166 protein-coding genes (1 of these 166 running past the window's edge) are annotated in these 179,561 nt (G+C 66.2%); 38 read left to right on the top strand and 128 right to left on the bottom strand.

Annotation, left to right across the window (positions count from 1 at the left end):
- Nucleotide 1: 1 nt before the first annotated feature.
- From VF167_06745 to VF167_06735, 3 genes are all read right to left on the bottom strand, one after another.
- A complete protein-coding gene (locus VF167_06745) occupies nt 2–2,293 on the bottom strand; it encodes an acetylxylan esterase (GenBank protein ID HEX6925109.1) in 2,292 nt (763 codons plus the stop codon).
- A 316-nt stretch (nt 2,294–2,609) separates the two neighbouring features.
- Entirely contained in the window at nt 2,610–3,257 is a 648-nt protein-coding gene (locus tag VF167_06740; GenBank protein ID HEX6925108.1) for a hypothetical protein, read from the bottom strand.
- Nucleotides 3,258–3,543: 286 nt separating this feature from the next.
- Nucleotides 3,544–5,586: a DUF262 domain-containing protein gene (locus tag VF167_06735; GenBank protein HEX6925107.1), complete on the bottom strand. Its 2,043-nt coding sequence runs from the start codon at nt 5,584–5,586 to the stop codon at nt 3,544–3,546.
- Between the two features lie 978 nt (nt 5,587–6,564).
- Between VF167_06735 and VF167_06730 the strand changes: the two genes are divergently transcribed.
- The gene (locus VF167_06730) at nt 6,565–9,957 is read left to right on the top strand and encodes a hypothetical protein (protein ID HEX6925106.1); all 3,393 of its coding nucleotides are present in this window, start codon (nt 6,565–6,567) and stop codon (nt 9,955–9,957) included.
- Between the two features lie 405 nt (nt 9,958–10,362).
- Here VF167_06730 and VF167_06725 read toward each other — a convergent pair whose 3' ends face one another.
- The 3 genes from VF167_06725 to VF167_06715 all read right to left on the bottom strand — a co-directional run bounded on the left by VF167_06725 (nt 10,363) and on the right by VF167_06715 (nt 14,339).
- A complete protein-coding gene (locus VF167_06725) occupies nt 10,363–12,273 on the bottom strand; it encodes a hypothetical protein (GenBank protein HEX6925105.1) in 1,911 nt (636 codons plus the stop codon).
- Between the two features lie 108 nt (nt 12,274–12,381).
- Nucleotides 12,382–13,107: an ATP-binding protein gene (locus VF167_06720; GenBank protein HEX6925104.1), complete on the bottom strand. Its 726-nt coding sequence runs from the start codon at nt 13,105–13,107 to the stop codon at nt 12,382–12,384.
- Nucleotides 13,108–13,154: 47 nt separating this feature from the next.
- Nucleotides 13,155–14,339, bottom strand: a complete 1,185-nt coding sequence (locus tag VF167_06715) for a DDE-type integrase/transposase/recombinase (GenBank protein ID HEX6925103.1) — start codon at nt 14,337–14,339, stop codon at nt 13,155–13,157.
- 114 nt (nt 14,340–14,453) lie between these two features.
- On the opposite strand from VF167_06715, the gene VF167_06710 reads away from it, so the two are divergent.
- Complete coding sequence (locus tag VF167_06710; GenBank protein ID HEX6925102.1) at nt 14,454–14,795, top strand: hypothetical protein; 342 nt, start codon at nt 14,454–14,456, stop codon at nt 14,793–14,795.
- 1,106 nt (nt 14,796–15,901) lie between these two features.
- Here VF167_06710 and VF167_06705 read toward each other — a convergent pair.
- The 9 genes from VF167_06705 to VF167_06665 all read right to left on the bottom strand — a co-directional run bounded on the left by VF167_06705 (nt 15,902) and on the right by VF167_06665 (nt 29,261).
- Nucleotides 15,902–18,898 carry a type I restriction endonuclease gene (locus VF167_06705; protein HEX6925101.1) on the bottom strand — a complete coding sequence of 999 codons (2,997 nt, stop codon included), beginning with the start codon at nt 18,896–18,898 and terminating at the stop codon, nt 15,902–15,904.
- Nucleotides 18,895–19,842, bottom strand: coding sequence for a hypothetical protein (locus VF167_06700; GenBank protein ID HEX6925100.1), 948 nt, complete (start codon nt 19,840–19,842; stop codon nt 18,895–18,897). The genes VF167_06705 and VF167_06700 overlap by 4 nt, the downstream gene beginning before the upstream one ends.
- Nucleotides 19,843–20,270: 428 nt before the next feature.
- Nucleotides 20,271–22,295 carry a class I SAM-dependent DNA methyltransferase gene (locus tag VF167_06695; protein ID HEX6925099.1) on the bottom strand — a complete coding sequence of 675 codons (2,025 nt, stop codon included), beginning with the start codon at nt 22,293–22,295 and terminating at the stop codon, nt 20,271–20,273.
- A 327-nt stretch (nt 22,296–22,622) separates the two neighbouring features.
- Nucleotides 22,623–23,825 carry a type II secretion system F family protein gene (locus tag VF167_06690; GenBank protein HEX6925098.1) on the bottom strand — a complete coding sequence of 401 codons (1,203 nt, stop codon included), beginning with the start codon at nt 23,823–23,825 and terminating at the stop codon, nt 22,623–22,625.
- Nucleotides 23,826–24,023: 198 nt separating this feature from the next.
- Nucleotides 24,024–25,139, bottom strand: a complete 1,116-nt coding sequence (locus VF167_06685) for a type IV pilus twitching motility protein PilT (GenBank protein HEX6925097.1) — start codon at nt 25,137–25,139, stop codon at nt 24,024–24,026.
- 156 nt (nt 25,140–25,295) lie between these two features.
- Nucleotides 25,296–25,679, bottom strand: coding sequence for a four helix bundle protein (locus tag VF167_06680; GenBank protein ID HEX6925096.1), 384 nt, complete (start codon nt 25,677–25,679; stop codon nt 25,296–25,298).
- Between the two features lie 154 nt (nt 25,680–25,833).
- Nucleotides 25,834–27,546 carry a type IV-A pilus assembly ATPase PilB gene (gene pilB, locus VF167_06675; GenBank protein HEX6925095.1) on the bottom strand — a complete coding sequence of 571 codons (1,713 nt, stop codon included), beginning with the start codon at nt 27,544–27,546 and terminating at the stop codon, nt 25,834–25,836.
- 107 nt (nt 27,547–27,653) lie between these two features.
- The gene (locus VF167_06670; GenBank protein HEX6925094.1) at nt 27,654–28,331 is read right to left on the bottom strand and encodes a ComEA family DNA-binding protein; all 678 of its coding nucleotides are present in this window, start codon (nt 28,329–28,331) and stop codon (nt 27,654–27,656) included.
- A 3-nt stretch (nt 28,332–28,334) separates the two neighbouring features.
- Nucleotides 28,335–29,261 carry a M28 family peptidase gene (locus VF167_06665; protein HEX6925093.1) on the bottom strand — a complete coding sequence of 309 codons (927 nt, stop codon included), beginning with the start codon at nt 29,259–29,261 and terminating at the stop codon, nt 28,335–28,337.
- Between the two features lie 371 nt (nt 29,262–29,632).
- On the opposite strand from VF167_06665, the gene VF167_06660 reads away from it, so the two are divergent.
- From VF167_06660 to VF167_06650, 3 genes are read left to right on the top strand one after another with little or no spacing between them, the layout of a single operon-like run.
- Nucleotides 29,633–30,961 carry an LptF/LptG family permease gene (locus VF167_06660; protein ID HEX6925092.1) on the top strand — a complete coding sequence of 443 codons (1,329 nt, stop codon included), beginning with the start codon at nt 29,633–29,635 and terminating at the stop codon, nt 30,959–30,961.
- Between the two features lie 7 nt (nt 30,962–30,968).
- A complete protein-coding gene (locus VF167_06655; GenBank protein ID HEX6925091.1) occupies nt 30,969–32,300 on the top strand; it encodes an LptF/LptG family permease in 1,332 nt (443 codons plus the stop codon).
- Nucleotides 32,297–33,370 carry an LptF/LptG family permease gene (locus tag VF167_06650; protein ID HEX6925090.1) on the top strand — a complete coding sequence of 358 codons (1,074 nt, stop codon included), beginning with the start codon at nt 32,297–32,299 and terminating at the stop codon, nt 33,368–33,370. The genes VF167_06655 and VF167_06650 overlap by 4 nt, the downstream gene beginning before the upstream one ends.
- A gap of 238 nt (nt 33,371–33,608) precedes the next feature.
- On the opposite strand, the gene hisF is transcribed toward VF167_06650, so the two are convergent.
- The 22 genes from hisF to trpS form a co-directional block, all read right to left on the bottom strand.
- Nucleotides 33,609–34,379 carry an imidazole glycerol phosphate synthase subunit HisF gene (hisF, locus tag VF167_06645; protein HEX6925089.1) on the bottom strand — a complete coding sequence of 257 codons (771 nt, stop codon included), beginning with the start codon at nt 34,377–34,379 and terminating at the stop codon, nt 33,609–33,611.
- 196 nt (nt 34,380–34,575) lie between these two features.
- Nucleotides 34,576–35,448 carry a diaminopimelate epimerase gene (gene dapF / locus VF167_06640; GenBank protein HEX6925088.1) on the bottom strand — a complete coding sequence of 291 codons (873 nt, stop codon included), beginning with the start codon at nt 35,446–35,448 and terminating at the stop codon, nt 34,576–34,578.
- 151 nt (nt 35,449–35,599) lie between these two features.
- The gene (gene hisH / locus VF167_06635; GenBank protein ID HEX6925087.1) at nt 35,600–36,223 is read right to left on the bottom strand and encodes an imidazole glycerol phosphate synthase subunit HisH; all 624 of its coding nucleotides are present in this window, start codon (nt 36,221–36,223) and stop codon (nt 35,600–35,602) included.
- On the bottom strand, nt 36,220–36,819 hold the full coding sequence (gene hisB, locus VF167_06630) for an imidazoleglycerol-phosphate dehydratase HisB (protein ID HEX6925086.1): 600 nt from the start codon (nt 36,817–36,819) through the stop codon (nt 36,220–36,222). The genes hisH and hisB overlap by 4 nt, the downstream gene beginning before the upstream one ends.
- Nucleotides 36,816–37,907 (bottom strand): histidinol-phosphate transaminase, encoded by a 1,092-nt coding sequence (gene hisC / locus VF167_06625; GenBank protein HEX6925085.1) that lies wholly within the window; start codon nt 37,905–37,907, stop codon nt 36,816–36,818. The genes hisB and hisC overlap by 4 nt, the downstream gene beginning before the upstream one ends.
- A 281-nt stretch (nt 37,908–38,188) precedes the next feature.
- Complete coding sequence (locus tag VF167_06620) at nt 38,189–39,484, bottom strand: adenylosuccinate synthase (GenBank protein HEX6925084.1); 1,296 nt, start codon at nt 39,482–39,484, stop codon at nt 38,189–38,191.
- 244 nt (nt 39,485–39,728) lie between these two features.
- A complete protein-coding gene (locus tag VF167_06615) occupies nt 39,729–41,906 on the bottom strand; it encodes an ATP-binding protein (GenBank protein HEX6925083.1) in 2,178 nt (725 codons plus the stop codon).
- A 4-nt stretch (nt 41,907–41,910) separates the two neighbouring features.
- Complete coding sequence (gene gvpA, locus VF167_06610; protein ID HEX6925082.1) at nt 41,911–42,213, bottom strand: gas vesicle structural protein GvpA; 303 nt, start codon at nt 42,211–42,213, stop codon at nt 41,911–41,913.
- Between the two features lie 66 nt (nt 42,214–42,279).
- The gene (locus VF167_06605) at nt 42,280–42,672 is read right to left on the bottom strand and encodes a gas vesicle protein (GenBank protein ID HEX6925081.1); all 393 of its coding nucleotides are present in this window, start codon (nt 42,670–42,672) and stop codon (nt 42,280–42,282) included.
- On the bottom strand, nt 42,647–43,012 hold the full coding sequence (locus VF167_06600) for a gas vesicle protein K (protein ID HEX6925080.1): 366 nt from the start codon (nt 43,010–43,012) through the stop codon (nt 42,647–42,649). Before VF167_06600 ends, VF167_06605 begins: the two co-directional genes overlap by 26 nt.
- Nucleotides 43,009–43,683 carry a GvpL/GvpF family gas vesicle protein gene (locus VF167_06595; GenBank protein HEX6925079.1) on the bottom strand — a complete coding sequence of 225 codons (675 nt, stop codon included), beginning with the start codon at nt 43,681–43,683 and terminating at the stop codon, nt 43,009–43,011. Before VF167_06595 ends, VF167_06600 begins: the two co-directional genes overlap by 4 nt.
- Nucleotides 43,680–43,979, bottom strand: coding sequence for a gas vesicle protein (locus tag VF167_06590; GenBank protein ID HEX6925078.1), 300 nt, complete (start codon nt 43,977–43,979; stop codon nt 43,680–43,682). Before VF167_06590 ends, VF167_06595 begins: the two co-directional genes overlap by 4 nt.
- A complete protein-coding gene (locus VF167_06585; GenBank protein HEX6925077.1) occupies nt 43,969–44,781 on the bottom strand; it encodes a GvpL/GvpF family gas vesicle protein in 813 nt (270 codons plus the stop codon). The genes VF167_06590 and VF167_06585 overlap by 11 nt, the downstream gene beginning before the upstream one ends.
- A gap of 25 nt (nt 44,782–44,806) precedes the next feature.
- Nucleotides 44,807–46,624 (bottom strand): TRC40/GET3/ArsA family transport-energizing ATPase, encoded by a 1,818-nt coding sequence (locus tag VF167_06580; protein ID HEX6925076.1) that lies wholly within the window; start codon nt 46,622–46,624, stop codon nt 44,807–44,809.
- Between the two features lie 220 nt (nt 46,625–46,844).
- The gene (locus tag VF167_06575) at nt 46,845–47,141 is read right to left on the bottom strand and encodes a gas vesicle protein GvpG (GenBank protein HEX6925075.1); all 297 of its coding nucleotides are present in this window, start codon (nt 47,139–47,141) and stop codon (nt 46,845–46,847) included.
- Nucleotides 47,142–47,344: 203 nt separating this feature from the next.
- Complete coding sequence (locus VF167_06570; protein ID HEX6925074.1) at nt 47,345–48,133, bottom strand: GvpL/GvpF family gas vesicle protein; 789 nt, start codon at nt 48,131–48,133, stop codon at nt 47,345–47,347.
- 54 nt (nt 48,134–48,187) lie between these two features.
- Nucleotides 48,188–48,679, bottom strand: coding sequence for a DUF456 domain-containing protein (locus tag VF167_06565; protein HEX6925073.1), 492 nt, complete (start codon nt 48,677–48,679; stop codon nt 48,188–48,190).
- 46 nt (nt 48,680–48,725) lie between these two features.
- Nucleotides 48,726–49,451: an MgtC/SapB family protein gene (locus tag VF167_06560; protein HEX6925072.1), complete on the bottom strand. Its 726-nt coding sequence runs from the start codon at nt 49,449–49,451 to the stop codon at nt 48,726–48,728.
- Nucleotides 49,452–49,498: 47 nt separating this feature from the next.
- Complete coding sequence (gene dapB, locus VF167_06555) at nt 49,499–50,284, bottom strand: 4-hydroxy-tetrahydrodipicolinate reductase (protein HEX6925071.1); 786 nt, start codon at nt 50,282–50,284, stop codon at nt 49,499–49,501.
- Nucleotides 50,284–51,240, bottom strand: a complete 957-nt coding sequence (dapA, locus tag VF167_06550) for a 4-hydroxy-tetrahydrodipicolinate synthase (GenBank protein ID HEX6925070.1) — start codon at nt 51,238–51,240, stop codon at nt 50,284–50,286. Before dapA ends, dapB begins: the two co-directional genes overlap by 1 nt.
- Nucleotides 51,233–51,511 (bottom strand): hypothetical protein, encoded by a 279-nt coding sequence (locus VF167_06545; GenBank protein HEX6925069.1) that lies wholly within the window; start codon nt 51,509–51,511, stop codon nt 51,233–51,235. The genes dapA and VF167_06545 overlap by 8 nt, the downstream gene beginning before the upstream one ends.
- Nucleotides 51,512–51,739: 228 nt before the next feature.
- A complete protein-coding gene (gene trpS / locus VF167_06540) occupies nt 51,740–52,705 on the bottom strand; it encodes a tryptophan--tRNA ligase (protein HEX6925068.1) in 966 nt (321 codons plus the stop codon).
- Between the two features lie 189 nt (nt 52,706–52,894).
- On the opposite strand from trpS, the gene VF167_06535 reads away from it, so the two are divergent.
- Nucleotides 52,895–53,044: a hypothetical protein gene (locus tag VF167_06535; protein ID HEX6925067.1), complete on the top strand. Its 150-nt coding sequence runs from the start codon at nt 52,895–52,897 to the stop codon at nt 53,042–53,044.
- Nucleotides 53,045–53,204: 160 nt separating this feature from the next.
- Here the strand turns inward: VF167_06535 and VF167_06530 are convergent, their stop codons facing one another.
- Together VF167_06530 and VF167_06525 are read right to left on the bottom strand one after the other, a co-directional pair.
- Nucleotides 53,205–53,888 (bottom strand): OmpA family protein, encoded by a 684-nt coding sequence (locus VF167_06530; GenBank protein HEX6925066.1) that lies wholly within the window; start codon nt 53,886–53,888, stop codon nt 53,205–53,207.
- An 80-nt stretch (nt 53,889–53,968) separates the two neighbouring features.
- Complete coding sequence (locus VF167_06525) at nt 53,969–54,493, bottom strand: putative metal-dependent hydrolase (GenBank protein ID HEX6925065.1); 525 nt, start codon at nt 54,491–54,493, stop codon at nt 53,969–53,971.
- Between the two features lie 377 nt (nt 54,494–54,870).
- On the opposite strand from VF167_06525, the gene VF167_06520 reads away from it, so the two are divergent.
- From VF167_06520 to VF167_06500, 5 genes are all read left to right on the top strand, one after another.
- Nucleotides 54,871–56,388, top strand: a complete 1,518-nt coding sequence (locus tag VF167_06520) for an ATP-binding protein (GenBank protein HEX6925064.1) — start codon at nt 54,871–54,873, stop codon at nt 56,386–56,388.
- The gene (locus VF167_06515) at nt 56,388–57,899 is read left to right on the top strand and encodes an ATP-binding protein (protein HEX6925063.1); all 1,512 of its coding nucleotides are present in this window, start codon (nt 56,388–56,390) and stop codon (nt 57,897–57,899) included. The genes VF167_06520 and VF167_06515 overlap by 1 nt, the downstream gene beginning before the upstream one ends.
- 39 nt (nt 57,900–57,938) lie before the next feature.
- Nucleotides 57,939–59,165: an EAL domain-containing protein gene (locus VF167_06510; protein ID HEX6925062.1), complete on the top strand. Its 1,227-nt coding sequence runs from the start codon at nt 57,939–57,941 to the stop codon at nt 59,163–59,165.
- 4 nt (nt 59,166–59,169) lie between these two features.
- Complete coding sequence (locus VF167_06505) at nt 59,170–59,541, top strand: YciI family protein (GenBank protein HEX6925061.1); 372 nt, start codon at nt 59,170–59,172, stop codon at nt 59,539–59,541.
- Nucleotides 59,542–59,642: 101 nt separating this feature from the next.
- Complete coding sequence (locus VF167_06500; protein HEX6925060.1) at nt 59,643–60,293, top strand: VOC family protein; 651 nt, start codon at nt 59,643–59,645, stop codon at nt 60,291–60,293.
- A gap of 46 nt (nt 60,294–60,339) precedes the next feature.
- On the opposite strand, the gene VF167_06495 is transcribed toward VF167_06500, so the two are convergent.
- The 9 genes from VF167_06495 to VF167_06455 all read right to left on the bottom strand — a co-directional run bounded on the left by VF167_06495 (nt 60,340) and on the right by VF167_06455 (nt 67,745).
- Nucleotides 60,340–61,119 carry a DUF1080 domain-containing protein gene (locus VF167_06495; GenBank protein HEX6925059.1) on the bottom strand — a complete coding sequence of 260 codons (780 nt, stop codon included), beginning with the start codon at nt 61,117–61,119 and terminating at the stop codon, nt 60,340–60,342.
- 113 nt (nt 61,120–61,232) lie between these two features.
- Nucleotides 61,233–61,745: a hypothetical protein gene (locus VF167_06490; protein HEX6925058.1), complete on the bottom strand. Its 513-nt coding sequence runs from the start codon at nt 61,743–61,745 to the stop codon at nt 61,233–61,235.
- Nucleotides 61,746–61,907: 162 nt separating this feature from the next.
- Complete coding sequence (locus tag VF167_06485; protein ID HEX6925057.1) at nt 61,908–62,543, bottom strand: DUF1080 domain-containing protein; 636 nt, start codon at nt 62,541–62,543, stop codon at nt 61,908–61,910.
- A gap of 73 nt (nt 62,544–62,616) precedes the next feature.
- The gene (locus VF167_06480) at nt 62,617–62,811 is read right to left on the bottom strand and encodes a hypothetical protein (GenBank protein HEX6925056.1); all 195 of its coding nucleotides are present in this window, start codon (nt 62,809–62,811) and stop codon (nt 62,617–62,619) included.
- A 320-nt stretch (nt 62,812–63,131) separates the two neighbouring features.
- Complete coding sequence (locus VF167_06475) at nt 63,132–64,250, bottom strand: glycoside hydrolase family 43 protein (protein ID HEX6925055.1); 1,119 nt, start codon at nt 64,248–64,250, stop codon at nt 63,132–63,134.
- A 158-nt stretch (nt 64,251–64,408) separates the two neighbouring features.
- Entirely contained in the window at nt 64,409–64,846 is a 438-nt protein-coding gene (locus VF167_06470; GenBank protein ID HEX6925054.1) for a hypothetical protein, read from the bottom strand.
- A gap of 454 nt (nt 64,847–65,300) precedes the next feature.
- The gene (locus VF167_06465) at nt 65,301–66,590 is read right to left on the bottom strand and encodes a DUF6596 domain-containing protein (GenBank protein ID HEX6925053.1); all 1,290 of its coding nucleotides are present in this window, start codon (nt 66,588–66,590) and stop codon (nt 65,301–65,303) included.
- Complete coding sequence (locus VF167_06460; protein ID HEX6925052.1) at nt 66,587–66,961, bottom strand: YciI family protein; 375 nt, start codon at nt 66,959–66,961, stop codon at nt 66,587–66,589. Before VF167_06460 ends, VF167_06465 begins: the two co-directional genes overlap by 4 nt.
- A gap of 181 nt (nt 66,962–67,142) precedes the next feature.
- Complete coding sequence (locus tag VF167_06455; protein HEX6925051.1) at nt 67,143–67,745, bottom strand: putative glycolipid-binding domain-containing protein; 603 nt, start codon at nt 67,743–67,745, stop codon at nt 67,143–67,145.
- Between the two features lie 316 nt (nt 67,746–68,061).
- On the opposite strand from VF167_06455, the gene VF167_06450 reads away from it, so the two are divergent.
- Complete coding sequence (locus VF167_06450) at nt 68,062–69,522, top strand: peptide-binding protein (protein HEX6925050.1); 1,461 nt, start codon at nt 68,062–68,064, stop codon at nt 69,520–69,522.
- Between the two features lie 77 nt (nt 69,523–69,599).
- On the opposite strand, the gene VF167_06445 is transcribed toward VF167_06450, so the two are convergent.
- The 10 genes from VF167_06445 to motA all read right to left on the bottom strand — a co-directional run bounded on the left by VF167_06445 (nt 69,600) and on the right by motA (nt 83,497).
- Nucleotides 69,600–69,986, bottom strand: coding sequence for a hypothetical protein (locus tag VF167_06445; protein ID HEX6925049.1), 387 nt, complete (start codon nt 69,984–69,986; stop codon nt 69,600–69,602).
- A 229-nt stretch (nt 69,987–70,215) separates the two neighbouring features.
- Nucleotides 70,216–71,127 carry a carbohydrate kinase gene (locus VF167_06440; GenBank protein ID HEX6925048.1) on the bottom strand — a complete coding sequence of 304 codons (912 nt, stop codon included), beginning with the start codon at nt 71,125–71,127 and terminating at the stop codon, nt 70,216–70,218.
- Between the two features lie 308 nt (nt 71,128–71,435).
- Nucleotides 71,436–73,139, bottom strand: a complete 1,704-nt coding sequence (locus VF167_06435; GenBank protein ID HEX6925047.1) for a glycoside hydrolase family 32 protein — start codon at nt 73,137–73,139, stop codon at nt 71,436–71,438.
- Between the two features lie 81 nt (nt 73,140–73,220).
- The gene (locus tag VF167_06430) at nt 73,221–74,939 is read right to left on the bottom strand and encodes a RagB/SusD family nutrient uptake outer membrane protein (protein HEX6925046.1); all 1,719 of its coding nucleotides are present in this window, start codon (nt 74,937–74,939) and stop codon (nt 73,221–73,223) included.
- A gap of 31 nt (nt 74,940–74,970) precedes the next feature.
- A complete protein-coding gene (locus VF167_06425; GenBank protein HEX6925045.1) occupies nt 74,971–78,135 on the bottom strand; it encodes a TonB-dependent receptor in 3,165 nt (1,054 codons plus the stop codon).
- A gap of 180 nt (nt 78,136–78,315) precedes the next feature.
- On the bottom strand, nt 78,316–79,320 hold the full coding sequence (locus VF167_06420; GenBank protein HEX6925044.1) for a LacI family DNA-binding transcriptional regulator: 1,005 nt from the start codon (nt 79,318–79,320) through the stop codon (nt 78,316–78,318).
- A gap of 56 nt (nt 79,321–79,376) precedes the next feature.
- Nucleotides 79,377–80,768 carry a sugar porter family MFS transporter gene (locus VF167_06415; GenBank protein ID HEX6925043.1) on the bottom strand — a complete coding sequence of 464 codons (1,392 nt, stop codon included), beginning with the start codon at nt 80,766–80,768 and terminating at the stop codon, nt 79,377–79,379.
- A 281-nt stretch (nt 80,769–81,049) separates the two neighbouring features.
- Nucleotides 81,050–81,694: a class I SAM-dependent methyltransferase gene (locus VF167_06410; GenBank protein ID HEX6925042.1), complete on the bottom strand. Its 645-nt coding sequence runs from the start codon at nt 81,692–81,694 to the stop codon at nt 81,050–81,052.
- 132 nt (nt 81,695–81,826) lie between these two features.
- The gene (locus VF167_06405) at nt 81,827–82,639 is read right to left on the bottom strand and encodes a flagellar motor protein MotB (protein ID HEX6925041.1); all 813 of its coding nucleotides are present in this window, start codon (nt 82,637–82,639) and stop codon (nt 81,827–81,829) included.
- Complete coding sequence (motA, locus tag VF167_06400; protein ID HEX6925040.1) at nt 82,640–83,497, bottom strand: flagellar motor stator protein MotA; 858 nt, start codon at nt 83,495–83,497, stop codon at nt 82,640–82,642. It abuts the gene before it with no gap.
- Between the two features lie 100 nt (nt 83,498–83,597).
- Here motA and VF167_06395 point away from each other — a divergent pair, with 100 nt between their 5' ends.
- A complete protein-coding gene (locus VF167_06395) occupies nt 83,598–84,293 on the top strand; it encodes a hypothetical protein (GenBank protein HEX6925039.1) in 696 nt (231 codons plus the stop codon).
- A 10-nt stretch (nt 84,294–84,303) separates the two neighbouring features.
- Here VF167_06395 and csrA read toward each other — a convergent pair whose 3' ends face one another.
- The 35 genes from csrA to VF167_06220 all read right to left on the bottom strand — a co-directional run bounded on the left by csrA (nt 84,304) and on the right by VF167_06220 (nt 114,708).
- On the bottom strand, nt 84,304–84,540 hold the full coding sequence (gene csrA, locus VF167_06390) for a carbon storage regulator CsrA (protein HEX6925038.1): 237 nt from the start codon (nt 84,538–84,540) through the stop codon (nt 84,304–84,306).
- Between the two features lie 205 nt (nt 84,541–84,745).
- A complete protein-coding gene (gene flgK / locus VF167_06385; protein HEX6925037.1) occupies nt 84,746–86,170 on the bottom strand; it encodes a flagellar hook-associated protein FlgK in 1,425 nt (474 codons plus the stop codon).
- Between the two features lie 4 nt (nt 86,171–86,174).
- The gene (flgN, locus tag VF167_06380) at nt 86,175–86,720 is read right to left on the bottom strand and encodes a flagellar export chaperone FlgN (GenBank protein ID HEX6925036.1); all 546 of its coding nucleotides are present in this window, start codon (nt 86,718–86,720) and stop codon (nt 86,175–86,177) included.
- The gene (locus tag VF167_06375) at nt 86,717–87,112 is read right to left on the bottom strand and encodes a rod-binding protein (protein ID HEX6925035.1); all 396 of its coding nucleotides are present in this window, start codon (nt 87,110–87,112) and stop codon (nt 86,717–86,719) included. The genes flgN and VF167_06375 overlap by 4 nt, the downstream gene beginning before the upstream one ends.
- Before the next feature lie 249 nt (nt 87,113–87,361).
- On the bottom strand, nt 87,362–88,474 hold the full coding sequence (locus VF167_06370; protein ID HEX6925034.1) for a flagellar basal body P-ring protein FlgI: 1,113 nt from the start codon (nt 88,472–88,474) through the stop codon (nt 87,362–87,364).
- Complete coding sequence (locus VF167_06365; protein HEX6925033.1) at nt 88,471–89,118, bottom strand: flagellar basal body L-ring protein FlgH; 648 nt, start codon at nt 89,116–89,118, stop codon at nt 88,471–88,473. Before VF167_06365 ends, VF167_06370 begins: the two co-directional genes overlap by 4 nt.
- A gap of 4 nt (nt 89,119–89,122) precedes the next feature.
- The gene (flgA, locus tag VF167_06360) at nt 89,123–89,671 is read right to left on the bottom strand and encodes a flagellar basal body P-ring formation chaperone FlgA (protein ID HEX6925032.1); all 549 of its coding nucleotides are present in this window, start codon (nt 89,669–89,671) and stop codon (nt 89,123–89,125) included.
- Nucleotide 89,672: 1 nt separating this feature from the next.
- Nucleotides 89,673–90,464: a flagellar basal-body rod protein FlgG gene (gene flgG / locus VF167_06355; GenBank protein HEX6925031.1), complete on the bottom strand. Its 792-nt coding sequence runs from the start codon at nt 90,462–90,464 to the stop codon at nt 89,673–89,675.
- 110 nt (nt 90,465–90,574) lie between these two features.
- Nucleotides 90,575–91,276, bottom strand: a complete 702-nt coding sequence (locus VF167_06350; GenBank protein ID HEX6925030.1) for a flagellar hook basal-body protein — start codon at nt 91,274–91,276, stop codon at nt 90,575–90,577.
- Entirely contained in the window at nt 91,273–91,752 is a 480-nt protein-coding gene (locus VF167_06345; protein ID HEX6925029.1) for a hypothetical protein, read from the bottom strand. Before VF167_06345 ends, VF167_06350 begins: the two co-directional genes overlap by 4 nt.
- Nucleotides 91,749–92,513, bottom strand: a complete 765-nt coding sequence (locus VF167_06340; protein ID HEX6925028.1) for a FliA/WhiG family RNA polymerase sigma factor — start codon at nt 92,511–92,513, stop codon at nt 91,749–91,751. Before VF167_06340 ends, VF167_06345 begins: the two co-directional genes overlap by 4 nt.
- Nucleotides 92,510–93,352: a cellulose synthase operon protein YhjQ/BcsQ gene (locus VF167_06335; GenBank protein HEX6925027.1), complete on the bottom strand. Its 843-nt coding sequence runs from the start codon at nt 93,350–93,352 to the stop codon at nt 92,510–92,512. Before VF167_06335 ends, VF167_06340 begins: the two co-directional genes overlap by 4 nt.
- Nucleotides 93,349–94,188, bottom strand: coding sequence for a hypothetical protein (locus VF167_06330; GenBank protein ID HEX6925026.1), 840 nt, complete (start codon nt 94,186–94,188; stop codon nt 93,349–93,351). The genes VF167_06335 and VF167_06330 overlap by 4 nt, the downstream gene beginning before the upstream one ends.
- Before the next feature lie 129 nt (nt 94,189–94,317).
- Complete coding sequence (gene flhA, locus VF167_06325) at nt 94,318–96,399, bottom strand: flagellar biosynthesis protein FlhA (protein HEX6925025.1); 2,082 nt, start codon at nt 96,397–96,399, stop codon at nt 94,318–94,320.
- Complete coding sequence (gene flhB, locus VF167_06320; protein ID HEX6925024.1) at nt 96,396–97,475, bottom strand: flagellar biosynthesis protein FlhB; 1,080 nt, start codon at nt 97,473–97,475, stop codon at nt 96,396–96,398. The genes flhA and flhB overlap by 4 nt, the downstream gene beginning before the upstream one ends.
- Nucleotides 97,475–98,269, bottom strand: a complete 795-nt coding sequence (gene fliR / locus VF167_06315) for a flagellar biosynthetic protein FliR (protein HEX6925023.1) — start codon at nt 98,267–98,269, stop codon at nt 97,475–97,477. Before fliR ends, flhB begins: the two co-directional genes overlap by 1 nt.
- Complete coding sequence (fliQ, locus tag VF167_06310; GenBank protein HEX6925022.1) at nt 98,266–98,535, bottom strand: flagellar biosynthesis protein FliQ; 270 nt, start codon at nt 98,533–98,535, stop codon at nt 98,266–98,268. Before fliQ ends, fliR begins: the two co-directional genes overlap by 4 nt.
- A 10-nt stretch (nt 98,536–98,545) precedes the next feature.
- Complete coding sequence (fliP, locus tag VF167_06305; GenBank protein HEX6925021.1) at nt 98,546–99,718, bottom strand: flagellar type III secretion system pore protein FliP; 1,173 nt, start codon at nt 99,716–99,718, stop codon at nt 98,546–98,548.
- The gene (fliN, locus tag VF167_06300) at nt 99,718–100,062 is read right to left on the bottom strand and encodes a flagellar motor switch protein FliN (GenBank protein HEX6925020.1); all 345 of its coding nucleotides are present in this window, start codon (nt 100,060–100,062) and stop codon (nt 99,718–99,720) included. The genes fliP and fliN overlap by 1 nt, the downstream gene beginning before the upstream one ends.
- The gene (locus tag VF167_06295) at nt 100,055–101,086 is read right to left on the bottom strand and encodes a FliM/FliN family flagellar motor switch protein (protein ID HEX6925019.1); all 1,032 of its coding nucleotides are present in this window, start codon (nt 101,084–101,086) and stop codon (nt 100,055–100,057) included. Before VF167_06295 ends, fliN begins: the two co-directional genes overlap by 8 nt.
- 4 nt (nt 101,087–101,090) lie before the next feature.
- A complete protein-coding gene (locus VF167_06290) occupies nt 101,091–101,618 on the bottom strand; it encodes a flagellar basal body-associated FliL family protein (protein ID HEX6925018.1) in 528 nt (175 codons plus the stop codon).
- A gap of 323 nt (nt 101,619–101,941) precedes the next feature.
- On the bottom strand, nt 101,942–103,186 hold the full coding sequence (locus VF167_06285) for a flagellar hook protein FlgE (GenBank protein HEX6925017.1): 1,245 nt from the start codon (nt 103,184–103,186) through the stop codon (nt 101,942–101,944).
- A 58-nt stretch (nt 103,187–103,244) separates the two neighbouring features.
- On the bottom strand, nt 103,245–103,925 hold the full coding sequence (locus tag VF167_06280; GenBank protein ID HEX6925016.1) for a flagellar hook assembly protein FlgD: 681 nt from the start codon (nt 103,923–103,925) through the stop codon (nt 103,245–103,247).
- A complete protein-coding gene (locus VF167_06275) occupies nt 103,922–105,625 on the bottom strand; it encodes a hypothetical protein (GenBank protein ID HEX6925015.1) in 1,704 nt (567 codons plus the stop codon). The genes VF167_06280 and VF167_06275 overlap by 4 nt, the downstream gene beginning before the upstream one ends.
- Nucleotides 105,622–106,167, bottom strand: a complete 546-nt coding sequence (locus tag VF167_06270) for a hypothetical protein (protein HEX6925014.1) — start codon at nt 106,165–106,167, stop codon at nt 105,622–105,624. The genes VF167_06275 and VF167_06270 overlap by 4 nt, the downstream gene beginning before the upstream one ends.
- 4 nt (nt 106,168–106,171) lie before the next feature.
- A complete protein-coding gene (fliJ, locus tag VF167_06265) occupies nt 106,172–106,636 on the bottom strand; it encodes a flagellar export protein FliJ (protein ID HEX6925013.1) in 465 nt (154 codons plus the stop codon).
- A gap of 2 nt (nt 106,637–106,638) precedes the next feature.
- On the bottom strand, nt 106,639–107,976 hold the full coding sequence (locus VF167_06260) for a FliI/YscN family ATPase (GenBank protein ID HEX6925012.1): 1,338 nt from the start codon (nt 107,974–107,976) through the stop codon (nt 106,639–106,641).
- On the bottom strand, nt 107,963–108,661 hold the full coding sequence (locus VF167_06255) for a FliH/SctL family protein (protein HEX6925011.1): 699 nt from the start codon (nt 108,659–108,661) through the stop codon (nt 107,963–107,965). The genes VF167_06260 and VF167_06255 overlap by 14 nt, the downstream gene beginning before the upstream one ends.
- On the bottom strand, nt 108,645–109,682 hold the full coding sequence (fliG, locus tag VF167_06250; protein ID HEX6925010.1) for a flagellar motor switch protein FliG: 1,038 nt from the start codon (nt 109,680–109,682) through the stop codon (nt 108,645–108,647). The genes VF167_06255 and fliG overlap by 17 nt, the downstream gene beginning before the upstream one ends.
- A gap of 3 nt (nt 109,683–109,685) precedes the next feature.
- Nucleotides 109,686–111,200, bottom strand: coding sequence for a flagellar basal-body MS-ring/collar protein FliF (gene fliF / locus VF167_06245; GenBank protein HEX6925009.1), 1,515 nt, complete (start codon nt 111,198–111,200; stop codon nt 109,686–109,688).
- Nucleotides 111,201–111,217: 17 nt separating this feature from the next.
- On the bottom strand, nt 111,218–111,586 hold the full coding sequence (gene fliE, locus VF167_06240; protein HEX6925008.1) for a flagellar hook-basal body complex protein FliE: 369 nt from the start codon (nt 111,584–111,586) through the stop codon (nt 111,218–111,220).
- 3 nt (nt 111,587–111,589) lie between these two features.
- A complete protein-coding gene (locus VF167_06235; protein HEX6925007.1) occupies nt 111,590–111,934 on the bottom strand; it encodes a hypothetical protein in 345 nt (114 codons plus the stop codon).
- Between the two features lie 13 nt (nt 111,935–111,947).
- Entirely contained in the window at nt 111,948–112,433 is a 486-nt protein-coding gene (gene flgC, locus VF167_06230; GenBank protein HEX6925006.1) for a flagellar basal body rod protein FlgC, read from the bottom strand.
- Nucleotides 112,433–112,735: a hypothetical protein gene (locus VF167_06225; GenBank protein HEX6925005.1), complete on the bottom strand. Its 303-nt coding sequence runs from the start codon at nt 112,733–112,735 to the stop codon at nt 112,433–112,435. Before VF167_06225 ends, flgC begins: the two co-directional genes overlap by 1 nt.
- A gap of 527 nt (nt 112,736–113,262) precedes the next feature.
- Nucleotides 113,263–114,708 (bottom strand): sigma-54 dependent transcriptional regulator, encoded by a 1,446-nt coding sequence (locus tag VF167_06220; protein ID HEX6925004.1) that lies wholly within the window; start codon nt 114,706–114,708, stop codon nt 113,263–113,265.
- A 131-nt stretch (nt 114,709–114,839) separates the two neighbouring features.
- Here VF167_06220 and flgL point away from each other — a divergent pair, with 131 nt between their 5' ends.
- The 12 genes from flgL to VF167_06160 all read left to right on the top strand — a co-directional run bounded on the left by flgL (nt 114,840) and on the right by VF167_06160 (nt 124,305).
- Nucleotides 114,840–115,721, top strand: coding sequence for a flagellar hook-associated protein FlgL (flgL, locus tag VF167_06215; GenBank protein HEX6925003.1), 882 nt, complete (start codon nt 114,840–114,842; stop codon nt 115,719–115,721).
- Nucleotides 115,718–116,191 (top strand): flagellar assembly protein FliW, encoded by a 474-nt coding sequence (gene fliW / locus VF167_06210; GenBank protein HEX6925002.1) that lies wholly within the window; start codon nt 115,718–115,720, stop codon nt 116,189–116,191. Before flgL ends, fliW begins: the two co-directional genes overlap by 4 nt.
- Nucleotides 116,192–116,586: 395 nt before the next feature.
- A complete protein-coding gene (locus VF167_06205) occupies nt 116,587–117,759 on the top strand; it encodes a flagellin (GenBank protein ID HEX6925001.1) in 1,173 nt (390 codons plus the stop codon).
- Between the two features lie 93 nt (nt 117,760–117,852).
- A complete protein-coding gene (gene fliD, locus VF167_06200) occupies nt 117,853–119,565 on the top strand; it encodes a flagellar filament capping protein FliD (protein HEX6925000.1) in 1,713 nt (570 codons plus the stop codon).
- Nucleotides 119,562–119,984, top strand: coding sequence for a hypothetical protein (locus VF167_06195; GenBank protein HEX6924999.1), 423 nt, complete (start codon nt 119,562–119,564; stop codon nt 119,982–119,984). Before fliD ends, VF167_06195 begins: the two co-directional genes overlap by 4 nt.
- A gap of 105 nt (nt 119,985–120,089) precedes the next feature.
- The gene (gene fliS, locus VF167_06190; GenBank protein ID HEX6924998.1) at nt 120,090–120,512 is read left to right on the top strand and encodes a flagellar export chaperone FliS; all 423 of its coding nucleotides are present in this window, start codon (nt 120,090–120,092) and stop codon (nt 120,510–120,512) included.
- A complete protein-coding gene (locus tag VF167_06185) occupies nt 120,509–121,036 on the top strand; it encodes a hypothetical protein (GenBank protein HEX6924997.1) in 528 nt (175 codons plus the stop codon). Before fliS ends, VF167_06185 begins: the two co-directional genes overlap by 4 nt.
- 73 nt (nt 121,037–121,109) lie before the next feature.
- Nucleotides 121,110–121,430 (top strand): flagellar biosynthesis anti-sigma factor FlgM, encoded by a 321-nt coding sequence (locus VF167_06180; GenBank protein ID HEX6924996.1) that lies wholly within the window; start codon nt 121,110–121,112, stop codon nt 121,428–121,430.
- A gap of 49 nt (nt 121,431–121,479) precedes the next feature.
- Nucleotides 121,480–122,046: a hypothetical protein gene (locus VF167_06175; GenBank protein ID HEX6924995.1), complete on the top strand. Its 567-nt coding sequence runs from the start codon at nt 121,480–121,482 to the stop codon at nt 122,044–122,046.
- 152 nt (nt 122,047–122,198) lie between these two features.
- The gene (locus VF167_06170; GenBank protein ID HEX6924994.1) at nt 122,199–122,663 is read left to right on the top strand and encodes an EVE domain-containing protein; all 465 of its coding nucleotides are present in this window, start codon (nt 122,199–122,201) and stop codon (nt 122,661–122,663) included.
- An 82-nt stretch (nt 122,664–122,745) separates the two neighbouring features.
- Nucleotides 122,746–123,657, top strand: coding sequence for a non-homologous end-joining DNA ligase (gene ligD, locus VF167_06165; protein HEX6924993.1), 912 nt, complete (start codon nt 122,746–122,748; stop codon nt 123,655–123,657).
- 54 nt (nt 123,658–123,711) lie between these two features.
- Nucleotides 123,712–124,305: a superoxide dismutase family protein gene (locus VF167_06160; GenBank protein ID HEX6924992.1), complete on the top strand. Its 594-nt coding sequence runs from the start codon at nt 123,712–123,714 to the stop codon at nt 124,303–124,305.
- Between the two features lie 205 nt (nt 124,306–124,510).
- On the opposite strand, the gene VF167_06155 is transcribed toward VF167_06160, so the two are convergent.
- From VF167_06155 to VF167_06140, 4 genes are all read right to left on the bottom strand, one after another.
- Nucleotides 124,511–126,109, bottom strand: a complete 1,599-nt coding sequence (locus VF167_06155) for an alpha-amylase family glycosyl hydrolase (protein HEX6924991.1) — start codon at nt 126,107–126,109, stop codon at nt 124,511–124,513.
- 302 nt (nt 126,110–126,411) lie between these two features.
- Nucleotides 126,412–127,236 (bottom strand): SDR family NAD(P)-dependent oxidoreductase, encoded by an 825-nt coding sequence (locus VF167_06150; GenBank protein ID HEX6924990.1) that lies wholly within the window; start codon nt 127,234–127,236, stop codon nt 126,412–126,414.
- 456 nt (nt 127,237–127,692) lie between these two features.
- The gene (locus tag VF167_06145) at nt 127,693–128,055 is read right to left on the bottom strand and encodes a hypothetical protein (protein ID HEX6924989.1); all 363 of its coding nucleotides are present in this window, start codon (nt 128,053–128,055) and stop codon (nt 127,693–127,695) included.
- A 7-nt stretch (nt 128,056–128,062) separates the two neighbouring features.
- Entirely contained in the window at nt 128,063–129,316 is a 1,254-nt protein-coding gene (locus tag VF167_06140) for an AI-2E family transporter (protein ID HEX6924988.1), read from the bottom strand.
- Nucleotides 129,317–129,470: 154 nt separating this feature from the next.
- Here VF167_06140 and VF167_06135 point away from each other — a divergent pair, with 154 nt between their 5' ends.
- Nucleotides 129,471–129,734 (top strand): hypothetical protein, encoded by a 264-nt coding sequence (locus VF167_06135; GenBank protein HEX6924987.1) that lies wholly within the window; start codon nt 129,471–129,473, stop codon nt 129,732–129,734.
- 106 nt (nt 129,735–129,840) lie between these two features.
- Here the strand turns inward: VF167_06135 and VF167_06130 are convergent, their stop codons facing one another.
- The 6 genes from VF167_06130 to hemQ form a co-directional block, all read right to left on the bottom strand.
- Complete coding sequence (locus VF167_06130) at nt 129,841–130,317, bottom strand: NUDIX domain-containing protein (protein ID HEX6924986.1); 477 nt, start codon at nt 130,315–130,317, stop codon at nt 129,841–129,843.
- Between the two features lie 51 nt (nt 130,318–130,368).
- On the bottom strand, nt 130,369–131,643 hold the full coding sequence (locus VF167_06125) for an aspartate kinase (protein ID HEX6924985.1): 1,275 nt from the start codon (nt 131,641–131,643) through the stop codon (nt 130,369–130,371).
- 144 nt (nt 131,644–131,787) lie between these two features.
- Entirely contained in the window at nt 131,788–132,870 is a 1,083-nt protein-coding gene (locus VF167_06120; protein ID HEX6924984.1) for an MlaD family protein, read from the bottom strand.
- 31 nt (nt 132,871–132,901) lie between these two features.
- A complete protein-coding gene (locus VF167_06115; protein HEX6924983.1) occupies nt 132,902–133,663 on the bottom strand; it encodes an ABC transporter ATP-binding protein in 762 nt (253 codons plus the stop codon).
- The gene (locus tag VF167_06110; protein ID HEX6924982.1) at nt 133,660–134,457 is read right to left on the bottom strand and encodes an ABC transporter permease; all 798 of its coding nucleotides are present in this window, start codon (nt 134,455–134,457) and stop codon (nt 133,660–133,662) included. Before VF167_06110 ends, VF167_06115 begins: the two co-directional genes overlap by 4 nt.
- On the bottom strand, nt 134,454–135,260 hold the full coding sequence (hemQ, locus tag VF167_06105) for a hydrogen peroxide-dependent heme synthase (GenBank protein ID HEX6924981.1): 807 nt from the start codon (nt 135,258–135,260) through the stop codon (nt 134,454–134,456). Before hemQ ends, VF167_06110 begins: the two co-directional genes overlap by 4 nt.
- 255 nt (nt 135,261–135,515) lie before the next feature.
- On the opposite strand from hemQ, the gene VF167_06100 reads away from it, so the two are divergent.
- The 5 genes from VF167_06100 (at nt 135,516) to fabF (ending at nt 141,861) form a co-directional block, all read left to right on the top strand.
- On the top strand, nt 135,516–137,000 hold the full coding sequence (locus tag VF167_06100) for a nitronate monooxygenase (GenBank protein ID HEX6924980.1): 1,485 nt from the start codon (nt 135,516–135,518) through the stop codon (nt 136,998–137,000).
- Between the two features lie 277 nt (nt 137,001–137,277).
- The gene (locus VF167_06095) at nt 137,278–138,660 is read left to right on the top strand and encodes a tetratricopeptide repeat protein (GenBank protein HEX6924979.1); all 1,383 of its coding nucleotides are present in this window, start codon (nt 137,278–137,280) and stop codon (nt 138,658–138,660) included.
- Nucleotides 138,660–139,796 (top strand): hybrid sensor histidine kinase/response regulator, encoded by a 1,137-nt coding sequence (locus VF167_06090; protein ID HEX6924978.1) that lies wholly within the window; start codon nt 138,660–138,662, stop codon nt 139,794–139,796. The genes VF167_06095 and VF167_06090 overlap by 1 nt, the downstream gene beginning before the upstream one ends.
- A 90-nt stretch (nt 139,797–139,886) precedes the next feature.
- Nucleotides 139,887–140,564 (top strand): response regulator transcription factor, encoded by a 678-nt coding sequence (locus VF167_06085; protein HEX6924977.1) that lies wholly within the window; start codon nt 139,887–139,889, stop codon nt 140,562–140,564.
- A 40-nt stretch (nt 140,565–140,604) separates the two neighbouring features.
- Complete coding sequence (fabF, locus tag VF167_06080; GenBank protein HEX6924976.1) at nt 140,605–141,861, top strand: beta-ketoacyl-ACP synthase II; 1,257 nt, start codon at nt 140,605–140,607, stop codon at nt 141,859–141,861.
- A 195-nt stretch (nt 141,862–142,056) separates the two neighbouring features.
- On the opposite strand, the gene VF167_06075 is transcribed toward fabF, so the two are convergent.
- The 8 genes from VF167_06075 to VF167_06040 all read right to left on the bottom strand — a co-directional run bounded on the left by VF167_06075 (nt 142,057) and on the right by VF167_06040 (nt 148,638).
- Entirely contained in the window at nt 142,057–143,046 is a 990-nt protein-coding gene (locus tag VF167_06075) for a CBS domain-containing protein (protein ID HEX6924975.1), read from the bottom strand.
- A 354-nt stretch (nt 143,047–143,400) separates the two neighbouring features.
- Nucleotides 143,401–144,096: an SURF1 family protein gene (locus VF167_06070; GenBank protein HEX6924974.1), complete on the bottom strand. Its 696-nt coding sequence runs from the start codon at nt 144,094–144,096 to the stop codon at nt 143,401–143,403.
- Between the two features lie 46 nt (nt 144,097–144,142).
- Entirely contained in the window at nt 144,143–144,823 is a 681-nt protein-coding gene (locus VF167_06065) for a DUF3618 domain-containing protein (protein HEX6924973.1), read from the bottom strand.
- A gap of 9 nt (nt 144,824–144,832) precedes the next feature.
- Nucleotides 144,833–145,681, bottom strand: a complete 849-nt coding sequence (locus VF167_06060; protein ID HEX6924972.1) for a ferritin-like domain-containing protein — start codon at nt 145,679–145,681, stop codon at nt 144,833–144,835.
- A gap of 161 nt (nt 145,682–145,842) precedes the next feature.
- Nucleotides 145,843–146,133: a hypothetical protein gene (locus VF167_06055; protein HEX6924971.1), complete on the bottom strand. Its 291-nt coding sequence runs from the start codon at nt 146,131–146,133 to the stop codon at nt 145,843–145,845.
- 141 nt (nt 146,134–146,274) lie between these two features.
- Complete coding sequence (gene corA, locus VF167_06050; GenBank protein ID HEX6924970.1) at nt 146,275–147,285, bottom strand: magnesium/cobalt transporter CorA; 1,011 nt, start codon at nt 147,283–147,285, stop codon at nt 146,275–146,277.
- Nucleotides 147,282–147,665 carry an SPW repeat protein gene (locus tag VF167_06045; protein ID HEX6924969.1) on the bottom strand — a complete coding sequence of 128 codons (384 nt, stop codon included), beginning with the start codon at nt 147,663–147,665 and terminating at the stop codon, nt 147,282–147,284. The genes corA and VF167_06045 overlap by 4 nt, the downstream gene beginning before the upstream one ends.
- Before the next feature lie 58 nt (nt 147,666–147,723).
- Nucleotides 147,724–148,638 (bottom strand): cobalamin-binding protein, encoded by a 915-nt coding sequence (locus VF167_06040; GenBank protein ID HEX6924968.1) that lies wholly within the window; start codon nt 148,636–148,638, stop codon nt 147,724–147,726.
- Between the two features lie 125 nt (nt 148,639–148,763).
- On the opposite strand from VF167_06040, the gene thyX reads away from it, so the two are divergent.
- Nucleotides 148,764–149,546: an FAD-dependent thymidylate synthase gene (gene thyX, locus VF167_06035; GenBank protein ID HEX6924967.1), complete on the top strand. Its 783-nt coding sequence runs from the start codon at nt 148,764–148,766 to the stop codon at nt 149,544–149,546.
- A 34-nt stretch (nt 149,547–149,580) separates the two neighbouring features.
- Here thyX and VF167_06030 read toward each other — a convergent pair whose 3' ends face one another.
- The 3 genes from VF167_06030 to VF167_06020 are packed head-to-tail and all read right to left on the bottom strand — an operon-like array spanning nt 149,581 to nt 152,972.
- On the bottom strand, nt 149,581–150,402 hold the full coding sequence (locus VF167_06030) for a hypothetical protein (protein ID HEX6924966.1): 822 nt from the start codon (nt 150,400–150,402) through the stop codon (nt 149,581–149,583).
- Entirely contained in the window at nt 150,399–151,394 is a 996-nt protein-coding gene (locus tag VF167_06025; GenBank protein HEX6924965.1) for a Gfo/Idh/MocA family oxidoreductase, read from the bottom strand. The genes VF167_06030 and VF167_06025 overlap by 4 nt, the downstream gene beginning before the upstream one ends.
- Nucleotides 151,395–151,397: 3 nt before the next feature.
- On the bottom strand, nt 151,398–152,972 hold the full coding sequence (locus tag VF167_06020) for a GMC family oxidoreductase (GenBank protein ID HEX6924964.1): 1,575 nt from the start codon (nt 152,970–152,972) through the stop codon (nt 151,398–151,400).
- 182 nt (nt 152,973–153,154) lie between these two features.
- Here VF167_06020 and VF167_06015 point away from each other — a divergent pair, with 182 nt between their 5' ends.
- The gene (locus VF167_06015) at nt 153,155–153,817 is read left to right on the top strand and encodes a PilZ domain-containing protein (protein HEX6924963.1); all 663 of its coding nucleotides are present in this window, start codon (nt 153,155–153,157) and stop codon (nt 153,815–153,817) included.
- A 32-nt stretch (nt 153,818–153,849) separates the two neighbouring features.
- On the opposite strand, the gene VF167_06010 is transcribed toward VF167_06015, so the two are convergent.
- Complete coding sequence (locus VF167_06010) at nt 153,850–154,065, bottom strand: hypothetical protein (protein ID HEX6924962.1); 216 nt, start codon at nt 154,063–154,065, stop codon at nt 153,850–153,852.
- A 14-nt stretch (nt 154,066–154,079) separates the two neighbouring features.
- Nucleotides 154,080–154,547, bottom strand: a complete 468-nt coding sequence (locus tag VF167_06005) for an HIT domain-containing protein (protein ID HEX6924961.1) — start codon at nt 154,545–154,547, stop codon at nt 154,080–154,082.
- Between the two features lie 138 nt (nt 154,548–154,685).
- Between VF167_06005 and VF167_06000 the strand changes: the two genes are divergently transcribed.
- Nucleotides 154,686–155,363 (top strand): hypothetical protein, encoded by a 678-nt coding sequence (locus VF167_06000; protein ID HEX6924960.1) that lies wholly within the window; start codon nt 154,686–154,688, stop codon nt 155,361–155,363.
- A gap of 18 nt (nt 155,364–155,381) precedes the next feature.
- Here the strand turns inward: VF167_06000 and VF167_05995 are convergent, their stop codons facing one another.
- The 5 genes from VF167_05995 to VF167_05975 all read right to left on the bottom strand — a co-directional run bounded on the left by VF167_05995 (nt 155,382) and on the right by VF167_05975 (nt 161,289).
- Nucleotides 155,382–155,915 (bottom strand): DUF5698 domain-containing protein, encoded by a 534-nt coding sequence (locus tag VF167_05995; protein ID HEX6924959.1) that lies wholly within the window; start codon nt 155,913–155,915, stop codon nt 155,382–155,384.
- 59 nt (nt 155,916–155,974) lie between these two features.
- Nucleotides 155,975–157,147, bottom strand: coding sequence for a bifunctional oligoribonuclease/PAP phosphatase NrnA (locus tag VF167_05990; protein HEX6924958.1), 1,173 nt, complete (start codon nt 157,145–157,147; stop codon nt 155,975–155,977).
- A gap of 94 nt (nt 157,148–157,241) precedes the next feature.
- On the bottom strand, nt 157,242–158,909 hold the full coding sequence (locus tag VF167_05985; GenBank protein HEX6924957.1) for an EAL domain-containing protein: 1,668 nt from the start codon (nt 158,907–158,909) through the stop codon (nt 157,242–157,244).
- The gene (locus VF167_05980) at nt 158,906–159,295 is read right to left on the bottom strand and encodes a response regulator (GenBank protein HEX6924956.1); all 390 of its coding nucleotides are present in this window, start codon (nt 159,293–159,295) and stop codon (nt 158,906–158,908) included. Before VF167_05980 ends, VF167_05985 begins: the two co-directional genes overlap by 4 nt.
- 110 nt (nt 159,296–159,405) lie before the next feature.
- Nucleotides 159,406–161,289 (bottom strand): ABC transporter ATP-binding protein, encoded by a 1,884-nt coding sequence (locus tag VF167_05975; protein HEX6924955.1) that lies wholly within the window; start codon nt 161,287–161,289, stop codon nt 159,406–159,408.
- A 315-nt stretch (nt 161,290–161,604) separates the two neighbouring features.
- On the opposite strand from VF167_05975, the gene VF167_05970 reads away from it, so the two are divergent.
- On the top strand, nt 161,605–163,317 hold the full coding sequence (locus VF167_05970; protein HEX6924954.1) for a methyl-accepting chemotaxis protein: 1,713 nt from the start codon (nt 161,605–161,607) through the stop codon (nt 163,315–163,317).
- Nucleotides 163,318–163,500: 183 nt separating this feature from the next.
- On the opposite strand, the gene VF167_05965 is transcribed toward VF167_05970, so the two are convergent.
- Complete coding sequence (locus tag VF167_05965; protein ID HEX6924953.1) at nt 163,501–164,649, bottom strand: saccharopine dehydrogenase C-terminal domain-containing protein; 1,149 nt, start codon at nt 164,647–164,649, stop codon at nt 163,501–163,503.
- A 152-nt stretch (nt 164,650–164,801) separates the two neighbouring features.
- Here VF167_05965 and infA point away from each other — a divergent pair, with 152 nt between their 5' ends.
- Nucleotides 164,802–165,017, top strand: coding sequence for a translation initiation factor IF-1 (gene infA / locus VF167_05960; protein ID HEX6924952.1), 216 nt, complete (start codon nt 164,802–164,804; stop codon nt 165,015–165,017).
- Nucleotides 165,018–165,056: 39 nt separating this feature from the next.
- Here the strand turns inward: infA and VF167_05955 are convergent, their stop codons facing one another.
- The 4 genes from VF167_05955 to VF167_05940 are packed head-to-tail and all read right to left on the bottom strand — an operon-like array spanning nt 165,057 to nt 168,273.
- The gene (locus VF167_05955) at nt 165,057–165,746 is read right to left on the bottom strand and encodes an HAD-IA family hydrolase (GenBank protein ID HEX6924951.1); all 690 of its coding nucleotides are present in this window, start codon (nt 165,744–165,746) and stop codon (nt 165,057–165,059) included.
- Nucleotides 165,747–165,759: 13 nt separating this feature from the next.
- On the bottom strand, nt 165,760–166,680 hold the full coding sequence (locus VF167_05950; GenBank protein HEX6924950.1) for an alkaline phosphatase family protein: 921 nt from the start codon (nt 166,678–166,680) through the stop codon (nt 165,760–165,762).
- Nucleotides 166,681–166,684: 4 nt separating this feature from the next.
- Nucleotides 166,685–167,443, bottom strand: coding sequence for a nucleotidyltransferase domain-containing protein (locus VF167_05945; GenBank protein ID HEX6924949.1), 759 nt, complete (start codon nt 167,441–167,443; stop codon nt 166,685–166,687).
- The gene (locus tag VF167_05940) at nt 167,440–168,273 is read right to left on the bottom strand and encodes a TPM domain-containing protein (protein ID HEX6924948.1); all 834 of its coding nucleotides are present in this window, start codon (nt 168,271–168,273) and stop codon (nt 167,440–167,442) included. The genes VF167_05945 and VF167_05940 overlap by 4 nt, the downstream gene beginning before the upstream one ends.
- A gap of 162 nt (nt 168,274–168,435) precedes the next feature.
- Between VF167_05940 and VF167_05935 the strand changes: the two genes are divergently transcribed.
- Nucleotides 168,436–169,209, top strand: coding sequence for a hypothetical protein (locus VF167_05935; protein HEX6924947.1), 774 nt, complete (start codon nt 168,436–168,438; stop codon nt 169,207–169,209).
- A 62-nt stretch (nt 169,210–169,271) separates the two neighbouring features.
- On the opposite strand, the gene VF167_05930 is transcribed toward VF167_05935, so the two are convergent.
- Together VF167_05930 and VF167_05925 are read right to left on the bottom strand one after the other, a co-directional pair.
- A complete protein-coding gene (locus VF167_05930) occupies nt 169,272–174,299 on the bottom strand; it encodes a translocation/assembly module TamB domain-containing protein (GenBank protein HEX6924946.1) in 5,028 nt (1,675 codons plus the stop codon).
- Nucleotides 174,299–176,509 carry a BamA/TamA family outer membrane protein gene (locus VF167_05925; protein ID HEX6924945.1) on the bottom strand — a complete coding sequence of 737 codons (2,211 nt, stop codon included), beginning with the start codon at nt 176,507–176,509 and terminating at the stop codon, nt 174,299–174,301. The genes VF167_05930 and VF167_05925 overlap by 1 nt, the downstream gene beginning before the upstream one ends.
- A gap of 282 nt (nt 176,510–176,791) precedes the next feature.
- Here VF167_05925 and VF167_05920 point away from each other — a divergent pair, with 282 nt between their 5' ends.
- Nucleotides 176,792–179,561: the 5' portion of a 2-oxoglutarate dehydrogenase E1 component gene (locus tag VF167_05920; GenBank protein ID HEX6924944.1), read on the top strand. The gene runs 47 nt beyond the window's last position; the window shows 2,770 of its 2,817 coding nt (coding positions 1–2,770); it begins with the start codon at nt 176,792–176,794; its stop codon lies beyond the right edge, outside the window.

The raw sequence follows: 179,561 nt of genomic DNA, 5'->3' as shown, positions 1-179,561 counted from the left end.
CTCAGGTCCCCTCCTCCGCCGCGGTGAGCCAGCGAAGGACCTCGTCACCGGTGGCTGCCACCCCCACCTGGAGACGGAGTGCGCCTTCCGCACCCCGCGACTCATACCAGTCAATCGCGGGCGCCAGCTCCGCGCGTGCATCTTCGAGGCTCAGCGGCGTGCCTGAGGCGCCGACAGGATTCAGGATCAACGTCGGCCGGGGCGCGAGCGACGCGAGGAGGTCGGGTAGATCGTAGGCCGTGAGCATGCCGGCGACCGCTCCGGGGATGAACTCGGGGCGATAGTACCGGGTGGTCGCCAGAGAGGCGTAGGAGGTCAGCGGTCCGACGAGGGCGATCCCCCCGATCTCCGGCGTGAACGCAGCCGCGTGCTGCAGAGCCGACCCCGCAGCACCGATCGCCACCGCGCGGATCGGTTCGGCGGATACCTCGCTCCTGCCCCGCAGCATACGGACGACGCGCACGATGTCGGCCGCCTGCAGGCCGACGAAGGACTCTTCGACCGTCGCCGCCCCGAACCACGCGCCGTAGGGCGCGCTTCCCACCGTCACGTCGTAGGAATCGCCGCGAAAGAGCCCCGGTCCCAGCTCACCGCTGCTCACCAGGTCGGGAGCTGCCACGATGTAGCCCTGGCGGACCAGCCGCTCCATCTGGCCGCCGGGAGCGGCATGGACGTGCTTCCCGTCCGGGTGCAGGTAGAGGAGCGCGGGGTGGGGTCCCTTCCCCTCGGGCACCATCAGCAGAAAGGGGAGCGGGTATCCGAGGCGGCTGGGCAGGATGTGCTTCTCGACCGCGTACCCGTCCCGCTGGTACCGGCCCGCGAAGATCGGCTCCGATACCTCTCCGGGGTCGACGTACCCCGATAGCTCGCGCGCCCGAAGCAGTGCGGTTTGTGGGTGACTGTCCCCTTCTTGTCGCGCTCGCCGCAGCGCCTCGATGCGGGCGAGGGCGGCGGCGCGCGACAGGGTGAAGGTGGTTTCTCCCTGGTAGGAGGTCAGCACCAGACCGGTCCGGCTCACCCGCAGCGAGTCGGCGGGGATCGGCGTGATCACCTCGTCGTGAGGATTTCCGGGCAGGCGAAGCGCGTCCTGGAAGAAGGCGTAGAGCGCTTCGCGATTGCGGAGGGTCGACTCGTGCCCGGCGTCGTCCTCCACCCTCTGCAGGGCGTCGGGTGCACCGAGCGCGGCGTAGGCGCGCATTGCCTCTTCGTAGGTCTCGCGGCTGCCCTGGATGCTGAAGATGTCGCGGGTGGTGGTGATGAGCAGCGTCGGCCGCGGCGCGCGCGCCAGGAGCAAGTCGGCGTGGTCCAGCCCGCTGGCGATGCCGTGATAGAAGTTCTGTTCCGCGTCCTGGGGCCCCCGCGTCTCCCAGAGGCGGCGGAGGCTGGTGATGTAGTTCTCCGGAGCCGCCGCGACGACTCGGTCGTCGAACGCGGCGACGTAGGCCGCCTGCGTTCCGCCTCCCGATCGACCGGTGACGCCGATCCGCGCTGGGTCCACCTCGGGCCGCGAGACGAGGTAGTCGATGGCGCGGATGCCGTCCCAGATCATCAGCGAGGCCTGGGAGCTCCCCGTGAGGAAGAGCTGGGCGCCGCTGTAGGAGTGATGCGCGGTGTTCGGCCTCACCAGCGTGTCGCCGGTGGCCGCGTCGATGTACTCCAGCCGCTCTCCCTGTCCCACCGGGTCGATCGCCAGCACGACGAATCCCTTCCGCACGAGGTTCAGGATGACGTGCTGGTAGGCGCTCGAGCGGAAGGCGAGCTCCGAGTGGCCGCTGAAGTAGACGATGCCGGGGCGGGGCTCGCGGGCGTCCGCCGGGAGGAAGAGCGCCGCGGTCACGTGGTATCCGGGCACGGACTCGTAGACGACCTTCTCGACCCGGATCCCCTCCCGCTCAAACGCGCCGGTGACGCGCGGCCGCAGCGGGGTTCGCTCCGGAAATGGCCCCACTACCCGAAGCAGCGTCTCGCGCACGCGCCGCTGCCGCTCCAGCCAGTCCTCACGGGTGCTCAGCGCCCGGACGTCTCGCTCCCGCTGGTCAAGATAGGCGGAGGCTTTCGCCGCCAGGTAGCGGTAGAGGGCATTGGAGGCGTCAGTGTACGCCATGTAGGGCTCGCTCGGCGAGCGATAGAAGGCGCGGAGCTCCTCCTCAGGGGGCCGGGTCTGGGCGGCCGCCGCGCTGGCCGGCGACGCACAGACGGCGGTGGAGAGCAGAACAGCGCGCAGGACGGTGCCGCAGCAGCGGAAGGCTGCGGAACGGTGTAGAACCTCGTGGAGGGCGTTGGTGCTCGGCATGGCTTGGAAGGCGGTCAGCCGACGTGTGGAAGGAAGCAAAGAGACAGTGCCGCCTGCGTTGGTGCAAGCGGCACTGAGTAGGGAGGAGGGATGCTCGGGCCAATCGCCGCAGACGATCAAGCCAACTCCGCTCAGCACAGGGCGTGCTAGCGCTATTACACGAAAGGACTCCATCACGGCCAAGACCCGAGGGCGAGCGGCACCGAGCCGTCGAGAATGGGACCGGGCTATGTACGCTTCACCAGCGAAAGAGCGGCCCCGGCGGTACTCCGGAGCCGCTCTTCTTCCAAGTGATCCGGTTGTGTCGTATCCGCGATCAGAAGATCAGGCCGGCCTGGACCCCGAAGGTGCCGTCGGCGTCCCCCACCTTCGTGAACGACCCGCCGAAGATCAGATTGCTTACGACGAGGTTCGCCCCCGCAGTGATGCCGAAGTCGTTCTCCCAGTCGCTCTCCACGTCTTCGACCTCGGCCTTGGCGAACACGATGGACGGGCTTGCGTACGGCGCGAGGAGAGCGGTGCCCTGACCGATCTCGAATGCCGTTCCTACGCCAATCCCGAGCGGGATCGAGACCATGCTGAGCTCGTCCCACTTGGTGTAACCAAACCCGACGTTCGGGCAGATCCCGAGCTGCGGTCCCGACTCCGCGCTCTGCAGCTGGAACTCGTACGCGCCCTGGGCCGCTATGGTGTGCTGCGACGGGATGTCCTCGCCCCCGGCGGCGTCCTCATCGATCGTGGTAATGGAGTAGCCGCCGGCGAGGACGATCGCATTGCTGGTCTTGCGCCGGCCTTCGATGCCGAAGGTGTTCGCGTTGTCCGGGAAGCCGGCGCTCGCCATCACCACCGTCTGGTCCCTGTTGAAGGGAACGCCACCGCACAGCTGAGCCTCCAGCTGCGAACTTGTCAGAACGAGAGCGAACGTCAGTCCTGCACTGAGTAGTGAGCGCATGCGAGTCATCATGCTCCTTGTGTCTGGTGATGGTGACGCCGGGCGGCGTGACGCTGGCAAGCCGATTCGGGAACCCCACCGTAGTTGCCGCCTCGGGACCGTTACTCGTTAGGGGTACTCGCAAAAGCGCGGGTGCAGGGATCAATGAATGCGTATTGTTAAGAGGAGCAATCACTTACGCGCCCCCAAACGGTCGCGCCCATGGCGGAAGCCTCGGGGATATTGCTGAGCGCACGTGGACGGGTGATGCCACAAAAGCAGAGCGGGCGTCGGGAGATAGTTCCCGACGCCCACTGGGTCAGTCGTGCGTGGTGAACCCTGTACTACTGACCGGTCGGCTCCAGAGCTCTAATGCACTGTTCTCGTCGCGGTGAGCAGATCCAGCATCCGCTATTCCCGCGAGCACTTCCACCTCTACGTACCGGCGGAACGAGTCTACATCGGTGAAGCATCGGAATCCGGCCTCGCTGGCAATTCGGATGGTGGCAGCGTCTTCGTCGAGCAGCACGGCGACAGGTCCACTCAGCTCCTCCTGTAGCCCATTCGGCCATGCGAGATCGAACACGGCAAGCTGTTCCCCGGTTCCAGCGTCTGCACAATCGTACGCGAGCACGCCACGCGGCAGCCCCTGGGTCGCCACCCATTCATTCAGGGCCTCCAGCTTGGCCTCCTCTTCTTCGCTTGTGATGCCCCCGCCCACGGCCGCCGGCGTAGACGCAACCGCCGGTCCGGAGAGCCAGCGCGTATCGCCGTGCAGGAGCTGCTCCATGCGCCGATTGAGCTCGCGGGCTAGCAGCTCCTTGCGCGTCTCCAGGAAATCTCGGAATCGCTCGACCTTCCATAGCTCCGGATCCATGGGAATCCACTGCGATGCGAGAGCCCCTGGGTGCGCCGCCTCCACCTCCGGGAAGTACTCCTCGGGAAGCCGGTCGGTGATGATCAGATTTGTGTCCTTGGTCAGAAAGCAGAAATTGGGGATGGCATTGACCTCCCGGCGCGAATAGTTGCGCTTATAGAGCTGCGCCCTCGGGAAGATATGGTGCACCTCGAGCCGGCTCATCTTGCCGAGCAGGCCCGCTCTGAGTGGCAATCCCGTCCCCCAGTCGCGCGCCTCACCCATGCGAGTCATCATGTACAGCACCGGGTAAAAGCGGGCTCCCAGACTCCAGCCGGTGAAGTGATCCGGCTCGGCTCTCAGGCTGCCATGCCAGAGCCGCAGCTGATTGAGCAGCCTGTCCAGTCCGTCGCCTTCGCCCTCGAGGGCGGCAAGATCCTGATCGATGAACGATTCAGTGGAGCCCGAAAACCGCCCCCACATAGCCGCCTGCACATACCAGAACAGCAGCTTGTCGCGCTCCTTCTCACTCAACGGACCAAGCTGACGCTGATGTCGCTGATCGAGATAACGCGCGATCACCGGAATTGCGAAGCGGCCGAATAGAACGCGATCGTGATCCAGACCCAACCGCCCGCTAATGAGATTCAGGGTATAGTCAATGTGCTTGGTGGCACGGTCCAGTGCATTCTGCACCTCTTCCGCGCTCTTTTCGTGCAGGTACTGGAACTTCGCCTCGCCGGTGAGCACGGTGTTCACTGAGCGAAGCAGCCAATCGAGACTGAAGTGGTAGTCGGCGCGCGCCCATTCCTTGAGCTTCGCCTTCATCGCCTCGCGCCCTTCTGGCCAGTCCGCGCAGATCTTTGCTAGTGCCAGATCGCCCTTGGAGAGCTTGGTACCTCCACTGTTGACGCGGTTGAATATGTCCACGACCACGTCGAGCGACTTGTCGGCGCCGGTTACCTCCTCCACGTGAAGGTCGATGTCGGTGATTGCCAGAAGGCGGCTCAGACGTCCGACGTACTCGCCCACCTTGGGTGCGCGCTCCGGCTGCGAAGAGAGTCGCGCCACGAACTCTCCCAGGCCCGACGTGCCCCTGCGCATCAGCTCGGTCACGTCAATCCAGAGTGGATCGTCCTTCATCTTGACCGGCTGATAGAACTCGAAGACCTCGTTCTCCAGATGAAATTGCAGCCCGGTGAAGGTCTGCGGGTTCCCGTCGAAGAACTTGGGAGGACGACCGCGAACGACCCCGTAGAGCGAGGTGATGCGCTGCTGGCCGTCTAGCAGCAGCTTCACCACGCCCGCGGCGAGTGCACCGTCGCCGCGATAGGTGGCGCCTTTCGATTCCGTCACCCACACGAGCAGGCCGCCGACGGGATGTCGACGGTAGAGCGAGTCGAAGAGTCCCCGCACCTGGTCACGGTTCCAGACATATCCTCGCTGGAACTCGGGTAGGGCCATATGTCCGCTGTCGATGTGGTCGAGGATGGTAGAAATCTTCATAGCCGCTCGGAGGTGATTCAAAAAACCTTTCGTCGTGGAGGAGGAAATCTGAAGGTAAGAGCTTGGCGTCGACGTCCAAGGCCAACGACGACGGAGGGTTGCGCGCTACGTTCGCCACGAGTGAGCGTCGAGACCTCCGTAGCTTCCTGCCGGTACTACCCGTCCCCGGGGATAGCCCTGCGCTTTCGATGCAGTCATACGTGTGCGGACCGCCTTGGGGCCACCATTGCTGCGGCGCAGGATCTCCAGATGCTGGAGCTGAACGACATCCGCTCGAAGGAAGTAGGTGCCACCCGGATATCGGAGGATCTCATCCAGGCGATCTCCAGGATCCAGCGCAGTCCCGATCAGACGTCGCGAGATTTGTGGAGCGGCGGGAGGCAGAAAATCGACGACAACTCGGCGGCTGACCATGAGTTTCACACGCCTCGTCGCGAAACAGTGAACGAAGATTGGGCTCCGTCCGAAAGACGGAGCCCAATCCAAGATATTACAATTTGATTACATATAGCGACTTACGCAGCAGTGCGTACCAATCGCGATAAGAATCTGCTCACGGTTCGCGAGAGGGTACAACCCAGAATCGCGGAGCGTGAGAACCCCACATATCAGTCCCCCTGTCGTGAATCGTTGACTCGTTCCGCGCGTGTTAAATGATTCGTTCCGGCAACCGATGATGTGGGATATTTGATTCTTTCCGGGGCGTGCGCGATTCCGCCTTGGCCCGATACCCTACGCACAGGGCGGTTCCGGCAGGAGAGGGAACTCGCATTATCGGTGTCTCGGGCAGTTCACGGTGCGATGGGGAGATGGTCTTCGGGTTGAGTTTCCAGGTCGAGAAATGCAGAGTGTGATCGGGCTGGGCTCTAATGCTCTTCTTTCGGACGCTGTCCAGCCCTCGAAATATGGCAACTCACGTGCGGCGCGCGGGAGACCCGAGTGAGCGAAACGCCTGCCAATCGACACCGCCGGCCGACGATGAGCGGCCGAGAGGCGCAGGTTCATGACGAACTGCACCGTCTCGATCCTCGGCTGGCCGACCTATTCGTCCAAGCCCTCTACTACCTGCAGATATTGGAGCACCCGGCTTCCGTCCACATGCTCTCGCACGCTGGACGTGAAATCAGCAATGCGGTTATCAGAATCCTTACGGGCGAGGGAGAAACAATCGCTCAGGAGGAGGCCGTGCACCAAGTGGCGTCGCCACAGGCCGGCAAGCAAGAAGAGGAGTCGCAACGCCGCAGGATCGCGATAGTACTCGACCTGCCCGAGCAGCACCCCTCGGTCATGACGTGGGTCAAGGCGCACAACGCTCTGCAAGGCACTACCCATTTCGGGTCGAAGCCGCCCTCTCCGGAGCGGGTCGAGGAAACCGTCCGGGCCTTTCGTGCTCTGACGGACGTGCTGTTCGGCAGGATCGGCCTGTACTTTGAGGCACGTCAGGAGATTGAGGAACTGCTGCAGGTCGAAAGGCCGACGGAAGAACAGGTGCAGCGTCTCCAGACTTTGGCGGCCCGGCCGCAGCTCCGCCACGCGTTCTTCCGCGGACTGCGCCACGTCGGATGGCTCGAGCCGCTGGCGGAAGCCGGACTCTTCCGCGAGGCGCCAGATGTCCGGACCGACCCCGATACCGGAGAACTCACCGCACCACCGTGGCCGGAAGCTGCCTATCTCAAGAGTTCTGCGTCCGAAGCACCCGAGAAGCTACTGGAGATTCTACAGGCCATTCCCGACGGGAACTCCAATCCCCTTGTCTGGCGAGGGCTGGCCGATGCCGCCCTCCGTCTGCCTCCTGAGCATGCAACCCACCTTGTGCCGAAGCTCGGCAGGGCCTTGGCGCAGAGCACGCATCCGATGGTCTCACGCGGCGTCTTTGCCGTAGCGGAAATGCTGGCAGCCGCAGGCGACGGGAACGCACTGGAGGTACTCCGGACCCTCCTTCGGGTCGTGCCCACGGAGGATACAGGGCCGCTCGCCACGAGCCCGACCGGTCGGTCTGCAGACATGCCCAACCTGAGGCACACGGTTCGTCCGGAGGCGTTCCTTTCATTGGTTGAATTGATCGCGCGTGTTCGCCCACGGGCGACCGTCGCTGCGCTCGCCAGCATCCTGAACGAGATGCTCGTGCTCGAGTTCGGTGACCTACCTGACGCCGAGTCCGTATGGCCCGATCATTCGCGGTACTGGCACGGCCGCGTGGAGGACGAAGCGGACCGCTCTGCGAAATCGTTGGTTGCCGCAGCGGTCCTGCGTGCGGCGGGCGTTGCCGCCGATTCGGAAGAGGCGGGAGCGGCGTACGTCTTCGAGCGACTCTCTCGCTATCGATGGGAGATTTTCCGGCGCTTGCGACTCGCTTTTCTTGCGGACCGGCCGGTTTTTGACCAGCAGGCTCTCGACCACGCGATCAGCGATGCAGATCTATTCAATGAGCCACACCTGTCACCCGAATACCGCGATCTACTGGTGGCACACCTCGCCGATGCATCGCCCGATGTCCGCGAGTCGATTATTGACCGGATCCGACGCGGGCCTGACGAGGAACAGGTAGCACGGTTTGTCGGCGAGGAGGACCAGGATACCGAGAGGGCCAAGTACTTCAAGGAGAACTGGAAGCGCCACCGCCTGCGAGTATTCGGACACGAGCCACCACCCGAGCTCCATGAACTCGCCACCGAGCTGGGGGTGGTTGGTGAATCGCTGTCGAAGACCCAGCGCGACCTGGATCGATACGGCTTTTCCATCGAGGTGGGAGTCGGCGGGGGACCAACGAGCCCTCTCTCCTCCGAGGAACTTCAGGACATGAGCCCGGATGACCTGCTCGAATATCTCAGGAGCTGGGAGCCTGAAGCAGGTCGAGATGCGCCGACTCCGGCAGGGCTCGCGAGCGTGATCGCCGAGCGCGTCCAAGAGGACGTCGACTGGACCGCGACGTTTCTGAGGAACAGCGCGGACGCCGAGATCGACGCCACGTACCTCCGTGGGGCCCTCGACGGGCTCACCGCTGCCCTCAAGGCTAACCGACCGATTCCTTGGGCTGAGGCGCTCAAGTTCGTCGAATGGCTCGTGGCGCGGCCCCCGGAGCCTCCGGCGACGGAGTCTCCGGCTCAGTATTTTGATTATCGTGACCCGGGGCTCTTATGGGCACGGAAGATTGCGGCCGACTTCCTGAGTGATGCCGCACGCGATGACATCGTTCCCGGAGAGCATCGAGAGCAGTTGTGGAGTGCTGTCGAGGCGCTCGTCCATTCGGAAGCAACATGGATCGGTTCTGACGATGTCCCGACGAGCATGGACGGCGTCCTCCATGTGGAGCTAAACGGACTGGGCGGAAAGGCGGCGGAGGCCGTGCTCGAAGTCGCGCTCAATGACTATCGCGCATGGCAGCGAACGGGGGCCGAATCGGGTGAGTGGCCGAACCGCCCTCGGTTACGCCCACTGCTCAATCTCATCTTGGAGCAGACTGGCGAAGCCGCGATCGCGGCGAGAAGTGCGGTTGGGCGATACCTACCGCAGATCATGTTGTTGGACGACGAGTGGCTGGAAATGCAGCGCGACCCACTCTTCGCCGGCGCGATCGAACAGCCGTTCCAAAATCCTGTGTTCGCAAGCTACATCGTCCGGAGTCGTCTCTATGGCCAGGTCTTTCAGGCTCTGCGCCCGCTGTATGACGCGGCAGTTGCCGCCACTGCCGAACATGAGAATCCGTGGACATCAGGGGATGAGAGTTTCCGGCCGGGTCGGCATCTACTCAGCCAACTCGTGCTCGCATACCGGCAACGCTGGCTCACACTACCAGCCGACAGCGCGCTCCTCGACGCCGCCTTCACGAGTGCGACTCCTGAGGACTCCGCACACGTTTGGTGGCAGATCTTTCGCTACTGGAGCGACGAGGAGGTGCCACCCGCCGACGTGGAGCGTGTCGTGGAGCTTCTCGACTGGCGCATCAGTAAGCTCGAGGAGGAAGGACGAGACGATGAACAGCGGCGCGAGGAGGCGGAGGGTCTGGCGTGGCTTGCCATGGCCGACCGCGTTCCAGCCGCCGTTATGCTCCCGCTCCTTCTTCGGACAGCCCGTCTGTCGCGAGGTAAGGTCCCCATCGCCGGCGCGCTCTGGGAGCATCTCGCGCGGATGGCGGCAGTGGACGGCCATCAAGCAGTCGAGATAGCGGTGCTCATTATCGCGGCAGAGCTCCGTGGCGATTACCCCCACTTCAACTTTGAGGAGGTCGCGCCGGTTCTCCGTATCGGCCTCGCGAGTGCGGACGGGGAGACGCGGGATATGGCCGAGCGTGTGATTCACAGGCTGGGCGATCGGGGATTCGAGCAGTTCGGCCAACTACTGAGGGAGAGTGGGCAAGAACAGGAGGAGTAGTCGCCACCCGGGAGACCCTCCCGCTTGCTACATCGAGCGTGCGGAACCAAGGGTCGATGACCCCCTTTTGCTCCCCCAGCCAGTGCTTCGCAGTTGTTCGTCCCCTCTCATGTCGCTCCACCACCACTCCCGGCGGCCATACTCCCGGCTCGCTGTCGAGACCGCCGGTCACCCGGATCGGGGGGTCCGACTCGATCCAGAGGTGCACGAGCTTGCCATCAGCGCCTTCCAGGCCGATCCAGTACGTCTGGTCATCCATCTGCTCAAGGTGGTAATAGCCGTCGCCGACCACCTCGTCGATCCGCTCGCCATCGGTGAGATACAGCACCCGTATCACCATGAGGCTCCCTTTCCTCCCGTCGAGTCTCACAACGGGGTGAGTGGGTGTTCTTCCCCGTTCATGCGTCAGTCGGCCAAGGCGGCGGCATATGCGTGCGTGCCACACGCGGCTACAAAACGTGCCGCCCAGCGAGCTGATTCCCGCACTCCACGTTCCCGATCTTTCTCCGCGAGACCTGTAAGGACGCCATGGGCGCAGTCCGGCTGGAGAAAGGCCAGCCATGCGATACCGGTGAGCCTCGCCTCCACGTCCGAGCTCGCAAACAGGGGCAAGACGAAACGGTGGTCGCGAAGCCTGCCGAGCACGTGGAGCGCGAGGTTCGCCTGCATGATCGCCTCGCGTCCGCCCCACCTCCGCGCCAGGTACGTCAGGGCATCCGTCTTCTCGAAGAGGTACTCGGCCGCCTTGCTGTCGTCGGTGTCGAAGCGCCGCGTGTGGGCCTCGTTGGGTATGCGCCAGATCGCGCGCGTGAGATTCGGTACGATGTCGTGCGCCGTCTCCGCATTGCTCGCGGCATGGTAATGCGGCTCGAGCAACCGCATGAGTTCTGCGGCCGTGTAGCCGGTCACTGTTTGATGGAGTTCCACCGGGAGCGATCTGTTCGAGATCTTGAGCGGCTGTATTTCCTGAACCGCTCGAGCGGCTTCCCGCGACACCTCGAGCGCACCGTGCACAGCGAACGGATTGTCTGCGGCGAGCTTGTCAGCTCGCTCCTGGAAACTCACGACCGCCGCCTCAAGCTCCATTGCTCGTCCAACCTTGACGGAGTTGAACGCGCAACCGGCAATCTCGCTCAGAGCCGTGTAAACGTTCAGATCATACCACTCGAGTCTTAGCCGCTCTGCGGTTGCGTACCGGGCACCGTCCGCAGGGTCACCCGCGGTGTAGAGGGCGCGGCCACCAACGGACCCCAGAGCATGGACTTTCTGACGCCGACGGCGCGCGCGCGCCCCTTTGCCGGCGTCGACCGTCGTCTTTGATATGTCAGATAGGATCTGATAGATCGACGACGTGCCTGCAGGCGACAGCGCCGCATCACGATCAATCACGTCCTGTGCCTCAGCCAACTCCACCGGACGCCCGAAGGACGCCTCAGCTCGGCGAACGGCTTCCACCACACGCTCCGTGTCAGAGGCGAAGCTCGAACCGAGGTCGAGAAGTTCATCGGCTACGTCGACAGGAGCCCACAACAGGTTTCGTTGGCCAGGGCGGCGAACTTTCCGAAGAAACGGCTGTCTCCTCGCTGCGAGCTGACGAACGCCGTTAATCAGAAGCTGCGGGTCCTCCAGACGGTCCAAGAAGGCGCCGGACGCCCTTACGGCCTCGCGGATGTCGCCGGTGGAAGGAGGCCCAGGACGGCGGTTCTCCGCAGTCGCCTCCGCGACGCGCGCCTGCCAGACCTGCTGGAAAACGTGGTAGAGATGGCTGAGCCACGTGGTGTCGGCGTCGCCTGTGCAAACAGTCGACCCGAGCGGAGCGAAGAGCCGGCAACCACGATGTCCACCGCCTGGTTGTCTGCCGAGGTCCTGTATGTCACCAGTCCTGAGCAGGCTCGCAAGAGCCGACTGCACGTCGGCCGATGTCAGGTGTCGGGCATAGTCCACCGCGTTAGCGTATTCCTTGATGTCTCCACTCCTGAGAGGCCGCCGGTGCTTCCGCGCGAAGCATTCCTCCACGAGGCGGCGCACGATCTGCCGATTCGATGGTCGAGTCTCGGGCGTCTCCGCCGCTGGTACCACGCCGTTGCCGCGCTCCGCGTGCGCAAGAACTCCCGTTCTCAAGAGGAACTGCAGGATTCGTTTCACCGAAGTCTGTGGGTCGGCGGCATATGTCTTGTCCAGACGCTCGACTTCATCATCCGTGAGTAGAAGCATTACATCGTCTATCGTCACCCCTTCCTGTGTTACGGCGTAGGCGGCGTCGACCGCGGAAAGGACGATCCGATGCTCCGCCCGGAAACTCGAGAGACCCCTCATTGCGTGACCTCCGCCTCGCCATTCCGGCCGCGGCGATTTCGCGCGTTCGCTCCCTTGACGATGGCCCGGATACTATTGCGATCTTTATCCGCGAGGCTCTGAATGGCGCTAAAGAACCGTACCGTAGGTTCCCGTCCCGATCAGGGCATCGGCTTTGTCCAGAAATGGAAGGATGAGACCGGGCAGAGACGAGTACGTCCCTTCGAGCCACTCAATGAGCTCGACTGTCGAGGGATCGTCGAGAGTCCGGTCGGCGAAGATTGCAGAGGCCCGCCGAATCAGCTCGAAAATCTCCTCGCGCCTCGGAGGCTCGAAACATACCCAGTCCGCTACCCGGTTGTTGACCTGTGGATTCGAGCCAATGGTGCGTTCGATATCATCCATGCCGATGAGCACGAGCGTGAGTCGATGGCCGAGCCGGCGGGCCCAGTCCACTACCAGCACGAGGCCACGGATCGCCTCGATCGAGTAAAGACCAGCCTCGTCGATGAAGATCATTTCGATGGCTCGCCGACGTAGTCCGTGAATGACGAGTTGCGCCAAGTCCTCCGACGACGAGCTTCGATATACACCTTCGTCGAGGCGGCCCAGCGGTGCGTGGTGGAGTGCTCGGATCGCCTGCTTCGTGTGCCCCGCGGCACGGCGACCGAGTTCGCCCACCTCGTAGTAGTGAGCCCGAAACGCATCGCCGTTCTCCGGATCGTACCGATCGTTGATCTCCGACTCGAGCCACTCTGCCGTGCTGGTCTTGCCGATGCGTGAGCGACCTGACCAAACCACAAGACCGCCACGCCTGTGAACAAGAAACGTCCGCTTCTTAGCCTGCTCCATCATCTGCGTGCGGACGAGCGCGGAATCCGCGCGGGCAGGAAAGAACGACATCAGCCTTCCTCCGAGGTCATGAGTAGATCGCGAAGCTCAGCTTCAATCGCATCGGCCGAATCAAGTGGTGGGTGCTGAGGATCCTCGGGTTGCGACTGTGCTTCCATCAGTTCGAGTCGCAGTGCCTCGACGTGCTGACGATCCCTTGCGCGCGCCTCCCGACGTGCCTTCTCGTTCAAGGCGCGGTAACGATCAAGCCGTTGCCGAAGCGCCCCCTCCGTCTTCCGTCGTGCGCGGATAACATCCGTGAAGTCGTAGGGCGCTTCGTCACTCAACCGATCGTGAGCCCAGCCGTATCGTTCGCCGGTTACCAGAGAGTAGAGAAGGACTCGGTGGGGCTCCTCGGGATTGAACCCCACCCGGACTTCCTCGCCGATCCGAGGATCGCACCCAGGGGACCAGTAGTGGCGAGTGATTCCACTGATCGTGAGGCGCACGCCTTCCTCGGTGATCTTCCGGGTCACCGACGAGTTCACCCAAAGCCCGAGTAGTTGCTCCTCCGACTCCGGCTCACGGATGCGAACGGATTGATGCCACGCCCGGATTGGGCGCGCCTGTATGGCGGTGTGAATCCGGTTGTGGTACTCCTCACGTACCCATATCCCGATCTCCTGCCGGATCTGGTCGATCGTAAGGAAGTCGGCGACGTTCTTCTGTGCCGCCCCATCGGACGTGCCCACAGAGAGCTTGTGGCCCGGAAGTGTGCGGAGGAGCCCCTTGTCGAGGGTGTCGAACCAGCGCTCGATCCGACCCTTTCGTTCCGGGTACTCTCCCGGATCGAAATCCTGGCGGATCTTCAGGGCGGCAAGACCGATGCGTACCTCCTCGGCTGCGTATTCCGGTCCGTTGTCGGTCTGTATGACTTCTGGAACGCCGTAGACCTCAGTCGGCCCCTCATTCGGCAGAATCGCCGTAAGAAAGAGTCGGCGGACGAGTGCGCCGGTTGCCGGCGCATCGTGCACGATAAAGGAGGCGATCGCACGACTATGAACGTCGATGACCGCGGCGAGATACACTGTCGAGGGCTCCCATTCGCCCCGGGCATTTAGACGCTTCGCCCAGATGTCGAGCGTCGTCCCGTCCGCTTGCCACCGCTCATTTGCATAGGTGGTCCACTCTATGGGGATCATGCTCCGCCCATGCTTGCGATACTCGCCCATATCACCGCGCCGAATCAGCTTCATGGTCTGTGGCTGGGTCCATAAGAAGCGGCGAATGCTGGAATAGCTCGGGATTCTCGTATCGGCCGGGAGCTCCCCAGCGTCGATCCGCTCTCGAAGATGTTCGCTAACCAGTCGATGAATCTCCTTCTGCGTCGCGGAGCGGTGGTCCAGCCAATAGCGGAGTGCGAGCGTTTTCACCTCTTCGTCCATCACAATCTCGGCGCGTCCGTTCATACTTCGGCCGTCGGCCAGCCCACTCACACCGCGCTCCCGGTAAGCCTGGTAGATCTTTCGGGCCCATCGTGGGGTAGCCTCGACCCCGACGCGCGCGAGAGCCTCGCGGGCGCTCAAACCACGATCCATCTGCAAGCAGACGGCGAGCTTCGTCGAAAGGTCGGAGAGGGCGGAACCCTGAACCTCGTCGGGAGCGAGAGGGCGCGAGCGCCGCTCGGCGGGCCCGGTGCCACCTGGGATTGAGTGAACCTCGTCGGGTACCTCGAGTTCGGCCCGGTCAAGCTCGGATTCAAGGAAGGCGATCAGGTCGCGGACTCTCCTCGCTGCCGCACGCATCCGGGACTCCACGCCGTTCTGCCGTGCGCGGCCAGAGAATTTTAGAGCCTGTTTGACATCGTTGATTGCGTCATCGCTGAGGCCGACCTCGGCGTGAAGCCGGCTCGCGAGCTTGAAAGCCCGCTCTTCGTGTGCCTGTAGTGTCTTGGAAAGGTCGTGACCGGCCGTCGTCATGGACCTGCCGCGCTGATCTGGTGGATTCGGCATCCATGTTCCTCGGTGTCGACCGTGATCGTTGTGGCTCCTGATCGACACCGTACCGCATCGAAAGCCTTGGCCAAAAATCCGAGTGAGCGCTGGCCGCAGTTGAGAAAAATGGCGTGGTTAAGCCATTTTCGATGTCCGGGGTTTGATTTTCGCGAATCATTGTCGGCGCGGGATACGCCGCGCCCCCCACTTCTCCGGTCAATGGCAATGCACAGCCGCCCCATGCGCGAGCGTGGGTGCCGGTGTTCGTGGGGTGGACACCGGGTTCCGGTCAGCGATTTGTAACGAGGAGGACCTCAGGCGGCCGGATTGGACCGGATTGCACCGGAACCACTCGGGCGAGCCGCGAGTACAGCGGCTTCTCCGTCGGCTCGCTAACACGCGATGAACAGGTTTCCATCGACATCGGGAAGGGAAACATGGAAGGGCGTAGAGACAGTACGCGCGTGTCCCATGGACAGCAGGAGTCCACTGAGGGCGAGCCCCGGATCCGAACTGCCGCGTTGCTCGTCGGAGGCACTTATCGACTATTTGCGGCGGACGTCGGGACCGGCAGTTCGACGGAGGCGCCTGGAGCGCTATTCCGTCTCCGGGTCGTCGGATCCTCGCGAAGTGTTAGTCTGGATCGCGCGAAGGGCTAACACTTCATATGACAAAGTACATTGCCCAGCGTCAAGTTGGCGGAAACCCTTGCTGGGCCCATCTGGATCGAGGTTGGATCATGTTGAGCACGGCCCAACAAGTCTTCGCTCAGCGAGCGGAAACGGCCGACGCTGAGAGAAAGTAATCGGAGCAGTCGGTCCCGCTCAGGCCGCGTCGCCTCTCAGGTCCTCGTAGATCCGACGCGACAGCTCCTTCTCCACCACCTGGCGCAGATCCGCCTCGTCAAAGAAGCGCGCGACGATGTCGCGGTTCTGACCGAGACGGTCGATCATCAGGTCCGCGAGCTTCGATTTCATTGCGAGGGCGAACGTATCGAACGGATTCGCACGGGCCTGAAGAACCACGTCCTCGTCCGCCTTCGCCTCTTCTGCGACCTGATCGAAGAAGAGCTGGTCCGCAGGTGTGAAGTTCGTGTTGAATCGCTCGTTCAGCAGGTCGATCAGCTCCGACAGCTTGACGTGGTCCTCCTCCGGATTGCCTGTGCCTACCGCGATGATACCAGGGACAGTCCCGGGACCCTTCTCGAGTTCAATGGCCTCGTCGTCAAGCGTCTTCTCGAGGCGGTAGTAGTGCAGGGCAACGTCCCGGCCCACGTCAATGGGAGGCCCTCCGGTCTCGGTGGGCAGGAATCCCCGGAGCATTCTTCCGAACGAGTATCTCTTCTCGAGGTCCGGATCCGCCCACGAGATCACCTGCGACAGGAAGGCATACAGTCCGACGTACGCACCCAGCGCGTCGCGAAACTCGGTTCGTTTCTCGTCGGTGAGCGCCTTGAACCGGTCGACGGCCGGTCCCAAATACTTTACGAGGAGCGCGTGATCCGACTTGCTCTGCTTGTCGCGCGGCTTGTAGAAGACTTTCGCGAAACTCTCAATCTCGGACGCGTACCACACCTGCATGGCATCCAGCCTGTGTTGTAGCTCGTATAGCTGGTGTGGGTCGCTCGCCTCGGCGAGAATCGTCTCCTCATAGTACGGCTGAAACGCTGCCCGTATGTCATCGGCTTCGTTAACGAAGTCGAGGACGAACGTGTCGGACTTGCCGGGGTGCGTGCGGTTCAACCTGCTCAACGCCTGAACCGCCTGAACACCGGCCAGCCGCTTGTCGACGTACATCGTGTGGAGCAACGGCTGGTCGAATCCAGTCTGGTACTTGTTCGCGACGATCAGGACATTGTAGTCGTCACCCGCGAACTCCTCCGGCAACTGCGTCTCGCTGATGCCGAGGTTCATCCCGGGCTCCGTGTAATGCTCACGCGTGTCGGGGTCGACAACCGTACCGGAGAACGCGACGAGCGGATGTACGTCGGTGTACCCTTTCTCCGCGATGTACCGGTCGAATGCCTGCTTGTACCGGACCGCGTGTAGACGCGACGGGGTGAGCACCATCGACTTCGCACGCCCGCCTATCCTGTGTCGCACCTTCTGCCGGAAGTGCTCGATGATGATCTCGGCCTTTTGCGCGATGTTATGCGGGTGGAGTGTCGCGAAGCGAACGAGTGACACGGCGGCCTTCCGCTTCGGGACCTCCCGATCGTCCTCTGCCTTCTTCGCGAGGCGCCAGAACGTCCGGTACGTCGTGTAGTGCTTCAGGACATCGAGGATGAAGCCTTCCTCGATTGCCTGACGCATCGAGTAGAGATGGAACGGACGGTGGCGGCCGTCGGCGTCCGGCCGACCGAAGCGCTCCAGCGTCTTGCCCTTCGGCGTGGCGGTGAACGCGAAGAAGCTCAGGTTCGGCTGGGGCCCGCGCGCGGCCATCACCCGCAGGATCTCGTCCTCGCTGCTCGATTCCTGCGCGCCTTCGCTCGCTTCCGCGTATACAGCCTCCTCGAGCGACGACGGCTGGAGCACCTCCTTGACCTTCTGTGCCGCTCCGCCGGTCTGTGAACTGTGCGCCTCGTCCACTATCACGGCATAGTTCCGGTCCGGTAGCTGACCGATCTTCTCAGCCACGAACGGGAAAGTCTGGAGTGTGCAGATGATAATGGGCGCCCCCCTCTCGAGCGCCGCCGCCAGCTGCGTCGACTTTGCGCTGCCCTCCGCGCCGATTCGCTCCACAACGCCCTGTTTGTGTTCGATCTCGTATATTGCGTCCTGGAGCTGGCGGTCAAGCACGGTCCGGTCAGTGATGACCACGACCGAGTGGTAGACTTTCTCGTCGTTCTTGTGGAGCGATGCCAGCCGGTGCGCCAGCCACGCGATCGAATTGGTCTTGCCGCTCCCCGCCGAGTGCTGCACGAGGTAGCTCTTTCCGGGGCCTTCGGTGCGGGCCGCCGCCTCGAGCCGTCTCACGACGTCGAGCTGATGATACCTCGGGAACAGCATCAGCTCCTTTGTCGTCCGCTGCCCGTTCTCCCATCGCTCCTCCGTCTGGAGGTGCATGAAACGACCGAGGATGTCGAGGAAGCTGTCACGAGCGAGTACGTCCTCCCAGAGATAGGCCGTCCGCGGCCCACTCGGGTGCGGCGGGTTTCCGGCTCCGCCCTCGTGGCCCCGATCGAACGGAAGGAACACAGTATCTTCGCCCGCGAGGCGGGTCGTCATGGCGACGCGATCGGTGTCGACCGCGAAATGGACAAGCGCGCCCTCTCGGAATCGGAACAACGGGTTGTTAGCGTCCCGTCTCCTGTACTGCTGCTTCGCGTGCTCGATGTTCTGATTCGTGAGCTCGTTCTTCAGCTCGATCGTCGCGACAGGCAGACCGTTCAGGAACAGCACGAGATCGACCGAATGGTCTTCACCCGGAACGAACCGCACCTGCCGAGTCACCACCAGACGATTCTTCCGGTATCGCTCTGCGGCGTCGGGGTTGAGGGAAGTGGCCGGCGCGAAGTAGGCGAGGCGGACGGTCCTGCCATAGAACTTCAGGCCGTGACGCAGGAGCTCGAGCGTGCCGACAGTGCGCCGAAACTTTTCGAGCGTCTCCAGGAGTATCGACTGGAGCTCACCGCCATGTTGCTTTTCGAGTTGGGCCCAGAGCTCAGGCTGTGTGTCCTGGACGAAGGCGATCACGTGCGAGGGGTCGAGTGCGCGGCGCCGATCGTAGTCCGTGGGATTACCCTTGAGCCACCCGCGTTCGATGAGAGCCGCCTCGATGGCAGACTCGAAGGTGGACTCGGTGTGGACGCCGTGGCTCATGCGAGCGCCTCCTCAAGCACTCTGTTAGCGCGGGTCGATCTGGATCGCACATCGATCTGGCCAGTGACGGCGGCGGAAATAAGCGTTTGCCGGTACTCTTGGAGTCGAATGATACTGTTCTGGAGATGACGTTTACTTTCCTGATAGCTCCGGTTCTGCTTCTGCATCGCCCCCGCGATCTGCCGCTGTTCAGCGACGGAAGGCACGGGCAGCACGAGGTTGAGCACCGTGTCTTGACCAATGTTCTGCATTGATGAGCTGGCGCCAGTCGCATCGCGCTCTAACTGGTAGCGAGCCGGCCAGGCGGACAGTAAGAACACGAGGAATTCGGGTACGAGCCTGGTCTTGCGCGGCGTCAGCCTGTACAGCTTATCGCACAGGATTAGGCGCGGCCGTACAGCGCCCACCATTGCAGCCGACCCGAGAAGCGCTCGCGTATTGGCACGAGACATCAGCACGTCACCTGGCCGGATTTCGTACTCACTGAGCGGTTCCACTCCCGCCGGAAGCGCCTTGTTGTCGTTGGGATTGAACTCAGAGCCATTCACGCATCCTGCCCGCATGACACCCCACTCATCCTCCGCAGCAGGCCGGTTCTCGCAGGCAGGGCTCCACCCCTGCTCAATTCGTTGGAGACCAAACTTAAGTCGCGTAACTTGCCAGTGGTCGGGCACCTCACCTAACCATTCAACCCCCGAGTCCTTCATCGGCACGTCGGGATTGAGCCCCTTCGTAACGGCCCGCGTGATTGCCGCCTGCCGCTTCTCTTCAATGAGATCGATCAGTCGCTCCTTCTTCGCGATCAGCGCGTCGATGGCGGCCGTCTTCTCGTCGAGGAAGTCGGCGATGGCGCGCTGGTCTACGAGGTGGAGAACTGGGATGGGCAAGGAACCGATCTCGGAGGGGGCCACTGCCGGGTAGCTTACCCCCGTCGATCGTGCCACGATCTCATCCACTACAGGATCTGACCGCATCCAGTATCGCAGGAACCGCGGGTCGAGTTTGTGGCTTGGAGATAGTACGGCGAAGCCCGTAGAGCATACGAGATCTCCCTCCGCAAAACCGACATACGTGATAGCACGGAGATATGTCCTTACCGTCGAGATGAGCGTATCGCCGCTACGCACGATCCTACGCGCTCGCGACGGGGCGGTCTCGAAACGGTGCCTTGTCACCTCGCCGATTCGCCCCAGACCGTCAACGGCCCCTATGTCTATGTAATCAAACTCAAAATCAGCCGGCGTACCCTCTCCGAGAGTTCGAGAATTGATCGCGACGTGGTACTTCAGCGGTTCTACACGCCAAGTCGACGGCAGATGAGCTCGCCAGGGAGTCACTCGGTCGCCGAAGACCAGTGCACGGGGACGTCCACTCACGCGAGCACCTCCTCCAGCATCCCCTCGATCTCACGTTCCAGCTCCCTGATCTCCGCCTCAATCTCTTCCAGCGGGCGCAGTGGCGTATACTCGTAGAAGTGCCGAGTGAATGGGATCTCGTAACCGATCTTCGTCCGCGTCTCGTCGATCCACGCGTCCGGAACGAAAGGCCTGACCTCGCGCTCGAAGTACTCCTCGACGTTCTCCTTGAGCGGCACATTCTCGGTGTCGCGCAGATCCGTGTCGGGCTCCGGCGCACCGTTGCTCGTGCACACGCGCGCATTCTCATCCCGCTCGCCGAGCGCTGCGACGATGGCGCGCCGGAGGGGAGCGCTGACGCCTACGCCGGCGCGGTCCAGAACCTTCTTGAGATCGCGAAAGAAGTCCTTGCAATCGAGGTAGAGGCGCTCGGGATCCAGCGAGCGCAGCGCCGCCCGGATCGCCTCCTGCGCGCGCTTGCCCTCCTCGATCTCCTGCCGCGCCTTCTCCCCCTTCTTCCGGCTTGTCGCCAGGTTCTGGAACGCGGACTCGTCCTCCAGTCGCGCAATGCGCTCCGGAGACGCTTGGAAACTCAGCCGCAGGGGGCGCTCCACGGTGATCTTTCTGAACCCGAAGTCGTCGTTGTCGAAGATCCGGGAGTGCTTCGACTCCGCGAACGCGCCGTAGATCTCGGTGATCTCGCGGATGTGATCTGGCGTAAGCTCGTTGCGCTTATTGCCGAGCGACTTCCGCATCTTTCGGAAGAATCCGACACCGTTCACGAGTTGGACCCTGCCTCGACGCTGCGCGCTCTTCCGGTTCGTGACGATCCACACGTACGTGTGGATGCCGGTGTTGTAGAAGAGCTGGTCGGGCAGGGCGACAATCGCCTCGAGCCAGTCATTTTCGATGATCCAGCGACGGATCTCGCTCTCACCGCTTCCGGCATCGCCGGTGAACAGCGGCGATCCATTGAAGACGATCGCGATACGGCTTCCGCCTTCCTCCGGGGAGCGCATCTTCGAGATCATGTGCTGGAGGAAGAGGAGAGACCCATCGTTGATCCGCGGGGTGCCGGCGCCGAATCGGCCCGCGAAGCCAAGCGTATCGCGCTCGTCCTCGATGACCTTCTGCACCTTCCTCCAGGACACGCCGAACGGCGGGTTCGACAGCATGTAGTGGAACCGCTTACCGGCGTGGCCGTCGGCGCTGAACGAGTTGCCGAGGACGATGTTCTCGGGGTTTTGCCCCTTGATGAGCATGTCCGCCTTACAGATCGCGTAGCTCTCCTCGTTCAGCTCCTGCCCGAAGACCTCGAGCCGCGCCTGCGGGTTCATCTCGCGCAGGAAGTCCTCCGCTACGGAGAGCATACCGCCGGTGCCGGCGGCCGGATCATACAGCGTCTTCACCACGCCGGCCTTCCGTAGAACGTCATCGTCCTCGATGAACAGCAGGTTCACCATGAGCCGGATGACTTCACGGGGCGTAAAGTGCTCACCCGCCGTCTCGTTCGACTGCTCCGCGAACCGCCGGATCAGTTCCTCGAACATGCTCCCCATCGTCTCGTTCGGAACCGCGGCCGGATGGAGGTCGACCTCGGCGAACCGCTGGACGATGAGGTAAAGCAGGTTGCTCCGCTCGAGCTTCTCGATGTGAGTCTCGAAACCGAAGTGCTCGAGGATCTCGCGCGCCTGCTTCGAGAACCCGTGGAGGTAGTGGATCAGGTTCGGGCCGATCTGCGCCGGGTCATCGAGGAGTCGCTGGAAGTCGAACTTGGACGTGTTGTAGAACGCCTGCTTGGCGGTGCGCTTCAGCGCCTGATGCCGGAGCTCCTCGGATTCCCGCTTCAGCTCGGCCGCGCGCTCGAGCACGGCCTCTTTGGTCGGCTCGAGCACGCAGTCCAGTCGGCGAAGTACGGTCATCGGCAGAATCACCTTGCCGTAGTCCGCCTGCTTGTAGTCGCCACGCAGAAGATTGGCGATATCCCAGATGAAGTCGGCCAGGCGCCGGAAGTCCGTCGTTGGACGGGCGATCTCTGCCATCGGTTCGGTTCCCTTCGGATGTCCAGGAGGGCTGGTCAGCCACCGGCCAGCCGTGGGCGGGCTCGCGCATGCCGCACGAGCATCCGCGCATACGCGCTGACAAACATTCCAATTTCCGTTTACCAGTCAAGTTCGGCCAGTTTCGCCGCCAGTTGACGCTGCCGTGGCCTTCTCGAGGGGGCCGAAAGGGCGCCATTTTCGGGGGTGCCTTGTAAGCCGAACCGCCCGCCGCTACAGGAGATAGCGCCGGGCGGAACGAATCAGATATCACAACGGAACGAATCAACGATCACGCGCGGAACGAATCAACTCTCCGCGACACGCCCCCTACCCCTGTACCGTCTGAATCAGGTCGAACATCGGCAGGTACATCGCCACCACCATGCCGCCGATCACCACACCCATCACCACGATCATGATCGGCTCCAGCACGGAGGTCAGCGCCGACACCGCCGCGTCCACCTCGTCGTCGTAGAAGTCGGCGATCTTGGAGAGCATCTCGTCCAGCCCGCCGGTCTGCTCACCGACGTTGATCATCTGCACCACCATCGGGGGGAAGACACCCGAAGCCTTCAGCGGATCGGAGATGGTCGCACCGCCGGCGATGGAAGCCCGCGAGTTCATCACCGCGTCGTGTACCACCCGGTTGCCCGCCGTGCGCGCGGTGATCTCCAGGCCCTCCAGGATGGACACGCCGGAGGAGACCAGCGTCCCCAGCGTGCGGGTGAAGCGGGAGACGGCCGATTTGCGGATCAGCACGCCCAGCACGGGAAGGCGCAGCAGCAGCCGGTCGATCACCAGCTTCCCGCTCGAGCTCTTGTAGTACTGGCGCAGCGCGAATAGGGAGGCAATGAAGCCCAGGACCACGAAGTGAATGTAGCTCTGGAGGAACTCGCTGATGCTGAGGACGATCAGGGTAGGCGTCGGGAGCGCCATCCCGGCGTCAGTGAAGATCCCCGCGAAGACCGGCACCACCTTCCAGAGCAGGATCGTGGTGGCCGCGATCACCACGAACAGCATCACCGCGGGATAGGTCATCGCGCCCTTGATCTTCCGCACCAGCGCGTCATTCTTCTCGAGGAAGACAGCCAGCCGGTCGAGGATCACGTCGAGGATGCCGCCCGCCTCACCCGCCGCGATCATGTTCACGTACAGGTCGGTGAAGACCTTCGGGTGTTTCTTCATCGCGTCGGCGAGCGTCTGTCCCGCCTGGATGTCATTCAGCACGGTAGTGATGATCGTGCGGAACTTCGGGTTCTCGGTCTGCTCGGCCAGAATGGATAGGCTCTGCACCAGCGGCAGCCCCGCCGCGATCATGGTGGAGAACTGCCGCGTGAAGATCACCACCTCACGCGTCTTCACCCCGGTCCCGAAGTTGATGGAAAATTCCTTCGGCTTCGCCTTCACCGAAACCGGCACCAGCCGCTGCTTCCGCAGAAAGCCGACGACCTCCTCCCGGCTCGGCAGATCGATCTCGCCCGTCTGAATCTCCCCCGTCAGGGAGCGGGCACTGTAGGTGAAGACAGGCATGGAGAAGTAGACGCTAAGGTTGTGGCTGAGACTAGTGGTGAATTACGAATTACGAATTACGAACTATCGATTATCGGTTGCCGATTACGAATTGCGCCCGGGTCACGCGATTCTAGCGCATCGGGCCATTTTTGAGCATTGAATGCGATTCTCGCTTCCGCATTCGTGATTCATAATTCGTAATTCGTAATTCCGCATCTATGCGGGCACCGGCTCTCCCACCATCCGCAGGAACTCGTTCGGATCGCTGGAGGCGCGCAGGCAGTCCTCGAGGGAGACTTCGCGCTGCATATAGAGCTGGTAGAGCGCGTCGTTCATGGTCTGCATGCCGTGCTTCTTCCCCGCCTGGATGATCGAGTAGATCTGGTGCACCTTGTCGTCGCGGATGCAAGCGCGCACCGCGGGGGTGCAGACCATGACCTCGCAGGCCACCACGCGACCCCTCCCTCCCTGCCGCGGCAGCAGCGTCTGCGTCACCACTCCCTCCAGCACGAAGGCGAGCTGCGCCCGCACCTGCGACTGCTGGTGCGACGGGAAGACGTCGATGATGCGGTTGATGCTCTCGGCGGCCGAGTTGGTGTGCAGGGTCGCCAGGCAGAGGTGACCGGTCTCCGAGATGGTCAGCGCGGCCTGGATCGTCTCCAGGTCGCGCAGCTCGCCCACCAGGATCACGTCCGGATCCTGCCGCAGCGCGTACTTGAGCGCCTGCGCGAAGCTCTTGGTGTCGGCCCCCACCTCCCGCTGGTTCACCATGCACCCCTGGTGGCGATGGATGAACTCGATCGGGTCCTCGATGGTGAGGATGTGTCCACGACGCTCCTTGTTGATCTTGTCGATCATCGCCGCCAGCGTCGTCGATTTCCCCGATCCCGTCGGCCCCGTCACCAGCACCAGGCCGCGCGGCCGCTCCGCCAGCTTACCCAGCACCGGCGGCACATTCAGCTTCTCCAGCGGGGTGATCTGGAAGGGGATCTGCCGGATCGCCAGCGCCACGCACCCGCGCTGACGGAAGGCGTTCGCGCGGAAACGCGAGAGCGTCTGGATGCCGAAGGAGAAATCCAGCTCGTCCTCATTCTCGAACCGCTTCTTCTGGTTCTCCGTCAGGATCGAATAGGTCAGCTGCAGCGTGTCCTTGGGGGTCAGGATGTGCTCCACCCGACTGTTCACGATCGACCCGTCGATCCTCAGCTTCGGCCTCTCCCCTGCCGTGATGTGCAGGTCGGAAGCCCCGCGCTGGATCATCTCATCCAGCAGGGAGCGGAGGGAGAGGGTGGGGGAAGGCTGAGAAGGTACTTCTGCTGCAGCTGTCGACATAAGCGAAATTCTTCCAATCGAGTTTCCTCGCGGAATGCGAGGGCACTTGCAAAATGCGTTAGTGCGTTGGGAGCGCGATGCCCGGAACTACTGGAATTCGGCCTTCCTGTCCCGGGAAGAAGCCAAGGTCTGTGCCAGGGAAGAAGGAGCCAGAAGTCAGGAGCCAGAAGCCAGAAGTTTCCGGGAGTACGCGTTCAGTAGACGACTTACTTCCTCTACCTGCAGGAGCAGCGATTCCGTCCGCAGGTAGCCGAGATCGCGCGCTAGAATGAGGTAGTATCGCGTCTCCTCGAGAGAACCCTCGGCAATGTTGAAGTATCGAGCCTTTTCGTTTCGCGTCCGCTTCCGGAATCCCTCCGCAATGTTCGCGGGGACGGACACCGCTGACCGACGTAACTGCGCGATCAGACCGTATCGCTCGAACGAGGGGAAACCAGCACTCTCCTTGTAGGTGGCAAGCACGAGTTGATGTGCCTGCTCCCAGACGATGAGATCCTGAAAGCGTCGCGCTGGTCCTTTGCGTCCGGCGCGGATCGTCATCTTCACCTCTCGGGTTGCCAGCCACTCCAGCCGAACAGTCGGCTCTTTAGCCGCTCCGGGGCCTGCTCCCAGCTCTCTGGCTCCTAAGCCGCCTTCTTCTGGCTCCTGGCTTCTGGCTCCTGGCTTCCCACTCTCTCAACCCGCTAGCTTCTGCCTACGCCGCCGTCTCCTTCACCACCTCCTCCAACGTCGTAATCCCCCGCTTTACCTTCAGCATTCCATCCATTCTCAACGTCAGCATGCCCTCGGCGATGGCCTGGTCGCGCAGGTCTGCCGTGGAGGCGTTCTGCAGGATCATGCGGCGCAGGGTGGGCGACATGGCCATCACCTCGTAGAGGCCTTGCCGGCCGCGGTAGCCGCTGCCGCCACAGTCCTCGCATCCCGTGCCCTTGTAGAAGACGGTGGTCTCGATCTCCTCGTCGGTCAGCCCGGCGGCGCGCAGGTACTCCGGCTCGTAGGTCGTCGGCTCCTTGCAGCGCGAGCAGATCCGGCGCACCAGCCGCTGCGCGGTAATCAGGTTCACCGCCGAAGCCACGTTGAACGGCTCGATCCCCATGTCCACCATACGGGTCACGGTGGATGGGGCGTCGTTGGTGTGCAGGGTGGAGAGCACCAGGTGCCCGGTGAGCGCCGCCTTGATCGCGATGCTGCCCGTTTCGATGTCGCGGATCTCGCCGAGCATGATGATGTTCGGGTCCTGCCGCAGGAACGCCTTCAGCGCCGAGGCGAAGGTCAGCCCGATCTCCGGCCGCACCTGCACCTGGTTGATGCCGTGCAGGTTGTACTCGACCGGGTCCTCGGCGGTCATGATGTTGACCTCGGGCGTATTCACCCGAGACAGGGCGCTGTAGAGGGTGGTCGTCTTCCCCGATCCCGTCGGTCCGGTCACCAGCACCATCCCGTACGGGTTCATGATCGCCCGCATGAAGTCCTTCTCGGCCTTCGGCTCCATGCCGAACTTCTCGAGATCGAGCGTCAGATTCCCCTTGTCGAGGATTCGCAGCACGATCTTCTCGCCGAAGAGCGTCGGCAGGGTCGACACGCGGAAGTCGACCACCCGCTTGCCGATGCGGATCTTCAGTCGGCCGTCTTGCGGCAGGCGACGTTCGGCGATGTTGAGGTCCGCGAGGATCTTAAAGCGGGAGATCAGCGCCGCCTTCATCTTGATGGGCGGGCGCATGATCTCGATCAGGGTGCCGTCGATGCGGTAGCGCACCCGGATATCCCGCTCGTAACACTCGAAGTGGATGTCCGAGGCGCCCCGCGCCACCGCGTCGTTGAGGATGCCGTTGATCAGCTTGACGACGGGCGCCTCCTCGACCTGCGCCTTCAGCGCCCCGACGCTCAGCTCCTCTTCCTGGTCCTCGACGACCTCGATCTCCTCCTCGTCGAACTGCTTGAGCAGGTCGGTCATGCGCTCGTCGGCGGAGTCGTACTCGCGCTCGACGATCTTCCTGAGCGTGAACTCACCCGCGATGACGGGCTCGATGTCGAAGCGGGTGATGAACTTCAGGTCCTCGATCACCCCCATCTCGCCCGGGTCGGCCATCGCCACGGTGAGGGTTCGACCGACCCGCCGGACCGGCAGCACGAGAGATTTCAGCGCCACGTCGGGCGGGATCAGCTTCAGCAGCTTGGGGTCGAGCTTCACCCGCTCGAGGTCGATCGCGGAGACCCGGTGCTGCCGGGCGAGACAGAGCGCCAGCTCCTGCTCGCTCAGCAGCCCGAGCTTGACCAGGCTGTAACCGACCCGCGTGCCGTTCGCGCGCGCGTCCTCGAGTGCCTTGTCGAGCTGTTGCCGACTGACGAGGCCTTCGCGCAGCACGATCTCGCCGATTCGATCGCTCGGAGGCGCCGCAACTGCCATCTCTGCGTCAGGAAAAAGGATGAAACCGATCAGGATGCGAAAAGCCGCGCCGACGGACTCCCCGCGTGGGCATCCGTCGGCGCGCCCGAGTCCGGCTGACCAGCCGGCTAACGAGTCACGCGCACCGCCGGTCGAAGCCGTTCGAGCAAAGCGGGTCCGATTCCGGGCACCCGCAGGAGCTCGTCCACGCTGCCGAACCGCCCCTCCGCTTCACGAGAGGCGATGATCCGGGCCGCCAGGGCCGGTCCGATCCCCGGAAGAGCCTCCAGCTCCACCGGGCTCGCCCGATTCAGGTCCACCGTCGCCGAGGCGCCCTCACGACTGTCCTCGCGGCTCCGACGGCCACTACCGAGGGTTGGCGGAGGCACGGCGGGGAGATCGAGGTGCGGCGCCAGCGAAGCCAGCATCGCCGGACCCACCCCGGGCACCGAATCCAGATCCGCCAGGGAACGGAAAGGGCCTCTCGACTCCCGATAGGCGACGATGCGCTCCGCCAGAGCGGGCCCCACGCGGGGTAGCCGATCCAGCTGGAGCGCGTCGGCCCCGTTGGGGTCGATCCGCTCACCCGGTTCCAGGGGCTCATTGCGAATCCGTTCGCGCTCGAGCTCCTCCTCGGCGGCGGCCTGCACCTCGGCGAGGCCGGACCCAACCAGAGTATCGGCGCCACTGGGGCTCCACTCGACCGGCCCCGTGGGAGTGGTGACGAGCCGCACCCCCGCGCCCGCGATCAGCAGCAGCGCGGTCACGCTGAGCGCCTGTCGCTCCTGCGGGGTGATGCGGAGCACACCTCACCCCCCTCGGTAGACCAGCTCGGCGATCACCTCTCCGACCACTTCCAGGCTCTCGGCGCTGGTGTTCTCCGGAATGTCCTGCGGGGTGTGCCAGTAGGCGTTGTCGGGGCCGTACTCGAAGTCGATGATGTCGATGGTGCGGATCCCCGCTTCGTTGAGCGGAAGATGGTCGTCGCTGACGTAGCCGCCCGGCTGCTCGACGAAGATCCCCCCGTAGCCAAGCTCGTGAGCGACCTCCCATACGCGCGTCAGAACCTCGGGGGCGCGCTCCTGCGAATAGCCCTCCCGCGCAACCCGCAGGTCGGCATCCCCCACCATATCGAGCAGGATCCCGTAGAGCGGCGGGTACCCAGCCGGCTGATTTTCAGCGAAGTGACGCGCCCCCAGGAACATGTCCGACGTCTGGGGTCCGTAGTCCTCGCCATCCACCAGGAGCAGATCGACGCCGAGCGGTGGCGCCTGCTGATTGAAGAGTTCGGCGAGCACCATCAGCACCGCCGTGCCGGAGGCCCCGTCGTTGGCGCCGGGCACCGGCTGCTGCCGCTCTTCGGGAGTGCGACCCCGATCGGCGAGTGGGCGGGTGTCCCAGTGGGCCACCAGCAGCACGCGGTCCCGGGCCTGCGGGTTGAAGCGCGCGAACAGGTTGGTCAGGGAGAGGATCTCGCCTCCGGTGGTCGTGTAGACGAACGGCTGCTCGATGAGCGTGTCCGCACGGGCGGCGAGCCATTCCTTCATCCAGGCGAGCTGCTGCTCGTGACCCGGCTGGCCCGGAATGCGCGGCCCGAATCCGACCTGCTCCACGAGGAGCTGATGGGCGAGGTCCCCCGGGAAGGACGGCCGGTCCACCCGGGGCATCGCGCCTCCGTCGCCCGGACATGCGGACAGCAGGGGGAGAAGCAGAACGACCAGAATGCTTCGAATCAAGGCGGTGAGCGGGGGAGCCGACATGGTTCTCAGGTGAGACGCTGCGGACAGGCGCGACGGGGCCGCGCGGGACGCGCTAAGTACCCGGCCCCAAACGGCGTCGTTCCGGCAACTTGACGCCAGGAGCGGGGTAGAGTGTCGATCGATCCAGAATTCCGAGCTCGAGCCGTCCGCGCCAGTGCCGGCGCACTACACAACAAGGACCGGTCCGCGGCGTCCAGGGTTGGTGGTGCGGGCGCTGAATGGAGCGGTGCTGGTCACATGCCGGTCCGCTCCGGGACGCACCTACGATACATGGGTAGATACTTCGCCGGGTGGGTGCGACCAACCTCGACTCGGACCCCACGACCCGACGCCGGAACCTGTCACCGATGTCCGTTCTGACCCGCTATCTCCTGCGTGCGCACGCCGGCCCCCTGCTCTTCGCCTTCGTGGCGTTGACGGGGGTGGTGCTGATCAACACGCTGGCGCGGTCGATGGCGGATCTGGTCGGCAAGGGGTTGCCGACCAGCGTCTTCTTCGAGTTCTTCCTGCTCTCGCTCCCGGCGAACATCGCCCTGACCCTGCCGATGTCGGTGCTGGTGGCGGTGCTCTACACCTTCTCGCAGATGGCCGCGGAGAACGAGATCACCGCGCTGCGGGCCAGTGGGATCGACCTGCGCCGGATGGTCCTGCCGCTCCTGCTCGTGGCGACACTGATCACCGCGGGGATGATCCGGTTCAACAACGAGGTGCTGCCGGCCGCGAACTACCGCTGGCGCACGCTGATGATGGACGTGGCGCAGACCAGTCCTTTGCTCTTCATCCGTCCGCAGGTCGTCAACGAGCTCGCCACTGGAGACGGGAGCTCCCGCTTCTACGTGCAGGCCACCGAGGTCGACGAGACGGACAACCGGCTGCGGGACGTGACGATCCACGATGTTAGCGATCCCGGCCGAAGCCGGACGATCTACGCAGACTCGGCGCGGATGCAACAGACCGCGGCCGGGACCGACCTGGTGCTGGTCCTCTTCGACGGTCACCTCCGTGAGATGGAGCGGGAAGACCCCGAGTCGTTCCGGCGGATGACCTTCCAGGAGCATGTCCTGCGGGTGGACGGCGTGCGTCAGGCGCTCGATCGCAGCGAAGGGGAGAGCTTCCGCACCGACCGCGACATGACGACGCAGATGATGCGGGCGCGAATCGACACCCTGCGGGCCGAGCTGGCAGAGGCGAGAGAGCGGGCTTCGGTCGTGCCGCCACCTTCCGCCGGCATCCCCGACTCGGTAGAGGTGCAAGGACGGCACGTCCCCTTCTCCCGAGCTCAGGAAGAAGGGATCCTCTTCCGGATTCGTGAGCTGCAGGTCGAGATTCAGAAGAAGTACGCAATCGCGTCAGCCACCCTGGTCTTCGTCCTGATCGGCGTTCCGCTCGCGCTCCGCTTCCCCCGTGGAGGGGTCGGGATGGTCATTGCCGCGAGTCTGGCTATCTTCTCGGTCTACTATGTCGGGTTGATCGGGGGCGAGGCGCTGGGGAATGCCGGGTACGTGCCCCCCTGGCTGGCAATGTGGTTCACCAATGGAATCTTCGGGATCCTCGGATTGATCGGTTTATGGAGGTTGGGCGGAGAGCATTCGACTGCACGGGGAGGAGGCTGGCCTGCGTGGCGCTTACGGCTTCCCTTCCGGCAGCGCACTGCGCCCACCCCGGTGGAGGCGTAAGCGGACGATGAAGGTCCTCACGCGCTACCTGCTCAGGGCGCACGTCGGTCCGCTGATCTTCGCCTTCGTGGCGCTGACCGGCGTGATCCTGATCAACACCCTGGCGAGGTCTCTGGCCGACCTCGCGGGGAAGGGGCTGCCCGTCCGGATCTTCCTCGAGTTCTTCGTCCTCTCGCTACCTGCGAACATCGCCCTCACCCTCCCCATGTCGGTGCTGGTCGCCGTGCTCTACGCCTTCTCCCAGATGGCGGCAGAGAACGAGATCACCGCACTGCGCGCGAGCGGGGTCGACCTCAGACGCATCGTGCTGCCGCTGCTGCTGGTGGCGAGCGTGATCGCGGGGGTGATGGTCTGGTTCAACAACGAAGTCCTGCCCGCCGCCAACTTCCGCTGGCGGATCCTCATGACGGACATAGGACAGACCAGCCCGCTGCTGGCGCTCCAGCCGCAGATCATCAACTCGGTGACCACCGGGGACGGATCGCAGTTCTACATCCAGGCCACCGAGATCGACGAGGCGGGGAGTCGCCTGTATGACGTGGCCATCTACGACGTCAGCAGTCCGAACAAGACGCGCACCATCTACGCCGATTCCGGTCGCATGCTCCGCTCGGCGGACGGCGCCGACTTCATGCTGACGCTGTACGACGGCTCCATTCGCGAGATGCAGGGGAATGATCCGGAGGCGTTCCAGCGAATCACCTTCAAGCAGCAGATACTGCGAATGCCGGGTGTGCGCCAGACGCTGGAGCGCTCCGAGGACAGCGGCCGCCGCACCGATCGAGACATGCCGGCGTCCATGATGCGCGACACGATCGCGGCGTTGCGCGTACAGCTGGCGAATCTCGAGGCCAACAAGAACAAGCCGATCCCCCCTTCGGCGGGGGTCCCTGAGCAGATGGAGGTCCAGGGTCGCCTGCTGCCCTACGCGGAGGCTCGGATCCAGGGGGTGAAACGGGAGATTCGCCGCTACCAGGTCGAGATCCAGAAGAAGTACTCGATCGCCGCGGCCACCCTCGTCTTCGTATTGGTGGGGGTGCCGCTGGCGCTGCGTTTTCCGCGCGGCGGGCTGGGGATGGTCATCGCCGCCAGCCTGACGATCTTCTCCGTTTATTACGTGGGGCTGATCGGCGGTGAGGCGCTTGCCGACCAGGGGCTGATGCCTCCGTGGATGGCGATGTGGTTGACTAACGGGATCTTCGGTACGCTCGGCCTGCTGGGCGTGTGGCGGATGGGGAGGGAGCAGGCGACCACCCGAGGCGGTGGTTGGAGACTGCCGTCCTGGCTTCGTGTCTCGCTGCGCCGCCGGAGTCACCGCCGCGCGGAGGGGACGGCATGAGCATTCTCGACCGCTACATCCTGCGGCAGTTCATCGCCACGATGCTGGGGCTGGTATTGGGCCTTCCCCTGCTCTTCATCGTGGCAGACGTCACCGACAACCTGGATAAATACCTATCGCGGGGAATCCCGCGCGGGGACGTGGCGCTCTCCTACCTCTACTTCTTCCCACAAACGATCTACTGGGCGCTACCGGTCGCGGCGCTGGTGGCGACGATCTTCACGATCAGCAGCATGACCCGGCACCAGGAGATCACCGCGGCCAAGGCCGGCGGCATCAGCTTCTATCGGCTGATCGCCCCGCTGCTGGTGATGGCGGCGCTGCTGAGCGTGGGAACGATCTGGCTGGGAGAGCTGATCCCCGCGGCGAACCAGAGGCGCATGGAGCTCGTCGGGGAACGCCAATTCACGATGGGAACGCTGCGCACGAACTTCGTCTTCCAGACCGAGTCCGGGTTCACGCTCTCGGCACGCAGGTTGGATTCGGAGCACGACCAGATGTCGGAGGTCGTGCTGGAGCGCGAGGCGGGCCCATCCACCCCCGGAGTGCATATGGTGGCCCGGCGGGCCGAGTGGCGCCCGGATACCGGGTGGATCTTCGGTCGGGGTTGGCTGCGAACCTTCGATGACGCCACCTCGGAGGAGCTCTCCTTCTCCTTCGATTCGGCGCACGTCTCCACTCTGGCGGAGACCCCTGAGGAGTTGCTGGCGCGCCCCAAAGAGCCCGAGGAGATGCGCTACGACGAGATGCAGCGCTTCCTGCAGATCGTGCGACGCTCGGGAGGGGACACCCGCAAGCTGGAGGTGGAGCTGGCCCAGAAGATCTCCCTTCCCCTGGCCATCCTGGTGATCGTCCTGTTCGGCGCACCGCTCTCCACCAGCACCCAGCGCGGCGGCGCCGCCTTTGGCGTGGGCGTCAGCCTCGCCGTGACGATGATCTACCTGCTCCTCTTCCGCGTCGGCACCGCCGTGGGCGCCAGCGGCGCCCTCCACCCCCTCCTCGCCGCCTGGGGACCCAACGCGCTGTTCCTCATCGGGGGAGTGTATCTGCTGTGGCGGGTGAGGACGTAGCGGCGCAAAAATTACGAATTACCAATTACGAATTACGGCGGACCGCTGAGGTCGCAGAGGCTTTCGCAGAGGGCACGGAGGTAGACGGATAAAAGGGCCGGCCACTCCAGAGTACCTAAGGTTTAATTAACAAATCGTCATCCTCTGTGACCGCCGCGTTATCCTCTGCGTTCTCCGTGGTTCGCTCGAGACCAGCCCCCAAAATTCGTAATTCGTAATTCGTAATTCGTAATTTCATCTAGAGCCGCACCGGGTGCCCGCGCTCTGCTAGATATCGCCGGGCTTCGGGCACGCTGATCTCGCCGAAGTGGAAGATGGAGGCGGCCAGGACGGCGTGGGCGCCGGCGGTGAGCGCCTCGTCGAGGTGAGCGAGGTTGCCGGCGCCGCCGGAGGCGATGACGGGAATGCGGACGGTGGCGGTGGTGGCACGGATCAGCTCGAGATCGTAGCCGTTCCGCGTCCCGTCAGTGTCCATGGAGGTGAGCAGGATCTCACCGGCGCCGAGCGATTCCACGCGCGCCGCCCACTCGATGGCGTCAACCCCGGTCGGGTTTCTACCGCCGTGGGTGTAGACCTCCCAGCCGGAGGGGGCGGACGGCGCGTCGGAGCGGCGCGCGTCGATGGCCACGACCACACACTGGGAGCCGAAGCGATGGGCAGCGCGCGCAATCAGCTCCGGATCGCGCAGCGCCGCCGTGTTCACCCCCACCTTGTCGGCGCCGGCTCCCAGAATCGCCAGGAAATCGTCGATCGAACGCACCCCACCGCCCACCGTGAAGGGGATGAAGATCGAGTCGGCCGTGCGACGGATCATGTCCAGCATCGACGCGCGCCCCTCGTGCGAGGCGGTGATGTCCAGGAAAACGAGCTCGTCCGCCCGCTCGGCGTCGTAGCGGATCGCCTGCTCCACCGGATCACCGGCGTCCCGCAGGCTGACGAACTGAATTCCCTTCACCACCCGACCGTCCTTCACGTCGAGACAGGGAATGATGCGTTTAGCAAGCGACATGGCTATGCAGTCCCAGATTTCGCCCCCCCGGGTCGGGATGGCCGGCTGCCGTCGGGCGACGAAAGAGGCGACAGACTTGGTGCGTGGCGCGAGTGGCCCGGCACCAGCGCGAACAGGACCGAACCGCCGGCTCTCGAAGCCAACGGCGATCATCATCCTCCTGCATCACCCCGCAAAGCCCGCCGCAGGCGACCCCCTAAGCCCCGCTGAGGCGTTCCAGCATCTCCGGCAGAAGCACCCCCTCATACACCCCCTCCACCGGGCCACGCAGCACCAGCTCCCAATCCTCCCCCACACGCACGAAAAGAGTTCCCCCCGGCATGCGTACCTCTACCTCCCGGGAACTGACGAGACCCCGCCGCACCGCAGCCGCCGCGACGGCGCAGGCGCTCGAGCCGGATGCATGGGTCTCCCCTGCTCCGCGCTCCCAGACCCACGCCTCTACCACACTCCTCCCGGCAGCCCGGGCGAACTGAACGTTCGTCCCTCGCTCGAACCAGGGGTGGGTGGAGATCTGCGGAGCCCTTCGACGCAGATCGGAGACGTCCACCTCGTCCTGGAAGACGACGCAGTGGGGATTGCCGATGGAGACGGTGTCGATCGCGACCCGATCTCCACCCTCGAGCTCGAGCAGCTCGCCCTGCACCTCCCGATCCGGTCCGACGAGGCCGACCGCGCTGCTGCGGAAGCTGGCACGCCCCATCTCGACTTCGACGTCGGCGGAGTCCTCGTGCTGCGCCAGCACCACCATCCGCACCACCCCTCCCAGGGTCTCGACCGTGAAGGCGCGTCCCACCTCCACCTCCCCGCGCCCGAGCAGATAGCGCGCGAAGATCCGCAGACCGTTGCCGCTCTTCTCCGCCTCCGACCCATCGGGATTGAAGATGCGCACGCCGAAGTCCGCCACCCCGCTCCCGGTCCGCGCCAGAATCCCGTCCGACCCGACTCCCAGGTGCCGGTCGCAGATCAACCGAATCGCCTGCGTCCGAAGGGCAAACGGCACCTCCTCCAGCTCGAGGGCGATGTAGTCGTTACCCAGGCCGTGAGCCTTGAAGAAGCGGAGGGACATACGCGTCAAAATTTTGAATTATGAATTTTGAAGTTTGAATTGAAGGTTGAAATTACGGGTTATGAATCACGAATTACGAATTACCGGCCGAAGCAGGGTTCTCAAACAACGCTCCAATTCAAAGTTCAAAACTCATAATTCAAAATTCGCGTCACAGACTTGCAAAATTCCGCAAAATTTTGAGCCCGTCTTCCTGGCTCTTCTCAGGGTGGAACTGCACGCCCCAGACGTTGTCGCCGCCCACGATCGTGCCGAAGGTGACGTCGTATTCGCACTCGCCGAGCAGCTCGTCGGAGGTCGGCTCCAGGCGAGCGAAGCTGTGCACGTGGTAGAAGTAGCGCGGCTCTTGGCTGGCGACGCCGGAGAGCAGGGGGTCGCTGAGCGCCCGCTCGGTGAAGCGGACAGCGTTCCATCCCACGTGGGGGAGCGGTCGATCGGTGGGGATCCGCCGTATCCGCCCCGAGAGAAAGCCGAGACCGCGTACACCGGGAGCCTCCTCGCTCTCCTCATAGAGGAGCTGCATCCCCACGCAGATCCCCAGGAAGGGCCGACCCGCGGCTACGACGCTCCGTACCGCGTCGGCCAGTCCTCGCGCCTCCAGCTGCTCCATGCACTGGCCGAAGTGTCCCTGGCCTGGCAGGACGAGCCGGTGCGCAGCGGCGGCTATGGCAGGATCGGAGGTGAGTGTGACGGTCGCCCCCTCGTGCTCGAACGCCTTGACGACCGAGCGGATGTTCCCGGCCCCGTAGTCGAGGATGGTGACACGCGCGCTCAAAGAACTCCCTTGGTCGAGGGGACTGCGTCGGCGCGACGGGGGTCGATGGAGGTGGCGCGGTCGAGCGCCCGGGCCGCCGCCTTGAAGGTGGCTTCGACCAGGTGGTGCGCGTTCGCTCCGCGGATGGCGTCGAGGTGCAGGGTGATCCGCGACTCCGTCGCGAAGGCGCGCCAGAACTCGCCGGAGAGGGCGGCGTCGAAATCGCCGATGCGAGGCTGCCCGGGCGGCACCGGGACGTCGAAATGCAGGAAGGGACGACCGGAGACGTCCACGACCGCGCGCACCAGCGCCTCGTCGAGAGGCACGGTGGCATCGGCGTAGCGGACGATCCCCCGCTTGTCGCCCAGCGCCTCCGCAAATGCGCCGCCGAGCACGATCCCCACGTCCTCCACGGTGTGGTGACCGTCGATGTGCAGGTCGCCGTCGCAGCGCACGAACAGGTCGAACATCCCGTGACGTGCAAGCGCCTGGAGCATGTGGTCGAAGAAGCCGATCCCGGTCTGGACGTCCGCGGTGCCCGACCCGTCCAGCTCGACCCGGGCCTGAATCTTCGTCTCGCGCGTGTCGCGCGAGCGCTCTGCCGCTCTGCCCATCATGCGCCTCCCTCTTCCATGATTGCCGCCATCGCCTGCAGGAACTCCCCCGTCTCCTCCGGAGTGCCGGCGCTCACCCGGAGGCAGCGCTCCAGCATCGGGTAGCGCGACACGTCCCGCACCAGAATGCCGGACCCTTCCAGGAGGCGGGTGAAGACATCGTGGTGGTCGATCCGCGCCGACTCCACCCGAAAGAGAACGAAGTTCGCCTCGCTGGGGAAGACGCGCAGGCCGGGGAGGCGCGAGAGCTCCCGCTCGATCCGCTGCCGCTGCGCGCGCATCTCCTCCACCTGCGGCTGGAGGAGGGCACGGTGGCGAAGAACGCCCGCGGCCACCGCTTCGGTGAAGAAGTTGATGTTGTAAGGCAGCTTGGCCTTGTTCACCTCGCGCACGATCGCCGGATCGGCGAGGAGGTAGCCCGCGCGCAGCCCCGCCAGCGCCATTGCCTTGCTGAAGGTGCGCAGCAGCAGCAGTCGGGGACACTCCGCGAGCAGGGGCCGCGCGTCGAAGCCGCCGAACTCCACGTAGGCCTGATCCAGGAGGACCAACGCTTCGGTCTCGTGGTGAACGCGCAGGATCTGTTCGCGCGTGAGCGCCGCGCCGGTCGGGTTGTTCGGGGTGCAGAGCACCACCGCCGCCGCGTCCGACTCCCTGGCGGTGGCGATCACCGCATCCACGTCGAAGCTCAGGTCCGGCCGCAGCGGAACCGACCGCACGGTGCCGCCGTTGACCTCCGTCATCAGCCGGTAGAGGGTGAAGGTCGGTTCCGGGATGACCACGGACACACCCGGACCCACCACCACGGCGAGCGTCGCCTGAATCAACTCGTTGGAACCGTTGGCCACCAGGATCCCGTCCGCGGGCCAGTCCATCGCCTCGGCTACCGCCCCGATGAAGCTCTCCGCCACGAAGGGCGGATACCGGTTCCACGGCCGCTCCGCCAGTTCCTCCTGCAGGCGGCGCTTGAGCTCCGCCGGCACATCGTACGGGCTCTCGTTCTGGTTGAGCTTGATGCGCGGCTCGTAGTGCCGGAGCGTGTATGCCGAAAGAGCCCGCACCTGGGGCTTGATGTGGCGTAGGGGATCGGACATTCGTTGAAATTCTACTTGCCCAGTTGGGAAGCCAGCAGCCAGAAGCCAGGAGCCAGAATCAAGAACCCGAAGAAGCGGTGGAAGCCCCGCAGCCAGGAAACCAAGCCCGATAACCAGTCGAGCAGGGGCACCGACGCCCGCCTGGCGCCCCGCAGCCGAACCTACCTGAGAAGTCGGAGCCGCGCGCCATCAGAATCAGCGGGAGCGTATTCTGGCTTCTGGCTCCTGGCTCCTAGGCTACCCCTTCATCAACCTCCTGGCATACGGCCCCTCCCCTACTTTTACTTTCTCGCCTCCTCCACATGAATAATCTGATCCCTCCTCGTCCCCACCGACACATACCAGATCGGCACCCCGGTGAGCTCCTCGATGCGGCGCAGGTAGGCGCGGGCGCCCTCGGGAAGCTCGTCCCAGGTACGGGCGTGGGCGGTGGACGACTGCCAGCCGGGAATCGTCTCGTAGATTGGCTCCGCTTCGGCCAGGAGGCCCAGGTCGGCGGGGAACTCGTGCAACACTTCGCCGCCTGCCTTGTAGCCCGTGGCGATGTGGAGCTCGGGCAGGGTGTCGAGCACGTCCAGCTTGGTCACTGCCAGGCCGGTGAGGCCGTTCACCCGGGCGGCATATCGCACCACCACCGCGTCGAACCAGCCGCACCGGCGCGGACGGCCGGTGGTGGCCCCGTACTCCCCGCCCAGCTCCCGCACCTGCTCCTGCATCGGCGAGGGAAGCTCGGTCGGAAGCGGCCCCTGCCCGACACGGGTGGTGTAGGCCTTCACCACGCCCACCACGGCGTCGATGGCGGTCGGCCCGATTCCCACCCCCAGCGCCGCGCCTCCCGCCGTGGTGTTCGAGGAGGTGACGTAGGGATAGGTCCCGTGATCCACGTCCAGGAGCGCGCCCTGCGCTCCCTCCAGGAGCACGTGCTGCCCTTCCTGGATCGCCTGATAGATCACGTGCCCGGTCTCGAGCGCGAGCCCGAGTAGGCGCTCCCGGATTCCCATCACGTCGGAGACCAGCTGATCGGCGTCGACACGCTCGTTCGTCGCCATCCCCTCCAGACGGGCATTCACCCGCTCGGCCGCGGCACGCAGCAGGCGCTCGGCGCGGACGGTATCCCGCAGGTCCGCCACGCGAATCCCCTGCCGCGCCACCTTGTCCTCGTAGGCCGGACCGATGCCGCGCCCGGTCGTCCCGATCCGGTCGATGCCCCGGCGCTCCTCGGCCGCGCGATCGAGGATCTTGTGATAGGGAAGGAGCAGGTGGGCGCGGAAGCTTACCCCGACGCGGCCGTCCACGTCCACGCCGCGCGCGATCAGCGCATCCAGCTCCTCGAACAGCTGGAAGGGATCGAGCACCACCCCGTTGCCCAGCAGGCACCGCCGCCGCGGATGCAGAATCCCCGAGGGAATCTGGTGAAGGACGAACTCCTCCTCCCCCACGTGCACCGTGTGGCCCGCATTGGCTCCACCCTGGTAGCGGGCCACGATCTCGACTTCCTCGGCGAGGACGTCGACGATCTTCCCCTTCCCCTCGTCCCCCCACTGGGAGCCCACGATCACCGTACAACGATGCTTCATTTCTGACGTTCCGTCGGCAGATGAGAGTCCTCCGTGGAGGCCGCTGAGATGCGCGAAACGGCGCGACGCTCGGCGACAGGCCCCTTCGCAGCGTACTCCGTGCCCGCACAAAAACCGGGCGGCCCCGCCCGATTGGTGGGACCGCCCTCATGGGTGTATCCTATGGGGAATCTAGCCGCCCGCCTGGGGCGCGGGCAAGTGATTCGGGTGGTGCGCGCCCGGCTCCGCGCGGGAGCCCACCGCTTTACTCGTCGTCGGTCAGGATGGCGTCGTTGGCCATTCGCGCCATACGCGCCACCTCTTCGTCGAGCACGATCTCTTCGCTCCGCTTCGGCAGCCAGAGCGTGAAGGTGGAGCCCTTCCCCGGCGCTGAACTCACGCGGATCGTGCCGCCCAGGAGGTGCAGGAGCTTCTTGGTGATCGAAAGGCCCAGCCCCGTGCCGCCGTACTCGCGGGTGGACGACTGGTCCACCTGACGGAAATCCTCGAAGATCTTCGGCAGGTCCTCTTCCTTGATGCCGATCCCCGTGTCAATCACCTCCAGGATCACGCCGTCGTCGTCCCGCGCCCGGCGAGCGGTGATGCCGATGTAACCCTGGTGCGTGAACTTGACCGCGTTGGAGAGCAGGTTCAGCACGATCTGCTTCACCTTGGTGCGATCCGTCTCCAGGATCGGCATGTCGTCCGCGAGGTCGACCCGGTAGTCGAGGTTCTTGCGGCGCACCATCGGCTCGATGGTCTGAGACAGCTCCCTCACCAGCTGCGCCACGTCCACCGGCTCCACGTGCACCGGCATCTTGCCGGCCTCGATCTTGGCCAGGTCGAGGATGTCGTTGACCAGCTCCAGTAGGTGCTGACTCGCGGTGTACATGCGGGTGAGCGCCTCGTCCTGCCGCTGGTTGAGCTCGCCGTAGATCTTGTCCCGCATCAGCGAGGTGTAGCCGAGCAGGGCGTTGATCGGCGTGCGCAGCTCGTGGCTCATGCTGGCCAGGAACTGCGATTTGAGCCGATAGGCGCGCTCCAGCTCCTGGCTCTGCCACTGGAGCTGACGATTCCGCTCCTCCAGCTCCTCCGTGGCCGCCCGGATCCGATCCTCCAGGCTCTCGTTGAGGCCGGAGAGCTCGTTGGCCAGGCGCTCGTTCTCCACCGCCTTGGTGAGGTCATGTACGACCGAGACAATGGCGGCCATCTCGGAGCGCTCGTTGTAGACCTTGCCCGAGACCACCTCGGCGGGGAACTCCTGCCCGCTCTCCGGCTCGGTCAGGTTGATCTGGATGGTACGGGTGGCATCCGGGCTGAGGGCGAAGTCGGAGATGAAGGAGGAGAACTTGGTGTCGTTTGCCCGGACGTCCTGCCGGACTTTCGAGTTCAGCTCGCTATTGGGCGGGGCCTCGAAGAGGCGCTCCGCTTCGCGGTTCATCAGGATGATGTTCGACTGATCGTCCGTGACCAGGATCGGATCCCCGACGTTCTCGAGGATCATGTTGAGCCGGTCGCGCTCGCGTCGCGCCTTGAGCTCGGCCTGCCGCAGGCGCTTGAACTGGTGCTCGAGCTCGGTGGTGGCCCGCTTCAGATCGGTCACGTCGCGCAGCACCGAGACCATCGCCCGGTCTCCCACCAGCGCGGAGGGCAGGGGCGTGGTGAGGACCTCGAACAGCAGGTCGCCGCCTTCCGTGGGATCCACGAGGTTCAGCTCGCGGCTGTTCGCGCCGTTACCGGAGACATTCGAGCGGGTGAGGAACGACGAGAAGAGCAGGTTGTTGATCTCGACGGCACGTCGGCGGCCGTCGCTATCCCCCTCTGCGCTGGTAAAGAGCGCCTCCGCCCGCCGGTTCTCCAGCAGGATGCGGTTGTCGGCGTCGGTGATGAGGACCGGGTCGGGGAGCGCGTTGACGATTGTCGTCAGCAGGTCGCGCTGCTGCTCGATCTCCTCGCGTCCTCGCCGTAGCCGATCCAGCTCGGCGAGGCGCGACAGCAGCGGAGAGGTCCGCTCGAACTGCGCGGTGAGCTGCTCCGTCTTCTCGAAGGGGAGGGGCTGCGGCCCGATCAGCAGCACCGCAAAAGGCTCGTCGGCGCCGCCCTGGGCGCCCAGCGGGAAGACCTGGTAGCGACCCGCTGGACACCCATCGACGCGAGGATCGAAGTCGATCTCGCTTGAAGCCGCCGAGCGGTACGCCTGCACCAGCGGGTGGGAGGGATCGCTGAGCGGAACCACGACCTTGGGAACGACCCGGTGGTCCCACCCCATGGAGATCGTGCCCCGCAGCTCCTCCTCGTCCTCCACGAGCACGAGCGCGCGCTCGACTCCGAGCGGCTCCAGGACGGAGTCGAAGAGAATCGAGAGCGCCTCAGGGAGATCTCGGGCCCGACTCAACCGCCCGAGCAATTCCTCATCGCCGACGCGGTGTGCGGGTGGGGTCACAGTCTCAGCTCAGGTCCTCCAGCTGTCTCCGCAGGGCAGCGTTCTCAGCGGAGAGGCGATCCATCTCGCTCTGCATGGCTGAGCCCGCGCCGAGCTCGCGCCCGGTGCGCGGCGGCATCAGCCCGACTGCCTCGGAGTATTTCAGATACGTTTCGATCGATGCGACGACCACCCTGGCCTCGACGGTCACCAGATCGATCCCCACCAGTGAGACGCGCACATACGCGTCGATCACGATCCCCTTATCCAGCACACGGTCCAGTACATCGATCAGACTGGTGCCGCCAGGTGCTCTTTCTACGGCCATCGCTTGCCTATCCCGGGATGTGTGAAAGAGGGCGCTCCGCTGGGGAGGCGCCCACCTGCGACTTCCTCAATCCGCCGGCGGGCGGCTCTGTGGAGCATCGGCCCCGGTGCCCAGACGGTCGAGCCGCTCTTCCAGCTGCTGGATCCGGGCACGCAGCTCCCGGTTTTCTGCCAGCAGGCCGTGCGTACTGCCGGAAAGCGAAAGCGCCGGATCGAACTTCCACCAGTTCAGGCCAATCTCTTCGGCTTTGTCGATGGAACAGACGAGCAGTCGAACCTGGACGGTGAGCAGCTCGACATTGGCGAGATTGATCTTGATGTCTCCCGCAATGACGAGGCCTTTGTCCAGGATCCGATCCAGGACATCGACCAGCCCCTGGGAGCGCGTCGGTGACAGCGGCGCGTATTCAGGCAAGTGATTACAGGGGAAAAGGTCAGAGGACCCTGCCAAGAGGGCCAAGATCGATGTTCAACTCTTCGTCCGCAAGGCCGAACACCTGCTTGATTTCGCGCATTTTCTGCTCGAGGCGCCACAGCGCTGTACCCATTCTCTCGACCTGTTCCTCCGTCAGATCCGGGTCATCCATCCGCTGGATCGCCTGGTGCTCGACCACCCGGCGCAGCAGCTCCACCAGCGTCAGGACCAGGCGAGAAAGGTCCCGCTCCACCGCAGTAGGATCGAGATCGATGCGGGACGGCAGCGCATCCGCGATCGCCGCGAGCTCGGTCGCCAGCTGCCGCCTGCGCTCTTCGGACCCGCCGGTCCCCTCCTGCTCGGCACGCTCCGCTGAATCGGTCATACGAACGAATAGGGAGCCCAGGGTCCGGTCACGTGGAGGGTCACCTCGGGGAAATCCGATCGCACCTCTTCCACCCGGGCTCGATAGTGTGCAACTCCTTGTCGTTGCACCAGATGTGCCATGACCCCCGCCACCCCCGGCGCGGGGAGCGGCCGCTGGAGCGACTCCGCGGCGTCGACCCCGATGCGCCGCTCCACCGCTTCGAGCAGGGCGACCGCCCGCAAACGTCGCTCCTCGGCCGCCATCAGCTCACGCCGCCGCGCCTCCAGGTACTGCCTCCCGCCGGTCGCCTCGGTCGAGCGATCCGGCCGCTCTGCCCGAGGATCTCGCTCCAACCACTCCACCCGGATCCCCATCTCCACCTTTCCCTCCACCCGCCGGAGACCCGCGAGTAACTCCTCCCTCCGCTCCTGTAACGAGCGGCGGAGTGCCTCTTCGTCCGCAAATGTCGTCCCGAAACGAACCGGGAGGGGAGTAGAAGAGCGCAGCGCGGCGCGCACGACGGCGTCGTGGGCCCGGACCTCGTCGAGGTGCCTGGGGAGCTCACCGTCGCAAACCCAGGCGCCGAGCTCACCTGCCTCGATAAGGCGCACGGGTCCTCCTTCCGGGACAGACAGACCGGGTGGCGGCGAGGCTTCACCCGCGCGGCGGATGCAGAAGAGGGTGATCACTCCACCTCGGAGTCCGGCTTTGCCTGCTCCGCGACGCCGTCGCCCGCCGGGGCGAGAGCGCGCCGCCGCACCGTGGAAACGGAGGTGAGCACGGCGCTGAGACCGAGGTAGACGAGGTCGACTCCTGCCACCGAGATGGTCACATCGCCGGTGATGACGACCCCCTTGTCAAGGACCCGGTTGATGAGGTCGACCAGCGAGTGCGGCTCGTTGCTGGCCAGGCTTCCCTCCCAGAGGTCGATCTCCCGCGCGAGCGGATCGTCACGTCCTTGGGGGCTCCCCGCCTCAGTCGTCATCGACGTCGGTGAAGTGATACGGCGGCCAGGGACCGGTGAACTCGAACTCGAAGCCGTTGGGTTGGAACTCCCCGGCGAGCTCGCCCAGGCGCTGCTGGAAGGCGGGGTATACCTCCTCGGGGACGAGCCAGGCGCTGTCCAGCGCGAGGACGCGACCCGAATCCGGCGCGCCGTGCGGCCGCGGGACCAGGCACTCGCGCTCCGCGATTTTAGCGAGCTCGGCATAGACGAGGTGCGCCACCCGCTCCGAGACGCGGCGCAGCTCCTCGGCTCGCGCCGCATCACGCTTCTTCCGCAGGAGGTAGCGGCGCCCCGGCGGGGCAGTCTCGATCTCGGTGGACAGCGCCTTCAGCGTGGGCGAGAGCTCCTCCAGGCTCTCAGCGACGCGCGCATCCCGCCGCCAGATCCTCACCTGCCATTCCCGTCGCCCGCGCAGCCGCTCGAGAAGCGGGAGGACGCGATCCGCCTCCGCCAGGAGCCGCGCACGGACCCGATCGAGGTCACGATGGAGGGAGAAGAGGCTCAGCGGAATGACCGGGCCGCGCTCGGCGTACCAATCCAGCACCCGCTCGTGGGCGATCCCCCGCTCACCCACCCAGGCGAGGTCGCCGAGCCGCTCGTTCAGGACCTCGTCCGAGTACTCCTCCTCCGGGACCTCCCCCACGACCGCGGCCAGGGGCCCTTCGCACAGCAACTTCACGGGCTTCCCTTCCAGCCCCAGGAGATCCTCCGGCGGCTCCGGTGCCTCGGCCGGTACGATGCCGTAGAGATAGACCAGCGCGTTCTCCATCGCTTCGGTCACAGGCCTCCAGGGTGGGGATCCGACCTCAGTCCTGCACTCTGTTCAGACCGACCCAGCCGGCCGCCAGCCGAGACAGCGCGTGCACTCCGCGCGGCCCCTCGGGGAGCGCCGGAGCGGCGAAGACGGGAGTTGCCCCCGCCAGCCGGCAGAGCTCGGCAGCGTGGTCGTTACGGATCTCCGCCGTCGCCGTTCCGGGCGCGAAGAGCCGGTTGACGACGAGCGCCCCCGGCCGGATCCCCAACTCCCCGAGACGGGTAAACAGGCGACCGCTCTCGGCCACGCTCAGTGGCTCGGGGAGCGCGACGATCAGCAGCCACGTGCGGTCGACGTCCCGAAGCCTTCCCTCGAACACCCGGAGCGAGCGGGCCAGACGCAACAGGCGCTCCCCCAGGCCGCCCGGCGGTACCACCTCGCGGTACTTCAGCAGCAGCCGCATTGCCTGGTGCGTCCACTTCAGGGCCACCCGGGGAAGCTCCATGAGACGCAGAAAATGACCGCTCGGGGCGCAGTCCACGACGACGGCATCATAGGGGCGATCTTCCGTTGCGTCAACCACTTCCACGAGCGCTGACAGCTCGTCGATCCCCGGGGGTGCGAGGTCCACGAGGCGGGAGATCCCGGAGTGATCCGGTCCCGGGCTGAGGGCGGCGAAGACCCGCTTCGCTTCCTGCTCGTACTCCGCGCGGAAGGCCTCCCAGGTGGAGTGCGCATCGAGCTGCCGCGCCACCAGCCGCTCTCCCAGCCGCAGCGACTCCGCCCCCTCCGCAGCGGTCCCGAGAACGTCGCCGAGAGAGCCGGCCGGGTCGACGCCCAGCAGGAGGACGTTCTTTCCCGCCTCACTCAGACGGACGGCCAGGGCGGCCGCGGTGGTCGTCTTCCCCACCCCGCCCTTGCCGGCCACGAAATAGAGGGAGCGATCGAGCGGGGGCGTGAACGGGCTGCCCAGATGGAGGCTCGAACGCGCCAGAGGGGCGTTCCCGCGCACTTCCCGAGCACCCTGTTGCTGAGCATCCTGATGCAGGAGCGCTGCGAAGGCGCGCAGGAAATCCACCCCGACAGGGGGTTCGGACAGCGGCGGTACGAAGAAGACCGGCACGTCCCGGTGGATCCGAGCGGAAGCGGGCGTCGAGCGATTCACGACAACGGCTTCCACGGCGATGTGTCGGCGGGCGAGCTCTTCCTGCAGCCTCAGCGTCTCCGCCAGGATCATCGGCTCGCGGCCGGTGACCAGGATGCAGCGCGTGCGGTCGGGATCCTTCAGCAGCGCGGACAGTTCCGTCAGCTCGCGCCCGAGCTGATCCAGCAGCGCCGAGGCCTCGTCCGGCTGGTACGCTCCCACCAGGGCGGTGCTGACCGCCCGGCTGCGGGACTCGAGCGCCTGCAGTGCCTGGAGCCAGGCGTTGGCGAGGTCGGGGAGATCGAGAAGGCGGAGGGTGTGACCGGTGGGTGCGGTGTCTACGATGATCGTCTCACCGCCAGACATTAGCTCGCGAAGACGGAAGAGGGCCGCCAACTCGTCCATCCCCGGGACGGTCAGCTCCACCAGTTCGGCAGCGTCCTGCGCGTCGAGGTAGGTCCCGCGGTCCAGCAGGGCGAGGAGGGCGCCGCGGTGCGACGCGAGAAAGCGCCGCCGCTCCAGCTCGGCGTCGACTTCGAGCGCGGAGAGCCCGCGCACTCCGGGGACGGCGGTGGGTTCCGGCCCGAGTCGCACCCCCAGCGCATCTCCCAGCGAATGCGCCGGATCGACCGACACCACCAGCACCCGCTCCCCCGCGTCCGCCCGCTCCACCGCCAGCGCCGCGGCCACGGTCGTCTTGCCGACGCCGCCCTTACCGCAGACCAGGTAATTTTGAATTTTGAATTTTGTATCGGGTCTGAAAAATTACAAATTACAAATTACGAATTACGAATTACGAATTTGAATTATGAATCACTTACCTTTGTCATCGTGTGTGTAGCCCGCCACCGCCGCATCGTTGGATTCGCTTTGGAAGGCAGGAGTCGGACCGAGGATGGCCGCGGTAGCACGGAAGATGGCAAGGCGCGTAATTCGTAATTCGTAATTAATAATTATCCCGGGCTACCCTGACGGGCCCTCCGGCGGTTCCCATACCGAACTCCTCGCGCCAGCGGCGCACCTCGCGCAGGCGTTCCATGAGGAGTCCCTCCTGGCGGAGGTACTCAGTCTCGTCGATCTCCCCCAGCTCAAGGCGCATCTGCAGCGCCAGCAGCTCCTCCTTCACCGCCTCGTCGTTGGTCAGCTCCTCGCGCACCGTCCCGTGGACCTTGTCCAGCGCGAACTTCACGAGGAACTCCGGCCCGGTAACCGGCCAGAAGAGGAGGTGCTTGAGCAAGCCCATGGCAGCGCAGCGGAGCGTTTGAATTACGAATTACGAATTACGGATTGAAGGCGAGTCGGAAATGAAATGGCTGTGAGACCGGTTTCGCATGCGCTGCGCCAGACAGTTTCGCCTGAATGCAACGTCTGGGCGCCAACCCCACACTAATTCGTAATTCGCAGTCAGGAATTGGGAATCAGGAATTCAAAAATTCAAAATCGTCGTCACCCGCTCGCCTTCTCCAGCTTCAGCTTGATATTGACGAAGTTGTACGGTGGCCAGGGGCCGGTGTATTTGAAGGTGAGCAGGTCCTCGTAGCGCAGGGAGATCTCCTTCACCGCCTCGTCGAAAGCCTTCTCGCGGTCGCGCTCGACGAGGAAGGCGGCGTTCAGGATCATGCGGTCGCCGATCGGCTTGTTGGAGCGGGAGGCGACGGCGGCGGGCTTCAGGGCGTCGTGGATATCGCGTACGTAGCGGTTGCCGGCCTCCTCGAGGGCAGCCTCGATGAGTCGGCCGAGCTGCATGCGGGCGAAGTAGGTCGAGCTCTGAGCGCTGCGATTGATCTCGTCCTTGAGGCGGCGAATCTCTTCGTTCTCCTCCTCGATGGTGGCGATGACCTTCTCCCGGTCCCACAGCACCTTCAGGCCGAACTCGATCTTGTCCTTCATCTTCTCGAGGACGTCGTCGAAGGCCTGATAGGTAGACTTCAGCAGTTCGACGATATCCTCCTCCGTGCGGAACAGCGTCCCGAAGCTCATCGGGATCACCGTGTACTCGCGCATCACCGTCTCGTTGACGAACTCGTGCGCCAGCACGTTCTCGCGGGTGGGATCGTAGATGCGGATCGGCGTGTCACTCACCACCGCCGCGAGCTCGCCGTAGTGAACGGTATAGACGTTGTTCGTCCCCTCACCAATGCCGATCTGCCCGAACTCCCGGGGCTTGGGGCTCTTGATGATGCAGTAGACGTATTTGCCTTCCTCCACGGTCACGAGCTCTTCGTTGGTGGACATCGGTGCGGACGCTTTCTGGAAGGATCGATTCGCCCGAACGGCGGCGCAGTCCGCCTATCGGAGAGCCGTCGCCAGGGTGAAGACGAGGATCACCATTCCCACTCCGACCTTCAGCGCGATGGCCGTGCACCAGCCGAGCAGTGCACCCCAACCCACCCGCAGCGCGGGCGCGGCGCCCTTCCGCCGGGTAAGCTCGAGCAGGAAGGCGCCGAGAAACGAGCCCACCATGGCTCCCACCACGCTACCGATCAGGGGCAGCGGAAGGCCGACCACCGCACCCACGATCCCACCGAGGACCGCCCCCCAGGCCGCCCTCCGGCCTCCACCATACTTCCTGGCGAAGCGAGCGCCGAGCACCAGCTCGGCCAGCTCCGCGAGCAACGCCATCCCCAACACCGCGAGGATGGCGACAGCTCCGACCGTGCGGAAATCGGTGAGCCACGCGTAGCCGATGAGGGCCGCGACCTCCACCCACAAGCCGGGGAGGCCGAAGACGATCAGCCCGAGACCAAGGAACTGTAATACGACGAGCAGGAGATATGCCAAATAGCGCCCTCCGATGGCCGGGCATCACGCCGGCGAGATCCGCGGCTCAGGATTCCCGCCGCGCCCTCAGAACGCCGGCTTTCGTCGCCAGCTCGCGAATCAGCGCGTCGTGCTCCCTGGAGGGTCCGTAGAGCTCGAGAGAGATTTCGACGCCCTCCGCCGTGCGCTCGTACGACTGCGACTCGATACGCAGGCCGGATTGCGCCAGCCGCTCCTCGAGAGCTCGAATGAGATCCTGGGACGGCTCAATCGTGACCGCGTACCGTTGGGCGCGCTGTCGGCGGATCAGGGCCTCCTCGAGCCAGCCCAGCCCCACGAGAGTGACTACCACCAGCACGGCGCTTCCGATCGCCTCGACGTAGGCGTGCGCTCCTACCGCCATGCCGATCGCAGCAACCACCCAGATGGTCGCTGCGGTGGTGAGGCCGGTGATGCTGCCGCGCGATTGCAGGATGGTCCCCGCGCCCAGGAAGCCGATCCCCGAGACGATCTGCGCGGCAATTCGCCCCGGATCCCCGATCACGTCGCCACCGGGCAACCGCGCGCCACCCGTGACGTTGGCCCCCACCCGCACGGAAACCTCCATCAACAGAGCCGCCCCCATGCAGATGAGCAGGTTGGTGCGTAGACCGGCGGGCTTTGCCTGGATCTCTCGCTCCAGACCGATGAGGCCTCCGAGCAGGGCCGCGAGCACCAGGCGGCCCAGCAGGTCGAGTTGCAGCGCCTCCGCCAGCTCGGGACTCATCCCGAGCCACACCGCGAGATCGTCCACGGTCGGGTACGGTAGGTTCGGGGATTCGCCGCCGGATTCAGCCACATTCAGCCGAGGCCGAGCACGTCTTGCATGGAGTATTGCCCGGCAGGGCGGCCGACCAGCCAGCGGGCGGCACGTAGCGCCCCCGCCGCGAAGAGCGAGCGGTCGGCGGCGTGATGGGAAAGCGTGAGCCGGTCGAGCTCACCGATGAACATGACGTCGTGCTCGCCGATCAGGTCGCCCCCGCGGATGGCGTGAAAGCCGATCTCCCCCGCCGGCCGTGCCCCGGGTCGACCACTTCGCCCATCGCGGCGCACCGAGCCCAGTTCGACCGAGCGGCCGCGCGCGACCGCTTCACCGAGAGCCAGTGCTGTGCCGCTCGGCGCGTCCTCCTTGCGGCGATGGTGCGCCTCCACGATCTCCACGTCGTACTCGGGGCCGAGAACCCGAGCGGCCTGCTCGGCCAGGATCAGCACGAGGTTCACCGCGACGCTGAAGTTGGCGGCCACCAGCACCGGGCCGCGTTCCGCCTGCGCCTGCAGGAGCGAGCGTTCCGCGTCGCCCAGGCCGGTGGTACCCACGAGCAGAGCCTTCCCCGCGAGCGACTCCGAATGCTCGCGCAGCAGCGAGCCCAGGAACGCTGGCGCCGAGAAATCGATCACGGCGTCAGCCTGGCGGATGAGATCGGCGGAGGAGGCCAGCGGGGCTACGCGGACGCCTCCGACACGCTCCGCTGCGTCGGCCCGATCGATCCCTCCCACCAGCTCCAGCTCCGAGTCCGCTTCGATCAGCCGTCGCAGGGCGGTGCCCATCCGTCCCGTCGCGCCGCTCAGCACCAGCTTCAGCGACATCAAACCCCCTCTTCCGCCACGGGGAGGCCCGCAGCGCGCATCTGCTCCAACAGTTCCCGGCGGACCTCCTCGGAGACCGGGACCAGGGGGAGGCGGACCTCTCCCACGTTGAAGCCGAGCGCTCGCACCGCTGCCTTAACCACGATCGGATTGGCCTCACGGAACAGAGTGCGGATCAGCGGCAGGTAGCGTAGCTGGAGATCGCGGGCGGCGTCGAGCTGACCATCGAGGTAGCTGTGGGCGAGCCGCGAGGCATCCGCGGGGGCGATGTTGGCGAGTACGGAGATCACACCCTTGCCCCCCAGAGACATCACCGGCACCACCTGATCGTCGTTGCCGGAGTACACCGCGAGGCGATCACCCACCCGACGCAGCAACTCCGCGATCTGCGCGATATCGCCGCTCGCCTCCTTGACCCCGACCACCCGCGGGTCGCTGGCGATCTCCTCGATCGTCTCGGGGAGGATATTGCACGCCGTGCGGCCCGGAATGTTGTAGATGATGGTAGGAAGGTCGGCCGCGTCCATCACCGCCCGATAGTGTGCGACGATTCCGCGCTGCGGTGGCTTGCTGTACGGCGGAGGGGAGAGCAGCAGTCCATCCGCGCCCGCCGCGCGAGCAGCCCGCGCCAGGCGCGACACGGCCGCCGTGTCAGCTCCACCCGCACCAACGATCACCGGGATCTGCCCGCCGGTCGCGCTCACCGCCACCTCAGCCACGCGGCGCTGCTCGTCGGGCGACATCGTCGCCGCCTCGCCGGTGCTGCCGTTGACCACCAGCGCGTCGGTACGCTCGCGCAGGTGGAAGCGGACCAGCTCGGCGAGACAGTCCTCGTCGATCCCGTCCCGCCTGAATGGAGTCACGAGCGCTACCGCGCACCCGACAAAGAGGGGTGTGGCCATCGAATCCGTCCGCTGCTCGCGGGGCATCGGCGTGGCCGCGAGCGGTTCAATCAAGGTTCAGATCCAGTACGTCGCCCGGCAGGGTATCCCCTTCGGGATCATCGGGGTTCATGTCGCGGGCGGTCTCGTCCTCGAAATCGTCCGACGCTTCGTCACCCACCTGGTGGGTGTAGAAGTCGCGGAAGACCCCGTTGCCGCACTTCTCGCAGGTCATGCCATCGGGGGGAGAACCGTCCGAAAAGTAATACTCCTGGCCGCATTTGAGGCATACGAGGGTGAGAACTCCCTCGTCGTCCCCGCGCTCTTCCCGCGCCTCGTCCACCATCTTTCGCTCCTCGTTAGATGACCCTCCTCGAGGGCGCGGGCGTCGCACAAGTCGTACCTTCCGCCACCCCGCGGGACCGTCCCGCCCGGCTATCAGCTTTCAGCTATCGATCCGGACAGTCCGGACCGGTATCAGGCCGCCAGTCGACCCGACAGCTGGAGCCAGGACCAGCCGTTCCGGAACGATAGCCGATAGGTGACGGCCGACAGCCGTTTCTCCGCGAACGTCTCAGCGTATCCCTACTGCCTCACGCACACGCTGCATCGTCTCCGCTGCGATGGCGCGGGCCCGCTCGCCCCCCTCTCGCAGAACGGCGTCGACATAGCCGGGGTCGTCCAGCAACTCCTGCCGCCGCGCCCGGATCGGGGCGAAGTACTCCCAGAGCTGCTCGAACAGGCGCTGCTTGAAGTGGCCGTAGCCGACCCCGCCGGCGCGGAACTCCTGGCGCATCACCTCGACCTGCTCCGGCTCGGCCACCAGCGCATAGAGCTGCACGATGGTCGAGTTGGTCGGGTCCTTGGGCGCCTCCAGCGGGGTGGAGTCGGTGACGATGCTCATCACCCGTTTCCGCAGCGCCTTCTCGTCCATGAAGATGTCAATAGTGTTGCCGTAGCTCTTGCTCATCTTCTGGCCGTCGACGCCGGGAATGGTCGCGATCTCCTCGGGAATATGCGCTTCCGGGAGGCGGAACACCTCGCCGTACGTCTCGTTGATCTTGATGGCGATGTCGCGCGTCACCTCGAGGTGCTGCTTCTGATCCTTCCCTACCGGGACGAGGTCCGGCTCATAGAGCAGGACGTCGGCCGCCTGCAGCACGGGATAGGTGAAAAGGCCCGCCCCCGCCGGCAACCCGCGCGCGACCTTGTCCTTGTACGCGTGACAGCGTTCCAGCAGGCCCATCGGCGTGACCGTGAGGAGCACCCACATGAGCTCCGTGTGCTCGTGCACGTCCGACTGGCGCCAGAAGATCGTGCGTGAGGGATCGACACCGCAGGCCAGCAGGTCGATGGCCGCCTCGCGCACGTAGTGCCGGAGCCTCTCAGGGTCCTTGAGCGAGGTCAGGGCGTGCAGATCGGCGAGGAAGACAAAGACCTCCCCCTGCGACTGCATCTCCACGATCGGGCGAATCGCGCCGAAATAGTTGCCGACATGAAGGATTCCGGACGGTTGGAATCCGGTGAGTATGCGCTTCATGCGAAACAAACAGGTCGATACTGGTGGTCCGAGCAGCGCCAACCTAGCCCGATTTTCACCCGCTTCGCCAGTCCTGCCGGGGAAAGAGCGATCCCCTTCCGGGATTCGGCTCCGGGGGACTCATGCTTTTGCGCCACCTGCCGAGAATTTCTGCAGGATGAAGTGCTCCCGGATTCCAAGGAAACAGCAATGTCGCCGACCGACCTTCCCACGCAGATCCTTACCCAATCCCCCGCCCGCACCCGCCTCGCCGACACCCGCGCCCTGATCCAGCGCGTACAGGCCGCGGCGGAGAGGGAGTGGGAGAGGGAGGTGAGACGTGAACGGGTGAACGGGTGACAAGGTGACGGGGTGACAAGGTGACAAGGTGAGAGATTCGTCCCCTGCACCCCGAAGTGGATCAAAGCAAGAGGCCGGTATCGTTCTGGATACCGGCCTCCGCTTTGTTCACCCGTTCACCCGTTCACCCGTCCACCTTGTCACCTTGTCACCCCTGCCGTTACTCGCCACCCGGATTGTTCCGCAGCAGCCGCTCGCGGTACTCCTCGCTGGCGAAGATGGCGACCTCGACGCGGCGGTTCTGCTGACGGCCGGCCTCGGTCTCGTTCTCGGCGATGGGCTCGAGCTCGCCGCGGCCGGAAGTGCGGATGCGATCGCGGGGGACGCCGTTCGCGGCCAGGATCTGGGCGGCGGACTCGGCCCGTCGCTCGGAGAGCGTCTGGTTGTAGGCGTCGGACCCGACGGCATCGGTGTGACCGACGATGAGCACCTCGGTCTCGGGATTCTCACGCAGGCTCGCCGCCAGGTTGAGCAGGTTCTCCCGACCCGCGGGAAGCAGCTCGGTGGAGTTGAAGGGGAAGAGCAGCCCCGAGTCGAAGGTCACCACGATCCCTTCACCAACCCGCTGCACGGTGGCGCCGGGGATCTTCGCGGCCAGCTCCTCCGCCTGACGATCCATCTGCCGGCCGATGATGGCCCCCGCCGCACCACCAACCGCCGCGCCGATGATGGCGCCGCGCGCGGTGGAACCCACCTGGTTGCCGATAACCGCGCCCACGGCTGCGCCGCCCGCAGCACCGATCACCGCACCCCGCCCCGTTCGATTCATGCTGCTGCAGGCGGTCACTCCGGTACCCAGCGTCGCCACGACCATCAGCGCGGCAACATTGCGAGTTGCTCTCATCGTTTCTCCGTTGCTGTCGTCACGTTCAACCCCGCCCTCACCTTCCAGACGGCTGGCCTCGATCGCTGCAAGGCGGGTGCCTACCAGCCCTCCCGCTCGCGCAGCCGGGTCACGTGCGCCACGTGGTGCTGCCCGTGCCAGGCGTACATCTGAACCAGGAAAGACACCGTGAGCTGCCCATGACCCGGGTGATGGAGGGGGCGCTGCATGGCATCGCTCGGCAGAGCCCTCAACAACCGCACCCAGCGTTCATGCAATACCTCTAGCAATCTGAGCGAAACTCCCACGGGCGCGGTACGCGCGTCCTCGAGCTCGGCCCAACGTCCTTCCTGATAGGGTCGGACGGTGGGCGTCTCCTCGGTGAGCGCGAGCCGTAGCCGCACGTAGGCGTTGATGTGGCTATCGGCCACGTGGTGAACCACCTGGCGCACCGTCCATCCGCCGGGTCGATAGCGAGTGTCCAGCTGCGCGTCGCTCAGACCCTGAACAGCCTCCCGCAGCCGCGCGGGCACCTCCGCGATCCGGTCAATAGCAGCTCCGAGTGCCTCTTCGCCGGCGCTCGGGTCGTAACGAAACCGTCCGATCGGATAACGCAGGTCGTCCATGGATGAGGACAGGTCGGGGAGCAGGTGATCACTTTTCGGGAGTAGGATACACGTCGCGGCGCTCCACGCCAGTGACTTGCCTCCCCCCTCCAGCGGAGGGGGTGACCGGCCGATACTCGGATTTGCGGATTCCAAGGTGCCCGACGCCATTGCGGCGCAGGCACCGCTCGCATTCGCTGGCGGCCGGGGAGGCTTGTTCGGGCGACTGACACGCCGTATGATTTCAGTGCTGCCGTCGCGGCCTGGATTTGCGAATCCGGAGCACGCCCGTCGTCCATCCACGCAGTTATCTCCCTCCGCCGTAACCGCCAGGTTCGACCTCCGTCCGCACACGGAGCGACCCTGTATATCCACTGGGAACGAGTTCCTGGAGTCATATGCTGAGCGATTCTGGACCCACGTCGGAAGCCGAGCCGACGAGTCCCTCTGCGCAACCCGAAGCGCGGGACCTGTTCGTGCTGCTCGACACGCTCCCGGCGGCGGTTCTGCTCCTCGACGCGGAGGGGCAGGTCGTCCGGGTGAACCCGGTGGCCACGACGCTCCTGGGCCGCGCGGACGCCGAGATCGTGAGCCTCGACTTTTTTCGCGAGGTCTGCCCGGAGCTGGAGGAGGCCGGCCTTGGCGAGCGCTATCGACGGGAGATGCAGACGGGCGAAACCCGCTTCGAGTGGGACGGCACTCTTGCCGGCCCCAGCGGAGAGCTGCGCCTGTGGATGGGGCTGCGCTCCCTGACCATCCGCGAGAACCTCTGGGGGGTGCTCGTTCTGGAGGACCGCTCGCTGCTGGCGGAAGAGGAAGAGCGGCGACGCCGTGCTGAACGCCTTGCGGCTGTGGGAGAGCTCGCCGCCGGAGTCGCGCATGAGGTCAACAATCCGCTCGCTTCGATCAAGAGCTTTGCGCAACTCCTCGCCCGGGAGGTGACCGGCGCCGAGCATCAGCGCGCGCTCGAGATCATCGTGGAAGAGAGCACCCGCATCGCGCGGGTGGTGGAGAACCTCCTCAGCTTTGCGCGTCAGCAGGGGGTGAGCGGCCGCGAGCCGGTCAACCTCACCCACGAGGCGGAGCGCGTGCTGGAGCTGCAGCGCTACTCGCTCGAGACCGCGGGCATCGAGGTACGCCGCGACCTCGACCAGAACCTCTCTTCGGTGATGGGAGAGGCGGGTGCGCTGCAGCAGGTGATCCTCAACCTGATCGTCAACGCCGAGCAAGCGCTCGCGTCGAAGCCCGGCCATCGCCTGCTGATCGTCCGCACGCGTGAGTCTTCCGAAGGGGTCGTCCTCTCCGTCGTGGACAACGGACCGGGGATTCCTCGCGAGAAGCTACCCCACATCTTCGATGGATACGTGGCCGGCCAGGGCCGCGACTCGGGGTTGGGGCTGGGGATCTCGGCGCAGATCATCCGCGAGCACGGCGGCCAGATCATGGCCGAGAGCGAGGAAGGCCGGGGAGCCGCCTTCTTCGTGCGACTGCCCCGCTGCGGCCCGACGGCCGCACCGCTCCCGGAGTCTTCTCCGGCGCCGGTCGCCCCCACCCCCGCACGCCCGCTGAAGGTGCTGGTAGCGGACGACGAGCCGACGCTCCGCCTGGCCATTGCCCTCTTCCTGGGGCGACGAGGTCATCAGGTGGTGCAGGCCGCGGATGCCTACGAGGCGCTGCGACTGGCGCAGGAGCAGCAGTTCGACGCGGCCCTGGTCGACGCCCGCATGCCCGGCGACGGCCTGCACCTGCTCGAGCAGCTCGAGGCGATGCCTACCCTTCGCGGTCGCACGGCGTTGATGACCGGAGACCTCGGCCGCGCCCGCACCTCCCAGGGAATCACCACCGGTAGGCCGTATCTCGTCAAACCGTTCGACATGACGGACGCGGTCAACCTGATCGAGAAGCTGGGGCAGTGATGAACCAAGCCGTCTACGGCCCCCCTGATCAGGCTGCCAGTAGCGAGAGTCCGGAGCTACTGGTGGGCAGTCTTGCGGCGCTTTCCACGATGCCGCTCGGGCTACTGGACCAGTTTCCGGGTGCCGTCCTGCTGCTCGACGGGTTGGGGCGCATCGGCTACCTGAACAACGTGGCCGAGTTGCGCCTGGACGCCGTGGCGGCCGAGCTGATCGGCCGGGACCTCTTCCGGGAGGTCATGCCGAAGCTCGAGGTGGAGGGGTGGGGCGAGCGGTACCGCGCCGGAATGATGGCGGGCCGCATCGCCTTCGCGTGCGAGACGGCCTGGGGAGATGCGCGTCTGGGCCTGGGAGTCCGATCGTTCATCTTCGGAGGCACCCTTGGTGCTTTCGTGTTGATCGAGGATCGCACAGTGCTGGCGGCAGAGGTGGCCCGGCGGAAGCGCGCGGAGCGCCTTGCCGCGGTGGGCGAGCTCGCCGGTGGCGTCGCGCACCAGATCAACAATCCGCTCGCGAGCATCAAAGGGTTCGCCCAGCTCGTCGCGCGCGAAACGGAGGATCCGGAGCAGGCGCAGGCCCTGGAGATCGTCAGCCAGGAGTGCAACCGGATCGCCACCATCATTGGCAACCTGCTGGGCTTTGCGGACCAGCAACTACGGCCGTCCGGGGGCACGCTCGACCTGAACGAGCTCGTGGACACGATCCTGATGCTGCGCCAGTACCCCCTCGAGACCTCCGGAATCGAGGTGCGACGCGATCTGGACCCGGGTCTCGCCCAGATCTGCGGCGATCGCGGAGCTATCCAGCGCGCGGTGCTGGCACTGGTGATCCGGGCAGAGCGAACGCTCGACGGCGTGCCCGATGCCCGCCTGACCGTGCGCACGCGTGAGTCCAGCGACGGAGTGCTTCTCAGCGTGATCGACAATGGCCCGGCGATCCCGCGTTCCAAGCTGCCTCACCTCTTTGGCTCGCTGGAGCTGGAGGAGGCGGAAGCGGGGATCGGCTTGGGCGTCGCGCACTCGATCGTGCGGGAGCACGGCGGGCACCTGTGGGCCGACAGCGTGGACGGACGGGGGAGCGCCTTTTATCTTCGCCTGCCGCGCTATGAGCCGGTCCCGACCCAGGTCGCTCGGCGCACACCGCGGCCGCGGCTTCGCAGCCTTCCGACTCGCCCTCTGCGCGTGCTCGTGGCGGATGACGAGCCCACTCTGCGGCTGGCCATCACGCTCTTCCTGGGGCGGCACGGACACGAGGTGGTCCAGGCGGTGGATGCCTTCGAGGCGTTGCGCCTCGCTACCCAGCAGCCGTTCGACGTCGTCCTGGCGGATCTCGGAATGGCGGGTAAGTCGGACCTGCTCCGGCACCTCGACCAGAACCCTGAGCTGAAAGGGCGGACGATCTTCATGTCCGACGCGGCTCCGGATCCCGGGGTGCAGCTGGCGGATCGGCCGCACCTGATCAAACCATTCGACATGACCGAGGTCATCCGCCTCGTGGAGGACGTCGCCCGCTGACTTCCTCGTCCGGGGAGGAACGGTCGCTGTGGGGTCTCTTTGGAACTCTTTGTTGCGCGGCAGCCGATCTTCGACGCGGCCGGTGAGCTGCACGGATACGAGCTGCTTTACCGGGGCGGAGCCCAGAGCTCCAGCGCAGACGGGACGAGCACCGAGCAGATGTCGCTCGATGTCATCGTCCAGTCCTTCCTCGAAATCGGCCTCGACCGGATCACTCGCGGTCACACCGCCTACCTGAACTTCAGCCGCCAGATGCTCCTGAGCGGCTCCTACGACCTGCTCGACCCCGAGACGGTGATCGTGGAGCTGCTCGAAGACGTGCTCGGCGACGAGCCGGTCGCCCGCGCCTGTGCCCACCTCGCGCAGGCCGGGTACCAACTCGCGCTCGACGATTACGAACCGGGCGGGCCGCACGAGGCGCTGCTTCCGCACGCGCGCATCGTTAAAGTCGACGTGCTGAACCGGCCCATGGAAGAGCTGCGGGCGGTAGCCGACAGGCTGCGCGGTCAGCCGGTGCGACTGCTGGCCGAACGCGTGGAAACAGCGGAGGTTCGTGACGCCTGTCGCGAGATCGGCTTCGAGCTCTTCCAGGGATACTTCTTCGCCCGTCCCGAGGTGATCTCCGGTCAGGGGATCTCGGCGGATCAGCTCGCCATCCTGCAGCTCATGAACCGCCTGCGCGATGACGGGACCTCCGACATCGAGATCGAGGAGACCTTCCGCCGCGACCCCTCCCTCAGCTACAAGCTTCTGCGTATGGTGAACGCCGCCGCGGGCGGTGGGCGCGGCATCGAGTCGATCATGCACGCGATCCGCCTGCTCGGACGGGAGCAGCTGCACCGCTGGCTGGCGCTGCTCTTCGCCTCGTCACTGGCGCGCGGCAAGGCGACTGACGTCGAGCTCGTACACGCCGCGGTGCTGCGCGGTCGGCTGCTGGAACGGCTGGGAGAAGCGGCGGGTAAGCGGGAGCAAGCGGGGTCGCTCTTCATGGTCGGGCTGTTTTCACTGATGGATGCGCTCCTGCGCATGCCGATGGCGGAGCTTCTCGAACGGGTGGACCTGGCGGAGGAGGTGAAGACCGCGCTGCTGAAGCGCGACGGACCGTACGCCGTATGGCTGCAGCTGGCGGAATCGTACGAGGCGGCGGAGTGGGAAAGGATGACGGCCCTGGCCGCCTCGGTGGCCATCTCGCCGTTCGAGCTCCCCGACATCTACCTGGAGTCATTGAACTGGGCGCGTGATCGAGTGCCCGTAACCGCGGGGTGACGCGATGAAGTTTCTCTGCTTCGCGTACGAGGAGGAAGCGAAGCTGAATGCCCTCTCGGAAGAGGAGTGGCATCGGCTCAGGCAGGAGACGCTGGATTACGTCGATTCCCTGCGTCGCAGCGGCAAGCTGGTCTCGACGTACGCCTTGCAGAGCGCCCGCAAGTCGGCCACCGTGCGGGTACGCGACGGGAAGCCGTCGATCACGGATGGCCCTTTCACCGAGGCCAAGGAGTACATCGGCGGCTACTTCCTGATCGAGGTGGCGAACCGGGAGGAGGCGCTCGAGGTGGCCGCGGGGTGGCCGTCCGCGCGGATCGGATCGATCGAGGTCCGGCCGGTGGAGGAGGAGCTGCGGATGGATAGCCGCTACGACTGAGCTTCGAAGCAAAGGCATTGCTTGCGATCGGCGCCGCCGCCAAGGTGATGGCAGTGGCGCCGATCGTCTTTCCGCCTCCCCCCGCCTCTCCAGGAGGAACCATGTCCAACCCACCGCCCACGCCGGTCCAGAGCGATCGCCTCCACCCGGTCCTGACCGTCCCTGAGATACGCGCCGCGATCGACTACTACACGTCCGTCCTGGGGTTCGAGGAAGAGTTCACCTGGGGTGAGCCCCCGACCTTCGGCGGAGTGCGGCTGGACGAGATCGTCCTCTTCTTCCAACTGGGCGTGCCCCAACCGGCGGGGCTTGCGGTGGCGATCGTCGTGGACGATGCGGATGGCCTGCACGCAATGCAGGCGAGCAGGGGGGCGCGCATCATAGAGCCCCCCGGGGACCGGGACTATGGCATCCGCGATTACCTGGTCGAGGACCTGAACGGCTATCGGCTATCGTTCGGTCATTCCATCTACCACGTCGGCGATCCGGTGGAGATCGAGCGGGTGGACGTGCCGGTGCGCCTGGAGAAGCGGTTGGCCGCGTTGCTGGAGGACCTCGCTGTCCACAAGCGCATGACGCTCTCGGAATGCCTGGAGGAAATTCTGCTCCACACCTGCGAGCCCTACGGGGACGGCGTCGCCAGTCCACACACACGCGTTACGCTCGCGTACATTCAGGAGCTCAAGCGCAAGCACGGAATCGACTACGACACGCACGCGAGCTATAGATTCGTGGAGAAGCCGGCGTCGTAGGAGAGATCAAGCATCCCGCGGGTTTACTTGCCGGGTGTCAGCCTGATCAGAAGTCGGTATTCGGCTCCTCCAGGTTCAGCTCCCGAATCCAGATGTTGCGGTAGCGTACGTCGTGTCCCTCGGCCTGGAGCTTGATTCCGCCGGGAGTGTCCGTGATCCCCCGCCCTTCGTCGTTCCCCCCGTCGATGCCGGAATTCGGGCCGCCCCAGACGCGCTGGATCGGCTGGTTCTGGTGGACCTTTACACCATTGAAGTAGAGGGTGACCATTGCGGGCTCGGTGCGAACGCCGTTCTCGAAGCGCGCGGCGCGGAACCGCACGTCGTAGGCGTTCCACTGGCCTGCCCCGCGATAGGGGTGATACGGTGCCGCCGCCTCGTTGATCACGGCCGCCATACCGTGGGCCGTCGAATCGCCATCGAGTATCTGGATCTCGTAGCGGTTCTGGAGATAAACGCCGCTGTTGCCGCCGGGGTTCGCCACCAGGAACTCCACGTGGAGCTGGAAATCCCTGAACTCCTTCTGGGTGACGATGTCCGCCGCGCCGTAGAGCCCGCCCTCCGCCGCGGGATCCCAGCTCATCAAAACCGTCCCCTCGTCCACCGGGTCGTCCACGATGCGCCACTTGATGGGGAGTGAGGAGGAGAAGCGCGGCCCTTCCCAGTACGTCCACTTCTCGTCCAGCATCTCGCGCGTGCCGTCGAAGAGCACTTCCGCGCCCTCCGGTGGCGGCGCTCCGACGCCGATGGAAGGCGAGCCAGGAGCGGTGGAGGCACAACTGGAGAGAAGGCAGAGCAGAAGCGGAGCCGCAGCGTATGTGAGACGCATCGAGGTGTCGGGCAGAACGGTGGATTCCGGGTAGTGCGAGGCCGACGACAAGATCGGCCGTCAGGGCTACCCCGGCAACCGCGCTGCCCGTGCCCGGTTGCCTGGCCGCCGTCTCAGCGCAGCGACAGCACCCGCGTGGCACCCGCGCCGAACGCCGCGTCGATCAACCGGCCCGGGTCCCACCCTTTCGCCAGGCGAACCTTGACCAGGTACGCCGCATCGAAGCCGAGTCGCTCCGGAAAGGGACGGCTGCCGGTCAGGATGAGCGGACGGTAGCGTGGCTCCACATACGCCAACTCGGAGCTCACACGCTGCGCCGGCACGCCGTTCTGGGCGAGCGCCTGGCGAACTCGGGTGACGCCGAGCTGACCCGAGGAAAGCGCTGCCGTCACGGTGCCCTCGAAGCGTTCGATCAGCAGTACGAGCTCCCCTCCGGCATCCTTCTCCTCACGCAGGAAAGTCGCGGCGACCGGCGGTACCGGTCGCAGCTCCCCGCTGGCATCGGCGATCCAGATCCCGGGTTCACTGCCCGGCTCTGGCTCCGGCGGCGGCTCCTGCGCCAGCAGCGTACCGGCGGTGAGAAGGGCAAAGAGGATGAGTGCGAACGAGCGGGCGAGGCGGATCATACTGCACCTCCTGCACGGTGAAGCTCGCAGCGGGAAGCGCCGCACGCCCTGTGCGGCAGGGATCGGAAGGGCACGGCCCATTCTGTAGCGGGCAATCGTCTGCGGAGCCGGGCAATCATCGCGCGTGCGTGCCCCGGGGCCGAGCCCGGGTGCCTGCCGCCCTCAGGAATCCGGCTGGAGCAACCGCAGGCGGATGTCGCGCACTGCACCCTCCGTCATCCAGGTGGCGATGCCGAACGGCTGGCTGGGAACCACCTCCACACGCACCGAGAGGAGCCGTCCGATGTGGGTGAAGTCCACCACCGATTCGTCGTCGATCCAGGCCTCGATCTTCTCCCTGGTGACGCGCAGCCGCACCCGATACCATCGACCGTTCTCGAATCGCACCCAGCGGCTCGTCTCATTCTCGGAGGCATCCGCGCCATTGATGCTGCTCAGACCGACGACGCTCCCGCCCCAGCCCCCCATCACCAGGGTGCAGTGCTCCTCGCCAACCGGGAAAGTGATCGCGCTGAAGAAATCGCTCCCCCGCACGCGCATCGCCTCGAGGCTGACCTCGTAGTCGATCGTGGGGAACTCGCCGGTCCACGTGATTCCGGCGAGAGGGTCACCCTGGCGGAGATAAATCGCCCTCTCCCGGACCTCCACTTCGCCCGGCGCGAAGAAGTCGCTGACTTCCCAGCCGGCAAGGGAGGTGCCGTCGAAAAGCGACCGCTCCGCCTGCGCCTGGAGGGGCTGCGCGAAGGCGGAGCCGACCGCGAGCAGGGTGATAAGCGCGGGCAGCAGACGGAATGACACCGATGCAGAGCGAGTGTGGGAATCGATGTCGCGTGGCGGCCTTGGTGAAGGTCCGACGCGCCGCGGTGACCGCCTATTTCAGGTGACGACGCAGGGCGACCCCCAACCCCCAGGTGAGGGCGGCAAAGCCAGCCACGGTGCCCACGAACAGACCGACGGCCAGCCCTCTCTGCTGCGACTCGGAAAGGTACAGCCCCGCGCTCTTGTTGAGCTGGCGCGCAGCGTTTTCCATCGGAATCCTGGAGAAGCTACCGGGTGCTCTGCTCATGCGTGCATCGAGTGGATCTGAAGGTCAGCAACTGCCGCCGCGGGGCGGAAACCGCAGAGAGCTCACGCAAAAGCCTGACCGGACCGACCATTGGTCCCCGGGCCAGATACGGCCCGGGGATGATCTTCGCCAAGGTCCTTTTTCCGCCTCCTACCTGCCCGGCTCTTGCCGAGGGCCGACGACGCCGCGAGAGCGTGGTGCAATAGCTCCCTGGTCGGCCTGGGTCGGTTGCTCCGTGCCGCATCCGCTCCCCGGTCGCCCCGGCGTGGGCAAGCGGGCGGTAGTCTTGATCCACCCGGGCCGACCAGGGGCTCGGCAGGTCAGCGGATGAAGGGGTCGATCGTCTCGATCGTGCCGTCTGGACGGTGCGTAAGCTCCGTGACCTTGATGTTGCGCAGGTGCGTCTCGTTGGAGAGCTGGGTGTCGTGGTAGAACAGGTACCAGCGGCCATCCACCTCTACGATGGAGTGGTGGGTGGTCCATCCCTGCACCGGCTCCAGGATGCGCCCGCGATAAGTGAACGGCCCGTAGGGCGAGTCGCCCACGGCGTAGACGAGGTAGTGGGTGTCTCCGGTGGAGTAGCTCAGGTAGTATTGCCCGTTGTACTTGTGCATCCACGGCGCCTCGAAGAAGCGCCGCTCCGTGTCGCCCCCGAGGAGCGGCCTCCCCTGCTCATCCACGATCACGGCGTCGCGCGGAGGCTCGGCGAACTGCAGCATATCGTCGCTCAATCGGGCAACCTTGGGCATCAGCGCCGGCTGACCCTCCTCCTGGTGGTCCGTGCGCTGGCAATTCGGATCGTACTCGCCCGTCGTCCAGCATTGGAGCTGCCCGCCCCAGATCCCGCCGAAGTACATGTAGCTGGTGCCATCCTCGTCGGTGAAGACCGCCGGGTCGATGCTGAAGCTCCCCTGGATAGGCTGCGGCTGCGGCTCGAACGGGCCTTCCGGGCGGTCACCGGTCGCAACGCCGATGCGGAAGATCCCGGCAGTGTCCTTGGCCGGGAAGTAGAAGTAGTAAGTACCGTCCTTGAAGACGGCATCCGGCGCCCACATCTGCCGATCCGCCCAGGGAACGTCGTCGACGTCGAGTGCTACCGGATGTACCGTCACCGGAGCACCAACGCTATCCATCGACAGCACTTGATAGTCCCTCATCTCGAAGTGGGACCCCATGTCGTCGGCGGGTGTGTCGCCGTCGATGTCGTGCGAGCCGTAGACGTAGATCCGGCCGTCGAAGACGTGCGCCGATGGATCGGCGGTGTAGATCTCGGTGACCAGCGGTTGGGAGAGATAGCGGTATCCCTCAGGCGAAAGCGCTTCGGCCGCCTGGGCGGAATCGGCCCCGGAGGCCCGGTCGCTCGCCGGCTGGGAATCGCCGCAGGCGCTCAGAAAGATCACCGCGACGATCGCGGCGCGCTCGAGCGTAGGTGGAATCATCGATCGTCTCCTCTCATGGGATCGCCGCGTCGACGCGACTCGGCAGGTCGGCCGGGGATGGTGCGACCGGCGTGGGACGGTAGGACCGGCGTGGCCTGCGATGAGGCCGGGATGTCAAAGTACTCGCGGCGTCCGGCAGGATTCAAGAGGGTGGGATCTTACCTCCCCAGGCACACCTCCCCCGCCCACAGACGGGTGATGCGCGCATCGGGGGAGGTGGAGGAAAGCAGCCCGGCCATGCCACCCGCGGTGAACTCGGTGCCGAGAGACGACGGAGCGACCTGCGCCACGTACACGCTCTCCAGCTCGGCGCGGGTAGAACCCACCCCGATTCCACTCATGGTCGTCAGGGAGGACGCGTCTCCGCGGACGAACCAGCCGACGAAGCGGTTGGAGCGCAGGGTGACGCTGAGACCCTCTTCCCAGGAGACATCCTCCGTTCCGCAATCGCGGGAAGAGCCTCTCTCCAACGGCGCCCCGAGGGCCAGGGAGGTCACCTCGACGACGAAGTCACCCGGAGAGCCGAAAGCGATGGAGCGCGCCCGGCCCGTCTCCCGATCCACCAGCCGCAAACCTTCGGGGTCCAGCGCGAGCAAGGGAGAAGCCTGCGCCCGCGGAGGCTCCGTAGCGGGCGTCCGCGACTCAGCCGAGTCAGGCGTAGGCGAAGCCGGCAAGCCCGCGACCTTGGACCCGGCGTTTGCACCCTCGGACGGGGAACTCGCAACCTCGGCCGCCGAGTCCGCGCCCCCGGACGCCGCGTTCGCAGGAATGCGCGGGGATTCACCACACGCGAGGACGGAGCAGAGAAGCGTCAGGGACAGCCATACACGTACGGCACCCTCGCGCCACCCGGGCCACGGCGCCAGCCTTTGCGGGTTCATCCCGACCGCGCTCCGCGTGGCTCCGCACCCGAGCATCTCTGACCACCGGCGGCTACCCCAATCTGATCCGACGCGCCGCATCACGTGCCGCTCGTCTGGCAAGCCCGACGCAGGACATCGTACCCGGGCCCGGATGCGGATTTCGCGCCGCCTGGCTCGAATCCCGATCTCACGCGGCTTCCTCCCGACGCCGCTCCAGGTAGTGCCGAACGGCGGGATCGACGGTGAGCCGGATCGCCCGATCGTACGCTCGGCGCGCTTCTTCGAGTCGTCCCGCCTCGGCCAGCAGGTGGGCTCGCGCCGCCCAGGCAGGCTGGAACCGGTCGATCCGAGGATCCTCGATGCCGTCGAGCGCCTCGAGCCCGGCGGCGGCCCCCTTCAGCCGGGCCACGGTAGTAGCGTAAGCAACGCGGGCGCCGAGGGTGGGCGCCACGGCCAGCAGACCGGAGTACAGTCGGCCGAGCGCGTTCCAGTCGGTCTCTCCGGAAGTCGCCCGCGCGCAGTGCACTGACTGGATCGCCGCCTCGAGCTGGAAGCGGCCGATTCGGCCGAACCGGGCCGCGCGCCGGAGATACCGCTCGCCCTCGCCAACCAAGTCCAGGTCCCAGCGGGCGGGATCCTGGTCTTCCAGCGGCACAAAGGCGCTGCCATCCAGCCGGGCAGGCGCGCGGGCGCGGGAGAGTGAAATCAGGGCAGCGAGACCCCAGGCTTCCGGCTCCTGCTCCAACAGATGGGCAAGGGTGACGGCGAGGTAGTGCGCTTCGGCCGCCATCCCCGCGCGGGGGAGGCGTCCGGAAATGCCGTCCCAGTCGATGGAGTACGCGCCGTAGACCGCCTCCAGGACGACCGTAAGCCGCCCGGCCATCTGCGACCGCTCGGGCAACACGAAGGGGATTCTGGCGTCGCGGATGCGCCGCTTCGCCCGCACCAGGCGCTGAGCCATCGTGGCGGGCGGCAGCACAAACGCCCTGGCAATCTCGCGCGCCTCGAAGCCGAGCACAGTCTGTAGCATCAGCGGAGCACGGATTCCCGGATCGATCGCCGGGTGCGCGCAAACGAACAGGAGGGCGAGGCGCCGATCCGGGATCGCCTCAGGATCGATCGGCTCGAGCGCGGGAGAAATCCCTTCCACCGCCTCGGGGTCGAGGGGGACCGAGCTCCGGACAGGGGCGGATCGAAAGAGGTCCCGGCCGCGGTTACGAGCGACGGTAAGAAGCCATGCTTCCGGCTTCTGCGGAACGCCATCCCGCGGCCATACACGGAGCGCCCGAGCGAACGCATCGGCCAGGCAATCCTCCGCCATCTCCAAATCGCCGGTGCTCTCGGCCAGGAGGGCCACTAGACGGCCGTAGGAGGTGCGGGCCACCTGCTCGGCCCGCACCCACGCAGCCGAACCCTCGCCGACCTCGACCGCCGACGAACCCGGTAGCTGGGGTTGCTGATGTTGCGAAGCGGTCACGCTGGAATCCACGTACCCGCCTCGAAGCGCACCGCCGAGGGACGGACCTCGATCGCGCCCCACTCGGCGGCCGGGCACTTCTCCGCCCAGGCGAGGGCGGCGTCGAGGTCGGGGACGTCGATCACAAAGCTGCCCCCTAGCTGCTCCTTCGTATCGGCAAAGGGGCCATCTTCGATCTGCAGGCGCCCGTTCCGCACGCGCAGGGTGGTGGTCGCGGGTGAGGGCTGGAGCACCTCGGCGCTCACCAGGATCCCTTCTCGATCCAGGGCCTCCGCGTAAGCGTGGAACGCAGCCTTCCCGGCCTCCATGGCCTCCTCACCGAGCTCCGCCTCAGTCAGCTCGAGGTAGTGCAGCAGCAACGTGTAACGCATGGTCAGGTCCTCCGGTTGAGGGTGCATCGATTCGTTCCCGACCATGACGAAGACGGGACCGCTCGATCGACACACTCCACTTCATCCACTCAAGGTAGTGAACAACCGGGGGGTGACAGCCGGCCGCGCGCCCAACACTCGTTACAGAGCCCAGGGTCGCCAGCCGCTTCCGCTCGCCGGCCTACGGAGTGGGCGCGACGCGCTCCCAGATGTTTCCGTACCTCACCACGACCCCCTCGGCATCCACGTCGAGATCGGCATGGAACGCGCCGTCCCGACTCTGGTAGAGGTAGCGCTGCTGGGCCGTGCGAGTGTACTGCTGGGCAAGCCGCTGCAGGGAGAGACTCGGAAACTCGACCCAGACGGCCTCGACCTTCGCTTCCTCGCCCAGGTTCAGGCCCAACCGCCTTATCGGCAACGTGTTTGTCGCGGGGGTCAACGCGAGATCGATGTCGATCAACCCCTCCATCTCGGGCACCTCCTGGCCATCCCGCACCCACACGCCGGAATCGCCCCGCCGCAGCTCCATCACGCGGTGCTCCCTCCCGTGCGTCAGGTGGACGTTGGCGGTGTGTGTGATCCATTCCGGCGAGCAGACCACCAGATAGTCGACCCGCAGGGGTGTTCCCTCCGCCACGGTAAGGACGCAACCCTGGACGGAGATGAGAGGATCTGCGCGGAGCACGCGGCAGTGCTCGAAGGAGGGACGGTCCAGACGCCTCCAGAGAACGTCGGCGAGGGTCTCCGTGGGGATGGGATGTTCGACGGGTCGCTGGGCGGTCATGGGGGATGCCGGTTCGCGCGGGAGAGAGGCGGTTCCGGATACGTTGCTACCGGCGCGTGGGTCGGGCAAGGAAGATGGGCTCTGCGGGGTCGCTTGACGGATCTTCGCAGGCGATTTTTGGTAGTTTGCTCAATCAAATCATCGTCCCGCCCGATCGAACCCCGAACTCCGGAGACCTACCGTGTACAGACGAGCCATCCCGCTCTTTCTGCTCCCATTTTTTCTCGCCGCCTGTGGAGATGGGCCTGACGGCGGACCGGGCTCGACTTCAGAAGGGGGAACCCCGGTCCAGGGCGGAACGGCGGTCGTTTCCCGAGTGAGCGATTTCGATTCCTTCAACCAGTTTACCTCGACCGACTACGACACCGGCCAGGTGCTCCGGTTGATGCTCTACATGCCCCTGGTACGACTGGATGACGAGATGAACTACGAACCCTACCTGGCGGAGTCGGCAGAGCTCTCCGAGGACGGCAGAACGCTTACCTTCCGCCTGCGGGACGGCATCACCTGGCACGATGGCACGCCGGTGACCGCAGACGACGTCGTCTGGTCGGTCGAGATGTATATGAACCCCGACCTGGCTTTCGCCAACATACAGTATTTCCAGTTCGTGGACCGGGTGGAGAAGGTGGACGACTCTACCGTGGTCTTCCACTTCAACCAGGTTCACTCGGACGCGCTGGCCGATTTCCTCGAGTGGGTGCCGATGCCCAAGCATCTGCTCGAGAATGTCAGCGCTGCCGAGATGCGGAATGCGCCGTTCAACCGCGCGCCGGTCGGCAACGGACCCTTCCGGTTCGTCTCGTGGACGCCCAACCAGCAGGTGGTTTTCGAGGCCAATACCGACTTCGCCCTTGGCCGCCCGAACCTCGACCGGCTGGTGTTCCGGGTGATTCCGGAGCAGACGACCGAGCTCGCGGAGCTCTTCACCGGACGCGTCGATCTGATCCGCGGCGTACCGCCGTCGGAGGCCAAGCGGGTTGAAGCCACCCGCGGGGCGCGGCTGGTGAGCTACCCGTCCCGCGCGTATGCCTTCGTTGCCTGGAACGCGCGGGATTCTCTCTTCGCCGATCCGCGGGTACGCCGCGCCCTCACCCTGGCGATCGATCGCCAGCGAATCGTCGACGCGCTGCTGTTCGGGTACGGAAGGGTAGCCGTGACCGACGTCATGCCCTTCCAGTGGCAGTTCGACGAATCGCTCGAGCCGTGGCCGTACGACCCGGACGCAGCCCGCGAGCTCCTGGCCGAAGCCGGATGGAGCGACTCGGATGGAGACGGGGTGCTGGACCGCGACGGCAGGCCGTTCCGCTTCACCCTGGAGACGAACCAGGGGAACGACCTGCGCGAGGACATCATCGTCATCGTGCAGAGCAACCTGCGTGCGGTCGGCATCGACGCCCAGCCTCGCCTGGCGGAGTGGAACTCGCTGATCGACCGGCTCAAGCGCTTCGATTTCCAAGCCGTGGTGACCGGCTGGAGCGTGGACTTCAAGTTCGATCCGTCCGAGACCCTGGGCTGCGACGCAGGTGTCTACAACTACCCCGGGTACTGCAACCCAAGGGCGGATTCGCTCGTTCTCCGTGCCCTGACCACCCTGGATCACGAGGAGGCAAGGCCGTTGTGGGAGGCGTACCAGCACATCATCCACGAAGAGCAGCCCTACACGTTCCTCTACTACCTGGACGAGCGCCTGGGCATCTCGGAGCGGCTGCAGGGAGTGAAGGCTGACGCCCGCGGTCACCTCGTGTCCGTGCACGATTGGTGGATCCGCCAGTAGCAATACCGCGGGAGAAAAGCAGTCGCGCCCGCGAGCTCAGGAGGGCTCGCGGGCGCTCGACCGTGCGGCTCGGACGGTCAGGCAGTGCGGCTCGATCGGTTCTGTCGCCCGATCCAGATGAAGGCGAGGGTGAAGAGGAAGTGGACGACCACAAACACCTTGGTGATCGGGCGACCGCCGCCCAGCGAGCCCCAGAGGTCGATCAGTGCAATCACCCCGAACCCGACCGTGTTTCCGATGATGATCGCATCGCGGGCACGACTCGGTTCGAGGTCCCGCGCGATCCAGTCCATCACCGCGATGCCGAGGAGCGGGCTCCCCCAGAGGCGCAGGAAGGAGACCAGCTCGACGGAGGGATCGGGGGGAACCGCCCCGGTACCGAAGGCTGTGGGGAAGAAGATCAGACCGAGGCCCACGAGCCCCATGTAGATCGAGGCGATCGTGAAAAGCACGCGCAGCTTCACGAGATTTCCCTCCGCCAGGGCGAACGAGTGAACCGGCCGCCGGAGTGCCTGTGATCCGCCTAGCGTCTCCAGAGCTGAAGACAGCGGCAGGAGGCGCCGGGGAGGTTACGTGACATCCCAGGCGAAAGTCAACGAATTTATGCCGTGCGGGTCTATGACGTGCCGCGTTGCCCGCCACCCTTGCGGCCGTGGCTACCCGGACCCGCAATCCGACTGAGACTCGGACCTGTCATGGGAGGGCTCGCGGGAACCGACCCCAAACAAGGAAGCGGCAGTCCTCTTGGCTGTACCCATTGTCTTCCAGAATACGAGCGATCACCTCCTGTCGGTAATCCGGAATCGCTCCTGGCTGTGTCGCCACGTAGGCACCAAGGAGGTTGGCCTGTTCGAGGATTTCGTCATCCTCGCGACCCGCCGATAGACCGAAGAGAACAGCCGCCAGGAAAGCGTCACCCGCTCCTACCGTATCAACGACGCGGACTTCGAATCCCGCGTGTTCAGACCACCTTCCATCATTCAGGATGGCGGCTCCCTCGCTCCCTCTGGTTACGCACACGATCTGGCAACCAAACTCGGCGGCCAGAGCGGTGACCGCCTCCCGGGCGTCGGCAGGCAGGTCGAACCATGTAGCCATCTGCCTGAGCTCGGCCTCGTTGAGCTTCACGAGATCGGCGTATCGCAGCGATCGGCTCACCACATCGGGACTTTCGTGCGGCGGGCGAAGATTGACGTCGAATACCCTGTAGGTCGCCAACTCGCAGAGTCGCTCGATACAGAGGCGTGAGCGAGGATGCCGCTGGGCCAGGGAGCCGTAGACGATCGCCGACGCGCTGGCCGTCCGGTCGATGAGCCCGTCATTGAGCTCAATTCGATCCCACGCCGCGGGCTCGACAATCCGGTATGAGGGTATGCCCTCCCCTGTCATGGAGACGGAGACGAACCCGGTCTCCAGCTCTGGGTCCCGTTGAATCAGACCCGTGTCGATTCCTCGGGCTGCGATCCGCAGCAGGGCTTCATCACCGAGGCGGTCCACGCCGACTCGACTGACGATGCTGGCTGCAACGCCCAGGGCATTGAGGTGACCAGCGACGTTGAAGGGGGCTCCGCCGAGGAACAACCCGGAGGGAAGTGAATCCCACAACACCTCTCCGACACAAAGAACTTCCGATCCAACCACGACCCATTCCCTCCGCGTTTGGCCTCTCGCGTGGATTGGCTAGTGTGCGGCATTCCGCGCCGATTGAAGCTGCCAGTCCTCCGGTGACGCGGCTCGTGCCGTTCCGCCTCGGCGGGGCGCTGGACTCCGTCACTGTGCCGCGTCGCCCGTCCCCCGCGGACGCCAAGGACAGCATCCTATTGGAAGGCAAATGGCGGTGAACAGGGGAGCCCACCGGCGGCAGTGTGCCCCTCGGGGTACGATCGACCCTGTTTTCAGGGGTGAGAGGACGGTCACGGATTCGATGTGACGACATTCTGCTGCCAGATCGACTCCAATTCATGCACGGTGAGGGTCTCCAGGACCGCACTCCGATTGGATCCGCCGCCAGTAAACACTTCCAGCTTCTTGTCCGCATCGACCGAGTTGTGCCGCTTCACGAAGTATAGCTCGCCGTCGTTGACAAAGACCTCGACAGCCACACGGTCGACGATTGCCTCGATCTTGAGACGTTCACCTTCGGGCAGCACGAAGTTGAGGCCGTTGAAGGTGTTGAGGAACCGATCATAGGTCAGACGATAACCATTGATATCGAGACCCACCGTCGGGGCATCGCCAGGATCGATCTCCGCGATCACGTGGAGCACGTCCCCGGTCACTGGCGACGCGAATGCCTGATCGCCCCGAACGAGCTGGCCGGTAAAGACATGAGTCTTCTTGTGAAGACTGCGGATTTCCTCTATCGGAGTCGGGGTTAGACGAAGCCCATCGAAGCTCTCGCGCAGCTTGAGCGAAGTCGGGAACGTCATCTTCTGGCTAAAGGGCATGCCTTCGTAATCGCCGTTCCTGAACCAGCCGATCTGGATATGTCGTCCGTCACTCTCCGGAATGTTGTTGAACATCTGTGACGCGTAGAAGTCGCCTCCATTGTCCAGCTTTCGGAAGGGCTGCTCGACGGTGAACTTGCGCCCGTCGAAGCCCCCCACGACGTAGTCACCATTGGCGTCATAGAGGACCCATTTGGTGACGCCCGGTTGGCCTTCGACCTCGATTTCGAAAAGCTCCGGGCATTCGAAGAATCCGGGAAGGCCCGACTCGTACGTCCAGTTCTTCAGATCCGGGGAGGAGTAGAAGGAAACCTGGTAACGGACATGCTCGCCCAGGGAGGAGCGTCGAGTATGCCCCTCGTCCCAGACGACCATGACCCAGTGCTTACCCGGCTCGTACCAGATTACCTTCGGGTCGCGACCTTCGTGACTGACAACCGGGTTTCCAGGGTATTCTTCGAAAGTAAGACCATTGTCATAGCTGATGGCCAGATTCTCGCCCACACCGGTGCGAGTGTAGAAGGCGAGCAGCGGGTCTACTCCGTTCCTGGAGAGACCGCTCGTGTTCGCGGTATCTACGACCGCGGAGCCGGAGAAGGCCATGTGATCGTGGTCGGGCGAGTAAAGGGCATCGGGCAGCTCGCGCCAGTGCACGAGGTCGGTGCTGACCGCGTGCCCCCAGTGCATGTTGCCCCATTCTACGCCATATGGGTTGTGCTGGTAGAACAGGTGATACTCGCCGTTGTAGTAGATCAGGCCATTAGGATCGTTGTGCCAGCCGCGGCGGGACGAGAAGGTAACCTGGGGCCGATATCTTTCGCTGTATACCGATTCCTGCCCCGGAAACGTCGGGGCCGCATCAACCAGATCCAGATCGCGTAGGCCATCTCCCGCCTCATCCACTTCCAGCGTCAAGGTCTTCCCGCGATAGCGCGTGACATCGAAGAAGGTCCAGTAGTCGGGATCTTCGCTCGCGAGCTTGAGCGTGAACTCGTCGAGCGAAACACCATCGAGCTTGATTCTGGCCTTGACCAGCGGATTTGATTGCTTGACCGGCAGATTCAGGTACACGTCGTCCTCGGCGACGTTGATCCGTTTGACGAGTTCCTGGGATCGGCCAGGGGAGGCGGCGCACAGGCCGACGCACACAGCAGCGATAAGAGCTCTCATGTCAGGCTCCAGGTTGAAGTCGTCATTCAGCGCGGGCGGCGCCCCACGGCTTGCCCACGCCGCAGGGCGCCCTAAGGGAGGTCAGTAGCCTGGATTCTGCTCGTACAGGCCCCGGCTGAACGAGATCTGCTGTTCCGGAATGGCAAGATACTCATCCCGACCAGGTGTAAAGCGCGCATTTACAAGGTACTCACGCCGTGTCTTTTCGACGGCGAAGTATTCGTTGAGAGTCTCCGCGGCTATACCCCAGCGGACTAAGTCGAAGAAGCGGTGCCCTTCCATCGCGAATTCGAGGCGACGCTCGAAGCGGAGAGCCTCGCGCGCGAAGCTCTGGGTCCAGCCGGAGGCCGAGTACAGTCCGATCTTGTAGTTCGAGATGGGGGAGCCGTCCGCGTACTTCAGCCGTGCGGTGCTATTGGCCGCTCGCTGCCGTATCTCGTTGATGATGGGTAGCGCCTCCATGTGGCGCCCTAGCTCGATCAGCGCTTCCGCTTTCCAGAGCAACAGGTCGGCATATCGGATGACCACCACGTCCTTGGAGCTCGCGAAGAACGGGCCGACCGCTCGGAGGCAGGGGCAGTCGGGGTGCTGCAACTCCTTCATCGAGGAGTGCGCACCGTAGACCTGGGGAGTCCTCGCCCAGCTCGGCTGGAAGATGAACTCCGGATCGTACTTGAAGGGGTGTCCCACGATTCCGACGGTGTGATCCAACCGCGGATCCACTGTGTTGGTCCAGAAATCGATCGAATCCGACAGCACGTTGTCGTTGAACGTGTCGAATTTCGGCAGGCCGTTGCCATCGGTCTGGAAGGCGTTGATGAGGTTCTGGGTCGGGATGTGGAACCAGCAGCAGCCGTATCCGGGCGCCATGGAGTAGTTGAGCCCATTGCCCATGTCGAGGCGACCCGTGGGTGTGCCATCCGAAATGGACATCTCGATGGCGAACACCGCCTCCAGATTGTCCTCGGTCTCCCAGAGGAAATTCTCCGCAAAATCGGCCGTCAGAGCGTACCGACCTGAGCCAATCACCTGATCCGTCAGGTCAACTACCTCTTGCAGCAGCGCCGGATCGACACTGGTCACGGCGTGGCTTTCATCCTGCTTATAGGCTCGATACAGCTGTACCTTGGCGAGATACGCCAAAGCAGCGTATCGGTTTACGCGCCCCTCCTCAGGCTGCGTCGCAGGCAGGTTGTCCGCAGCATATCGGAAGTCCTCGGCGATCTTCGCCCACAGCTCCTCGCTACTGAGTGCCACGTTCGAGATCGTCTCGTATTCCTCCGGCGGCACCGTCTCGTCGATCCACGGCACCCGGTTGAAGAGGATCTTGAGAAGGAAGTAGAAGTGACCACGGATGAACCGCATCTCCGCCATCCGTGTGGTCCGGATGGGCATTGCCTCGTCGGTCTGCGCGGCAAGGCGGCGGAGCGCGTCATTGGCCCTCGATATGCCGACATAGAGCCGGTACCACATCAAATCGAGCTTACCCTCGGAGGGTGTCAGGTACACGAACTGCTCGATGTTGTTGTAGCCTCCCTGATCACCAGTTCCACCCCCACCCTTGTAGGCGTCGCCTGCGCGCATGTCGCCATAGGGCCACAGACTCGTGTAGGGGACTTCCCAGTGATCGTTGCCGAGTGCGGCGTAGGCGGCTGTCACCAGACCCTCGATGTTCTCGGGGGAATCCAGGAGCTCGCCGGAGATGGTTCCTTTCGGCTCATAGGCCAGGAAGTTGTCGCACGCAGCCATGGAGAGTCCGAAAGCTGCGATCAGACCCAGCGTCTGGAATGCTCTGCTCATGATCAATAAATCCCTTGGGGTGTGTGCAGCGTTAGAATGACAGATCCACACCGAAGGTCAGCGTCCTTGGCAGCGGGTAGCCGCCGAAGGGCACCTCGGGGTCAGGCAAAGTCGTAGCGTTCTCCCCCGAGGTCTTTTTGATCGTGAACAGATTGCCTCCCCGCACATAGATCCTCGCGCCATCCAGTGCCGCTAGAGGGCCCGGAAGGGAGGCATCGCCGGGCAGCGTGTAGCCGAGGACGAGCTCACGAAGCTTCAGATAGGACCCATCCTCGACGAAGTATGTCGAGGGCCGGTCCTCATTGTTTGTGTTTGCGAGGGTGAGCGCGGGAATCCTGCTATCGGGGTTCTCCGGCGTCCACGCATCCAGCACGCGCTTGCCGAAGTTGGCTCCCGTGAAAATGGAGGTGAAGTCCGTCTGCGTCTTTATGCCATTGTAGATCTCCGGGCCGTATACACCCTGGAAGAACAGGCTCAGGTCGAATCCCCGGTAAGAAAAGTTGCTGTTCAGACCGTAGGTGAAGTCGGGGTTCGTATCACCCAGGAAGCGCTGGTCTAGAGCGTCGATCCTTCCGTCCCCGTTCAGGTCCGCGTAGCGGAGCCTTCCAACTGCCTTGCCGGGTTGCTCGGCGTGCGCCTCGACCTCTTCTTCCGATCGGAAGATTCCGTCGACCACATAGCCGAAAATGGAATTGACGGAATGGCCGAGAATCGTCTGCTCTACATTGCCCGGATAGGACTTGACGACGTCGTCGGGCAGCTTGGTGATGCGATTGGTGAATGCTCCCAGGTTCCCGGTGATGCCGACGGATAGATCACCCCACTGATCGTCATAGCCAAGAACGAACTCCGCCCCCTCCGTCTCCATCGCTGCCCCGTTCACCCAGCGAGCACCACCATCGCCGATAACCCCGATGAAGGCCGGTTGAATCAGGATGTCATCGGTTTCTCGTTGAAAGTAGTCGAATGCGCCGCTCACGCGGTCGCTCAGCAGCCTGAAGTCGACCCCCAAATTGATCTCGGTGGTCGATTCCCAGCGCAGATCGGGATTGCCGGTCTGCGTCCTGAAGAATCCGGAAGGCAGCGTACCCGAATCAGACCCGTTGAGGTCGTACGCCGTCCCGTTGCTGGGCCCCCAGGTCTTATCGTCGCCGTAGTTGGGTATGTAGAGGGCGAATGCTGCGTTGTTGTCGATCTCCTGGTTGCCGGTCCGTCCCCAGCTTGCGCGGAGCTTGAAATCGGTCACCAGATCGTTCGAGGGGAAGAAGGTCTCGTTGCTCAGTCTCCAGGCTACAGCCACCGCGGGGAACGTCCCGAAGCGGTTGTTCTCACCGAAGCGGGATGAGCCGTCGTGGCGAACGGTGAGGCTCGCGAGATACCGGTCGTCGTAGTCGTAATCGACTTTGCCGAAGAACGAGGCCAGGGAGTATCCACCGCGACTCCCCTCGACCACCTGACGGCCTGTCCCGGCATTTTCCACGAAGAAGGACTCCGTTTCCAGCGCGAAGCCCTCTCTGAACGTGCGAGAATTCGCAAACGTGCTCCGCACGGCCTCGAAGCCGCCCAGGATGGTTGCGCTGTGGGCCGAGCGGGACAGGTTGTAGTTGAGCGTGCTGTTGAAAGTCCAGTCGAAGTTGTTGTAGTTGAAGTTCGAGAGTGAGTTCACGTCCCGCCGCAGGAACCCGGCCTGGTAGCGGCGCTGGATGTCTCGGTTGACCCCATCCTGCCAGTCCACGCCGAAGCGAACGGTTGCCAGAAGGTTGTCGGTGACGTGGTAGTCGGCAAAGACGTTACCGAACACCTGCGCCTGAGTGTTCTGATCCCACTGGTTGATGTCGATCAGCATGACCGGATTGTCGCGGTCATCGAAACCCGCGCCCCAGGGGCCGGCCCACGCCCCGGACTCTGTCCGCACCGGCAGTATCGGTTGAGCGATGAGCCCAAGAGCCAGCGGGTTACCCCCCAATCCGCTGGGCACGGGTGTCCCGCTCCCCCTGGTGAGTCCGAGGTTTTCACCAACGCGAAGTCGTCCGTCGAAGAAGCTGTACGAAGAGTTCACGCGGGCATTGATGCGTCGGAAATCCGTGCCTTTTACGATGCCCTTGTCGTCGAAGAGGCTCAGTGACAGCAGCGCACCACCCCGCTCCCCGGACATCGAGGCGGAAATCGAATGTTCTTGCAGCAGCCCGCCGCGCGTCACCTCGTCGTACCAATCCGTGTCCGCGGAACGGATTCCAGCAGAGGGGTCGTTCACGTATTCGGGAACGATCACCCTGAGCAGCTCCGCTCGCCCGTCCGGATGCCTTTCCCACTCGTAGTCGTAGATGGGAAGAGTGGCAGGGTCGACTCCGTCGTTGATCGCTGCCTGCCAGAGCGCACGACCGCGCTCTTCCGTATTCAGGACGTCCAGCTTGTCTACGTAGGCTGAGTGAGTGAAGCTCGTGCTATAGTTGATGGTGATGGGTTGTTGCTCCGGAGATTTCGTGGTGATGACGATCACGCCGTTGGAGGCGCGTGCTCCATAGATCGATGCCGAAGCCGCGTCCTTGAGCACCTGAATGGATTCGATGTTCTCCGGGCGAAGGCGATGTGCAGCAAGCGATTTGGTGGGAATCCCATCGATGACGTAGAGGGGATCGTTGTTCCCGAGCGTGCTGATTCCTCGCACCCGCACCGTTGCACCTTCCTGCAATGGATCACCGGTGGAGGAGACGGTGAGGCCCGGGACCCGCCCCTGCAGCGCCTTGATGGCGCTGTTGCTCGTGGTTGCTTGGATGTCCTCCACATCCACGACCGATACCGCTGCCGTCATCTTGTCCCGCTCGACCGTCTGGTACCCGATGACGGTGAGGCCTTCGAGCGCAACCGCAGTGGCTTCGAGGGCGACGTTGACGACCACGCCGCCGTCGACCGGAACATCCTGGCTGACGTACCCCAGCATCGAGAACGTCAGCGTGGTATTGGGCGACGGAGCGGAGATCGCGTAGCGCCCGTCGGCATCGGTTAGCGTGACTGCGGAGGTCCCCTGGACGCGAACACTGGCTCCGGCGAGCGGCTCTCCCGTAGTTACATCCGTTACGGTTCCCGTGACCCGGTGCTGTTGAGCTTGCAGTGACTGCGCTGAGCCCACGAGGCAGAGCAATGCGAGCGATGCTGGCAGCAACGCTGCCCCGACCATCTTCGCCGTCGCGCTCATTCCTGTAGGCAGAATGTGAAGTCGTTCGAGCATGGCGAACGTTCTCCGTGGAGGATTGGTATATGAAGTGGCAGAACCGCGACCTGTTCCCAGCCGCCAGCCGGCGGAGCACGTGGTAAAATCAGCTCAACTCTGCAAACGTTTGCCATCAATTGCATGAGAAAGGCGAAAGGTGGAGGATCAGCGCTTCCGAAGGGGGAGCCCCGCGCCGCAGGAGCGCCGGACAATGAGCTGTGGCTGCAACACGATGAGAGCCGTGCTCCGGTCTGGCTCCCGGATGCGAGCGAGCAGGAGCTCCATCGCGCGCTGCCCCACTTCGTACCCGGGTTGTCTGACCGCGGTAAGGGGAGGGTTGAGCGCGAGAGCCCATGGCATGTCGTCGTACCCGACGACCGCCAGCTGCTCGGGAATGTGTATCTGTCGCGCGTGGCAGGTCTCGAGGGCGCCAAGGGTCATCAGATTGTTCCCCACCAGTAGCGCTGTCGGGCGATCCGAGATGTCGAGAAGTTCTCCTGCCAGTCGAGCCCCGCTCGCCTGACGCGAGTCTCCCTCGCGAACGAGCTCCGGATCGAACTCGAGCCCGTGTGCCTGCAGCGCTTGTCGATAGCCTTGCATACGCTCTCGGCTCGTCGAGATCTGGGGCCTCCCCTCGATGAAGCCGATGCGTCGGTGGCCAAGCCGGATGAGGTGGTCGGTGGCCGCGTATGCTCCGCGCACATTGTCGACGACGACGGTGTCGGCGTCCGCGCCATCGATACGCCGGTCCACGCACACCACCGGCACCCCGACGCGAATCATAGACGACACGGCCTTGTCGGAGTCGGAGATGGGCGGCACGATCACGCCGTCGACCGATTCGGCGCGCATCGCCTCCAGGTATTGACGCTCCTTCTCCAGGTCCTCATCCGAGTTGCCCAGGAACAGCGCGTAGCCGTGCTTCTGGGCCAGGTCCTCGACACCCCGTGCCAGGTCGGCGAAAAAGGGGTTCTGGATGTCGGGCAGGATCAACCCGATGAGGTGAGCATGGCCGTGCTCCTTGCGCAGCCGCTGCGCGACCCGGCTCGGTACGTAGCCCATCTCCCGGATCACCGCCATCACCCGTGCCCGGGTCGCCTCCCCTACGCGGTCGGGCTGCGAGATCGCCCGCGAGACCGTCGAGATCGATACGTTCGCCGCTCGAGCCACGTCTTCAAGTTTGACCGTACCACGCTTCTCCGATGAGGGCCGTGAGTTGCGGCGCTTCATCGAGTAACCCCCTCCCCCACGGTGCCCTTTCTACCGCCGGCGCCCCCCGGCGGGGCACTCGGCGACTCCAGTCTGGCACCCAGTTCCTCGAGGGTAGCACCTCGGGTCTCGGGCATGATCTTCCAGGCGAAAAGTACCTGCAACAGCATCATGGCACTGAAGAAGGCGAACGCATGGCCACCCGAGACCTCAGCGATGACAGGGAAGGTCCAGGAAACGGCCGCCGCCATGAACCAGTGGGTGAAGCTGCCCAGCGCCTGTCCTTTGGCGCGCACCCGGTTGGGAAAGACCTCTGAAATGAACACCCAGATCACCGCCCCCTGGCCAATGGCGTGGCTGGCAATGAATCCCAGCAACCCCAGGAGGACGAGGTTGCCTGAAAAGCTGCCCGTGTAGAAGGCGAATGCTACCAGGGCGAGCGAGGCGGCAGCCCCGGCGCCACCGATCATGAGAAGCGGGCGCCGGCCGAAACGATCGATCACGAACAGCGCGACAATCGTAAAGAGCAGGTTAATGCCGCCCACCGCTACCGCTTGCAGCAACGCGTCCTCGGCTCCCGCGCCGGCCATCTGAAAGATGCGCGGTGCGTAGTACATCAGCGCATTGATTCCCGATAGCTGATTGAACATCGCGACGGCAAAGGCCAGGAAGATCGGAAATGCGTAGCGCTGCTGGAACAATGCGTGGACCTTCTCTCCTTCCTCCGCTCGGAGGGACGCGACGATTTCCTGGAGCTCCTGCTGGACGTCCCCCTCGCTGACCTGCGCGAGAACGGCCCTCGCATCCTCGTTGCGGCCACGCTTCACCAGCCACCGGGGACTTTCCGGAATGAGGAAGATGAGTGCGAAGAACAGTGCGGCCGGAAACGCCTCGACTCCGAGCATCCAGCGCCAGGCGATGTCTTCCGACAGCGCCCTCCCGATCGCGTAGTTGGAAAGGAAGGCCAGGAGGATCCCCGAGACCACGTTGAGCTGGTTGACGGCGACCAGGCGGCCGCGGAGACGGGCCGGAGCGATCTCGGCGATGTACATCGGAGAGACGACGGACGCCGCGCCGACCGCCAGGCCCCCGATGAACCGGTAGATCACAAAGCTCACCAGCGATTGCGCCAGGGCACTTCCGACCGCGGAAATGAAATACAGGACGGCCAGCGTCAGCAGGATCAGCTTGCGCCCGAATTTCTCGACCGGCCTTCCGACGGCAAACGCCCCGACGATCGTCCCGATGAGCGCGGAGGCCACGGCGAAGCCCAGCCAGAACTCGTCCAGCGCGAAGATGCTTTGAAGAGCCTCGGTGGTGCCCGAGATGACGGCGGTGTCGAACCCGAAAAGCAAGCCGCCGAGAGCGGCAACCACTGTGCTGAAGATTACCTGGCGAGGTGCCTTCACGATGGGCCGCGGCTTTGTGGGGAATAGCGGGACAGGCAGCAGCCGGAGACAGACTGCCGATGCGAACGTTTGCCGCGTACGGTAAATCCCGTGACACGACGCGTCAAGCACTTCGTCACAAAGTGAGCGGAACAACGTCGCCCCTCCCCTTCTCACGCCATTGCAATGGAATATCTTATGATCGTCTCAGGAGATGTCTTCGCCGACCACCGGGAGGCGCTCCGAGGCGCGCGAGCGTGGCTAACGTTTGCAGGAGAGTTTGAGGCCGGGGGGAGCTCCGCTCAGGTGCGGGCGTAGGTCAGGACGTGCCAGACAGGAGTCTCCGCCGCATAGGTGCGCGCGAGGCCGCAATCGCGTACGACCTCGTCGACTTCGGCGGGAGGGTGGACGTAGCTGCGGAAGGCGCTGCCCCGGAGTCGGCTGAAGAGGTTGTAGGCGGCGTTGCCGAAGCGGACGATCGCCCGCCGTCGCGGGATCACCAGGCCGTACAGGTGGCGCGCCTTGGCGGCGGACGCGGTCACCAGCGCGACCATGTCGGGATAACAACAGACCACCCGGTCGAGGGTGACAACGTCGGCCGCCTCGAGGGTCGGGGAGAGGTCGACAAAGTCGGCGTAGTGGTAGGTGAATCGAGCGGCGTGTCCGCGCCGCGCCGCCTCCGCTCTGGCCGCCTGAAGGTACGCGGGAGAGGCATCGACCAGCACCGCCTCGGCGAACCCGGCGCCGATGAGCTCGTGGGAGATCGCCCCGACGCCGCCACCGATGTCCAGGAGCGATCGGTCGGAGTCGCGCTGCTCCAGGATCGCATCCACCAGCATACGGGTGGTTCCGAGTGGACCGCGGGACCGATAGCGCTTCAGATCACGCCGGGCGGCGCTGGCGTTGAAGGTGGCCCCGGCGTCCTGGCAATGTGGACAGCAAGTCATGCCTGGAGGATAGGACGCGAGGGCGAGACAGGGTAGCCCCGGGGGCCCCGGCGTCCTTCCATTCAGCCATCGTTGTCCAGACCGCCGTGGGATTCGATGAGCCTTAAGAGGAGCGCCGAGCCTGCCCCTACCCTACCCTTCGGCGACGGTGGTCCGTACGGCCGGGGGCTCGCTGGAGAACGGCAGGAGGATCGAGATCCGCCGGTTGGCGGGGTCGAGCGGATTGTCTGGGTTTCGCAGAGTGCGATCGGCGTAGCCGCGGATCTCCCGAATGCGATGGTCACCGAGACCGGCGGCCGCCATCGCCTGGCGGGCGGCATTGGCGCGATCCACGGACAGCTCCCAGTTGCTGTAGCGGCGGCCTGGTCCGAACGGGGCCGCATCGGTGTGCCCCTCCACCACGAGGGGGGTCTGGGTCTCCTTCAGCTCCGTCGCGATCGCGGCGAGGGCCCGGGCCGCCGCCGGCTTCAGCTTGGAGCTGCCCAGCGCGAAGAACATCTCCCCGTTGCCACCCTCGACCAGCTCGATGCGGAGACCGTCTTTGGTGATCACCACCTCGATCTGGGCGGCGATCTCTCTCAACCCTTCCGCCTCCCGGAGTCTCGCCTGGATGCGGGCCGCCAGCTCGCGGAACCGCTCCTCTTCGAAGCCCCGCGTGATCAGGCGGAGGGGCTGCGGGGTCTTCACCGCGGCGGGCGAGGTGCCGGTCGCAATCGGGCTCACACCCGACGAATACCCGCGGTCCATCCCGACGGGGTTGGTGAAGTAGCCCTGGATCGCCTTCCGCACGTCGCTGTCCATCCCCAGGATCCACATCACCATGAAGAACGCCATCATGGCGGTGACGAAATCCGCGTAGGCGACCTTCCAGCTTCCCCCGTGGTGCGCGCCGTGCTTCTTGCGGACCTTCTTGATAACGATGACGGACTTCTTTCGGTCGCTCATCTACGCGGCCCTGCGGCGAGTCATCTGCTCCAGCTCGGTGAAGCTGGGCCGATCGGCCGGCTCGATGTTGCGACGCGCGAACTCGACGCTCGTCATCGGGGAGTCACCCCGGGCGAAGGATAGAAGCGCGGTGCGAATGCAGCACATGTAAGCGTGCTCGGCCTTGATGCGGGCCTCCACGGCCGTCCCCAGTGGGCCGATAACGCCGTAGGCGAGCAGGATGCCGACGAAGGTCCCCACCAGGGCCGCGGCCACCTTCTGCCCGAGCTCTGCCGGGTCACCGCCGATGGCGCCCATGGTGATGATCACGCCGAGGACGGCCGCGACGATGCCGAACCCCGGCATTGCATCGCCGACCCGGTGGAGCGCCGTCGGCACCGCCATCTCCTCCTCGAGCATCTGCTCGAGGTCGAGATCCAGGATCTCGGCCAGATGGTGATCCTCGATGGCGCCGCTGAGCATGACCTTCAATGTGTCAGTCAGGAAGGCCACCGCGTGGTGGTTCCGCTGGAAGATCGGATACTTACGGAAGAGCTCGCTCTTCTCCGGCTCCTCGATGTGCTGCTCCAGTCCGACCAGCCCTTCCTTGCGGGCGGTCTGAAAGACGTCGTAGAGTACCCGCAGGAGCTCCGCGTAGGCCTTCTCCCCGAACGCGTTCGGCTTCAGCAGCCCGAACGTCCGAGCGAAGACTCGCTTCACGAGAGGCATCGGGTTCGCCACGATCATCGAACCCAGCCCCGCCCCCCCGATGATGATGAACTCATTCACCTGGAGGAGGACGGCGATCTGTCCATGGTGCATCACGTAACCGCCGATGATGCTCCCGAAGACGATCAGAAGGCCGATGATGACGAACACAGTACCATCCGTAGCGTGAAGAGGGGGCCTATCGAGCTCTGGTCCGTACCTGAGTATCGGACGATCTCACCTCGAACTGGATCTCGCGACGAGCAAACCAATGCAGAACAAGGAGATGGTGGACGCTCCCGCCGACTGGACGGAGCTGTGGGGGATTGTGGGTGAGAGTCTACTCAGCGGGGTACACCACGCGCTCAACAATCGGGTGGCGGCGCTCAGCGCCATCGCACAGGTGCTGCGAGCCGGGTTGCCGGATGCGGCGCCGCTGGTGGCATCCCTCGCGAGCGAGGTCCGGCAGCTCGAGGAGACGGTGGCGCTGCTCTCGCTGCTGCGGAGGGCGCGCACGCGCCGGCCCGAGCCGGTCCAGGTACACGAGCTGATCGGCACGCTGCCGCCGCTCCTGGCGCAGCACAACGACCTGAAGGAGATCACCTTTACCGCTGCGAGCGCAGACGTGCTGCCGGTCTGGGCGGAGCGGGATCAGCTCACCCGCGTTTTGCTGACGCTGGCCGTGGCACTGGGGCTGGAAGCTGAGCGGAGCGGATGCCGGCGGGTCAGCATCGCCTACCGCGGAGACGACGAGGCCGTCACCATACGCTTCGCCTGCAATCGGAACGGAGAGGGGACGGGGCCCGCGGAAGCTCAGGTGCGACGGCTGGATGCACGGGCAGCCGCTGAAGGGGTGGCGCCCATGGGAGGAAGGCTGGAGGTGAAGACCTGCCCGGGAGGCGAGCTCGCCTACGAGCTTCGCCTGCCGACCCTGCTGGCGGCGCGAAAAGCCGCCGGAATGGAGTAAGCGGTCGCGGCTACGGCTTTCTGGGGCGAACCGGCGCGACATCGAGCCAGTCGCGCCGATCCACCGCTTCGCCGGCCCGCCGGTTCTCCTCCGCGATCTGCTCCACGATCTCCTCGCGGAGAATGGTCACGTCCGCGGGGGCTTCGATCCCCAGGCGCACTGCCCCCCGCTCTGCGGAAACGACGACGATCCGGATGCCATCGCCGACAAGGATCGCGTCTCCTGGCTTGCGGCTGAGGATGAGCATTTCTTGAAGAAGCTAGGAGCTAGAAGCTAGAAGCTAGAATTCTCGATTCCATTTTCCCTGGAGCGCGCGCCGGCTGACAAGCATGGTGCCCAGCAATGGAGCATGTCAATGCAATCGCCGCAACTCGCGACCGCATGTCAATGCCGCTGAACTCGCGGAGGAGAGGGCGGAATATTCTAGCTTCTAGCTTCTAGCTCCCAGCTTCTCACCGGACCATCCCCAGCAGTTCTCCCAGCATTTCATCGACCGCCGTGACCATGCGGGTGGCCGCCACGTAGGCCTGCTGGTGCTGCATCAGGCGAATCAGCTCCTCGTCGATGGACACGCCGCTGACGCTCGCGCGGCGCGTCTCCGTCTGGGCGACGAGGGTGCTGAAGACGGTGGCGGAGTCTTCCGCCGCCCGGGTTTCCTGCGCGACGCCGGTCACCAGCGACTGGTATGCACCCGACAATGTGGTCGGGATCCCGTCGATGGTTATCGCATTGCTGTCGTTGCGCAGGGCCGCGAGCTGCAGTGCCGCCTCATTGTTGGTCGGCTGACCGGCCACGGTGCTGGTGGCAATGTTCGCGGCGCTCTGCTCGATCGGATCCGCGAGGGTGATGGAGGCGGCGCTGACCACATAGCCGTTGGGGGTGCCGGGAAGATCGTCGCTACGGAAGAAATCCCCGGCCGGGTTGGTGAAGCCGTCGCCGGCGGCGTACGCCCCCGCGTGCACCGCGTTCACCCGCTCCACCAGCGCGCGGGCGAGGTCATCGAGCTTCTGCCCCACCGCCGGTAAATCCTCGTTCAGCACGCGCAGGGCCTCGTTGAGCGCACTCCCCTCGCGAGCGGTGGAGACGGAGGCGCCGCTCCCCTTCACCGCGACGCCGTAGGTGCCAGCCGTCTCGGTGAGCTCGAGCGCTTTGGAATCGCCACCGTCCACGAAGAGGGTGTTCTCCACGAAGACGCTGGCGCTCCCGTTCGCCTGCTCGGTCACTCTGACGCTCGCCAGACCGGCCATCTCGTCGATGAGCCGATCTCTGGCGTCTCGAAGCTCGTTCGCGGTTGCCCCACCCGCCTCGGCAGCCACGATCTCCACGTTGAGCCGGGCCACCTCTTTCCCGAGCTCGTTGAGACGGGTCAACGAATCGCGCAGGCGCGTCTCGGCTCCGGATGCCACCGCATCCAGCTCAGCGGCGGCATTCTGGAACGTGGAGGTGAGCTGGATCGCCCGCTGCCTCACCATGCCGCGCGCGGCGTCGTTGAGCGGATCGCTCGCGAGGTCGTCCCAGGCGCTCCAGAAGCGATCCATCGCCGCGCCGAGCCCGTACTCGGAGGGCTCGCCGAAAACGCCCTCGATCTGCCGCAGCAGGTCCCGCCGCATGCTGCTTGCCGCCGACTTACCCTCGTCGCGGCGGAAGCTCACGTCGAGCAGCGGGTCTCGCATGCGCTCGTAGGAGGCGACATGCACCCCGGTCGCCGCCGGACCCAGCGCCGTGTTTACCGGCGCTCCGGGTCGCAGCACCACCCGTTGCCGCGTGTACCCCTCGGTGTTCGCGTTGGCGATGTTGTTCGAGGCGACCTGCACGGCCGTCTGCTGCGCGGCGATTGCGCTGCGGGCGACGCTCAGGATGTTGTTGAGAGTAAACATGACGCTATGCCCGACGATCTACGAGGATCCCGCCGCGGGACGACTCCCGCTCGACGCGCTGCGGCTCAGCGGAGTAGAGCGCCACACCCTCCGCGCCCTGACCGCCGTAGAGACTGCGCACGTACTCGCTGCCGGCCGCCATCGCCTGCCGTAACACCTGCCGGTTCATCTCCACTTCCTGGGAGAGGGTGAGAGCTGCCGCGTGCAGCCCGTCGCGCGAGTCGCGCAGCTCGTCGGTCATCTCCTCTCCCAGCAACAGCTCCAGGTCCCGCAGGGGAAAATCGTCGGTGCCGCAAACGATCTGGCTGAGCGAGCGACGACGGCGCCGAGCTTCCGTAAGGGTCACGAGGACCCGGTGGGTGGCGTAGACGCTGTCGTCGATCGCTTGAAGGTCGTCGGCCGCGACCGCGCTGCGCTGACGTCGCATCACCCCGATAAGGTCCTCGAGCAACCGGATCTCGGAGTTGATTGCTTCCGCGAGCGCCTGCAGCGCCGACGCTCTTCCCCTGCCGACACCCGAGGGCTCGGCGTCCAGGTGCGGCGCGTTCATGGAAGTGCCCCGCCGGCGGAGAGCTCCCGCGCCAGCGTAGGCACAGCCGGGGTGGACGCGGCCTTCTCCAGGGCGGCTTTCACCTCGCCCGCGCCGTCCGCGTTCTCCCCTCCCGGCAGTGCGCCACGAAGCTGCCGATAGAGCGCCTCCGCCAGCCCACTCGCCCACTGGGAGGGGACTTCCGCGGCCAGGTGCGAATCCAGCATGCTCGTGAACATCTCCTCGCCGGTTCCCCCGTCCAGGAGCGAGTTCTCGGGGACGGTCTCCCGCATGGCTTTGAAGAGCTGCTCAACGAAGACACCCTCCAGATCCTGGCTTGCCTTGCGTAGCCGCGCCTCGTCCGAGGGAGGGGTCGAAGCCCCGAGGGCCGTCGAGCGTTCGATCGTGCTCATCTATGCAACCTGATCATCCGTATCATGCAGGGCCGCGCCGGCGGCGCCTGACCATTTCACTCGAAAACGTCCGCGGCCGCCGCTCGCCGCCGCATGGCACGATTGTCATTGGCACAAATGTCATTGGCCACAAACCCACCCGGGGGACGTTCATCGACGTCAAGCGGTCCCGGCCGCTGCGTTCGCTTCACCTGCGCAACCGACCCGCACATACAGGTCGCGAACACACGCAGGCATGCCCCCAGGCGCTTAGCGGATCACAACTTCCGCAGCCAAGGCGCCCACCTCGCGTAGCGACTCGAAGATCGCCGCGATCTCCATGGGGGGCGTCTGCAGCGCCTGCAGCGCGATCGCCACTTCCTGGGCCGGCGTGCCGGCTTCCATGTGCACGGAACCGGGGATGTCGCCATCGGTCGGCGCACCTCCGATGGTGAGGGTGATGACACCGTGACTCACCACCGCGTTGCCGACCGCCAGGTCGCCGCCCGCGACCACCGTTCCGTCTCGACCGTCGATGACCAGCCGATTCGCGGACTCGACCTGAACGCGAAGATCAGCGATCTGCGTCAGCATCTGTACGCGCGCGACCGGGTCGTCAGGTAGCGTGAGGGCGATCGCGCCCGGGTCCTCCACCGTGGCGGTCTGGCCCCCGATCGCCCCGTTGATCGCCTGTGCGATACGCGCGGCCGTGCCCAGGTCGGGCGAGCGCAGGAGCAGCCGGTTGGCGGTGGCAAACTGCGGCCGTGGCAGGTCGAACTCGAGGATGCCGCCGGCCGGAATCCGTGCGGTCGTCTCCACCGTGTAGGAGCCGCGTCCGGTATTCCCGTCGCTGATCAGTAGAGGTCCCTGGGCGCTGGCCACCGGCTCACCGCCGGCTTCGGCGACGAGCGGGGTCATCCACAGCACGCCTCCCCGGATGGACCGGGCGTCGCCCACGGAGGCAACGTGGACCTCGAAGCGTCCGCCGGGCCGCAGGTACGGAGACACCTCGGCGGTGACGAGCACCGCCGCGACGTTGCGCATGGTGAGCATCTCCTCGGGCACCTCCACTTCGAAGCGCCGGAGCAGGTTCGCCACCGAGCGCACCGTGTGTCCTGAGCGCCCACCGGTCGAGGTTCGATCACCGGTTCCGTCCAGGCCGACCACCAGGCCGTAGCCCATCAGCCGCACAGGCACCGCCTGCTCCTGGATGGTCAGGTCGCGCACCCGGATCTCCTGGGCGCTTGCCACCTCCGCCCGGCTGACCAGCAGGCCGGCCGCGACCAGCATCGCTGCGGCGAGCCTATTCGCCGCTCGGCCGCGTGGAGCGCGACCGCGGGTGCGAAGGAACTGTGGCGGGCTCACCACCTCGGTGTGCCTCATGGCCAGAAGATCGACAGAATGCGCGAGAGCATGCTCTGCGACGGCTTACCGAGGTTGCCCGTCGAAGAGTAGATCAGCTCCGCGTCGGCGATGCGCCAGGAATCGAGCAGGTTGTTATGGGAGACGTCCTGGGGACGTGCCCACCCGGTGAGCGTCAGCTCTTCCCGATGCTTGTCGACCGCCACCACCTTCGATCCCTCGATGCGCATCAGACCCGTCCGGGGATCGATCTCCACGATCCGCACGCTCATCTCGCCGCGAAAACGGTTCTCGCGCGTGAGATCACCACGCTGGCGCGACTCGGCGGAGTTGGTGCTGGAGATCCCCGCGTCTATATCAGGTATCGGCATGCCCGGACCTCCACCCACACTGACGCCGAGATCGCGGAACCGGCGATCACTGTTGTTCGCCCCCTTGAGGGCGGCGGCAAGAGTGTGCTCGTCCACCAGCACGGTGAGCACGTCGCCTTCGACGAAACTGCGTCGGCTGGAGGTCCACGACTGACGCCGCGGCCGCGCGGCAGCCGGCTGCGAACTTTCCGCGCTCGCCGCCGGTTGCGCGCTGGGGACGTCCTGTCCTTGCACCGGCGTCGCTGCGACGAACAGGCTCAGGAAGGCGGCCGGAAGGGTGTACCTGCGTGTCATATCGTCACCTGCGCTCATTCGATTCGAGTTCGACGAGGGCCGGTCCGATGACCACCCCCTCCAGGCGCCGATGCGCGTCCACGCGCACCAGCACGCGCTCGCCCATCGTGCCTGAACCGGCCGCGGTGCCTTTCACGCGGACCACCACGGAACGGCCCCGATACAGCACCTCCACGGGCTCGCCCGCGCGAACCAGCTCGGGCGGTGACACCGCCGGGGGACGCAGCGGCTCTCCTTCCCGGATCAGTCGGCGCACCTTCCATCCGACCAGATTAGCGGGCGCCTCCTGCCAGCTCTCTTCCCGCTCCGGCACCGGCGCGTAGCGGATGTCTTCTTCGGTCAGGACCGAGCCCCGTCCGATCTCCCGCGCCGCGACCGGCTGCGTCCTCAAGACGGCCGGCATGGCAGAACCGGCCCCGTCGCCAGCGGCCGAGGCGAGCTCGGGCGCAGAGGTCGGCGCCTGAGCCTGCGCCTCTGCCGTCCTAACTGCCGCCAGTCCCACCGCCCAGGAGATCACCAGGAAGATCCGGTACGTGGCCGACTGCAGTGGCACCTTAGCGGACCAGGCTGTTGGCGATCTGCAGCATCTCCTCGCTGTTGCGGATCGACTTCGAGTTGACCTCGTAGGCGCGCATGGCGGTGATCATGTCGACCATCTCCTGCACGATCTCCACATTGCTCGCTTCCAGGCTCCCCTGAACCAGCCGCCCGAGCCCGTCCTCCTGCGGGTAGCCGAGCACCGGCTCGCCTGAGGCGGCCGTTTCCGCATAGAGGTTCTCCCCGAGCGCGAGCAGACCGGTCGGATTAGCGAAGCGCGCCAGCTCGATCCGTCCGATCTCCTCCATCCGTCCGGCTTCGCCGGCGACCTGCACCGTCACGATGCCGGTGCGGGAGATGGCGATGTCGGAGGCGTCGTCCGGAACGCGGATCCCGGGCACCACGGCGTACCCGCTCTGCGTAACCAGCGTCCCCTCGTCCGAGATGGTGAAGGAGCCGTCGCGGGTGTAGCCGATGGTCCCGTTGGGCAGCTCGATCTGGAAGAAGCCCTCGCCTTCGATGGCCACGTCGAGCGGGCGATCGGTCTGCTCCAGCGGCCCCTGCGTGTGCAGTCGCTGCACCGCGGAGAGCCGCGTGCCGCGCCCCACCTGAATGGCGGGCACGGTGGAGGCGGCATCCTGCCCGACCGTGCTCGACCCCTGCACCGTCTGGTAGAGCAGGTCCTCGAAGTGCGCGCGGCTCCGCTTGAACCCGGTCGTGCTGACGTTGGCGAGGTTGTTCGCGATGACTTCGGTGCGGGTCTGCTGCGCCCGCATCCCGGTTGCCGCGGCGCGAAGTGCTGGATCCATTTTGCGTTTGCGAGTAGGTGGAGTAGGCTTGCCTCTGGCTATCGGCTATCAGCGTCGGCTATCAGTTGTCAGCCCGGCTTGAGCTGTCGGTCGGCTGTAGCCGATAGCCGTCATACCGGCTTCGCCAGATCGTTCGCGATCGTGCCCCGGACCTCGTCCAGGGTGACCATGGCCTTCTGAGCCGCGGAGTAGGCGCGCTGGATCGAGATCATGTCGACCAGCGCGTCAATCGAGCTGACGTTGCTATCCTCGAGGTGGCCCTGGCGTACCTGGCGATCCCCCGCGGGGATCGGTATCGTGGCGTCGCCGGGGACGAAGAGGGTCCCCTCCTGGTGCAGCAGCTCCGCTCCGGGCGGGACGGTTTCGATCCGAAGGGTGCCGACGACCTTGCCGTCCACCCGGATCTCCCCCGATCCATCGATTTCGACCGCCCCACCGTCCACGACCACGGAACCGGTCTCCGCCAGGAGGAAGTTTCCGTTCGCGTCGACGATTCTCCCTTCATCGTCCAGGCGGAAGCTCCCGCCGCGCGTGAGCCGCTCGCCGGCCGGCGTGGAGACGACGAAGAAGCCGTCGCCGCCAATAGCGAGATCGAGGGGGGAGCCCGTCTGCTGGAGCGCACCGTGCCGGAGATCGGTGCGGGTATCCGCCACGGGCCCCATCCCATCGCCAAGCATCCGCGCGAAAACCCGCTCGGCCTTGAAGCCGGTGGTATCCACGTTCGCGAGGTTGTTCGCGACGATCTCCTGGCGGCGCTCCCAGTAGCGCATCGCACTGGCCGCCTGCCTCATCCCGTTGATCGGACCGCTCATGCCCTGCTCCCGAGCGAGTGAGTCGAGGTGTGGGTCGGCGGGCGGAGGGGCAACGGCCGTGCCGACCGGCGGCGTCGTCGGACATCGTGCGCAACTCCCTCCGTGGCAACGAGTTCCAGGTTCAGATCGCGGTTGGCGCGCAGGCCCGCTGCCGACAAAGGCACGGCAATTCGTGCCGGAAGCGGCAGATTCCGCCGGCCGCGAGGACTCGCGCGGACGTGCCTCAGCAACTCCATCGCGTCCCGCGGGATGCCGGCACGGACGATCTCCGTCTGTGCTCCTCTCCTGGGGAAGAGCGAAGCGACGTGGCTCGAGCGCCGGCGCGGGAACCTCACAATTGCCAGCGCGATCCGCGCAATCGCCAGCGCCAGCAATGCCCCTCCGAGCGCACCCGCACCGACGGCGAACGCGTAGGGGCCTGGCGAGACCCGCGCCTCCCGCACCACGGCGAGCAGCGCCTCGATGACCGTGCTCATGCGACCTGCTCCCGGAGAGAGCCGATCTCCGAGCGCAGCTTGGAGATCGCCTTGGAGCGAATCTGCGAGACGCGCGATTCAGTCAGCTCGAGAATGGTCGCGATCTCGTGCAGCTTCAGCTCCTCGAAGTAGTAGAGGGAGAGGACGATGCGCTCCTGCTCCTTCAGCCCCATGATCGCTTCGCGGAGGACTTCGACCTCCTGCTGATGGTTGATGTCGTCCTCGATCATCTCCCCGGTCACACCGGGGACGCTCTGCATGGGGGTGCCGGAGCGGCGGTCGTCCTCGTTGAAGGGCTGGTCGAGCGGCACGAAGAAGGCTCCCTCGACCTCGGACTGCCACCGCCAGAAGGTCTTCAGATCCACCTGAAGCTGGTCCGCCAGCTCCTGGTCGGTGGGGGCGTAGCCGTGCTCCCGGGTGAAGCCCTCGCGCGCAGCTGCGATGTCGCGGCTCTTGCGCCGGATCGAGCGCGGTACGTGGTCCTGGCGGCGCAACTCGTCCAGAATGGCGCCGCGAATCCGGGGGGCGGCGAAGGTGCTGAACGCGAGGCCGCGCCCAGGGTCGAACGAGTCGACGGCGTTCATCAGGCCGATGGTGCCGGCACTGACCAGCTCGTCGAAATCGACCTCCACGGCCAGGCGGCGAGAGAGCTGCCGGGCCACGTGGTGCACCAGGCCGAGGTGCTCGGTGAGCAGACGGTCGCGCGCGAGCGGCTCCAGCGTGCCGTCCGGCCGCTGTTCCGGGAAGGATGCCTCGTTCATGGGAACGACCTCCGAGAGAGTTGTAGCGTTTCGCCGGCCGCCGAACCCGCACGGAGACCGCGCACGAATCGACTTCCCGCTTTGATGATTGCTGCGGCGGCCGGAGATCCCGTCGCCGCGTCCTGTAGGTTCATGCCCGCGTTGATCCCCGCGCGCAGGCACTCGTCGTCCGGGATGGCGCCCACTGCATCCACCGTTCGGTCGAGGAAGCGCACCGCCGCCGCGCGAATACTCTCGCCCGCCCCATCGCCACCCCGGTTCGCGAGGACCGCCACCGACAGATCCGGCATGCGCGCGAGAGCCACCTTGACCAGCGCGTAGGTGGCGGCGAGCGACACCCGATCAGGCGTGGTGACGGCCACCAGCCGGGAAGCGCCGGCCGCGCATGCGGCCATCACAGACTCCACGCGCGAGCCGCCGTCCACCACCACGAGGTCGTAGGCGGGGAAGAGCGGCGCGAGGCGGCGGAAGAGCGCCTGCCTTTCCGCGGCCGAGACCGCGCTCGCGGCCGTGGCCTCACCGCTCGGGAGCAGGGTGAGCCGCTCCGCTACGGCCACCAGCAGTTCCTCCGGCGAAGCGCCTTCCTTCAGGGCGGCCCAACCTCTACCAGCCTCGGTCCCCAGGTAGAGGTGCAGCGAGCCAATCCCCGCACTGCCATCCACCAGCAGAACCCGCAGGCCCTCGCCGGCGGCACCCACTGCGAGCAGCGCGGCCAGCGTGGAGGTGCCGCTTCCACCCTTCCCGCTGGCGAAGACGACCGGACTCCGTTCATCCCCGCGTGAGGACAGGAACGGGCGTACGGAGCGTTGCCGGCGCAGAGCCTCGAGCTGCGTGCTCATGCGACGCTCCGCAGCGGATCAGCGGTGAAGGACAGCCCCAGCGAGGCGAGGATGCGAGTGCCCGCGGGGCGCAGGTCCGTGGGGATCTCCTGCCCGTCGGTGATCCAGCGCGCCGGCAGGCTGACCGCCGCCGCCAGGTCGGCGACCCCGACCTCGCCCGGCACCTCGTCGAGCTTGGTCAACAGGAGGTGGGTGACGCCGCGCTCGGCAAAGGAGCGAACGGCGGCGTCCGCCACGTCTCCGCGCAGGGTCGCCGGCAGGACGAGGTGCACCTCGTCCGCGTCGGCTTCCTCGAGGAGGGAGCCCCACTCCCCGTTCGCCTCGGATTTCGGGCCGCGCCCGGGGGTGTCGACGAGGATCACCTCGCAGGAGGCGGCCAGGCGGTCGATCGCCGCGCGAACCTCGCCCGCAGCGTACGCCACCTCCAGCGGCAGCCCCGTCAGCTCGGCCACGATGCCGAGCTGCTCGATCGCGCCCACCCGATAGGTGTCCAGCGTCAGCAGCCCTACCGCGCGCTTGCCGAAGACCTGCGGGTGCGACGCCAGCTTGGCGAGGGTGGTCGTCTTCCCCGCCCCCGTCGGCCCGACCAGCGCGATCACCAGCGGCCGCGCCGCCCCCCGTCGAACGACATGCCCCCGCTCCGGCAACGGACCCGCCTCGATCCGACGCCGGAACGCCGCGACCTCGGCCTCCGTGGTCGCCACGATCTCGAAGACCCTCCGCTCCCCCTCGCGGTAATCCCGCGAGCGAACCACCATCACGTCGTCCCCGAGCGCCGCACGAGCGGCCTCGAAGGCGCGGTAGGGGTCGGAAGCGAGGAAACGCTGAAGGTTCACGGGACGATCCCAAACGTTGGCGGCAATTGCGGATTACGAATTACGGATTACGAATGACCGATTACGAATTACGGATTACGAATGAATCAAGAATTGGTAATTCGTAATTCGTAATTCGTAATTTCCAGCTCATACCATTTCCCACGTCGCCACACTATTGAGATTCACGTGCGGTGGCAGCTCGCCGATGGAGACCACCGGGAGCGCGGGGAGCACGGGCTCGATGAGGCGGCGGATGCCGACGCGCAGGCCGGGCGGCGTGATCAGCGGCACGGGACGACCGTCGGTCGAGTGGGTCGCCGCCAGCTGCGACAGGTCGCGCAGCAGCGCCGCGAGCGAATCCGGATTCAGCAGGGTCTGGTTCGACTGGCCGGCGCGGGGGCTGAAGAGGCCCATGAGCGCCGCCTCGAGCCGCGGGCCCACCGTGATCCCCCGGATCGAACCCGAGCTGTCCATGTACAGGCGCGCGATCACGTTGGAGAGCGCCCGGCGGACGTGCTCGGTGAGCACCTCGGGATCCTTCGTCCCTTCCGCGGCGTCCCCCAGCGCCTCGAGAATGGTCACCAGGTCGCGAATGGGGATGCGCTCCTTCAGCAGCCGCTGAAGCACGCGGTGCAGCAGCCCGAGCGAGACCCGGTTGGGCACCATGTCGTCGACCAGCGCGGGATGCGTCTTCCGCAGCGCATCCAGCATCTCCTGCACGTCCTGCCGCCCGAGGAGATCCGCCGCGTTGCCTTTCAGCACCTCCATCAGGTGAGTCGCCACCACCGTGGACGGCTCTACCACCACATAGCCGAGCGACTCCGCCTCTCCCCGCTTGGTGGCGGCGATCCAGCGCGCGGGCATGCCGAAGCTGGGATCGACCGTCTCGATCCCCTCGATCGGGCGTAAGACCCCGCCCGTATCCAGGGCGAGAAGGAAGCGCGGCATCACCTCGGCGCGGGCGATCTCGGCGCCGCGCAGCTTGATGACGTACTCGTTGGCGGGAAGTCGCAGGTCGTCGCGGATGCGCACCGGCGGGATCAGGATTCCCAGCTCCAGCGCGGCCTGCTTCCGCAGCAGGGAAATGCGCTCCAGCAGGTCGCCGCCCTGACCCTCGTCGATCAGCGGAATCACCGCGTAACCAACTTCGAGCTCGATCGGATCGAGCTGCAGCAGGTCGCGCAGCGGGCTCTCCTCGACCGCCGGCTCCTGCTCGATGGCTTCCGCTTCCTCCGCCCGTGCCAGTCGCAGCTTCTCGCTCGCCGTCGCGGCGCGGGCGAGCAGCGCGGTACCGCCCGCCAGCGTGAGAAAGGGGAGGGTAGGCAGGCCGGGAACGACCGCGAAGGTCGCCATCACCCCCGAGGAGATCCACAATGCCCGCGGGTGCGCGCTGAGCTGGCTCGCCAGCGCGGGACCCACACGGAGGCCGCCCGAGGCGTGCGTCACCATGATGCCGGCGGCGGTGCTGACGATCAGCGCCGGGATCTGCGAGATGAGCCCGTCGCCGACGGTCAGAATCGTGTACTCCGTGAGCGCGCGCGACAGCGGCATACCCCGCTGCCCCATCCCGACGAAGATCCCACCGAGGATGTTGATGGCCGTGATCAGCAGCCCGGCGATGGCGTCTCCCTTCACGAACTTCGAGGAGCCGTCCATGGCGCCGTAGAAGTCCGCCGCGCGCGTGATCTCCTCGCGCCGTCGCTTCGCCTCTACCTCGTCGATCAGGCCGGCGCTGAGGTCGGCGTCGATCGCCATCTGCCGGCCGGGCATCGCATCGAGGGTGAAACGCGCCGCGACTTCGGCCACGCGGCCCGCACCCTTGGTGATCACGATGAAGTTGATCCCGACCAGGATCAGGAAGATCACCAGGCCGACGACGTAATTGCCGCCGATCACGAACTGACCGAAGGCCTCGATCACCGCGCCCGCCTCGCCCTCGGACAGGATCAGCCGCGTGCTGGCGACGTTCAGCGACAGACGGAACAGTGTGAGCAGGAGGATCAGCGCCGGGAAGGCACTGAATTCCAGCGGGTCGGTCGTGTAGAGCGCGACCAGCAGCACCACCAGGCTGAGGCTGATGCTCAGCGCCAGGCAGAGGTCCAGCAGGAAGGCCGGCAGTGGAACGATCAGCAGGGCGATGACGAGCACCACTGCGATCGCCATCCCCACTTCCGCGTTCCGCCGGCTGGCAAGCACCGGCGGCAGGATCCCCACGGCGGCGGTGCTCACGCGTACCCTCTCTCACGCCGCGGGTCGCCGCGTCGGCTGTAGACGAAGGCGAGGATCTCGGCGACCGCCACGTACAGCTCTGCCGGGATCATCATGCCGACCTTCGCACTGGCGAGCAGGGCGCGCGCGAGCGGCTTGTTCTCGATCGTGGGAACCCCCGCCTCGCGGGCGATCCGCTTGATGCGCTCGGCCACCTTCCGCTGCCCCATCGCCACCACGATGGGGGCGTCGGCGCGGGCGGGGTCATAGCGCAACGCGACGGCGATGTGCGTCGGGTTGGTGACCACCACGTCGGCGTTCGGCACCTCCTGGAACATCTGCCGCCGGGCCAGCGATCGTCCCATCGACAGACGGCGGGCCTTGAGCATCGGGTCGCCTTCGTTCTCGCGGTGCTCCTGCTTCACCTCCTGCTTGGTCATCCGCAGATCTCTCTCGTGCTGCCAGATCTGCCAGGTGTAATCGGCGAGGGCGAGCGCGAGGTAGGCGATCCCCACGGTCATCAGCACACGGACGGAGTACCGGAGCAGCACCTCCACGAGCTGGCGCGGCGACTGCTGGGCGAGGGCGAGGCCGTCACTCCACGCGTTTCGCAGCGCGAAGTAGAGCATCAGACCGATCACCAGCAGCTTCAGCAGCGACTTGCAGAGCTCCATCAGGCTCTGCAGACCGAAGATGCGCCGGGCGTTGGGGATCGGGTTGAGGCGCTCCCACTTTGGCTCGAGCGGCTTCAGCGTGAGAACTCCGCGCGCCTGAACCGCGGACACCCCCAGCGCCGCGCCGCTTGTCGCCAGCAGGAAGGCGGACATGGCCGCCAGCAGCTTCCAGCCGATCTGCCGGATGAACTCCACCGCCCCCTGCTCGTTGAGCAGGGACGAGGTGGCCGACATCATCCCGTAGGTCACCGTGGAGGCGACCCCGCGGGCGAGCGCCGGACCGAGTCCGTACAGAATCCCCGCCGCAGCCAGGAATAGCATCGCGGTGGTGAGCTCCTGGCTGCGGGGAACCCGTCCTTCCTGACGTGCATCCTCCCGTTTCCGGGGGGTTGCTTCCTCTGTGCGATCCTCCCGATCCGCCATCAGCGCCTCCCTCCGGACAGCGCGAAGAGGACCTGGCTGATGACCTCGTCGTAGACGCGATCCCAGCCCGTGAAGAAGGTCGCGATCAGCGGCAGCGAGGCGAACAGCGCGATCAGCCCCAGACCGATCTGTACCGGAAAGGCGACCGCCAGAATGTTCATCTGGGGCGCGGCGCGGCTGAGCACGCCGAGGGCCAGGTTGGCCAGCATGACTACCATGACGACCGGAGCCGCGAACTGGAGCCCGAGCAGGAACAGCCGTGAGCCCAGTGCAACCATGGCGATCAGCCCGTCGGCGCCCTCTACCACCGCGCCCACCGGAAGGAAGCGCAGGGTCGCCGCCAGGGCGTCGAGCATCCCGATATGGCCGTCGAGCGACAGCAGGAGCGTCAGCGCGAAGAGGTTCGTGAACTGGCCCATCACCGGCAGCGACGCGTGGCTGACCGGATCCAGCGCGGCGGCGCCTGACAGACCAATGGAAAGCGAGAGGATCTCGCCCGCCGCCTCGGCGCCCGCCAGGAGCACCGCCGCCCCCAGACCGATTGCGAACCCCACCATCGTCTCGGTGAGGGCGTTCAGCGGGGTGAGCGAGGGAGCGCCTGCGCCTGCCGCACCGACCGCCACCGGAGCCAGGAACCAGGTCAGCACGATCAACAGGGACGTGCGGACCATCACCGGCACCGTGCGCGACGAGAACATCGGCGCGACGAGCAGCATCCCGCCCAGCCGAAAGGCGAGTAGAAGCAGCGCGTTCACGGCCGCTGGGGTGAGCAGGTCGGCGGGGGAGTGCGTCACGAGGCGATCACCGGAATGCTGCGGAACAGGTCCGTCGTGTAGCGGACCATCATCTCGATCATCCAGGGCAGCGCGACCAGGAAAGCGATCGAGACCGCGATCAGCTTCGGCACGAAGGAAAGGGTCTGCTCCTGGATCTGAGTCACGGCCTGCAGCACGCTCACGAGGAGGCCGACCACCAGCGCCACGACCATCAGCGGGCCGCCCACCAGAAGCGCCAGCATCACCGCGTTACGCGCGAGATCGATCACCATTCCCTGCGACATGACGGCGCCTCTAGCGGAAGCTGGAAATCAGCCCCTGTACGATCAGGGACCACCCGTCCACGAGGACGAAGAGAAGGAGCTTCACCGGCAGGGAGACCATCGCCGGCGGGAGCATGAACATCCCCATGCTCATCAGCACCGCCGCGACCACGAGGTCGATGATGATAAAGGGGAGAAAGAGCGCGAAGCCGATCTGGAAGGCGGTGCGCAGCTCGCTGGTGACGAAGGCGGAGACCAGCACCACGAGCGGCACCTCGTCGACGCTACGCACCGCGGGCACCTCGGCCAGATCCATGAACATCGCGAGGTCGCGCTCGCGCACCTGATCCGCCATGAACTCGCGGAACGGAACGACGCCGGTCTTCATCATCTCCGCCTGCTGGATTTCGCCGTCGAGCCAGGGGCGGATGGCGGTCTGATTCACCTCACGGAGGGTGGGCGCCATGACGAAGCCGCTGAGCAGCAGCGCCAGCGCCGCGACCAGGTGAGCGGGCGGGGCGCTCTGCGTCCCCAGCGCCTGCCGCAGGAAGTGGAGGACGACCAGGATGCGGGTGAAGCTGGTCATCATCAGGATCAGGGTGGGCAGGAGCGTCAGCAGCCCCATCATCACCACCACGCCCACGGTGCCACTCAGCCGCAGCCCACCTTCCGCCTCGTCACCTACCCGCAGGTCGATGGTCGGCGCCACACGGGTAATAGCCTGGTCGATCCGCTCCACGTCGGGGGTGGAGACGCTGGTGATCGACTCCACCTGCTGGGCCTGCTGCGCTTCGGCGGGACTCGCGCTCAGCGCGAGCGAGATGGCCGCGAAGATCGCCGCGCCGCGCAACGCGGAGCGGACAGCGGACCCCAGGGCCTCGCGGAAGCTCGGCACGGCACGGAGCGGCGGCGGCGCCGCTTCGGCGGGTGCGGTGATGGCGCGGACGCTCCCCTCGTCCAGCTCCATCAACGTTCGCACGCCACCCTCCCCCATCGACACGGCGAGCGCACGCTCGCCGATGCGGACGATGGCGACTCCCTGCTTCGGCCCCAACGCCACGCGCTGCACCACCTCGAGCGGCAGCCGACCGCGACCCGAGCCGATGCGGCCCGCGAAGCGCTGCGCCAGCCGTGCGCCGATCCCGACCAGTGCCAGAACCAGGACCAGGGAGAAGACGATGCTCCCGACCGCGGCAAAGCTCATCAGGCTTCGGCGCCGGTCACCTGGGACACGATCCGGGTGATGCGGATGCCGAACTGCTCACCCAGCACCACCACCTCGCCTTCGGCAAAGCGCCGGTCACCGACGTAGATGTCGATCGGCTCGCCCGCGAGGCGCTCGAGCTGGATCACCGAGCCCCGCCCGAGGCGCAGGATGTCCTGCACCAGCATGCTGGTTCGCCCCAGCTCGACGGAGACCGGCAGGGTGAGGTCGAGGAGCATGTTGATGGAGACCTCGCCGTCCGTCGCCTCGCCATCCGCGAGCTCCGCGAAGTTTGCGGACACGGGGGGCTCGGTCAGCTTGTTCATCGCTTCGATGTCAGACATCCGATTCGCCTGAATGATTGGTGATGTCGTCGATGTTTCCGGGGCCGAGCTGCCCCAGGATCTTCACGGCCAGGCGTCGACCTACCCGTCCGGGAGCCGCACGGAAGCGAAGCCGACCATTGATCAGGATCTGGAGCTCGGTGTCGCAGGGGATCCCCGTCGCCACGACGCTTCCTTCCCGCAGCGCGCCCAGCTCGCGCATGGAAAGCTTGAAGTCCGGCATCCGAGCGGAGATGTCGAGGCGGGTGGCGCGCAACGACTTCTCGGCCATCCGCCGATAGTGGCTACGCTCTTTCTCCGAGCCGGTGATCATCCCCGCCTGCCCCTGGCCGCTCGAGCTGAAGAACTTCTCCAGCGTGGCGAGCGGCAGGCAGATGGAGAGGTGACTCTTCACGCCCGGCGCGGTGGTCTCGATGTTCGCGACGAGCATGGGGTCGTCGCGGCTCTCCGCGCGCAGGATCTCCGGGATCGACTCGAACCCGCTGACCTCGACGTCGAGGGCGATGTGGTCCTGCCAGATCTCGGTCAGGAGCACGAGCACCCGGTCCGCGACGGTACGCACCGCCATGCGCTCGAGGGGGGTGAGCGCGCGCGGCAGGACGGACGGCGTGCCGCCCCCGCCGAAGAGTCGATCGACCAGGAAGTAGGCGAAGTCCTGACCCACGTCGATCACCCCCTTCATCCCGCCCGAATCCTGGATCCGGAAGAGATAGGCTGCGCAGGGAGTGCTGAGTGTGTGGGTGAACTCGGAGAAGCTGATCTGCTCCACCGAGGACAGGGCCAGCTCGACCTTGGTTCGCACGCGGCCGACCAGCCATCCCTCGAGCGACTTCACGAAGCGCTCGTACATCGCCTCCAGGGCGAGCAGGCGCTCCTTGGACACGCGGTGAGGGCGACGGAAGTCGTAGGTCTTGACCTCCGCTACCGAGCGCAGACCGCGCTCGCGACGCTCCGCGGTCGGGAGCTCCTCCTCCACCGCCGTGCCCCCCTGGCCCGCCTCCGGATCGAAGTGCTCGTTGGACACGGGCTTATTGGATGACGAACTGTGGGAGGTAGATCGCCCGGATCGTTCCCTCGGGGAAGAATCCGGATACGGCGTCCTTCAGCTCGCTCTTCAGGCTGTCACGAGCGGTGATGTCGGTGAGCTGCTCGACGGTCTTGTGGCCGAGCACGCTGAGCAGAGCATCACGCACCTGGGCGTCGCGCGCCCCCATCTGGGCGGCCGCCTCGGCCTGCTCGAGGTCGAAGGCGACGGTCGCCATCAGGAAGCGCGTGCCATTCGATCCGGCCGGGTTGAGGACGAGATTGTCGACCAGATACGTGGCTGCCCCGACGGCGCCATGACCATCCGATTCCCCGTGCTCCCCTTCCCCGCTCGTCCGCGCTTCAGCGACGGGTGCGCCCGCGGGCCCCAGGATCATCTCCGCCAGCAGGGGGCCCGCGAAGACGGCCCCCGCTCCACCGCCCGCCACCGCGCCCACCAGCAGCACGATGGCCAGGATCATCTTCTTCCCGCCGCGCTTCGGCGCGGCGTCCTTTTCTTTCTCGTCGGCCATGACTCCACGACGTAAGAGTGCGGATTCGTGGCCACTGGCTAAGGCACGTGCCATACCAGCCGCAGCGCGCCCCTGGCAGATCTACCTAAGCACCGCTGTAGAAGTAACTTATGAAAATTCCTGGCGTGTAGGATCGGGAGGTCTTCGGCAAGAAAAGCGGCAGGGTCTGCCGGGTGCGGTAGGGCGCTTCTTCCGGGGGATCTTTAGGGACGTAGGGCGGAGACGGGTGGGAAAGGAGCGAGGGCAGCGAGGCAAGTCGATCTGCCCTGCTGCCCTCCCTGCGTCGACGATCCGTCGACTAGCCCTCGGCGCGGTTCACGTCACTACCGCTTGAGGTTGACGACCTCCTGCAGCATCTCGTCGGCGCTGGTGATCACCCGGCCGGCGGCCTGGAAGCCGCGCTGGGTGACGATCATGCGGGTGAACTCCTGTGCCAGGTCGACGTTCGACATCTCGAGACCCCCGCTGGAGATGGAGGACTGACTCCCCTCGCCGGCGAAGCTCACCTGCGCATCGCCGGAGTTGGGCGAAGTCGAGTACATGTTGTCGCCCATCCGCATGAGCCCGGCGGGGTTGTTGAAGTCCGCCAGAGCGATCTGCGCCAGCGTGAGCGAGTGGCCGTTGGTGAAGGTTCCGGTCACCACGCCGCGCTCGTCGATCGAATAGTCGATCAGATCGCCCATCGAGTATCCGTCCTGGCTGTGGAGCAGCGGGCTGGACGGACCACGCATCTGGGTGAGGCTGGTCATCGACCCGTCGCCCTCCACCAGGTTGATCTGGAGCTGATCCGCCTGACCGCTGTTTGGCGTCAGCTGTAGGGGCTCAGGGATGGTGGACCCGGCCACGTCCAGCGTGCCATCATTGTTGAACAGGAGCGTTCCGGAACCGTTCGCGTCGACCGTCGCGGTCGCGGAGGAGATCGTGTAGGTCCACTCGTTCGGGTTCGCGGTCTTCGTGAAGGTGATCTCCACCTCGTGCCGCTCTCCCAGGCTGTCGTAAACGGTGATGCTGGAAGACACCGTCGTATTTGGGTCCGCTGTCGCGTCCAGGTTACCGCCGATGGCAAACTCGGTCGTCGCGCGGGCAGGGGAGCGCAGCCCGAAGGGGATGCGCACGTCGGTCACACCACCCTGCAGCACCCCGTCCACCGCCATTCGACCCTGCAGACGGTAGCCGTTGGTCGGGTGGACCAGATAGCCGTCGGCGTCGATCTGGAAGTTTCCAGCCCGCGTGAAGAGCCGCTGGTTCCCCTGCGCCACCACGAAAAAGGCGTCGCCCTGGACCATCAGGTCGGTCCTGACGCCGGTCGCATCGAAGTTGCCCTGGGTGAAGATCGTGTCGACGCTGCCCAGCTCGACCCCGGTACCGATCTGCTTGGGGTTCGTCCCGCCCGAGTCGTTGGTCGGCATCCCCGCGCTCTGCACGAGCTGGGAGAAGCTCTCCTTGAAGGTGGCCCGGCTCGCCTTGTAGGCGGTGGTGTTGACGTTGGCCACGTTGTTCCCGATCACGTCCATCCGGACCTGGTGGTTCCGCATTCCGGAGACGGCGGAGAGAAGCGAACGCATCATGATGATTGACCTCGTTTTATGAGAAGAAAGTAGTCTGAGTCTCCGTACCTCTCCGCGCCTACTGCCCCTGCACCACCTCAACCACCGATCCCAGCGGGATCAGCATCGGTCCGGAGGTGAGATAGGGACCGTCCGCATGATAGCGGATCCCGTCGACCGTTCCGTGGCTGTAGGTCTGCACCGGCACCGCCGTACCGTCCGCGTCCACCAGCTCGACCTTGTAGGTGTAGCCACCGGGGGCGAGCCCTTCCGCCGCCGAGCCGAGCTCGATCGTGCGGCGTCCGCCCGGAACCGAGCCCAGCTCGCGGCTGCCGACTTCCTTGCCCGACAGGTCGAAGATGCGCAGGACACCGGTGCCCCCGCTGTTCGCCACGTCCACCGTCACCGACCCGGCACCCCCCTCGGAGACCACCAGCGCATCGCCATCGGCGTAGACCTCGCGCCCGATGAGGTTGGCGGCCGAGCCGTTCTGCAGCGCCCGGATCATCGAGGCGGAGGCGTCGGCCTGCGCCTCGAGCTGCTGGTTGAGGTTGATGAGCTGTTCCACCGAGGAGAACTGCGCGAGCTGCGCGGCGAGCTCCTGGCCCTCCATCGGATTCAGCGGATCCTGGTTCTTCATCTGGGCGACGAAGAGCTTCAGGAACTCCTCCTTGCCCATCGCGCCGTTCGGCTTGCTGACCGCGGTGGCGGCTGCCGTGGCTCCGACCCCGGATGCGGCGGTGGTCACCCCGTTGATCACGTGTTCCTCTCTTGCTGGGTATGCCGCCGCGGATGCTGCCGCGGCTCGGAATCCGACTGCTGTCGACCTCCACCCGACCGCCCCCCCCAACCGTCACCCCTGCCTCCCGGGTCCTGTGAGGCACGCTGCCCCGTGTCCGCGGCCAGCGCGCCTCGGAGCGCGTCCATCAGCTCCCTATGGGCCCCGAGGGCGCCAACGCTCAGGTGCTCTGCCTGCAGCCCCTTCCCCTCCAGCGCCCGTTGAAGTTGCCCGAGCTCGGACTGGAGACGGGCCGCGGTCAGCGGGTCACCGACCTCGAGCGCGGCGCCCACGGAGGAGCCTCGCAGATCCACGCGGATCCGATCCTCCCCACCGACGCCGTTGTCGAGCCTCAGCACTACCTGGCTGAGAGCGCGCGCCGAGGGGGTGTCCTGGAGCTGGAGCACCCGCGCGATCCGCTCGGCCGCGTCGCTGCCGAGAGTCGCCGACAGAGCGCCGGCATCCCCCGGAGAGCCGGCCGCACCGCCGGGATCGGAGGCGAGGAGTAGCGCCGCCGCGTCGATGCGGGAGCTGGCGGTTCCGACTTCCGCCGCCGCCTGGCCGTGGGAGGTGTGGCCCTCCCGCTTACCCGGGTCATCGGAGGCGGCACCGCCTCCGCCCCCGGAACGCGCCGCCAGCGCGGCCGTACCCGCTAGCTGCGGCGCGGGGGCGGATGGACTTGCGACCCCCGCGGCGCCGGGGGCACCGGGTGTCGCAACGCGGGCCACCGTAGCGACGCGGGCGACCTCCGCCGGCTGCGCGATCTCCGCAACGCGGGCCGGCGTGGCCACTCGGGCCACGCGCGCGACTCCTGATCCCGTCGCGGCGCCGCCGCCGACCGTGTTCGGTGTGGCCATGGCCAGCCGCACACCCTCCGCCGCTCGGTTGGCCGGCCCGTCGAGCAGGGCGCTGCTCCCGCCGGTCGACACCGCCAGGCGCTCCACGCGGGCGCCGGAGGGCAGCTCGATATGTCCCGGGTCGCGCGCACCCAGGGTCCTGAGGCCCTCTTCACGGGCGATCCGGGCAAGCAGCTTCAGCGCCGGGTGATCGAACCTTCCGTCGATCATGACGTCCGCCGCTCGCCCGTGCAGGTGATTCGAGTCGCGCGTCCAGGTCACGACCGGACCCGGCCGCGTACGACCCTGGGCGTAGAGGTAGTCCTGCCGCGCCTGGTCACGAACCGTCTCGACGATCTGCACGTCGTATCCGAACTCACGCTCCATCCGCGCGATCACCCGCTCCAGGCGCTCCCGGAACTCAGGGTCGAGCCCTTCCAGGCTCCGCCGCGCCGCGGTCGGACCTCGGGCCGGCCCCGGACCGGCCACCATCGCGGGGGCGGACGAATCGGCAGGGGCCGCCTCGTTGCCCGCTTTTGCGTCGCGTGCATCCGCGGATCTCCCGGTCCGCGCCGCCTGCGCGGCTCCCGCTTCCGGGACGGAGGGGGCGGACCGGGAATCGCCGTCGTGCACCGAATCCTCCGCGTCGTCCAGGTCGGCGGAGCGCGATCGCTCGGCTGGCGCGGCGTGCGAGTTCCGCTGTCGCGGCGCCAGGGCGGCGGACAGCGCCGAGGCGAAGGACGGATTCGACCCGACCTCCTTCGACATTGGAGGGTTCGCCTCCGTGGACCGCAGGTTCAGCGCGGCGGTAGCGGCGCCAACCAGGTTCACGAGCAGACCGGTCACGGGTTACTCCTTTGGGCGCGGATCACCGCACTGCTGATGACCGCCGCCCGTTCGGGTGAGATGCTGCTGAGAATCGCCGCCGCCTGCCGCTCACGCAGATGCCACAGCAGACGCTGGATCTCCGCGTCGGTCATCTGCTCGAGCACCCTTGCGGCCTCCTCCGGACGCATCGCGGCGAAGATCCGGGCCAGGCGCTCCTCGCCGGCCGGTTGCTGGGCGTCGCCCGCAATGACGGCAGCGGAGCTATCCGACTTCTCGGGCGGGGGCGCGGTTGTCGAATCGCCTTCCGCCGCGGCGGTGACGGGTTCGGCGGGTGCCATGGCCAGAGCGGCGGCATCGGCCGCAACCGCTGTCGCGGTGTCCGCCGCGAGGATCGAATCGGCCGCAACCGTGGCGAGCCGGGCGGAGTCGGCCGCCAGCGAGTCGGCGAGCAGCGCCGCCGCCGCGGCCCGAGCCTGCTTCTCGCGCACGACGACGATCCCCACCGCGCCGCTGAGTCCCAGCAGCAACCCCACCACCGAAAGAAGGATGATCTTCTTCATCGTCTCAGCTGCCCCTCGGCGCGCGCGTCGCGCGGGTACGGACGAAACGAGCGATTGCTACGCTGTCCATCAGCTTGCGGTCGGCGTTCGTCTCCTCGTCGCGGTGTGCGTCGAGCGCCTTCTCCCGGAGCTTGTCGATCATCTGGCGCTCGCGGAACGCAGTCGAGTAGGCCTCCAGCTTCTCGCGCACGTCGGCCTCCGCCGCCGCGATCTCGTCCTCCGTCGCGGCGATCTCCTGGGTCAGCCGATCGACCAGGAAGCGCAGATTCTGGAGCTGCCCGATGGTCGGGCTCAGACTCGAAGCCGCGGCCGCCTTCTCCATCCCTTCGATGCGCGCCGCTTCCAGCCGAAGCCGCTCCTGCCTGGCCGCCTCCTCTTCGCTGCGCGCTTCCGCCAGGCGAGTCGCCGCCTCCTGTTCGCTCTGCACCCGCAGATCGAGCACTCGCTGCAGCCTGAACCTGAACATCATCCTCAACCTTTCCCGGCCAGCGCCGCCGTACCCTGAGCCGCGACGGCGGTGAGCATGCGCGTCGTTTCTTCGTAGGACGAGCTCTCCTCGGGGGGCTGCTGGAGGAGCGACAGCATCGAATCACGCAGGGTAACCGCGGTGTCCACCATCCGGTCGGAGCCTTTCTGATAGGCGCCCACCAGCAGCAGGTCTTCCTTGTCGCGATATGCCGCCTCGAGTCGCAGGAAGAGGTTCGCCGCATCGCGGTGATCGCGGCCGATCACCTGGTCGCGCACCCGACTCTTGCTCTCCAGCACGTCGATCGAGGGGAAGTGGCCCGCGGTGGCCAGCTTGCGCGTCAGCACCAGGTGGCCGTCCAGGATCGAACGGGTCGCGTCGGCGACCGGCTCATTGAAGTCGTCGCCATCCACCAGGACGGTGTAGATGCCGGTGATCCCGCCGCGGCTGCCGTTGCCGGCGCGCTCCAGAAGCCGCGGGAGCGAGGCGAAGACGGAGGGCGGATACCCTTTGGTCGTCGGCGGCTCGCCCACGGCGAGACCGATCTCGCGCCAGGCCATCGCCACGCGAGTCACGGAGTCGATCATCAACAACACCTGCTTTCCCTCGTCGCGGAAATATTCCGCGATGGCGGTGGCAACGAGGGCGCCCCGGGCGCGGACCAGGGCCGCCTGGTCGCCGGTGGCGACCACCACGACCGAGCGGGCGAGCCCTTCCTCTCCGAGGGAATGTTCGAGGAAGTCGCGGACCTCGCGGCCTCGCTCTCCCAGCAGCGCGATCACGTTGACGTCGGCGGTGGCGTGCCGGGCGATCATCCCCAGGAGCGTGCTCTTGCCCACGCCGCTCCCGGCGAAGATACCGACCCGCTGCCCGCGCCCCAGGGTGAGCAGCCCGTCGATCGCCCTCACCCCGGTCTCGAACGGCTCCGTGACCATCTGGCGCTCGAGGGGATTGGGCGGCTCGGCGGCGAGCGGCATGCGCTCCGCCACCTCGAGCCTTCCCTTCCCGTCGATCGGGTGACCCAGCCCGTTGAGCACGCGGCCCAGGAGCCCCGGTCCCACGTCCACCCCAAAGGAGCGACCCAGCGGCTGCACGCTGCTCCCCGGGTGCAGGCCGTCGAGCTCGCCGAGCGGCATCAGCTGCACCCCGCGCTCGTGGAAGCCGACCACCTCGGCGAGGATCGAACGATCCTCGCTCAGGCTGGTGACCCGGCAGAGCTCTCCCAGGCCGACGTCCACGCCGGCCGCCTCGATCACCAGCCCCACCACGCGGGTCACCCGCCCGAAGCGGGCGAAGCGCGGCAGGTCGGCGATCCGCTGCACGAGCAGCTCAGGAGAGGGCATAGGTCAGCCTCCTGTAGGCCCGCATCAGCGCCGTATCCACCCGCCCATCGATGATCCGATCGCGCCCTTCGACCAGGCATCCGCCCGGCACGATGTTCACGTCGGCGATCCACTGTACCTCGCGGCCATCGATCATGGTCGGCAGGCGACCCTCGCCCGCCGTACTCTCGATCACCGCCTGGTCGCGGGGGTGCACGCGGACCCGGACCGGCTGCTTCACCGGGAACTCGTCGAGGGCGCGCCGCACCACCCGCGCGACCATCTCGGGGTCGGTTTCCAGCTCCCGGTCGACCACGTGCCGGGCCACGGCCACCGCCACCGCGCAGATGTTCTCCTCGATGTTTGCGAGCCAGCGCGCCTCGTTCTCCCGCACCTCCTCCAGCGCCGCCTCCGCCGCACGCACGGCGTTCTTCAGGCGGGCCGCCTCGGCCTGGGCCCCTTCACGCCGACCCTCCTCGAGGCCCCGCTGGTACGCCTCGCGAACCCGCCGCTCCAGCTCCTCGCGCGCGGCGGCCTCGGCGCGGGCACGCTGCTCTTCGGCAGAGGCGTCCGTGCCCACCAGCGGCTCGGCCGACAGGTCGGCATAGAGGTCGTCGATGCGCAGGTCCTCGAGCGCCCACTCGGCGGCGACCATCTCGTCCACGCTGCGTGCGGTATGCACGGACCCCTTAGCCGAGAAGGACATCGTCGCCGCCCGAGGTGATCACGATCTCTCCCGCCTCTTCGAGCAGGCGCACCTGCGCGACGATGCGGGTCTGTGCGGTCTCCACGTCCCGCACACGCACCGGGCCGAGGAAGTCCATCTCCTCCTTCAGCGCTTCCACGGCGCGGCTGGACATGGCCCCCATGATCCGCTTGCGCAGCTCCTCGCTGGCGGCCTTGAGCGCCAGCGCCAGCTCCTTCGTATCCACCTCGCGCAGCAGCCGCTGCACCGAGCGGTCGTCGAGCCCGATGATGTCCTCGAACATGAACATCTGGTTCTTGACCTGCTCGCAGAGCTCGGGGTCGCGCTCGTGCAGGCGCTCCAGCAGGTCCTTCTCCAGGGAAGGAACCACCAGGTTGAGCACTGCGGCCACCGCCTTGGGTCCGCCGGAGGCGCTCATCCCCTGAGTGACCTGCAGATCGGTCTCGCTCGCGAGCGAGCGCTCGATGAGCTGCAGCATGTCGGGCGAGATCTTCTCCATCCGCGCCATCCGGTAGATGACCTCCGCGCCGACGACCGGCTCGATCTCCTTGAGCACCGCCGCGGTGTGGGCGGGCTCGAGGTGCGCGAGGATGAGGGCGATGGTCTGCGGATGTTCGTTGCGGAGCATGTTGCCGAGCTGCTGGGGATCGGCCTTTCGCAGTCGGTGCAGCCCCGCGGTGTCGGCGAGCTGGGTCTCGATGCGCTGGAGCATGTCCTCCGCCTTGTCCTTGCCGAAGGCGCGCTCCAGGATCTCGCGGGCGTAGTCGACGCCGCCCTCGGCGAGGAAGTCGGCGGCGCGGATCGTCTCGTGCCACTCCTTCAGAACCGAGTCGGCCATCTGGCCGGTCACGTTCTCCAACCGGGCGATCTCAAAGGAGATCGCCTCCATCTCCTCCGGGTTGAGCTGCCGGGCGATCTTGGCCGCGAACTCGGGTCCCAGCGCCATGCAGAGCACGGCGACCTTCTGACGACCGGTGAGCTCCGCGGGGGCACTCTGTGCGGCGACGGCGGGCAGCGACATGGCCTACGCCTCCCGCATCCACGCCCGGACCAGCCGGGCGGCGAGGTTCGGGTGCTCTTCGACGCTGGCCACCACCCGGTCACGCATGACGGTGTTGATGATCGGGATCGTCCGCTTCAGCTCCAGCGGATCGGGAGTCGGTTCGGGTCGATTCGAATCCAGCAGCATCTTCTCGCCATCGGGAAGCGCGGCGGGCTGTTCTCGGCGAGGGGGAGCCAGCTCCCGCAACATCTTCAACACGCGGAGCGCCACGAAGAAGGCCATGGCCAGGGCGAGCACGGTGAGCAGCGGGCGCTGCGCGGTCCGCACCACCTCCAGCACCCCCGGACCCTCGGTCGCTTCGGCGGGAACTGCCGCGACGCCATTGAAGGGAACGCTCACCACGGAGATCAGATCGCCTCGCTGCTCGTTCAGCCCCACGGCGCTGCTGACCAGCGTCTCGATGCGCTCGAGCTCCTCGGGCGCGCGCGGCACGACGGTGGGCTCTCCACTGCCGTCCGGCGCGGGGATGACCCGATCGTTGACCAGCACCGCCACCGAGAGGCGCTCGATGTTTCCGGGCGCGCCGGAGAAGGTCTCCAGCACTCGCGAATTCTCGTACTCGGTGGTGCTGGTGGACGAAGCAGCGCCGCCGTCAGCCCCGGGAACGATCTCCGACCGCTGTTCAGCGCTCATCACCTGCCCATCCGGATCGAGGCTCTCGATGGTGCGCTCCACCCGGTCGAAGTTGAGGTTCGCGGCCACCTGGACCCGCACGTTGCCGGGGCCGACGAACTGGGTGAGGAGCTGCTCCGCTTTGCTCTCGAGGTACTGCTCCACCTCCCGCTGCATCGCGAGTTGGCGGCTGGTAAGGGCCGCGAGGGACCCGGCTTCGGCTGGGGCCGAGAGGAGGCGCCCGGTGTCGTCCAGAACGGCTACGTTTTCGCTCTCGATCCCGTCGATGCTGCTCGCCACGAGGTGGGCGATTCCCTGCACCACTTCGGGGGACGGGGAAGCGCCGCCGCGGAGCTTCAGGACCACCGAAGCCTCAGCGGGGCGTTCGCTGGTGCGGAAGGAGCGGGTCTCCTGGATCGCCAGATGGACCTGGGCGCTCTCGATCCCGCGCATCTTGCCGATGGTGCGCTCCAGCTCTCCCTCGAGCGCGCGACGGTAATTGATCCGCTGCGCGAAGTCGGTCATCCCCCAGGAGGGCTGGTCGAAGAGCTCGAGACCGGGACGGCCAGCTTCCGGAAGGCCCTGCTGGGCAAGGGTCACCCGCGCCCGAGCAAGGTCGTCGGTGCTGACCAGGAGCGTGCTTCCCCCCTGCTCCAGGCGGTAGGGGACGCCCGCTTCGTCCAGTTGCTGCGTCACCTCACCGACCGTCTCCAACGCCAGTCCGTTGAAGACTGGCACCCAGGTGGGGCGGGTCGCCCAGTGCGACACGCCCAGGATGAGCGCCACCAGCACCACACCGGTCAGGGCAATTACGGCGCGGCGCAGCCCACCGATTCGATCGATCAACTGCTCCAGGGTTGGCATCTAAGCAGTCGCCTCGCTCAGCCCTGCATGTTGATCACGGTGCGGTACGCCTCCGTGAACTTGTTCCGGATCTCGATGAGCATCTCCAGGGCGATTCCGGCCTCCTCGGTGGCGGCCATTACCTGGTGCAGCTCGACGGGCTCGCCCCGCAGAAACGCGGAAACCTGCTCCTGGGCGTTCTCCTGGCTCTCGGAGACCTCGGAGATGACTCGCTTGAGGGTGTCCCCGAAGGACGCGCCGCCGGCGGGGGCTCCGCGGGTAGCTGAGGCCCCCCCGACGTCGCCGCCGAGACCGACCTGACCCGCCTGACCGAACCGTGCGCTCTGCGTCAGCATGTTGAGGCGCGCCATGGAGATCTGTGCGCCTGAGAGAGATGAGATGGACATCGATCAAGCCTTGACGTCGAGTCGACCGCCCCGCATGACCGGCTGGTCCGTGCGAGCGGAGTTGAGCAGGTGCCCGTAGGTGAGGGGTCCCATCGACCCCACCTTCGCGAAGAAGGCGCGCTCCTCGGAAGACAGAACGGCCCAGAGCTCGGGGTCGGTGCCTGGTGGCGGCTCGAGCGGAAGGGTCTGGCTCAGCTCGGCCGGATTCACCTCGCGCGCCGGGCGCGTGGGGGCAGTGGTCGGCGCGGGGACGGGCTGGTGGGCGTTGCCGCTCTCGACCCGGGTGCGGGGCTCCGCCTGCGAGGGGCGGAGCATGCCGTGCAGCGATCCGATTCCGTTCAGGTTCATCGTTCAGAGAGCTTCAGATATCGAGAGAGCGACGGAGCATCGCTTTGGCCGACTGGAAAACCGTCGCGTTCGCCTCGTAGATGCGGCGGGCGTCGAGGAGGTCCACCATCTCGTCGGTCACCCGCACGTTGGGGTAGCGGACGTAGCCGTTCGCGTCCGCGTCCGGGTGCCCCGGGTCATAGACCAGAGGCCCCTCAGTAGGGTCCTCGACGATCGCGGCGATGTCGACGCCGTGGGCGGCGCCGATCCGGGCCGCCCCTTCCGGCGTGGCCATGGCGAAGAGCGTCTCGACCGTGGGCGCCGGGGGCATATCGAGGGCGAAGGCGCGCGGCTGCAGCTCCACCACCCGGCGGCGGTACGGCTGACCGTCCGGCCCGCGGGTCGTCTCCGCGTTGGCGATGTTGGTGGCGATGGTCTCGAGCCGCGCGCGCTGGGCCGAGAGGCCGCTGGCGGCGATGCGCAGACTGCGGAACATCGCGTCGGGGGTGCCGTTGATCATCAGCGTTCGCGAATGCTGAGACGAATCTGCTCGTAAGCCCTCTGGAGAAGTCGGGCGGTGGCCTCGAAGCGGATCTGCTCGTCCGCGAGGTTGACCATCTCCGCCTCCAGGTCCACCGGCTCACCAGGGACCGGCGCCGCACTCGGCGGCCCGTCGACGTCGGGAAGAGCGAAGCCGTCCTGGTTCTGTATCGACGCCTTGGCCACCCGGTCGGCGATCTCGCGCGTGCGGCGGTTACCGACGTCGAGCGCCTCCTTGAGCTGGTTGGCTGCGGATACGCGTCCGAAAAACCCGTGGATCATCTGGAATGCTTCGCTGGTTGACCTCCGCATGGACGGCGCGCCTCCAGGGGCAACGGCCGTTCCAAACCGTGGCCAAGGCTCAGAATACGGAAAAATGAAGGCAGAGACCGGAGGGGCAGGATTGAGGCAACCCTTTGACGCAGAATATTTTGGTGGACAACAAGCCGTTTGTGCAAAGGATTGTTATTCTGCTTCGATCAGAGCCCCGTAAGGCTTGGACGGCGAGCGAAAAGGGGAAGGAACTGCCGAGCTAGGAGGGAGGGATTTGCCGGGCTAGTTTAGCGACGGGCGTGGAACGGTGGGAATCACAGAGGCCGCAGAGGACAGCGTGGAGGGCGCAGAGGGATATCTGAAGCCCCAATCCCTCTTCGATCCTCGCGCACGGTATCTGCGAGGCATCAGTGATTGTGGGGGATGGAGGATTAGGGGATGGGTGGAGGGCGGGGCCCCCGCGCCCTCCGCGATGACCTCTTGCGCCCTCTGCGTTCTAACTCTCCGGATCAACGCCCACGGCTCGAGGGCAGACCTCAGTTATCGTCGTTCGCATCCGCCGGGGCATTGAGCTTGTTCCGCAGCGTTCGCACGGAGATGCCGAGCAGCTCCGCCGCGCGGGTGCGGTTGTTGTCGGTGGCCTCGAGCGCCTGCTGGATCAGCACCCGCTCGGCGTCGGCCACGTTGAAGGTCTTCAGCACCACCGCGGGACCCGAATCCGGGGAAGGTGCCGCGCCCGCCCCCGCGGCGGTGGTGCCGCCGGCACTCCCTGCGCGCGCGCCCGCGAAGGTGCTGGGCGTGAAGCCGGGGGTAAGCCCGAAGCGCTGCACGTCGAAGGCGGAGGGCTGAAGAATCGGATCCTGGCTGAGGATCACGGCCCGCTCCACCGCGTGCTGAAGCTCGCGGATGTTGCCGGGCCAGTCGTGGCTCTGGAGGAGCTGGATCGCGTCCGGGCTGATCCCGTGGAACTCCCGCCCGACCTCCGCCGCGGTGCGCATCGCGAAGCGGTAGGCGAGCACCGGGATGTCCTCCTTCCGCTCCCGCAGCGGCGGCACCATGATCGGGATTACGCTGAGGCGGAAGTAGAGGTCCTGCCGGAAGTTCCCCGCGGCCGCCTCGGCGGCGAGGTCGCGGTTGGTGGTGGCGATGATGCGCACATCTACCCGGATCGGGGTCGTTCCCCCCACCCGCTCGAATTCCTGCTCCTGGAGAACCCGCAGGAGCTTCGCCTGCAGGTCCAGCCGCATCTCCGAAATCTCGTCGAGCAGGAGCGTGCCGCGGTGCGCTCGCTCGAAGGCGCCCTCCACGCGCCGGATCGCGCCGGTGAAGGCGCCCTTCTCGTGCCCGAAGAGCGAGCTCTCCACCAGCCCTTCGGGCAGGGCAGCACAGTTGAGCTTGATGAACGGTCGGTCCCGCCGGTCGCTCTGGTCGTGGATGGCCCGCGCCAGCAGCTCCTTACCGGTCCCCGATTCTCCCTGTAGTAATACTGTCGCGCGCGCGGGCGCGACCATCGACACCGTCTGCAGGATTCTCCGGATCGCCGTGCTCTCGCCGATGATCTGGCGCTCGTTCCGGAACTCCATCACTTCGCGCCGCAGCGTCTCGTTCTCGCGGCGAAGCCGTACGAATTCCAGCGCCTGGTCCACCGCGAGCAGCAGGTGCTCCGGGCGGATGGGCTTGGTGATGTAGTCGATCGCCCCCGCCTTCATGGAGGCCACCGCGTGCTCGATGCTCGCGTGGCCGGTGAGCATGATGAGCGGGATGTCGTAGTCCTCCCGCTGTAGCAGGGACAGGAACTCGAGGCCGGTGAGACCCGGCATTCGATAGTCGGAGATGATCAGGTCCACCTGCTCGCGGGCGAGGACCTGGAGCGCCTCGGGGACGCTGCGAACCCCCAAGGCACGATGGCCTGCCCGCTCCAGCGTATCCTGGAGGATCAGACCAATGGACGGCTCGTCGTCGACGTGGAGGATCGTCGCCATGGAGGGGGAGTACTGACGCTGCTCAAGGGAGCAAAAAGAGGCACCGATACTGAAAACATACCCCTGCGCCCACGGACCGGCAACCGGGCGCCAGGGACTGAGATACCGTATGCCGTCGGGTGGGCGCGCCGATGAGAATTACCAACAACATCATCCAGCGGAACGCGCTGGCGTCGCTTCAAGCGAACGCGCGAGCGCTGGCGATCGCCCAGCAGCGGGTGAGCACCGGGCTGCGCGTGGAGCGTGCCTCGGACGATCCCGCCGCGGCCGGCGCCATCATGGGAGCGCAGAGCTCCCTGCGCGCCATTGAACAGTATCGGCGCAACATCGACTCCGCTCGCGCCTTCACGGCGGCGGAGGAGACCGCGCTGGGCAGCCTCACCCAGATACTCGACCGAGCCCGCGAGCTGGCCACCATGGCCTCCAGCGCCACGGCGGACCAGGCGGCGCGGGACGCCGCCCTGGTCGAGGTGGAGCAGCTCTATGATCACGCGATCTCGCTCGCCAACACTCAGGTCGGCAACCGCTACATCTTCGGGGGAGCGAACGCGGACACGGCGCCACTCGACTCCGACGGAGTGCCCACTGCGGCCGACCCCGCCGCGCCAGGACCCTCCGTGCAGATCGGGCGCGCTGTGACGATCCGGACCAACCACAGCGCGCAGGAGGTCTTCACGGATACCGGGGTGCTGGACGCGCTGGCGGAGCTCCGCCAGGCGCTTCAGAATGGTCAACCGGACGAGATCGCCGACGCGGGCGAGGCCTTGCGCACCGCGTCGCGATCGGTTCAGAACTTGCTCGGCGAGGTGGGCGTCTGGGCGGACCAGCTCGACATCACCACGGCCAACCTCGACGCCCTCGACCTGAACCTGAAAACCTTCAAGGCCGACCTGCAGGAGGTCGACTTCGAGGAGGCAATGACCGACCTGATCGGTCGTCAGACCGCGTACCAGGCGGCGATGCTCGCCACCTCGCGGGTGATGGGCATGACGCTGGCCGACTACCTGCGATGACCGCCACCGTCGTCGCCCTTCCCACCGATCGGAGGCCCATGATCGTCGCGTCGGATCTGCTGGGCGAGCTCACCGTGCAGCAGGATGAGCTGATCACCTTCCCCACCGGTATCCTGGGCTTTCCCGCCTGCCGGGATTTCGTGCTGATCCCCTCCGAGCGCGAAGGTCTGTACTGGCTGCAGTCGGCGGAGCACTCCTCCTTTGCCTTCCTGCTGGTGGATCCGTTCCTGGCCGTGGAGGGCTTCACCGTCGAGCTCTCGCCGAATGACCGGGCCGAGCTGGAGATCGAGAGTGAATCGGACGTGATCATCCTGGCGATCGTGACCCTCGCTACCCCCGAGCGCGGGGGCTGCACGGCCAACCTCCAGGGGCCACTCGCGTTCAACCTGCGCACCCGGCGGGCGAAGCAGATCGCGGTGCCCAATTCGGAGTACGGGGTGCGGTGGCCGGTGGACTTAGCGAGGATGTAGAGGGTTATTGGCTATCGGGGCTGGGTTTTCCGTTATCCGTTATCCGTTATCCGTTATCCGTCAGGAACAGGGGGCGGGCTTCGTGCCCGCCCTTTCTATTTGTCGACCAAAAACAGTCCAAACGACATCAAGATCGAAGCGGGATTGACTGTACGAATCTGGCCTTCCTCGGGATCGAATGTGTCCACCAGCATATCCCCCTCAGCCTGTCTTCGCCCAACGGATAACGGATAGCGGATAACGGATAGCCTCGCACGGCGAGCCAGCGCCGCGCGAAGCACCGCGCGCACTAAAGATTTCCCCCCTTCCTCTCGATACTGTTTCCTCAGACGACCGACTTCGCGGACGTCGCGGGGAGCAAGGATGCTCCCGACAACATTCAGGGAGGAATCACCATGCGGATCAACACCAACATCTCGGCGCTCACCGCGCAGCGCAGCCTCGCGACCACCAACGCAGCCCTCCAGATCTCGACGCAGCGGCTCTCGTCCGGCTTCCGGATCAACCGCGCTGCCGACGACGCGGCCGGTCTCTCGATCGCCAACCAGATGCGCGGCGACGTGCGCGCACTCCAGGCCGCGCAGCGCAACGCGTCGCAGGCGAGCTCGGTTCTTCAGATCGCGGACGGTGCCACCAGCACCATCGCCACGATTCTGGACCGCATGAAGGAGCTGGCCACGCAGGCGGCCTCCGCCAACACCACGGACGACGCTCGTGGGGCGATCCAGGCGGAGTTCGAGCAGCTGCAGGCCGAGATCGACCGAATCGTGGGCAGCACCAAGTTCCAGGATCAGGTGCTCCTCAACGGCACCTTCGGAGTTCAGCTGGACGCCTCGTCTACGCTCATTGCGGCCGACTCGGATCCCGGGGGCGCCACCGGCACGCTCTACGCCAGTGACATCAGCATTTCGGGTGCGCGGGCAGGAGCAACCTACACGGTCGATACGACGTCCGTACCGGGTAAAATCACGTTGACCGGCAGCGTTGGCGGTGTGGATTTCGCCAGTCAGACGCTGGACATCCAGACGGGAACCACCGACGGCACGGTTCAGCGGTTCAACTTCGACAAGCTCGGCGTCTCGTTCTCCTGGTCGGGCGGGATCGCTGCAGACGGAAGCTCCGTGACCGGCGACGAGCTCCACGGCACCACGATCGTCACGGGTACCCAGGACGAAGCGGTCTTCCGCGTTGGCAACGGCACCGGCATCGACAGCACGATCGCGCTCTCGCTGGGCAACTTGAGCACTGCGGGTCTCAACATCGCTGACGCACGCCTCGCGACCATCACTGAGGCCCAGGATGCCATCACGTCAATCGAGAATGCTTACAGCACCCTGAACGACGTCATCGGCCAGATCGGTGCGGCACAGAACCGCCTCGAGTTCGCCAGCACGAACCTCGGCTCGATCATCCAGAACACCATGGCCGCCGAGTCGACCATTCGTGACGCGGACATGGCGTACGAGATGATGCAGTTCAGCAAGTACAACATCCTCGCTCAGGCCGGCACGGCGATGCTCGCCCAGGCGAACTCGCTCAGCCAGAGCGTGCTGCAGCTCCTCCGGTAAGCAGAGCTTCGGCAGTAGGCTGGTAAGAACCCCGGGGTTGGAGCCCGCTCCGACTCCGGGGACCAGCCGTAGCATCGCGCAGGGAGGAAACCCATGGATCCGATCGCATCGTTCGGCGGACTCGCCAGCGGCATCCAGTGGAAGGACATGATCGACGAGATCATGAAGCTGGAGTCCGCGCGCGCGGTCACCCCGCTCTCGAACCGGCTCTCGACGCAGCAGGCGCGCATCGAGGCCTGGAAGACATACGAGGGGCTCGTCAGCAAGCTGAAGAGCGCCAGCCTTGCCCTGCGCGACGGGACCTCCTTCGGGATCTACCAGGCGACCGCCGGTACCACCGCGTCCGGCCGCGCCGTCATCTCCGCCACGGCCTCGAGCGGCGCCTCCCCCGGTAGCTACCAGGTCGAGGTGAAACAGCTCGCGCGGGCGGCCAAGCTCAGCAGCACCGTCGAGGGGAGCGCCACCACCGCGCTTGGTCTCTCCGGTCAGTTCTTCGTCAACGGCCGCGCGGTCGAGGTGACCGCTACGGACACGCTGAACGACATCCGCGATCGGATCAACTCGGTCAACAGCGGCTCCGACGCCAGCGGCGTGACCGCCACCATCCTGACCACAGGGCCGAACGAGCACCGGTTGATCCTCACCGCGGATCAGACGGGCTCGCGCGGTATCGAGCTGGTCGACAGCGCCAGCAGCGGCGGGGTGCTCCAGCAGCTCGGCGTCCTGGACGCGACCTACACCGCGAACGTCTCACCCAGCGACGCGTCGCGCACGGAAACGCACCGCTTCAACGACAGCACCCGCACGCTCGCCGCCATGTTGGGGGTGAGCCCCTCGCCGCCCGAGACCACCATCGAGATCGACGGACGCAAGATCACGGTGGACCTGGCCACCGACACCCTCATCACGGTGATGAACAAGGTGGCCGCGGCGGGAGGATCGGCGAACCTGGTCGAGGAGATCATCGGCGGCCGCACGCACTACCGCCTCTCCGTGGAGGGGACGGTGAGCGCAGACCCGGACGCCAGCGATCCCGCGGCCAGCCAGCGGATCGTCGAGCTGCTCGGCTTCCAGCAGGCCGGCCGCGTGGGGGAGATCGCCGCCGGGACGGACGCGGAAGCCACCATCGACGGCTTCACCCTCACCAGCCGCAGCAACGTGCTGTCCGGGGCAATCGCCGGGGTGAGCATCAACCTGCTCGCCGCCGAGCCAGGCGAAGCGGTGGAGCTGACCATTGCCCGTGACACGGATGCCACGGTGGATGCGATCCAGGGCTACGTGGACGCCTTCAACGCCGTGCGCGACTTCGTGACCAAGCAGCAGACCGGCGGCGATGTCCTGGCGACCAATGGCACCCTGCGCACGACCGCTCGGTCGCTGACCGAGGTGATGCTCAGCGACGTCTCCGCCCTTGCCGGCAGCGAGCTCACCCGTGCCGCGAACGCAGGCGTCGCCCTCGACCGCGATGGGAAGCTCACGCTCGACACGGCGCGGCTGAAGGAGGTGCTCGAGAGCAATCCGAACGACGTGCGCACGCTCTTCCAGGAAGTCGGCCGCGAGATGTACGAGGCCTCGGACGCGATCGCGGCCTCCTTCACCGGGACCGTCGCCTCGCAGATCCGCTTCCTCGAGGAATCGAACTCCGCGCTCGAGTTGCGGATCGAGGACGCCGAGCAGCGCCTGGAGCTGCGCCGGCAGTCGCTGATCCGGCAGTACACGCAGATGGAGACGATGCTCAGCCGGATCCAGTCGCAGGGGAACTGGCTGACGCAGCAGTTCCAGTCAATGCAGCCGTCCGGTCAGTGAGTCCCCGCGACCTCGCCCACCGTATCGCCGCGAAGGACGCGGCTCCCGCACCCGAGCACAGCGGGCTGGAGCAGGCGCTAGGGGCCTGGAAAGAATTCTGCGGCCAGGCTGCCGCTGCACTGGAGCGGCGCGACCTCGATGCGCTGGAGATCGCGCTCGACCGCCGTGAGGCTCTGCGCCCGCACATCGCCGAGATGGTCTCACGCCTCGAAAGGCTGGACGACGAGGACGGGCTGCGAGAGCGCCTGCAGCAGCTCGAGCGGGATTCGACCGCCGCGGATGCCCGCCTGGTCGAACAGCTCCGGTCAGAGCTCCAGCGGCTGAAATCGGAGATCGAGGGGTTGGGCCGGGCCACCGCACCCGCGGTGGCCTACGCGTTTTCGCAGGAGCCGAGACACCGCTTGGACATCCGCAGATAGAAGCAAATTTTCCTTAACTTTCCTTCCTTTCCCGCCGATCTTTTTTGAGTAGATGCGGCCCTCGAGGCCTCGAGACAGAACCACGCTGACCGGACGGAAGCGTACATGAGCTACGGCTACGGAAGGAAGCAGACGGCTTATCTGGAAGCGGACGTGATGAGCCGTCCGAAGGAGTGGTTGGTCCCCCTGCTGTACGAGCACCTGGTGTCGAACCTGCGACGCGCGGCGGTGCAGATGGAAGTCAACGACGTGGCCGGTCGCACGGAGAGCCTGGACCGCGCCAGCGCGATCGTACTGGAGCTCGCGGCCTCGCTCGACCGCGAGGCCGGGGGTCAGCTCGCTCAACAGCTCTCTTCGCTTTACGCCTACTTCCTGACCGAGATCCTGCAGATCGGACTCACCCGGAGCGCTGAACGTCTCGAGAAGCTGACAGCGCTCGTGGCCGAGCTCGGCGAGGCGTGGACGCAGGCCGCCGAGCAGGTTGCTCCCCGAGCCACTGCACGCTCAGCCGCCGTATCCGCCGCGTGATCCTTCCGACACTCACCTATCGCGAAGCGCTCGCCCCTGCCGAACCGTCGGCGCCGGATGAGCCGATACTCGCCGAACGCCTGCGTGCGTGCGCCCGTCTGCTCGAGGCCACGGCCGATGAGCTCGTGGCGATGAGCAGCGGGGATGTGGTGAAGCGTCGGGAAGCGGCGGCGGCTCGCGCGGATCTCATACGAGAGCTCTGTGTCGCCCTGGAGGAGGAGCCGGCCGCGGCGGAAAAGGGCGAGGATGACGGGATGGGTGATCCCTCTGCTCACCCATCCCGCGATAGCGAGAGGGGGGCCCTGGAGGTGCGCCTTCCGCGCGAAGTGGCTAAAGTCCTCGCTGACGCGCTCGATGCATTGGAGGAGCGTGACGAGGAGGAACGACGCATGCAGGATCGTTGGGCGTCGCTCGAGGGGGACGCCCTGAAAGCGATACACGTTGGCGGCCGGATCATGTCCCTCCGTGCCGGCCGGTACCCGGAAGGTCGTCAGACCGACCCGCGCCTGGATCTGCGCTTCTGAAGCGAGCCTTCCGGCCGCTCAAGTTCCTGGCCGTAAGGTCGATAATCTAGTAGACCACCAGGAGATAAATTCTATGAAAATTCACAACCCCGGCAGCGAGATCCTGCGCTCCGGTTACGCCCAGGGCAGCCGCGGATCTACGGAGGGAGCGGCCCGCCCGGTGCCGTCCGCGCAACCGGTCGCGCCGGCCAGCCGTGGCGGTGATCGGGTCGAGATCTCGGAGGCCGGACGCGCTCTAGCCGCTCGCCAGGCTGACAACCTGGACGCGCGCGTGTCCGAGTTGACGCCGGAGCGCGTCGAGGAGATTCGCCAGCGGATCCTGGAAGGGGCGTACAACTCCATCCAGGTCGTGGACACGGTCGCTCGACGCATGCTCGAGCGGGGGGACATCTGAGGCGGAGCCAACCTGCCCCATGCCCTCGCCCACCGGGGAAAAATCTGGAATGAACGCAGAACTGGCCGAGCAGCTGCTCTACGAATCGGAGGCCACCCTTCGTCTCGTGGACTCGCTGCTCGGCGAGCTTCAGGACATGGAGAGCCATCTCCCGGCCGGCGTGGCCGGGATGCACGCACTGCAGTTGGGTGCGAGTGACGATGTGGATCCCGACGAGGACATTCCCGCACTACTCTCCAGCGCGTCCTCCGAAGCGCTCGAGCTGCTCGAGGCGCTCCGGCGAGGGCGCTCCGTCCTGGAGCGCACGTCGGCCGAGATCCGCTCCCGTCAGGACGGACCCCTTGAAGCCACCGCCGGCCGCGAGCTCCGCAGCGGCCTCGAGCGGGCGCTGCTGCTCGTAGACCGCCTGGAATCCGAGCAGGGCGCATCCCCCGTGCAGTCCCTCCTGCGCGACGAGATCCTCGAGCTACTCGAGGGCGTTCGCATTCAGGAGATCACCGAGCAGAGGCTCAGCTACGCCTGTAGCGTTCTCCAGGAGACCGAGCTACGGCTCGCCGCGATCGTCCAGCGCCTGACTCCCGAGCCGGCGAAGGTCGTTCCCTTCCGCGCCAGCTGATTTCGACAGCTTAACCGCAGAGGCCCTCACGACCTCTGCGGTTTCTACGTCCCGCCGCTATCATCTCCCCAGAAAGGCAACTTGTGCGGCTCGCCCTTCAGAGCCATTCTCCCCGCGCGTAGGCCAGAACCACCGCGTACAGGAGAATGGCGATGCCGCGCTACTGGCTGATGAAGAGCGAACCGAACACCTATTCGATCGACGACCTCGCGCGGGACAAGCGCACCTCCTGGGAGGGGGTGCGGAACTTCCAGGCCCGCAACTTCCTGCGCGACCAGATGCAGCCGGGCGACGGCGTCCTCTTCTACCACAGCAGCACCAACCCTCCCGGCGTGGCGGGGCTGGCGAAGGTGGTGCGTTCGGGTTATCCGGACCCTACCGCACGCGATCCGAACAGCCACTACTACGACGAGAAAGCGACCGAGAAGGATCCTCGCTGGTACATGGTCGACATCGAGTTTGTCGAGAAATTCCCGCACTACGTGCCGCTCTCGAAGCTCGGCGAGACGCCGGGACTCGAGGAGATGCTGGTGAACAGGAAGAGCCGCCTCTCGGTCCAGCCGGTCACGCCCGAGGAGTTCGAGATCGTACGTCGCCTGGGACACTCCGGGGAGTGAGGGTGTCCGAAGGCGGGTGTAGAACGGTTCTTGCGCCAACCCGCGCCACGGAATCCTCCCTCCCTCGCGGAGCCTGGGCCGCATGCCCGCTGAGATCGAGATCGAAGGGGTACGCTTCACCAATCCCGATCGGGTCCTCTACCCGGGTCAGGGGATCACCAAGCGCGGGCTCGCCGAATACTATCGGGCGGTCGCGCCCTGGATGCTCCCGCTGATCGAGGACCGGCCGCTCACGCTCCTGCGCTGTCCGCGCGGGCGGGAGCAGCAATGCTTCATCCAGCGTCGGGCCGAGGACAGCATCCCGGACAATGTCCTTCGGGTCGAGGTCACGCTGCGGGATGAGAACACCGAAACGGTCACCCATCTCGCGATCGACTCGCTCGCGGGGATTCTGGCCCTGGTCCAGATGGGCGTGCTGGAGCTGCATATCTGGATGGCGCGCCGCGACCGCCTCGACCGTCCCGACCGAATGGTGATGGACCTGGATCCGGACGAGAGTCTGCCCTTCGACGCAGTAGTGGAGGGCGCATTGCGCGTGCGCGAGTTGCTGGAGAAAGTTGGCCTGATTCCATTCGTGATGACCACGGGTGGCAAGGGACTGCACGTCGTGGTTCCCCTGCGGCGCACCGCAAGCTGGGACGCCGTACGCGAGGCTGCCCGCGGCATCGCTGAAGGGCTGGAGAGAGAGGCTCCTGAGCGATATCTCGCGCAGGCCTCGCGCGCAGCGCGCAAGGGCCGCGTCTTCGTGGACTATCTGCGGAACGGATATGGTGCTACGTCCGTAGCCCCCTACTCGACGCGGGCGCGCCCGGGCGCGCCCGTCGCCACTCCGCTCACCTGGGCGGAGCTTCAGCGGGGGATCGCACCGCGCGAGTTTGATGTGACAACCGTCCCCGCACGGATGCGCACCCTGCAACAGGACCCCTGGGCGGATTTCCGCGCGTCCGCGCGATCGCTCTCGCGCCGCGCGGTGGCAGCCCTCGCAGGAAGATGATCCACGCGGCCGCGCAAGGCGTGGTCGCTCCCACCCTCTAAGCCGAGGAGAACAATGCCGAAGAGAATCTCACTCTGTGTCGCTCTGCTGATCGCCGCCGCCTGTGCCACGGACGAGCCCGCGCAGGAAGGAACCGAGCTGCCGCAGGACGACTCTCTGGCCGGGGCGACAGACACGGCCGCAGGCGCCACCGCGCCCACGAGCGCAAGCGCCGAGCTGCGCAACGCGGACGGAGAGGTGGTCGCCACGGCGACTTTGCAGGAGACCGAGGCCGGGGTGCGCATCACCCTGAACGGAACGGCTCTACCGGAGGGAACGCACGCCTTCCATATCCATCAGGTGGGGGATTGCACGCCGCCGGACTTCAGCTCCGCCGGGAGCCACTTCAATCCCACCAACGCGCAGCACGGCCTGGAGAACCCCCAGGGACCGCACGCCGGCGACATGCCGAACATCGAGGTCACCGCCGACAGCACGGTTCAGATCTCCATCGACAACGACCGCGTGACGCTGGCAGCGGGCCCGAACTCGCTGTTCGATGCTGATGGCTCGGCGCTGGTCATCCATGCCTCCGCTGACGACAACGTGTCCGACCCCGCGGGCAACGCGGGCGACCGGATCGCGTGTGGCGTGATTACTCAGGGCTGAGCTGACGGGGTGACGGGGTGAACGGGGGGACGGGCTGACGGGGTGAACGGGTGAACAAAGCGGAAGTCGGTATCCCAGATCGATACCGGCCCCTTGTTTGACCTGTTAAGGGAGAAGAAGACGAAAGCTCGCCACGTATTGTCACCTTGTCACCCTGTCACCTTGTCACCCGATCACCTTGTCACCTTGTCACCTCACCCACCCCTCACCTCTCCAGCCTCACCACCATCCCCGCATTCGGCCCCAGCTCGACCCGGCGGCCGATCTCTTCCCCCTCGCGCTCCCGCCGGGTCGCCACCGCCACCCTACCCCGGCGCGCTTCCTCACCCCGATCGATCCGGTGGGGCTCCCCGCCTAGATTCAGCAGGATCAGGTAGCGCTCGTCGTCCTGGTGACGCAGATACGCGAGCACGTCCCCGTGGGCGGCAACCGGCGAAAACCCACCCACCTCGAGTGCCCGGGAGCCACGCCTCAGCTCGATCAGCCGATTGTAGAGGGAGAGGATCGAGTCGGGGTCGTCCCGCTGCACCTGCACGTTGATCGTCTCGTAGTCGTCCGCGATCGGCAGCCATGGCTCGCCGGTGGTGAATCCCGCATTCGCTTCGGGAGTCCACTGCATCGGCGTCCTCTGCGGGTCGCGGCCCAGCCCCATGCCCGGGACGTTCTTCTCGAAGGGGTCCTGGACGCGGTCCTGAGGAATGTCGACGTCGTGCATGCCGATCTCGTCGCCATAGTAGAGCGTCGGCGTGCCCCGCAGCGTGAGCAGCATCATGGCGGCCACACGCGCCTGCTCCGTGCCGACGCGGGTGGCGATGCGGTGCTGGTCATGGTTCCCCAACACCCAGTTCGGCCATCCCCCGGGGGGAATCGCCGCCTCGTATGCGTCGATGAGCTCGGCGATGTGGCGGGCGTCCCAGGGAGCCAGGATGAGCTGAAAGTTGAAAGGGAGGTGCGCACCGGACATATCCTCCCCGTAATAGGTGACCAGCCTCTCCAGGGGGAGGTAGATCTCGCCGATCATCACCCGGTCCTCGAACTCGTCGAAGACCCGGCGCATCTCGCGGATCACCTCGTGCACCTCGGGCTGATCGGCGGTGTGTACGGGGAGGTACTCGTCGTACGGCCTTTGATCCGGCGTCCAGGTGGGGTTGCGCGGATTGTCGCGGAACTCCGCGTCCTTGATCATGTGCCAGATCACGTCGACCCGGAAGCCATCCACGCCGCGCCGCAGCCAGAACCGCAACACGTCGTACATCGCCTGGCGCACCTCCGGATTGCGCCAGTTCAGGTCGGGCTGCTGGGGGAGGAAGGCATGATAGTAGTACTGGCCGGTAGTCTCGTCGAACTCCCAGCCGCTGCCTCCGAAGTTGCTCAGCCAGTTGTTCGGTGGCCCTCCGTCCGGAGCGGGGTCGCGCCAGATGTACCAGTCGCGCTTGGGATTGTCGCGCGAGGAGCGGGACTCCCGGAACCAGGGGTGCTGATCGGAGGTGTGATTGGGCACGAAGTCGAGGATGACTCTCAACCCTCGACCGTGCGCTGCCTGCACGAGCTCATCGAAATCGGCCAGCGTCCCGAAAACCGGGTGGATATCGCAGTAGTCGGAGACATCGTACCCGAAATCCGCCATCGGCGACGGGTAGATGGGAGAGATCCAGATGGCATCAACGCCCAGCCACCGAACGTAGTCGAGCCGCGACGTGATCCCCTTCAGATCCCCGACGCCGTCACCGTTCGAATCCTGAAATGAACGGGGATAGATCTGGTAGATGATCCCTCGCTGCCACCATCGGTACGGCTGGGGCATGGGCGTCGTTCTGAGTTCCGAGTTCTGAAAATGGGGAGCCAGGAGTCAGAAGAGAGAAGCTAGAAGCTAGAAGCTAGAAGCTAGAAGTCTCCCGATGCCGGCATCCAAGTCCCGCGCGACAGCCCGCTGCGCTGCGGCTCGGGCCTTCCGGCTCCTGGCTTCTGCTCCTGGCTCCCCATCCCCGTTCGTCTGAACTCCTAACTCCCAACTTCTCGCTCCTGGCTTCTAGCTTCCAATTTCTCCCCTATCTCGTCCCCGACCTGCCGGTAATTCCAACAATCTCCCCCGTCACGTAGCTCGCCTCATCGGAGGCCAGGTAGACGAAGGCGGGGGCGATCTCGGCAGGCTGCGCCGGGCGCTGCCAGACGGTATCGGATCCGAACTCCTTCACGTGCTCGTGATCCATGGTGGACGGAATGAGCGGGGGCCCAGACCGGCCCGGGCGCGACGCAGTTCACGCGGATCCCCTTCTCCGCCAGGTGTGCGGCCAGCGACTTGGTGAGCACGTGGATCCCGCCCTTGGTCGCGGCGTAGTCGATCAGCCCGGGGTTGCCGTCCATCCCCGTGATGGATCCCGTGTTCAGGATGCTCGAACCCGGACGGAGGTGCGCCACTGCCGCCTGCGCCATGTACAGGTACCCGATGACGTTCGTTCGAAAGGTCCGCTCGATCTGTTCTTCGCTGTAGTCGAGCAGGGACTTCTGCGACATCTGGTAGGCCGCGTTGTTCACCAGGATGTCCAGCCGTCCGAGCTCGCGGACGGTCTCCTCCACCAGCTCCACACACTGGCGCTTTTCGCGCACGTCAAAACGGCGGACCAGGCATCGCCGGCCCGCCTTTTCCACCCAGCGCCTGGTCTCCTCCGCGTCCGGGTCCTCTTTCTCGTCCAGGTAGCCGACGGCGACGTCAGCGCCCTCGCGCGCGAACGCGATGCACACGGCTCGCCCGATCCCGCTGTCGCCGCCCGTGACCAGCGCCACCCGACCCTCGAGCCTGCCGCACCCGCGGTAGCTCTGCTCCCCATGATCCGCCTGCGGAACCATCTCCTTCTCGATGCCCGGATAGTCCTGCTCTGGCACCGCCTCCGAGGGCGTCGCGCCCTCTCGAGGATCCTGTGGCTCTACCATCGCTCCCCTCCCGTGATCGGGCGTTTCGCGGCCGGTGTGCACGGGGCATGCCGGGGAGCGGCGGGGAGCAGCGGTGCGGAGGGCAGCGGCGGTGTTTGAGGGGCAGGCGGAGGTGTCAGGGCGGTCGGTGGCGGGGTGGACCCGGCGGGACAAGGGGACAAGGAGGGGGCGGTGGTGACAGGGTGAGGGGATGACAAAATGACAAGGTGACGGGGTGACAAGGTGGGCGGGTGAACGGGTGCCAGGGCGACGCGCTGATGGGTGAAGCAAAGCGAGGCAGCCAGATAGCTGTGGTAAGGCGGTCGAACCGGGTCATGCGCCGTCGCCCAAACCCGGGCCGGCCCGATCGGCCTCATGCGCAACGACGACCTTAAGGAGACCGGCAATTCACCCGCCCCGGTCTCTTTGTCACCCCCTCACCTTGTCACCTTGTCACCTTGTCACCTTGTCACCTTGTCACCTTGTCACCTTGTCACCCCCTCCACCGCCCGCCGTGCCTCCCCGCCGCCCCAGCACCCAAAGCGGCGCCGCCAGCGCGTACGCCTGCGGAGCCCAGCCAAGGAACGGGGGAACCACCAGCCAGCCCGCCCACAAGGCGGAGACGAGCAGGCCGCGCCGGCGGCGGCGGCGAGCCTGATGGGCTGCTTCGGTGCGCTCGGCCATGCCGGTCAGATCCCCGCGCCGCGCGCTCACCTGCGCCAGTCCGGAGGCGGTGGACTCTTCCGCGGCGCTCAGGCCCAAACGCACGATGGTCCGGGCCAGACCCCGCAGGATCGCGGCGACCCCGATCACCGCCAGAACCGCGACGATCGCCTGCACGCTGCGCCTACGACCGCTGCCCGAGGAAGAGCGGCGACTGCTGGTAGCGATCGACCGCAGTCCGCAGCAGGAGCTTGATCAGAACCGCCAGCGGAATGGCCAGCAGGAGGCCGACAAAGCCGAAGAAGAACCCTGCGACGGAGAGAGAGAGAATCACCCACACCGGATGGAGCCCCACGGAGTCTCCCACGATGCGCGGTCCGATCACGGATCCGTCCAGGAGCTGAACGACCCCGAAGACGATGGCAATCTTCAGCAGCGACATCAGAAAGGAACCGGAGAAAATGGCAATGATGAGAGCCGGAATGAGGCTGACGATCAGCCCCAGGTACGGCACCACGTTGAAGACGCCTGCGGTTACCCCGAGCAGCAGCGCATAGGGGAAGCCGACGATCCAGAAGCCGATCCCGGTCAGCAATCCCACCGCCGCCGCCGCAATGAGCTGTCCCCGCATATAGCGGGCGAGCAGGCCATCGTATTCCCGCGCAAAAGCCACGATCTGCGACTCGCGCGCCCTCGGCAGCAGCGAGCGAAGCCGCCCCAGCAGCGATTCCCAATCGCGCAGCAGGTAGTAGGTGAGGATGGGCGTGAGCACGAGGAATCCCAGCACCGTCAGGATCGCCCCCAGCCCTCGCCCGGCACCCAGCAGCCCGCGCCACGCCGCCTCCGCGATGGCGAGACGTCGCGCCTCCAGGAAGGACACGACCAGCTGCGGGTCGAACGCCCGTATGCGGGCGACCAGAGCCTCCTCGTCGACGAACGGGAAGTCACGCGCCAGCAACGTGGCCTCCAGGCGCGAAAGCCTCTCTGTCAGGGTGGCTGCCAGTTCCGGCACACTGGCGATGAAGCGTGCCACCTGCTGGCTGAGCGCCGGGATGCCGACCAGAACGACCAGCGCTACGGCCGCGAGAACGGGCAGAGACAGGAGGCCGATTGCAGCCGGGCGCGACACCCGCTCCGACTCCAACCGCAGAAGAAGCGGATGGATGATGTAGGCCAGACCTAGCGCCAGTACGAAGGGCGCCAGCAGGAATCCCGTCGTTTGCAGGATCCAGACGACGGTGAGCAACCCCGCCACCCCGACGAGCAGCAGGTGCGTCCGCGAACCGGCGAAGGGGGACACCAGCACGGCCAGCAAGACGAAGAGCAGAAAAGGGTTGAGGATGTCGCGCAGGCTGAAGAGGAAGCCGCCGAGGACGAATATCAGGGCAGCGATGTAGAACACCCGCCAGGTCCAGGAGTCCGATTCGGGACGCATCATCGGCAGCGACGGTGAGTGGATCGGAGGTGCCGCACGCGCGGAGTATAGGGAGCAACACCACTGACGAACAGAGCGCCCGGTCCCTGCGCGCGCACGGTTCCTGCAACCGATCCGGGCGAGGGGCGCACCGGATAACTTCAAAAGGGGCAAAGAGATGGGAACGAAGAAGCGAATCCTGAAAGGGGCGGGCTACCTCGCGGCGCCCAAGCTGTTGTTCACCCTGAACCATCCGCGCAAGGCAATGATGGCAAGGGCGGCCACCTGGGCGACGGGTCACCTGATGCCGCGGCGGCGGCGCAGCCACACGATGGGCACGACGGCGATGAGGGGACTCAGTGCGGCGGCCGTGGCGCTCCCCGTCGGCCTCTGGCTCGGCCGCAGGATCTTCCACCGCGACCGACAGCCTCAGTCCGCCTGAGAAGGCACCGCAACCACCAGCTCATCCCGGTGGATGTGAGAACGGGCGCGGGGAAAAACCCTCCGCGCCCCTTCGGCCGTGTCTGGCGATCGCGAACTTCCGCTCCTCAGCAAGACCGCGGAGAGATCCACCCCAGCTCGGCGGCCGCGCGACGCACGACCTCGCGCGCGTTGTCGTACGAGATCTGCTCGATTGCGCGTGGGAGCGGCAGCCACACGCAGGCGGTGATCCCCTCCGCCTCCTCCGGGACGGTGTCGCCGGTTCGGGACTCGATCAGGAAGAAATGGCAGAACTTGTGGATCAGGCGGCCACGCGCGCGGAAGAACCAGTCGATGGTGTCCAGCTTCGGCCCGAGGACGAGGTCGGCGAGTCCGGTCTCCTCGCGGGCTTCCCTCAGCGCGGCTGCGCTCGGGGTCTCACCCGATTCCAGGTGCCCCTTGGGAAGTCCCCAGTGTGAATGCCCGTCGCGGATGAGGAGAATGTGCGGCACCTCCCCGCGCCAGCGGTAAATCACTCCGCCCGCGCTCGTTTCGATCTGGGGAATGCGCCTCTTCCACGCAGGCTGTGGTCCTACCTCGCTCAATCGAATGCTTTCGTTGGTAATACTCGTCGGCCCGTGCCACCCTCCTGTTGATTAGCCCTTACCCTCGCCCTGGTTCCCCGCCGCACCCGCCAGCTCCAGGGAAAACGCTCCGTGCAGCGCAGCCACGGCCGCGTCCTGCTTCTCTTCCGGCACCCAGAGGGTGATGGATATCCCGGAGGTGGAAACCGCCGACACCTCGACCCCGGCCTCCAGCAAGGTGCGAAACGCCCGCGCGTACACGCCTGGTCGCTGGTGCATTCCGCTACCCACCAATGCTACCCTCGCGAGGGATCCACTCCACTCCACCTGCCCGCCCCCGAGCTCCGCGAGCACTCGCTCGATCACCCGCCGTGCATCCGCGAGCTGCGCTTCTGCAATCGTGGCCTCGAGCTGCGAACCTCCACCCGAATCCCTCGCCTCCGCGATCATGTCGACGCTGATCCCGGCATCCGCGAGGGCCACCAGCACCGCCGTTACCGAGCGCATGCCTGCCGGGATGCCACGAATGATCAGCTTGGCCTGTCCGCCCTGGGCCGCAATGCCCGTCAGTACGAGATCCTCCATCCGCTTCGGCGTTCGCGTGATCAGTGTGCCCGGCGCGTCGGGATGCTCGGTGAAGGACGAGCCGACCCAGATGTCCACGCCGAAACGGGAAGCGATCTCGACCGCCCGGGCGTGCATGACCTGTGCCCCGCTGGTCGCCAGTTCCAGCATCTCCGCGTAGGAGATCTCCGGGATGACCCTGGCCTCTTTCACCTTGCGGGGGTCGGCGGTATAGACCCCGGGGACGTCGGTGTAGATCTCGCACCGGTCGGCCTTCATCGCCGCGGCGAGCGCCACCGCGGTGGTGTCGGACCCGCCGCGCCCCAGAGTGGTGATCTCGCGGGTGCGGCTCACGCCCTGGAAGCCGGCGACGATCACGATGTCTCCCCGGTCCACGGCTTCCCGCACCCGGTCCGCGCGCACCTCGGTGATGCGCGCCGCCGTGTGCACCTCGTCGGTGATGATTGCCGCCTGGCTGCCGGTCAGGGAGATCGCGCTCTCCCCCAGCTGCCGAATGGCCATCGCCAGCAGCGCCATGGAGATGCGTTCGCCGGCCGTGAGCAGCATGTCCAGTTCGCGAGGGTGTTCCGCCGCCACCCGGTCGCTGCCCGTCACCGCGCGGGCCAGCTCGAGCAGGTCGTCGGTGGTGTCGCCCATCGCCGAGACCACCACCACCATGGACGCCCCCCGCCGCCGTGCATTTACGACGCGACGCGCCACCGCCCGGATCCGCTCCGGCGACCCCACGGAGGTACCGCCGTATTTCTGGACGATGAGGGGCATGGGGTGATGAGAGCGTTGTCCGCTATCCGTTAGCCGCTATCCGTTCAGACGGAGTGGATGCAACGCTCCGGCCAACTGCACAGCCTTAGCAAGGTCCTCCCGAGTGACGGATAACGGATATCGGATAACGGATAACCCCGTGCATCAAAATAACCTGAACGCCCCGATATATTTCCCCGGGTTCGCTTGCATGTCCGCCATCAGGCGGCGAAGGGTGGCGATGGCGGCCTGGGTCTCCTCGTACAGGGCCGGATCCTCCATGAGCCGACCCAGAGTGCCCTCGCCATTCTCGAGGCGCTCGCTCGCACGCTGCAGGGTCTGCATGGCCGCACGGGCTTCCACGATCAGCGGCCCCACCTCCTCCACCTGCGGCTCGAGCCGGGTGATCATCCCATCGATGCTCTGCGCGACCCCGGTGATCACCTGCATGGTGGTGTCCGCACGCGCCATGAAGGTGGGCAACCCCTCGGTCGCCGCTTGGATGCGGATGCTCAGCTCCTCGAGGTTCTGGCTCGCCTGGCGGGCGTTGGCCACGATCAGCGGAATCTCCTGCTCCACCCCGCCGGCAACACGTTCCACGGTGGCCGTCACTTCGGCCACATTCTGCGTCGCCGCCAGCATGTTGTCGCCCATGGTGGCGTAGGTCTGCGTCTGCTGCTCGACGAAGCCGGTGAGCTGCTCGCTGATGTCCTGAATGTTCTCGATGGTCTGTCGGATCTTCAGCGCGGTTTCCTCGGTGAAAGCGAGGTCGACCCGCTCCGACAACGTTTCGAGGTCCTCGGCGATGCGCGCGCCGACGGCGGTGAGCTCGGTGATGTCCGGCAATGCGGCCCCGGGAAGGACTCCGGGCTGCGTCGTCGTGGCGAACTCCAGGTCGGGCTGCTGCGTCAGCGAGATGATCTCGGCCTGCCAGTCCCCAAACAGCGAGGCCGGCGAGAGAACCACCGCCGGCTGCGCCTGTTCGGGAAGGTCCGGATCGACGAGCATGTGCACCAGCACGCCTCCGCCGCCGGGCGCCAGACCGATCTCGCTCACGCGTCCCACCTGCACCCCTCGGAACTTGACCGGGTTCCCTTCGCGGAGCTCTCCGACTTCGTGGAAGATCGCGAGCAATTCGCGTTGCTCCTCGCCCCACGGCTTGCCGCTCAGCCAGAACGCGCTGGCTACCAGCAAGACGATGGCAGCGAGCACCACGACCCCCACCGTGACCTCATTCTTCAACTTCATCCTGACCTCCGATGCGGTGTGGCGCTCCCCTTCACCTCGATCCACCCCCCTGCGCGGACTCGATCAGCTCGGGACGCCCTTCCACGAACCCCTTCACGATCGGGTTCGTCGTGCGACGGATCTCGTCGGGCGTACCCTCCTCGAGCACTCTCCCGTCGTACAGCATGGCGATGCGGTCCGCGACGCGGTAGGCACTGTCCATGTCATGCGTGATGACCAGGCTGGTGACCCCGAGCTCCTGCTTCATCTTCATGATGAGGCGATCGATCACCGTCGTGGTGACGGGGTCCAGACCACTGGTGGGCTCATCGTAGAGCAGGTACTTGGGACGGAAGGCGATCGCCCGGGCGAGCCCGGCGCGCTTCCGCTGCCCACCAGAGAGCTCCGCCGGATACCGCTCCTCGAAGCCCTCCAGCTCCACCAGCTCGAGCGACTCCGCGATCCGCGCGCGGATCTGCGCCTCGGTATACCCCCCCTGCTTGATCAGGCCCATCGCCAGATTCTCGGCGATGGTCATGGAATCAAACAGGGCGGCGAACTGGAAGACGTACCCCACCTGACGCCGCAGCTCGTAGAGCGCCTCCCTTTCCATCCCCACCACCTCCTGACCGTCCACCCGTACCGAGCCGGAGTCGGGCTCGAGCAAACCGACGATGTGCTTGAGCGTGACCGACTTACCCGCACCGGAAAAGCCGACGAGCGCGGTCGTGCTGCCGTCCTCCACCCGCAGGCTGAAGCCCTCGAGGACCCGTTTGCGCCCGAAAGACTTGTGAACGTCAACGAGCTCGATCACTGGAGCAGCACCACCGCCCAGAAGGCGTCGAAGACGAGAATCAGCATGCTCGAGATCACCACGGCGCGAGTAGTGGAGATGCCCACACCCTCCGCCCCGCCATCCGTCGTGAACCCCTGGAAGCAGCCGATCACGGTGATCAGAAGGCCGAAGGAGGTGGTCTTGATGAGCGAGTAGGTGAGGTCGAATGGCTCGTAGAAAAGCCGCAAACCGCGCACGAACTCCTGCGTGGACATGTCCAGCAGGTTGATCGCGGTCACCAGCCCTGCCAGAATGCCCGTGGCATTGGCGAAGATGACGACGATCGGGAACATCAGCACCCCCGCCAGCACCCGCGGGACGACCAGGTAAGAAACCGGGTTATAGGCGAGGGTCTCCAGCGCGTCGATCTGTTCGGAGACGCGCATCGTGCCGAGCTGCGCGGCGATATTGGCACCCACGCGGCCCGCCAGGGCCAGACCGGTCAACACCGGGCCCAGCTCCAGGATCATCGTCTTCCCCACCAGCGTGCCGACGAAGTAGAGCGGGATCGCGCCGGTGAAGGTGTAGGAAGCCTGCAGCGCGAGCACGATGCCGGTGAAGGCAGCAAGGAAGAGGGCGATGGGGAGCGAATCGACGCCGAGTCGGCGCATCTGCACCATCAGCAGAGGCCCCCAGGTGCCGACATCCGCGAACGCCCGCACCAGCTGGACCAGGAACGCCCCGAAGCGGCCGTAGGCGGCGACCAGCTCCACCGTGGCGGAGCCGAGGGCGCCCAGCGGTCGCAGCAGAAGCGGCGTACGGTCGCCGCTCATTCGGGTCCCAGAAGCCGCCGCCAATCCCCGGCCTCCATACGGATGCCGGTGAAGAAGCTACCGAACTCGCCGTAGCGAGCGCTGACCTCGTCGTAGCGCATGTCGGTGACGATTCGCTTGAAGTCGAGCGGGTCGCGCGCAAAGAGCGTGACCCCCCACTCCCAGTCGTCGAGTCCTACGGAACCGGTGATGACCTGGAAGATCCGGCCGGCATACCGGCGGCCGGTGAGACCGTGCTCGCGCATCATCCGGTTCCGCGCATCCACCGGGAGCGTGTACCAGTTGTCCTCCCCCTCCCGACGCTTGTTCATCGGGTAGAAGGTGAGATACCGCATCCCCTCGGGAACGCGCGGGAACAGTCGGGTCTTGACATGGGCGCTCTCCGCCTCCGCACGGACTCGCTCGGCGAGCGCGCGCTCGTATTCCTCGGTACCGGGGTCGTGCTCGGCCGCCACGCTGGCCGTGGCGTGATAGAGCCCCGCTTCGGTGATGGAAAGGAAGTCGTAGCGCAGGTGGAGCAGGGAGCCCAGCACGGATCGGCGCAGACGCAACTGCAGGTCGGCCAGCGACTCGAGGTCGGGTCGAAAGTGGACGAAGAGCAGGTCCGCACCGCCTCCGACCAGGCGAGCCGCCAGGCTCCACCCCGCACCGTCCTCTGCGGGCGGCGCGAAGAAAGCGTCGACCTCGTCCAGCGCTGAGCCCACACGGGGGTCGCCGCTCCGCACCGCGCCCCAGTCGACGCCGAAAACCTGGTGGAGGGCGTACCAACCTTCCACCGTGGCCGGCGAAATTGCTGAAGGCATGGACCGTTGGAGCAGAAGTTCGGGTAGAATAGCGGGAGGGATCCGCAAAACACATTGAACGCGGTTCCGGCGTTCAAAAATAGCCATCCCGAATCAGGCGGTGCAACTTCCGAGCACGTCGGCACGAGGTGGCGCTCCAACCGTCTCACGGGGTCCGTCCTTTGCAGCGCAAGCGCAGACCCCCGCGTCGTTTGTACTTTTCTTCGTACGGACGCTATATTGGCGCCGTTCGACCACCTGAAATCTTGGAGTCTCATGACCTCAGCGCTCACCCACCCCATCATCATTCAGGGGGGTATGGGAGTCGGCGTGTCCGACTGGGTGCTGGCGAGGGCTGTATCGATTCGGGGCCAACTCGGCGTCGTGTCCGGGACCGCCCTCGACAGCCTTTTCGTCCGCCGGTTGCAGGACGGTGACAAAGGAGGAAACCTGCGCCGCGCGATGGAGCATTTCCCCATCCCGGGAGTCGCCGCAGAGGTCCTCAAGCGCTACTTCCTGCCCGAGGGTCGCCCGCCAGGAACGCCGTACAAGCCGGTCCCGATGTACAAGCAGGTGGTCAGCCGGGTCCGGCATCAGCTCACCATGCTCGCCAACTTCTGCGAGGTCTGGCTGGCGAAGGAAGGGCACGACGGTAAGGTCGGCATCAACCTGCTGACGAAGGTCCAGATGCCCAACCTCGGCTCGCTCTACGGAGCGATGCTCGCTGGGGTGGACTACGTGCTGATGGGTGCTGGGATCCCGCGCGAGATCCCGGGGGTGCTGGACCGCTTCGCAGAACACCGCGCCGCTTCGATCAAGATGGACGTCGAGGGGTTGGGGAAGGACGAGGTGGAATACCTCACCTTCGACCCGCAGGAGCACTGGGTGGACGCCGATCCCCCCGAGCTGAAGCGTCCGTACTTCCTGCCGATCATCGCCTCGAACAGCCTGGCCACCATGCTGGTCCGCAAGGCTACGGGCCGGGTGGACGGCTTCGTGATCGAGGGTCCCACGGCTGGCGGGCACAACGCTCCCCCGCGCGGCGAGCTGGTGGTCGACGAGCTGGGACAGCCGGTGTACGGGGAGCGCGACGTGGTGGACCTCCAGAAGATGGCCGAACTGGGTCTTCCCTTCTGGCTGGCGGGAGGCACCGGCTCGCCGGACAAGCTCCGTATGAGCCTCGACGCGGGAGCCGCGGGAATCCAGGTGGGGACGCTGTTCGCCTACGCGCGCGAGTCCGGGATCCGCAAGGTCCACAAGGAACGCGTGCTGCGGGAATCAATGTCGGGGAACATTCGGGTCTTCACCGACCTGCGTGCCTCACCCACGGGCTTCCCCTTCAAGGTCGTGCAGCTGGAAGGAACGATGTCCAGCGAAGCGGTCTATCGCGCTCGAGAACGGGTCTGTGACCTCGGATATCTGCGGACGGCTTACCGCACCCCGGACGGAAGGCTGGGCTATCGCTGTGCCGCAGAGCCGGTGGACACCTACGTGAAGAAAGGCGGCGCCCTGGAAGACACCGTGGGCCGTAAGTGCCTGTGTAACGCCCTGATGGCGGACATCGGCTACGGGCAGGTCAGGGACGGGAACGAGGTGGAGAAGCCGCTCATCACCAGCGGCGACGACCTGGAGAACATTCAGCAGTTTGCCGCGGGGCGTACGGAGTACTCCGCGAGCGAGGTGATCGATTATCTCCTCTCCGGAATTCTCGGGACCGAGCACGAAAGCCGGATTCTCGAGTTGCAGGCGGTTGGAAAGTAGTTGCTGTCGGCGCCTCGTGCGCGCTCGCACGCCGCTCCGGAGCTGCGTAGCACCTCCGTGATCGCCACGGAGGACCCGAGGGCTGACGCGGAGGGCCTGGAGGACCGGAGAAACCGACTGCCCACCTTTCTTCCTTCTCCGGCGGTAACAATTGGCTCTATCCCCTCCTCGGGCGCTGCCGCGCGAGCGCACCTTGGGTTCCGCGTCGCACCTGCCGATACTCCAGCGTAGCCGGGGCATTTCCGCGGCCTATGGAAAGCCCCGGCCTGCCGATGCCATGAATCGAGGCGCCACACCGGCAATCTCGCAGGGCCGCTCACGTCGCTGGCACATCCCGCCACCCCTCGTCCATGGACGGGAGCCGCTGGAGGGCGGAGCCGTCCTGAACGAGATTCGAGGCACGCTGGGCATGTTGCTGTGGGAAATCCTGCGCGACGTGCGCCTCTGGGTGGACACGCCGGCCGAAGCGCGCGACGGCCTTTTCGCTCCCGAAGCCGGGTCGCGGCGGCGCACGTTGATCGCGGCGGCGGAGGTTCCTCCGGTCCTGGCAGCGCCCATCCGGTCGATCGGGCGCCTGCTCGAATGCGCCGATGCCATCTCGGCGGAGGAGATCGCCGCGGCGTGTGCGGCGGTGGAGAGTTGGGCGGAGGATCGGGGTGCGCTCGAGACTGCTCTGGCTTTCGCCCAGAGCCGGGCACTGCTGTGCCCTTTCCAGCCCGAGACCGCCCTGGCGGTCGCGCGTCTCGCGCAGCGCGCCGGAGACCACGCGCTGGCGGAGCTCTGGTACCGACGCGCTGCGGGGATCGCGCGTCGGGCTCGTGCCTGGAAGGTCTACTCCCACGCCTTCAGCGGGCTGGGCACCCTGTACCGCGAGCGGGGCAATCTCCCCTCGGCCCACCGCTATCACCTCCGCGCGCTGCGCGGCGCGCGGCGGGGCGGGATGGGCACGGAAGCCGCCATCGCCCTCCACGACCTGTTCGGTGTGGCGGTAGAGGCGGGTCGGAAGCGCGAGGCCCGCCGCTACGCCCGGGAGGCACTGGCGGCCTACCCGCGGCGGAGTCCGCGGCGGGCGGCACTCGCACACGACATCGCCTATCTCTGGATGGAGGAGGGGGACTTCGCCCGGGCAGAGCAGATCTTCCGGCGGGTCCTGCCGTTGATGCAGCACCCGGTGGAACGCCTCTGGGTGGCTGCCGACCTCGTGCGCGCCGCCGCCGGTTCCGGCAACGAGCCTGTCGCCCTGCGCATGGCGGAGCGGGTACGGCGCGCCTGCGAACAGCCCGAGCTTGCGTCGGCGGCCGCGCGCGCCCTGCTGGAGGTCGCACACGGCGAGCTCCAGCTGAGGCGGTGGGAGGCCGCGGCCGCGACGGCCCGCTCGGCACTGGAACTGGCGCGCGCCCGTCGTGAGGGGCGCGTGATGTTGGCCGCAGAGGCCGTGGTGGAGGCCGCCGAACGTAGACGCACCGTGGTGGCCCGGCAGGCGTCGCCCTTTGCCGGGCCGTCGCCGCGCCGGAGGAAGGCGGATGATGATACCCTGGCGGGAGAGCTGATTCTATCACTCCGTGAGCTCGCTGGGGGAAGCTCGGGTGAGATGGGGATCGAGGCCTTTGAGGAGAGCACTTTGATGTCCCTGCCGCCAGCGGAGGCTGGCACCCTTTGATGAAGGACGATCGCGTCCGGCAGCCGAGCCCGGCCGATCCGCTCACCACCCTCGGGCAGGTGGCCGGCGAGCTGGTGCACGACCTCGCCAACGAGGTGCAGGTGCTCCAGGGCTGGGCGATGCTGGCGCGCGGCGAGCTGGCCGCGGGCAATCCACCGGTCGCCGAGCTGCAGCGGGTGCTGGACATCTCCAGCCGGCTGGGACGAATGCTCCGCGATATGCTGGAGACCGTCAGCGGTCAGAAGGTGTCTCCAGAGCTCGTCTTCGATCCGCACGCGCTGACGGAAGAGACCGTCAACGAGCGGGTCAAGGAGATGGGCTCGCTCGACGTGCGCTACCGCTGCCACCTGCCGCCCGAGGTCCGGGTCGCCGGCCGGGCCTCGTTCTGGTCGCGCGCCGTCACCAACCTGCTGGTGAACGCTTCCCGGCACGCCTTCCTGGCAATCCGGGTCACCCTCTCGCTGCGAGAGGAGCCGGGCTGCCAGCGGCTGGTGGTCCTGCGTGTGGAGGACGACGGACCGGGGGTAAGCCCGGATGATCAGGCGGAGATCTTCCGACCCTTCTGGCGCGGTACAGGCGGCGGCGCGGGGCTCGGCCTCAGCTCGGTGGCGTGGTCGGTCCGCGAGCTCGGCGGTTCCGTACGCTATGCCACCGACAGCTCGCTGGGGGGCGCGGCGTTCGAGGTGGTCGTTCCGGCGGCCGTGCCGCTGCCGCTTCCTCCCGCTCCGGCGCCGGCGCTGGCCGCACAGTTCACCGGTATCCGGCTCCTGCTGATCGACGACGACAAGTCGGTGCGGCTGGCGCTGAACCGCCTGCTCGCGCGGGCGGGAGCGGAGGTCCTGGAGATCGACCCCGTCGGTCTACCGGAGGCCTTCCTGCTCGATCGCATCAAGGGCGTGGCACCCGACGTGATCCTGCTCGACGTACACCTGGGTGATCGCGGCGGCATCGCCCTCTGGCGCCGACTGGCCGTAGATGCTCCGGAGCTGGCGTCTCGGGTCGCGTTCGTGACGGGCCTGGTGGCCGGCGACCCGACCTGGAACGAGGCAGGGGCCACCGGCCAGCCCGTGCTGGGCAAGCCCTTCGACCTCTCCGATCTGTTGCAGACCCTCTCCAGGCTTCGACCGTCCCCGTAGCGCGGCCAGCTTGCCTAAACGCTGCCGTTGGTTGAAATTCGAGGTCGGCCGCCCCACGGCGGTCGATCTTTTCATGTGCACCCTGGAGCGATGAGCACCCAACGGATCCGGATCCTGCTCGCCGACGATCATGCCATGCTGCGCGCGGGGCTACGCGCGCTGCTGGACGCGGAGAGTGACATGGAGGTGGTGGGTGAGGCGGGCACCGGCGAGGAGGCAGTCGAGCTCGCCGAGAGGCTGTCACCGGATGTCGTGGTGATGGACCTCTCGATGCCGGGCATCGGAGGCCTCGAAGCAACTCGCCGCATCGCAGGATCAACCGCCGAAGCCGGCGAGGAGGGAGCGGGACCGCGCGTCCTCGTCCTCACCATGCACGCGGAGGAGGAGCACCTCCTTCCCGTGCTCGAGGCGGGCGGGTCAGGGTACGTGAACAAGCGGAGCGCCGACGAAGAGCTGATCGAGGCGATCCGCACCGTGGCGCGCGGTGATGTCTTCCTCTACCCGGAGGCAGCGAAGTTGCTGCTCCAGGGCTTCCGCGGTAAGCCGACGGGGGAGGAGGATCCCCTGACACGGTTGAGCGAGCGCGAGCTGGAAGTGCTCGGCTTCACCGCCGAAGGGTACAGCGCGGCCGAGATCGGTAAGAAGCTATCGATCTCTCCCAAGACGGTGGATACCTACCGCTCCCGAATCATGGAGAAGTTGGGACTCCACCACCGCAGTGAGCTCGTCCGCTTCGCACTGCGACAAGGGCTCCTGAAGGCGGAGTGATCCGCCTCTTCAGCTTTCGGTAACTCAGGCGAAGTACGAGATGAGTCAACGTGTGGTCGTCACGGGAGTGGGGATGGTCACCGCTCTGGGTAACTCGGCAGCGCTCACCTGGGAGCGTGCGATCCAGGGCGTCTCGGGCGTCGAACGGGTCACCCGCTTCGAGCCCGGAGACCTGCCACCCGAGATATGCGTGGCCGCCGAGGTGAAGGACTTCGATCCATCGCCGGTGGTCGACCGCAAGGAGCAGCGCCGGGTGGACCTCTTCATCCAGTATGCCCTGGTCGCGGCCGACGAGGCACTCCGTCACGCGGGACTGGACGGGCTCGCCCCGGTTCCCGATCCGGACGAGACGGGGGTGATCGTGGGATCGGGGATCGGTGGAATCGGCACGATTCTCGAGACTGCCCGGCTCGCCGCGGAGCGGGGGAGTGGAAGGGTCTCCCCCTTTTTCATACCCTCCGTCATCACGAACCTGGCCGCCGGCCACGTGGCGATGCGGACCGGTGCGCGGGGTCCGAACTATGCCACGGTATCGGCCTGTGCGACCAGCAACCACGCCCTCGGCGACGCGTTCTACACGATTCAGCGCGGCGACGCGCGGATGATGATCGCTGGAGGGGCGGAGGCCGCCATCAACCCGCTCTCCTTCGCCGGCTACCACGCCGCCCGCGCCCTGGTGACGGAGTACGACGAGCCGCGGACCGCCTCCCGCCCTTTCGACGCACGGCGGAACGGCTTCGTGCACGGTGAGGGCGCGGCGATCCTGGTGCTCGAAGCCCTGGAGGCGGCGCGCCAGCGCGGCGCGACCATCCTGGCAGAGGTGATCGGGATGGGAATGAGCTCCGACGCCCACCACATCACCGCCCCACCCGAGAATGGCGAGGGTGCGGCCCTGGCCATGCACCGCGCCCTGCGTAGCGCGGGCATCAGTCCGGAAGAGGTCGACTACATCAACGCGCACGGCACCTCCACCCCCCTCGGCGATGTCGCGGAGACCCGAGCCATCCGGGCCGTCTTCGGCGACCACGCCGACCGCCTGATGGTCTCCTCGACCAAGTCGATGCTGGGACATGCGCTGGGGGCCACCTCCGCCATCGAGGCAGGGCTCACGGTGTTCGCCCTGCGAGAGAGCGTCGTGCCTCCCACCATCAACCTCACCCACCCGGACCCGGAGTGCGACCTCGACTACGTGCCGCTCGAGGCACGGCACGCCCCGATCCGGGTGGCGATGTCCAATTCGTTCGGCTTCGGCGGCGCCAATACCTCGCTGATCCTGCGCCGCTGGGACGAGGACTGAGCGAGCGCGTGAGGCCGGTCCGGCGCTGGCGCCGATGCGCGGGCGCGGGGACCTGGACTCACCCTGAGCCGGAGCGCGCGATCGGGCCTGGCGCGGGCATGCCCCGATCGGATTGATCGCGAATACTAACGCGGACAGGGGCGCGCCACCCGGGCGCGCCCCTGCTCCTTCCTCCATGCAGAGTCGTAAGAGGGGTCAGATGTCGGTCGATTCGGTTCGACCGCCCCGCGGATTCTCGGCGCGCTCCTCTCCCATGGTCGACGCGCTTCCCATCGTCGACGAACTCCGGCTCTGGGCCGCCATGGCCGCTCGACGCGGCCGCGCGGGCTCGCTGATGCGCTCGATCGTCTCCTCCACCCTTCGCTCGCGCGCGAAATCATCGCCGGCGAAATGGACGGCGAGATCCGCTTGCGCAATGATCCCGACCAACCTTCCCTCCCGGTCGGTCACCGGAACCCGCCGCACCTGCTCCTGCTCCATCACCTGGAGCACCTCCTCCACCGGATCGTTCTTGTTCACTGTCTCCACGTCCGTGGTCATGCACTCACGCACGGTCGTGTTCCCGCCCTTCCCCTCGGCCATCGCCCTTACGGTGATGTCGCGATCGGTGATGACGCCCTGCAGCCGGCGGTGCTCCAGATTGTCGACCACCGGAATGATCCCCACGTTCAGCTCCCGCATCTTGCGAGCGACCTCGGTGAGGGTGGTCTCGGGCGTCACACACTCGGGGTTCTCCGTCATCAGCTCCGCCGCACGGGTCTGGCCGCGCTGGCTGCGCCGGCGCGAGCCCATCCCCCAACCATGGCCGTAGCTCCCCCGCTCGTAGTCGAAGCCCCCGTAGCCCAGCTCGCGACCGCCATAGCCCATCCCGCCATAGCTGCCGCCATACATCCCCCGGCCGAAGCCGCCTTCTTCGTCCTCGAAGCCCCCGCGGCGGAACGCGCCAGCGTACCCCACGTCATACCTACCGCCCTGATAACCCGGAGTGGCGTCCCCGAACCACCCGCTCTCGCCAGGGAAGCGTTGCCAATCGGAGCCCCACCCATCGGAGCGCATTCCTCCGTACCCTCCACCATAGCCGCCGTAGCCCTCATCGGGATCGAAGCCGCGGTCTCGTCCCCGGAAGCCGCGATCGTACCGCTCTCCGCGGCCCCAACGGCCATAGTCCATTCCGTAGCGAGCCATGTGGATCCTCCGCGTTGGTGTGGCGCAGACTCGACCTCGCGTGAGGGTTGCGGCAATTCTCGCAACCCGCGCGCCGAAGCCCCCAAGTTCGCAAGATGCACACCGGGGAGCGGGGGGAGGCGCTGGAGGCTGAAGCGGGGGCTACGGGTGGGAATTACGAATTACGAACTACGGATTTACCGCGGAGGTGGGGAGGGTGCACAGACCGGCACAGAGGATAATGTGCAGGCGATCGAATGCGATCGCTTCGGACCGGGGTTGACCTCGCTTCGCTGGTGAGTGCAACCGCCAATTCGAAATTCAAAATTCAAAACGAACCTCGTAATTCGTAATTCGTAATCGGGCGCGGGGAGGTCAGGAGGTTGTGCGCGATCGGCGGACCATGATGAGGAAGCCGATCACCCCGATCGCGGCGAAGCTGAACCACTGAATCGCGTACCCGAGGTGGGGCCCCTCGTCGAGCACAGGTGGAGACGCGCCCACGGGAGGCGTTGGCGCCGCATCGCCCTCGTCGACACGCTCGAGATAGAAGGGCAGGAGGCTGTCCGGATACGTCTCGCGGTAGGCGATGCGGTCGAGGCGTTGGAAGGTGGGAACGGAGTAGCCGTCCAGCTCGATCCGGAGCGGGCGCGCCTCCCCCGCGGAAGCCGAGGGAAGGAGCTGTAGATAGCCGACCAGGGCCACTTCTCCCGGCTGCCGGAAGCGGCGCGGATCCACCGTGGTGGCGTCGGGTGAAGGCACCCAGCCGCGATCGATCAGCAGCGCGGCCTCGGAGCCGTCGATGCGCAGCGGCGTGACCAGGTGCACGCCTGGCGTCCCCCGGCGGGCCCGCCCGCGCAGGAGAGCCGTGCCGCGGAAGTCGTACTCTCCCTGAACGGCTACGCGCCGGTAGAGGAAGCGCTCCGGGTTCTCCGCCACCGCCCTCAGGGAATCCGGGGTGAGCGAGAGAGCTGGAGCCTCCATCGCCCGAGCCAGCGCCGCGTTGCGCTCGCGCCGCTGCGAGAGCCGATCGAGCTGCCAGAAACCGAGCCGAATACAGACCGACGCCACCACCAGGACCAGCAGTCCGGCGGCGAAGCCCCGCGCCGACGGCAGCTCAGCCTCCCCGCATCATCCGATGCGAGATCTCGCCGACGAGATCCGCCAGGCGGTCCACCGCCGACTGCCGCAGTCGCTCGAAGAAGCCCGGCTCGAGCTCATCCTCGTCCTCGTCGTCTTCGTCGTACTCCTCCTCACGTGCTACGCGCCGGCGGAGCCTCCGCAACTCCTCGAGCAGGGCATTGCCGCGATTGCGGTGGATCTCCAGCTCGGCCTCCTGGGCCCGGGCGATCCTGAGGAGCCGATGGGCGCGGTCCTCCCACTCCTCGGCACGCTCCCAGGCGAGCTCGGCCTCCTCATCCTGCTCATCGTCCTCGAGGTCCTCGAGCGGCTCCCCTGCCGACAACGATGGCCGGTTGTCGCGCTCCGCCCGCCGTTTACCGTTCCGACCCGCCGTGAGGAAGCCCAGCAGCACGGCGGCGCCAAAGATCATCGCGATGGTTCGGATCGGGTCGGCCCGCACCGGCGCCAGCACATCCATCCTCTCACGGATCGACTCCTTCTTGCGCAGGAGCACCTCTTCGATCTCGTCCAGCGTATCCGACATACGGGCGCGGGTCGCCTCGATCTCCGCGCGCGCCGCGCGCGGATCGTCCGGGAACTCGGGCTCTCGCCGGGGCCTCAGGGGCCCGTCCACGGCCGTCGGCGCGACGCGGGTCAAGGGATGCTCGTCAGCCATGACACGTCCTCAGCGAAGGATGCGACCGACCAGGAATCCGGCGGCCACCGTGATCAGGACGGCGCGGAGAGGATTCTCCCGCACCCTGTTCTCGAAATCGTTCCGCAGCCGGTCCGGATCGGGAGAGCGGAGGAACTCGGCCGTGGCGTCCATGCCGCTCGCCAGCCGCTGCGCCGCCACCGCGGCTCTCGCTCGCGGACCGCCCTCTGCCTGCTGCCGGGACGCGGCCTGTTGGAGCCGTTCAGCTGCCGTGGTCAACCCCTCGGCGGCGCGCGTGCGCGCCTCCACCAGCACCGCGCCGGCACGGTCGCGGACTTCCTCCACCCGCGGCAGGTTCTCCCGCAGGCGATTCACCAGCCCCTCCTCCGGAGCTCCGAAGCGCATGCCCATCTCCTCCAGGACTCCCACGACCCAGCGATAGTGGCGTTCCTCATCGAGCGCATTTCGATCGATAAGCGCTTTGATCCGATCCGGCCAGAACACGGCCTTCGAAGCGTACCGATCGTACTTTGCGCGTACCTGCAGCTCGTTCGCACGCCACGCCATCAGCAGCCCCTTGTCCCCGCCTACGGCGCCGAGGCTCTGCAGAGCCTGCTTGAACGGACCCGTCGCGTGCGGTTCGTTCATCGGCTCCGCGCCCAGCTCGACGATCGCGTCGTTGAGCTCCCGGACGTGCCGCTCGTGATCGTTGAGATAGCCCGAGATCTGCATCGCCCAGTCGCGATTCTCCAGCTTCTCGATGGCGATGCGGTAGGCTCCGATGGCATCGTGATCGAGCTGCAGGAGATCGTTCAAACCTTTGACGATCTCGGCAGTGGGGACATCCGTCGCGCCCGCACGATCGATTTCGATCGCCACGGTAACCTCCTGGTTGCGGGTCTATTCAGCCACGATGACGATCCCGCCCGGCCATCCTCCGCCGGAGCGGGATCGCTGTCGAAGGCTCGATCGGCGTCGTTGAGGCCGCAGCAACCATCTCGCCCCTCCTCGCGCCTCGCGGGGCGATTCGCGGAGCGGTGTCACTCTCCGTAGAGGGCCCCCGCCAGAATCCCGATGGCGCGCTGGCAATTATGACAATAGAGCGCGGCCGCGTAGTCGCCCTCCGGGTCGGTCACCGAGGCGAACCCGTTCGGATCGATCTCGGGCTCGATGAAAGCGAGCACCTCGATATGTTCAGGACCGCACCGCGGGCAAGGCACGTCCGACGGATCCTTACGATAAGCCATCAGGAGCTCCAGCGCCTCGGCGTCCGTAAACGGTCCCTTCGGCTGCGGGAGGGCGCTCCCTTCGAGTCCGGCGATTCGATTCATCCGCCCCTCCTGATTCTGCAACACGCTCCTCACGAGCGCATATGCTTGAATTCACTTGATTTAGCGCCTATCTGAAGGGGCAATCTCTGCAACAAGCGTACTCAACTTCGAATCCGGGGCGCCCGGCAGCCGCGATCTCCCCTACAACCACCGTCTGGAGCGGAAAAACGCGAGCAACCCCGCGCCGATTGCCGCCATCACCAGGAGCGAAAGGAAATACCCCACGCGCCAGTGTAGTTCCGGCATGTAGTCGAAATTCATCCCGTAAATCCCCGCGACCAACGCCATGGACATGAGGATGATCGACCAGGCGGTCATCGTGCGCATGGTGGTGTTCAGCCGATTCGCGGACATCGAGAACTGTGCATCCAGCAGCGCCGACAGGAGCTCCCGCAATGCGTCGATCTCCTCGGTGACCCGGATGATGTGGTCGTGGATGTCCTGGAAATACGGCACCATCTCCGGGCGCAATACCGGTAGCTCGCGCCGGAGCAGGGCGCTCAGCACCTCTCGTTGCGGTGCGACGATGCGGCGGAAGGTGATCAGCTCCTGGCGCAGGATGAGGATCTCCGCCATCGAGGGGCTGCGCCCCTGCTCGAAGATGGTCGCCTCGAGCCGTTCGGCGCGCGCGGAAAAGTGCTCGAGCACCGGGAAGTAGTCGTCTACGATCGCATCGAAGAGCAGGTATGCGAGCTGCGCCACCTGCATGCTGCCCTTGGGCGCGGACCGCCACCGCGCCATGATCTCGCCCACCTCCTCGACCCGATAGTCGTGCACCGTGACCATGAACCGGTTGCCGAGGAAGACGTGGATCTCGTTGAGCGCCATCCGATCGCGCGTGGGGTTGATCGCGGCGGCATAGAGCACGATGAAGAGGTAGTTGTTGTAGCGGTCGACCTTCGGCCGCTGGCGGCCGCGCACGCAATCCTCCACCGCCAGAGGATGGAAGCCGATTTCGTCGCGCAGGAATTCGGCCTGGGCCGGGCCCGGATTGAGTACGTCCATCCAGACCACGGGTGTCTGCGCGTTCGGGTCAGCCTGCCGGATCCCCTCACGAATCAGCCTGGCGCTCTCGCTCTCGGGGATCGAGTGGACCCCCGAATCGAGACAGGCGAACGAGCGGATTGCGGGGGCAGGGGGCGTTCCGTTCAATCCACTCCCGCCCGCGCTGCCCGGCGCCGCTCGTAACCGGGAATGGTATGGCTCGCCACGGCGAGGATCAGAAGAAGTAGACCGGCCACCAGATGCGGCGCCCAGACGCGCTGGTCGAAGTTGAGCACCCAGGGCGACGCCGCGAGCAGGATTCCCACGATCGCATCGATCCAGAGGTGCAGCGGCATCTGGATCCACCTGCGCAGACCGAGCTCGTGGTCGGTGAGGAGGGCGGTGAGTGCAACGGCGAGCGCCAGGCCGACCGCGATCCAGCTTTCCGGGTTGGCGCCGGCAAAGCCAGCCCACCAGGGGGAGGTGCCGATCGCGATCGCAAGAACATAATCGAGAGCGCCGTGGGCGCGGGTGGAAATCGCGGCCATTTTCTTCTGGAGAGCGTGGAGAGAAGGTCCGGGAGCAAGGGTGCAAAGCCCGCGCCCACTACGTTCTAGCGCAGCGATGCGCGGTGTTGTCGGAGGGACTTTCTGGAAACACTTCGGGATGAAGGATGGCAGCGAGCGCCTCTACGCCCTCGGCGACCCGCGGCCCGGAGCGACTGAAACGTGCACTGTCGAGCGCCCAGATCCGGCCCTCTGCAACCGCCCGCGGTGCAACCCGCCGGATGCGGTCCTGGAAGCGCTCGGCTTCCGCCGCGGCACGCTCGAGACCGTAGCCGCAGGGTTCCACCAGGACGATGTCCGGATCGAGTCCCTGGAGATCGTCCCAGCTCACCTGGACGGAACGCTGGCCCGGGACCCCGGCCAGGCAGCGGCCGCCGGCCAGCGATACCATCTCGGGAACCCAGTGGCCGGGGACGAATGGCGGATCGAGCCATTCGAGCAAAAGCACCCTCGGAAGCGGACAACCGGCCACCGTGGAGGCGATTGCGTCGATGCGACGTCTCAGCGCGGCGGCACTCTGCTCGCCTTCGCGCGCCGCACCGGCAGCGACGCCCACGATCTCTACCGACGAAACGATATCCTCGATCGTGTGCGCGTCCAGGGAGAGGATGCGCGGCGGACGGGGAAGGCGCTCGGCGACCTCGCGGACCGACGGGGTGGGCACCGCGCACACCTCGCAGACCGCCTGCGTCAGCACCAGATCCGGACGGAGCGAGCCGAGCATCCCGGCATCCACCTCGTAGACGCTACCGTAGCGCTCCATTGACCCCCTCACCGCCGCGTCGATCTCCGCGCTGTCCATACCAGCGGGATCGAAGCGTACCCGGCTGACCCTCGGCCGATCCAGGACTTCGGGCGGGTAATCGCACTCGTGTGATATGCCCACCAGGTCGGTGGTCAGCCCGAGGTGGTGGAGGATCTCGGTGGCGCTGGACAGCAGCGAAACGATACGCACGGTGGCTCAGCAGGGGACTCTCGAGGGCAATTCGCGGGGGCGTTCAAGCCTCTGGTTTCATTCTGGCGTGCTCGCGACACCCGCGCTACCTTGAGCGACCACTCCAACCGACCGCAGGAGGAACCGTGCAGATCATCCGTCGTCCGCGAGTCACTGTCATCGCACGTCAGCAGTTCATCTATCCCGAGCACATCCGTTGGGAGAGCGACAACGACGTGCCTGGCCAGGTACTGGCGGAGTTCGCCGGGCGACTGTGTTATCTGTCCTTCGGGGCCGACGCGGGGCTGGAGGGTGGCCACAAGACAATTCAGGGCCGCACCACGAACGAATCGTACCTCGCCAACATCCTACAGGTGAAGCACGGCAGCGTGCTGGAGCACGCCGTCTGGTCACTGCTAATCGAGGGGGTGAGCCGTGCGCTGACGCACGAGCTGGTGCGCCATCGGGCCGGGTTCGCCTTTTCGCAGCTGAGTCAGCGGTACGTCGACGAGTCCGAAATCGGCTTCGTGCTGCCGCCCGAAATCGCCGAGGGGAGCCAGGCCTACGAGGTATGGGTGGGCGCCTGCGAGGCTTCGCTGGAGGCTTACCGAGCCCTGCTCGCGGAGATGACCGCGAAGGTTGGTCAGGAGGGCTCAGCCACCTCGAGGAAGAAGCGCGCTCGGCAGGCCGCCCGCTCCGTGCTCCCCAACTCCGCGGAGACCAAGATCGTCGTGACCGGAAACGCGCGGGCGTGGCGGCACTTCATCGAGATGCGAGGGAGCGCCGGCGCGGACGCGGAGATCCGCCGCCTCGCGGTGGCCGTGCTCGGCCTGCTGCGTGAGGAAGCGCCGCACATCTTCGGCGACCTGAACGTCATCCAGCTGGAAGACGGCACGGAGGTGGTGGAGACCCCAAACAGCAAGGTGTGACGGGAGGGGCCCCGGATGCCCCTGCCGGCCGTCGTTACAGCAACCCCGCTCTCGCCTCCCCGAAGGCCGCCACCAGGCTCCCCAGCACGGCCAGCCAGATCGCCACGTAGAGCGGCACGAAGTACTGGCGCCGGGTCAGCATCTCAGGGTGGGTGATGGGCTTCCCGGCGAACTTGCCGCGCGGCTTGCTCGGAAAGAAGAAGGTCTTGTAGGTCTCGATCGTGGCGACGCTGTAGCCAGCGCCGGCGACCCCGATGTAGAGCCAGCGGTCGGTGAAGAAGGCCATCACCACCGCCCAGAAGAGCGAGATCAGCGGGCTGCGGAAGAACTTCAGGATCTCGAAGCCCTCCACGGGCGCATCCTTCCACGCGCCGCCGAAAGCGGTCAGCCACCCGCCGAAGGAACCGATGGTCACCAGAACGAGCCAGGGCGGCAGGTCGGGCATGGTGCGCTGCAGGGTTTCGACCCCCCACACGCTCGCCGCCAGCACGATCAGCACACCGCAGAGCACCGACCATCGGGCAGCGCGGTTCTCGACGGGCTTGCCGAAAATCCCGAACTGCATGGGGATGAAGTACTTGGACTGATCTTCCTCGCGGATGTAGCCCTTCCACAGCTCCAGCAACAGCCGTTCGCCAGCGTACACCAGGCCGAAGAACACCGCCCAGTCTCCCGCGGTCTCCAGCGGGAACCGCAGCACCGCGTGCAGCACCAACGCGACCACCGCGCCCACGATGATGCTCCGCGAATACTTAGGCCAGGTGAATCCCTCGTGAATGGAGTCCTTGTACATCCCCCAGGTGGAGGCGTGCGCCCCCGCCACCGCCCCGATCACCATCGCCGTCAACTCGTTCACGCTTCCATCTCCATCCCGTCCAGCCCGGGTGGCAGAGGCGAGGCGTATGCCTCCTCGACCAGCTCGAGGTCTCGGCGCGCCATCGCCAGGGTGAATCGCGGGGCGCGCCGCTCGCGCAAGGCCGCGAAGAAATCCTCGAACATCGCTCGATAGCCGAGCAGGTCCCGCGGGTCCGGCAGCTCCAGGCGGCGTCGACGACCTCGCACCATCATCCCCAGCCCGTTGGACTCGAAAGTCAGGGCGCCCTCGGTGCCGAAGATGGCCGACAAACGCAGCCCCCGGAGCGGCGAGCCGATCTCCCACGAATGGTACAGCGTCCCCACGGCTCCGCCCGCGTACTCGAACACCACGACCATGGTCCGCTCCGGACCCTCTTGCGGACCGGGTCGATATCCGTGCACCCGCCGCACCTCGAGTCCGAGATTTGCCATGAAGTTGACCCAGTGGATCCCTCCCTCGAAGAGGGCGCCTCCCCCCGCCAGCTCCACCAGGTCGCGCCAGTCCCCCGTGCGCTGCTTCTTGAGCGCGCGCACCGAGAGGATACGCGGCTCGCCGATATCGCCTGCGGCAATTACCCGCCGCACGCGCTCCGCCAGCGGCTTGTAGAAGTAGTTCTCGGCAACCATCACCTGCCGGTTCGCGGCTTCTGCAGCCGCCTGCAGCGGGGCGAAATCCGCGGAATGCATCAGCGGCGGCTTCTCCAGGATCACGTGCTTGCCGGCCGCCAGGGCACTCAAGGTGAGCTCGAGGTGAGTCGCGGGCGGCGTCGCCACCAGCGCCACCTCGACCTGCGGATCCTGCAGGGCCGCCTGGTACGAGCCGAACGCGCCCGCGCCGCGGAACCGTCGGTTGAACTCTTCCGCGCGGCGAACGTCGCGGCTGGCGTAGTAACGCCGGACTGTCGGGAAGCGGCGCAGGGTGCGGCTGTGCAGGCGGGTGGCGAAGCCACAGCCGAGGAAGACGAGGCCCATCGAGTCCCGCTGGGGCTCCATCCTTCAGCTCCGCGCGACCCGCTCGCCCACGCGCAGCGCGTTGGCCGCGATCGTCAGGCTGGGGTTCACCCCGCCAGAGGTCGGCATGAATGAGCCATCCACCACGTAGAGATTCGCGATTCCGCGGAACTGGCAGAACTCGTCCAGCGGAGCCCGACGCGGATCGGGGCCGGCGCGCACCGTCCCCACCGCGTGCGAGAAGGTTTCCACCTCGTGGACATGCACCACGTGAGCGCCCGGCACGCGGCCGAGGATCTGTTTTGCCCTGCGCACCAGCGCCGCGCGCGCCGCGAGGTCGCGTTCCGTGTAGGCGTGGGCGATACGGGCGCGCGGCAGCCCCACCGCATCCGCCCCGCCGCGCTCCAGCTCGATGCGGTTTTCCCAGCGCGGCTGGTCCTCCGCGATGACCTGGAGCCCGGTCATCCGCAGGGATGCAGGGGCGATCGCCCTCGCCATCGCCCGTTCGAGCGCGCGCCCGAGGCCGCCAGCCCTCGCCAGCCTGCGCGCCGGCCCCCGCAGAATCCCACCCGGCTGTGGATGCATCACCTGCTGGATGTTCCCGAGCTTGTCGGCCGGCCCGCCCTCCGGGTCACCGAAGTAGAAGTCGTTGATGGCAACCTGCTTGTGATGGAGACCCTCCGGGTTGGGCGCCTTCGGGAAGAAGGCGTAAACGAAGGCATTACAGTGCCGCATCAGGTACCTGCCTATCGCGTCCCCGGCGGAATTCTCTGAAGCCAGGCCGGAGGCGAGAAGCAGGTGCGGCGAAGCCAGCGCCCCCGCCGCCAGGACGACCCGCTCGGCACGCAGCTCCCGCCTCTCCCGCTTGGTTCGGTCGTAGACCTCCACCCCCACCACTCTCCCTCTTCGCGCCTCGAGCCGAATCGCGACGGTGGCCGGGCGCAGCTCCAGACCGCCTTCGATCAGGCGCGGGATCACGCGGGAGGCGAGGTCGTGCTTGGAGCCGCTGTGGCAGGCGTACCCGTCGCAATAGAGGCACGCACCACTCCGCTCGTCGAAGGCCAGCGGGATGCGGAAGGGGTGCAGCCCCATCTCCTGCGCTGCCTCCACAATGCGGCGGGAGATCGGCGCCAGCGCCACCGGCGAGCGCGGATAGGGCGCACTTCGGGGTGGCTCGGTGGGATCCTCCCCCGCGCGGCCTGCTACGCCCAGGAGCATCTCGGCACGGGCATAATGAGGCTCGAGATCGTCGTAGCTGAACGGCCATTCTGCCCCCGAGTTCCCCACGATCTGCGCGGGCGGATGAAAATCCTCCCGGCGAAGGCGGAATGCCGCGCCGCCGTAGAACACCGACGGCCCACCGACGCATGCACAGATCCCCTCGTGGTGCCGTCGCTTTCGCTGACGTACCTCGTACGCCGTCTCGAGCGTGTAGGCCGGAGTGAGCTGAAAGAAGCCGCGCACCGGATCGGCCCGCTGCGGTCCCTCGGGCACCCAGTCCCCGCGCTCCAGCATCAACACCCGCTGACCCGATTCCACCAGCGGCAACGCCACCATCGCGCCGCCGAACCCGCTGCCGATGACGATGGTGTCGTAGACGCTGGATCGCAGAGCTGTCATCCGATCGATGTAGCTGCCTTGGGCCGTGGCGCCGGCAAGCTACCCGACGCGTGCGGCCGGTACAAGGTCTCGGCGCGTTTGACGCTCCGCCTGCGGAAGCTGTATCATGAGGAAAAACCTGACGATTCCCTCGCCGACGTATTCCTGGCCCTGCCACGGGGCGATCCGCAGCCGCGACCCGCATGCGCACCAACTTCTATCCGATGCAGGCCATCGCGGTCCAGCCCCCCTGGGAAGGTGAGGAGGTCTGGTTTCCGAGCCTGGTGCTCGACTACGAGGAGGGGAAGTCACTCAGCATCGGTGCCCCGCTCAACCGGGGGCGCGAGGTGCTGGTGCCTACGGGCACCCGTGTCCGGCTGCAGCTCGCACTCCCCGACGGGTTGCGGCGCTTCACCGCGGTCGTGCAGCGGCGACATGCTCCGCCAGGATCCCCGATCATGCTCGAGCTGTCATGGCCGGAGGATTTCCAACGCATTCAGCGGCGCGACAACGTACGGGTGGACGCGACGCTGCGGGTCGAGGTCTGCCGCATTCGTGACGACGACTCTCTCGGCCCGCCCCTCTTCGGCGCCACGGCCGACATCAGCGCCGGCGGAACGCGCATCCGGCTCGCCGAACCGATCGAGGTCCTCACCCCCGTTCAGATCACCTTCACCTTCCCGAACGAAGAGGAGCACGTCGTTGAGGGACGGGTGCTTCGACGCGGCGAGCTCACGCAGGCTCTGACCGACCTGCGCCACTGGGCGGCTGTCGAGTTCACCGAGATTTCCGAAGTGGTGCGACGGGAGATCGTTCGCCTGGTTTTCGACCTTCAGCGCGAGCAACTCCGGAAGGGCGTGTCTTAGGGGGGCGGCGCACGTCTCCGGCCGGGATCCGGTCACCCGGACCGCAGTCGTCGCACTTCCTCGCGACAGGCAAGGAGCTCCGAGCGGAGCTCGTCACGGTCGCGAAGGGCCACGTCGAGGCTCATCCGCAGGCGATCGAGCGTGCGCTGCTGCTCTCGCACCGCCACGATGAGCTCGGCCACCGGAGCGTGCTCCGGATCTCGCTCCATGCGGTCGAGCTGTTCTTCGGTGAAATACTGATCAGGCACGAGGCGTGTTCATCTTACGAGGTCGAGCCGACTAGCTCGACGCTCCCCTGCAGGGCCTGGTTGATCCGCGCCGCCATCACGTCGAGCTCGGAGCGGCTGGGCACCGGGCTCGAGGAGCTGGGAAGCTGCAGCGGGAAAGGTTGCCCCTCCGGCACCGGCAGCAGGTGCAGGTGAAAGTGGAAGACGTTCTGGCCGCCATCCGCGCCGTTGGGGGAGAAGAGGTTGACTGCCCGACAACCCGTTGCGCGCGCGAGGCCGGGCAGGATGCGGCTTGCGGTGGCGAAGGTTCTCGCGGCCAGCGCTTCGGGCACGTAGAAGAGGTTCGGATAGTGCGGCTTGGGGACGACCAGCACGTGCCCCGGGTAGAGCGGCTGGATGTCGAGGAAGGCGATTACTTCCTCCTCCTCGTGGATGATACTGACCGTCTCCTCCCCTCCGATGATCCGACAGAATACGCAGTTGGGGTTTCGAGTCTCGTCCACTCCCTCCCTCCTCGGCTGGCGGTGCCCGCACCTCTCCACCGCCGCGGCGTGCAAGACACACGCCGACACTTGTCCCTCGGCCAGGAAAGTGCGACACTTCCGGCCAAATCTCGGCCGCTAACCGGTCACTGACACATCATGCATCGGACGGATTCGACCCTCAGCGGACGCGCCTCCCGAGCTACCTCCGCGAGCCAGAATCGCGGAACCATAACGCCTCTCTTTCCCCTCCTCCTGCTGGAGACGCTGCGCGACCGGGACCGGCCCGAAGAGGTCCTGGAGGACGAGGACGTCACGGTCAGCATGCCGCGCCGACTCGGCCTCAGCGACGTGGTCGGCGTGCAGATCCGCCGCTTTCAGGAGGAGGTACGCGCCCGCCGGCTGCAGTCAGCGGCAAACGTGATCGACCTGATGCGGCTGGTGGTGCGCCGTCCCGACGCGGCAGAGATCTTCGCGGAGGCGGGGCGCAGGCTGGCCCGACATGGCTGGTCACAGCGATCCTCCACCTCGCGGCTCTTGCTGCGCGTCGCCCCCAAGCCGATCTCCCGCATCGCCGCGCGACGCGCCGCGCGCCGCCTGTTCCGACAGATCGCCGGCGACGCCAAGCTCCACGTGGGCCGCTGGCCGATCGACGTTCGCCTGCACGACTCGATCAGCTCGCGGGCCGATCCCAACGGCGCGGCCTGCTCGTTTTACTCCGGCGCGTTCGCCGAGGTGATGCAGCTGCACACCGCCAAGCGCTACCGCGTGGTGCACTCGGAGTGTATCTGCCGGGGCGCCTCGGAATGCCACTGGACGGTGGAGGTCGAGGAGTGACGTCGAGCCGGAGCGTCGTCATTTGCGGCGCCTGCCGAACATCCAGCCGCGCTGGATCATGCGCGGCTCACCCACCGTGACGAACGCCTCCGGATCCCACAGGTCCACCTCCTTGAAGACGACCGGCAGGTCGCGACGGCGCAGCACCGCGTCGACCACCTCCACCCGCCCCTCTCGCCCCAGGCCTGAGTACTCCGTCACGCCGAACCCGCGATCGCGGAGCGCTTCCGCCAGCTCCACCCCGCCATGGCGTGAGACAACGCGTACGGTCGCCATGCCGAACGCCATCTTCTCCTCGATCAGCATCCCCACCAGCGTGCCGGTAGAGAATCCGAGCCCATAGCCGAGCAGGTGCAGCGGCGAATCCAGGTAACGGATCGCGTTACCCACCGCGAAAATCCAGAAGAGAACCTCAAAGAAGCCGATCACCGGCGCCATCAGCTTCACCCCGCGCATCGCGAGCAGCATGCGCAAAGTGGCCAACGAGACGTCGACGATCCTCAGGCAGAATATGACCAGCGGCCCCCACGCGGAGGCGAAGAGTGCTTCCATTGTCGACCCGGGCACGTGACTGGAGGAGGAGAAGCTAGAAGCTAGAAGCTACTCCCAGCCTATTCCTCTATCTCCAGCTCGCTCTCTTCCCTCATCCTCTGCACTTCGTCCGATTTGTCCACCTCCAGCCCCGCCGCGTAGAAGAGGCTCCTCCGGATCTGTCGATTGAAGAGCGCCCACTTGGCTTCCCGTTCCTTGCGGTCGCCGGTGCTCGCGGCGAGAAAGCCGAGGTCGATCTCGAATCCCCCGGCGCGCGCACGTCCTCCCCCGAAGTATCTGCCGCTCAGGTCCCGCCCGAGAGCCTTCTTGAGGTACGCATCCACTCCGAGGGTGGCGTTGGTGGTCCGCAGGCTACCGGAGATCATCTCCCGAGAGTCCTCCCCTTCGATGATCCCATAGACCACAGCCGTGTGCACGTTCTCCTCGGTCAGCAGGAAGTCCGCCGCCTGCGGAATGGCGTCCCGGTCGACCCACCGCAGGTAGCCCACCCCCGCCACCGAGAGCCCCCCGCGAATCACCCGCTCGGCGAGCGCGCGCTGGATCGTGTCCATGGTACCACGCGATTTCTGCACGCAGAGCACACGCTCGAGCAACTCCGCTTCGATCAGCGGCGAGAGCTGCGCAGCGGCTGCGTACTCGGGACGGCCTGCGCGGATGAAATGGCCGGTCTCGCTGTGCAGACCGTGCATCAGTGCCGTGGCCAGGTTCACGTGCGACGGATTGCCGGGATCCAGCTTCAGGAAGAGCCCGCTGTCGAGGTATTCGGTCATGATCGTCGCCGCCGCCCCGACCGGCCGGATGTCGGAGAAGACGGGCTCCAGCTCGTCCTGCAGGTCGTGGTGATCGATGACCGCGAAGGTGGGAACCCCCGCCGCCTTCAGCCGCGGGGTCAGCCGCGTCGTCGTCCCCTGGTTGTCGATGAAGACCGCGGCGTCGTATCCGCCCAGCGGGATCCCCTCGTGGAACTGGGTCAGCTCGATCTCAAGCAGGTTCACCAGCGCCAGGTTTTCGGGGTGGCTGATCAGCCCCTCGTAGAGAATGTCGACGCTGATGTTGAAACATGCCGCAATCTCCCGGTAGGCGAGGGCAGACGAGATCGCATCCGGATCCGGAAAATCCTGAATGGCAACCACGTGCCGCTCTCCGGCTCGCGCTGCGAGCAGGTCCTTCAGCTCCTGTGCGGGATTGCGGGCGGGCTGGTCGGCCCCGGCGGGAGAGGTCGGGGACGGCATGGCGGAACGAGCAGTCGATTCCACGGAGGCGATCTTCCTTCCGATACGAGACGACTTCGTTGCACGGGTGCGCACGCCAGCGGCGTGCCAGGGTTCAGCCGGAAGTGCGGCCCATGGGGGTGGTCATGAAGCGGGGCTTGTGGAAGAGGAAGCCCTGCGTCAGGTGCACCCCCAGCGACTTCACGCTCTCGTACTCCTCTTCGCGTTCGACCCCCTCGGCGATCACCTTGATCCCATGGTCGTTGGCGAAGCTCACCATGGTCTCGACCAGGTTCTGCTTCATGAAATTCGTATCGATCCCCGAAATCAGGGAGATGTCGAGCTTGATGAAGTCCGGCGACAGGTTGGCGATGCTGCCCAGACCAGCGTAACCCGATCCGGCGTCATCGACCGCGAAGCGAAACCCCTGCTCCCGGAAGGTGCGCAGGTACTCCTGGAAGGCGGGATAATCGGTAATGGCCGTACGCTCGGTGATCTCGAGCACGATCCGCTGCGGATCCTCGACGCCCAGACCGTCGAGGCCGAGATCGCGAAACGAGGGGTCGCGGAAGTCGTGCGGATCGATGTTCAGGAAGAGGAGCTGGTGCGGCTCCAGGTGCTGCGGAATGCCCTCGATAGCGCGACGACGACAGAGCCGCGAAAGCTCCCAGATGAGGTTCGCCTCGTCGGCGACACCGAACATCACCTCGGGCGAGCGCAGGCCACGCATCGTTCCGCGCGCCAGTGCCTCGTATCCGTACACCTCCTTCGTGCCGGTGACCACGATCGGGTGGTAGGCGATCTCGACCAAGCCCTCCCTCAAGACCGTCTTCAGATCGGCGATCTTGCGGGTGCGCTCGCGGTTTTCGACACTGCGGGCCGCCTGGGCCGCCTCGCGAATTCCCCGATAGATCATCCGCTCGGTGCGGATCTTCGGGTTGCGGAAGATGGTGGTGGCGCCAATGTAGATGCCGAACAGTCCGCTGATGTCCTCCCCGTGCACCGCCTCCAGCTCCTGCTGGATGTGGCGCTCCAGCTCCTCCGCGATCTCGTTGATGCGCGCCTCGCTGACCTCCGGACCATCTCGCAGCTCGGTGAAGAAGATGAAGTCGTCGTCCCCCGTGTGGGATACCATGATCAGGCTTTCTTCATCTCCCCGCTGCCGGTCGTAGAAGGTGCGGACCGCATTCGCGGTGGTCTGCAGCACCTCGTCCAGCTTCTGCCAACCGTAGATCTCCTCCAGCTTCGAGTAGCGGACGAACTCGATGTAGAGGATGGTTAGTCGGCCGGTGCGCTCGAGCATGGTGCGGCCACGCTCGATCATCACCGGCAGGGTGGGGAAGCCGGTGAAGCGGTCGTAGAGCAGCTCCTCGTAACGGAGATGCTCCGCGGCGCGTGAAGTGAGCTCCGGGTGTTCGGCCTCCCTGCCCCGCCGTAGCGCGCCGTTCAGCCGCCCTACCACCTCATCGACCGTGGCGGGAAGGAGGATCCACTCGTCGGTCCGTGCCTCGATCGCTTCACGCACTTCTTCGCCCGAGACACACGCAGCGACCAGCGCGGCGCCACGGGCGCGGGTCTCCTCGCGCAGGCGCTTCAGCGATCCGGTGAGGCTGGCCTCAACGAGTACGATGTCGGGGTGGGTCCTCAGACCATCCAGCAACTGCTGCTCGCTCGATCCTCCGTTGGCGCCCCCGACGACAATGAGCTCGGCGGACAACTGGGCCGCTGCCCCCGTTACCGCCTCCTGTAACGTGGGCTCCTGCACCCGCGCGAGAATCTTCACGATGCGCGCTCTCCCGCTGCGAGGTTCCTGCGGACCTTCTCTTCCAGCTCGCCCAGATCGACGGGCTTGACGACGTAGTCGTCAGCCCCGGACCGCATCCCCTCGAACTTGTCCTCGAAGGCACCCTTGGCGGTTACCATCACCACCTTGGTGGTCGCGTGGTCAGGGTGGTTCTTGATCGTGCGACACACCTCCCAACCGTCCATCCCGGGCATCATCACGTCGAGCAGCACCAGGTCCGGCTGCACTTCCTCCACCTTCGCCAGCGCGGACTTGCCGTCTACCGCCGTGGCGACGCGGTACCCTCGCGACTCCAGAAAGGTGCGCAGGATCTCCACATTGTCACGATTGTCGTCGACTACGAGGACCGTCGCTTCTCTGCTCAATTACCCTCCCGGCTGAGGCCGCTTTCAAGGCAGCGGAGGTCACCCGCAGCACCTCCCTCCTGCCCCGCCGAGCCGGCCAAACCGGGCAAAAAGCAAGCCATATCAAAAAGTTACGCGGCCTCGTCGCGACGCACGAACTGCAGCTCGTAGAGCCGTCGGTACAGGCCATCCTGCCGCAGCAGCTCCGCGTGGGTTCCCCGCTCCCGCACTTCCCCCTGGTGCAGAACCAGGATCTGGTCGGCGCTGATCACGGTGGAGAGGCGGTGGGCGATGACCAACGACGTACGCCCCTTCATCAGCTCGTGCAGCGCCTGTTCGATGTGCGCCTCGAGCTCCGCGTCGACGGAGCTCGTCGCCTCGTCGAGCACCAGGACCTGCGGGTCGAGGGCCAGCGCCCGGGCGAAGGAGACGAGCTGCCGCTCCCCCACGGAGAGCGAGGCCCCGCGCTCTCCCAGCGGCTGCCCGTAGCCCAGAGGAAGCCGCTCCACGAAAGGCTCCAGGCGCACCCGTCGAGCAGCGGCACGCACTCGCTCCTCCCCGATGTCTTCCCTGCCCAGGTCGATGTTGAAGGCCACGTCCTCGCTGAACAGGAACACGTCCTGGAGCACCAGCCCGATGCGGGAGCGAAGCTCCTCCAGCGGCACGCGGCTGATAGGGACCCCATCGAACAGAATCTCCCCCCGCTGCGGCTGGTAGAACCGCATCAGCAAGTTGATGATGGTCGACTTTCCCGCCCCCGTCGCACCCACGATCGCCACGCGCTCGCCGGGCGCCGCCCGGAAGCTGACCCCCCGCAGTACCCAATCCTGCTCTTCTTCGCTCCTCCCGTCCCGTGCGCCATAGCTGAACCAGACGTCGCGGAATTCGATCTCCGCGCCAGTCGGATGTCTCGCCGGGGGCTCGCCGGAGGCACTCCCCGCCGCCACCAGGTGCCTGCCTTCCCTGTCCCCCCTCGGGGGCAGTCGTAGCGGATGCTCGGGAACCGCTTCCTCGGGCTGCGTGTCCAGCAGCGCGAAAATGCGCTCGGAGGACGCCATCGCCCCCTGGAGCAGGTTGTACTTCTCCGAGAGGTCCTGAATCGGCCGGAAGAATCGCTGCGCCCAGAGCAGGAAGGCGGTGATGGTGCCCACTGTCAGGCTCTCGTCCATGATCTCACCGGCGCCGTGCCATAGAATCAGGGCCAGGGCAATCGCGGTGAACACCTCGATCACCGGGAGGAAGAGCGCGTAGTAGGTGATCGATCGGAGCTGCGCCTCCAGGTGGTCACGGTTGACGCGCTCGTAGGCTCGTGCCGCGTCCTCCTCGCGACCGAAGAGCTGGATCACCCGCATCCCGGTGATCCGCTCCTGGAGGAAAGCGTTGATGCGCGCGACACGAATGCGGATCTCCCGATAAGCCTTCCGCACCAGGCTTCGGAACACGAATGCCGCCACGAAGACGAGCGGCAGAACCGCGAAGGTTACCAACGAAAGCCCCAGGTCGAGCCGGAGCATCGCGGTGACGATGAAGACGAGCGTGAAGAGGTCGCCGAAGACAGTGACGACGCCGGAGCTGAACAGCTCGTTGAGCACCTCGACGTCGTTGGTCACGCGCGTCATCAGCCGGCCGACCGGGTTGCGGTCGAAGAACCGGAGAGGCAGGCGCTGCAGGTGGGCAAAGACCTCGACCCGCAGGTCGTACATGACCCTCTGGCCGAGCCAGGTGGTCAGGAGGGTCTGCGCATAATCGAGCAGGAAGGTCCCCAGCAGCGTCGCCGCGTAGAGCCCCACCAGCAGCCACAGTAGTCCCACATCTCCGGTGGGAATGGCGTGGTCGATCGCTGCGCGGGTCAGCAGCGGCCCCACGATCTCCAGCGCCGCGATCGAGATCAGCACCGCTACGGCGAGGGCGACCCTCCCGCGGTAGGGCTTGAGGTAGCCGAGCAGCCGGCGCGCAAGGCGTGAGTCGTACGCCTTGCCGTAAATCTCCTCTTCGTGGATCCCTTTTTCGCTCAAGCCTCTCCTCGCGTGCGGGGGCCGTGTTCAAAAGCTCGAACCCGGCGCCGATACTTCTGTTCGACAGCCGCTAACGGATAACGCCTCAGGGGGAAGCCCGGTAGGGTGCTGGCCGTAGCACCCGCGCCGGCCTCGCTGTCGGGAGCGTTTCCGTTTCGTCGTGCTCGTGCTCTGGATCCCTGACACCATGATGTCATCCTCCCTTCCGCCTTCGCGCCCGCTCGTCGGTGCCGGACGGACGCTCACCGCCCTGCCCTTCCTCTTCGTGGGCGGGTGCGAACCGCATGCAGGAACTCGACTGCAGGACTCCTAGCCATGCTCCGCTTCATCCGTCATCACCTCTCCACGCTCAAAGGCCGGCTGGTCCTGGGAGCGGCGGCGCTCCTCACCCTGATCGGTGCCGCCACCTGGATCGGCTACGCCACCGTGGAGACGCTCACCAGCGAGATCACCACCCGCCTCGAGGCGGTACGGCGCAGCACGGCGATCGGAGGTGAGTTGGAGGCGATCCTGCTGCAGCAGATCGACGCTGGAGAAGAGTACGTTCGGACGGGTGATCCGCGGGCCGCTGAGCAGTTCGCCGACTTCGGCCGCTCGGGTCACGCAATCACCGGCCAGTACAAGCGACTGCGCGACCTCACCACGCCGGAGCAGGCGCAGATCGCCGCCCTGGAGGAGCTGCACGCCCGGATGGAGGCCGATTTCGCGCTCGCCCACGCCCTGCGCGACCAGGGACGGATCCAGGAGGCGAATGAGCGCATGGACTCGGCCTCGCTGGCCACGCGCAGCCTGCAGACCGCGATCCGCAACATCAGCGCGGAACAGACGGAGAAGATGGCCGCCGCGAGCGCGACCCTGGAGCAGATGGGGAGCGACCGTCAGTCGATCCTGCTGGCGGTGCTGACCCTCGCTCTGGGACTGGGTGGGTGGATCATGTACGCCGCCATCCGCGGCATCGATCTGCCCCTCAAGCAGCTCATGAGCGCGGCCCGCCAGCTGGGCGAGGGCGACCTCCGCGTCCATCTCGAGGAGAAGCGGCTGCTGAAGGAGTTTGCTGCGCTCGCCGCCTCCTTCAACACCATGGCCTCGCAGCTGCGCACCCTGGTATCCGAGACCGCAAGCATCGCCGAACAGGTTTCCGCCTCCGCCTTCGACCTGTCCAGCATCAGTGAGGAGGTCGCGGCCTCCAGTGGGGAGGTCGCCACCGCCATGGTGGAGATCACCCGGGGCGCGGAGAGCCAGTCCGAGGGGTTGCAGAGCACCCGCTGCGCCCTCGCGGCGATGGGCAAGCGCACGCAGGGGATCGCCATCGCGTCCGGGGAGGTGACCACACTGAGCGACCAGATCGACGCGACCGCCGCGGAGAGCGGAGAGCAGGTGGCGGGCGCGTTGGGGATGCTGCTGGAGATCCGCGGCGTGGTTCAGGCCTCGGAGCTGGAGGTGCGCGACCTGGAACGCGCCTCCTCACGGATTGATAGCTTCGTGGAGACGATCACCGGAATCGCCCGGCAGACCAACCTGCTGGCGCTCAACGCCGCGATCGAGGCCGCGCGAGCCGGTGAGCACGGACGGGGCTTCGCGGTGGTGGCCGAGGAAGTCCGGAAGCTCGCCGACGGCTCGGCGGGAGCGGCCCGGGAGGTCGCCCAGGTGGTTCAGGAGATCCGCGGGCAGATCACCCGGATGGTGGGGACGATGGAGCGCGGCTCCGCGCGCGTGGCGGGGGTGGAAGAGGTGTCCAAGACGGCCGGAGATTCGCTTGCGTGCATTCGTCAGCAGATCGAGGACATCCGCCGGGCCGCGTGCCGCGTAGCGGAGGCCGTGGCGAGCAACCAGGAGGCTCTCAAGGAAGTCGAGGAGGGGCTGGCGGGCGTCCTGGAGACGGCCGAGGCGCACGCGGCGAGCGCCGAACAGGTGGCAGCGGCCGCGCAGGAGCAGTCGGCCGCGACCGAAGAGGTCTCCGGGGCGAGCCAGCAGCTACTGCTGACAGCCGAGCGCATGAAAGAGCTGGTGAGCGGCCTGAAAGCCTAGAACTCAGCCCCCCCGGTCCGCCGAATTACGAATTACGAATTACGAATTACGAACTGCAAGGATGCTGGAGACATCGCTACGAATCCCCAGTTCGTATCTAAACATCATCCGGTCGCCGTTCAAGCCTCAATTCGCAATTCGTTGTAAGTCGTAATTCGTAATTCGTAGCTCACCTCCGCGCCTCTACGCCGACGTCTGCCGCACCTCGATGCCGCGCTCCCGCAGCGCAGCCACGTAGGGATCGGCGGGGATGGCCTCGTCAGCGGTCCACACCCCCGGCGCTACCGCGCCTTCCACCTGCAACAGCGCGGTGATTGCGAGGGAAAAGCCGGTGGTCCGCATCATGGCGGTGATCCCGGTGCGCGGGTCGTAGTGGTCGAGCAGGTCCCAGCGCAGGGTGCGCTCCTCACCCCCCTTCTCACCGGTCACCTCCACGCGCATCGCCACCAGATCCGGGCTTTCGGCCGGGTCTCTGCGCAGGCGGGGACCCGCCACGGCGAGGAAGAGATCGCGCGGCGCGACCCTCACGCCCCCCACTTCGACAGGCTCCCGGTCAAACAGCCCCAGGTCGCGGATCACCCGCATCACCATGGCATGCCCGGGGTAGCGGAGGGTCTTGTACTCCATCGACTCGACCACCCCCTCGTAGCGCTGGGCCATGAGGGAAAGGCCGCCCGCCGTGTGGAATGCTTCCAGCCGCCCCGCTCCGGGGAACTCCAGCTCTTCCACCTCCGAGAGGGCCTCCCTGCGCTGCAGCCGCCCCTCACGCAGGACCCACGAGAGGCTGGTGTAGTAATCGATCACCCCTTCCAGGCTGTACACCACCTGGTATCCGAGCGGGGGTTCCGGGCGCTGCGGGAGGCCGCCGACCAGGATCCGTACCGACCGCACCCGGTCAAGGCTGCGAATGCCCTTTTCGGCCAGGATGTTCACCATCCCCGGGGCCAATCCGCAGTCGGCGACGGCGCTCACCCCTCGCTCCCGCGCCTGCGCACTGCGCTTCTTCTGGCGCAGCACGATCTCCGTGTTCCCACCCAGGTCGCAGAAGTGTGAGCCCGCGGCGATTGCCGCCTCCATCATCGGCAGGTTGAGGTAGTACGGCAGGGCACAGAGGGTGGCGTCGGCGCCCTCCATCACCCGATCCACGCTGCCCGGGTCATCCGCGTCGACACGAACCAGCTTCAGCCTGGTATCCTGAAAAGCAGCGAGAAAGGAAGGGAGTCTGCCGGGGAGTTCCCGATCGGCCAGGACCACTTCAGCGTCGCTGTGCGTCAGCAAGTCGTACGCGCAGGCGGAGCCCTGCTGACCAGCGCCCAACACGAGCATGCGCATCCGTAGCTTCCTCCTGGCCGGAACCCCGACGATTGGATGGAATATGAGCGGAAAGCTGGGGCGTTGTTTCCTCTTTTCCGCTTCCCGCTAGCTCTCTATATTCGTAAGATACTCCGGTGTTGCCGGTTAACCCCACAACAGGAGAAAACTGCTTGGCGAAAGAAGCAATCGAGATGCAGGGTACCGTCACGGAGGTCCTGCCGGATACCAACTTCCGTGTGCAGCTCGAAAACGGGCATGAGGTGCTCGCCTACATCTCCGGCCGGATGCGCAAGAACTACATCCGGATCCTCGAAGGCGACCGCGTGACCGTGGAGCTATCCCCCTACGATCTCCGCCGCGGCCGCATCACCTACCGGTTCAAGTAGCTCGCCGCCGCTCGTCTGCTCTACCGTCTTCTCTATATCTCACGCAGCGCTTCCGCCCGCGGCGACCCGCTGGAGTGCGCCGTTATCGATCAGCTCGAGGACCTCTTCCGGCCGCCTCAGGAAATAAGTGGGGCGCTCCGATTCGAGGGCTTTGCGCGGGAAGGGCCCCCACAGGGCCGCTGCGGTCCGCGTGCCTGCCTCCCGGCCGGCCGCCATGTCGTGAGGCGAGTCACCCACCAAGATCGCCTGCTCGGCCACGACTCCGAGGCGGTCCAGCGCCAACAGGACCGGCTCCGGGTGCGGCTTGGGTGAAGCGACGTCTTCCGGGCTCACGATCACGGGGAAACGATCGGTAATGCCGCAGAGATCCAGTGCGCGCAGGGTGCTCTCGCGGTGCCGGCTGGTGACGATTGCCATCGCCATGCCTAGCTCCCGCAGCGCATCGAGAGTCTCGAGCACGCCGGCAAAGGGGCGGATCAGCCTCTCCGCCTGCGTCTCCTGGTAACGGCGATAGGTGGCGATCATCTCCTTGCACTCCTCGGGAGTGCGGGCGAAGCGATTCATCTGGATCTCCAACGGAGTGCCGAACCCACGCAGCCACTCCTCCTCCGGCGGCACTTCGCCGAGGTGCTGTTGCATCGTGAGCCTGTAGCACTCCATCACCAGCTCGGTCGTATCGGCCAGCGTGCCGTCGAAATCGTACAGGACGGCGCGCGTCTCGATTCTCATCACGATTCTCCCCTCAATCCACGTTCAGCACTCGCAGCAGCGCGGGGGCGACGTCGGTGATCGATCGCACGCCCCGCACCAGAGGTTCGGCACCCGGACCAACCGCGATAACCGGGACCGGGTTGGTGGTGTGGCCGACGGACGCATCCTCGATGTTGCCGTGGTCACTGGCTATGACCAGCAGCGTATCGCCTGGAAGCCCGGCGAGAACGCCGCTCAGAAAGCGGTCCACGCGTTCCAGTACCGCGACGGCCTCCGACAGGTCCCCGCGGTGACCCACGTAGTCGGTGTCGTAGTGAGCGAACAACGTGAGCTCCGCCTGCCGGGAGATGTGTGAAAGGCGCTCTCCGGCCGCCTCGGGAGCGATCTCTTCGACCTCCGGGAAGTGCCGGCGCCAGCGCTCGTTGGTGATCGAGGACGCCACCGCACGACCCTCCCGCAACGCTTCCAGGTGTCGGTCGAGCACGCCGGCGAGCTGCGCGGCGAGGGGCACGGCGCCCGGCCTCCGGGGCACCTCACCCGGTGGGGAGGGACGGGGGATGGCGTTGGCGAATGCAACTCTCTCACCTGCCGCGGCCGCGCGGCTGAGCAGGTTGCGCTGAGCCAGCAGGTCCCGCAGGACGGTGGGAATCCACGGCCCGAAATGGCGGCCGAACTCCCGCGCCGCGTTCTCGCCGGTGAGCAGGGCGGTCTGGCCGGTACCGCTCTGGGGCAGCCCCGCGACGCCCAGGGTGGCGTCTGCAGCCACCCAGGAAGCGGCCCCATCACCGGCCTCATTTCCCGAGACGTCGCCCAGCACGGGAATCCGCCCGCCGAAGAGCTCACGGAAGTTCGGCAATTGCGCGCCGAGCCAGGGGTTTACCCCCGGCTCGGCAGTACCGATCCCCATCCCGTCGATGAAGACCAGCAGCACCCGGTTGGCCGAGGGCGTCACATCCTCACGCGGAAGTGGAAGGAGCCTGCAGCCCGTCGAGCCAGGCGGTCGCCCGCGAGACCGAGGTCAGGTAGCCGGTGACCACCGGATCATCGGCGGCCGGGCTCAACTCTGCACCGCGGCTCCGTGCCGCGAGGACCTCCTGGAAAGCGGCGGGATCGAACCCGGCGTGCGCGGCAACCGCAGCGATGGTGACGTCGGAGTCACGCGGTGCCGACTCCCCCGCGAGCCGTAGGCCGGCGCGGAAGAGGGTGAGAAAGGTGGGAAAGGAGCGGGTCAGCATCTGACCGAGTCCCTGGGGATCGTCGGCAAGGAGCAGGTACTGCTCCCGCAGCTGAATCAGCTTCGACTTCAGCTCGTGCTCGCAGTTGAGGCGCAGGTGCTCCCAGTCGATGTGCAGCCCCTCGAACGGATCGAGGCCGTGGAGCACCACGTGGGCGTCGCGCATGTCGCTGTACTCGATGGGGAAGACATCCGCCGATGCACGCCACTCCGCTTCGCTGAACATGAGCGGCGGCGGATTGCGCTGCGCCGCCCATTCGCGCGCGATCTCCGTGCCGCGATGCAGCACGGAGGGGTTCACGGCGCGCAGCAGCACCAGGAGGTTGAGATCCGAGACCCCTTCTCGGTAATCGCCCCGTGCGGCCGATCCATAGAGCACCACGGAGACCAGCTCTTCTCCGTAGATCTCCTCCAGCCTCCTCGCGAACTCACGCGCCCTCTCGATCGGCTCCATTGGATCCTCGGTCTCTATCGTGATCACCAGCTCCCCCCTGCCCCGCCGCCGCCGAAGCCGCCACCTCCACCAAATCCGCCGAATCCGCCTCCACCGAATCCACCCCCACCAAAACCACCACCGAAGCCACCGAATCCACCCCGGCCCCATCCCCCACCGATGGGAAAGGGGATGATCACGGGTCCCCCGTGATAGCGACGCCTTCCGCCCCCACCTCGCCCGCCGGGGCCACCGCCTCCACCTCGACCCCCACCACCTCGCCGCCCGGAAAACAGAATCAACAGGATGACTGCGATGACCACCCAGGTGAAGATCCCCGGTCCACCTCCGCCCCCTCCACCGCTTTGCGGTTGCGCCTCCGCCGGGATCTCTCCGGTCAACTCGAAGCCGAACCGCTCGGCGTACTCCATCGCCAGGGCGGTCACGCCGCGCAGGATCCCCAGCCCGTAGTCCTCTTGTTGGAAGGCCGGAACCATCTGCTCCCGACCGATGCGGCCCGCCTCCGAAGCGGTAATGAACGTGTTGGTGCCGAGGCCGACCTCGATTTTCCAGCGGCGCTCCTGCGGCGCTACCAGCACGATCAGGCCGGTGTTTCGTGCCGGATCACCCGGCTCCCCGACCCGCCCGACACCCCACTGCCGACCGATCGCCAGCGCCACCTCGTCTGCCGTCCGACCCTGCAGTGAAGGCAGAGTCACGACCACCATCTCGCCCCCCGATTTCGCGCGCACCTCCTGTATCACCGCGTCGATCTGGCGCTCACGCTCCGGAGGGATGATGTCGGCGAAATCGTTGACGTAGCCGACCGGCGCGGGAATCTGCAGTCCGCCGGTGTCCTGCCCCCCTGCCACCGGCACGGCAACCAGTCCGAGGCCCAGAAAAAGCAGTAGCTCCGACAGGACGCGTTTCAGGGAGCCCCCAGCCGGACGGGGTTGAAAAGAAAATGGACGCTCGGTACCTTGGCTCAAACTTTTCCCCTGGCTAGAGAGCCTAACTCTAATTGAATGCTGGAGTTGCAAATGAAGCGAGCATTTGCGCTGCCGCTCCTGACCCTGCTTCTCGGGTCGGCTGCGTGCAGCAGAACCCAGGTCGTAGCGGAAGTAACGATGGTCGAAGACAGTATCGGGCAGAGTATCCCTCTGCCGGAAGTCCCGATCCAGCTTCTCCCCTACGACCGCGACGCCATCTTTGATTCGCTGGAAGCCGCCTACGGCACTCCCGAGCCTCCTATTCCCCCTGACCTGATCGCGCAGCGGCAACAGATCGTCCAGGCGCAGCAGCAGCAGACCGAGCTCGAAGCGCGCCTGCAATCGCTGCAGGACTCCCTGGGAGTCGTCGCCCAGCGAACCCAGCAGATGCAGGAGCAGGACCTCCTGGATACCCCCGAATACCGAGAGGTATTCGAGACTTTCAGCAGACTAGAGAGGGAGGTTGAAAGCGTCAAGCAAGCGGTGGACTCTGCTCAAGCCCGGGTTACGGCGCTCCAGCAGGCGACCATGGCTCGCGCGGATTCGTTGCGCGCCGCCCGCGACGCCTGGGCGGAGGAAGCGTTCCGTGACTTCCAGCAGGTCGCCGACGCGAAGGTTGAGCAGCGGGGTGTGGAACCCGTGGCCGACACCACCAACACTGATGGTATCGCCGTCTTCGAGGTGCCCGAAGGGCAGTGGTGGGTCTACGGCCGCTATGCCCTGCCCTACGAAGAGCTGTACTGGAACGAGCCGATCGAGGTCACCGGCGACAGCATTCACATCGAGCTGAACGAGGAGAACGCGGAGCGCCGCCCCGTGCTCTGAACCGCTTTGCTTTTGCGTCCTGGGAGAAAGGGCCGGCCCACGCAGGACCGGCCCTTTGTCGTTCACTCCTCGTTTTCGGGCCGGGCGGCCTGAGGATCGGCGCCGTTGGGAGGCGGTTGCGGTAGCTCCTCGCCCTCCCGCTCGTTCGCCGGGCCGCCCCCTTCCGGAGACTCGGAAAGGGTATCGGGGGGTGCGACGGCTTCGATCGGAGCGGACTCTACTACGGAATCTTCCTCGAGATCGGGCACCGGCAGCTCGGTCTGTCTCGGTTTCTCGAACTCCCAGGTGCCCCGGACCTCGACCGAGAACTGGTAGGGGATCTCGGACGCGGTGATGTAGAGCGTTCCCAGCGCCGACTGCACCGGCTCCCGCGCGATCGTCGTCGTCAGCTGGTCGTTCACTCGCCAATCCATACGCAGGCCGAACAGCGTGCCGCGAACCGAGCTGTTGTCTCCCCTGAGGGAAGAGAGCACCCCCGTCTCCAGGGTGAGGAAGAGGTCCTCGACCACCTGCACCCCGCACTCCAGCGAGGTGGCACCGAGCGGATCCACCAGGTTCAGAAGGTTCGGGCGGCCGCGGAGGCGGAAGTACTCGCAGGGGAGCCCCAGGTCGTTGAGTTGGCGACTGAGCAGGCCGCCGACGAACTCCTGGATGACGAGCTGTTGCGCCAGGGCACCTGTCCCCTGGTTCAAGCGGAAGGAGGGCTGTCCGAAGACCAGCCAGCTCAACAACTCCGACTCCGGCAGGGGCGGACGGGTATTGGAGGTCAGCTCGATGCTGGGGTTCTCGAGCGTTCCGGTCAGGTGCACGAGCACTGCGAGCGCCTGCTGTCCCCCCGCGGTTCCGGCCTGCACCTCGTGCTCCGCCGTGATGTCGATCTCGGGGTTGAAGTTGGGTGTTCCCAGGAAGCGCACGGAGCCGCTCACCACCTCGAACTCGCGATAGAGCGGTCCGATCGGAAGGGTGTAGGTGCCACGCACCGCCTCCATGGTGCCGAAGAGCTGCATGTCCGGCCCGTTCCGGATCACTACCAGGTCCCCGCGAATCTGGACGTTGGCCTCGTCCGACTCGAGCCAGACCCCCTCCTCGACGGCGACCTCCAGACCGCTGATGCGAACCTGTTCCAGGAGGCTTGGCCCGATGGCCGCGGCGACCGCGGTGTCGGCTCCCACCTGGCCCACGTCGACGTTCGCGATCTCCAGCGGGACCTGCTCCCCGAGCGACGGGATGTAGATCGCGCCGTCCTGGAGGCGCACCGAGCCGGTGAGCACCGGTTCGGGCATGACTCCCTCGAGGCGTACGTTGCCCGACATGGTCAGGTTGGCGATCTGACGGTTGTCGATGGCGTGGAAGCCATCGAAGGACGCGGTGAGATAGAGCTCCGGCCGCTCGAGGTCCGTCACCCGCACCGAGCCGTTCACCTCGCCGCGCCCGGCGCTCCAGACCACCAGCGAGTCGATGAGGATCTGCTGCTCGTCGAGGATGAAATGCCCGGAGATGCGCTCGAACCTCCGGCCGAGTTGCGGAGCGGTGACGGCGCCGTTGATCACGGTGGCGTAGCCGCTGAGCAGGGGGTCCTCGGCGGTCCCTTGCAGGTCGAGCTGACCGACGATCATGCCGGCACCATCGGAGACCTGCGACGATCCGGCGGTGAGCAGCCCCAGGGGGAGCGAATCGGCGCGAATGTTGGCCACGACCGGCTCGGTGCGGATCAGCTCTCCCGAGGGAGCGACCCCGTCGAGCGTCACGGTCATCGGGATCTCTGCACGAGCCACCGCCACCGGCACCGAGCCCTGCCATAGGTTGGCCTCAGTCACCAGTCGCTGCGCATCGTACTGCGCGTTCAGCGACATCGAGTCGAGCAGCACTCCCTGGTAGCGCAGCCCGGATCCGTAAGCCCGGGCGACCAGTCTCGGCGTCTGCGTGGTGCCCTGCAGGAGCAGGTCGAGGTCGACCACGCCTCCGAGGTCTGGGGCGTCCGGCAGGAGGCGGCGGACCAGCTCGAGGTCGAGGCGTCGCACCTCCATCCTCAGGTCCGTCGCACCGCTCTCCGGAAGCTGCCCGGCAATCCTGACGCTGGCGTTGGGATCGGTGCGGCTCCGCAGCACGAAGTTCGAGACCTGCACGCCGTCAGGCCCACCCCAGCGAACCTCCGCCGGGGCCTCCAGGTCCCAGACGAGGAGCCCCGCGCGGAGCAGCAGGGAATCCAGCAGGAGGCCGCGCGGTTCCCTCCCCTCCAGCTCGAGGGCTCCCCTGAGCTGGATGTCGCTGCCCGCCTCGCGCGTCACTGCCAGGCGGACGGCCATGCTGTCCTGCGTCCCATCCGCGGCGAACCGCAGCGAGTCCATGGTCATGTTGGGAAGGGCGAGCCCGTCTCCCGAAACCAGGACCGAGCCCTCGATCTGCTCCACCCTCTCGCCGATCGCCAGGTCCGCGTCCAGCTCCAGACGCTCGGCAAGATAGCGTTCGTAGCGGAGCTCCTGCCCGCGGAAGTAGGCGGTGACCACGGGCGCGCGGATCGACCCCGTCAGCGTCGCCTGCATGACGAACGAGCCGGTAAGCCGTGGCGGCAGACCGGTGACACCGCTGGCAAGTGGGGCAAGGCGGCTGAGGTCCCGGGACACCGCGCGGATCTGTAGGGGGTTCCCGCTGACCGGACGAGAGAGGCCCAGCCTCCCCTGTGCGCTGAGCTGCGTTCCCGCCAGGCCTCCTTCCAGCGTGCGCACCTGCAGCACCCCGTCATCCACCGCGAGGTCCAGGTTCAGCCGGTCGAGCCGCATCCCTCCCACCGTGGATCCGAGGGCGTTGAAGCGCAGGGAACCGGCGAGTGTCTCGAGACTCGTTCCCTGCCCCTCCAGCTCGACCGTGCCGCGCAGCGAGGTGGAGGGGAGGAGTTGCAGTCCGGGCAACTGCCTCAAATCGAGACCGACGACCTGCCCCGATGCCGCATAGAGGGGAACCTTGCCGGAGAGGTAATAGCCCGATAGGTCGAGTATGCCCGCCTGGCCACGAAGGTCGACGGCGAAGCGGTACGGGTCGGTTCCACCGCCCGTCAGCTCGATCCGTCCGGTCATCCGCGAGGGGAACAGCCGCGGACGACCGATCACCGCGCCCAGGTTGAAGTTCGATACGTCACCCGCCACGTCGATCAGGGCCGGGGCGTCGGTCCCTGAGCGGAAGGTGCCGGCCAGGGCGAAGCGCCCTTCCTGCTCCGCCTCCTCCCCTTCCTGCGCCAGGTCCACGTCGAAAGCGAACTGCTGGCTGCTGCCGTTCACCTGGAAGGTTCCCGTCACCGGTCCTTCCATCGGGACCGACCGGGCGAGCACGGCTTCCGCGTTGAACGCCGCGACCTCACCGTTTACATCGAAGCGGAGGGGGTCGCCGGGCCAGACGGCTCCCTGCGCCATGATGCTACCGGCGGAGCCCGCGAGCTGCGCGTCGATCCGCACCTCGTCCGCGGTGCCGCTCAAGCGGAGCGGCCCGGCGAAGCGTGCGCTCCGGAAGGGCAGTCCGGGGAAGAGCGCCGCCAACGTCCCCAGGGCAATCGGCTGCGCCTGGGTAGAGAGGTCGAAGCGAAGCTCGGGGTCGAGCCGGATGCTGGCCGAAATCTCGGTGAGCGTGGTGACCGGTGCTTCTCCCACCTCATAATCGAGCCGACCCTGGCTGAGCTGCAGATCACGCGGGGTGCCTTCCAGAATCACGCTCCCGCGCAGGACTCCTCTCAGGCGGTCCGCATTCTCCTCAGAGAGGGGGCGCAGCGCCTCCAGGTAGAGCGGCTGCACCGCCACCCTCAACCCCGCGAACCGCACCTCCATCTCCTCGGTGAGGGCGATGGGGCCCTGAACGAAGATGGTCGAAGCGGTCGTCTCGCGGCTCTCCGGCGTGACCGCCGCGGTGAGGTCGAGCTGCAGCTCCGCCGTGTCGCCCGCGACCCCGCCGGCCGAACTGACCGTGCCGGTGATCTCTCCGGTGTAGGGAAGGTCTGCACCGATTCCGAACGAGCGCACCGTCTCGATGCGGAGGGGCTCGAGAGACAGACGGGTCTCGCCGAACGCGGCGGGCGCGTCACCTCCGATCTCGGCCGACAGATAGCCTGTGATCCGGGAGTCGCGCACCTCCACCTCGAGGTCGCTCGCGCCAATTGCCAGGCGCGACCCGACGCCACCCTGGACGGCAAAGGCTCCGCGCGCGGTTCCATCCTCGGGAAGGGCAGGCACGAACCACCGCGCATCGGAAAACGCAAGTGGCTGCACCTGGCCTTCGACGTCCACCTGCACCCCGTTCTCGGTGAATTCCAGGGTGCCCGAGGCGGCCATCACCGATTGACCGGTACGCAGCTCCCGCAGGCCGAAGGTGATGGGGCCGTCGGCGGGGGCCTCAGCGAACCCGGCCAGCTGGGTGATCCTCGTGGCCGGGTCGGTCAACATGGCCGTGAGAGCCGCAATTTCCACCCGCCACCCCTGGCCGCCACCCACCCGAACGAGGGGTAGACGGGCGTCGACGTTGCGCGCCCAGCGGAGGCGCATGGCCGACCCGCCGGAGCGCGCCAGGCGCACGTCGGGGGGTAGCTCGGTGGAAAGCGAATCCGGCTCGTAGGGAGTGACAACGCGGATGCGGGCGTCCTCCAGGCGCACGTCGCGCAGCTCGATCGGCCGCCCCTCCTCTCCCTCCAGCTCCTGCCCACCGGCCGTTACTACCATTGCCTGCGTCAGGTTGATCTCGCCTGACGGAGACTGCTCGAAGTTGACGTACGGCCGCAGGAGACGGACCTCGTCCGCCACGATCGGCCCATCGCCCGAGAGCGAGCTCAAACGCACGCGGAGTCGCGCGGTGGGGGCCGCGAACATCGTGTCGCCTTCCTCGGAGCGGACGACGATCTCCGAGGCCGAAACCACGGCGATGCTGTCCCCCTCCACCCGCTCGAGCTCGAAAGCCGAGGGAGGAAGGCCAACCGTGCGGATCACGCTTTCGGCCAGGGCCGCGTCGGAGACCGCGCGGAAATAGAGGTAGGCCGCGAGGAGGGCCAGGAGGAAGCCGGCGGCGAGACCGGCGAGGAGCATCGTCCCCTGCCGCAGCCGGCGCTTGAGCATCAGAACGCCTGCCCTACCGCGATGTGGAGCTGGAACCGGTCCAGCAGCGTCTCCTGCTCCGGCGCAAAGCGCGGCAGGAGCATGACCAGATCGCTGGACCCTTCGCCGCCGCCTCCCGTAGCGAGATAGAGCGGGCCTTCTCGCAGATCATAGGCGTTGTACCCGAGATCCGCGCGGATCGGCCCGACGGGGGTCGAGATCCGCAACCCGAAGCCTGGAGTTACCACCAGGTTCCCGCCCGCCAGGTCCACTCGGTTGTCGATCTCCTCCACCCCCGCCGCCCACACCTGTCCGACATCGACGAAGGCGGCGAGGCGGGTGAAGTCGGAGAGGAAGGGGGACGGACCCCGCAGCTCCAGGCTGCCCACGAACACCTGGGTGCCCCCTAGCGGGAAGGCGCGCGCAGGCACCTCCTCGACCGGACGGCCTTCATCGTGGACGACCCGGTTGTAGTCGTCTTCCTGCACCACGTAGGTCTGGGGGCCGAGGCCGTTGATCGGGAACCCTCGCACCGTATTCGGCCCTCCCGCGTAAAATCGCCGCTCCGGGGGCAGGGTACCCCGCCGCACGGCATCGGCCCCCGCGATGAAGCTCCCCGCTTGCAGACGGGCCGCCAACACCCATTCGGAGTTTAAGGCCAGATAGCCGGCGGCCTCGCCGAGCACGCTGAAATAGGTATCGTCGGAGAGGAACACCGGCGATGCCCAGGCGAAGTTCGTCCGTAGCTGGTAGCCGTTCGTCACCCGCAGGAGGTTCGTCGTACGATCGAGCGACGCGGTGAGGGTCACCGCGTTGGTCCAGCGATCGCGTCGCAATGGCTCCTGCTCCAGGCTGCTGCAGGCGGTGAAGAGCACGCAGAAGATCGCCGGTGACGCGGAGGTCGACCCGCGCTCCACCTGGAGGCCGGTGCCCACCAGCATTCCCCGTCCCACCTCCCGGCTCACGTTCACCTGCCCACCGACCGATTCTCGCAGGTAGAGCAGCAGCTCGGACTGACGCTCGGTGTGCAGCGTGGTGCTGAGCTGGGTCCGCGTACCGAGGAGCCGTGGCTGCCGGAAGTCGGCCGCCAGCCGGTAGGTCACCTCGTCGCTGAAGAGATCGTTCTCGAGGTCGCGGCAGAAGAAGGACCCTTGCAGGCCGAAGTCGAGGGGAGAGCCGACGCCGATCTTCGCCGCAGAGGCGGTGAGCTCCATCGTGCGCCCGCCGCCGAAAAAGTTCCGATCTCTGGCCCGCACGCCGCTCCGGAGGCAGTCCACCTGTCCCCAGCCCACCGCGGCTTCGGTCAGGTACTTGGGTGCTTCGACGATCCGCACGGCGACCGTGGCAGTGGTCGAATCCGTGTCGAGCTGGAGCGAGTCGGGAGCGATCTCGACTGCGGCGTAGTTGACGATCCCCAACTGATAGAGGCTCCGCTGGCTTTCCGTGAGCTCCTGTCGCTGGAGCAGATCGCCCTCGCGAACTCCTACCTGCCGACGGATGGTCGTCGGCCCCAGCTCGTCCGCGCCGAGAATGACAAGGCTGTCCACAGTCACCTGGGGACCGGGAACAGCCTGGTAGATCACCTCCGCCACGTCGGCGATGGTATCGATCGAATAGTTCCTCAGGACCTGAGCGTACGCGTAACCTCGGCGATACAACTCCGACTGAATGGTATCCGCCGCAGCCAGAAAGCCTACCCGGCGGAAAGGTCCGCCGGTAGCGATCGGCAGCTCCCGGGCGAGCTCTTCGAAGGGGATGATGCTGTCGACCCCTTCGATGGTGAGATCGGTCACCACCACCCGGTCGCCGGGAGAGATCCCGAAGCGCACTGAGAGGTATTCACCCATGGGCTCGACCGACGGTGTGACCCGGGAGCCATAATAACCGTGATCACGGTAGAAGAGGTGGAGCCGTACCACGTCGCCGTAGAGCTCCGTGAGGCTGAGTCGATACCGGCGCATCCCGAAGATGCAGAGCTTGCGCGGGAGAAAGGCCACTCGACAGCGAGGGGCGTGCGCCATGGTGATCGCCGCGAGTGAGTCGCGGGGGAGGACCAGATCCCCAACGAATTCCAGCTCGTCGACGTACATGCCCTCGTACTCGGCGAAGCCCGGAAAGGGCCCTCGCGCCGCAGGGTTCTGCGCGCACGCGGAGAGGAGGCACGCGAGCAGGCTCGCAAGCCACAGCAGGGTCGAGCGGCTCCTCGAGAAGGATCCGGACGAACTCTCCATGAGCGGCGGCACCAGGATGACCGGCGGACAAAACGCGGCCGCCAGGAGGCGGCGGGGACGACAATCTACACCCCGACAGAAGGTCGGAAAACATCCGTTATCGAGCAGCTCGCAGAGCCTGAGCGGGGGCGTCAGGTGCCGCCCGTTGCCGCAGGCCGCATACCGGCCTACGGCGAGAATCATGCAACGACCGTTCGCCGTAGCGGGTTTTTCGGCGGTACGTTAGAATAAAGGATCTCGTCGGCGGAGAAGCCGTCCGTCAGTACGCAAGGACCCCATTTCATGTCCGAAACTTCAGATCTCCGATCTTTTCACGGCCCCAATGCGGGGTACGTTCTCGATATTTACGAGCGCTACCGGAACGATCCCGACTCGGTGGATTCCACCTGGCGGGATTTCTTTCAGGATTTCGATCCGCAGGCGCTGACCACGGCACCGGCGCTCGCGCCCACGGGAGATCGAAGTGCGGCTGCCACCGCCCTACCTGTTTCGATCATCGTCGGGGCGCATGAGCTTGCCGAAGCGATTCGAGCGCGCGGCCACACTGCCGCCCGGCTGAGTCCGCTCGAGGACCCGACAGACCCGGACCCGGCGCTGCTACCAGCCACCCACGGGTTGTCGGAAGAGATACTGAAGCAACTGCCCGCCTCCGGAGTAGGAGGGCCCATCGCCGGCGAGGCGCGGAACGCGTTCGAGGGGATCGAACGGCTCCGCGCCATTTATTCAGGCACGATCGGCTACGAGTTCGATCACATCGTCGGCGCGGCCGAGCGGGAATGGCTGCGTGATGCGATCGAGTCCCGCCGCTACCACCTCCCCCTCGATGACGAGGGGAAGCGGTCGCTGCTCCGCCGCCTTTCGCAGGTGGAGGGGTTCGAGAAGTACCTGCACAAGGCGTTCTTCGGGCAGAAGCGCTTCTCCATCGAGGGCACCGATATGATGGTGCCCATCCTGGACGAGGTGATCGAACGAGCGGGTCAGGGGGGAGCTCGCGACATCGTGATCGGTATGGCCCACCGCGGCCGCCTCAACGTGCTCACCCACGTGCTCGAGAAGCCCTACGACCTGATGATCTCGGGCTTCGCGGGTGCCACTCAACCCCATCCGCTGAGCGAGGACGACCTCACCGGCGACGTGAAATACCACATGGGGTGGCGGGACACCCGCACCATCGGCGAGAACGAGGTGCGCATCACCCTCTCGCCCAACCCTAGCCACCTCGAGTTCGTCGACCCGGTGGTGGTGGGCATGACCCGCGCGGCGCAGGACGACACCACCGCTCCGGGTACCCCGCGCCTGGACACCGATGTCGCCCTCGCGATCCTGATCCACGGAGACGCAGCCTTCCCCGGCCAGGGTGTGGTCGCGGAGACGCTCAACATGTCCCGCATCGCCGGCTACACGGTGGGGGGCACGCTGCACATCATCGTCAACAACCAGATCGGATTCACCACCCCGCCTGCCCAGGCCCGCTCCACTCGCTATGCCAGCGACCTGGCGAAGGGCTTCGAGTTGCCGATCGTCCACGTCAACGCCGACGATCCGGAAGCCTGCCTGGCGGTGGCGCGGCTGGCCCTCGCGTACCGGGAGCAGTTCCACAAGGATTTCGTGATCGACCTTGTCGGCTATCGCCGCTGGGGGCATAACGAGGGGGACGAGCCGACCTTCACACAGCCCAAGATGTACGAGGTGATCCGCGCCCTCCCGACGGTCCGCGAGAAGTGGGCGGCTCGCCTGGTGGAGGAGGGGGTGGTATCGCAGGAGGAAGCGGACGCGATGCTGCAGTCGGTGCTCGACGAGCTCGCTCACGTCCATAGCCGGTTGCAGGAGTCGGATGCGACCCCACCCACGGCCGCGCCGGAGATCCGGCCGCGCCGTACGATCGAACCGCCGGAGACGGCAGTGCCCGCCGAGCGTCTGATCGAGTTGAACGAGGCGATGCTGGCGCGGCCCGAAGGCTTCGTCCCCAACGCCCGCCTCGCCAGGCTGCTGGAGAGGCGGCGCGACGCCATGGGGGAGAGCGGGGGGATCGATTGGGGGCATGCGGAGGCGCTCGCCTTCGCCTCCCTGATCGCGGAGGGGATTCCCGTGCGCCTGACGGGGCAGGATGCGGAGCGGGGCACCTTCAGCCATCGGCACCTGGTGGTGCACGACGCCGAAACGGGAGAGAAGCTGGACGTGATCGGCTCGATTCCGCAGGCGCGCGCCTCGTTCGAGGTGCACAACTCGCCCCTCTCGGAGATGGCGATCGTAGGCTTCGAGTACGGCTACTCCGTCTTCGACCCGCAGGTGCTGGTGGTCTGGGAAGCGCAGTTCGGTGATTTCGCCAACGGCGCGCAGGTCATCATCGATCAGTTCGCGGCCGCCGCCTACCAGAAGTGGGGGCAACGCTCCGCGCTGGTGTTCCTGCTGCCGCACGGCTACGAGGGGCAGGGCCCCGAGCATTCCAGTGCCCGCCTCGAGCGCTTCCTGCAGCTCGCCGCCGAAGACAACCTGCGGGTGGTGAATTGCACCACCGCCGCGCAGTATTTCCACCTGCTGCGCCGGCAGGCCGCTCTGCTGCGTCTCGACCCGCGGCCGCTGGTGGTGATGAGCCCGAAGAGTCTGCTACGCCACCCGCTGGCCGCTTCCCGGCTGGAGGAGCTCGCGACCGGCCGCTTCGAGCCCGTTCTGCCGGACGTCAGCGTGGATGGCCGGGAGGACGAGATCACCCGCCTGCTGCTCTGCACCGGCAAGGTCTACGTCGACCTGATGACCAGCGAATCGCGCGAGGGAGCGCGCAACGTGGCTCTGACGCGCGTGGAGGAGCTGTACCCCTTCCCCGCCGCGGCACTGCGGGCGCAGATCGACCGCTTTCCGGCGCTGCAGGAGATCGTCTGGGTGCAGGAGGAGCCGCGGAACATGGGCGCCTGGACCTTCGTTCGCTCCGAGCTGGTAAAGCTCGCCGGCGACGCCATCGAGGTGCGGTACACGGGCCGGCCCAATCGCGCCAGTCCGGCAGAAGGATACGCCACGCAGCACGCTGCCGAGCAGAACCGCATCGTCTCCACCG

The organism is Longimicrobiaceae bacterium, assembly GCA_036375715.1.
GTDB lineage: Bacteria > Gemmatimonadota > Gemmatimonadetes > Longimicrobiales > Longimicrobiaceae > DASVBS01.
The sequence above is the reverse complement of the archived record's forward strand: the minus strand, read 5'-3'. Positions and strand labels throughout refer to the sequence as shown.

Excerpts from the sequence above, each read along its gene's own strand:
- VF167_06745 (HEX6925109.1), bottom strand. The coding sequence starts at position 2,293 with ATGCCGAGCACCAACGCCCTCCACGAGGTTCTACACCGTTCCGCAGCC.
- VF167_06740 (HEX6925108.1), bottom strand. The coding sequence starts at position 3,257 with ATGATGACTCGCATGCGCTCACTACTCAGTGCAGGACTGACGTTCGCT.
- VF167_06735 (HEX6925107.1), bottom strand. The coding sequence starts at position 5,586 with ATGAAGATTTCTACCATCCTCGACCACATCGACAGCGGACATATGGCC.
- VF167_06730 (HEX6925106.1), top strand. The coding sequence starts at position 6,565 with ATGAGCGGCCGAGAGGCGCAGGTTCATGACGAACTGCACCGTCTCGAT.
- VF167_06725 (HEX6925105.1), bottom strand. The coding sequence starts at position 12,273 with ATGAGGGGTCTCTCGAGTTTCCGGGCGGAGCATCGGATCGTCCTTTCC.
- VF167_06720 (HEX6925104.1), bottom strand. The coding sequence starts at position 13,107 with ATGATGGAGCAGGCTAAGAAGCGGACGTTTCTTGTTCACAGGCGTGGC.
- VF167_06715 (HEX6925103.1), bottom strand. The coding sequence starts at position 14,339 with ATGAAGCTGATTCGGCGCGGTGATATGGGCGAGTATCGCAAGCATGGG.
- VF167_06710 (HEX6925102.1), top strand. The coding sequence starts at position 14,454 with ATGAATCTCCTTCTGCGTCGCGGAGCGGTGGTCCAGCCAATAGCGGAG.
- VF167_06705 (HEX6925101.1), bottom strand. The coding sequence starts at position 18,898 with ATGAGCCACGGCGTCCACACCGAGTCCACCTTCGAGTCTGCCATCGAG.
- VF167_06695 (HEX6925099.1), bottom strand. The coding sequence starts at position 22,295 with ATGGCAGAGATCGCCCGTCCAACGACGGACTTCCGGCGCCTGGCCGAC.
- VF167_06690 (HEX6925098.1), bottom strand. The coding sequence starts at position 23,825 with ATGCCTGTCTTCACCTACAGTGCCCGCTCCCTGACGGGGGAGATTCAG.
- VF167_06685 (HEX6925097.1), bottom strand. The coding sequence starts at position 25,139 with ATGTCGACAGCTGCAGCAGAAGTACCTTCTCAGCCTTCCCCCACCCTC.
- VF167_06680 (HEX6925096.1), bottom strand. The coding sequence starts at position 25,679 with ATGACGATCCGCGCCGGACGCAAAGGACCAGCGCGACGCTTTCAGGAT.
- pilB (HEX6925095.1), bottom strand. The coding sequence starts at position 27,546 with ATGGCAGTTGCGGCGCCTCCGAGCGATCGAATCGGCGAGATCGTGCTG.
- VF167_06660 (HEX6925092.1), top strand. The coding sequence starts at position 29,633 with ATGTCCGTTCTGACCCGCTATCTCCTGCGTGCGCACGCCGGCCCCCTG.
- VF167_06655 (HEX6925091.1), top strand. The coding sequence starts at position 30,969 with ATGAAGGTCCTCACGCGCTACCTGCTCAGGGCGCACGTCGGTCCGCTG.
- VF167_06650 (HEX6925090.1), top strand. The coding sequence starts at position 32,297 with ATGAGCATTCTCGACCGCTACATCCTGCGGCAGTTCATCGCCACGATG.
- hisF (HEX6925089.1), bottom strand. The coding sequence starts at position 34,379 with ATGTCGCTTGCTAAACGCATCATTCCCTGTCTCGACGTGAAGGACGGT.
- dapF (HEX6925088.1), bottom strand. The coding sequence starts at position 35,448 with ATGTCCCTCCGCTTCTTCAAGGCTCACGGCCTGGGTAACGACTACATC.
- hisB (HEX6925086.1), bottom strand. The coding sequence starts at position 36,819 with ATGATGGGCAGAGCGGCAGAGCGCTCGCGCGACACGCGCGAGACGAAG.
- hisC (HEX6925085.1), bottom strand. The coding sequence starts at position 37,907 with ATGTCCGATCCCCTACGCCACATCAAGCCCCAGGTGCGGGCTCTTTCG.
- VF167_06620 (HEX6925084.1), bottom strand. The coding sequence starts at position 39,484 with ATGAAGCATCGTTGTACGGTGATCGTGGGCTCCCAGTGGGGGGACGAG.
- gvpA (HEX6925082.1), bottom strand. The coding sequence starts at position 42,213 with ATGGCCGTAGAAAGAGCACCTGGCGGCACCAGTCTGATCGATGTACTG.
- VF167_06600 (HEX6925080.1), bottom strand. The coding sequence starts at position 43,012 with ATGACCGATTCAGCGGAGCGTGCCGAGCAGGAGGGGACCGGCGGGTCC.
- VF167_06590 (HEX6925078.1), bottom strand. The coding sequence starts at position 43,979 with ATGACGACTGAGGCGGGGAGCCCCCAAGGACGTGACGATCCGCTCGCG.
- VF167_06575 (HEX6925075.1), bottom strand. The coding sequence starts at position 47,141 with ATGGGCTTGCTCAAGCACCTCCTCTTCTGGCCGGTTACCGGGCCGGAG.
- VF167_06570 (HEX6925074.1), bottom strand. The coding sequence starts at position 48,133 with ATGTCCACCAACGAAGAGCTCGTGACCGTGGAGGAAGGCAAATACGTC.
- dapB (HEX6925071.1), bottom strand. The coding sequence starts at position 50,284 with ATGTCGCTGAAGCTGGTGCTGAGCGGCGCGACGGGACGGATGGGCACC.
- VF167_06545 (HEX6925069.1), bottom strand. The coding sequence starts at position 51,511 with ATGGTGGACGAGGCGCGGGAAGAGCGCGGGGACGACGAGGGAGTTCTC.
- trpS (HEX6925068.1), bottom strand. The coding sequence starts at position 52,705 with ATGAAGCGCATACTCACCGGATTCCAACCGTCCGGAATCCTTCATGTC.
- VF167_06535 (HEX6925067.1), top strand. The coding sequence starts at position 52,895 with ATGTCGCCGACCGACCTTCCCACGCAGATCCTTACCCAATCCCCCGCC.
- VF167_06530 (HEX6925066.1), bottom strand. The coding sequence starts at position 53,888 with ATGAGAGCAACTCGCAATGTTGCCGCGCTGATGGTCGTGGCGACGCTG.
- VF167_06525 (HEX6925065.1), bottom strand. The coding sequence starts at position 54,493 with ATGGACGACCTGCGTTATCCGATCGGACGGTTTCGTTACGACCCGAGC.
- VF167_06520 (HEX6925064.1), top strand. The coding sequence starts at position 54,871 with ATGCTGAGCGATTCTGGACCCACGTCGGAAGCCGAGCCGACGAGTCCC.
- VF167_06515 (HEX6925063.1), top strand. The coding sequence starts at position 56,388 with ATGAACCAAGCCGTCTACGGCCCCCCTGATCAGGCTGCCAGTAGCGAG.
- VF167_06505 (HEX6925061.1), top strand. The coding sequence starts at position 59,170 with ATGAAGTTTCTCTGCTTCGCGTACGAGGAGGAAGCGAAGCTGAATGCC.
- VF167_06500 (HEX6925060.1), top strand. The coding sequence starts at position 59,643 with ATGTCCAACCCACCGCCCACGCCGGTCCAGAGCGATCGCCTCCACCCG.
- VF167_06495 (HEX6925059.1), bottom strand. The coding sequence starts at position 61,119 with ATGCGTCTCACATACGCTGCGGCTCCGCTTCTGCTCTGCCTTCTCTCC.
- VF167_06490 (HEX6925058.1), bottom strand. The coding sequence starts at position 61,745 with ATGATCCGCCTCGCCCGCTCGTTCGCACTCATCCTCTTTGCCCTTCTC.
- VF167_06480 (HEX6925056.1), bottom strand. The coding sequence starts at position 62,811 with ATGAGCAGAGCACCCGGTAGCTTCTCCAGGATTCCGATGGAAAACGCT.
- VF167_06475 (HEX6925055.1), bottom strand. The coding sequence starts at position 64,250 with ATGATTCCACCTACGCTCGAGCGCGCCGCGATCGTCGCGGTGATCTTT.
- VF167_06460 (HEX6925052.1), bottom strand. The coding sequence starts at position 66,961 with ATGCGTTACACGTTGCTGCTGCACTACCTCGAGCTGACTGAGGCGGAG.
- VF167_06455 (HEX6925051.1), bottom strand. The coding sequence starts at position 67,745 with ATGACCGCCCAGCGACCCGTCGAACATCCCATCCCCACGGAGACCCTC.
- VF167_06435 (HEX6925047.1), bottom strand. The coding sequence starts at position 73,139 with ATGAGAGCTCTTATCGCTGCTGTGTGCGTCGGCCTGTGCGCCGCCTCC.
- VF167_06430 (HEX6925046.1), bottom strand. The coding sequence starts at position 74,939 with ATGAGCAGAGCATTCCAGACGCTGGGTCTGATCGCAGCTTTCGGACTC.
- VF167_06425 (HEX6925045.1), bottom strand. The coding sequence starts at position 78,135 with ATGAGCGCGACGGCGAAGATGGTCGGGGCAGCGTTGCTGCCAGCATCG.
- VF167_06410 (HEX6925042.1), bottom strand. The coding sequence starts at position 81,694 with ATGACTTGCTGTCCACATTGCCAGGACGCCGGGGCCACCTTCAACGCC.
- VF167_06405 (HEX6925041.1), bottom strand. The coding sequence starts at position 82,639 with ATGAGCGACCGAAAGAAGTCCGTCATCGTTATCAAGAAGGTCCGCAAG.
- VF167_06395 (HEX6925039.1), top strand. The coding sequence starts at position 83,598 with ATGCAGAACAAGGAGATGGTGGACGCTCCCGCCGACTGGACGGAGCTG.
- csrA (HEX6925038.1), bottom strand. The coding sequence starts at position 84,540 with ATGCTCATCCTCAGCCGCAAGCCAGGAGACGCGATCCTTGTCGGCGAT.
- flgK (HEX6925037.1), bottom strand. The coding sequence starts at position 86,170 with ATGTTTACTCTCAACAACATCCTGAGCGTCGCCCGCAGCGCAATCGCC.
- flgN (HEX6925036.1), bottom strand. The coding sequence starts at position 86,720 with ATGAACGCGCCGCACCTGGACGCCGAGCCCTCGGGTGTCGGCAGGGGA.
- VF167_06375 (HEX6925035.1), bottom strand. The coding sequence starts at position 87,112 with ATGAGCACGATCGAACGCTCGACGGCCCTCGGGGCTTCGACCCCTCCC.
- VF167_06370 (HEX6925034.1), bottom strand. The coding sequence starts at position 88,474 with ATGAGGCACACCGAGGTGGTGAGCCCGCCACAGTTCCTTCGCACCCGC.
- VF167_06365 (HEX6925033.1), bottom strand. The coding sequence starts at position 89,118 with ATGACACGCAGGTACACCCTTCCGGCCGCCTTCCTGAGCCTGTTCGTC.
- flgG (HEX6925031.1), bottom strand. The coding sequence starts at position 90,464 with ATGGATCCAGCACTTCGCGCCGCGGCAACCGGGATGCGGGCGCAGCAG.
- VF167_06350 (HEX6925030.1), bottom strand. The coding sequence starts at position 91,276 with ATGAGCGGTCCGATCAACGGGATGAGGCAGGCGGCCAGTGCGATGCGC.
- VF167_06345 (HEX6925029.1), bottom strand. The coding sequence starts at position 91,752 with ATGAGCACGGTCATCGAGGCGCTGCTCGCCGTGGTGCGGGAGGCGCGG.
- VF167_06340 (HEX6925028.1), bottom strand. The coding sequence starts at position 92,513 with ATGAACGAGGCATCCTTCCCGGAACAGCGGCCGGACGGCACGCTGGAG.
- VF167_06335 (HEX6925027.1), bottom strand. The coding sequence starts at position 93,352 with ATGAGCACGCAGCTCGAGGCTCTGCGCCGGCAACGCTCCGTACGCCCG.
- flhB (HEX6925024.1), bottom strand. The coding sequence starts at position 97,475 with ATGGCGGATCGGGAGGATCGCACAGAGGAAGCAACCCCCCGGAAACGG.
- fliQ (HEX6925022.1), bottom strand. The coding sequence starts at position 98,535 with ATGTCGCAGGGAATGGTGATCGATCTCGCGCGTAACGCGGTGATGCTG.
- fliP (HEX6925021.1), bottom strand. The coding sequence starts at position 99,718 with ATGAGCTTTGCCGCGGTCGGGAGCATCGTCTTCTCCCTGGTCCTGGTT.
- fliN (HEX6925020.1), bottom strand. The coding sequence starts at position 100,062 with ATGTCTGACATCGAAGCGATGAACAAGCTGACCGAGCCCCCCGTGTCC.
- VF167_06290 (HEX6925018.1), bottom strand. The coding sequence starts at position 101,618 with ATGGCCGACGAGAAAGAAAAGGACGCCGCGCCGAAGCGCGGCGGGAAG.
- VF167_06285 (HEX6925017.1), bottom strand. The coding sequence starts at position 103,186 with ATGATGCGTTCGCTTCTCTCCGCCGTCTCCGGAATGCGGAACCACCAG.
- VF167_06270 (HEX6925014.1), bottom strand. The coding sequence starts at position 106,167 with ATGAAGAAGATCATCCTTCTTTCGGTGGTGGGGTTGCTGCTGGGACTC.
- fliJ (HEX6925013.1), bottom strand. The coding sequence starts at position 106,636 with ATGATGTTCAGGTTCAGGCTGCAGCGAGTGCTCGATCTGCGGGTGCAG.
- VF167_06260 (HEX6925012.1), bottom strand. The coding sequence starts at position 107,976 with ATGCCCTCTCCTGAGCTGCTCGTGCAGCGGATCGCCGACCTGCCGCGC.
- VF167_06255 (HEX6925011.1), bottom strand. The coding sequence starts at position 108,661 with ATGTCCTTCTCGGCTAAGGGGTCCGTGCATACCGCACGCAGCGTGGAC.
- fliG (HEX6925010.1), bottom strand. The coding sequence starts at position 109,682 with ATGTCGCTGCCCGCCGTCGCCGCACAGAGTGCCCCCGCGGAGCTCACC.
- fliF (HEX6925009.1), bottom strand. The coding sequence starts at position 111,200 with ATGCCAACCCTGGAGCAGTTGATCGATCGAATCGGTGGGCTGCGCCGC.
- fliE (HEX6925008.1), bottom strand. The coding sequence starts at position 111,586 with ATGTCCATCTCATCTCTCTCAGGCGCACAGATCTCCATGGCGCGCCTC.
- VF167_06235 (HEX6925007.1), bottom strand. The coding sequence starts at position 111,934 with ATGAACCTGAACGGAATCGGATCGCTGCACGGCATGCTCCGCCCCTCG.
- flgC (HEX6925006.1), bottom strand. The coding sequence starts at position 112,433 with ATGATCAACGGCACCCCCGACGCGATGTTCCGCAGTCTGCGCATCGCC.
- VF167_06225 (HEX6925005.1), bottom strand. The coding sequence starts at position 112,735 with ATGATCCACGGGTTTTTCGGACGCGTATCCGCAGCCAACCAGCTCAAG.
- VF167_06220 (HEX6925004.1), bottom strand. The coding sequence starts at position 114,708 with ATGGCGACGATCCTCCACGTCGACGACGAGCCGTCCATTGGTCTGATC.
- flgL (HEX6925003.1), top strand. The coding sequence starts at position 114,840 with ATGAGAATTACCAACAACATCATCCAGCGGAACGCGCTGGCGTCGCTT.
- fliW (HEX6925002.1), top strand. The coding sequence starts at position 115,718 with ATGACCGCCACCGTCGTCGCCCTTCCCACCGATCGGAGGCCCATGATC.
- VF167_06205 (HEX6925001.1), top strand. The coding sequence starts at position 116,587 with ATGCGGATCAACACCAACATCTCGGCGCTCACCGCGCAGCGCAGCCTC.
- fliD (HEX6925000.1), top strand. The coding sequence starts at position 117,853 with ATGGATCCGATCGCATCGTTCGGCGGACTCGCCAGCGGCATCCAGTGG.
- fliS (HEX6924998.1), top strand. The coding sequence starts at position 120,090 with ATGAGCTACGGCTACGGAAGGAAGCAGACGGCTTATCTGGAAGCGGAC.
- VF167_06180 (HEX6924996.1), top strand. The coding sequence starts at position 121,110 with ATGAAAATTCACAACCCCGGCAGCGAGATCCTGCGCTCCGGTTACGCC.
- VF167_06175 (HEX6924995.1), top strand. The coding sequence starts at position 121,480 with ATGAACGCAGAACTGGCCGAGCAGCTGCTCTACGAATCGGAGGCCACC.
- VF167_06170 (HEX6924994.1), top strand. The coding sequence starts at position 122,199 with ATGCCGCGCTACTGGCTGATGAAGAGCGAACCGAACACCTATTCGATC.
- ligD (HEX6924993.1), top strand. The coding sequence starts at position 122,746 with ATGCCCGCTGAGATCGAGATCGAAGGGGTACGCTTCACCAATCCCGAT.
- VF167_06160 (HEX6924992.1), top strand. The coding sequence starts at position 123,712 with ATGCCGAAGAGAATCTCACTCTGTGTCGCTCTGCTGATCGCCGCCGCC.
- VF167_06155 (HEX6924991.1), bottom strand. The coding sequence starts at position 126,109 with ATGCCCCAGCCGTACCGATGGTGGCAGCGAGGGATCATCTACCAGATC.
- VF167_06150 (HEX6924990.1), bottom strand. The coding sequence starts at position 127,236 with ATGGTAGAGCCACAGGATCCTCGAGAGGGCGCGACGCCCTCGGAGGCG.
- VF167_06140 (HEX6924988.1), bottom strand. The coding sequence starts at position 129,316 with ATGATGCGTCCCGAATCGGACTCCTGGACCTGGCGGGTGTTCTACATC.
- VF167_06135 (HEX6924987.1), top strand. The coding sequence starts at position 129,471 with ATGGGAACGAAGAAGCGAATCCTGAAAGGGGCGGGCTACCTCGCGGCG.
- VF167_06125 (HEX6924985.1), bottom strand. The coding sequence starts at position 131,643 with ATGCCCCTCATCGTCCAGAAATACGGCGGTACCTCCGTGGGGTCGCCG.
- VF167_06120 (HEX6924984.1), bottom strand. The coding sequence starts at position 132,870 with ATGAAGTTGAAGAATGAGGTCACGGTGGGGGTCGTGGTGCTCGCTGCC.
- VF167_06110 (HEX6924982.1), bottom strand. The coding sequence starts at position 134,457 with ATGAGCGGCGACCGTACGCCGCTTCTGCTGCGACCGCTGGGCGCCCTC.
- hemQ (HEX6924981.1), bottom strand. The coding sequence starts at position 135,260 with ATGCCTTCAGCAATTTCGCCGGCCACGGTGGAAGGTTGGTACGCCCTC.
- VF167_06100 (HEX6924980.1), top strand. The coding sequence starts at position 135,516 with ATGACCTCAGCGCTCACCCACCCCATCATCATTCAGGGGGGTATGGGA.
- VF167_06095 (HEX6924979.1), top strand. The coding sequence starts at position 137,278 with ATGAATCGAGGCGCCACACCGGCAATCTCGCAGGGCCGCTCACGTCGC.
- VF167_06090 (HEX6924978.1), top strand. The coding sequence starts at position 138,660 with ATGAAGGACGATCGCGTCCGGCAGCCGAGCCCGGCCGATCCGCTCACC.
- VF167_06085 (HEX6924977.1), top strand. The coding sequence starts at position 139,887 with ATGAGCACCCAACGGATCCGGATCCTGCTCGCCGACGATCATGCCATG.
- fabF (HEX6924976.1), top strand. The coding sequence starts at position 140,605 with ATGAGTCAACGTGTGGTCGTCACGGGAGTGGGGATGGTCACCGCTCTG.
- VF167_06075 (HEX6924975.1), bottom strand. The coding sequence starts at position 143,046 with ATGGCTCGCTACGGAATGGACTATGGCCGTTGGGGCCGCGGAGAGCGG.
- VF167_06065 (HEX6924973.1), bottom strand. The coding sequence starts at position 144,823 with ATGGCTGACGAGCATCCCTTGACCCGCGTCGCGCCGACGGCCGTGGAC.
- VF167_06055 (HEX6924971.1), bottom strand. The coding sequence starts at position 146,133 with ATGAATCGAATCGCCGGACTCGAAGGGAGCGCCCTCCCGCAGCCGAAG.
- VF167_06045 (HEX6924969.1), bottom strand. The coding sequence starts at position 147,665 with ATGGCCGCGATTTCCACCCGCGCCCACGGCGCTCTCGATTATGTTCTT.
- VF167_06025 (HEX6924965.1), bottom strand. The coding sequence starts at position 151,394 with ATGGAGCCCCAGCGGGACTCGATGGGCCTCGTCTTCCTCGGCTGTGGC.
- VF167_06020 (HEX6924964.1), bottom strand. The coding sequence starts at position 152,972 with ATGACAGCTCTGCGATCCAGCGTCTACGACACCATCGTCATCGGCAGC.
- VF167_06015 (HEX6924963.1), top strand. The coding sequence starts at position 153,155 with ATGCGCACCAACTTCTATCCGATGCAGGCCATCGCGGTCCAGCCCCCC.
- VF167_06000 (HEX6924960.1), top strand. The coding sequence starts at position 154,686 with ATGCATCGGACGGATTCGACCCTCAGCGGACGCGCCTCCCGAGCTACC.
- VF167_05995 (HEX6924959.1), bottom strand. The coding sequence starts at position 155,915 with ATGGAAGCACTCTTCGCCTCCGCGTGGGGGCCGCTGGTCATATTCTGC.
- VF167_05990 (HEX6924958.1), bottom strand. The coding sequence starts at position 157,147 with ATGCCGTCCCCGACCTCTCCCGCCGGGGCCGACCAGCCCGCCCGCAAT.
- VF167_05970 (HEX6924954.1), top strand. The coding sequence starts at position 161,605 with ATGCTCCGCTTCATCCGTCATCACCTCTCCACGCTCAAAGGCCGGCTG.
- VF167_05965 (HEX6924953.1), bottom strand. The coding sequence starts at position 164,649 with ATGCGCATGCTCGTGTTGGGCGCTGGTCAGCAGGGCTCCGCCTGCGCG.
- VF167_05955 (HEX6924951.1), bottom strand. The coding sequence starts at position 165,746 with ATGAGAATCGAGACGCGCGCCGTCCTGTACGATTTCGACGGCACGCTG.
- VF167_05935 (HEX6924947.1), top strand. The coding sequence starts at position 168,436 with ATGAAGCGAGCATTTGCGCTGCCGCTCCTGACCCTGCTTCTCGGGTCG.
- VF167_05930 (HEX6924946.1), bottom strand. The coding sequence starts at position 174,299 with ATGCTCAAGCGCCGGCTGCGGCAGGGGACGATGCTCCTCGCCGGTCTC.
- VF167_05925 (HEX6924945.1), bottom strand. The coding sequence starts at position 176,509 with ATGGAGAGTTCGTCCGGATCCTTCTCGAGGAGCCGCTCGACCCTGCTG.